Below are 230,686 nucleotides of genomic sequence, written 5' to 3' on the forward strand. Positions count from 1 at the left end.
AGTGATTCCAAGTGTTGACCTTCCTGCAGCTTTTCATATTTCAACATGTTTACTTTCCTCCTTTAACCGTTGAATATTGCCTCATCAAGCCCTTCCGCTAACTAAAGAGCGGTAGATAATATTTGTTCGACCTATAACAACAACCTCTCCTGCTTCATCCTTCAGTTCAGTCTCCAAAACCAAAAATTGCATCTGTCCTGTTTTCCCTTGTCGTTCATACACATCCGCTACTTTGGTTTGGCATGTTAAACGGTCTCCCAAGCGTATAGGCCGCTGATAGATAAATTCTTGCTCACCATGCAGCATCCTATTGTAATCAAGCGGTAAATCAATCGAACCTTCACTTTCCTGACTGATGACTATTGGGAAACTTGGTGGTGCAATTATTCCGCCATAAATGGATTTAGCTGCATATTCCTCGTCTACATATAAAGGATTTTCATCCCCGATTGCTTCTGCAAATTGGCGAATATGTCGTTTCTCTACAACAAAGATATACGGGTTCCCAGTCAATCCAATTAAGCTTTTATCCAAATCCATGTTATTACCCCCTTATTGCTGTCTTTTCTACGATATCTTTTTCCAAAACAATCATTGCATCAGCTGCTTTTACGCCATTTTCATACACAATTAACGGATTAATATCCAATTCTTTAATTGGTGTATTTTCTTCAGTGACAAGGGAAGAAACCTTTAGTAAGACATCTATGATGGCGTTGATGTCAGCTGTCTTTTGACCACGTACTCCACGCAATAGAGCGTATCCCTGCACTTCTTCAATCATTTCAATCGCATCGTTTCGCGTTAAAGGAGCTACTCTAAATGAAATATCTTTAAATACTTCTACAAAGATTCCACCCAGCCCAAACATGATAACTGGACCAAATGCAGGATCTTTCGTAGCACCGATAATGACTTCAATTCCTTCTGGAAGCATTTCTTGAACAGAGATGCCATTAATCTTTGCAGTTGGGTTATAATTCCTTGAATTCAGTGTAATTTCTTCAAAAGCATGTATGACTTCTTGTTCACTTTCGATATTTAAACGAATCGCATCTGCTTCTGTTTTATGAAGAATATCTGGAGAATCGACTTTCAATACGACCGGATAGCCGACCTCATTCGCAAATTGAACCGCTTCTTCAACAGAGGTCGTAACCGTACGTTTCGTTGTTGGAATGCCATACTGCTCTAAGATATCTGCAGCCTGTGATTCACTTAAATTGGCATCAGCTTGTAAAGAAAAGTTTAATTCTTGTGTTGTGTTTTGAAGAATATCTTCTTGAAGTGATCTTTGTTGGTGTTTTTTGAGGTATTGGCTATATTCGACTAAATGAGCTAACCCTTTAAGTGGATTCAAGTTGCCTGGGATAACAGGTATCCCATTTTTCTCAAGCTCCGCTGTTCCTTTAGGGACCGACATCCCTTCCAATGGGAAGGTAGTCACAAGCACAAACTTGTCGGAGTTTTTACATATCTGGATAAATTCTTTTAAATAATCATTGTCTTTATCCCAACCTAAAGGAAACTCGGTTAAGACGATATTATGCACCTCTGGATCTTCAACGAGGGCTCTTAATGGCGCAATAAATAATTCCGGATTAGAAACGGATGCCGCCGCCGTAAGATCAATTGGATTTGAAGCGCTTGCAAAAGATGGTATTAAGCCTTTTATCTTTTCTTTCGTATTATCATTTAAGGCTATAACATTTAGTCCAAGTGCTTCACAGCGATCCGATTCATTAATCCCTCTTCCACCGGAACTGGTTATGATAACCGTATTTTTACCCTGAGGTAGCTTATTGGATAAAAATAATTTGGAGAATGTAATAATGTCCTCATAATCATCTACTCTGACAATTCCTGCTTGCTTAAAGAAAGCATCATATATGGCATCTGAACCTGCTAATGAGCCTGTATGAGAAGCAGCTGCTCTACTGCCGGCTGAACTGCGTCCAGTTTTCATAAGTACAATCGGTTTCTTCCGGTCAAGCGCTTCTTTTGCTACAGCCCGTAGATTAGCTGTATTTTTCGCTCCTTCTAAATAACCGGTAATTACTTTCGTTTTCTCATCATGAACCATATATTCCACAATTTCCGAGAATTCAATATTCATCTCATTTCCTACACTAACAAAATAATTGAAGCTCAAGCCATTTTGGGCTGCCGCCATATATGTAAGCACACCAAATGCTCCACTTTGTGAAACATATCCTACTGATTTTTCCTCATGTAAAGGAACTGAGAGAATGGCTGGTGAGAACGTTCCGATCAACCCATTTGTAGTATTTACTAAGCCAACGCAATTGGGTCCTATGATTCGAATACCATTCTCCTTGGCATATTCATTTAAACTCTCTTGTACCTTCAATCCTTCTTCTCCTACTTCTGAAAAACCTGAAGCAAATATAATCGCGGCCTTCACCTGCTTCTCTGCACAATCTTCGAGCCCTTTCTGTATTTGATTTGCACCTACACAAAGAATGGCCAAATCAACAGGACCAGGTATTTCGCTTAGAGAAGAATAACAAGTTAATCCTTCTATTTGAGTTGCTTTAGGATTAATAGGATATATGGCTCCCTCAAATTTCCCGTCTATTAGAGCTTTCAATTGAATATAACCAATTTTATATCTATTCTCAGATGCACCCAGTACTGCTATTGAACTAGCATTAAATAATGGTTCCAGCGTTTTATAACTATTTGTCACAATAATCACCTCAATTTCATTTGATTAAAACCACTAAAATTTCACATCTAAATCAGGAGTTTTGCTTTCTTACCTCAAAAATGATTAACAGATCATACAGTCCCCGCTACATATACGAGATCTTCCATCAAAAGACAATTTTCTTTTTTAACATGAGGCTAAATTTCTGACTAGGTACCAGGTTTATACTCCTAATTGTATAGAGACAACATTTTTGTACTTGTAAAAAAGTGCAAATAAAATCATTTAATTATTAAGGAGTATAAAGTTTATTCATCCATTGATCATACCTACTAACTAAAGGGATAAAATTTTTATCTGACTTTTTGAAGTACTCTATAGCCTCGACATTCGTACTTGATAACCACGACTTCTATTGATGGTAGTCATTACTCTGTATACAACCAAAGGAGCTACCTATAGGCAGCTCCTTTGGTTAATTAAATCGTTTCAGCCAATTCACTAATCTATTTTGAAGTTTAATAGAAGGCATTTTGATTCCACGTTCAATATGACTAACGTAAGATGGGGAAACTTCAAGTTCCTCAGCTACTTGACTCAATGTCAAACGAAGCCTGGTCCGTGTTATTCTAAGTTGTTCACCAATCGATTCCAGTGACGTCATTCCTGGTGGTTTTTCCTGTACAAACTTAGTTTTTTTTACTCTTTCTATCGAGTGATAATGTTCCTTTATAATAGTGGGTGGCTCAATAATGATCGTACAATTCAGCCATAAACGTGCCCAGCCTTTGTGATCTGCAATTGATTCTTCCCACTTATCATAATACCAATCTGCAAGAACACCATCCGCTTGCAACGTATCAAGTGCCTTTTCCAATCTTTCTCTCGTCCTCGATGGTGTTCGGATATTCATCTCCTCTCCTATTGTATCTAAAAGTGTACGTATTTTGTTCGGTTGTAAGAAGTCTCCCTTTCTAGCTTGCGTTCTCCACCTCCAGCTTATATACCTGGCTAAACGCTTTTCCCATGTTTGTTGATAGGGATTATAACGCAATGTCTGAATGGGCAGCAATGCAACTTGCCTGCCTGAACCATATAAAAATTTAGCAAAAACCTTATCTACAGTAAAAAGGAATTTCTTCGTATCGGTCATTTCCAAAATTCTGCGTTCTTGCCCGGTATGATCTTTAAACAGAAACGTACGTCCTTGCAATTTCATTTCTAGAGGTTTTCCTTTTTCATAAACAATTGCTCTCTCAATTTCCATCCATAAACTTTGGATTTTTGTAAGCGATTCCAAAATTTGTTTGCGTTGTTTATGTTCATACCCACCCCGACGCCCTTCACCCCCTAACTTTGCCTTTAAACCTCTCACCAACAGTAAATCGTCAAAATAAATTTCGATAAGGTCCTGCGAGTGTCTGGCTTTGGAAAGAAAAATACTGCAAAGTGCATCGAATAAATCGACATCTAAATCATTTACTTCCTTCGCTTGTTTCCAAGCTAAGTCTTCTAGTGAACCTGCAACAGATTCCTCTGATGAAAAGGGAGGTCTGAACTGTATAAATCCTTCCATATTTCCTTTATATAAAGGTGTTGTCGGCCATGATGTGCTAGTGAGCTGACGAAAGTTATTTTTATACAATGCCTCTCTCACATTTTGATACGCAGCATTATTCATAACCTGTATAAAATCTTGAATGGTTAAAGTGTACGTCATGTCTTTCTTTTGAGGTATAGTTTGCAGAGATAAATCAGAAGTGTTTTGTATGTAAAGCATCGACTCAATTTTTTCATTCGTATAGTTTTCCATATCCATAGAGATGATGATTTCATCAATCCAAACGGATATGTACTCATCCACGATGTCGCTGAATTTAGCTATAAATTCAGTATTAACCGACAGATTTTTTGATATATATTGATAAAAAAGTTGATTCAATTCCTGGTTGCTCAATGCTTCCATTTGTTTTAGACCAATTGATTTTTGCATCTCTTCAAGAGTCCATTCCGTTAAATACACCTGTTGCCAGATACAAAATTCATCCCAAACAGCAAAATCAGCCAGAAAGGAGTGCTTCTTAATAAAATTTTCTATCGTATCCTCTGCTTTTTCTACATCATAGATTATTTTTTTACTATTTTTTCTTCCAGAATTGGCTTGCAGTCTACTTTCATATTTATTTTTAAGATGATCGACAATAAACTTGCTAATATGAGTGATCATTTGATTTCGAGCTGCTACACGCAGGTTAATAAATAAGGCTTCACTATCTTTATATGCCCTCTGCCAAATCATAAAAGAATTGATTTTTTGTTTGTCCAACTGCAAAGAACGGGTATTGATCTCATCCGCTTCATTTTTTAAATTTTGCTCATATATACAGATAACGATAAAATCATCAATTTTTCTTGCCCATTGACTTGTCATTTGCTCTTTATTGACATACTTTCTCCCAATAACTCTTTCATTGGCAGAAAGTAATTCATCATTTAAATTTTTCTCCATTATTGTAGACCTCCAAGAAATCTATTCAATAAATATGCCTCCTTAAAGAATCCTATGAAAAACTTCCGAACATCCATTAGTTATTTCATCGCCCTATTAAACATTCTACATATCAACACGATTCACCTTGCACTTTTCCTATTTTTTACAAGAATGAAACAAATTCTCCATCCATATCCTAATGGATTCCTCTTTATCTATCATTGACAGCCGTTTACCTGTAGTAAAGTTATTTGGAGATTCAAATTTAATAATCAAGAAGTGCTATTTTTACGAAATTATTTTACGGAGAAATATTGTCTCATTTTCTAGTTTAATGTAAAAAATAGCTGGCATGATTCTGGTTCAACACCATCTTCACACCAGCTATATAGCTACTCCATATATACGTCCCATCTAGTATTTATATCAAAATACTAGAATAAACCCTTCTACTCGTTTCCATTACTTAAATAATTTTTTATATTGTTCGTAACCTTGCGCTTCCAAATCTTCTTTTGGAATAAACTTTAGGGACGCAGAATTTATACAGTATCTTAATCCATCTGGACCAGGTCCATCAGGGAATACATGGCCAAGATGAGAATCTGCTTCATTACTCCTGACTTCTATTCTTCTCACGCTCAATGAATAATCGTCTTTTTCAATTATTTCAAGTTCATCAATTGGCTTTGTAAAACTTGGCCATCCACACCCTGCATCGTACTTATCCAACGAGCTGAAAAGTGGCTTTCCAGAAACAATGTCAACATAGATACCATCTTCCTCATGATCCCAATATTCATTACGGAATGGAGGTTCCGTCCCGTTTTGTTGTGTTACCTCATATTGAATTGGAGATAATTTTTTTAGACGCTCAGAATAATTGGTCATTTCTTTTCACTCCAATGCTCATTTATAAATCCAGCACGCCCTGAACCTACTTGATAGGATTCATAATGTGCCTTATTTTTCTTATAGAAATCTTGATGATATTCCTCAGCCGGATAAAAAGTCTTAGCAGGGAGAATCGGTGTTACTATTTCTTTTGTAAATCTGCCGCTATTCCCTAACTCTTGTTTAGACTGTTCCGCAACTTCCTTCTGTTCCTCTGTTGTATAAAAAATAGCTGTCTTATAAGATTCTCCGCGGTCACAAAATTGTCCTCCATCATCTGTTGGATCAATTTGCTGCCAGAATAACTCGACAATCGATTTATAATTTATAATATCTGGATTAAATGTAATTTCAACTGCTTCAACATGACCAGTTGTACCTGCGCAAACTTCTTCGTAAGTAGGATTTACTTTATGTCCGCCTGTATAACCCGAAATGACGCTTTCTACTCCAGGGAATGTATCAAAAGGTTTTACCATACACCAGAAACACCCACCGGCAAATATTGCTTTTTCCATTATCCTACCTCCATTTTGTTTCATTTTATTAATGTATTAGTTAGTTTAACCTTTATTTGTCTATTAAGAAAATGGTTTGCTTACGATTTTTACAAATTTAGACACTTGCCTAAGCCTTATTGCATATAGCTAGAGTATAATTTGGATATTCGAGGAGTGAGAGCAATGTCCACTTTCAATACAGAAAGCAATCATCGAAAGGCCCAAAAGTACGATTTATTATCCCAGTACTATAAATACTCCAATCCAGAGTTATCTATAAACTACTACCTTCAGCATTTACATTTTATGAATCAGCTAAGGTATCAAAATCCTGCCGAAAAAGAGAGTAAAGATCGCTCTACGATTGGAAAGGTGAGATTCTTCCATGCTCTTTCGTCTGCAAAAAATATAGATATGTATATAAACGAAACGAGAATTTTCCGGCATGTACCCTTTAAATCGGTCAGTCATTATTTATCCCTTCCTGAAGGGAAGTATCAAGTTGACCTTTATTCAAGCGGTCAGTTACACACCGCTTTGTTAAGCAGAAAAATAGCAATTAAAGAGGGAACCCCTTATACCATCATTGCTACAGGAGATAAAAAAGCTTCTCTCTTTTTAATGGAGGATAATCTTTCCCTCCCCAGCAAAGAGACAAAATTAAATTGTCTGAATCTCAATCCTGATTCGGATGGAATTGATATTGCCGTGACAGGCGGAGATACCATTTTTTCTAATTTAGCCTTTAAAAAGCCCAGCTCCTATCTTGGATTAACTCCCATGACAATTGAAATATTAGTGAAGTGTTCAAAATCTAAAGAGTTAATACTTAATCCTTTTTCCGTTACCCTCCATCCGGATCAGATCTATACAATGGCTGTCCTAAGTAAAGACGATGATCATAAAGATGTGGAGATTTTGTTTATTTAAAATAAGTTTGTTTTCGTAAAGAGATTATTACTATCCCATATAAAACACCTCAAAAGTTCGTTTTTTATTCTAACTTTTGGGGTTCTGCACCTTTTTTTGCTTTCTCCGTTGTTTAACTAAAGCATATTGCCTCTGTTATGGATTACCTATTACGGAATATTCATAAGTTATTTTCTCTAATTCTTTAATCAAATCCTCTAAATAGGATTGATTTGATGTGAATTCGAAGGTTAGTACAGCACCGCTTCCTGCTGGATAACAGGTTTCTCCAGACCATTTGATATGCCCCAACTTATCCATTTCACCTTCAAGATGTATAAAGCTATCTAAATTTTTCAATATAGCTTTACCTGCTAAATTCCTATTCATAGCCTTCAAGTCAGTAAAGAAATCCCTGATGTCATCTGTTCTTAAACTCGCATTAAAATCAACATAATACCCAGGGATATAAACTTTCACATTTGAAAGAACCCAGTTTCCATCCCAGTAATCAGAACTGTTCGGATATTCACGAGCTAAGACATCTATTTCAACTTTAGTTTTTTCTCCTAACAGATGAAACTTCATATACCACCTCATATTTTAATACCTTTTAGCGCTGTTCTATAGCTAAATAAATACCTACATTAGCAGCAATCTATATGAAAGCAGCCAAAACACAAAAGAGGAGCTGCATCCATCATTCATGGTACAATTCCTCTTTTTCAATTATTCTACTGGAACTAATAAACTTAACTCAATATCATCATTTTTCAAATCAAACGCTTTTGCTTTAACCGTTATTCCGCTCTTCAAATCCATTTTGCTCAATGCCAAATAAATTGTTTTTTCACTTGGTCTGATCATAACCCAATTAGGCATCTTATATTTTTCATTGATATAATTTAGGACAAATGTTGCCGGTAAACTCATTCCGCCAATTTGAATAGATTCATGCTTTAAAAGCACATCCCCATTTTCTAATGTAACAGGTTCAAATAAAACCTTAAGCTCGACATTCCTTCCAAACGCTGATAATGATCCATACAATTCAAGATTTTCCTTCAAAAGAACATCATATTTAATGGGGCTATCCGAGCTTTCTTCCTCAATATAATGATTAATAATTCGATTAAGATCTTCCTTATTTGAAGTAAACGGAATTTCCACTGTTTCCTTGTTTTGGGCTAGCTTATTTAATGATTCATCATCTTTTATTGGACGAGTCATCCAGTAAAACAGAATACTTGCTGCAATTAAATTAATAGTTAATAATCCTAAAAAAAGCAGCTGCCACTTATTATTTTTATTGAAGATTCTCCCCATTCTTCTCCCCCTCATTGGCCATCCTCATACTTTTTATATTTTCTTTAATACGCTCTTTCATTTCGTCATATATTCGTGAAGCAATGATTTCATAACCCCTGTCATTCGGATGAAAATAATCTTCTTTGTATAATAGATTTTCGTCTGAATTTGAAAACGCGTCATCAATCCGTATAAAATAACCATTAGGATCCCTAGTGACGATTTCCTGACTGATGTTATTCCAATCATCCATAATCATATCAAGTTCCTGAAAAGCAGAAATCCATTTCCCAAATGGGTTATACAAGCCGACAAAATAGATATCCGCTTCCTTATTATATTGTCTAATTATACTAAAAATCTCTTCTAATCTCTCTTCATAATGATTAGCTTCAAGATAAAAATCTTGCATCGTTAAATTTGTAAATTGGTCTTTTACCACTTTCATGATATCATTCCCGCCAATTGTAATCACAATGGCATCTGCCTGTTGGATATCCATCATTAATTGTGGTGTTTTCAGTCTTTCTAAGAGATCCGTTGTTCGATTGCCTCGAACACCATGGTTATTAAATCCAGCTTCTTTTATCCCTTTATTTTGTTCTAAATAGGACACTAAATAAGGAATGTATCCACCACTTTCACTGCTGTCCCCGACACCCTGTGTTAAGGAGTCCCCTAAAGATACGATATTTATATTAGTTGGGAAAAAATCCTCAGGGATCTCTCGTTTTATTGCTTTCGTTAGATAAGAAGTTGAGTGATCTTCTATTTCCTTTCCAAATAATGATTGAAATGAATTACACCCAGCAAGCATAAAAGTCAGCATCACCGTAATCGAAGTTTTCCAAAACATAAGATGTCACCTGCCTAAAGATTACTCTTAGTATATTCATTATATTTACAACAATTATCAATATGATATAAAAAAGGACAGGTTTCCCTGCCCCCTAATTTGACTGTAGTATTTTTATATGCTTTATAATATCATCGAATGGTATATCTTCAAGTCCAGAATATTGCTGAACGACTATTCCATCTTGATTGACCAGTGAAAAACTGGTTCCATGAATGACCTGATCTCCTTCAGCCGGTTTTGAGACCAATAATTTAAAGCTATCTTTTGCCAAGCTTTCGATTGTTTCCTGGTCATACCCCGTCAAAAAGCTCCAATTGTCAAAATCCGCCTGAAAACTTTCGCCATATTTTTTTAATACAGCAGGATTATCAAACTCAGGATCTACACTAAAGGATACAATCTGTACATCTTCAAGACCCTCTTCTGATATCTTATCCTGAAGCTTTTTCATATTAGATGTCATGGGTAAACAGACCGTATTACAATTGGTAAATATAAAGTCAGCAATCCACACTTTTCCTTCTAAATCACCTTTTGAAAGGTTGTTTTCATTTTGGTCAGTAAAGGTAAAATCGTTTACCTTCCAATCCTTTGCATTGGGTATCTCTTGTTGGGAACATGCATTTACGATCATAAGTAGAAAAAAAATTATTGCTATTTTGCCAAAATTTCTCATGAATACCCACCCTGTGATTGATCTCTATTCCTGCTAATTTTATCAAATTCTGTATTTTCACAAAAGTATTTTGCCTATGATTCGTGGTTTTCCCTGTCCACTGTTCTTTCCTTTACGGATAACACTGTTTTCCGCAGAAAGAGCTTGCTTTCCGCAAGCAAGCATCAAGCCTCCTCGTGCTCTTTGATATGGGGATTTGGTACGCTTCTTCCCATAGGTCTCTCCTATTCTGCAGAAGATAGGACGCTGTTTATAGAAGATTTACCTTTCGTAAGATATATAAAAAATAAAGAAGGAATTCAGATTTAGAACTCTAAGAGCCTTACTGAATTCCTTCTGCCGATAATCTGATACAAGTATTAAATGTATAGAAGCATTAGTATTAAATTTTCACCTAATTCGTAAGCGTACCGTGGCTAGGCTGTCAATCCACTTTTGATTTAACACTGGCGTATTCATTTTAAATAAACTTCAAGTTTTACTTTATTTGCATCTAGTTTCTAGGATTCTTATAAAATCCCTACTCAAACTGGATTTGAATGGTGACTATTTCAGAGCGTGTACCAATTCGAATAGGCGGCCCCCAAAAACCATAACCTGAGGTCACGATGGTGTGCATCTGTTTCTTTTGTAAATAACCCCAATCATTTTCGTAAATCGCATCCGTGATTAGGTTACCAGGGAAAATCTGACCGCGATGGGTATGACCTGATACCATCAAATCAACGCCTTCCTGCTGCGCAATATCAAGTTCGTAAGGCTGATGTTCCAATAAAATGGCTGGTTTTTCAAGGTTCACACCACTCATTAATTTATCTAATGGCAGCCTGTCATCCTCGGTTCGGTCTTTGCGCCCTATGAGTGTAAATTCCTCTTCAACTTCCACCGTTTCATCGTATAATACATTGATTCCGCTATGCTCCAATGCTTGAATTAATTCTTGCATGGTACCATCATGTTTGTCGTGGTTGCCAAGCGAGGCATAGACTCCGTATGGTGCATGAAGCTTAGATAGTATTTTATCGATATTTTGATCAAGGAATGGTTGAACATCATCGTCAAAAAGATCACCAGGCAGCAAGATTATATCTGGGTTGAGCTTATTGACCTTCTCTACTAAACGTTCTGCATGATCTTTACCTGACAACAGTCCAAAGTGTGTATCAGCTGCCATTACAATATGAAGGGAATCGAGAGAAGATGAACCTTTATCCAATTTAATTTCATAGTTGCGAACAACAGGACTGTATGCATTATAGGTGCCGTATACCAGAAAAGATAACAGCAGCACCAAAGTGATCAGGCCTGCCCATTTTTGAGTTCTATGCCTCGACATTTTAGTTAGGCGCAGGAGGCTAACCGTAATATGCGCAAGAGGAACTAGCAATAAGAGCAAATAAAAGCAGGCCATCCAGTAAGCTCCAATTATATTTAAAAATGTGAGCCCAGAAATGCGGCCAACAATAAGAGAACTAGCTGCCAGCACAACGATCAGACTGTAAAGTATCTTGAACCGACGGCTTGATGTTTCTGGTCTAAGCCAAACGTACCCTCGCCACCCGATGTAGTAGACAAGTCCGCTATAAAGCAATAGTGCGATAATCAAAATAACAATGAACATATGTATTTTCATACTCCTTAGCTATTAATTATGTTGTTTTGTGGTTTTTCTAGAAGGCGAAAGTCCGGACTTTATTTTTGTCACTATATTTTATGGATTCCCCTCATTCCTAGTTTCTTTTTGTGAACTCTGCAATCATTCAATAATGCAGTCTAATCAATAAGCAATCAAATAGCTACTATGGAGGATTGGTCACCTACCTACTAAGTTATTACTGTCTAAATGGTACTAATTTATAGGTGGAGTGGAATATGCACTCTAAACGTAGTACCTTTGTCAGTTTCGCTTTCGACTTCAATCTTACCATTCATTCTCTCGATGACTTGATAGCATACCATCAATCCAATACCTGTGCCTTTATCTTTCAACAAATAAAAAGCAGTACCCAATCGTCCAATCTGTTGATAATCACTATACTCTTTAAAATATTTTGTAGTATCTATGTATAATTAGACAAAATTAGGCAATTTTCCTGTAAAATATATAAAACAATACCAAAGTTCATAAAAAAATACACTATCTCTTACCTAATAGTGTATTTCTACAATCATATAATTTATTCTGCGTAATACATAAAACCTATAGCCCCGATTCCTGTATGTGTACTAATAATAGGTGTGGTTTCATAGATTGGTACATCGTCTATGCCAAGTTCCTTGATGATCATCTCTTTAAGCTTCGTTGCTAGTTCCATTGCATCGGCATGAGTAATGCCAATCCCTTTCAGAGCTTTCCCTTCAATATCCTGGATAAGCTGCTTTAGTAAATATTTCACAATTTGACTTTGGCTTCTTACTTTCGCTACAGGTGTATATTCACCTGTATCTAGTGAAGCAATCGGTTTAATGTTCAAAAGTGAGCTTAACATAGCCTTACCTTTTCCGATTCGTCCACCCTTCACTAAGTTCTCAAGAGTATCAACCACTACAAAAAGACGCGTATTTTCCCTTATATGATCAATTCGTTCTACAATCTCATCCACTGTTTTTCCTTCTCTTGACAGTTTAGCTGCTTCTATTACCTGGAAGGCCAATGCATTAGATATATATTTCGAATTAACTACAGTAACTTCTCCCTCGGCCATCCTGGCTGCCGTTTGTGCCGATTGAACAGTCCCGCTCATTTGTGCAGTCATGTGAATGGATAATACTTCACTTCCGTCTTCCGTCAGTTTATTATAAATTTCTAAGAATTCACCCGCCGGCGGCTGTGAGCTTTTTGGAAGTTCTTCTGATTGCTGCATTTTTGTTATAAACTCTTTCGGTGAAATATCAACACCATCAATGTATGTTTCGCCATCTATCGTAATTGAGAGTGGTACAACCGTTATGTTATTCTCTTTGATGATCTCCTTTGGCAGATCAAGAGTTGAGTCAGTAACAATTTTAACATTTGGCATATTTTCACTTCCTATATGTATGAATATTCATATTATACACGGTAAAATTTGAAATTAAAACGCATTTTATTTTGGCCATTATTTCATAGATATTGCCTATACTGGAGAAATTCCTTTCCATTCATTGTTTCGGAAAGGAAGACCTGTTATTGTAAGTACTTTTTCCGAGGAGCTCCACGTCACTATTTTCCCATTATCTCAAAGTATAAACTTCCTACTATGTAAAACTTTTATCTACAAAGAAAGAGTGCGAACCTCTGACGATTCACACTCAACTTTTTATAATACTATTATCTTGCTTGTAAGTATAAAGAACCACTGTCCAATCTCCATATCTTCCCTCGATTAATCCAGTTCATGTTCGAATTGTTCCGCTTTCTTAAGCTTTCGTTTATATACATATTTCGACAGCGATATGCTGATTTCATACAGGAGCAGTAACGGAACTGAGACAACAAAATCAGATAAAAATTCAGGCGGTGTAATTAGGATGGCAATAACGATTAATACAAAATAAGCGTATTTCCTATACTTCGCCAGCATATAGGGATTAACAATCCCGAGTGATGTCAAAAACATCATGATGACAGGTAGTTCAAAAAGAAAAGCAAATGGCAACGACATATTAATGATAAATTTAAAATACTTTTCTGCCGTATAGGCTGTCGTCATCACATCATTCCCCAGATCTGTTAAGAAGCCTATAACAATCGGGAATATGACAAAATAACCGAAAGACAAGCCAGCAATGAATAACAGAAATAAAGCAGGTATATACGATAAAGTTATCTTTTGTTCATGTTTTAATAGCGCAGGTTTAACAAACAACCAGAGTTGAATTGCAAGAACAGGTATTGTACAAGCAATAGCGACTATTGAGGCTATTGTAAAGTAGATCCACATAACATCACTCGGTCCAAGTACAATAAGCTTCTCTTCCACATTACGAGTAAAAAATTTATATATATCTTTTACAAAGAAGAAGGAGACACATAAAAAAAGTACAAAAGCAGTTACCGTGATGATTAACCTTGTTCTCAATTCATCAAGGTGCTCTATCATATTTAATTCTTTCTCTTCCAAACTAGAGTCACGCCTTTCTGAATCCCTTTAAAGAGGTGTAAGAATTTACTCTCACACCTCTTTAAGTTAAGCCTATTCAATTATTTGCTAACTTCTTTTTTTACATCTTTTATATCATCCATTACATCACTGGTTAAATCTTTTGTGGAATTTTTAAATTCTCGTAATGTTTGACCCATTGCCCTGCCGATTTCAGGTAGCTTCTTAGGTCCAAAGATAATCAATACTAGCAAAAGGATTAATATTAACCCCGGTACCCCTATATTTGAAAACATGGTTTCTTCCCTCCCAAGCTGATATGAATCTACTACTATTATAAATGTTTTAAGAGTAATGAAAAGAAATTATTTCATATAAAAACAGTTTATTTCAACTTTCCCTTATTTAGGTTGTATTTGTAGGAGGTAAACAAGGCCTATTCTTATATTAAAAACTGATAAAGACTGCTCCCTTTCTTTACTTCAACATATTGGAATCCCTTTTTCTCCATCCTTTGCATCAGTTCGTTATAATTTTCTCTTCTCTGTAATTCAATTCCCACAAGAGCCGGACCATTATCTTTATTATTTTTCTTCGTATATTCGAATCTTGTTATATCATCATTCGGACCAAGCACTTCATCAAGAAATTCTCGCAATGCACCGGCACGTTGCGGAAAATGGACAATAAAATGATGCAAAAGACCTTCATATTGGAGAGAGCGATCCTTGATATCCTGCATTCTACCAATATCATTATTTCCACCGCTAATGATACATACTACTGTTTTTCCTGGCAATTGGTCTTTGTACATATCCAGTGCTGAAACGGACAATGCTCCGGCTGGTTCTGCCACAATGGCATGTTCATTATATAATTCGAGAATTGTACTGCAGACTTTTCCTTCCGGGACGGTCACAACATCTTTCAACAGTTCAGAACATATCATGAAGGTTTGCTGTCCAACCTCTTTTACGGCTGCCCCATCCACAAAGGATTCAATCTGTGATAGTTTAACTACCTGTCCTTCCTTGATCGCTGTTTGCATAGAAGGTGCACCGACTGGCTCCACGCCAATACAAGCAGTATTTGGAGACACACTCGCACTGTATGAAGCAATCCCCGCCATTAATCCACCGCCACCAACGCTTCCGAAAATATAATCGACAGGAACATCAACATCGTGAAAGATCTCAACAGCTACTGTACCTTGTCCCGCAATGACCGATTGATTATCAAACGGATGAATAAATGTTCGATTCTCATCTTCCTCACATATCTTCGCTTCTGTAAAAGAATCATCAAACGTATCACCAATCAGGATAATTTCCACATATTCTTTCCCGAATAACTCTACCTGGTTAATTTTTTGCCTCGGAGTAGTTGTCGGCATGTATATTTTCCCATGCACCTTCAGTTCATTACATGCATAGGCCACTCCCTGAGCGTGATTACCGGCACTTGCACAGACAATTCCATTTTCCAACTCTGCCTCCGACAAATCCATCATCGCATAAAATGCCCCGCGCAGCTTAAAAGAACGAACATATTGGAGGTCCTCTCTTTTTAAGTAAACATTGCAATTATACTTCTCTGACAATCGTTTATTTTTTTGCAAGGGAGTATGAGCAACTTTGTCCTTTAACTGTTGGTAGGCGATTAAAATTTGTTTAAGCGGTAATCCTTGATTTGTACTCACTAGATGTTCCATCTACTCTCCCCCATTACTGTTATTAATCCATAAATTATAGCAGGTACGAAATATAAATCAACAGAATTTTCAGAAAAAATAAATATAATAGAACAAACATCCTCTTAATAGTATGTTGGTTCTTAAGAATGAGATAAATTGAAGAATAGATAAAATATCATGTAAAGGATTAATTAATCCTATGGAGAGAGTAGAATTTAAAGTTGTACTTTTTATTAGGTTTTTTATCTTCTATTAAACAGGGAGGTAAGTTGAAATATCAGTTTCAGTAAGTCATAAAGGCTTAAAAACACAAAAACAGGTAGAGAGATTCCACACATGTTCTCCACCTGTTTTTACTTTAACCACAAATTTAACTAAGCTTTTTATTTGAGACAATCTGTTGTTATGCAAACTTTAAGAGATTGCTCGTTCTTCCTTGATCCTTGTATGAATTTGTTCAGCAACTGCAGCCATTCCCCCTTCTTCGTATTGCGCAGAGGAGATGGCAGGCAATATAACGAGTTTAACCTTGCCAGGCTTAATCTTATTATTATTCTTTTCAAATAAATCAGCTGTTCCTGTAATCATGAAAGGAACAATCGGAACCTTTGTATCTTTAGCAAGACGCAAGGATCCCGCTTTAAATTCACCAATCTCATTGCCTCTGTTACGTGTACCCTCAGGAAAAACCAGCATAGAATGCCCATCCTTTAACTTCTGTACACCTTCTCTAATCGCTTGTATAGAGGCACGACGGTCTTTACGATCCATAAATACACAGCCCATTACCTCCATCCAACCAGCAACGATTGGAATCTTTTTTACTTCGATTTTTGAAATAAAGCCAAAAGGCTTCGGAATTCCAGCCAGTAAAACTGGTATATCAAAATTCCCTTCATGATTTCCAACAAATAATACAGGTCCGTCGGGAATATGTTCGATTCCTTCCACTTCTAGTTCACAACCTGAATTCTTTAAAAACCCTTTACCCCATTTTTTAGGAATTCGATGTAGTAACACATCATCTTTTGCATCATTGTGCTCGTAGACTTTTTTCATTTTTACTAATTCAGGTAAACTGAACAGTAAATAGACGCATAAATAAAGAAACATATAAATTAAACGTAACAATGATATGAACCTCCTGAATTTAATCCTTTTTACGTATGTACTCTTTAAAGTAATAATCATATGGATTTTTCTCGTCTTTAGGTCCTTTTTCACTGAAGATCAATTCCCAATTTTCTTCATAATTTTGGATAGGGAAGAATGTATCCCCTTCAAAATGATGATCGATGTAGGTCAAATAAATTTTTGTGACATATGGAAGAAGCTGTTCAAATAATACTTGACCGCCGAATATGATGCATTCAGTATCTGTATTTTTTTCAATCTGAAGAATTTCGTCCACTGAATGCACGACTCTAACCCCATCGAGAGCCCAAGAAGGGTCTTTTGTTAAAACGACATTTGTCCTGCCAGGAAGGGGTCTTCCGATCGAATCAAAAGTTTTTCGACCCATAATCAGAATTTTACCCATCGTGGTTTGTTTTACATGGGCCATGTCTGCAGGAATACGCCATGGAAGATTATTATTAACACCAATAACCTGATTACGGTCATGTGCTACGACAATTGAAAACATGTTATTCCTCCTTTATTTCATTTGATATGATTTGTGAAATAATGAAGTATATTCACAAATCAAATCACAAACTAATGTGATTCTTCATAATTAAAGTATAAATCTACGTTCCATAATCGTTGCCAATCTAATAAGTACCTATTACAAATTAATACATAAGGAAGAAAAAGACGATCCAGAGCGGTTATATATAAGGCCATCTACGTTTAACAGTCTCCAATATACTTAAAATAATATTATTGTAAGTATAGAAAGTGTTTATAATTCCTACTAACTTAATTAGTATTGAACCTATCTAACCATTTCAAGTATGTTGATACGTATTTATAAACCCATTAAATAATTATGTTAAAAAAACAGTAATACTAATCTTTTTTAAAATTTTGTAGAATCTCAATGCAACTATATCCTACTCATATGCACTATACACTATAATAACTTTGTTTCTATAATGCTTCAATAATATTATTAGCAATATATTTTATTTTCTCTTTAATGATATTCTCTCAAAGTTTTCACATCGTTCACTACACAATATTTAGTTATAAATAAACCCCACAAGCTCTAAACTTATGGGATACGGTACATATATAGTCATCTTCTTTAAGTAAAATGAACTGGCGGAGCTTCGCAGAGAAAAATTTATTCATCTGCATTTAACTTGCCAATAATTGTTTCAACTATTGAACCAATTGCAGCCACACACAGAACCATCAATACAAAATTGCTAATAACCGGAAAGAAATAATCGAGTATAACTAATCCTATACTAACCCATATTCCCGTACACCAATGACAACTAAGTAATTCTCCAAAAAAATGTTTGATCCCCTTATCTTTTGCCACATAAAAAATGATTTCATTACCTTCCTCATCAACTTCACTGATTTCCTCAAAAAATGGCTTCCTGATAAATTCGGTGATTTTATCAAACACGAATAGGCGTGTTAACCGAAAGGCTGCCAATCCAATAATAAATATTTTTATAATATCTAGCTCCATTATTAACCTTCTTCCTCTTCATTTTTTATAAATACATTCAAAAATAGGCTAAATACTCATACAACAATACCCTAGTTTTCATAATCTGTTAGGGAAATGATTTCATTAAGGAGGAGAAATTATGAGCTGCGGTTCTGATTTTGAAACATCTAGTTGTATTTGTGATACTTTACTGGCTATTGCAGAAGCTCAGGATTTAGTAAAGCCCGATGAAGAAACTCTTGGTAAGGGTTGCGAAAGAGCAATTAACGAATTAAACAATGGAAAACTATTTGGAGGATACAAATATAATACAATTCCAATTATGCTTACTGTATTTAACACTGGAGAATTATTTGAAGGACATGGCGCAGTCCAAAAAAAGGGAAGCTGCCATTTTACTGAATCTAAAATTTTCCGTATCGATAATGTTGACTCTGATACTTGCTGTGCAACATTAGAATTATTAAAGAAAAAGGATCATTATTCAGAGGATATAGATTCAGATAACCATCATCATTCAGAAGATCATTATTTTGAGGAACTCGTAGGTACTGACGCTTATATTACTGTTGATTTGACTATGTTCGGAGCAGTTGCTTGCCTTTGTCCTGTAGCCATCCATCATGATTATAAATAAACTGGCAGGTTAAATTTTATAATCAATATATTTAGAGCCTGGGGATATCTCCTCAGGTTTTCTTCTAATAATTTTAGGTTTTTATAATTTTCAATTGCCGATTAATGTTACCTTTAGGCTTATCCTTTCCTTCTGATACATCTTATGAAATTTACCTTTTTTTGTTTAGGCAGAAGCTACTATATCATAAAAAAAGAGGACCCTATTTTTCGATTTTAAGAAAAATAAGGTCATTTTTATTTAATTTTATATAATAGAAAGTTCATGAATATCATCTATCTCAATTAATCTAATTTTTCCACCTACTTTTACCTTTAAAATTTCACCACGTTTACTCTCTATTTGCCCAACAATTGTCTCTCCCTCAGTTTTTATTTCACAGAATGGTTTTTCCACTACAGCCGGATACCTTGCTAACCTTATTAATTTCATACGAAGATCATCTTTTAGAATGTCTCTTTCAACTTGAATTTCTTTATTTTCAACCAAATCCACGTTTTCTTCACTCTGGCTTGTTTTTCCTTTTAACAAATGATTCTTTATGGTAATATCGGTATATTCTTCGAATGTCTCTTCAATCTGTAAATCCTTTTGATCTTTAGTGATACTATCGATATTTTCTTCTAATGTGTCTTTAGTTTGTATATCCTCATTATATTCATTTATTACAGTTGCTTTGTCTTCATGTGATTTATTTTCCTCTTCTTTGACACTTCCCTTACTGTGGAAAATTTCCTGCATATTCTGAGTGATCAACTTACTTTTGTTCACTGGTTGTATAATATAAAATAAAGGTTCTTTATTATTATTATTTGATTTATTACTATTCATAATTATTCTTCCTTTCATTAATGGGTCATTGTTATATGTATGCATATAACCTTGGTCCTTTGACAAATTAGTTTTAGGGAGCAAGCCCTATCAGTAGATGAAATGATTTTTGAAATGTCATATTGGGCAACGTTCTAAATGTGCCTCACTCCCCGCTGGAACAACCAAAAAGCCGATTGCGTTTCGAAACACAATCGGCCCACTATTTTCATTATTTATTTAACTTCTTTCCAGACAACCGCCTGCTTTTCATTCCCTCCAGCAATTTCTGTTGAAGACGCAAATATTCATGCAATTCGTCTCTGGAAAGTCCTTCGAACAGTTTCAGAAAAATAGATTCCCCAATTTTTTGTGCCTCGGTTAAAGCAATGATTCCCTTATCCGTAATGCCTAAATAAACCGTACGACGGTCTTCTTCATCATACAGTCGCTCAGCTAACCCATAGTTAACGAGTTTCGTGGCAATATGAGTGATAGCACCCTTCGTATAGCTAAGCATATCAGCAAGATCACTTTGCCTGATAGCCCCGTTTTCTCTCAACTCAGCCAACACGAGAACAGCTGATACACCAATTGGATAGGAGTAACGTGACGTAAATTCCACGATATGTTCATTGGATAGCTGTTCAATAGAATGAATTAAGTCAAACAGATTTTTTTGGTTCATCATAATCCCTATCTGAGCATAGTTGCCCCGCCATCGACCATGATGGTTTGTCCCGTAATATATTGAGAATCAGCGCTTGCTAGGAAGACTGCTACACGACCGATATCTTCTTCCACATCACCGAAACGTCCAAGCGGAATTTTATTTACAACAGCTTGGTGATACTCCGGCTGAGCTTTTGCCCAAGCCCTTACACCTTCAGAATTGGCAATTGGACTAATCAAATTGACATTAATGCCATAGACTCCCCACTCATTAGCCGCCACACGAGTGATTCCACGAATAGCTTCTTTCGCGGCTGCATAGGCAACTTGCGTTTTGTCTCCATTTATTCCTGCTCCTGAAGCAAAGTTAATGATATTCCCTTTCGTTTCCTTCAAATAAGGAAGAGCAGCCTGCATTAAATAGAATGTAGGATAGAACCCTGTTCCAAATGACAAATCAAGATCTGCCTGTGTAGTTTCTTCAATCAGTTTCTGTTTGGACGCATGTGCGTTATTAACGAGTACATCTAATTTTCCATACTTATCAACGACCGTTTGAATAATCGTTGGTAAATTTTCACGATCCATTAAGTCAGCTTTTAAAAACATAGAATTCGGAGAGATATCCTGCACTATCTTCTCTGCAGCTCTTCCTGTTTCTTCATTAACATCTACAAGCACAAGGTTTGCGCCTTCTTTAGCCATTGCTTTAGCCATGCCAAGTCCTATTCCACCTGCACCACCCGTGATAATGACAACTTTCTCTTGAAGTTTTCCCATCATGATCTCCCCTTTATTTTCTTATTCACCTATATTTTAACAATAAACTATTTAACATTAAACTAATATGCTTATATTATTTTAGTATTCTGACTAGGCGGATTTTTAGAATGACGTGCAGGATAAATTCCTAGAACCTCTAAAGTCTGGGAATGTACTCAATGAATAAGAATTCATGATTTTAATAATGTGTTTTGAGGCTATTAGAAAGATTTATTGGTATCAATTTTAGTAAGATTGGAAACCCTAAGCATAACTTTGTTTAATTCTGAAGGAGAAAGATATGTATAGAGGTATTATCTTATTAGATGAAATGTCCCCTTTAATCCAGGTACCAAATTTCGTGAAATATTGTCCCATTGAAACTGTTAACGAATTTATCTATCAAAATCATATAGAAGTAGCCAGTTTGAACCCGAACCAGATTACCAGTTATTACACCCGCCCCTTTGCCTTATATTTTGATTTGAGAAATAATAAAAAAATCGTAATGACTCTTACGACTTTTTAATTATAAATATTCATCGAGCTTTTCTGAAATTCATGGATATCTATCCGGAGTATTGGCAAGAAATCCAGCGTTCATTTCATACGATTCAATTTATTAAATGACTGTTTTATCCTCTGCCTACATAGACCATAAACTAAGGCCTACAGAGTAGTATATTCTGCAGGCCTTTTCTTTTTGGAATCACTTTGTCATTAATTTATTTTATCTAAACAGCGATTGGTGCTTTGATCGTTGGATGCGGGTCGTATCCTTCTATTTTTATTTGATCCAAATTCATGTCAAAGATACTTTCAAAGGAAGCATCAATGACCAATTCAGGAAGCTTTCTTGGTTCTCGTTCCAATTGTTCCGTCACTTGATCAAGATGATTGAGATAAATATGGGCATCACCAAGAGTATGAACAAATTCGCCAACTTCAAGACCACATTCAGCAGCAATCAAATGAGTCAGCAATGCATAACTGGCAATATTAAATGGGACACCCAGGAAGATATCCGCACTTCTTTGATACAATTGACAGGAAAGCTTGCCATCTGCAACATGGAACTGGAATAGACTGTGGCACGGCGGCAAAGCCATAGTTGGTACATCTTCCGGATTCCAAGCAGAAACAATCAATCTTCTGGATGATGGATTGCTTTTAATTTGTTCGACCACGTCTTTAAGCTGGTCAATCGTTTCACCCGTAGATGTTCTCCATTCTCTCCACTGTTTCCCATATACATTTCCAAGCTCTCCGTATTTTTCAGCAAAGACATCATCACTTAAAATTTTACTTTTGAATCGTTCCATTTGCTCTAAATATACTTGATTAAATTCTTCATCCTGTAAAGAACGAAGACCAAAATCAGTCATATCAGGACCTTTATAATCTGGGCTTTCGACCCATTTCTTAAATGCCCATTCATTCCAAATATTATTGTTATGCTGTAGGAGGAACTTGATATTCGTATCTCCCTTAATAAACCACAGCAATTCACTGGCTATCAAACGAAATGGCACCCTTTTGGTCGTTAATAAGGGGAAGCCATCTTGCAAATTAAATCTCATTTGATGACCGAATAGGGAAATCGTTCCCGTCCCTGTACGGTCCTCTTTTTTTACTCCATTGGTTAGCACATGCTGGCAAAGGTCTAAATAAGCCTGTTCATTTTTCACCACTACTTCATCCTCCTCTATCATTGCTGAACTTTTTGCGCATAATGATTGTTTTCAATAGTTTCTAGAAATTCATAAGTAAGAGGAGCTTTTACCAATAAATCTGTTTTGGTTTCATTGTTAAGATAGTACATGGCAAAACACTCAGCAAAGTACTCCTCTGGATAATCTATAAAATAGGATTGATTGGGAAAGAGCTGCTGTACTTCCTTTGACCATATTCCCTGAAAGTATGTTGTATCACTTGCATAATCCAGTATACGTTGATCGACCGAATGGCCAAGCTCATGCAACTCTAAGTTAACGGAATTATGATCCATCCCTTTATCACTATAACCAATTTTAACCAAGACTGTTTTGCCGCCTCCCATTCCCGGAACGTCATCCCAACTTTTAATCGTATATCCTCTCGGTTGTATCCCTCTTAAATGAGCAGCCTCACGCTGATCGGTCAAGGAGCCGGTAAACAACTTGATCTTTATTTGGTTATCATTTAATGATTGAAGCAAACTATCAGGTAGCTTACTTATTCTCTTAATAATAGGAGTAGCTTCCTCCCACTTATCTTGATCTTCAGGTAGGATAATAATCTTAGATAACAGTGATTTATTTTCTACGGAGATTAAATTTTTAATATAGGCTGACTGAGCATAATTATGCCCTAATGGGAATATAATAAAAATAGCCACCATTATGCTAATAAATAATCGTACAGAAAATCTTTTAGTTTTCATAATCTATTCCCCTCCGAAAGATTATTTTTTAAAACTAAACACCACTAGGAAAACTGTTAAAACGTTTTCTTGTATGTGGGTTTATGTATAAAAATATCCTAGAAGAAAGCAGATAGCCATAATGGCAGAGTTAAAATTGCTTATGTAACAAACCATTAAAAATTATACCATAGGATGATAGTTTGGCAGCATAGTAGTCATCATGAAAATCATGGAAAGACTGAATAAACGATTAAATAAAAAACATTCCTTATACTTCTAAAAATGGAGGGAGAGGTTCAACATCCGATTCTATCCCGATAAATATAATCTTGATGAAGAAATAATGGAAGATCTATATTCAGCTATGACCGATTGGAGATTAATGATGATAGACAGCATAATCACTCTTGGTTTCTGTATTGTTTTTATTGTTATTCATTTATAAAAAAATCCCTGATCACATTGACCAGGGATTTTCTTACATATTCAGTGTCTGTTGATTCTTTTTCTTTTTATAAAAGTGAAATAAGATCGTCGCACCAAAAATGACAATAATAACCATAAAGAACATCGTATGATCGATATGAAGGCCATAGTTTGAACCGACCATTTTAACAGCAATAAAGGCAATCAAGAGATAAGCCGCACTTTCAAGCTCAGGTATTTTATCAATAAGCTGTAAAAATATACCTGCCACGCCTCTCATCATTAAAACACCCAAAATCCCACCTACAAATAAAACCCAAATTTCTTGGCTCACACCAAATGCTGCGAGTATACTGTCAACAGAGAATGCTATATCCATTAATTCAACGGACACAACCGTCCCCCAGAAGGTACCGAACAGCCGGATAAGCAATCCGGATTTTTTTACGTTTGGAACTTCAGGAGTCGTTTCAAAATGTTTGTACTTTTTGTAAAAATATTGAATGGATAACCAGGCTAGATAGCCGCCTCCAAGCAGTTTCACCCACAAAATTTCAATTAGATAGACACCTACACCTATAGCAAGGAAACGGAATAAATAGGCGCCGATTAATCCGTAAAACAAAGCTTTTTTACGTTGTTTTTCCGGCAGATCCTTTACCATTACGGCAAGAACAAGGGCATTATCGGAAGACAACAATCCCTCCATCAGCACCAATGTACCAATTAATCCCCAACTGACAGGATCAGACAGTACCTCAATCCACATTTCCCAGTTAAAAAACTGTGCGTATGTTTCCATTAGCTGTGAAAAGAACTCATTCATTTTTGTATTCATCTCCTATATAAACTTTAGCACAAAAAAGAAAATACGTTGAGTACAACGTATTAATCTGAATCTTTCAAACTATCTAATTAATTATCTAGTCAACTTACCCACTTAGGAGGAGTATTTTGGCTCCAATAAATTCTTGCCATCGAGTGATGTGAGTCAAAATTATCTTTATATGTATGGTAATGAAATTCAAACCAATGCCCTTCTCCAGGTGGGTTTTCTCGTCTGACGTGGAATCTGATTAAATCTTCATTTGTTTCCCGATCATATAAGTGAAATATTTTCTCACTTAAGCCGCCGCTCGGCTTTTCGGATATGGCAATATTCATCAACTTCTCTTCTGGTACTTCAGTTGAAAATTGCTGCAGAGCATACTCCATTTGCGGCAATACATTTGTATAAAAATCATCTTTTATATAGGGACCGATTCGATCTCCAAACTTTTCAAAGGATTGTTCCTCAGCTTGTAGCAAGGCATATGATAAAAAATCGTTTTGACTATATAGCGATTCAGCTGATTCACTGTCATCGTAATTATGCTGTCCAATAACTGGGTTAGTTTTGTTCTCTTTTACGCTGCTTCCATTATACCAATCCTGATACTGAGATGGAGAGATCATCCCAAAACTTAAAACAGATAGTCCAACCACCAAGGATTTCTTTAAAATACTTGACCAGTTTTTCACATTAAATCACCTGCCTATCTATTAAACAGGCCATTCCCCTAACCTGTTTTTCATTATTGGGAATCCTAATAATTTTTTAATTATTCTAATTCTATCACACCAAAATGAAATTTTGCAGTTTTTCTTTTTTCAACATTGAAGCCAAATTGGGCAAACCGATCACTTTTATAATGATCTTTGAGAATAATTCTTTTTTTGGCAACTCTCATGGCCTGTTGAATGGCCTCATGGGTCAATTCCTCATAGGAAGCAAATAATCCTAGTGATTGGATTCCAGTACTTTCATTCACTCTTTCTGTAAACATAGGATCAAAATAAACCACATCATAAGACTGATCTCCGGTCTTTTTAAGAAAGGTCAAATAATCTAGGTTAACCGCTTCTATCCTTTTTGCAGCATCCCCCAATTGTTCATTCTTAAATGGATATCTTTGCAATCCCTCGCTGATGATAAAATAAATAAAGGGGTTCACCTCTAAGGCTGTAATTTTCCCGCTATTACCAATCATATAAGAAGCAATCAGCGCATCTGCCCCCATACCAAGTGTACAATCCAGGATCGACATCCCTTCGCCTAAACCGGAAGCCCTGATAAAAGGATCCTCTTCCCCTTTTTCAATCCTCTTCACGCGGATGGCTGCCATATTGGGATGAAAAAATAGCGGATCCGTTGCATTCCAATCATACAATTCTGTTTTCATCTTCCCAACTACAAGGCAAGGCTGCTTATAGTGGGCTTGCAATTGCTTAATCGTTCTTTTATTGCGTTCAATGTAAGGAATTCCTAACTGTTCGGCTGTTTTTATTGCTTTTTGGTTAAGCAATTCATTCGTTTTTTCAATCGTCGTGACAAACAAATCAATAGCTCCTTTAAGTATGAAAGATTTCTAGTCGTTATCCATTCAAGTAAATTTAATTTAACTAACATGAATTTCTCTGTAATCAAAGCTTTTAAGATCCAGCCTCTACAAAAGGAATCAGGTTAGCTGATTTATAAAAAAAGGAACACTCTCTAGGAGCATTCCTCTATCATTATTTGCAATACTCAGTAAAAGCGTTCAATAAATTTTCTCTGACATCCTCTAATGTAAAACCTTCAATCTCATGTCTTGGGATAAAGTGAACTACTTCATTCCCTTTTAATAAAGCCATAGATGGAGAGGATGGAACTTCTCCCAGATATTCTCTCATTCTTGCCGTAGCATCCTTATCCTGACCTGCAAAGACTGTTACAAAATGATCCGGTTTAATTTCAGCTTTTATCGCCTCTGTAGCAGCTGGTCTTGCCAAGCCGCCAGCACATCCGCATACTGAATTTACCACGACAAGTGTGGTACCTTCTGCTTTTTCCATAAATTCGTCTACTTGTTCAGGCGTTGTAAGTTCTTCAAAACCTGCTTCTGTCAGTTCTGCTCTCATCGGCTTAACCATTTGTCTCATATATTCTTCATATGCCATAGACATTTTATATTCCCCCAATCATAGTCTTTCATATGTTAGGATACATTAGAAAGCTCACTGGCGCAATCAATGTATTCCCTAATATTGTATATAAATTTCCTAAATAGAAACAAAACTATTCTTTAAACCAAAAGTATAAAATCTGTTCCAGATTAGACTAAAATAGCTGCCAGATCATTCGACAGCTACTTCAACTATACAATCTATTCATCTTTAAGAGCTTTATTTTTTCTAGCTTCAGTCATTTGTTTCCATACAGAACCAAGTGCCTCATCACCATTTTCAATGCGCTCGATGGCCATCTTCGCCTGCAAAGCCACTTCGAATTCCTCATCTGTTTCAGCTTTACGCAATGCTGGTAAGGCTTTTTCTCCTCCAACTTCATATAAGAACATTGCCGCTCTCCAGCGTACCAGCTTACTAGAATCCGCCAGGGCTTCAATCATAGCTGGCTCAGCTTCCGGAAAGCCTAAATCGGATAAACAGTCTCCAGCTGTTCTTCTGACAGTCACACTCTTATCCTTGAGCCCTTTATATAAATAAGGTAATACAGAAGTATCTTCTATCATACCCAAATAGACAACAGCGAGCCTTCTTATAGACGCTTTTTCGTCCTGTAATGCTTTATCAAGCAAAGGAAGATCTACTAACTCGGGATCGTCCATTTGATCTAACGCCTGGAATCTCGCCTTCCAATCTTCCTGTTCCAAGTCAGCTTCCGTTAACTTTCTTCGCTGTACCTTTACATTATCTGCTTGTTTAATCACCGTTTTTGCTTCAGCAACCAGTTCAGCTAAGCGTTCTTCAGGATACAAAGCAATTAATTCATCTAAAACTTCTTTCCCGATCTGCTCAAGCTCTCCGTAACGATTGCCATATTCACTCCACTTACGGATTAATACGGCATTATCATCCATAAGCTGCGCTTGTTGAAAAGCCTCAATAAATACTTTTGGCATAGCCCAACGTTTTTCTTCCAGCTCACTATTCGCTTTAATTTGAATCGGTATACCTTTAAAGACTTGAATCTGTACCTTAACTTCTCCAAATCCTTTACCAGACGTCATTTGATTCGGTTGGGTTTCTTCAACAGACTCACCAAAAATAGTCCGAACTTGGGCCAGAATGCCAGGCCAATCATATTTGGCGTTTCTTTCTACAGCCAGAAAATCAGCTACATGGTACACACCTTTAACACCTTCAATGTTTAAAACTTCTTTTATAATTGTAGGTGCTGTATCAATCGTATCCTTTTTATAATTGTTACTTTTCCCAGCCGGTAATTCTTCATTTAAAATGACCTTCATCGTATTCGGGCTTGGTGTTGGCTCAATTGAGACAATCCTCATCATAAAAATCCCCCTGATCTATTTATCTAGGGGGATTGTAGCATATTTATTAAAATATTTATATTCTTACGTTTTATCCTTCCTGTTTTTCTGATAAATAAGACCAGCGTTCAATTAAATGTTCCAACTCCTCATTTAATTGAATTTCTTCCTCCGCCAATTTATTCGCCAGTTCAAAATCACTGCCTGCTGAATTTAATTCGCTTGCGACTTCTTCCAGCCGTTTTTCGACCGCTTCGATTTTTTCATCGATTCCTTCCCATTCTCTCATTTCATGATAGGAAAGCCTTTTTTTGGTTTTTGTTTCTTCTGAACGTTTTACTTTATTGGTTGATTCTTTCTCAATAATCGTTGTAGCCTTATCCTGCTCTTGTTTCCATTCCAGATAATCACTTGCCATCCCATAGTATTGCTGTATATGACCATTTCCCGTAAATACCCATAATTTATCACATGCTTTGTCTAAGAAGTAACGATCATGTGATACGGTTATCACAACGCCCGGAAAATGCTGCAAGTAATCTTCCAATACAGTTAATGTCTGAATGTCCAAGTCATTGGTCGGTTCATCCAATAATAAGACATTTGGAGATTCCATCAATATTTTCAATAAATAAAGTCTTCTTTTTTCGCCGCCTGATAGCTTCCCAATGATGGTTCCATGGGTATGCGGTTCAAAAAGAAAACGTTCCAGCATCTGTGCAGCAGAAATTCGTTCCCCATCGGCAAGGGTAATCGCTTCGCTTGTTTCCCGGATATATTCAATCATCCGCTTATTAAGGGGTAGATTTTCATTTTCCTGCGTGTAATAGCCAATTAATACGGTTGAACCTCGATCGATTAATCCCTCACTTACCGGTTCTACACCAGCCAGCATCTTTAAGATCGTTGTTTTCCCGCTGCCATTGGCTCCCAGGATCCCAATCCGATCACCTTTTTGTAATATGGTCGAAAACTGATTGATTAACACTTTATTTTCATAGGACTTTGAAACATCAATCAGTTCCAAAACCTTTTTCCCTAATCTAGTTGAAGCAACATCCAAGCTTAAATCTTCATTGTCTTTGCCAGTTTTCGCTTCTTCTTGCAAAGATTCAAATCGCTGAATTCTGGCTTTTTGTTTCGTTGTTCTTGCCTTGGCTCCTTTGCGCATCCAAGCCAATTCCTGTTGAAATAGTCTCGATACTTTATGAGCCGATTTTGCTTCCATCTCGTCGCGGATGGCTTTAATTTCTAAAAATTTCTCATAATTTCCATCATATGAATGCAGCTGTCCTTTATCTAGCTCCCAAATCTTTTTGGTCACTGCATCCAAGAAGTATCGATCATGGGTAACAAATAAAACCGAGCTTTGATACCCTTGGATATATTCCTGTAACCATTGGATACTGTCATAATCAAGATGGTTCGTGGGCTCATCCAGAATAAGCAAATCTGCTTTTTCCATTAGAACTTTAGCTAAAGCACAACGCTTTTTTTGACCTCCGGATAAAGAACCCATTTTAACATTAAGATCTTTAATCCCAAGCTTATTTAACATGATTTGGGCATTTGAATGGATTTCCCATCCGCCATTTGCATCCATTTCAGCCTGCAAATGAAACATTTTATCGAGGAGTACTGAATCGTTTGGCGATTCCTTCATTTGTTCTAATAATTCCTCATATTTCCTAACTGTCTGAAATACAGGTGAATCATTTCGATAAATAAACGCCGATACCTTTTCATCATCATCTACATCAATGCTTTGTCCAAGGTATGAAATTCGGTAATCCTTTGGCTTATCAAGTATTCCGCCATCCATTTCCTCGATGCCCGCAATGATTTTTAACAAAGATGATTTACCTGTCCCGTTTAACCCGATTAAACCAATCTTTTCATTTTCACTTATTGAAAATTCTATATTCTGAAAGAGAGTCTTCTCTCCATATTCTTTTTTTACGTCTGTCCCTTTAATAACCTTCATTCAATCAATTCCTTCTTAAACTGTTCTAGGTAATTCAGAATAAATTGATGACGCTCTTCTGCCATCTTTTCACCTGTGCCTGTGTTCATCAAATCTTTTATTAGTAGTAATTTATCATAAAAATGCGTAAACGTACTAGAGCCAGATTCACCTTCTGGAAGATAAATAGGCTGCCCTTTATAACCTCCATATGTAAAGGCACGTGCGATTCCAATCGCACCAAGTGCATCTAAACGGTCAGCATCCTGAACAATTGCTGCTTCTGGAGATAATCCCTCTTTCAAGCCCTCTCTGAATGAAATACTGGCGATATCTTTTTTAATCTTCTCTACGATAGCTTTATTTTCCACTTTTGAATTAAGCCAATCACTCAGAATCTCTTCTCCCTCTTCTTTTGTAGCATTTAGTTTGGAATCAGAGATATCATGCAGGATGGCAATCAATTCGATTAGTTCCGAATCTCCCGTCCGTTCTGTTTGATAGATGAGTAAGGACAGCTTCCTGACACGATCCATATGATGCCAATCATGCCCAGTCGTATCGCTTATGAATCTTTTTCTCACAAATTCTTCAGCTGCTTTAATCACTTCTTGCATGGCAATCTCCTTTACTTTTCCATCCAGCCGATTCCAACCGTTTCCACACCTGCATGAAGACAAAGCGCGGTTCCAAGCGGATGGGTCGTAACCGTTATTTCCTTATTTACCCTTTTAATCATCTGGGACCAATCACTTGTTTGACTGATATGTTTTCCATAGAGCATAAAAACCTCATCAATCTGGCAGGATTCAAGAGATTGTTTTAAATAGGATTGAATCTTTTCAGTTGCCTTTTTCCATGTACGAACCTTGGCTTTAATGTGCATGCTTCCATCTTGGAAGGTCACGATTGGTTTAATATTTAGAAGGCTTCCCAAGTAATACCCGGAAGTATTGAGTCGCCCGCTATTATGCAGCTGCTGAAGTGAACCAATCCACACGAATACTTTTAATTTTGATTTCATGGCATTTATAGCATCGACTACCGCCTTGGTATCATACGAAATTTCCCATATTTTAATAGCTTTCTTTAATAAAAATGTCAATGGATAGGAGAGAAAGTGAGTATCTACATGAAAGACAGGAATATCCACCATCTCTGCAGCCTGAACACTTGTAGAATATGTACCACTCAATTTATCAGAAATATGAAAGGAAAATATGTAATCATACTCTTCGGCTAGTTGATCATATAGATGTTTAAAATCACCAATAGAAGGTTGTGATGAGGTAAGAGAGGATCCCTTATCAATATGCCGCACCATTTCTTCGGTTGTTAGATCTATACCATCTAAATAGGACTGACCATCTATTATAATGTGAACCGGTAAGACATAAACATTCTTATTGTTCTTAAGTTCTTCATCTAAAACAGCTGAACTGTCTGTTACCCAAGCTACTCTTTTCATTGTACTCCCCCATCCCCCATCCAGGAATCGTTGATTTAGATCAATTATGTTAACCCTATTATAACCAAAAATATTTTCAAAAAGATATAAATACAAAACCTCTCCACCCGAATGGAGAGGTCTGTCCTATATTAAATCACTGATATTTTTCTCTACTTCAGACATTTTAGTGGATGGGGCAAATCGTTTCACAATCTGACCATCTCGATTGATAAGAAATTTTGTGAAATTCCATTTAATAGCTTTGGAACCCATCACACCCGGTGCCTGTTCAGTTAAATAAGTAAATAAGGGATGAGCTTGTTCTCCTCTGACATCCACTTTAGCAAACATAGGAAAAGTAATCCCATAATTTGTTCGGCAGAAGGATTGGATTTCAATTTCATCGCCTGGTTCCTGATTCATGAATTGGTTGCACGGGAATCCCAAGATAACCAAGCCCTGACTCTTATACCTTTGATATAAATCTTCCAGCTCTTTGTATTGTGGTGTAAATCCACATTTGCTGGCTGTATTAACAATTAGCAGGACCTTCCCGATATATTGTTCAAAGGAGACTTCTTCTCCACTGATTAAGTTAGCCTTAAAATCATAAATGTTCATCCTTTTCACTCCCGCTAAAATCACGTAACTGATTCATTTTATACTAAGAAGAACTATACCTCTGCTTTCAGTATATGTAGGATTTGATTTACATAGGTATGTAATTGGTCAATTTCATCCTCATATATCGGTTTGTCCTGTTTAATTTCAATTGTCACGAAAGGATCTTCGTGTTTAAATCCAATTGGTGTATGTTTAAAAACCCTATAGGTGTAGCCTTTATCCCAAATTTGTTTTAAAACATGAATATTGCGGAGAGGGTGTTCAGAGTCAATATACCTGAATTTAATTTTAAGATCACACCCCGGTTCACGCTTCGTTATGGAGGAAATCTTTTCTGACGAAAATGCTTGTAAGCCTGCACTTAAGGATAATGTACATTCCACTGCTTTTTCTTTTGACGCATCCAGTCTTGTACTAATTTCAAATATTCGTGACATATACGCCAAATCTACATAGTCATGCCTGTCAATAATGGCAAGCTCGCCCTCCAAGTCCATATCATAAAAGGCCCCTTCAACGACTACTTTCAGGTTTTCAAAAACAGATGGATCAAACATTCGATCACCCCCCATTAATAAATCTATTCATTTGATTAAAATAATCCTGCTGCATTGCCATTTTTATCTACATCCATCTTTAAGGCTGCCGGGCTTTTTGGCAATCCAGGCATGGTCATAATATCCCCGGTAAGTACCACAATAAAACCAGCGCCAACAGAAGGCTTTAGTTTTTTAATATACAATGTAAATCCTTCAGGTCTTCCTAGCAATTTAGGATTATCGGATAAAGAGTACTGAGTTTTGGCCATACAAATAGGGAGTTGTCCCCATCCCTCAGCTTCATATTTTTCTATTTGTTTCAAAGCATCTGGAGAATATTCAATCTTCTTTGCTCCATATACGATTTTCGCTACTTTTTCAATCTTTTGCTGAATAGTATCTGATGTATCATACAAACGTTTAAATGTATTTGTATTTTTCATCATTAGATCCTCAAGTTTAGTAGCAAGGTCCAGACCGCCTTGTCCACCTTTTTCCCATACCTCTGTTAGTGAATATGGCAGACCATACTTTTCACATAAAGAGTTAAATAGCTCTACTTCCGCTTCCGTATCAGCAGAAAATTTATTTAAAGCAACGATATACGGCAATCCAAAAGCCTGAATGGTTTCACTATGCTTGACTAAATTATGAAAGCCGACTTCAATCGCTTTTAGATTTTCTTCTTTTAGTTTATCCGAGTTTACTCCACCATGCATTTTTAAGGCTCTTAATGTAGCTACAATCACCACTGCATCCGGAGTGATATCTGCTGCTTTTGTCTTAATATTTAAGAATTTCTCTCCACCTAAGTCGGCTCCAAATCCCGCTTCTGTCACACAATAATCCGCCAGCTTAAGAGCTGTTTTTGTGGCAAGCACGCTATTGCATCCATGTGCTATATTTGCAAATGGACCGCCATGAATAAGGGTCGGTGTATGTTCAATGGTCTGAACCAAATTAGGCTTTAATGCATCTTTAAGCAATAAAGTCAAAGCTCCCTCTACACCTAAATCAGATACAAAAACTGGTTTATCTTGATAGGTATAGCCAATCACAATTTTGCCCAATTTATATTTTAAATCATCTAAATCTATCGCCAGACACAAAATGGCCATAATTTCAGATGCCACAGTAATATCAAACCCGTCTTCACGCGGAATCCCGTGCTTATCTCCACCAAGACCAATAACAATATGGCGAAGGGCGCGGTCATTCATATCAAGAACCCTTTTCCAAATGATTTTACGCGGGTCAATTTGCAGTTCGTTTCCCTGCTGAATATGATTATCAATCAAAGCAGCCAACGCATTATTAGCTGTTGTAATGGCATGAAGATCTCCAGTAAAGTGCAGATTTATTTCATCCATCGGCAGCACCTGCGAATAGCCGCCGCCAGTAGCTCCTCCTTTAACTCCCATCACAGGACCAAGAGAAGGTTCCCTTAGCGCAATCATCGCTTTCTTGCCAAGAAGTGAAAAAGCATCTCCTAAACCAACCGTCACCGTTGATTTGCCTTCCCCGGCTTTTGTAGGATTAATGGAAGTGACAAGGATTAATCTTCCATCCTTTTTTGTCCTTCGACTTTTTAAAACTTCCAGAGAAATCTTCCCTTTATATTTACCGTAAGCTTCCCAGTCTTCTTCATGTAAGCCAATAGTTTTGGCAATTTCTTTAATGGGTTTCATTTTTGCATTTAAAGCAATTTCAATATCACTTTTTACAATTGTGTTTGAATTCATGCTGGACCCCCTAAACAATAGTCATAATTAGTTTAACAAAAAATATATATCAAACACACATTATTATTTACAACCTCATAAAAATATGAATACAATAGTTAATATTGTTTAACTATTTTGAACATTTTTACCAGTTATAAACAAGGAGGTTCGTATTTTGCCAATTACAATTCCAAATAAATTACCCGCTAGACAGATTTTAGAAGAAGAAAATATATTCGTAATGGATAATGACCGTGCAGACCGTCAGGATATACGACCTTTAACGATCCTTATTTTAAATTTAATGCCAGAAAAAGAGAAAACGGAAACACAACTATTACGGCTACTTGGCAATACACCTTTGCAAGTTAATATAACCTTTTTAAGAATGAAAACACATGAAAGTAAAAATACGTCTCATTCCCATTTAGAACAATTTTACTCAACCTTCCAAGAAATTGCAGACAAACGTTTCGACGGCTTAATTGTCACCGGAGCACCAGTTGAAAAACTGGAATTTGAGGATGTGAATTATTGGAGCGAGCTAGTGGAGATTATGAATTGGTCCAAGGAACATGTAACTTCCTCTCTCCATATATGCTGGGGGGCTCAGGCTGCTCTCTACCACCATTTTGGTATATCAAAGCAGCTATTAAATAAAAAATGTACAGGCATCTATAAACATAAAGTTCTAAAACCCTTTGAAAGTCTTGTAAGAGGGTTCGATGATGTGTTCTTTGCTCCTCATTCAAGATATACAGATGTTGAAGAACAAGAAATAAAAAAACACAAGGATTTAATCGTTTTGGCAGAATCGGATGAAGCTGGTTTATTTCTGATCGCCTCCAGGGATAAAAAATTAATCATGGTAACCGGGCATCCTGAATATGAGGCTACGACACTCGCACAGGAATATAGACGCGACTTAGAAAAGGGGCCACATGCCCCCGTACCTGAAAATTATTTTCCTGATAATGACCCGGACTCACGTCCATTTCATACCTGGAAAAGCCATGCAAGTCTTCTATTTTCAAATTGGCTGAATTACTATGTTTACCAGACAACACCTTATAAGTGGTAGTCATTTTATCTTGCTGATAAAAAAGACAGTTAACGACTGTCTTTTTTTGCGCTTTTATAATTTCCACTTAAACTTCATTAATAATTTTAGTGATTTCGATTTTTGGGAATGCCATTAGATCAATGATTCCCCTATCTGTCTTTACTAATGACTTGAGTGGATTATAGCGATTGATGAGAAGGATCCAACCACATTCCCCATTATTCAATTCTACTTTTTTCCCCACCAAGGCTTCCAGCAATCTTTCCATAAACATCAATAAAATTGGAGCATCTAACTTTCCATATAGATCATTTTGCATTTGTTTGATGATTAAATAAAACGGTGTGGCTTCATGGTAAACTCTTTCTGAGGACATGGCATGATACGTATCGGCAATGGCCACAATTTTAGCAAAATAATGAATCTCATGCCCCTTCAACCCATAGGGATAACCCATCCCATCCGCTCTTTCGTGATGCTGAAGAGCAACAATTGCAGCTGAATCAGGTAACGTATTCAGTCCATTTAATAATTTGTAGCCATAGATGGTATGTTGTTTCATGATTGTATATTCATGAGTTGTAAGCTTTCCTGCTTTATTGACGATACTTTCAGGAATCAGGGATTTACCGATATCATGCATTATACCGGCAATCATTAAATCTTCAAGCTCTTCCGAAGTCACTCTTAGCCAATCCCCAATAATGCCGCACAGAATTCCTACACATATGGAATGCCAATAGGTATATTCCTCTTTCCTTTTATTTTGATGAAGTAATTCAAAAATTCTCGGACTGGATGCAGCGTTCTGTATAATCGGGATAATCTCCTGCTTGATTCGACTCACAGATCCCTTTCCGTTTCTCGATATATCCTCGAAAATGTTCTGAATGTCACTACATGCTTGATCCATATTTAAAGAAACCTTGTCAATCGGCAATGATGGCACTTGCTGATTCCTTTGCTTAAAAGGTGATTTTTGTTCCACATTTTCTTTAATATCTTTACGTAATTGATCCATAAAAACCTTTTCCAACAGATAATTTGATGAACCATTTTGACGTGTATCCATTTAGGCACCCCGACCATAAATATTTCGCTTATTTTTAACAAATTATACCACATCCATCCACCATTCTTCCTATCCACAAATATTTTTAATATTTTTTAAAATCAGTTTTGACACTGGATATTTGAATATTGTATATTGAAATTATCATGGCTAATCTAAAAGTTATGATAAATAGTAATTGGCTCAAGGGGCCACAGTTTTAGGAGGAATTCATTTATGCAAAACGGTAAAGTAAAATGGTTTAACAATGAAAAAGGTTTTGGTTTTATCGAAGTTGAAGGCGGAGAAGATGTATTCGTTCATTTCACTGCTATTCAAGGTGAAGGGTACAAATCTTTAGAAGAAGGCGAAGAAGTTACATTCGAAATCGTTGATGGCGAAAGAGGACCTCAAGCAACTAACGTTCAAAAAATTCAATAATGAACCCAAATTAACAGCCGCCTATCCAATAGGCGGCTGTTCTGTCTTTTGATTTAAATTGGTTCCCATTTGCTTCAATGTTTCACCAACTGTGCACTGATTTATACAAAAGCGATGTGCCTGAGTGCGGCCTGTGTCGCGGACAAGTTGTTTGTGTAAAAAACAGCCATCACAATAGGTGCTCAATAACAGATCAACTTGTTTAAGCACGTCTTTTTTCCCCTTTTTCTTATTCATTGTCGCTTCACCCCATGTTTGGTAATTCAAGTTGGCTGTCTATCTCGATTCCTTCGAGTGCCTGAGTTGCCAACCGATGTGCCTCTTCATTTTCTTTTCTTGGAATGGCCAATGTCTCATACTGCAATCCAAGATCTTTAAGTTGTTGTTCAATGCGATCGAGCCACTTATTTAAATTTTCTTCATAGCATGGCCATTCTCCTGTTAATTGTTTCAAAACAACTTGGGAATCACCCTTAATCATGATTTTTTGATGTCTCGCACCTAAATGTTCCAACTGTTTAACAGCTGCCAGCAACGCACAATATTCCGCCTCATTATTGTCTTCAATATAATCAAAACGTTCATTGTGACGTAATCGATATTTTTTATTGTTTTGTGTATAATAGATTGCCATACCGGTACCGGCAATGGGTTCACCCGGTGTATGACTTCCATCAAAATAGATAGTGATGTTTTGCGGTGTTTCTTCTATTTCTTCCGTTAACTTCTGATATTGTTTCTTGGTCCACTCCATTCCCAGTTCATCAATAAAAATAAGATCTCGCAATCTTCCTGTACTCTCTAAATCATTGGCAATCTTTAAAGCAAACTGGCTATCCATTTCCTCTGATGTAAATGTTACTGAGGGCATTTTTGATTTACTGTAAACCCACTTCAATGTTACTTTCATTTCTTTCTCCCTTCCTGTCCGTTATCTCAAGTTCCTTACTTATATATAAATTATCCTGATCACATTAAAACTATAACTGTGGACAATTGATAAAATTTAATGTACTTTTTATGTTGAAAGGATGTTTTTGTATGATAGAAGTATATGTAGACGGCGCGGCAAAAGGAAATCCAGGTCCGAGCGGTGCTGGTATTTTTATAAAAGCAGATGGCGAAGTCAACCGATATTCCATACCCCTTGGCATCAAAAATAATCATGAAGCTGAATACTTAGCTCTAATTCATGCTCTGAAAATATGCCTGGATAAAAAATATGAAGTAATCTCTGTTCGCACAGATTCAAAGCATGTAGCTGATGCAGTGGAAAAAGAGTATGTTAAAAAAGAGCCTTATCGACAATTACTCCATCAAGCTCTGGAGCTTGCAGCACAATTTAGTTTGTTTTTCATCAAATGGATACCTGAGTCACAAAATAAATCAGCTGACCTGTTATCACGTAAAGCCGTGCAACTGAATGATACCGATTAATAGGCTTACTAAATATCTACGTTGAAAAGAGGGAATCTTTTGACACAAGGACTTATCCATCACGTTGAAATCAATGTATCTGATTTGAAGAAATCTGCTGAATTTTGGGGTTGGTTTCTGGAGGAGTTAGGATACGAACCTTTCCAAAGGTGGGAAAATGGTCAAAGTTGGCGGATATGGGACACCTATATTGTCTTTGTTCAAACTGAAGAAAAGCATATCGATATCCCTTATCATAGAGGCCAAGTAGGTTTAAATCATTTAGCATTTCACGCCAAGTCACGACAACATGTAGATGAGGTATCGAGTAAACTCAAAGAAAAAGGTGTACAAATCCTTTACCAAAATCGATATCCCTTTGCAGGAGGAAAAGACCATTATGCCGTATTTTTTGAAGATCCAGACAGAATAAAGGTTGAATTAGTGGCACCTTGACCTCTTTAAAGCGAGGTCTTTTATTTTTAATTTTAAATACCAGTGGCTGCTTCTTACCTCAAATCTTTATCACGTAGTTTTGATTTACTTTCCCGTTTACCAATAATCATTCCTATTTTAAAACTGATAAAGTAACTGTAACAAAAATAAAAAAGACATCCCCTTTAATGTCTTTTCTATCGCCTATACTCCTCCATCTGCCGTTCTAGAATGAAATCGATATGCCTTATCATATGAGGTATGATTAATTAAATAGTAAGGACAGGAATGACATTCAATGTGTCACTTTCTTTTATAAACGGAGTCATCAAGTGAATACTCGCTTTGATCATAAATAGTCAACTACGATACTTGTAATCCAAGTTTCTTTATGACTTGATCCGCTTCTTTTCTGTTGGTAATATGACTATTAACCAATGTTTCTAATAAGGATACATAAAATCCGCCATCAAATCTCTTTTGAGCCTTTAATGTATATTCTAACGCTATATTTACGATCCAGTCTGGTGCTGAAGTCAACTGTTTTCCAAAATAGATAAATCCTATTGCTTCTTCTCCAAGTTTAAAGCCTTTTGAAGATAACATACATATATAGTCTTCTAATTTTTCCATGTATCCCCAAACACACTCCTTGTTTAAAGTACTCTACCATTGTAAAACATTTTTAAAAAGTTGAATATAGCTTTTTGTCGAATTATCTGAAAGATGTTATTCCCTTTTTATAAACTATCACCCTGTTTAGATAAATATTCATCTATAATTTTTTTATGGCTTTTTACAATTCTTTGCGGTAGTTCATCAGGATAAAAGAATTCAAACTTTATAGATTCTCTCTCATCCACCTTTAGTTCACCCGTATATTCATTTGTATAATACGCTACCGTTACACAATAAAATTCATCACCGTTTTCAGCCTTCACAAAATACTCCGAGCCTGAATATACATTCATGAAATGAAGCTTGCCTACCTTAAGTCCGGTTTCTTCCATTACTTCTCGTCTGGCCACATCTTCAGTCGTTTCTCCTAATTCCATCAATCCGCCGGCCAATCCCCATGACTCCTTCGGAAACTTCCTTTGTTGCAATAATAATCTGCCTTTCTTATCTGTGATCACCGCAACTGAACCGACTAATATCAATGGTCGATGGCCAACAATAGCTCTCAGGTCTTCAATATAGCCCACTTCACAGCTCCTCCTTATCATGCGATGCTTCTTGCTGTTACTTATCGTAAATATGGCATCGATGAACTTGCATGTTTGAACGAATCATAAGGATAAAAAAATTCGAGCCTTAAACCCTTAGGCATAAAGCTCGATTCATTACGAAAACAGGTATCTTTTAACTGACACGGACCTTAAGTTCTAACTCATCCAACTCACTTGCCAACTTGTCATAATCGATATCAAACATAAGATGGTCATGAGTCCAATCCTCAAACACATCGATTTGGCAAATAATTTGGGCTAATTCCTTGCTGATAAAAGCCGACTCTTGTCCTGCAGCCAGTTTCTTTTTACATCGATTGAATTTCGGATCCAATAATTCCAGCTGTTCATAAACAGCTTCAAGGGTTTGATAATGCTGTATAAGCGGTAGTGCAGTCTTTTCACCAATACCCGGACAACCCGGAATATTATCACTTGTATCTCCCAATAATGCTTTAACATCCACCCATTGCGCAGATTCAATTCCATAATCTTCGCGGAAATGATCAATGGTATAAACCCTGTCACCCGTCTTACTTGCGATAATTTGGCTCGTATTCTCATTCAGCAATTGAAACAGGTCACGATCATTACTGTATATAAAGCATTTCCCCATGTTACTTGCGCTCCACATCGTAGAGATTGTGCCAATCACATCATCTGCTTCATAGGAAGGCACAGACAGTTGCGGAACCCCAATCCGATCCAGACTTGAACGCAGTGTCTCATATTGCATGATCAACGGCGCAGGCAATTCACCGCGAGTTGCTTTATAAAATTCGAATTTTTGTCTGCGGGACGATTCCTCACGCTTTACATCCCATGCCACCCCTAAATGTGTGACTTGATGTGTTTTTATAAGGCTAAACATTTTTTGAAAAAATACCCGCAAAGCATTCGTATAGATGCCATTTTTATTCCTATATAATTGATCTTCCGTTTTACCGTAAGCAGTCGCAAAATAACCTCTGCTAAGTAAGTTAAAACCATCTATTAATAATAATGTATTGTTATTTTCACTCATCCTAATCCCCCAGCTTATCTGACTCTATGTTATCAGATTGTAACACATCCAGGTTTTATTCTCCTTTAAAAAAATTGCCATCAAACCAATTTATTGGTCGATTTCTATTTTATTTTCAGGATAGGATATCCAATCACTAAAACTGCCGGCATATAGTTTTACATTCGTAAAACCAGCTTCCTTAAGTGCAATAAAGTTAGGAGTAGCCGTAATGCCCGAACCACAATACACGATGATTGGTTCATCCTTTTGTAAGTGTTCAAAACGTTTTGCCATCTCCGTTACAGGCAAATATTTGCCGTCCCTGAAATTTTCGGACCAAGGGATATTTATCGCACCAGGTATATGTCCGGCTTTATGATCAATCGGCTCATGGTCGCCCTTATAACGCTCTGATTCTCTTGAATCAATCAAATAGCCATGCCGATCGCTCTCTGTCCACTCCTTTACCTCAAGGTAAGTGGCTAAGAGATTCTTGTTCACGGATGGAATATAATCAGTTGAGGCCAGTACAGGAATATCTGATGTTACTGGATACCCTTTCTCAAGCCATGCTTTTAATCCTCCGTTCAGCACATACACATGCTCATAGCCGTAATACAGAGCTAACCAAAGGAAACGTCCTGCAAAAGCCCCTTCCCCTCCGTCATAGGCAATTACGATTGAATGCTCATCTATTCCAGCAGCTTTCATTTTTTCGTTAAACTCTTTTCTGCCGGGGAGAGGGTGCCTGCCGCCATGTTTTGAAACAGGTTGGGATAAATCCTGATTTATATCTAAAAAATGAGCTCCTGGTATATGAAACTCCCTGTATTTTTCTCTTCCCAACTTTACGTTTGACAAGCTGAATTGGCAATCGATCAAACGTACATCATTTTGATTCAAGTGATTTAAAAGCCATTCAGGTTCTTTTACCAGCTGCAAGCTCATTCTCCTTTCCGGATTCCAAAATCAGCTTAATCTTCCTCTCTGCCTCTAGGTATATTTCGGTATTTGCTTGCTGGTTCAACGTCATTTCCATCCCCTTCAATCGTTCCATTCCATCCGATTTCATTTCATTGATTACAGAAAGGCTCATATAATGAATAGCTTTTTCAAAATGGCTTAATAACTTGATTTGCTCTTCAGAATAATAAACATTGAGATACTCATTTAATTTACTTAATAAGGCGTCCGTCAATAATCTCCTGCCATTCTTTTCAAAAAAGTGCTGTGTTCCTTTAAAAATTTTCAATTCTTCTTTAAAATGGTCTGCTGTTAAATCAAGGAGTGCCCTGTCCGTATTATATTCTGATGCAATCACTATATTCGGTTCACTGAATGACCAATCCTTGTGGATGGATTGAATATCTTTAACCAACTCGATATAGGCATCGTGTATGCTTTTTCTCATCATAACTTCTAACCGTAACGACGTAGCCTGTATTTCATTCTCTAATTCGATTCGTATTTGATCAAGCAGTTGATTCGTACACGTAAGTAGAGATTGGCGATCCTTTAACGTCCCTGGATTGAAAAATTCTCTGAAATAATTCGAGAAGTTTAGATTAATACGTTGCTTGCTAAAATGGATCAGCTCTTCTGTTTCCTGTTTCATTTTGGCTACTTCCTGATTAAATGTTTTTTCATTTAATTTGGCTAACACTCGTTCCCAGTTTTCTTGCAACTCGGCACGTCTTTTCGTTTTTTGCTCCTGACTTTCACTCGACAGTTCCACCAAGCGACTTATAAGCTGAAGCATTTTATCCAAATCCTTCTCGCCTGCATGAATTAAAAGTCCTTTTAGTTCATGTTGAATGAATGTATAAAAAGAGGATTCAAAGTAAGTAAACAGATCGGTATATTCTTCATTCTCTTGACTGAATGTGCCGGTTCTTCTTTGAAGTTCTGCCCGGCTTGAAATCGGATAAATACGCGGATTATGAATACCTGATGTCTGTAATTCATTACGTAAATATTCCTCAACCAGCTTCCTCTCATCCAAATTTTCAGCCAAATCTGCCGCGTTCAAAAGAAAGAACATCTTATCCATACTGAATGAATCCTTTACCCGCCCAAGTTGATCAAGAAAATTACGGTCTGCACGGGAGAATGGATGATTATAGTATGTAATAAAACAAATCGCATCCGAATGTTTAATATAATTGAATGAGGTGCCTGTATGTCTAGCATTAACAGAGTCTGCTCCAGGAGTATCTACTAAAATAATCCCTCTACGGGTCAGGTCGCAATCATAATATAAATCGATGCGTTCGATAAAGCATGATTTTGACTCATCTGTCGTATAATCCGGAAACTCCTCAAGGGAAACTGTAAAACTTTTACCAAGGTTTTCTTCAAAAGTATCAATCCCCTTGATAAAAGCCTCCAGGAAAGAAACCTTCAGGCCAAGTGCATAACTCTGTTTCTTCAGCATGATTTTTGCCTGTTTTTTAGCCATTGCTATATCCTGTACCTTCAAACTGTCCTCAGACATTAGCTCATTTAAATCATCCAGCAGCATGGCTTCTTTTTTTGCATGAATGATCGCTGTACCATGCTTATGAGTATCGGTCGGCGGCAATATACGGTTGATCACCGCGGTTGTAGGATTCGGCGAAACCGGTAAAACATTTGCTCCAAGGAGCGCATTGGCGAATGATGATTTCCCTGCACTGAAAGCACCAAAAAGCGCCAGAGTGTATGTTTGATTCTGCAAGGAATCCGCACGATTCTCCAGCTCCTGTGCCAGCTTTTCCATGCCCGGTAGCTGGATGATCGCCCGGGATGCTTTTTGCAGCTTTAAAACCAATTGCTCAGGAGAATAGTCGGATTGGCTCTGTTTGATATTCGTTGAAACCATTTGCTCATTCGGTTCGGTTTCTTTGCTCTGAGCCTCTTTGTGATCCATCTCTACTATGGACTCCACTGTCTGTTGGCTTTGCAGGAAAGCCATTATTTCTGTTATCGAATACCTGGAACGTTTCGTTAATTCAGCTTTTATTTTCTCCTTATATTTCCGCTGATTAGACAATTCTACTTGCCATTCCTGCCAAATTTGAAGAATAGATTGTTCGGACTTTACTTCCTCTTCAACCTGATTCATACGTTGCTCCCTTTCCTCTTCCCAAAGGTTCCCCAAGGTTTCAAATAGAGTTAAGACTTCTTTCCCTACTGCTTTTTTAATAGAGGAAGCCAAGTCTTTAGAAAAGTTCAGCACCAAATCACCAGTAACAGAAGCAAGTGATTCCACCCGGATAAATTCCTCGTATGGAATCGTATAAGTATAGGACTGAATGATATCCATCCCCGTTTGTTTTTGCCCTGGATAGTCTTTCATCATTCTGTGAAAATAGTCGTTTAGATTCCATAAAATCGTAGATTCTGTCTGCTGTTTAATCGTTTCAATCAAATCGTTCTTACGCTTTTCTTTTTCCTGTTCCGTTTTACTTTTTCCGAATAACCTGCTGACTTTAAAGGATGAAACATTAGATTCCAAATAGGCTTTGACCAGTTCTCTCGTTTCATAGGGAGTAATATTGCTATTTTCGATAATGAGGCCCACTTGTTCACTAAAGATAGATTCCTCTTGTTCACGAAAATCAATCATGCTTTTACTGAACTTTTCGGCAGAATCGATTAATTCGATAAGATGTTGGTTCTCTTTATCCTGCAACTGGTGCTCCAAGTGAGTTCTTGCCTGGATGGAATCTGCTTCTTTCCAATTTAAATGCTCGGTCATTAATTGCTCCAGAAGTGCTTTCACGTCATAAACGGGGCTAAGGCCAGCTAATTCCATTATTTTTTCACTTACTCGACCAGCTTGATTAAAGGGATGGTTCTCATCCTTCATGGTGGTAAAATAAAATTCTTCAACTGAGATATCCCAATCTTTAAAAGCTTGCTTTACACTTTGTTTGAGTGAGGTAAAAGAAAGTTCATCTTCATTATGTTTGTCGATTTGATTAATGATGACAAATATCCGTTTCCCCATTCGTGCAAGATCTCGTGTGAACTGAAAATTGATTTCAGATTGAATATGATTGTAATCGGTCACATAAAAAACCGCATCAGCCAAATGGAAGGATGAGGCAGTCGATAGTTCGTGGGCTTCATCTGTTGAGTCAATTCCTGGAGTATCTAATAACACTAACTGATCGCTGTATGGAAAATTCTGAATCCTCAGCTCAATCCTCTGTATAGAATCACCGTTTCTCGCAAATTCCTTAATCCGGTTAAAATCGATTGGCGGCTGAAAGACTAAACATTTTTCCTTATTTGTGAAGACTCTTGCTTCCCCATTTCCGCTTCGTATTTTAACAATATTGGCACTCGTCGGAATAGGACTTGAAGGTAAAATAGGCTGATTCAAAATATAATTAATGAGAGTAGATTTTCCAGCTGAAAAATGCCCACAAAAGGCCAAACTATACTCGTTATCATTTACTTTATTCATGATATCGATTGTTTTTTGTGCTCGAACCTGATCCCCATCTTGTTCAAAGTACGTATAAATAGCGTAAAGCTGACTAAGTGTTACTTCCCTTGTATGTGCCGTCATCATTATCCCCTTATCTAATCCATTATCTATATTATTTTATCGAAAATTGGGATAGATGCCCAATATTTTATATCCAGGCAAAAAAATAGCCTGGACTTCAAGTCCAAGCTTAAATATTTTGATTCGATTGTGTATGAGCTTCTAAAATTTCTGGATTTGCTACATTATTTAGTACATAAACCATGACTCCGCTAAAGGCTGTTACCGTTGTACCGACAAATAACCAAACCATCTACATTCACCTTCCCTGTCATGTAGTTAATTGATAACGTCTCTCATTATAGTTCCAGTCTAACACCATTGATAATCATTTTCAATCAAAATCCGATTCCAGAAAAATATTACCTTTACATACCGTCCTATGTATAATCTCCTCCTCATTCCCTAAAAACAAACAATCTGCCTAACTAAGCAAGGCAGATTGTTCACTCTCTATATTCGGTTAATTGTCACTCTTCTTCTCATTATGCTGAATCGTAATAAAAATTTCTATCAATCGATCCTGTCCACAAACATGGCAGACTTTCAGCGTATCATGTAAAGAATGACACTGCACGCAATAGTACTTTTTCATATGTTGTATCCGCCTTTTTTACATACAGTATATGTAAGAAGTGTTTGCAGGTTCCTATTTTAAAGTGTATTGTCTCATTTTATCGCAATCTAAAATGGAATAAGAAAATGGATTAGTTTTTGAGAATGCAATTATTGATAAGAAAACATTATATCCATATAGTTATCTTTCTCTTTTTCTTACATTTGTATATATGATCATACAAAAATAGCCAGTCTTTAAAATGATTATTTTATACATATACCCTTTTTCCAATTTGAATTTTTATAGAAAGCACAAACCAGGAGGGTTGAATAAAACGATGGCCGAAAATGCATTCCAAGCGTGCCTCTTTACTTTTAAGATTCTTTTTTATTTTGTATGTAAAGCGTACAAGAATAATGTTGGTGACTTACATATCATAATCCTGATTATAATTCAATTAAAGGAGTGAAATTTGTGAGTGAAGACCAGAATCAATCCCCACAGTTGATCCCTCAGCAGCTTATTAATTTACTGGTAAGTGATCTTTTTCGGAAAAATGGAATTAACGTTGAGAAGGCTAAAGAAAAGTTATCCGATGAACAAAAGCAAATGATAAAAGAGCTAGTTAGTGATTTGACTAACCAAGTAGAAACATTTGTAAATCCGTCGTCAACCGAGGATAACAAAAGCACTGAAAAATGATCATTTTAAAACGCCTGATTAGCAGGCGTTTTTTTTTCGCTGGACAAACACATTTGAGACTTTTGTCCAATCAAAACAAGGAATAGCCTCATATTTTATAAAGACTAAATCACAAAGGAGTGGTAGAAAAATGTCAAATTATTTTGGTGACAAACATGAAGTTGAAAGGGATGAGGAGAAGCTGCACACTGCAGAGATAGCCCAGGACGCTGATCAGTTTACTTCTGAAATTCAAGAATCAGATGAAGTAATCGTTATCAAGGATTCAGGTAACGTATATGTTCAAACTACAGAAACTCAAGCCGCAGTTTCCCTGCAATTAGCTTTACAGCTCGCAATCGCATTGGTACTTGAAATCTCAATTGCAGATTCTGATGACAGCGATGGTGTTGTTCAAGACCTTCTTCAGCACTTTAATTCAGAGCAAAAGACTGTACAAAAAATTCATATCGAAAATTCGAAGGACGTTAGTGTTACAACTACTGACACAGATATCTCTGCAAACCTTCAAGTAATGCTGGAAGCCCTTCTAGCTATTGTAGCCAGATTAGATATCGCTTAAATTTCAAAAAATAAAATAAGAGGTGAGAAGAAAAATGAGTGAAAAGAATTGGAGAGCATTAGACAATTTCAAATGTAAAAATGACGATGCGGAAGTCATGCAAGAAGCTGATCAAATCACATCAATCACACAGCAATCCTATGAATGGATCGTCGTCAAAGATTCAGAGGATGTAGAAGTGCATACAACAGATACTCAAGTAGCATTATCTTTACAAGCAGCTATTCAAGTAGCAATCGCGATTGTTATTAGTATATCAGTTGGAGATAATGAAGCTGGAAAAGGAGTAGTTCAAGATTTAAAACAATTTTTCAAATCTAAACAAAGAAATACACAAAAAACAATTATCACTGGTTCAAGATGTGTAAGGGTCGAAAGTACAGATACTCAAATAGCTTTAAATATTCAAGTATTGATCCAAATTCTTGTGGCTATTGTTGCTAGACTTGATATTGGATAAAGATGATGATTAAGCAGCTAAAAGTAAATAACCTGTAAAGTAAAGTAAAAAGACATGTGACAATTAGCTCATGTCTTTTACTTTATTAATCGTTATTTTGAACTATACTTTTGGGAAAACAACTTCAAACAAGGTGTAATTTCACCAAGTTAGCCGATCACTTCAACTTACTAAGGTGCTTGTAAAATCTACATATCTAGTCTCCTCTTTCTTTTAAAATAATCCATTTCCTTGTTTCTCTTCTTAAGTTTCTTCAAGAACATAAATTATGGGTTTATACATTTATTTACCTTACAACGGCTCCGGCATACCTTGCTAACACGTACTGGATACCAAGTGAAGCTGTTTTCCACTTATTTATTTGCATGAGCTGTTTCCTCTTCCAAAAATGTGACTTTATTTTGCTCAAGAGATTGGATGCGAGCTAGTGATTCCACGCGATAGCCTTTTTCCCTTAATCGTTTTCCACCATCCTGGAATGCTTTTTCAATGACAATCCCAATTCCTGCAATTTTAGCGTTCGCTTGGCTGACGATATCAAGCAACCCAAAAGCAGCTTGTCCTTTAGCCAGAAAGTCATCGATGATTAACACAACATCCTCTTCATTTAAGAACTTCTGTCCGATACTAATCGTATTTACTCCTCTTTTTGTAAATGAATAGACGGTTGATGTATATAAGTTATCCTGTAGCGTCAACGATTTTTTCTTACGGGCGAAAATAACAGGCACCTTTAGCTCAAGTCCTGCCATGATGGATGGTGCAATACCGGATGATTCGATCGTGACGATTTTAGTAATTCCGGCATCACGGAACCTGCCCGCAAATTCTTTCCCAATAGCGACCATTAACTCAGGATCCAGCTGATGATTTAAAAAGGTATCCACCTTTAGGACTTCGTTTGAGAGGACCTGCCCCTCCTCCATAATCTTTTCTTTTAATAATTTCAAACCTAACTCCTCCATTCTAATACTCGTAAAAGGACAAATAAAAAGGACCTATGAATTGTTCCCTACTTTAAAGTGGGTACAACAATTCATAGGTCCTTGATATACGGACAAATATGAACAACGCATTAAAATAAAAATGCTTGTTTCCCACTCATAGTCAGATTATTTCGGTGGTCAGCCACACTGGTAATCTGGTAGAAACTCGCAGGCCATATCCCTGCTATTATATGAGTGCTTATCTAATTAATATATGTTGAATTATATCAGCAAACTCCTTGTTTGGAAAAGTGCTTTTTTACTAAAATGAATCATCTAAAATAGTTTGTAAATGTGTCCAAACAAAAGACAAAACTCATCTGTGAAATTTGAATTTCACATTTCAGCCACACTTTATTTGAAGCAAATCCCTCTCAAACACCTTTCATATCAATTTTACACTATTTATACAGTAATAACCTTATTAGTGAACGATTTGTGAAAACGAATTTATAACCAACTACTTCCAAATTTATCTAGTAAAATATTCTCAGAAGCAGCAATACCAGTATTTTGGAGAGGGGAGAAAAAAGTGCCAAAAACTAAATTAAACGTACCCGTCAAGATAAAGAAAAAGGAAGAAACCAATCTCTTAGGGACTCTTATTTCTGTCTTACTACTCGGGGGATTCATTTTAATTGTATGGGCTAGCGTTTACTTTTTATTTTTAAATCGTCTGTAGCAGAAGGGAGAGATCATCGATCATGCATATCCATAAATTTGAAAAGATATGGCTTATTTTAGGGGTAACAGCACTTTTCGTATTTTTAACCGTTTTAGGTGTCAGCGCATTTTATGATGGGAACCAGCCGGCAAGCTGCCTGGTTACGATTGATCCAGAAAAAGTATCAGAAACAAAACCTTTCGATAAACCGGGGTTACATAAAGTCGAAGGAAAAGAATGGGACTATGAATTAGTTTTCGTCGTTTCTGCATTTAAATTTGATCCTGGTGAAGTTCAAATTCCTAAGGGAGCTACCGTTAAATTCATGGCTACCTCCACTGATGTCGTTCATGGCTTTGAAGTGGCAGGAACGAATGTCAATATGATGATTGAACCCGGTTATGTGAATGAATACACGAAAAATTTTGGTAAAACAGGTGAATATTTAATTTTATGTAATGAATATTGTGGTGCTGGCCATGCCATGATGACGTCTAAAATCAAGGTGGTTGACTAATGAATACGAATCAAACTGATCTTAAAGTAAACAGAGCGGATGGCAAGCTCGCAATGGCCCATTTCTATGTGGCATTCATCGCACTCGCGCTAGGCGGCTTCGCTGGTTTATTGCAGGTTCTCGTGCGCTCAGGTAAATATACATTACCTTTCGGAATCACTTATTATCAAGTACTGACTGTTCATGGAGTTTTACTTGGACTTATTCTAACTACTTTTTTTATCATGGGCTTCCAATTTGCAGCAATTAGTAAAACAAGTGGAACACTTTCTAAACGTGCCAGAACCGTTGGGTGGATTGGTTTCTGGATGATGACCGTTGGTACAGCTATGTCCGCCACGATGATTCTGCTTAATGAAGCGTCTGTTCTTTATACATTTTATGCTCCATTGCAGGCTCATCCAATCTTTTATTTTGGTTTGGTATTTGTCGTAGTCGGCAGCTGGCTGGATGGCGGCGCAATGGTGGCTGCTTATATTAGCTGGAGAAAACAAAACAAGGGCAAAGTAGGTCCCTTACTATCCTTTATGGTCATCATAAATAATGTATTATGGTTTACTGCTACTCTAGGTGTGGCCGCTACCATTTTGGTACAGATTATTCCATGGTCACTTGGCTGGGTTGATTCCATCAACGTCCTGGTTAGCCGTACATTATTCTGGTATTTTGGACATCCGCTCGTTTATTTCTGGTTATTACCGGCTTATATGGTTTGGTATGTGGTTATTCCAAAGGTAATTGGAGGAAAAATATTCTCGGATTCCTTAGCTAGATTATCCTTTATCTTATTCTTACTGTTTTCTGTACCAGTCGGATTTCACCATCAATTAACGGAACCTGGTATTGATCCGGCGTGGAAATTTTTACAGGTCATCTTAACATTCCTGGTGATCATTCCATCCTTAATGACAGCCTTCTCCCTGTTTGCCACTTTTGAAAGTGCAGGACGTGTGAAAGGTTACAAAGGAATCTTTGGTTGGTTTAAAGCCCTTCCCTGGGGAGATGCACGCTTTACTGTTCCTTTTATCGGAATGGTTGCTTTTATCCCTGCAGGAGCAGGAGGAATCGTCAACGCCTCCAACCAATTGAACCAGGTCATACATAATACAACTTGGGTCACAGGACATTTCCATTTAACACTGGCTACCTCTGTTGTCTTAACTTACTTTGGTGCCATGTATTGGTTGGTCCCCCATTTAACCGGTCGTAAGCTTACTAAGAAAATGAATAAATTAGCCATTATCCAGGCAATGACGTGGGCAGTCGGTATGACCTTTATGTCCGGCGCTATGCATTTTGCAGGGCTGCTCGGAGCACCAAGAAGATCCTCCTACTCCTCATATGGCGGTTCCGCTCAGGCAGCTGAATGGATTCCCTATCAAATCGCACAGGCCGTGGGAGGCTCCATCCTCTTCATTGGTATCATCTTAATTTTGATTATCTTCGTTAATCTGGCTTTCTTTGCTCCCAAAGGCGATGAAGAATTTCCAATTGGTGAAGTATCCGAAAAAGCTGAGAAGACACCACTTATCCTTGAAAACTGGAAGCTATGGATTGGCATTACAGCCGTTTTAATTATTCTTGCTTACACCCTTCCATTTGTCGACATGATTCAAAATGCTCCTCCTGGCTCAAAAGGATTTAAACTTTGGTAAACGCAAAAAGCTGAATCAAGATTACCTGATTCAGCTTCTTTTTTATAAATCATACAGCGCTGTATACTTTTCTTTTAAATAGGAGATTAAATAATCCGGATTTAAGCCCTCACCCGTTGCATCCTCGATAATCTCTAAAGGTAATTTCAGTTTTCCGTACTGATGCACACGCTCGGTTAACCAACCAGTGATTTTGGTAAATTCCCCATTTTCAATGGTTTCATCAAAATTAGGAATATCTTTCAGCATTGCAGCTTTTAATTGAGCGGCATACATATACCCGAGGGCATAAGAAGGAAAATAGCCAAACATCCCACCGGCCCAATGAACATCTTGCAGTACTCCTTCTCCATCATTTTCAGGTCGGATTCCCAAGTATTCTTCATATTTATCATTCCAATGCTTAGGCAAATCAGCCACTTTTAAATCTCCGTTAAATAATCCCTTTTCTAATTCGTAGCGAATCATAATATGCAATGGATATGTGAGTTCGTCGGCCTCAATCCGAATTAAGGAAGGCTTTGATTCATTAATAGCCTTGTAGAATGTATCAAGGTCAATCTCATCAAATTGTTCAGGTGAAGCGATTTTCAATTGATCAAAATTCCGTTTCCAAAAGCTAAGGTTCCGGCTTATAAAGTTTTCAAAGAACAAGGACTGGGATTCGTGAATCCCCATTGATGTGCCGGTGCATAAAGGTGTGCCTTCTAATTCTTTATTAATGTTCTGTTCATATACCGCATGCCCACATTCATGTATCGTGCCAAATACAGCCACACGGAAATCATCCTCAACATATTTCGTTGTAATTCTCACATCATTTGCGTTCAAGGCTGTTGCAAATGGATGAACTGTTTGATCCAAGCGCCCTGCTTCCAGATCGTATCCAAGTTCCTGAATCAATTCCAAACAGAATTTTTTCTGCGCTTCTTCACTAAATGATTTATAAATAAAATTCGTTTCTAGTTTCTCATTCGATTGACCAATCTTTTTCACGAGCGGAACTATTTCTTCTCTTAGCTTAGCGAATACATCATCCAATATCTCCACTGTCATACCTGGTTCATATAAATCGAGTAATGCATTATAGGGCTGATCTGATTTACCCCAATAAGATACAAATTTCTTATTCATATCAATTAATTGGTCCAAATAAGGCATAAATAAAGCAAAATTAGATGTCTCCTTTGCAGTTTCCCAAATACTTTCAGCTTTAGACTGCAGTTCAACATATTCTTTATATTCATTTGCCGGGATTTTACTCATCTTCTCATACTCTTGTTTACATTCCTGTACAATGGCAATTGTTTTTGAATCCAACTGCTCCGCCAACTCAGGATTGGCTAACTCTTTTATGTATCGTTCCATTGTTTCCCCGGTTGCCATCTCGAAATGTTCTTTTGACAAAATAGCCAATACTTGACTTCGCTTGTCAATCGTTTTCTTTGGTGCACCTGTCCTCAGATCCCATCCAATCAATGCTGATGCCTCTCTGAATGCATCCATCGTATGTATATAATCTAAAAACTCAGTTTCTAATTTGTTTGTCATATAGAGCCTCCTCCACTTTAAAAGTATACTGAATATTTTACCATATTCAGTATACTAGGTAGATAGTTTTATAAACTTTCCTATTAGCTTAGCTTAAAAAACTAAATGATCACTACTTACTATAGTCCTGTATGCCTTGAAATTTACATTAACAAAGGCTGGCCAAAAGAAAAAACGCCAACCTAAGGGTTAGCGTTTTTCATTTTATTGCTCATTTACTTCAGAATTACTGTTCGTTTTTCTTGGAGGTCTCTTTCCCCAGTACTGATAATAATCGGTACGTATGAAACCATTAAACAGCTTTCGTTTTTTAGTAGCTGGCTTGCCGTAAAACTTCTCAAAGTTTTCATCAGAAGTCAGCATATAAACAGACCAAGTATCAAATGGACGGAGGGCTTCACCCATCTCTTTATACATTTTCTCAACAGAAGGACGGTCGCTGAGTCGTTCACCATATGGAGGATTTCCTACAATTACGCCATATTCCTTATTCGTTGTGAAATCACGTACTTGCATTTGTTTAAAGTTAATTAACTCCCCAAGTCCTGCTTCCATGGCATTTTCTTTTGCAATTTCAATCATTTTATGATCAATATCATACCCTGATATGTCTAATTCCTGATCATAATTTGCCTGTTCTTCCGCCTCTTCTCTGACTTTATCCCAAATAGACGAGTCAATAAAAGGCCAGTCTTCTGAAATAAAATCACGATTAAATCCAGGCGCAATATTTTGGCCAATTAACGCCGCTTCGATCGCAATCGTACCCGAGCCACAGAATGGATCAACAAATGGACGGTCCGGTGTCCAATTCGTCAGCTTCACTAATGCAGCTGCCAGGGTTTCTTTTAATGGAGCTTCACCCTGTCCTGTTCTGTATCCTCGTTTATGAAGGGCCTGTGGGCCGGTTGTATCAATCGTTAATGTAGCTTTATCTTTTAAAAGGGATACTTCTACACGATACAATGGTCCATTTTCATCTAACCATCCCTCTTTTTTATACGCTTTTTTCAGTCTGTCCACTATGGCCTTCTTCGCAATCGCCTGGCAATCTGGAACACTGAATAATTTAGATTTAACCGATTTACCTGATACAGGAAATTCAGCCGTGACATCCAAATAATTCTCCCAAGGGAGTTTTTTTGTACCTTCAAACAATTCATCAAAAGTATAGGCTTTAAATTCACCTACCAGGATCTTCACCCGGTCTGCTGTTCTAAGCCACATATTGGCTCTGGCAATGGCAAGCTCGTCTCCCTGAAACAGTACTCGTCCATTCTCTACGGTACACTCATATCCAAGGTCACGTACTTCTTGAGCGACAATTGCTTCAAGACCCATTGCTGCTGTAGCTATTAATGTAATCTTCATTGTTTCACCCTATCTAATCGTATTACTTTTCCATTAAATTTAAGTCGTTCGCGTCTATTATCATACAACTCATACATGATGAATGCAAACCAAATAAGCATTACAGCCACATATAAACGAATCAGCTGGCAGATGGTTTCATCCATAGCTTTGAAAAATCTGCATAGCCAAAATTCCTGATAGTAATATTCATAATATCATCTGAGAACAACACACTTCGTTTTGAATAATATAGCGGAATGATCAAGGCGGAATTTAGTAAGGTAAGTTCCATTTGTTTATTAAGCTCACCCCACTGTTCAAAAGGGGTTTGGGCATACTGGCTTAAAAACCCAGCTTTATCGCATGTCTCTTCTATTACCCGGGCAAGAGGTGAAGAGTTCATCAAAAGAAAATGAAAAAAAGACAAGCTTTGGTTCATCTCAAATACTTCTCCATGAATAAACAAATCTGAATCATGATCTGTATACCCATTTTGTAAACTTTCTTTAAATGTAAGCTCTTTTAAAACAACAGGTATCCCTGCCTCCTCCAATATTCCCTTTAGCCAACTAGCAAGCTTCTCGGTATACCGCGTAGCCTGAAGAACAAGCGGATTGGATATTTTAGGTATGGGGACTTCATTTACTATGTAAGGGTCAGATGGAGGGCGTAAAATACTACTTTCGTTCGATGTTATTTTTGAATCAAGATGATGGATTTCATGCCTATTTAGACTGATTACGTAATGAATATAATCTCTAACATCCTTCCTTTTAATGGCTGAATTACGATAAGCATTCATAATCACAAGCCCAAACCCTGAATCGCTCTCTACCTTAAATGTTTCAATATCTTCTTTTAATGAGGAACGGTAGATCGTCTCAAATCCGCTTGGCATCTGTAAAAATTCTATAACATCCAACAGTGCCCTTTCTTTATAATAGTCTTCAAAAGCACGCAGAACCGTTTGTGTTTCATTATCCTTTTCAAGATAAAAGCTGCCCGTTCCGATTAATCTCCCATTGATTTCTTTATAGATGCTTGAGTGTATCGTGCTTAGGAGATGAACTATATAGCTACAGTCCTGATTGAGCTCTATATCAACCAAATACGGTCCAGGAGAATAAATTCTTTGGACAGGTGACCAAATATCCTTGTGATTGGGATGGTTACACAAGGATTGCAATGATTCCACCACATCTTCTGCGGCAAGGTAGGAGCCATCATGGAATTTGACCCCCTTTCTTATATAAAGTCTTAAAAGGCGATTGGATTGTTCCCAGCTATGTGCAAGTTCAGGCAGTATTTCATTCTCTTCTGTAAGGTATATAAGACGATTATATATGTTGGAAACTAAGTTGGCACTATGAGTATCAAGAGCTTCAAGCGGATGAAAGGACAAAAAAGGATGCTTACGCGGAATGATTAATTTATCCCTGCCCTCATCATTAAACCCGAGCTTTGTTTGAAAAAGCTTCATGAGACGAAGCTTACATTCAGTTGACCAACTGCAGGTTAACCATTTTGCACTCTTCTCAACCGATTCATGATTAAGGATAGATTGCATTTCTTTCTCATAAATTTCTTCCACGTTTTTACACCACTCAATTTTAGTTGAATGCCCTCGCCCTTTCCCAGGTTGTAAACGGAACCAGCCTTCCTCACTCCATTTTTGCAAATACCTGGATGTTTGTTTTGGACTGAGGTCAAGTAAATCAGCGATCTCCGCTTGTTTCATAGATTCAGATTGTAGATATTTCCATAAGGTCAGTAATTTAGCTTCCATTGTATACCCCGTTTCACCAATAAAGTAGACATTTAATTTTTAATTGTCCATTTTCAGAATCATCAGTCTAGTTTAATATAAACGATACTAAGGGGTGAAACAATATGATAGTAAAGAATTTGCCACAAAATATAAAAGTTCGCTTGGGAACATCTTTTTTCAACCGAATGGCATCCAGTTCTGTGATGCCTTTTATGGCTTTATATTTTGCTCATGAACTGAACAAAATCTGGGCCGGTGTTTTTTTAATTTTTACCGTACTCATTACATTCGCTGCTAATCTGCTTGGCGGTTACCTCTCTGATCGGTTTAAAAGGAAAAAAATCTTATTAATCACCTCGACTACAAGCGCCTCTATGTTTTTCATCATGACCCTTACATTACTCCCACAAGAAGACTGGGTTTGGCTATTCGCCATTAGCTACGTTGGTTATATGATTTCCGGTAGTATTGGTAGGCCGAGTATGAGCGCCATCATTATGGATTCCACAACAAAAGAAACTAGAAAGTCTGTATATACACTAGATTATTGGCTGGTTAATTTATCTATGGCGATTGGTGCGGCTATGGGCGGACTTTTATACAGCCATCATCAACTCGAATTATTCATCATCTTAACGTGCACATCCACCATGATTGCTGTTGCTTATAAGATATGGCTGATTGACGGTAAGGTCCGCCAATTAACGCAAACACACGAAAATTTCTTCATCGATTTACTTCATAATTATAAAATTGCCCTTCAGGATACTCGCTATGTAAAATTAGTGCTAGGGTTTATGTTTATCCTTTCAGCTGAGTTATCCTTAAATAGTTATATAGGGGTTCGGCTTTCAGAGTCCTTTGAAAGCGTACATGTATTCGGATACCAAATTGAGGGTGTCCAAATGTTGAGTTTAATGAATATAGAGAACATGTTATTAGTAGTCCTCCTAACGTTTACTGTTTCAAAGATCACCGACCGTTTTTCAAATAAAAATATATTAGTCATGGGATTGATTATCTATGGAATTGGCTATATATTCCTTACTTCAGCGAACAGCTGGTATATGCTTTTATCATTTGGATTTATTGCTACGATTGGAGAATTAATGTATTCACCTATCTTCAATACTGAACAAGCAAATATGATACCTGAGGATAAAAGAGGGTCCTATTCGGCATTTAGTAATGTATCCTATAATGGTGCCGAATTAATCGCAAGATCATCAATTATTATAGGAGCTTTTGCGGCACCCATGATGATGTCCGTTTATGTCGGACTTATTATAGCTGGAGGAACTGCCTTGGCTTACTTCAGTATTTTTTATAAAGAAAACTACAAGAAGAGCATACAGGCCAGTATACAACGATAGATATAAGCTTTATTCCGTCCTTATCTAACATAAAAAGAGAAATAAATAAGGCTGCCGACAGAGTCGACAGCCTTTTATCCTTCCTTAATGGAAGAAGTTTATTCAGGGTTTTATTATACATTTCCAAGATAACGTCCTGTAAGCCATGTTCTGTTCCTTCGTACTGCAATCGACTGGAATGTCTCGTACTCCGGTGGTAATCATCTATCTTCAGACTTATAAGTCTGCCCTTTCCCCTCGTTCATTTCCTTAGGAAAGGCGCCCCTACCAAATTTGGGTTTCTCGCTCGCGGGGTTTACCTCGTTCCACCCTTTTTGTTTCCAAAAAGGCTCCGTCACTGTGGCACTTTTATAGGTACCGGTGCCATATTCTAAAAGAACTTAGGCACTTTCCCGGCCGTCAGCCTAAAAATAGGCTGCCCTAGCTTATTGGTCTAGGCACGAACACTACAAGCATCTCAGCCTGTGCGAGCATGGACTTTCCTCTACAATTTACATTGCAGCGATTACCCAGACGTTATCAATGCAAAATTCATTATACCCTGATTCAAAAAATAATACAACTACATTTTTTGGAAGGCTTTATTCGTAAAGTTTACTTCCAAACACATGTTTTTCCAGATTGGAAAGACGTTTTAGAATATCAAAATTAGTGGTACCTGTAGTTTGTTGAACTGGTTGTACCGCCCGTTTCGGCTGTTCTTCCAATTGCTTTTTCAGCTTGATATTCTCTTGCTGAAGCGATTCGATTTCCTGATGAAAAACTTCATAATCTTTAATAACTAAATCCAGGAATTGATCAACTTCTTCTTGTTTGTATCCTCTGACACCTGTTTTAAATTCTTTCTCTAAGATATCCTTTGCGGTCAACTTTGTTTTATCTGAGAGCATTTTTTCACCTCAAATTCATACGACTAATACTTAATATTTTTTCAAAAAAAGTGCTGTTTGTCAATTTCCTCTTAATATTCTTCCCATTGTGCCTCATCAATTAAACTTTGCAGGTCCCAAAATGTTATTTGATGAATTGGATAGTCTTGTTTACCCTGTTTCTTTTTACCTTCAAACCAACTGTATTTAGGGCTTCCATCCTTTTCATCATCATACAGGATCAGCATTTCATCGCTCTTACTTACAATAAATTGGTTCTTTAACTTTAATTGCCACGGCCCTTCATAAGGCTTCTTAGAAATAGCCTCAACATAATCAGCCTGCAGAAGAACCTCTTCATAAAGCTCTTTTACAGAATCCTTCCATTTTTCTTCTTGATTTAAGTAAGGTAATAATACCCCAAGTTTAAGTTCAGGATACTCTTCCTGTAAGTCGAATAGGACCTGGGCAGTCCAAAGTTCTACTCCAGGCTGGCCTGTAATAAGCACCCATTCCATTCCTTCATCAAGAAGCGTCAACAAACGACCATGCAATGCTTTTTTTATGTACTTGATCCCTTCGTGATTTTGATCAAAAATACCAAGCTCATGTGCTTTATATCCTGTCACAAATACCACTTTTCCCATTATGACTTCACATCCATATACGATCTCTTCTTATTATACATGAAATAATAGAAAGAAGAGGCTTTACGCCTCTTACTTTTAACAGCAAAAACCACTGCCACTTCCAAATCCACTTCCGCTTCCATATCCACTGCCACTTCCAAACCCACTTCCGCTTCCTGGGCAACCAGGGCGTGGTGGTGTTGGAGCACCAAACTGCTGAGACTGATTCTGAACATTATTTGCAGATTGGAAAGAATGTGGGAAATGATGCTGATGTTGATATACATGGTTATTCACTTCAAGAGTTTGAACTGGGTGCACATGAGGAACTACATGTGTATAGCAATTTTCCTTGATGAATTGGATAGGCTCATGGCAAACCGGCGGGCAACACTGTACTTTATGACAACCTGGGATTTGGATAGGCCCACATTGTTGTTGATGTTGATGATGATGACGACGACCGAACATACGCGTCTCTCCTTCCATTTTCTATACTAATTACATTAATAGACTATGAAGGATTGGATAAGACCGTACTAAGGCAATCACCTATTTTCCGTTTATAAAAAAATGTTTCAGTATAGGAACTGCTACATTGTATTAAACAAAATTAAAGATTACCATCGATAATCCAATAACGACAAAGAATAAATAACAGACAACCTTATACATCCGATTTATGTTCACTTCCTTCTCGGAGATTCACCAGTAGTGTATAACATAAATTTACATGGGATGTGGAAACATAACAACCATTATTTAGTTTTCTTTTTTACCAATTTATTCTTTATCCAATTTACGCTCTAAACGGCGAATTCGATGAAGGGTTGATTCTTCATGAATACCGTGTTTCTTGAACAAATGGTACCTTATTAAATCCAAAGCCTTTTGTGAATATTCCAATGCTTGCGCAGGGTTCTTTTTATTATGTTCATAGAATTTTGCCAGTTCAATTAGGGCGCAGCAGACAATTTCTGGTGTTGTTGAATCAGTTACTTCCTTCCATAACTTCACTGCCGCTTCTTGATTTTTATTCTTTTTATGTTCATTCGCTAAATGAAAGAGAACCCTCATACGTTCTTCATTCTGTTTAGATTGGGTAATTCCTTTTTCAAACGAGTCAATGGCACGCTCTCGATCTTTTAAAGAAGAAAACCATCTCGCCAATTCAAATGAATCTTCATGCTCCACTGCTTCATTATTTAATAATAAGGCAGATAGATGAATATATAAGGTAATTAATGACAAAACATCCCATTCATTATGCTTCATAATTTTAAAAACAGCTTCAGGATTCTGCCTTTCAACATAATCAAAATAAATCATGGGTGCCAGGTAACCCGGCACGTCATCCTTTCTCTCAAAACCAAGTACTTCTTTCTCAACAATCGAAAGCTTTACGCGATCTAATTTATTTTTCCACAATCTTCTTGAAGCATGATATAAGTCGAAATGTCCGAAATCCGGTAATTTCGGCAAATGCTGACGCAAAAGCGTATGCTGTGTAACTACTTGCGGCCAGTCAAAGGCTTTTCCGTTATACGTTACCAATGTCTCATAATTCACTTTTTCTAAAAATGTTTTATAAAATGGAATTTCAAAGCCTGGTCTCGGTAGAAAATGCTGTCTCACTTTGATCTGCCCATCCTCTAAAAAGGCATAACCAAGCAAAAAGATAGAAGTCCCGGTACCTCCGCCCAATCCGGTTGTCTCTGTATCAAAGAAAAACATTTGATCCGCTTGAAAACCAGCTGAGGAAAGCGGATGCTGAAGGTTGCTTTCATTCCAAAGTTTCACGATTTGCGGAAGCATATTAAAGGCATACTTTCCGTGCTGATAATCAAGCGAATAGCTAACCTCTCGGATTAGGCAATATTCTGTTTCATAAAATACGGCAGAAGCTCCAAATTCGCTCCATTGCTCAAAGAAAGGGATGTCCACATGCTTTTCGATGCTCTCCGATACGTCGGTACTTTTCTTTTTTGTCTCTCCTTCGCCAACATTTGTATTTAGGTGCTTTTTCATTCTATTTAATTTATTTTTAATGGACATTTGAATTATCACCAGCCATTTGGTCTCCAAGAATGGTTAACACTCGTATGGAATCCTCCTTCAAAGACGAACCAGTACCTTCCATTCCTACACAGGACGGGCAACCATTTTCACATGGGCAGACTCTGATTGCCTGAATCGTTTCCTGGATAATTCGTTCACTGTTTTCATACATATGCTTACTTAAACCAATACCACCCGGATAATGATCATAAATAAAGATGGTAGGAAGCTCATTATGAGTCGCTTTTACTTGAGGGTAGACATGAATATCCCCTGGGTCACACAATACATAAACGGGAATAATGCCTCGCAAAGCGTGTGAGGCTCCCATCAGTCCTTCTTCAAGCCGCTCTTCCTTCCAATCAACGCTCCCATCCTTCAGGGAAAGCATACAGGCATTCGTATGAATCTCTTCCTCAGGTAAATGGATGGGTCCCGATCCGATATTTTCATGAGAATCAAAGCGGATTTTTTTAAAGATCGTGGCCATAGCCCGAACGGAAACATCTCCAAAAGTAATTTCACTTTTGAGATTAACATTTGTCCGGTCCACTTCCAGCACATCCACCTGCACGGCAAGATTGGCATCTGTATAGTAATCAACATTGACCTCGCGTACGTAGGCCTTCTTTTCCTCCCAATCCAAATGCTCCACTTGGTACTGAATGCCCTGATGCAAATAAATGGCTTCATCATGCAAAAGAGTCATAGCTGAGAAACGATCCGTTTCCCCAATGACCTGTACTTTTGGATTGGTCCGGTCAATAATGACAACATTTTCCTGCGATGCAGATCTTAAACTGATTTCATGTGCTGGAAAAGCATCATTCATCCAATGCCATGTATCTTTATTTTTGTGTAAAACATGCTCATCAGCCAAATAGTCCAAAATCTCCGTAACCTCAAGGGCACCAAATTCCTCCCCTTCTTTAAACGGGATTTCAAAAGCCGCACATTTAAGATGGTCTACGAGAATAACAAGGTTATCAGGATTAATCCTAGCTGTTTCCGGACTTTTATTAAAGAAATAATCAGGATGCTGAATGACAAACTGATCTAACGGACTGGAACTGGCAACCATAATGATAAGCGCTTCTCCATGTCTTCTTCCGGCCCTGCCGGCTTGCTGCCAGGCGCTTGCTATCGACCCCGGATACCCAGTCATAATACAGGCCTGCAGCTGGCCAATGTCCACTCCTAATTCCAGCGCATTCGTGCTGACAACTCCATAAATCGTACCATCACGCAGCCCCTTCTCAATCTGTCTTCTTTGCGTTGGTAAATAGCCGCCCCGATACCCGCTGATTGCTTTTGGTCCCAATTGTTTCGATATTAATTCCTGTAAATACGTTACTAAGATTTCAACACGGACTCGGCTGCGGGCAAACACTATCGTCTGAATTTTATTCCTAAGCAAGGTGCTGGCAATCTTCCTGACCTCTAAGATTGAGCTTCTTCGTATATTTAAAGGCTTATTGACAATCGGAGGATTGTAAAACACAAAGTGCTTTTTCCCTGAAGGAGCACCATTACGTTCAATCAAGACCATTTTAGACTCCGTTAATTGTTCCGCGAGTTGTTTGGGATTGGCGATAGTAGCTGATGTACAAATAAAAAGGGGGTCACTTCCATAAAAACGGCATATCCTTTTTAACCTTCTGATTACATTAGCTGTATGACTGCCAAATACACCTTTATACGTATGCAGCTCGTCAATGACAATATATTTCAGATTTTCAAATAAACTAACCCATTTCGTATGGTGAGGTAATATACCTGAATGGAGCATGTCCGGATTTGTAATCACAATATGTCCCGCTTTACGTATTTTTTGCCTGATACTTGTAGGGGTATCTCCATCATACGTATAGCTGTTAATGCCCGCATCAGCAGCATGAATCAGTTCCTCCAGTTCAGATTTTTGATCATAGCTGAGCGCTTTAGTTGGGAACAAGTATAGAGCTCTTGTATCTGAGTTCTCCAGGATGGATTGGAGAATGGGAAGGTTATAGCACAGCGTTTTACCTGAAGCCGTAGGGGTTACCGCTACAATATTTTTGTTGTTTCTAATATATTTATAAGCTTCTGCCTGGTGGCTGTATAGAGCCTCTATCCCTCTTTTTTCAAGGGCAGACTTCAACTTTTCATTTAATTCAGCCGGAAAGGGAGAATAAGTAGCTTTTTTTTCTTCAATGGTATGCCAAAAAGCAATATTATCCTTGTATTGTTCATCTTGAATAAAATCATTCATGAACTCTACTAAATTTTTCTTTCCAAACATATGCACACCTCATTTCTGTCATCATTGTATCGAATGAACGTTCCCTTGAAAAGGAAAAAGTCGCATCTTTTTAAGATACGACCTTCCCATTATTGATTACCTTTTTCTATAAAGGAGGCAATCGCACTCGCTACTTCTTCCGGAGTCTCAAAAAGACCCATATGGCCAGCCTTCTCAATCACTTCCTGTGTGATATGATCCCCACTTACTGTAAATACTTTTTCAATCGGTACTACCCCATCTTTAGCACCCGCTACGAGCAGAACGGGAATCGTTACCTTCTCCAGTACAGAATTTTTATCTTCACGATTTTTCATAGCCATTAAAGCACCAATAATTCCTGTTGGTCTCGTTTCTATCCCTATATCTATTAATGACTTAAGCATCTCTTCTTCATTTTCACGTGTTTCTTTGGACAATAGTTTCGGAATCAAATCATGAATAAAAAGGGAGACTCCCTGTTCTTCCACTGTCGAGACACCTGCAGACCTATTTTTCTTTGCTTCCGGAGAATCCGGCAGTGCAGTAGAGTGAATAAGACCATATCCCCTGACAAGCTCAGGATGGTGTTCAACGAAATCAAGTGTAATATAGCCACCCATAGAATGGCCAAATACATAAGCATCCTTTAAATCGTGTTCCATAAAGAATTCATATAAATCCTCTGCCATATCATGAATACTGTATCCAATCTTTGTCGTTTCAGTTTCTCCATGACCTCTTACATCAACCGCTAACACGCGGTAGGTTTCTTTTAAATAAGGAATGACTTTCTGCCAATACTCCTTGCTTCCGCAAAAACCATGGATCAAAATAACTGGTTGGCCTGCTCCTTCTTCCTTATAAGCTAATTTTACACGGGTATCTTCCATATTCGCCACTCCTTTACAAGTATCAAATTTTCTTACTTATTTTCTTCTTCCTGACATCCGCTTTTATACATAGCTTGTTAAACCTAATCCATTCCTTCCCTCCGCTTTTCGCGGACGGTTCGTGGAGCCTTCTCGGCGGTACGCTTATCGGGGGTCTCATTTGAATTCAATTTTCTAAGCAAGGAGTCTTTAAGCTAGCCACTCCTATCAACCAGCAATCATCAACAATGAACTTATGTATATAGAATTCCATTTTTATAAGATAGTTCAAACAGCATGTGATAATTGGGTCCTATCCCCTACTCCCCCTCTTTCCCTCACCATTATTTAACATTTATTCATATCATGCATATGCTAAAGGTAGATCATCAGAGGAGGAGAATATATGGCTCAAAATAATAAGAATGGTCCACTCGATCCACTCCGTAACTTCATCTCACAAATGGATGATTTGTTAACCGAAAACACGAGAAGTGGATTATTACAGTCGATGGATGGTTTTTTTCAAAATCAAAAACTATTTGCAAGCTTTCCTGTTGAATGGGAAGAAACAGATACTCACTATATTATCCAAGCACATATTGCAGGGGTAGATAAGAAATACATTGAAATTGATATATCAGGAAACAAATTAACTATATCATATGAAAGCATTCGAAAAGAAAATACGGGTAATCAAACCTTCACGACAGAAAAGCAGACAAAATCAAGGAGCTTCACATTCCATTATCCGATTGACGAGGAACAAATCGAAGCAACACATGAGAATGGTCTATTAACCGTTAAAGTGCCCAAATCACGAAAAAAACGCATATCTATTCAATAAGTAAAAAACTGCCGATTTATAACCGGCAGTTTTTATGTGGTCACTTTAAAAATCGAACCTACACCTTTCACTAGGTTGGAAACCTGATTCATTGAATTTAACATCATTCCCGCAGTATCAATCATTTTATTAAAATCAATACTGCCTTCTTGGGTCTTAAATTGATTAAGAACTGATGATAAATTATTCCCTTGATTTTTTTGCATAAAGCTTTGCTTGGGGTAAGGGTTTGTAATAGGGAAATTTGTTTGCTGAGAAGGATAAAAATCTTCATCCTGCGAATATAATGGATTTTGGAATGGATTCACTTGCTGCTTAGGATAATGATTTAACATTTCCTGTGGTGGAATCCCATAAAAATTTTGATTATCCACCACACCGCCATTCATAGGCATACCTCCCTGATATTGTTCCATATGATAGGGATTCTGTGATGGCTGCGGATAGAAATGGTTATGATAATAGGGTTGGTAAGCACGGTTACCTTCAAACGGATTCATTTGTTGCTGCTGAACTCCCTCGGCTCCCCAAATACCCTGTGGATGAACCTGGGGTGAAGAAGCTCCCCCGGGCCCTGAATAGATGGTTCTGTATTCATGGGGCGACAAATAGGATCCAGCTGGCATGCCATAATAAGTATCAAGATCACCATTCCTCATTCTGGCTTTCTTATCAAAATGTTGTTTAAGCATAACTCTCCCTCCGCTCTTGCTATATACTATACAGTATGCAACAGCAGAGATTGGGTGCTACAGAGTCACTGACCGCTTACACTCTCCATTTGTATCTGTTCAAGTACAAACAAAGCCGCATTACAGTGTTTAATAAATCTCGACTTGCTTGATTCCGGAAAATAACAATGGACAGACACTTGCAATACATTATTATGAGTATTTGTTATTTGCATAGGTGATATATATTTAGGTCGATTGTCCGCTACCCATTGTTCAGCATCTACCAGCCAATCATCTGCCAAAAGCTTGACACGGTCAGCGAAAGGCTTTATTACAGTATGGAAATCAGCGTGCGAATCGTTTTCTCGCGCATTCCTATAAATTCTTTCAGCCTCGTTTACAATCTTTATTAATTCATTATTTTTTTGGTAAAATTCCGCTTTCATTGTGTTTCATCCTTGCTCTTTTTACCTTATCTAAACAGAATTTCAGAGAAAAAGAAACTATCTTGTTTTTGTTTATGTTAAATGAACCAAGCTAAAGCCTTGAAATGGTGTATCTTTTTTGTAATCTCCAATATGGTCATTCGCTTTATATTGAATAGCCGCCATATCCATTTCGAACTTCCTTGATTCTTTTTTTATAGCATACGTATACTCCGCTATTGTTTCTTTCGCTTCATTATCTGTTTGTTTATTCATTTCTTCTTCCAGCGCTAGAATTTCCTGTTCCAATTCCTTCAGCAATGTAATGATATTTTCTTTGGAATTCATGCCGTTCACCCTTCCCTCTTTCTTATAACCTAAAGTTTCGATTTATCTATCTTAATCCCTTCATAGACGACAAAACTAGAAGGGTATCGGCAAAGAAAATAGAGAACCGCATAGATATGCTTTCTTCGACAAGACAAACTGTATAAACGAACAAAACATAGACAACCTAATAAAAGGAGGTGCAGTTATGAAAAAAAATACATCAGCAGCACAGGAACAAAAAAAGAAAAATACTAATGAATCCAGAAAACATACGGGCAATCCAAAATTAGATGGACCCGATAAGCCATCTACTTGAAGATTCATGTTCTTCATTCTTAAGCCGGAGTAATTTACTCCGGCTTTTATTAATTTTCGCAGCCATCAATCATTAACTACATGTATCCCATCCTACAAAGAGAACCCCACCAGTTCATTGATTAGCTAAAAAGTTCCTTTGACGAATCTGAACTATTATTATAAACTTCGAAGTGCCTAAAGTTTCGTTTAAATTCTATTAATTTAGTATTTTAATTAAGAGAAAGCTTGGTTTTCTTCATATAAAATTACATATCCGAGAGGATTTTACAGCTATTTCAAACTTTCTCTATATGCGGTAAGGAATTTTACAAATTTGATGTTATTTTTGTTATGATAAGGATGGGCTTGGAGGGATACTATGGCTATAAAATATCCTAATGGAAAACAATACAATCCGATTCAGAATTCCGGCAGCAAAGTAAGTAAACAGAAAAAAGTGGATTATTCTAATCGAGGAATGACATTGGAGGCTGACTTAAACGAAACAAATCTTTATTATATAGAGAATAACATTGCAATTGTTCACAAAAAACCAACACCTGTTCAGATTGTGAATGTATCTTATCCAAAGAGGAGCGCTGCAGTCATTAAGGAAGCTTATTTTAAGCAAGCCTCCACAACCGATTATAACGGTGTTTATAAAGGACGGTATATTGATTTTGAAGCAAAAGAAACCAAACAAACAACATCCTTCCCATTAAAAAACTTCCATGAGCATCAGATTGTTCATATGCGTAATATCATCCAACATGATGGAATAGCCTTTATCATTATACGATTTAGTGTAACAGAGGAAATCTATTTCTTGCCGGCTGATGCACTGATTTATTATTGGGAAGAGATGATATCTGGCGGTAGAAAATCAATACCGAAAAAGGATATTGAACATATAGGTGAAGTGATTCCACTTGGGTTTTCGCCAAGAATTGACTATATTAAGATAATTGACAAAAAATATGGTACCCAACTATTTTAATTGGTCCTTTATCCTGAAAGGAAGGTATGTAATACAATGTCTGATCAATATAAAACGAGGACAGAAAAAAGGAATCTTGCAAATTCCAAAAAAACCAAACAAAAGCAAAAGAAACAATCCAAATCATTAATTAAGAGAATACTTATTGTTTTGGCAACACTATTCATCATTGCGGGCATTTCAGTTGGTGGAGTCTTCGCTTATTGGGCAGTTACAGCGCCCGAAATTGATGATAAATTGCTAATTGATCCTATATCTTCGAAAATATACGATAAAAACGGTGATATATATACAGAAATAGGCTCTGAGACAAGAGATTACGTCGACTTCAAAGACGTTCCTAAATTAATGGAAAATGCTATCCTTGCGACAGAAGATGTGCGATTTTATAAGCACCATGGTATTGATATTATACGTGTCGGCGGAGCTTTGGTCGGTAACATAACAGGCGGCTTCGGTTCTCAAGGAGGAAGTACCATTACCCAACAGGTAGTGAAAAACTCATTCCTAAAATCAGAAAAAACGATAAAACGTAAAGTACAGGAAATGTACCTTGCTTTTCAACTCGAGCAAAAATACTCGAAAGAACAAATATTTGAAATGTATGTGAACAAAGTTTATATGTCTTCCGGTGTTCATGGGTTTTCAACAGCATCTAAGCTATACTTTGGCAAAGAATTAAACGAGCTAACTTTGTCTGAAGCTGCCACCTTGGCAGGTATGCCGCAAAGTCCAAATAACTATAACCCATTTACGCATACTGAAAAAGCGGAAAAACGAAGAAACATCGTACTGAAACTGATGGAAAAGGCTGGATTTATCTCTGCGGAGGAACGAGCGAAAGCGGAAGCTGAAAGTTTAGAAAAAAGCTTGGTTCCAGAAGAACAACGTGAGAAAACCACAAATACAAAATATAATGCCATTATTGATCAAGTTATCGATGAAGTTGAAAAAATCGGTGATTACAATATCTACACCGATGGTCTACAAGTGTATACATCAATTGATCCTGACGCACAGGAACTGATGGAAGAAATATTGAATAGTGATAAATATATCTCCTATCCAAATGATAAATTCCAAGCCGGTACTGTCTTTATGGATACGAAAACCGGTGAAATTATGGCAATGGGCGGTGGAAGAAACCAGGAAGTTGCCCGTGGCTTTAACTATGCTACAGATTTAAAAACAAGGCAGCCTGGTTCAACCATTAAACCAATTCTTGATTACGGTCCAGCAATTGAGTATTTAAAATGGTCAACCGCTCAGACAATTGAAGATGAACCATATAAATATAGTTCCGGACAATCAATCGGAAGTGCGACGGGTACCTATAAAGGAAATGTAACAATTCGTGAAGCGCTTTATAAATCACTGAACGTCCCTGCCGTTAAAACACTCCAAGAGGTTGGTCCAGAGCGAGCTGGTGAATTCGCGAAAAAATTAGGTGTTGACTTTGGAGAAATATATGAAGCATCCGCAATCGGCGGTGTAGACAAAGCAGCATCCCCTCTGCAAATGGCTGGTGCCTATGCTGCATTCGGTAATGAGGGTATTTTTAATGAACCGCATGTCGTAAAGAAAGTCGTTCTTAGAGATAATGATACGGTCATTGAAACGGCTCCTGAACCACAAGTAGCCATGAAGGATTATACAGCCTTTATGATTACAAACATTTTGCAGGATGTTGTAACGAAAGGTACAGGTACTGCAGCCAATATTCCAGGTCTTCATATCGCAGCAAAAACTGGAACAACAAACTACTCTGCAGAAGACCGGGCAAAATATAATATCAGTAAAAGCAGTTCACCGGATGCATGGTTTATCGGCTATACAACCAATTACACCATGTCTGTTTGGACGGGATATGACCAACAGTTAAAAAATCCGATGAGCAAGCAAGAAACAAAAATTGCTGCAAAAATCTTTAAAACAATGATGGGCAAAATGTCTGAGAATGTGACAACTGATAATTTTAAACAGCCAAGTTCAGTTGTGAAAGTTGCCCTTGAAAAAGGAACAAACGCTAAAGCAAGTGAATATACACCAAGTGATCAAATTGTTTATGAGTACTTTGTAAAAGGACATGAGCCTACTAAAACATCAGAGAAATATTCAAAACTGGATGCCCCTTCTGGTCTTAACGCCGCTTTTGATGAAGCATCCAATCGAATAAATGTCAGCTGGAGATATGATTCTAATGACGCTGAATTTAATGTTCAGGTTGCCGTGGATGGCGGAGCCAAACAAACGTTAACCACTACAAAAGAAACATCATTCAGCCTTGATGCTCCTAAAGCCGGCAGTAAGTATGTCTTCTATGTTACCGCCATTGAAGGTAGCCAGGAAAGTGATACAGCGTCTGCTTCCGTATCTATTCCTGAAGCAGCTCCTGAAGAAGAGGAACAGCCAGAAGAACCGGCTGAGGAAAACACAGAGGATCCAAACCAACCTACCACGCCGGATAACGGAAACGAAAATGAAGAGGAACCAAACGAAGGGAACAAACCTGAAGAAGGCAATAACCCTGGTAATGAGAATGGAAATGGAAATGGGAATAACCCTGATGAGGGTACCCCCCCTGGCGAAGGTGAAACACCTGAGGAAGGGAATAATCCTGAAGAAGGAAACACCCCTGGTGAAGGCCAGCCAAATGAACCCGAAGAACAACAGGATGATGGGCAAGAACAGCCTGCTGCGAGAAGCAATGGTGCTTCCCAGCCTAACGAAACATCCTATCTAATTCCTCCTGCTATTCAAGAATTGCCAAGACATATACGTAAAATTGCTTAAAGCAAAAAAAGATCGGACCTAATCAGGTCCGATCTTTTTTTATTCTCTATCATGAATATTTATTTAAAGCAGCCATTTTTGCCGCAATTTTGATTTGTTCTTCCATTAAGCTCTTTAACTGCATAAAGCTTGGATAAAAGTATGGCCTTGCCAAAATAAATGGCAAACGTTCTTCAACATTCACAGGCTTACCTTTTAATTCCTTTAAAGATACTGGGAAGTCGCGTAAATTAACAGGCACTTGATTGGACCAATACAACAACGATAAATATAGGACAATCCCTTTTAACATATAGGGTTTAATTGCATTTTTTTCTCTGTTTGAGAACAATACTTCCAATTGACGGACATTTTCTGCCCATTCATCGCCTATTTGTTCTCTTACATTCAGAAAATCATCCCAGGGCCTATATAGTTCTTTGTCTTTATAATAGAAATACTCATATGGAAAACCTTGATTAAAGGCCAATCGATTCCATTGCCTATAATCCTGTTCATCAAGATGATTATATTCAAAGCTAAAGGCTTCATGAGTTAGTTCCAGATTATTCATTTACTTTTTCCTGCTGCTTTCATTCTTTTTTTCCCTTCACGGCAAAGCAAGAGCATTGGACATTGCTCACATTTTGGTGATTGGGCTTTACAATGGTATCTGCCGAAGAAAATCATCCGGTGGTGTGTAATGGACCATTCCTCTTCAGGTATTCTCCTCATTAATGTTTTTTCAACCTCTAAGACAGAATCCTTCCACCGGCAGATGCCCAGCCGTTTACTCACTCTCTCTACATGGGTATCCACAGCAATGGCAGGTGTACCATATGCCACTGAAACAACTACGTTCGCTGTTTTTCTTCCTACCCCTGGCAGCTCGACTAATAAATCTCGATCATCAGGAACAACCCCATTATACTTTTCTAAAATAATTTGAGATAGTTTCTGGATATTTTTCGCTTTGTTTCTGAATAATCCAATTGAGCGAATATCATTCTCTAATTCACTAAGAGGTACAGAAAGGAAATCCTCTGGTTTCTTATATTTTTGAAAAAGATTTTTTGTTACTTTATTAACTAATGCGTCCGTACATTGTGCTGATAAAACAACTGCTACTACTAATTCAAATGGATTAGAGTGATTTAATTCGCAATGGGCCTCAGGAAACATTTTTCTCATTTCATCGAGACAATATCGAATTTGTGTATTTGTTAGCATCTTTCTATCCGCCTCTCCCTCTGTTCACTTTTTTTCAACGAATAAAAAGACCGGATAAAGGTTCTATCCTGGTCTATCGATTACTATTTATTCGAGCCAATTATATAATGGCAACTCTTTGGCCACTGGAACGGTTTTAGCAGGAGTTTTCTTCGTAAAGCTTCTGAACCGCTCACTGTGTACTTTTGCTTGTTCCAGAGTCTTGATGCCATTCTTCTTCCAATCAAACAAAATTCGATCAATATATCTGAAGCTAAGCTTCCCTGAGATGACCGCTTCTTTAAGAGCAGCTTTAACTAAATCAGGTGAATGTTGGTCCTCATCCAACCACATTGCCAATGTTTCTCCTTCAAAAGGCGACAATGGGCGGCCAAATTCCTTTTCGAAAATGGTATATAAGGATTCACTCTTGATTACTTTCTCTTCAAAATCAGTTTGCTTAGCATCTTTCAAATAATGATAGGCTAACTTTTCAAATAATGGCTTTATTGTATAACTTTCAAAACCTGGTTTTTCATCTTCTGTAATCTCTAAAAACCCGTGCTGAACCAGCTTTCTGAGTATATTGGTACAATCCATTTCTGTCAGGTTCATGACAGATGAAATTTCAGCAGGTGTTGGAAAATAATTTCCGTTCATCGAAAAGTTTTGAACATGCAGTAAAAGCATCATTTCCTGCTCCGTTAATCCCATCTCCTTGTAACTAGTTAACAAATAGGAGGGGATGACAACATTCGCCTGCTTGATCCAATTCGACAGATTTTTTATAGTCATAATTCGACACCTCACATTTTAGTATACCATGTATGCTGATTTTGAAGTACGGAAAAATAAAACCTGACAATAAAATAAATTGCCAGGTTTCAATTGACTATTAAGGATATAGACGATTTAAAAGACGTGGGAATGGAATAGTTTCACGAACATGTTCCACGCCGCTTATCCAAGCAACTGTTCTCTCAAGTCCTAGCCCAAAGCCAGAATGAGGAACAGAACCATATTGTCTTAATTCATAATACCATTGGTAAGCATCCATACTTAAATTATGTTCATCAAGTCGGGCTTTCAACAGATCCATATCGTGAACACGTTCAGATCCGCCAATGATTTCTCCGTAGCCTTCTGGAGCAATTAAATCTGCGCATAAAACGACATCATCACGATCAGGAGCAGGCTGCATGTAGAACGGCTTGATTGCTGTAGGATAGTGCGTGATAAATACAGGTTTATCAAAGCTTTCTGCAATTGCTGTTTCATGAGGAGCACCGAAATCGTCACCCCACTCAATATCATCAAAGCCTTTTTCATGTAAGAATTTAATCGCATCATCATACGTAATTCTAGGGAATGGTGCTTTGATCTTCTCTAATTTAGAAGTATCTCTTCCTAATGTTTTCAGTTCAATTACGCAATTTTCGAGTACAGCTTGTACAATATAAGAGACATATTGCTCTTGAACTTCAAGATTCTCATTGAATTCAACAAATGCCATCTCAGGCTCGATCATCCAGAATTCAATTAAATGACGTCTTGTTTTGGATTTCTCTGCGCGGAATGTAGGACCAAAGGAGAATACTTTGCCTAATGCCATCGCTGCAGCTTCCATATATAACTGTCCACTTTGTGAAAGGTAAGCATCTTCATCAAAGTATTTAGTTGCAAACAATTCTGAAGTTCCTTCTGGAGCACTTCCTGTAAGAATCGGTGGATCTACTTTTACGAAACCTTCTTTATTAAAGAATTCATAAGTAGCTCGGATGATTTCATTACGGATCTTCATGACGGCATGCTGGCGTTTTGAACGAAGCCATAAATGTCTGTGATCCATTAGGAACTCAGTTCCATGCTGTTTTGGTGTAATTGGATAATCAACCGATTCTGCAATGACTTCCAGTCCTGTTACAAGGAGTTCGTAACCAAATGGGGAGCGCTCATCTTCCTGAACAATCCCTGTTACCCACACGGAAGTTTCCTGTGTAATCTTTTTAGCCATGTTAAAGAGTTCTTCTTCAACTTCTGCTTTTACCACTACACCTTGAATAAAGCCAGTGCCATCACGCAATTGTAAGAAAGCAATTTTCCCGGAAGAACGTTTATTGGCAATCCAGGCTCCTATCTTAACTTCTTCATTTACATATTTATAAACTTCATTAATTGTACATTTCACATTTTTTCCCTCCAAAGCTTAACAAAACCAGGTTATGTACCCTATTCATTATACAAGTACAAAAATAGACAAGCAAATACAAATTTTCACCTGTAAATAAAATCAATAATTCCGATACATTGTCTTTCATTTAACAGTCTCTGCCAATTAAGAAATAATCTCTAAATCCTTTTGTATTTAGACCTGTAATGTCTATTATCTTCGCCTGGAATGTAGATAAATTTTAACATAAGGATAACTTTCCATTCACTGTTCAGCTAAAAAAAATCATTCATAAAAACACCCCTTAGAGGCAGATTAGGCATCTTCCTTAAGGGGCCGTTACGTTGCCGCATCTATCACTCTCTATTTATTCAGCTTTAGTTGCTGCTTTATTCGTAACATATTCTTTTATACGTTTAACAGCTTCACGAAGTGAATCTAACGATGTTGCATAGGATAAACGAATGTAATTAGGTGCTCCAAAACCTGAGCCAGGTACAACTGCTACAAGAGCATTTTCCAATAAATCTTTTACAAACTCATCCACATTTTGAAAACCGCACATTTCCGCTGTTTTTGAGACATTTGGGAAAAGATAGAAGGCTCCCTGAGGTTTAAGACAAGTCAAACCAGGAATCTCGAGCAATTGGTCATAAATGGCATCCAATCTTTGTTCAAAAGCACTTCGCATGACCTCTACTTGATCCTGCGGCCCTGTGTATGCTTCAATAGCTGCATATTGAGCTGTCGTTGTTGGATTGGACGTACTATGGCTGGCCAGGTTCGTCATCGCTTTAATTAAAGCCTGATCACCTGCCGCATATCCAATTCTCCATCCTGTCATGGAATGAGATTTAGAAACTCCATTAATTACGATGGTTTGCTGTTTAAGCTCCTCTGAAAGCTCGGCTATCGAAATGTGTTGGTCGTTATGATACACCAATTTTTCATAAATTTCATCTGAAACTATCACTATATCATGTTTCAAACAAACTTCTCCAATTGCTTTCAATTCTTCAGCCGTATAAATCATACCGGTTGGATTACTTGGTGAATTGATAATAAGCGCTCTCGTTTTTTCAGTAATGGCCTCTTCAATTTGTTCAGGCATTACTTTAAACTGATTCTCTTCCTTCCCCTCAATATAGACAGGCACCCCATCAGCTAATTTGACCTGTTCCGGATAACTTACCCAGTAAGGAGTTGGGATGAGCACTTCATCTTCTTCATCTAAAATCGCTTGAAAAAGAGTGTACAAGGCATGTTTTGCACCGGAAGCGATAAAAATTTGATCAGTACTATAGGTTAAGCCCTGGTCTTTTAAAAGTTTATCGGCTACAACCTCACGCAAGGATTGCAATCCGGCAGATGGAGTATATTTTGTTTGACCATCCTGCATAGACTTTTGTGCTGCTTCAAGTATGTTTCCAGGCGTATTAAAGTCCGGCTCCCCGGCTCCCAATCCAATGATATCGAGTCCCTGTGCTTTTAGCGCTTTTGCTTTTGCTGTTATCGCAAGTGTTGATGATGGTGTTAATGCTGATACTCTGTTTGCTAATTTCATCTCAGTTCCATCTCCATCCTACAAATTATCATAATTACGTATTAAATCACCTGTTTTAAAATTCAGGTAGTAATAACCATAGAGACCTTTATTATTTTTATAGGTAATTTCCCATAAGGGTTGATCATGTTCCATCCCAAGATGGGCGGATACAATTTCACTTACCTTCTTTTTCTCTTTTACGATTGCGATGGCTTCCTTTTTACTAATACCCTCTGAAAGAGCAATAACCTGGCTTTTTTTCTTTTTATCATCCGGTACCCAAACACCAATCTTTTTGCCATCTGCTGTTTTTCCCGTTATGACACTCCATGTTTCATTTCCATTATATAAATAAAAATCATCCACATCTGTCATTTTGGCAGTTTCCCGGGCAACCTCTTCTGCATTCTTCTTAGCAGCATTTTTGGGACTGTCACCGGCATAAATCGCCTGTATATAGAGACCACTGCCAATCAGGATAATAATCGCTATGCTCCAAATTACTTTTTTCATGTCTGCATCCTTTCAAATTATGTACGATAGATTGAAAAAACGGCCGTTTGCTGGTCTTGTTTATCCAATGCCAAACCAAACATTAAATCCTCTTTTTTCAGTGTTTTATTGAGAGAATCAACGATTTTATATAAATCACTTGTGTAAGTTACTTTTACACTTGATAACTGTTCAACTTTACTGCCCATTTTAATTCCCCCCACAATGTAACGTTCTATTTATTCCAGCGTCGTTCACATTATATCAGAATAAAATAGTCAGAGTCTTTTGTTAGATCAATCAATTTTACATGCTTATTTATTCTTGTAAATTAAGTTTATATAATTCAGGCCTTGTTTAAACTGTTCTTTTTCCCGCCTAATCAATTCATTCTCGAGTAAGACCCATATGCCACTGTTATCATAATCGGGGAAAGCATTTAACTGACTTCTTAGATTAATGATTAACTCTGATAATACATCCTCATCTGACTGATTCATATTCATTTGGACTGGCGCCTCAACCATTATAATCCTGGAACTTCCATCATAAGCATACCTAACTTCATTCCAACCTGAGAACGTCATTAATAGAATGGATTGGTTAATGGCCAGATGATTTCTCAGCATTTTGATAGCCGAACCCGAAGATAGTCCCTGTGCCTGCAACTGTATATGTTTAAAATCAGTTAATCCCTTCATCTCATTATATATTTTTTTCATCGATTCTTGTGAATGAAATAAGAGAATTAAATGATTTTGTTGGTTTCGTATCAAATCAATAACAGAATGAACTGTTTTTCCATTGATTTCAGGCAGAATCGTTAAATAATGGCGCTTTAATGGGGGAATCACTTTTTTGAAAACACTGTTTTCCAAAACTCCCAATTCCCTGGAAATATAATAAAAAGATCCTTCCACAGTCAGAACATCTGAAAGAAATAAAGTATGATGCGGCTGTATAATGTAATCTTGAATCCACTTTGCTACCGACAATGGCCGTGCATAAAGTTGCAATGAATTTTTATGTCCTTTTAGATTCCAGTTCATCCAAACCAGGTCATTTGAATCTTGGTCTTTAAAGAACCTATTTACATTAGAACGGATTACACTCATTTCTAAAGTTAATTTGGTTAACTCATCAATCATATTAAGCTGGCTTCGCTTTAATTTCTCGATGGGTATCTGGTTTAATATCGAAAGGATTTGATGGAATTGATCCAATAAAGAATTCATGGATTCATACAATTCAATTGCTTCTCTTTTTAATTTATGCATGATTTGTATGTCGTTATATTTGGTGGTATCCAGTTTACACTGAGCTCTGGGTCCATCCATATCCGTGTTGTTTTTAATTCCAAAGATGAATAGGGTTTCGAAAAACCGTTCAATCTGACTCCCGACCTCTTCTAAGATCACCATTACTTGTTTTTCATTAAATGGTTCAACCGTTTTTTCCTTTAGGAGTGTTGTAACAGCTCTTAGTAATTGACGATTATCCAAAGTACCAATTTTATTCAAAAGATTTCTCAGCTCTACATAACTCATCTCTTTCGTTAATCCTCTTTGAACGGAAGAAGGAAAATAAGTAGCTTCTTCAATCAAATAATAGGGGTTACTGCTTAAAAAATCTCCTGTCTGTATATCTGAAACAAGGCTCTTGTGAGTTGTGAGAATAATCCTTGACTGCTTAGACTTCATAATTTGTCTTGTATAGAAATCCCGTTCTGTCCATGGCTTAAGCAAGCGTGGGTGCAGACTGGCATGGTGTGATACTTCCTTCCAAAACTCTTTTCCACCGGAAGATAAATTCAATTCTTCCAAACAGCCTGTATTGGTCATCGTGAGCCAAACTAATAATTGCATTTTTGCGATGGTACTCTCATAATTTTGCTGTTTCTCTCGCAGTGTTTGCTCAAATTTCGGCAAGCTTAAATACTGCTCCTTTGAATGCAAAATACTAATTTGTTTATGTATCGGATTTAACGAATGATCACTATAAATAGAATCCATTACTTGTTTTATGGTGAATTTTGAATGCATAGCAATCGTTACCTGAGCTTTGTTTTCACTGGCAAACTCAAAAACGGCTTTTAAATGCCCCGCAAAATTGTTAGTACCATCTTCTACTAAACTGATTTTATGATCTTTCAAGGTGTTTTTAAGAATCTGGATGCCTTGTTCATCCAAAGGAACAGAGTTCTTCTCATCCTGTCGATCGATAAGATGCGGAATTGGTTTCTCTTTTGTGATTGCGATTCCACGGTAGATATCCAAATCTGGTCTCCACGGCTCACTCACCGTTGAATATTCCTCTATAATCTCAGCCAATAGTTCTTTAAGCTCACTTTTTAATAAAAAGGATAATCGATATAAGGATTTAATAGTAGGTTTCGGCAATCTCTTCAATTGAGTGTAAAACTCTAAGAATAAAAGGGCCGTTACATAAGCATCACTGTCAGCTTGATGTGGACGATCATGAAGAAAACCATAAGCTTTCCCTAGCTCCTCCAGTTTAAAACTCGACATTTCAGGGTTGACGATTTTTGCTAATTCTACTGTATCAACTGTATCACCAAGGAACCTCTCATAGCCGACACGTTCCAATTCAGCCTGCAGAAATGTCAAATCAAATAATACGTTATGAGCAACAAAAACAGCTTCATCCAACACACCGATAATATAGGGTGCCAACTCTTTAAAGGTAGGCGCTTTCTCCACATCTGCTTCAGATATACCTGTTAATTCCTGTATGAATAGAGGGATGGACCTGCCTGGGTTTATATAAGAGGAATATTGGTCTACAATCTTTCCATGCTCTATGACAATAGCAGCGATTTGAATAATTCGATCACCATTTTTTGGATTATTACCCGTTGTCTCCAAATCAATCACTACATACTTACTTTTCATTTTTAAACACCTGCTTACTTCTTCTCTAACTTGCCCTGTTCCAGTTGATTATCATGAATTCACAATAAAGATAAACTGTTATTTTTAATCATACTATTTATCTCATCGTTAGACTACCGAAGGAATGTAATTCGTTTATTCCTTTTATCGTAACCCATTACCTACTGTTATATCAAAACCACACTTATTAATCAAAGAAGATTCATAAGTATGGTTAGGGATTTAAAAAAACATGAAGCTGGGACATAACTTATAAAAAATCCTGAAAGATGAACGATGTCTAAATTAATCGACTTTTACTTATTAAAGAGTTAAGTTGGAAGAAAAAGTTCGTTCTGTTGCGCGCTTACTCCACTCGCTTTCCGGGAGGAAGGCTTTAGCTCCTCGGCTACGCCTGCTCAGGTCTCAACCTTTCCTCTACTTCCCGCAGGAGTCGATTGGCTTCCGCTACATTCCACTAAGTTTAATAATGGTATACAGGAGTGACTATAGAAAATAAATAAAAACCCGAGCTATTAGGCGAAATATTTATTAAAAATATCACCTAATAGTTCGGGGTTATCATTGACTGAAATACTTATGTTCCAGCCCCTTTGTAAAAAGCATATCGACTGCATCCAATAAATCTTCATCAATCGTAATACTGCCTACATAGTGTAAATTAGCCTCTGTAACGGTGGCTCTGTGAAGTTTTGCGTTCATCATATTTCGAAACATAATTCTCTTTCATTGGACGATTAAAGATTTATGATAATATTATCGATTAAACGGACGGACGTATATTGGACAGCTACTGCGAAGATGATTTTCCGATCATATTCATTAATCTCGCTTAACTCAGGATAGGTTAACACTTCAAAATAATCGAGTTTTCCACTGATATGACTTTGTAAAAAGTGTTTTCCCATTTCTAATGCTTCTTTTGGACCGGCTCCATTTTGCAATTCTTGTCTTATTTTGCAAAGACTTTGATAGATAAAAGGAGCTTCCACTCTTTCTTTTTCTGTCAGATTGATATTTCGCGAGCTGAGAGCAAGCCCATCTTCTTCACGTTTAATCTCTACGCCTATCAATTCAATCGGGAAATTAAAATCATAGATAAGCCCTTCCACTACAGCAACCTGTTGCGCATCTTTTAACCCGAAGTAAGCATGGTTCGGATGAACAATCGTAAATAATTTTGTTAAAACCGTTGCGACCCCATCAAAGTGTCCCGGTCTAGATTTACCGCACAAGACATCGGTGCGTTCTTGAACCTTTACTGCCACCGTTTGCTTATCGCCATACATTTCTTGTACAGTTGGGTAAAATAGATAATCCACACCGGCTTTTCGGGCCAGTTCTTCATCCCGAGCCAGATCACGTGGATACTTTTCAAAATCTTCATTCGGTCCAAATTGCAGCGGGTTTACAAAAATGCTAATGACTACAATATCATTATTTTCTCTTGCTTTTTCAATGAGAGATAAATGTCCTTCATGCAAAAAACCCATTGTCGGAACAAATCCGATGGATCGTCTCTGTTCCCTCTCCATATCAAGCGCTTCACGTAATTCTTTTATCAGGCTGATAATTTTCATCTTTCTCCTCCATACAACGAGGATCGTTCTTCTTCTTGCATCGTAAATGAATGGTCACGGTCAGGAAAGACTCCTGACTTTACTTCTTTTATATGCTCAGACAAAGCATCGCTAATCACACTATTTAAATCGGTATATGTTTTAACGAATTTCGCCACCCTGCTAACGCCGTATAACAGAACATCATGATAAACGAGAACCTGACCATCTGTTCCGTTACCTGCACCAATCCCAATGGTAGGAATCGTTAGTTGATTAGATATAGTTTCAGCGACCTGGTAAGGTACACATTCGAGCACAACAGCCATAGCTCCGGCTTCTTCGCATTTCTGTGCGTCTTCCAGTAATTTAATCGCCGCTTCACGGGTTTTCCCCTGGACCTTGTAGCCGCCAAGTACACCAACTGATTGTGGTGTTAACCCTAAATGCGCCACTACCGGTATACCCGCATCTGTCATTGCTTTGATTTTAAGAATAACCTCACCGGCACCCTCCATTTTGACCGCATCTGCTCCTGCTGTCTGCATCAGTCTGGCTGCATTTTTTAACGCCTCATCTATCGTTGAGTGATAGGTTAGAAATGGCAGATCCGTTACGATAAATGTATTAGGTGCACCCCTTTTTACAGCTTTTGTATGATGGATCATATCCTCCATAGTGACAGGAACTGTAGAATCATATCCTAACACAACCATTCCAAGGGAGTCGCCGACAAGAATCATATCGACCCCTGCTTGTTCTGCCAATTTAGCAGATGGATAATCATACGCAGTTAGCATAGAAATTTTTTCTCGTTTTTCTTTTAGTTTCAAAAAATCCATAGCAAATTTCATACTTTTCTTTCCTCCTTTTCCCTTCCGAGGAGCGAAAAACCTATTTTTCCAAATAAAAAATCCTTCCTATTACAGAAGGATTGATTGGCATAATAGCTTTTATCCCTCTGTCCCGGTCCTAATCTTGGATACAGGCAGAATTATAAATCTATAAATCAATGACTTTACCTTAAAGGTGCAGGTCGTTTCCGCTCCCGCCCTTTTATAAATTATAACATTCAGTCATTTTTATTTGCCATATATTAACTAAATTATTAAACGCTTTCTTTTTACAACAACTAACTTCACCATTAACCCTATTCAAATTTTGAATTTTACGGATGTACTGTAATGTCTCCTGAATAAACCAGATGAGTTTTTTGGTCATCATCCACTATTATCAATACGCCATCATGATTGATTCCCGTTGCAATGCCAGTCAAGGATCCGCGCGGATTATCAACTGTAACCTTTTTTCCGATTGTAATTGAATGCTTTTCCCATAGTTGTTTAATTGGTTCGAAGCCTTTTTTTAGAAAAAGTATGTATAGTTCTTCAAAGTTCTTAAATAAGTTCTGTAAAAATTCAGAACGGTCCATTCTTTGATTCCTCTCGATTAAAACCGAGGTGGCAATCTCTTTTAATTCATCAGGAAACGATTCATACTCCTGATTGATGTTTATCCCAACGCCGATAATGACATGATGAATTTGATCCGATTCTGCATGAAGCTCGGTTAATATACCCGCGATTTTCCTGCCGTGAATCAATACATCATTTGGCCATTTAATACCGGCATCAACACTGATTTTATTTAACGTCTGAACAACAGCGACAGCTGTTAACAAGGTAAGCTGGGGAGCTTGATAGGGAGGTATATCAGGTCTCAAAATCAAACTCAGCCAGAGGCCTCCATTTGAAGGAGAATGCCATTTTCTTTTTAATCGTCCCGTTCCTTCTGTTTGTTCATCGCTTATCACAACTGTGCCGTCTTTAGCACCACTACCCGCAAGTTCTCTTGCAATGACTTGTGTGGATGTGACTGTATCATAAGAATAGATTGATTTCCCCACAAATTCAGTCTGTAATCCCATTAAAATATCAGTGGAAGTTAGAGAATCTGGTTTATTTAGTAGCCGGTACCCCTTTTTCTTAACCGCCTCAATATCATAACCATCCTGACGCAGCTGATCGATATGCTTCCAAATGGCTACTCGTGAACACCCCACTAAATCTGCCAGAACCTGTCCTGATATATAATCCTCTCCCGCATTAGTAAATGCTTTGGCAATTTCATTCTTTATAGTTTGTTCTCTTGAATGAGCCATTGTTTAATTAACTCCTTTTCATTCAGAACCCTATGGTCCAGAATTCCGTTAATCACTTCTTCCATGATCTCTTTGATCCATGGCCCTCCCGCTTTGTCAGCCCATCTCATTAAATCGTTGCCCGTAACCTCTAAAACAGAATCTTTATGAATCGGCATTTGAGCATGTATAGTTGTTATGTCTTCAAAATTCGGTTTGGTATTACGATACACAGACCAAACCCGTTCGACACTCTGTGTATTTTCAAGGCCGAGCCGATAAATCGTGTAGGGCGTGAATAAGGAATCTTCCCTTTTCTTCGTTTCATTGACGAGCATTCCTATTTTTTTCATTTGATTGGTAGAAAGCTTCCACTGTCTGTACATCGATTGATCCTGACCATTAAAAAGAGCAATCATAGCCAACCATTCTTCAAACGATTCACATCGGGTTAAAGGGAGCTTAAGAAACGGTTCCATTTGTTCCGCAAATCGCCCCAGTTCGGGAAAATATGTAAGCAATCCTTCATCCGCGGCTATTTTTAACCCTATTTCCGGATACTGACCAAGAATCAATTTTTGGAATTCGGCTGTTTTTCGCTCCTGAGCAATATGCGCAAGTAAATGAGCATTCTTCCTTAGTGCCTGTCTCGTCTCCTCATGCAGAGTAAAACCAAGCTGACTGACAAACCGAACTGCGCGAAGGATTCTTAGTGCATCCTCGTTGAACCGTTCATCAGCTTGGCCGACTGTTTGGATTATTTTTGTATGGATGGCATTTTCACCATTAAATGGATCGTACACTTTACCATCTTGATCCATCGCAATGGCATTCATGGTAAAGTCCCTTCTTTTTAGGTCTTCATATAAGGAGGTTACAAAAGTTACTGAATCAGGCCGTCTATAGTCTTTATAAGCAGCTTCCGTCCTGAATGTGGTTACCTCAAACGACTCCCCTTTATAAAGCACCAAAACCGTTCCATGTTCAATTCCAACGTCCACTGTATGAGTGAAAATCTCCTTCACTTGTTCCGGGGTCGCTGAGGTCGCGATATCCACATCATCAATCTCTTTACCCATTAATGTATCTCTAACTGCGCCTCCAACAAAATAAGCCTCATATCCCTTGGAGGTTAACTGTTCCAGGACAGGACGTGCTCTTTTAAACTCTTCATTCATTCATCTTTCTCCCCATTTTCTAGTAATGAGTAATACAGGTCTTCATATTGATTCACGATATGCTCTGTTTGAAAATGATCTTTTATCATATGAACTGCCTGTTTGCCCATCTGCTTTCTCAATGAATCATTTTCAAGTAATTCCAATAATCGCATGGAGGCTGCCTTGATATCTCCCAGTTCAATGGTATATCCATTCATCCCATCTTCGATTACTTCGGGAATTCCCCCAATATTTGTTCCAAGACACGGCACGCCATAAATCATTGCCTCAAGAAGAACCAATCCAAAGCTTTCTTTTTCTGACATAAGCACACAAACATCACTGATGGCATAAAGCTCCTGTAAATTTTCTTGTTTTCCTAACAGAATAATTTTATTCTGCAGTCCCATCTTATTAATTTTTTTACTGACAAACGTCATTTCAGGGCCGTCACCAACCAGCAACAGTTTACTTGGAATTTTGTCTGCCACTGCAGCAAATGTATCAATAATATCCGGCACACGTTTCACCTTTCGGAAATTCGAAACATGAATAACAACCTTTTCATTCTTTCCAATTCCAAGTTCCTCTTTTAAATGATCCATATTATCTGCATCCGGTTCAGGAGCTGGATAATCGATAAAATTATATATTGTTTGGATTTCTTTGTCTGGTTGAATTAACTCATAGGTCTCTTGGACAAGGGCATGGGAAACCGCTGTGACCGCATCGGATTTTTCTATAGCAAACTTAATCATGTCCTGAAGGGATGCATCATAGCCCAGGATAGTGATATCCGTTCCATGGAGAGTCGTAACCACCTTTAAACCCTGAGCTGTCATTTGTTTGGCCAAGATCCCACAGACTGCGTGCGGCATGGCATAATGGGCATGAATGATATCAAGCCCTTCCATTTTAACAACTTCTGCAATCTTACTAGCCAACGACAACGTGTAAGGCGGGTATTGAAAAACCGCATATTGATTGACTTCAACCTGGTGAAAGTAAATATTCGAATAACGTCGTTTTAAACGGAATGGTACACTGGACGTTATAAAATGAACTTCATGTCCTTTCTCTGCTAGCTTGATTCCTAATTCTGTCGCTACGATTCCAGATCCGCCGACTGTCGGATAACACACAATTCCAATCTTTAATTGTTTCATATCTATCCACCTAACAAATCTTGATCTAGTAAAAGAGTTTGTTTCGTTTTAAAACCTTCTGCAAATAACACGCCTGTCTCTCTCCCATAGGCCCGTTCCCTGCCTTCAATCGCTTCAAGATACCCTTCTGTAAGAGGTGTCATCACCCCATCATCTGATTTAATAAATTGAGAAGAATAACTTTTCAAACTGGATAATTTACACTGAAAATAGTCGCTAATATCCACACAAAAATCCGGTTGGTGGAAGCTATTAATCATGTAATAGAAGACATATTTTGGTTTATGTGCCTCAAGCTTTTGTTTATCCTCATATTTACGGATACCGGCAGAAAAGACAGCTTCTTCGACCAATGATGCACAATGACCATGATCCGGATGGCGGTCAGGAACGGCAGGTATAAAGATAATTTCAGGCTTGTACATCCTTATGACTGAAACAATCTTGGAGATGTTTTCAGGTGTGGGATATAATTGGCGATCCCCCATATTAAGATTTAATCGTTCCTTTACCCCTAAAACAGCAGCTGCTTGATTGGCCTCTTTGATTCTATTAGCAGGATGACCATTTGACGAGAGTTCAGCCTCCGTCAAATCACAAATCACAACGGTATGACCCTTATCTGTATATTTAGCGATTGTACCGCCCATTCCGATTTCTACATCATCGGAATGGGCGCCAAAACATAGTATGTCTGTTTTCATTCTGGATTTTGTTACTCCTTTTCCCTAACAATATTTCTCCATTTCAGGTCTCCACGTTCCAACCCGTGTATTAACATTTCTGCCGTTCCCATATTTGTTGCCAATGGAATTGAATAGACATCTGCCAAACGCATCAATGCAGAGACATCAGGTTCATGCGGCTGAGCAGTCAACGGATCTCTAAAGAAGATAATGATATCTATATCATTCACTGCTACCATCGCACCTATTTGTTGGTCGCCCCCAAGCGGTCCTGATTGATAACGATGCACGGATAATCCTGTCTCATCCTGTATTCGTTTCCCTGTTGTACCAGTTGCAAAAAGTTGATGTTCTGACAATATATTTTTATAAGCAATCGTAAATCGAATCATATCGTCTTTCTTTTTATCATGTGCAATTAACGCAATTTTCATATATATAATAACTCCTTTAATCGATTATATTTTCAAGACCGTACACTAAGTAATCAATATTCATCACGGTTTCAACAGATAATTTAACTCCGCTCATAAAAGAATTACGATCATACGAATCATGTCTAATCGTGAATGTTTGGCCTTCTCCGCCAAACATGACCTGTTGATGCGCAACAAGTCCAGGCAATCGTACACTATGTATTCTCATTCCGTCATAGTCAGCACCACGGGCGCCTTCTAATGTTTCTTTTTCGTCAGGATGGCCCTGTTTCTTGGCTTTTCTTTCTTCCGCGATTAATTGTGCTGTTTTAACGGCAGTTCCTGATGGGGCATCGAGTTTTTGATCATGGTGCAATTCGATAATTTCAACATCTGGGAAATACTTCGCTGCCTGCTTCGCAAATTTCATCATTAACACAGCTCCAACTGCAAAATTAGGCGCTATAATACAACCAATACCTTTTTCTTTAGAGATTTCTTTTATCTCTGCTAAATCTGTATCTGAAAAACCAGTAGTTCCCACTACGGGACGGATATGATGAGAAAGAGCAGCTAATGTATGAATTCTTCCTGCTTCAGGCGTTGTCAAATCAATGAGAACATCTGCCTTCGTTTCAGAAAAACACTTTTCGTGATCGGTATAAATCGGAACATTTATGCCACTAAATCCATCTATTTCGCTTAAATTCAAGCCATCATTCTTATGATCCAATACGGCTGCCAAATGGAAATTCTCCGTATTCATCACTAAATTGACAGCTGCTTTCCCCATTTTCCCTCGCGGCCCTGCAATAATAATATTGATCATCTGTCAATCTTCCTTTCTCGTCCAGCGGTTTTTATCTCTTGTATTGAATTTTTCCATTACCCTGTCATGTGACTCTTGAAGATCAATATTCAGCGAATTTGCCATACAAATCAGCACAAATAAGACATCTCCCAATTCTTCTTCAATCGCTTTATCTTTTTCAGACTCTTTTTTCGGTTTTTCGCCATAACAATGATTAATCTCTCTTGCCAATTCTCCTAATTCTTCTGCAAGTCGGGCTGTCATGGCAAGCGGACTGAAATAACCTTCTTTAAATTGCCCTATATATTGATCTACTTCCTGTTGTAAATCAGCCATTGTTTTCTTCTTTTCCATAAAAGCATCACCTTCTTATCTTCATGTTAGCTTATTTCTTAGTTTTCGAACAATAATATGTTAGAATGCAAAAGGATGTCATTCATTAATTTTTCTTAATTGTACACTATAAATCATAACTGAATTTTACAGCGATGGGGGAATAACATGATTTTCAACTTAAAGCTAAAAAATATTTTACTGATATTGGTTGGTTCTGCCATTATGTCCTTTGGTCTAGTTCATTTTAATATGCAAAACGAACTGGGTGAAGGCGGATTTACCGGGATAACCCTTTTAATTTATAATTTAACGGGTATTAGCCCTTCAATCACTAATATCTTATTAAACATACCTCTCTTTTTTGTAGGCTATAAATTATTGGGCAAAAAAACATTTTTGTATACTCTCATCGGTACGATTTCAGTATCTGTATTTATCGCGATTTTCGAAAAATATCAAATTGATATTCCTTTAAAGGATGACCTTATGCTCGCCGCTTTATTTGCAGGTGTATGTATTGGTGTCGGTTTAGGAATCATCTTCCGCTATGGTGGAACAACTGGCGGAGTCGACATCATCGCACGCCTCATGTTTAAATATAAGGGCTGGAGCATGGGAAGAACTATGTTTATGTTTGACTTCTGTGTTATTGTCTTATCACTCGTAACCTATTTGGATTATAAACAAGCCATGTATACCCTTGTACTGGTCTATATTGGCAGCCGGGTGATTGACTTTATCCAGGAAGGCGCGTATGCAGCCCGCGGTGTTATGATCATTAGTAATTCTAATTCTGAAATAGCCGATAAAATCAATCAACAAATGGAACGCGGCGTTACATTACTCAAGGGTGTAGGTTCTTATACGAAACAAGAACGCGATGTCATCTATTGCGTAGTTGGCAGTAACGAAATAGTACGTTTGAAAAGTATTATTACATCTGTTGATCCACATGCGTTTGTATCCGTATCAATTGTCCATGACGTCCTTGGTGAAGGCTTTACGCTCGATGAAAATAAAAACCCACTCGAGAAATAACAAACATAGGAAAGCCCCCTTCAATTACGAAGGGGGCTTTTTCTTATTAATCTTCGCTATTCATACCGGTTAGCATAAATACGAATCGTAATAATTCAAGTACAGCGACTGCGGCGGCAGCTACATAGGTTAACGCTGCGGCATCCAGAACTTTTTTCGTTTCTTTTTCTTCATCAGCCCCAATGACACCCAATGCAACGACTTGTTTCATCGCACGGTTTGATGCGTTAAATTCAACTGGCAAAGTAACGAATTGGAATAACACGGCCGCTCCCATAAATAGAATCCCAAGCCAAGCCAGATTATATATACCAAGCAACATACCAGCTATAATTAAAATCCAAGAAAAGTTTGAGCCAATATTGGCAACCGGCACTAACTTATGACGGATTCTCATAAAAGTATAGTCTTCTTTATCCTGAATGGCATGACCAACTTCATGAGCTGCAACAGCTGTACCAGCCAAAGAATGTCCATGATAGTTACTAGAAGATAATCTTACCACTTTACTTGTCGGATCATAGTGATCACTTAAAACGCCATGTGTTTCTTCAACACGTACATTGTATAGTCCATTTTCATCCAATATCTTACGGGCAACTTCCGCACCAGTATACCCATTCGAAGCTGGGACTTGAGAATATTTTTTGTAAGCCCTTTGTACTTTCATTTGTGCATAAATCGGGATGATCAATAGCAATATAAAATAAATTAAAAAGCTCATTTATATCCTCCATTTCATTTCTGTTAATACAATTGTAATAATGAACTGATCATTCTGTCAATGGATAGATATTATTCAAAATTTTATCAAAAATTCTGTTTCTTCTTCCTTGTATGAAACTCATCATCTGTAGCTTTATATTTTCTCCATCCAACATAAGATAAGGTCATTATGATAATGCTGCCAGTTGAGATAATCACCCACCACAGTGAAGGATCTGCATCATCTTTTTCTGCCTCCTCGAACATATCACGTAACTGCTCCTCTAGAGAAATCAAATCACCTTGCGATTGATCGGAAAAGACTTGTGGACGATATTGATCAATAAACTTAATATGAGCATCTACTTGCTGAAAGCGCTCAGGGGTAACATCTATTTTTAATGATGGATACAAAATATGATAGATGGCTAATAAATGATTTAACTTTTCCTGAAATGCAATAGAGTCCTGCTTCTGGATGGATACCTTCGTGTCACTTGCGGCCGTGATCATACTATCCTTTAAACTCGTCCATAACGGGGCACCATCACTATGGACAGCATCGAGTGCCAAACGAAATTTAGTTATTTCATTAATTACCTCATCCTTTGTTTTATCCTTATTTTGTACAGTTTGGAGTGCTTCCTCATAGGCAATCGTAATAATATTGATCTCATCCATTGTATATTTTGCCCCATCAACTGCCAAATCATAAAATTTATCAGAAAATGCCTCTAATAACTGCTCAGCTTCCTCACGCCTATCCACTTTTGCAAATTGAAGGGATTGATCCGCTAGTGCCTCTAATGATTCCCTTTTATCAGGTCCATTAGCATAGGTCGTAATCAAGCCTGATGAAATGATAATAACGATAGAAAAAAATAAAGATTTAATCTTCATAAAAATATCCCTCCTCATACTACTTAATCGTATGTGAGAAGGGACAAGGCTAGAACCGTTTATTGCTTGGAATGGATGGAGTATACCTCCCTGTCTTTACGAAGAGAAAACCAATAACCCACACCAATTGAAAGGATACTCAGCCAAAATGTAAAATAGGCTATTTGAGGGATATAATGATGAAGTACACTATAGGTCGGCATCATTCCATACACATAATCAATGATTTCATTATGTAGAGCTACAATAGCAGCCACGATTAAATGCCATGGTTTAATCCGATAAAAAGGAGCATAAAGAATCCCTTCAATCGCCATAGCTGCATGTGACACGATTAGCATGACAGCAATTATCGATATAGAACCCTCCACAAAAAATGTAAGGATATTCATAACGACTGCCCAAATTCCATACTTAAATAAAGATACAATTGCCAAAGCTTCGAATAAACCAAAGTTTCGTCCTAAAAGCCATCCCATTATGGCCAAACAAAAAAACAAACTTGCTGTCGGGCTGTCAGGAACAAAAGGAATAAAGGCAAGAGGTGTAAGTTCAAGCTGCCCCTCATACCAATAATACCCATAGATTGTCCCAAAAATATTAACGATCAATAAAACCCATAAAAAAATCCGATTACTCAATAAAGCATAAAGCCAGCTCTTCATACTATCCTCCAAAATCCTTAAATTCTTTTTCCTACCCGTTATCCGAACCTCCTAGTTTCCGCCAGAACATATCCAAACTCTATCTAATAAAAGTAAAGGATGTGTCTGGGTTCTTCCAAGGCTCATTCTATTCTTTATCATACAAATAAATGTACCCCATTTGTCAACTTGGACTTAGTCAGAATGGGAATCACCCATGTATGTTAGAAAGATAAAAAAAGGGCACTCAACTGAGCACCCCTTTATTTAAAAACATTATTCCCCTTTTGAATCTCCGCCTGCATTTGCTCCCTTAATAAATTCTGCCAATGTTTTCAACTCTTCTTCAGATCCTTTAAACACGGGAGGCATCTTTTTATTTTCGGAACCATTTACAGCGATATGACCAATTTCATCCACTTCTAATTCTGTACCAAGTAATTTAGGTCCATTCCCCCCCTGTAAGGAATCGCCATGACAGCTTACACAGCCTTGTCCCTGGTACAATTTATAACCTTCGGACTCTTTATCAATTGCCACATCTTCTACGATTTGTCCTTGTAGTTTCGCAGCAGCCCAGTCATGTGTTGAAACAGTTTCCCATGTTAGGTAAAATACAGCCGCAAATGCCAGCAACATAAAACCTACCGGGAAAATCCGCTTTGTCGGTTTGCGTTCAGGACCACGATCCAGGAATGGCGCAAGCATTAATGCACCAAAGGCTAATCCCGGAATAACTAGAGCTCCGATTAAATTGTATGGTCCGGAAGCATATGAATATTTAAGCAATTGGTATAAAAACATAAAGTACCAGTCAGGTAATGGTGCATATCCCGTATCTGTCGGGTCTGCAATCCGCTCGAGCGGTGATGGATGGGCCACTGTAACACATAAAAATCCGACTAAAAATACAGCACCTACCATCCATTCTTTGAGCAAGAAATTCGGCCAAAAGGCTTCTGTTTTACCTGGATATTCTGAATAATCTTTTGGAATATTCGGTTTTCTATCCGCACTTATCCTTGAATCCCCTACAAATCTCATTCCTTTACCACGATGCATAAGGATATCCCCTCCTTCGTAACATTTTTTTCAACTGAATCTTATAGCGGTCCAGATATTCCCTGTTTGCGGATCATTAAGAAGTGAGCTGCAATTAGTCCAATTAATGCCGCTGGAAGGAAGAAAACATGAATCGCAAAGAAACGTGTTAAGGTTTGCGCTCCAACAATCGTAGGATCACCCGCAAGTAACGTTTTTAAATACGGCCCGATAAATGGCACCGAATCGATAATTGTTAAGGTTACCTTTGTAGCGAATAGCGCTTTCATATCCCAAGGAAGCAGATATCCTGTTAACCCTAAAGCAAGCATGATAAAAAATATTAAAACTCCAACAATCCAGTTTAATTCACGAGGCTTTTTATAGGCCCCCTGGAAGAACACACGAAGAGTATGTAAAAACATCATGACAATGACGACACTTGCTCCCCAGTGATGCATGCCCCGGACGATTTGACCAAAAGCAACTTCATTTTGTAAATAATAAACAGATTCCCATGCATTTTTAATATCCGGCACATAATACATGGTTAAAAACATTCCGGATAAAATTTGAATGACGACGATGAAAAATGTTAATCCCCCAAAACAATAAACAAATGCCGAAAAGTGATGGGCAGGGTTTACATGCTCAGGGACTTCATGATCAGCAATGTCCCGCCACAATGGCGTGATATCCAATCGCTCATCAATCCAATCATACATTTTATTAAGCATTGATTATGCCTCCCTACACTCCATTTTCATTTGCATTTCCTAAGTATAATACCCCATCTTTTTCTTGCTTGTCGTAAACATCGAGCGGCTTGATTGGTGGTGTTTTCGGAACGTTTTTACCATTCTTTTCGTAACGACCCCCGTGACATGGGCAATAGAACTCATTCTTGTGATCTTCTGATCCTTCCCAGTTCACCGTACATCCCAAATGTTTACACTCCGGAGAAAGGGCAACTATCTTGCCGTTCTCATCCTTGTAAACCCATGCTGTTCTTGTTTCTTCAGCTTCGTACCATCCATCTTTTACCTCAGTTTTATAATCGACACGAGTTGGAGTTTCAGTAATCTCAGATATTTTCAATCCGGTATTAATGAACTCCCCAGATGCATTCGCTTTCAAAGCTGGATCGATTGCAAAACGCAGCATAGGCATAAGCGTTGCCGCTCCCATAAACCCCCCAACGCCCATAAGCGTATAATTCAGGAATTGGCGTCTTGATACTTTTTGGCTGCTCATAAAATTTCTCCCCCCTTATATCGAAAAAGTCATACAAAATAGAAGATTGCACAAACTTCCATAAAACTAGGACATTACAATAATATCCTAATATTTTTAATAGGTCAATAAACTCCCAGTTTAGGAAATACATGTTTTATTTTCCTGTTTTATACTATTTGGCAGTGATAAGCCCATTTAGACTTAGATCACCCAGGATTCAGCCAGTTTGCCTGCAAGCTGTTTCGTTTGTTCACTTATGACTGATTTAATAGCCTCTGGAGGCATTTTTTCAATTGGAATTGCCGGAATCCATACTACATTTCCACCCTCATCTATACTTGTCCATTTACTGTCTGTCGTAAGAAATTGAATATATTTAAACCCCTCATCTTTATAGTATTCAACCCAGGTAGACAAAAGATTTATTTTATCTTCTGCTGTACTGTTTTTAATATAAGACAGAGGTTGGGATAAGAATAAACGGCCTTTTAATTCTTTTTCCAGTTCATACGTCAGCAATGTCATAAATTCATAGGAAGAGACTGTCTGGCTAAGTGCATCACCAAATGCTACTGGATTTAAAGGAATGACAACGGTATCGATATATTCTCTGGAATTAATAAATGGTTCTACATCTATTGACTGATATTTCATAATTTTCCCCCTTAACTTCTTTTTCCATTGTAAAACATAATAAGTAAAATTTATACAAATAAGCTTATAAAACAGCCAAAAATTGCTTGTACTTCCTACCTGAATCATCTCTATCACTTTGACAATTGAATAGATGGTATAAAAAAAGACTACACCTATTCTCTTAGGCTTCAAGAAGAATAGGTGTAGCCCTGTTAATTATATGATTTTTGACCTCGAATTTCATTAAGTTGACTGCTTAATTTTTTAAATCGTTCTATATCCCGATTATCAATTGCCTCATCAATTAACTGTGTTAATCGTTCCTCTTCAAATCTCGATAAACTCATTTTCAATATATTTTCTGCAATATATTGATCCTGTTCATTACCAGGGAGATTTTTGGGCAGGAATGGATTTTCCTCAAGTACAGCTGCATACTGATAAGATGAGTAAGCCGTCTTGAAATTCAACTGTATGTAGATATCTTCGTCTTTATTAAGCCTAATATCATGAAATGATTTCTCAGCATCTGTTGTCATGATATTACTCTTATAAAATCGAAACGGGACATCTTCTACACAATGAGTGGACATAACCATCCCTTTTGGGCAATATTTAGCCCCTTCCACGAAATGTACATTCGTCATAAGCTGATCATGGCTCATCAAGTAATTTAGTATCCATACACATTCTCTGCGTTTTAATTGATAGTGGTTTAAAAACCAGCGTATAAATTCTTTCTTCTCATCGACAGAAACAGGGGTTTTCAAGGTGGAGCCCTCCTCTGTACAAATTAGTTAGATTCTTTCTAATATATCGATATATTCATCATTACTCGGATCTTCTTCAAGCAATTTTTTAAATATCGATCTGGCCTCTTCAAATTTACTATCTTCCAACAAGAAATACCCGAATTCATGTAAGAAATCTTTATTATCAGCAAAAGATTCATGTGCCTCTTTGTAGCATGTCAGAGCCTCAGCATACTGTTCAAGTTCAGAATGGGCCGTTGCAAGGAGCCAATTGAATTGAGGGTCATCTTCTCCCATGGATCTGACCGAAGATATGAGATCAATGACATCGTCAAACATGTCTTCATGTAAATACAGCTTGCCTAATGTAAGGATGGCTTCCAGGTACCCTGGATCAATTGCAATAGCTTCTGACAGCCATTTAATAGCTTTGTCCGTGTTACCAAGCTTACTTGCAAGTTCAGCTCCATAAAGGAAAATTTCCTTATTGAACGGATCTTCTTTAATTCCTTCTTCAGCAATTTCCAAAGCCTTCTCCAAATTATGATTTTCTTCATAGGCCATGGCTAAATACATATATAGCGAATGGTAGGCAGGGTCTATTTCTTTCAGCTCGGTGAATTTGGCTATAGCTATTGTGTATTCCCCTGCGTGATAGGCAGCAAAGCCATGTTCAAATAATAAATTTACGTCATCATCATCCCTTCCGGCTTTTTGGAAATACGGGAGCGATTCTTCAAATTCGCCCAAAGATACCAGTGACAATGCCAATCTCTTATCTATCGAGATGCCATTTATAACAGTCTCATTCTTTAAGATATAGGTATATAATTCTACAGCTGAACGGAAATGTCCTTGTTGATAATAAAGTTCTGCAAGAGCAAATTTTACAATGGGCTCATCCGGTAAAATTCGATTGGCTTCTTTTAGCTTTTGGACACTGACTTCCTCCATACCCATGCCTTGATATAAATCGCCTAATAATAGCAGTGCGCCTGGGTACATTGGGTCTTCCTCATCAATTTTTTCCAAATACAGTAACGCTTCCTCTTCTTGCCCTAATTCCGTTGAAACTTCAGCCAAAGAAAACAAAATTTCTCCTTCATCAGGATAACGCTCCAGCAACTCTTCAAAAAGATCCTTTGCTTCTTCCATAAACCCAAGGGAAGCAATTTCTTCTGCCAGTGTATATACATCGTCATCATTATTTGATTGCTTAATCTGATTTATATGTTTTTTAGCTTCTTCAAATTCACCTTGCATCAGTTTTTTTATTATTGAATCTATATTCATACGTGGCAGTCCTTTCCATTTCCATAAATCTTTTTACTGCTCTGCTATTCATTCTGCAGAATGATGTTTGTTTAATCCGAAATTTACGGATTTTTTATATTACCTCCTATTATACTCACTTTTTTCAATCTATATAAAGTGCTCAAGGGAGTAGGTTTTAAAATTTTTTCAGATTGAAGTTGTACATGTCTGTCAAATAGGCTATTTGAGGTAGAGGAGCTTGGAGTTCTTCACATTTAAGGTTATATAAGTATACTGTATCATGTAGAAAAAAGCGACCAATCAAATCTTTTCATTTCCTGCCATCTATAAATACCATTTATAGAAAGTTCACCACCAATCTACTATATATTGGAGTATAAGGCCATGGCTACAATGACTTTCTTTAAGACATGCTATGAAACTATCAGATAATTTAGTACCAGAAAAGAGAGGTGACCCCCTCTTAGCTTGTAGCCAAAGTCCATATCTTAGATGTGCTTGTCTGCATTTTTTATTTTTTGTGCTAGTTAACGCTACTTTCTACAGAAAGTCCAGATAGCGATACTTACTTTCACTATCAGGAATTTGAAGGAGATGGCCAGTTGGACTTGGGAAAGTCCACAAATGGCCTAAAAAGAGATAAGGACCGGTCTATCCATCAGGAATAATCTGAAAAATAAGAAGGAATTCAGAAATGGGCCCTTTTAGAGACTTTCTGAATTCCTTTGCCTACATTATGACAGGGGTAGTCCCCTCTCTTTATTCCTGAACAGATAGTAGTTTCGTTAAATCTGCAAAAAAATCAGGATACGATACAGAAATGGCTTCTGCATTACGTAATTCTACGGATTCATTGGAAAGCAATGACGCGATCACCAATGTCATACCGATTCGATGGTCTCCAAGGCTGTCCACTACACCCCCGTGCAGAGTTTGTTCGCCTTCTATGATCAATCCGTCATCCGTTGGTGTAACTTTAACTCCAAGAGCCCCCAATTGGGTAGCAACAGCATCAATTCGATTTGTTTCTTTCACTTTTAACTCGGCAGCGTCTTTAATAACTGTTGTTCCCTTAGCCTGTGAGGCTAACAAGGCAATAATGGGGATTTCATCAATTAATCTCGGGATAATATCACCGCCAATTGTCGTACCTCTTAATGAAGACGTTTTGACTGTAATCGTCCCTGTTTCTTCCGCCAGTTCACCTTGAGGGTCATACTGAATCTCGATATTAGCTCCCATTTCTTTTAAAACATCTATAATACCTGTTCTCGTTTGATTTAAGCCAACATTTTTTAAGGTAACCTGACTATTCGGAACAACCGCTCCGGCCACCAACCAGAACGCTGCAGAGGAAATGTCTCCAGGTACATGAACATGTCTACCCTTCAAAACCTGACCGCCAGTTACCCTGATTTCTCTTCCATCAACATGAATCTTCCCTCCGAATGACTCAATCATTCGTTCGGTATGGTCACGTGTAGAGGCTTTTTCAATAACTGTTGTGGTCCCTTTTGCATTTAGCCCGGCCAAAAGAATGGCTGATTTCACCTGCGCGCTTGCTACCGGAAGCTCATACTCAATTCCCGACAGTTCGCTCCCTATCATTTCAAGCGGAATATAATTGCCGTCATCCTTACCGGATATCGTTGCTCCCATTTTACGAAGGGGATCTACTACTCTTCTCATGGGCCGCTTGGCGATTGACTCATCACCTGTGAAGGTAACGGAAAATGGCTGGCTAGCGAGCATTCCTAAAAGAAGACGAATACTGGTTCCTGAATTACCGACATCCAATAATTCGACCGGTTCCTTTAAACCAGCCCATCCATTTCCATGAATGGTGACAGTATCACCAACTCTTTTAATATCTACTCCCATTTTACGAAAACAATCAATCGTGCTCAAACAGTCCTGACCTTCCAAAAAATGATGAATGGTAGTTGTCCCTTCCGCTACAGCTCCAAACATAACCGCTCTGTGTGAAATGGATTTATCTCCCGGGACTTCAATCGTTCCTATTAATCCAGTTGGATTGTATGAAAGGATTTTATTCAATACTTCTCCTCCTTTTTTGTCAGTCATAATAAGTATCATAATTTGTTGCATTTTGTAAACATTCAACGGCAAGAGAACGATCCTTATCTGTTTGAAAAGATAGGACCAATACACCATATAGTTCTTCACGTGTCTCAATGATTCGTATATTCGTAATACTTATGTTTGATATAGCTAGGTACCCAGTGATCTCTGAAATGACCCCCGGGTAATCCGGGACATCCACATATAGATCGTAAAAGGAAGGAATGGCACCTTTTTTATGAGCCGGCATCTCATCGCGGAACACTTTAGCACTTTGGAAAAAGGAATATAGACTTTCCTCATCTTTCTGAACAATCCAGTCTTTGACCCACTCTATTTCCTTTATCCATGAGTTCAAGAGGTTGACCAATACTTGATCATTTTGAATCAGGATATCCTTCCACATCTGGGGATTGGATGAAGCAATCCGGGTGATATCCCTGAATCCACCGGCAGCAAGCCTTGCTATCAATGCATGTTTCTCTTCTGCATGTTCAGCTTGCTTCACGATGGAGGCAGCCATAATATGCGGGAGATGGCTGATTACACCTGTCATAAAATCATGTTCTCCGGCGTCCACTTCGATAAATTTCGCTTTTGTTCCTTTCAGCCATAATTTCAGCTCAGCCACTTCTTTCATACCTGTATGAGAAGCGGGAGTCAGCATATAGAATGCATTTTCGAAAAGATGCACTTTTGCTGCTGTTACTCCACTTTTATGGGATCCAGCCATCGGATGACCGCCTATAAACGTGTATCTTGAGCCAAAATATCGATTCGCCTCTTCCATAATTTTCGCTTTTGTACTTCCGACATCCGTAATTAGAACTCTTCTTTTAAGCGAACAAGAGGATAGGTTCTTCATGACAGCTGATGTCGCTTGTACAGGAACCCCTATTATGATGACATCTGCTCTTTCGGCAGCCTCTTTATAATCCGTAATCTCTTCATCTATTACTTTTAATACTTTTGCTAATTGTACCTGATTCCAATCTAAATCATATCCCTGTATAACAGATTCCGGATGTTCCTTTTTAATAGATAGAGCAATGGATCCTCCAATTAGCCCAAGACCTATCATTAATACATTCCCACGCATGGAGGCACCTCACCTGACATCTATTTCGATTTACTATCCTTCTTTTCCATAATAAATTGCTCCAGTTCGTTTAAAACTGCTTCATTCTGCGCATGCGAACCAACCGTAATTCGTATGGAAGTCGGGAATCCCAAAGCCATCCCTGAGCGAACGATAAAACCTTTTCTCATTAAGTACTGAAATACCTCGTTACCATCATATCCCGTATCGATTAAAATAAAATTAGCTTGGGAAGGATAGTAACTCAGCTTATGTATTTTACAAAATTCATAATACTGCTCAAGACCCTCTTTATTTTTTTGCTTGCATTCCTGAATGAAATCCTGATCCAATATAGCAGCGATCGCTGCCTTTTGAGCTAGTGAATTTACGTTAAATGGTTCTCTAGCTGGTTCAAGCATACGAATAATATGAGAATTAGCTACTCCATAACCGATTCGTAAGGCTGCCATTCCATAAATTTTTGAGAAAGTATGCAAAATAATTAAATTATCAAACTGATTAATTAATGGCAGGATGTCAGGATAATCTTCAGCCGTCACGTATTCATAATAAGCAGCATCAAATACAACTAGTACATCTTTTGGAACCTGACTCAAAAAAGATAGAAGCTCATCCCCAGGAATATATTCTCCAGTTGGATTATTAGGCGAACATAGCCAAACGATTCCCGTATCCGCATCAATCTCCTTAAGCATGCCATCCAGATTATGTCTCCCATTTACATGGGGTACTTCCCTTATTTCTGCCTGTTCAAGGATCGCATTATGACTGTATTGACTGAAGGTACCCGTTGCCATGACCGTATTAACCCCCGGTCTAAGAATGGCTTTAGCAATCATTTGAATCAAATTATCAGACCCATTCCCAAAAATCAGCTGATTTTCTTTAACCCCTAAATGTTCGGCTAATACTTCACGCAACTGAACGGCACCGCCATCCGGATACAAAGGAAGGGTCCAATCCGTTTCTTTCAAAATCTTTGAAACCGCGGATGAGTAACCATACGGGTTTTCATTCGAAGCCAATTTGATAATATGCTCCAAACCAAATTCCCTCTTTACATCCTCTATTGGTCTGCCTGGTTGATAGGGTTCCAATGTATATAAATGATTCTTCCATTTCATGATGAGCTCCCCCTTTTATTTGTTTATTTCTCTGTTAAATCAGGTCTAAGGATTGTGGCTCCCTCCAGATAAACATGTTTGATATCCTTTTGTTCGGTATCCGTATTGGCGTGAATCATAATCCGGATTGCCAAAGGCAAAGATCCCGGAACAGGAATTTCACGCATGCACATCACAGGAACATAGGTAAATCCAGCCATTCTTCTGACTGCCGCAGCCGGAAAACCTGCATCTATGTCATCTGTTACCGAGATGAATATCGAAGCAATAGACTCAGGCAGAAGGTTATTCTGTTGGATGATTTCTCGAAGCAGGATCTCCGTTCTGCTTTCAATAAGGTTTTTTTCATTTTCATCAATCGTAATAGCCCCTCTGATGCCTCTTATCATCATGAATTTCCGACTCCCTTTTCGCCTAATTTGTTTAAGAAAAATGCTAATTCGGCCTGTATTTCAGTATCAGTAAATGATTGTAAAGTTGGACTGCCATAATCTTTTAAAAGTACCATCGTGATTGAACCTTGCTTATTCTTCTTATCAAGTTTCATAAATGGTAGTAATGATTTTGTTGATAGTATATCTCGTGGTATTTGCAGATATCCTAAATTTCTCAACCAATTCTCAAACGTCGCGATATCAAATTGGAAATCCACATATTTTTTGCTCAGATATAAATCAAATAACATGCCAAAGGCTACAGCCTCACCATGGGTTACCACCCCATAGCCCGCTGCCCCCTCTATTGCATGTGCTAATGTGTGTCCTAAATTAAGATAAGCACGCGAGCCTTTTTCCTTCTCATCCTCAGACACAATATCAGCTTTGACAGAAATACCTCTTTTTATATACGGATCCAATGATTTAGTCGGTAAATCCGAAATGACGGAATAACGAGTCCGCAATTCATCATAAAAGGATTGACTACTGAGTAACGCATGTTTAATTAACTCAGCAAAGCCTGAACGCCACTCCTTTTCCGGTAAAGTCGATAAAAAGGAACTATCATAGAATACAGCTTCCGGCTGATAAAAACAGCCAACCAAATTCTTGCCTAAAGGATGATTGATGGCGACCTTACCTCCAACAGCACTATCATGGGCAAGTAAAGTTGTTGGCAGCTGAATATAAGGAATACCTCTCATATAGGTAGCAGCCACGAATCCGGCTAAATCTCCGACTACTCCACCGCCCAAAGCTAAAACCAGGCTATCGCGATCAAGCTTATTTTCTAATCCGACTGTCAGACATTCTTCATAAACAGAAAATGATTTTGCTCTTTCTCCCGTCGGTACGGCATGGATGATGACGTCGAACCCGCGTCCAGTTAAGCCTGATGTAATTGTGTTGGAATAAAGAGAAGAAACCATTTCATCCGTTATGATGTAAACCTTTGGTTTCCTCTTAAAATTCTTCTCCAGAAATATTGGGAGCTGCTCGATTACTCCATCACCTATAAATATAGGATACTCCTTTGAAGATGTCTTAATTTTCATAGATTCCATTAAAATTCCCTCGCATATGCTCTTTGTTGATTGACAGATTCCAGCAATGAATCCATTCGATCTGAATAAAATTGTTCAAGGATGGCGTTGGCGAGTTCCCACGCTACCACATGCTCCGCAACGACTGCTGCTGCTGGTACTGCACATGCATCAGATCGTTCAATTGAAGCAGTAAATGATTCTTTCGTATCAATATCCACACTTTTGAGCGGCTTGTATAACGTTGGAATTGGTTTCATTACTCCACGAACCACAACAGGCATTCCCGTTGTCATCCCACCCTCAAATCCTCCTAATCGATTCGTTTTACGGCTGTAACCTTGACCACTCTCCCAAACAATTTCATCATGAACCTGACTACCTGGAATTCTGGCTGCTTCAAAGCCGATTCCGAACTCTACCCCTTTAAATGCGTTGATGCTAAGGATTGCGCCGGCAATTTTTGCATCTAATTTCCGATCATAATGAACATAGCTTCCTACACCCGCTGGCATTCCTGTCGCTACAACTTCCACGACCCCGCCAAGTGTATCGCCATTCTTTTTAGCCAAATCAATAGCTTCCATCATTTGTACGCCAGCTTTTTCATCAAGGCAGCGAACCGGAGAGTCTTCAGCCAGCTTTTGAATCTTGTCCATATCCGTTAACTCTGTTTCAGAAGCTTTTATGCCGCCGATCTCCACGACATGCGAAACAATTTCTATACCAAGTAGGCTAAGCAGTTTCACAGCAACAGCTCCTGCTGCTACTCGAACAGTTGTTTCCCTGGCGGAGGATCGTTCCAATACATTACGTAAATCCCGATGCCCATATTTCATACCGCCATTTAAATCAGCATGGCCTGGGCGTGGTCGTGTTATTTTTCGTTTAATTTCTTCTTCAGTCTTTTCATCAATCGGTTCGATTCCCATCACATGAGTCCAATGAGTCCAATCCCGATTTTTCACTTGTAAGGCTACAGGTGAACCTAAAGTTTTGCCATGACGGACGCCAGCAGTGATTTCTGCGGTATCTTTTTCGATTTGCATTCTTCTTCCGCGACCATATCCCTTTTGTCTCCTGGCAAGATGTTTGTTGATATCTTCCTCAGACAATGGCATCCCTGCAGGTAAACCTTCAATGATCGTTGTTAATTGGGGGCCATGGGATTCCCCGGCAGTTATGTATCTCATAAGCGTCCTCCTTCACCACTTTAAAGCATTTATGTAATAATATCATAATCTACAGTTCTTTTGGTAATGTCTTGCCTTTATTGTACACAGAACCTTTATAATCTTCCATTGCCTATACGATTGACCATACTGATAACCATTTAAACGGAAAAGATTTATGGAATTGACACGAACTCTTTCTTTTTATAGAAAAACGTATTTGTACTAACAAAATCAAAAGTGTTTGGATTGAAGATTTGTTCAGTACTTCCAACAAACAAAACTCCACCCGGCCGAAGTGCCTCGGAGAATTTCCTATATAAAGAATTCTTCGCTTCATCCGTAAAATAAATAAGCACATTACGGCAAATGATTAAATCATAGGACTGGCCATATGGATCACCCAGTAAATTATGTTTAGTAAATGTCACAGCATTCTTGATTTTTTGATCCAAATGATAATATCCGTCCACCAATTCGAAATAGGTATTTTTCAATTCTTCTGGTACTTCGTCCAACGACTTTTCTGAATAAATGCCTCTCTTGCAAATTTCCAATACATTTTCGTCTATATCCGTTGCCAGGATGGTCGCTCGGTTCAAAGCATTTAAGCGCGATAGCACCATGGCCAATGAATAGGGTTCATCACCAGTTGAACATGCAGCACTCCAAACTTTGATGGTCGGTTTTTCAGATAGTAATCTTGGTAGTATTTCCCGCTCTAAGATCTCCCACCTTTTATAATTCCGAAAAAAATTCGAGACATTAATCGTCATACGGTCCAAAAATTCATTTAATAGATATTTATCTTTACTAAGGGTACTGTAATAATCTCGAAACCCCTTAAAACCCTGTTTTTCATATAAGGATGTGATTCTTCTTTTCATTTGAGCTTCCTTATACAAAGACAGATTGATTCCCGTTAAATAGTTGATTCCTTTAATAAACCCCTGATAGTCATCATTTATTGTGATCATAACCCGCTTTGTCCCCACCCGATTTCTTTTCTATTAGTATACAAAATTTATAGAATCAAAGATATAACCACTCATTTTGTTCCGTCTTGTAGAGAAACTAATTGGTCAGTTATCTAATTATCTTTCGTCAAATCCCATTAAAAAAGCTGCCAACCCTGTTGACAGCCTCTTTCTTTATTGTGTTAAAGGATCAAACCTTAATAAATCCACTGATTTGTCAATTTTGTGTATTCAGTCAATTCATCTTCTCTGAAGAAAATCCCAAGTTCTCTTTCAGCACTTACCAGTGAATCAGAACCATGAATAATATTCTTGCCAACTGTTACACCGTAATCACCACGAATTGTACCAGGAGCAGCATCTTTAGGGTTAGTAGACCCCATCATTTGACGTGCTGTCGCAATCACATTTTCTCCTTGCCAAGCCATCGCAAAAACCGGCCCGGAAGTAATAAAGTCAACTAATTCACCAAAAAACGGACGTTCTTTGTGTTCCTCATAATGTTTTTCTGCCATTTCAGCAGGAATGATCATTAATTTTGCCCCAACAAGTTGAAAGCCCTTTCTTTCAAAACGTGATACAATTTCCCCGATTAAATTTCTTTGAACACCATCTGGTTTAACCATTAAGAATGTTTTTTCCATTATTACACCTCTGCTCGTATGTATGGGTTTTCAGAAAGAATAATACCATTATTTATATATAGAAAGCAAACAAAAAAAGGAAATAATCTCAATATTTCCTTTTTCCGATAAATTTTGCTATTTCAACTAAATAATCTTTGTTCTTCGAATCCGGTAACGAGTCCAGGATGGCGAATGCTTTATCTAAATAAGCATTGCTGAATTCGATAGATTTCTCGATTGCTCCAGATTTTTTGATTGATTCCAAGATTGGCTTTAATTCATCTAAACTCATTTTCTCATGAACTGTGCGAATAGTTTCAGCTATATTGGGTTCTTGCAAAGCAAATAAAACAGGTAAGGTAATATTCCCTTGCCATAAATCACTGCCTGCTGGTTTACCCAGCTCTTTCTCGGTTGCAGTAAAATCGAGTATGTCATCCATAATTTGATAAGACATACCTACATAGTAACCATATAAGTATAATTTTTTGTGGATGTCTTCTGTAACTCCTGCGCTGATGGCCCCCAATTGACAGCTTGCAGCAATTAATACAGCCGTTTTTCGTTTGATGCGCCTTAAATAATTTCGCAAATTTTGGTCAAAATTATATTTATCACGTATTTGCTCTATCTCTCCAATACTGACTTCCATAATGGTTTTAGCCAAAACCTGATGTGCCAGTGGTTCATTAATATGGGTCATAAGTTCCTGAGCTCGTGCAAATATGTAATCTCCAGTATAGGTGGCTATTTTATTATCCCATTTGGAACGAACCGTTAAGGATCCCCTCCGTAATCGAGCTTCATCAATGATATCATCATGTACAAGTGAAGCTGAATGAATAAGTTCAAGAGCAACGGCTGCATGCTTAATTTGATTAATATCATAATCTCCAAATTTTGCCGTAAGCAGAACAAATACAGGGCGTATACGTTTCCCTCCTGCTTTTAGCGTATGCATCGATGCGTCGTGAAGTTGTCCATAGTCTGCTCGAATGGATGAACGAAGCTCTTTTTCGATTAATTGGATATCCTGTCTGAAGATTGAATATAGTTTTGGTAATTTCATAGTTCCACTTCCCGCTTAAACTAATGCGCGTCCCTTCATTTAGATTGTTTGTATCCAAAATGAGACGCGGCTGCCCCACCGGAATAAGGTTTGTATTTCACCTTATCAAAACCGGCTTCCTCAAAGAGTTTTTTCAATTCCGGTCCGCCCGGAAAATCTGATGCAGATTCCTGCAGCCATGAATACTCCTTATAGCTCTTAGCCAATAATTTACCCATCATTGGCATGATATGCTTAAAATAAAAATAATAAAGCTGTCTATAAACCGGTAATGTGGGCTGAGAAGTATCCAAACAAACAGCCATACCTTCAGGCTTAAGAACACGATTCATTTCTTTCAATACAGCTAAATAATCAGGAACATTTCGCAGACCAAATCCTATTGTGACATAATCAAACGTGTTATCTTCAAATGGTAGTTCCATTGCATTCCCATGTAGCAGCTCTACATTATGCAATTGTTCCTTTGTAACTTTTTGTTCCCCAATCTTCAGCATATTTTTACTGAAATCCAAACCAATTACCTTGCCGGAATCGCCAACCTGACGTGCTAATGCAATCGTCCAATCAGCTGTACCACAGCATACATCCAACGCCTTGTCTCCTTGTTTCACATTCATTTTTTTCATCGTATCTGCACGCCAGCGCTTATGTAATTGAAAACTAATAACTGAATTCATAGAATCATAATTGTCAGAAATTTTTTCAAAAACATGATGGACACGTTCTTCTTTTGTTTGTTGTTTCATTATGAATTCCCTTTCCCCACAATAACTTATTTATATGTTTTTGGGATTATCTTAAAATATCCTTAACCCGTATAGCCAAATCATCGTTGCAATGATATTCCAATAAGGATAACGATAATCTTTCCTTCACTTTTTCTATTTCACGGTTAAGTAAATTTGATATTTTATCGGTAGATTCATCATCTACAATATGTATGGACCTGAGGGCTTTAATAAAATTGGAACGGTGATTCTGTTTATATCCATCCAATTCAGCCAGCAATCTGTTCAGTAACAGAATATCGATATACAAATCCAACTGTTCAGTATCCGCAAAATACTCTGCTGTTTTTTCAACCAAAATGGTTTCAATCTTACAAAGATATGTCACTAGTTGCTCGATATCCGCTTCCTTATCCAAATATAATTTAACCTTTGCTTCATTAATTTCCTGTATTCCCTTAGACATTAGGCTAATAAACTCGATATCTTTTGTTTTTGCCAATATATGATAGTACATGCTGCTGTAATAATCACCAGCTAAAATCGATAATTGGCGTTGTCTCAATTGAGCCGGACTTTCGCCTTCCTCTGAGTTTGAAACTGTTTCATGGGTCTCCAGGGCAATTTGCATGAGCATGACTGATACTATGTAATAGGGCATTAATTTTTGATCCACATTAGTATTTCGCATGATTTTAACCATAACAGCAATCATCTCGTCATTGATAGCTGGTTGATCTATATATTTCAATACAAAAGAATGATTGATGATATTCTTTATTTCACTATTAAGTTGTGTGACTTCATTACTGATGCTATCCAATCGTAATCACCCATGCTTCCACTTCTAATTCTAATGCCGGTAACCGGCACAAATCACATTCATTATTTTTATCTTACTATCCTTTTAAATCGCTGTCGAATGGTTTAAAAGGAGAGAACAGATAAACGGTTATTCCTTCTCACTTTCTATTTCACCATAGGGAGTGTGCATAACCGCTTTTCCTCTGATTTTGATAGCTGATGTATGTTCGGTAAACTGAACAAATAGCACTTCACCCTTATCGAGCTTTTCGGAATGATGGAATCTGGTATCTTCACCTCTGGTTAACCCAATGACATTCACTCCATCTTCCAATGCTTTTATAACTACAAAATCAGTTGATTGGATGTTCTCCATTCTCTCACTCCTTCCATTATTTATTTCACTTATTTATTTATAAAGCTTAATACTTCCTGACGGGAACGGGAGTCTGTTGCCAAAGTTCCTCTTACTGCGGAAGTGATTGTTCTGGATCCAGGTTTTTTTACGCCTCTCATCGTCATACACATATGTTCAGCTTCAACAACAACCATAACACCGTGAGGCTCAAGTGTTTCCATAATGGCGTCTGCCACAGTTGATGTTATTCTCTCTTGTAATTGAGGTCTTCTGCTCACTGCTTCGACCGCTCTGGCTAATTTGCTTAAACCAGTTACCCGGCCACCTTTAGGAATGTACGCTACATGAGCCACACCAAAGAAAGGGACGAGATGATGTTCACACATTGAATAAAAAGGAATATCTTTAACAAGAACTAATTCTTCATGATCTTCTCCAAAGACTGTTTCAAAATATTCCTTAGGATCTTGCCTCATTCCGGAAAATACTTCTTCATACATTTTGGCTACACGTTTTGGCGTGTCCAGGAGCCCTTCCCTTGTCGGATCTTCCCCCAGAGCTTCCAGAATCATCGTCACTGCTTCTTCTATTTTACCGCGATTGATTTCACTCATTCTGTCTTCCTCCCATTGCTATACCTAATTTCAACTATATCCATAGTAGCACATTTTACTCTTTGAGCCATGTATTATGGATTTTATAATAGAAAAAGAGTCATTACCACCGTTGATGGTAATGACTCTCTAAGTGCATATAGCGCTCATTCAAGCAATAAGCGTATGTACAGATTACTTAACTGCGTCTTTAAGTGCTTTCCCTGGTTTGAATGCAGGTACTTTGCTAGCAGCGATTTCAATTTCCTCACCAGTTTGTGGGTTGCGTCCTTTACGGGCAGCACGCTCACGAACTTCGAAGTTACCGAAACCAATCAATTGTACTTTATCACCATTTTTAAGAGCTTCTAAAATGGATTCGAACACTGCGTCAACTGCTTTAGTAGCGTCTTTTTTAGAAAGTTCGCTAGCTTCAGCAACCGCGTTGATTAATTCTGTTTTGTTCATGCCATTCACCTCCTCCCAAAGTATGCTTCCATTCTACTTCAATTACTTTTCAATTCGTAATGAAATATGTTTCCATCAGCCAAAACAAAAACTTTGCAATATTTGGTCATTAATTATTTTTAACATAAAAAACCGTTGATAAACATTGATATATAAGGGTTTTTGCTTTGAACTTGATTTCTGATAAAAGATTATCATAATCGCCAGACCATATCAAGTAAATTAGCGAATTTACAGGCATTTATTCGAATAATGGAGGTTATTTTTCTATTTATATTGCTATATCTTCATTTTTGAGGTATTTTGAAAGTTTATGCTTCATAAAATATATCTTATTTTTCGCCATTATTGACAATAAAAAAACAGAGGTTTGCGGCATCCATTATTGGACCGTAAACCTCTGTGTCACTGTTTAAAGAATAATAGCGATCAAACCGCCCGATCCCTCATTAATAATCCTTTCAAGCGTTTCCTTCAGTTTATATCGGGCATTTTCCGGCATTAAACTTAATTTCGCCTGAATTCCCTCACGAACCACTGTTGATAAACTGCGCCCAAATATATCTGAATTCCAGATGCTTAATGGATTATCTTCAAAATCCTGCATTAAATATCGCACCAATTCTTCACTTTGTTTTTCTGTCCCGATAATAGGTGCAAACTCTGATTCAACATCTACTTTTATCATATGAATAGATGGTGCCACCGCTCTCAGCCTAACTCCAAACCTGGATCCCTGACGTATGATTTCCGGTTCATCCAGACTCATATCTGCTAGAGATGGTGCTGCTACTCCATAACCAGTCTGTTTGACCATTTTAAGGGCATCAGCCACTTGGTCATATTCTGCTTTAGCATAGGCAAAATCCTGCATTAATTCTAGCAAATGGTCTTTTCCTCTAATTTCAACACCTACAATTTCTTTCAGAACCTGGTCATATAATTCATCAGGTGCTGATAAATCAATTTCAGCTACTCCATGGCCCATTTCAATCCCTGCCAATGAGGCATTGCCTACAAACTCATACTCTTCAAACAGATGAACAAGCCGATCAACATCTCTAAGTCTTTTAATATCTTGGACCGTTTCTCTGATTGCATCCTGATAAGAAGCTCTGAGCCAGTGATTTTCATTAAGAACCATAACCCATCTCGGTAAATTAACATTCACTTCAAGAACAGGGAATTCGAATAATGCTTCCCGGAGGACGTTTAACACGTCTCCTTCCCTCATGCCCTCAACACTTATGGCCAGAACCGGTATATCATATTTATTCTGTAGCTTGGAACGAAGAACCTCTGTATCTGGATGATAGGGGCTCACCGTGTTTAGAATCATGATAAATGGTTTTCCAACTTCTTTAAGTTCCTCAACAACCCTTTCCTCTGCTTCTACATAGTCTATACGCGGTATCTCACCGATCGATCCATCGGTCGTTACGACTACACCAATCGTGGAATGGTCCTGAATCACCTTACGCGTACCAATTTCAGCTGCTTCATGGAATGGGATCGGTTCCTCATACCAAGGCGTATGAATCATCCTTGGCCCATTCTCGTCCTCATATCCTTTCGCCCCCGGAACAGTATATCCAACACAATCAACCATCCGAATATTGACTTCTAATCCCTCGTCCACTTGTACCTGTGCTGCCTGATTTGGTACAAATTTAGGTTCAGTGGTCATAATGGTTCTTCCTGCTGCACTTTGGGGCAATTCATCAATTGTACGTGCTTTTTCTGCCTCACTTTGCATTCCAGGAAGTACGACCAACTCCATAAATTTCTTTATAAATGTAGATTTACCCGTCCGAACGGCTCCGACAACTCCCAAATATATATCGCCGCCGGTTCTCTCGGCTATATCCTTAAATATATCGACCCTTTCCAAGAGATCCCCTCCCGATTCCTCATATATGAGTACTTATACGCAATTATGGATATTCTTATAAACTTGGACACTATATATTTATGCTATCCCCTGTTAGATTTATGACTGTTTTTTTCTCTCCTCTCCATTTATATAAAAGCCCGTCAGCTATTTATCTCCATTAATCTGATCATCACCTGTACGGATGTCCATAAAAAAGCCCGGATTAATTGCTGGGATGAAATAAAAAAACCTTACTTTTACAAATATATTTTGTAAAAGTAAGGTTATTCCTGAATTGCCATAAAGACAGGTTTATTTGCTTTTTGATCCCATGTATAGGGCAGTGAATAGGCAGGTACAAAGAGGCTGTTTTTTACTAATTCATTCCTTATATCCTCACCATTTTTTAAATCCATTGATTGATCGATCAACAAATCATATAAATCAGGTGTATAATCAATATACAATTCTCCATCTTCACCTAAAACAAAGTGTAAGGCCTTTCCGGTAAACGGACTTTTAACGGTAGGTTCCTTTTCAAATCCCATATTTTCATAATTAAGGGTATAGACATTAGGACCAATTTTTTCATCAAAAGCCGGATATCCCTGAGATTCTATTTGTAGTTTAGTATCTCGCAAAGCCTCAGCTAATCGTAAATCAATCAGCCTGACAGTTGGATTGGTTTCTTCATTAATAAGTGTATATTGGAATATCCCCCCATTTTCATAGGCGTTTCCAGGTATTTCAGCCATATATTTAGGGACTAATTTTTTAAAATCGATTATGTATTTCATATAATAAGGCGTATCTTGATCTTTGGTCTTGATCGGCAATAACTGACCGCCATTATCTTTCCTATATTCCAAGACTGCCCTTTGAACAGATTCGACCTGATCCTCATAAGGAACTTGATTTTCTTGAGAATTCTCCTCCGGATATAAACAACCAGATAGGAGGATTACCGTACATAGTACCAATGAAAAACCAGTCATATTTTTTAGTTTTTCTCTTATCCTGTTACCCATTTGTAGGACCACTCACAACAATAATAATCATAATAATGGCAGCAATAAACATAGATACATAGGCGACAGTAGCTAACAGGTATTTTAAAATCCCCTTTAATTTATATCTGCTTAAATAGATAGCCAGTACCGCAATTGCCATTAACCCCATTCCTGCAATCGAAATCCACATTTTTTGCATCGCTATACTCAAAACTCGGACCCCCTCTTCCGACAATTATCATACCATCTTTTTATAAAAAATGATATTTTTTCAATCTTTGCTATTATAACCCATAATATCTCCGGAAGAAAACAAAAACGGAAGCTTAGGTATCATGTACCCAAACTCCCGTCTTGGACTAAATATATGGACTTAGACTGGTTATATGCTGGATCAGTCTTGTAAAATATACTATGTTTAAACATCCATCTCAGCAAGTAACAAATGCCTATTTTTATGACAAAATCAACAGATTATTAATTATTACCCATTATATCCTTTAAGTCTTCCATTTCGTGCTTCTTGCTTCTTGTCATTAGATCATCTACTTCTGTTTTAATGTCCTTGCCGTTAAACAGAACATCGTATAAGGCAGATGCGATCGGCATCTTCACTTGGTATCTTTCGGACAATTGATGAGCTGCTTTCGTTGTTCTTACACCTTCAACAACCATGCCCATACTTTCAAGGACCTCGTCCAGATTTTTCCCCTTGCCAAGCATATGACCGGCACGCCAGTTTCTTGAGTGGACACTTGTACAGGTTACAATAAGGTCGCCAATACCTGTTAAGCCCAGGAACGTTAATGGATCTGCACCCATTTTTACACCGAGACGAGTAATCTCTGCGAGACCCCGAGTCATTAAAGCAGCTTTGGCATTATCTCCATAACCAAGTCCATCCGTAATCCCTGCCGCCAAGGCAATAATATTTTTTAAAGCCCCGCCGATTTCAACACCAACTAGATCCTGGTTGGTATACACACGGAAATTTTGGTTCATAAATAAATCCTGTATACGCTCTGCAGCTTCCATATTTTTAGAAGCCACCGTTACAGTTGTAGGAATCCTTCTGCTAACCTCTTCGGCATGGCTTGGTCCAGATAGCACGATAATATCTTTTGTAATATCGGATATTTCTTCTTCAAGCATCTCAGAAATACGCATTAAGCTATCCGGCTCTATCCCTTTACTCACATGGACGATTGTCACTTTTTCATTGACAATATCCTTAACTTTACGGGCTACTTCACGAATTGCTTTAGTCGGTACAGCAAAAACAACAACTTCCGAGCCAGACAGGGCCTCTTCCAAATCATGATATGCCTTCATAGAAGTAGGCAGTTTCACATCAGGTAAATATCGAATATTCGCCTGTTCACGATTGATTTCGTTGACATGAGCAACATCATGTCCCCATATTTTTACGGAATGTCCATTATCCGCTAGGACAATTCCAAGAGCAGTCCCCCATGAACCTGCCCCCAAAATGGTAACTATTTGTTGCATACACTCCACTCCCCAAAAAATTATTTACGTAATCTAGAAAATATTTTTATAGGTGTTCCTTCAAATCCAAATGCATCTCTAATTTTATTTTCTAAGAAGCGTTCATAAGAGAAATGCATCAATTCTGGATCATTAACAAAGACAACAAAGGAAGGCGGTTTGACTGCTACCTGTGTAGCATAGTATACTTTTAGCCTTTTACCATTATGGGTTGGCGTTGGATTCATCGCAATTGCATCCATGATAACATCATTCAATACATTCGTTTGAACACGCTGTGCGTGGTTTTCGCTGGTCATATTAATCATTGGTAGTAAGGTATGAATACGTTGCTTCGTTTTCGCAGATAAGAAGACAATTGGAGCATAGTCTAGGAACTGGAATTCAGCCCTAATCTTCTCTTCAAATTTCTTCATGGTTTTATCATCTTTCTCAACAGCATCCCATTTGTTCACAACAATGACAATAGCTCGTCCTGCTTGATGGGCATATCCGGCAATTTTTTTATCCTGTTCGATAATTCCTTCTTCACCATCTAGAACGACGAGGACAACATCCGAGCGTTCAATAGCACGTAAAGCACGTAATACGCTGTATTTCTCCGTGCTTTCATATACCTTCCCTTTTTTCCGCATTCCTGCCGTATCGATAATGACATAATCATCACCATTATATTTATAAGGGGAGTCGACAGCGTCTCTAGTGGTACCTGCTATATTACTTACAATAACGCGTTCTTCACCTAAAATAGCATTAACGAGTGAAGATTTCCCTACATTCGGTCTTCCAATCAAGCTGAATTTAATAACATCCTCATCATAATCAGGTGCTTGATGATCAGGGAAACTTTGCACAACAGCATCTAACAGATCTCCGATTCCTATACCATGAGAACCTGAAATAGGAATAGGTTCCCCAAAGCCCAATGCATAAAAATCATAAATTTGATTACGCATTTCAAAGTTATCCACTTTATTTACTGCTACTACTACCGGTTTTTTTGAGCGATAGAGGATTTTAGCTACTTCCTCATCGGCTGAAGTTAATCCTTCCCTGCCACTTGTCATAAAGATAATGACATCTGCTTCATCAATTGCAATCTCTGCCTGTTGACGAATTTGTTCCAGAAAAGGTTCGTCCCCTATATCAATACCACCTGTATCAATAATATTAAATTCATGATTTAACCAATCACCGGAACTATAAATTCTATCTCTGGTTACTCCGGCTACATCTTCTACGATCGATATTCTTTCTCCTACAATTCGATTGAAAATTGTAGATTTACCTACGTTCGGCCTGCCCACTATGGCTACTACTGGTTTTGGCATGGTCGTTCACCCTTTCAACTATCCTAGCTACATTCCTGTTTTATGTTTCACTGAATTGTTAGCATGTTTAATGTATTTATATATTATGAAAAAAGAACCCTTCTTAATCATAAAGAAGGGTCTAACTATATTATGATAGCAAACGTTTGGCAAAGTAACAACTCTTCCGGTTATATTTCTCTCCAATATCTGCTTGAATTTGAACAATAATGGACTAATATCTCTCATTTGCATCTAAATTTGTATAAAAATATTTTTTATGACTCTTTTCTTTATGAAACCAGCTAAAAGAAAAATAACCTATCTGATTCCCTTTCCTTTTAACCCTAGATGTTGATGATGAACGATCTTTCTCTTTGGTATTCTTCCTGCCCATATTATTTGAGCTTTATCAATAACAATTGCAATTGTAAGTGTTAGCAACAAAAGATCGAGTGATTCAAATGAAACGATATCCCGGGTAGGAAATCCATACGTATATAAAATCACCGAATAAATCGCTTCCCCTAAAATAATCCCACAGATTAAAACACTGATACGGTTATGGGCATGGATCAGGCTGATTCCTAATCCAAACAACAATGGAGCAGCTATAAAAATCCAGTTTACAATGAACCATACCGGATAAAGTATCGCAAAAATTCGTATACAAATAAGAGCGATCGTTAGACAAATAATGGCTACGGTCCCTTTAATTAATTCTTTATTTGTCCAGCTCTTCCATTGATAAACAGACCAAAGGATACCTGCAATTATAAATAAATTTATATTAAATAGAGATACTTGAATCGAAAGACCGGCAAAACAAATACCCCCTAATTGCCTAATCAATCCCCAACGCCTTACCTCAATGGTTTCATCTGAAATAAAAATAAAATACCAACAGCCCAGCCACATCAAAGCAAAAAATAAATAACCTTCGTACATAAAAACCTCCCTTAGCAGTATGCCAACTTTCTATTTTTTTAAACAAATCTAATTTCAGGAAATTTTTATAGTACACCTGCTATGATGCCTTATTTGAAGCTGGTAGGATGGTTGAATACTTACCTTGAGGAGGGGATGGCACAGAACCTAGTCCATACATTGAATGAATGTCGTCATTTTTATTTGTACGATTACTACAATACGTGGGCGGTTGCCTTTTGAACTAAGTCAGTATCAGTTAAAGTTGTATGAAATGAATATCACTAAATATTCTTGTTTCATGCGCGTCTATTTAGTTAATCCTCAACATCCCCTTAGAAAATCAAAAACACACAAATAATTTTATAAAAAGGAACTTATATATCAAGCAGAGTTCTATTTTCTGTAGAATGGGTGAGACTCCTGCGTGAAGAACAAGGTAATAAAGACCACGCAGCGCAAAGCGTGAGGAGGCTTGATGCTTACCCGTGGAAAGTGAGCCCATTCTGCAAAAAATAGTGTTAACAAGTAGAAAAAAGAAAAAAGAAAAAAACTGCAGACAATGCCCTAAATAAGGACTTTGTCTACAGTCTGAACGGACCTAATTGGCCCGACATAATTTATTTTCTCAAATTTTTTAATTGTTCCCCAATCATTTCACCTAATTGGAACCCATTTGTTTCTTCAGGGAATTCATAGTGATCCATGGCGGCAGACGGATTTTCCTCCAGTTCCTTAATGCTAAGAGATAATCTGTGCTCATCCTCATTCACATCAAGTACTTTAACGTTAATCACGTCACCTTCGGTTAGAACCTCATGCGGAGTGCCGATATGTTTATGGGAAATTTGAGAGATGTGCACCAAACCTTCAACACCTGGATACACTTCAACAAATGCTCCATAGGATACTAATCGTTTAACCGTTCCTTCAAGCACACTTCCTTTTTTCGCTTTGTCAGTAATATCTGACCACGGTCCAGGCAATGTTTCTTTAATCGATAAGGATACTCTTTCACTGTCTCGGTCAATCGATAGAATCTTAACTTTGACACTTTCTCCTTCAGAGACAACATCTGAAGGCTTGTCTACATGTTCATGGGAAAGCTGAGATACATGGACGAGGCCATCAATACCACCAATATCAACAAATGCACCGAAATCAGTGATTCTTTGGACTGTTCCTTCAATAACCTGTCCAGCCTGTAAAGTTTCGAGCACTCCCATTTTTTTCTTTTCTTTCTCTTCACGGACTACATCTCTGTGTGAAAGAATCAAACGGTTTTTTTCCTGATCGAGTTCTACAATCTTAAACTCCAACGTTTTGCCTTTATAGTCAGAGAAATCTTCTACAAAATAATCTTCGACAAGTGAGGCCGGTACAAATCCGCGCACTCCCAAATCAACCACAAGACCGCCTTTGACAACGTCTTTAACCTCGGTTTCGATCATTTCACCTTTTTCAAATGAAATAATCAAATCACCCCAAGCCTTTTCTGCATCTACTTTCCTTTTTGATAGAATCAGAGCTTCATCTTCGACTTTAATAATCTCAAACTCAAGCTCATCTCCTTCTTTCACTACATCTGATGCCTTTTCGACGTGTAAACTGGAGAGTTCACTGATTGGGACAATACCATCATGTTTGCTATCTTTAACTTCAATAACAACCTGTTTTTCTTCAACCTTAGATACAGTCCCTTGTACTCTTTGGCCTACATTAAATTCAGTAACATCAATATTGTTCATATCCTCTGTCATATGTACTCCTCCTAACAATCACGGCTTCAAATACTTTCAATTTATATTTAATACCACTTTTTCGTAAGTATTAAACAATTTTCAAAATAATTCCTTTTTTCTAACTTCTTATAAATTCTATTATTTGTCAAGCAGGATGATCAACGATTTTGATCGATTAGCTCTTTTATTTTTGCCATTATGACTTTTGTCACTTCCTCGGGGGAGGCTTTCTTACTACGGAATTCCTCCATGTCGATTGGCGGTCCAAAAATCACTTTTGTTTTAGAAAACGGCTTATACGTACCAATTACGGCACAAGGAATCACTTGAGCGTCCGATCTCAACGCAAAAAATCCGGCACCTGCCAGCCCCTCACCTAATTCACCCGTTCTACTGCGAGTACCTTCCGGAAACAGCCCCAACACATGTCCATTTTTTAACACGCCTAATCCCTTGCGCAAGGCATTACGGTCACTCATGCCTCTTTTAATAGGAATCGCATTCGTATGCGGCAAAATTTTGTTAAGGACAGGCAAATTAAATAGCTCTTCTTTTGCTATAAAATGTACATCTCGCGGAAAAGACATTCCTACGACAGGCGGATCTAACTCACTAATATGGTTAGAGCACAATAAAACACCGCCCGTTTCAGGAATATGTTCTTTTCCTGAAATTGTAACACGGTACAATGGTGTTAGAGCGATTTTTAGTACGCCCCTGGCAAATCTATAAAACGTCATCCACTTACTCCTTTCTCTTCAGCTATTCTCATAATAGCGTCTACTACTTCATCAATTGAAAGACTAGTTGTATCAAGTTCGATTGCATCTGCTGCCTTTTTCAAAGGAGATACTTCTCTTTCGGAATCAAATTTATCCCTAGCTGCAATATCTTGTTTTAATTGCTCTAGATCAGAGTCAAATCCCTTTGATAGATTTTCCTCATGTCTCCTTTTTGCTCGTTCATCCACACTGGCAAGCATAAATATTTTGACTTCGGCATTTGGCATAACCTGAGTACCAATGTCTCTTCCATCCATGACAACACCGCCTTGTTCAGACAGAACTTGCTGACGTCGAACCATTTCTTCTCGCACGAGTTTATGTTGAGAAACAGCAGAAACATTTTTAGTTACATTCGGCGTTCTAATATCATTCGTTACAACCACTCCATCAACCAATACATCTTGGCCTTGTTCACTATTCTGTAATTTGATATCAGTTGACATTAATAAATCATAAAGAGCCGCCCCATTATTTGGGTCTACCCCATTATTTAATGCCTTATAAGTTAGAGCTCTGTACATTGCACCGGTATCTATATATATGTATGTTAACCTTCTTGCAATAATTTTCGCCACCGTACTTTTTCCTGCAGCTGCAGGACCATCAATCGCAATAGATAATTTCTTATTCATTAGTTCCTCCTTGTTGTACACAAAAGTATATCAAGACTATTTTAACACAGCTTTTCCTTATATAAAGAATTAATAAACGTAAAAAAACGAGACAAAGCAGGCATGACTTTGTCTTTAGTTTACTGCCTATTTATTTATTTGAAATAGTTTCCACTATCTCAGTATAATTATTTTCTAGTACTCCTTCATATTGTACGAGTGTTTTCCATTGAAGAAAAGTATGTTCACGGTGAAAAACAAGCTGAAAAAATAATAAAAAGAGAAGTTGGATAAAAACCATTTTCTTAATAAATCGTTCTACTGTCTTCATATTGAGCAACCTCCCTTACCTAAGAGCTTGCCCATGTAATCTGTTTTTTAATCCACTGTAACCCGGTTTCTTTTTTCCAGTTGTCTCTCAAAACAATAACGTAGTAAAATTTGTCTCTCTGTTTCTGTAAGTTCCTTGAATTCAACAGATACTTTTTTTCTTTTATTATAGACATCGACTATTCTTTTTACTTCAACCTGGATAGGCAATTCGTGCACATCTCTATTTTTCATTTCAAATGTAAAGTGTAACATTAAGGATGCTTGAGTATTTATCTTTATAATCTGAGGAACAATGATTGCCGCTCCGCCCGCACTTATATCAGTGGTAAGTGCCGTAAACGGCTCAAATTCATTATTAAAGGGTTCTACATTAACATTGGCAGATAAAGAGACGCGCACGTATTCTCTTCGTTGAATTTTTTGTAAAGATTCATCGCCGGGGTAATCAATAAGGAGGAGCGGGATATTTTCTCTGACTCTTCCCTTGATTTCAGTCGTAAACAAGTAGGTATTTTGATCTTTTCCTACGAATGTTCCTTTTAGATATGTTCCGTTTACTAAATAATCTATTCTATTCGTATGTATATTAACAGGGTAATCAATATAAAGAACCCCATCTCTCATATCCATCAATTTACATCTATATGTTTCAAATTGATCTGAATGGCTTTTCTCAAGAATTATGGTCATTCCGATTGTAAGCATAGTAAAGAAGTTTCCCCTCCGACGTGTGTAAGAATATTCCAAACAAGGACTTAAGTAATATTATGACAGAGAACCTAAAAAAGGAAAAGGCTGTTTTTAGCCTTTTCCCAAGATTATTTTATTAGGAGACTTTATCATATACTTTACTGGCTTCATGCATTTTTTCAACTTTTTCTTCATGACCATCTTCAGCATTAATAAAGATTCGGTACGTATCATTTCCAACCGTACCCATAAACTCATAGCATAAGACATCTTCATATAAATCATTTGTGATAACAGCCAATCTTTTTTCCATGATTTTCACTTTTCCACTAAGTTTCTTCTCAGCTTCTTCTTCTGTTATTGCCGGTTTACTTACTTTTCTTTCTTTGTCTAGATTTTGAAGATAATCTTCAGATCCAAAACCAACGATATCCCCATTATCAAGTGCCACTTTTATACGGATGGATTCCGGATAAATTCTCACTTGATCTTTAACCGTTATAAATGTATAAACACCTACATTACTGTATTGAGTACTTTCAAATAGTTCCATATTCTTAAAACCCATTTTATTTAGATACTGGAGAGCTTTCTTATATCCGTCATTTAAACTGATTTTAGTCTCAGATACCTGTCGATCATTTATAATATAAATTGGGTACCCACCTTTTTTTGTCAGGTCGATCCCTATCATATGATTCGTATTAGCATCCTTCAGATTAACATGGTAGAAATCATACTTAGATCCATCTTTGTTTTCCGTTACATTTGCCGTTTTAACATTGGATACACCTGTGTATTTTTTTGCCAGGTCAATTGCTTCCTTACGAGTTATTTCACTCCCGGATAAATGCTTATAATCGATATTCTTTTCTTGTACGGATGTGAACGTGGGGCCATATTCACTTTTTTGCCCAAAGGACTTCACATTTTTATCCATTGTTTTCAGTCCATCAATCACTTGATTGTCCCTTTGACTGTCACCTGACGTATCCGCCAGCGCTGTTTCCACATCCATCCACCGCAAATCATTGTTAATAATTGTACTTTGGACGCTTCTTAGTTCATCTCTTATTTCTGTTGCATCGCTATAGAGAGATTTTAGCGTATTATATTCTTCATCAGATAAAGGGCTTTTATCCAAATCTCGCACAGCTGTCTTATAGGCAAAATCACCGATATTGGTTAAGAATTTTTCTGTTTCATGGAAAGGCATTAAAGTTAATGGCAATTGACCTACGTTGTTATGAGCTTCATTTGTCAATCTCCAAACCTCTGCCAATGCAGGTGACAAAGAACCTTTTGTATTCATAGCCAATGTTGTCCCGATTTTATCATTTAGCACATCTATTTGATAGTTCAGATCATTAAAGGCACGTTGATAATTATTTTCGTTTTGATTCATGATAGCTATCTTCTCTTGATGATCCTGATATGCCCAGTATGCTGTTCCGGCTAAACCGATTGCCAATATAGCAATCGCGATATTTTTTATCATTTCGTTCACCTCAGTTGCAGAATATATGCTTGCCGATTTTTTTAATTTGTGGACGTCCCCATATCCATGAACTAGTGGCTGTATCCGGGTTAAAATAATATTCTGCTTCTCCCGTTGGATCCCAGCCATTCATAGCATCCAAAACAGCGTTTCTTGCCGTTTCATTAGGCTCGAGCCAGATTTGTCCATCAGCAACCGCCGTAAATGCTCCTGACTGAAATATGACACCTGAAACCGTATTTGGAAACGACGAGCTTTGGACTCTATTTAAAATAACGGCCGCAACCGCTACCTGGCCCTCATACGGTTCACCTCTCGCCTCTCCATGTACCGCGTTCGCCATTAGCTTTATATCACTTTCTGAAAATCCCGCCGGTATATTGGTAGCTGTACCAGTTGTCGTACTTGTGGTTTTTTTCTTGTTTGTTGTCGTTTTCTTTGCAGTAGATGTCGATTGTTTAACTTGATTTTCAATCGGAATTCCCTGATAGTACGTAAATTCTTTTCCTGAATTAACTTGTTTTTTCACCCAGGAAGCGTTGTAATTGGATGCGCTGACCAGTTTACTTTTTGTTTTCGCTCCTCCTAATCCATCAACAGGGAGACCAAATGCTTCTTGGAAATTACGTAATGCCCAGTAAGTTCCCCATCCAAAAACCCCATCAATTTTCCCGTGATAATAGCCTATATTTTGAAGACGTGCCTGCAGTTCGATGACATCATCCCCTATGGCTCCTCTTTGAATCACCTGATTTGTAAATGCTTCCGTCTTTATATTAAACATCGGTGATAGGAATAAAAAACAGCCAATTACTAAAAAGGATACTAACTTCCTTGCTAATCCCTTCATTTCATGCCCTCCTGTAGAATTAATGACAGTAAGGGTAGTTTTTGCAAACACCTATAAAATATTCAGCCCACCTAAAAACTCGAGCTTTTATTTGTATCAGACTTGTCTGAATCACATCTACTTTATAATAGGAAATTGAGGTTAAGAAGAATTCATTTTTATAGCTAGTGGAGATTTAGATATACGTTTATTCATAAGAGGGAATGATGAGAGAATAGTTCTTTATACAAACGAATCAACCAGCAGACTGAAGGAGGGTAAATGGGTAATAGACCTATATAACAGACATGTTTCTGTTCCTTTGTCTTTAACCAATACTCGATAGAAATTCTTAAAAGAGTACTTTAATGAACAATATCCTTTTGAGATAATCCCCAAAACAAGCTGCTCAATGGACAAAATAAAAAACAAACTCAGAAGCAAATCACCACCTTCATAAGGCAAAGATTTAGTACTAAGTTTGTTTTTTCCTATCGTTTATCGGACTGATTCAAAGGATTGTTTAAAGGCCTTTTCTGTTAATACACGGGCCTTTTTCACCTTCCAAAGGCCGAGCCCCCAAAGACCGAACATAAATGGAATTAAATACACATACCATTTTTCTTGCTCCATTAAAATATAGTTAAAGGAACCATGTAAGACGATTGGAATGAACAGCGCTGTCAGCATATACATAATTTTCAAGCGAGAATGCGGTTGAAATTTGGCTTTCCCAAAATAAAAACCCATAATCACACCAAATAGCCCATGGCTCGAAACAGGAAACATCGCTCTTCCCCATGCATATTCAAGCCCGTTCGAAAACAAGTAGAAGATATTTTCCAATGTTGCAAAACCCAGTGATATGGAAACCCCATAAACAATTCCATCATACGGTTCATCAAAATCAACATGACTATAGATTAAGAACAGGAATAAAGCCCATTTGATTAATTCCTCGACCATACCTTTTTCAAAAAACGCATCGGCCCAAACAGAAAGAAATACTCCTTCCGCCTGAATAACATACTGAATAAACATAACAGGTATGACGAATAGGGCGCCATATATAAACGCCTTTAATACTACAGACACAGGTTCAGTGTTATATTGATCCTTTAGGTAAAAATAAATAAGCAGGGCTAAACCCGGAGCAACACCTGCCGTTAATATATTTAACATGGATTACCCTCTCTTTTTACTCTCTCATCCTATAATCGTAACATGGACGAAAAAAAAAGAAAATCAAGAAAGATCGTCATTTTAAGAAATCCGCGTAAGGATGCCAATCGATGCCTACAGTTTAAATGCATCCTCCACACTGACCGTACCATTGGAAAGTAAAATAGCCAATTTCAACCTTGCTTTCTTACTGTCATAATCCTCACCAAGAATAACGCCTCTATTTTTCAGATCATGTGCACTGCCATTGTAACCATAGGCTGGATACACTTTTCCTTCCTCTGCACTTGTACTGATTACAATGGTAATTCCTTTATCCAAAGCCGCCTGGATGGAATCCATCATAAACGGTGTGACTTGCCCGCGTCCCACGCCTTCCAGTACGATACCGCGCGCACCGGCATTTACAGCAGCATCAATCATAACTCCATCTGCTCCTGTATAACACTTTACAATATCAACACGCGGGATTTCTGTTCCAATATTATAGGATTCATTATAAATTGGTTTTTGATAAACACTGACAACATCATTATCAATGATACCCAAATATCCATATCCGAATGATTCAAAACCCTGGAGATTAGAGGCATGGACTTTTTTCACGTAACGGGCAGAATAAATACGCTCATTAAATACAACCAAAACGCCGCTATGCTTTAAATGTTGATTAGCAGCAACATAGATTGAATTTCGCAAATTAGAATACACATCTGTTCCAACATCCTGCGGGGAACGCTGAGAACCCGTTACCACAATAGGTCTCGGATCTTTTGTCGTCAAATCAAGAAAATAAGCTGTTTCCTCCAAAGAATCCGTTCCATGGGTTACAACCACCCCGCAAACTTCATCATCTTCTAATTCCTTTTCGATGGCTTCTTTTATGAGCACCATTTCATTAAAGTCGATATGCATGGACGGCTTTTGCATTAGGTTAATGATTTTTATATCGAATCCCTCCGGCAACTGACAGAGGGCAGCCAGTTCTTCCCCACTCATAGCCCCTGAATTCAATAATCCCTTTGATATCTCTTTACTGGCAATCGTTCCGCCAGTTGTAATTAGTGAAATTTTCTTCATCTTACACCTCACGACAAGTTATCAAGCACAGTGTAATGCTATTGCTGACGTTCTTTTTCTTTTATTGCATTTGCTATTTGGCCACCATGAAATCTTCCATTTTCTATAAATATTTCATTGGCATTATTACCAGCTACGATCACACCCGCCACAAATAGGTTTTCTACATTTGTTTCCATTGTTTCTTCGTTAATATATGGTTTGCCCGTGTCACTCGCAAGCTCAACTCCAACATTTGTTAAAAGGCTATAATCCGGATGATAACCTGTCATGGCAAATACATAATCATTTTGGATTTCAATCAATTGCCCCTCTTTTTCATATATTACAGTTTGTTCACGAATCTCTTTTACCACCGAATTAAACTCCATTTTTATTGTCCCATTCCGAACATAGGATTCAAACTCTGGCAAAATCCAAGGCTTAATGCTTTTAGAATAAACATCCCCACGGTAGATCACTGTCACTCTTGCTCCAGCTTTAACAAGTTCAAGCGCTGCGTCCACGCTAGAATTTTTTCCACCGATTACGGTCACATCCATATCATAAAAAGGATGCCCCTCTTTAAAGTAGTGATATACCTTTTCCAAATTTTCTCCTGGTATATTCATCATATTGGGTTGATCGTAATAACCTGTTGCAATAACACAATATGGTGTTTCATATTCATTTTTACTAGTTTTTATTCTAAATAAACCGTTCTCCTGCTTTTCAATCGATTCCACACACTCATACGTATGTACTCTTAAATTCTTTCTTTTGGCTACTTCTCTATAGTACGTTAAGGCCTGAAGTCGAACAGGCTTACGATTTTCTGTAATAAAAGCTACATCTCCAATTTCCAATTTCTCGCTTGTTGAGAAAAAAGTTTGATGGGTTGGGTAATGATAGATTGAATTAACAATATTCCCTTTTTCAATAATTAAGGGATTTTTACCAATTTCCTTTAAACTGATGGAAGCAGCCATACCACATGGCCCGCCGCCAATTACAATTGCATCTTCAAATTGCATAATTGTTTCCTCCAAATAACCATAAAGTCTCTATGATGCTTATATCTCCTTGTTTCTATACCCTGTTACTTCTCATTCCATGTTGAAATTGCCCTTTTACTATACCATTTTTAAAAAATAAACTCATCAGCCATATGCAAAAAAGTTTTCTATCACGAATGACAGAAAACTTCTCTTTGCGTTTGCCTTATTAATTAAATCCAGCCTCTAAATCGTGATGCTTCGGCCATTTTTCTTACTCCAACCATATAGGCAGCTAACCTCATGTCTACTCGACGGGATTGAGCTGTATCATAGATGGTATTAAATGATTTAACCATCACTTTTTTTAATTTTTCTTCCACTTCTTCTTCGGACCAATAATATCCTTGATTATTCTGGACCCATTCAAAATAGGAAACGGTTACGCCACCGGCAGATGCTAAAACATCAGGCACCAATAGAATACCACGCTCTGAAAGGATGCGTGTACCTTCCAAAGTTGTTGGCCCATTTGCAGCCTCGACAACAATTTTAGCGCGAATTTTGTGAGCGTTTTCATCGGTAATTTGATTTTCAATGGCAGCAGGTACTAACACATCACAATCAAGTTCAAGTAATTCTTTATTCGTTATCGTATTTGTAAATAAATTAGTTACTGTACCAAAGCTATCGCGGCGATCCAATAAATAATCTATATCCAGACCTTCTGGATCATGCAGAGCACCATTTGCATCCGAAATTCCAATTACCTTAGCACCAGCATCATGCATAAATTTAGCCAGGAAGCTCCCCGCATTCCCGAATCCCTGCACAACGACTCTGGCTCCCTTTAAATCAATCCCGCACTTCTTAACTGCTTCATAAATACAAATGGTTACCCCTTTAGCTGTAGCTGACTCCCTGCCGTGTGAACCACCAAGAACAAGGGGTTTTCCGGTGATAAATCCCGGAGAGTTAAACTCATCAATACGACTATACTCATCCATCATCCATGCCATAATCTGTGAATTAGTGAAAACATCTGGAGCCGGTATATCTTTTGTAGGACCAACCATTTGGCTGATTGCCCTTACATAACCACGGCTAAGCCTTTCCAATTCCCTAAAAGACATATTGCGCGGATCACAAATGATTCCACCCTTCGCTCCTCCATATGGTAAATCTACAATACCGCATTTCAAACTCATCCATATGGATAAAGCTTTCATCTCTCTCTCCGTCACATTAGGATGAAAACGAATCCCACCCTTTGTCGGTCCAATAGCATCGTTATGCTGAGCACGATATCCTGTAAAAATCTTTACAGATCCATCGTCTAATTTAACTGGTATTTTTACTGTTAACATACGAAGGGGCTCCTTCAATAATTCATAAACCTCTTCTGGATATCCAAGCTTATCTAAAGCTTTATGGATGACAGTCTGAGTAGATTTTAAAACATCTAGTTTGTCCTCAGTGGATTGATGGTCGGCTGTCATTATAGTACCTCCTACAGATGTATAATAATTAATAATTTCCTTCCAGCATAAGTATACAACTTTGGAAATAGTCTGGAAAGTGAAATAATAGAATAGTAGAAATGAAAAATGATGAATCAACCAGGAGTACAGTGTTCTCTAAAAATATTTTGATTTATTATTCACTTTTATAAATTCAGTATACTTAATAAAGTTCAAACAGCGCAAGAAAGCTGTTTCATACCTGTAGAATAAACAAAAAAATCACATCCTGAGATGCGATTCTTTATCAAAAATATTTTTTTATAATAGTAATTATATTGTCTTCACCAATCTTATTTCCATTTGCAGCCAGAAACTCTTTATTTAAAATTGAGAATTCACTAAACTCTAATAGAATGGCCATAATCGTAGCCTGATTCAGGCGGGATTCTCCCTTAATCTCCAAATAATAGTTTGATTGCCAATAATAAAGGATTCCTACCAAGTCCCATTTTTCTTGAATTGTTTTACAAGCTTGTACAACATCGTCAAAATCGGCAAACTCATAAATCATTTGATCACGTTCTTGTATATTGATAGATAAGGACTCTTCTATATCTAACTCCATATTTTCAGTAGAATGACCTTCCGCTATGTTTAGAATCATATATATACCGTAATATGAATACGTATATATATCTATTTGGTACGTACCGTTAACTGAACTCCCATTATTCATAAGTGCTTCGTGAACAATTTTATAAAAAAAGAAGTGTGTATCCAGTGAGTGTATGGATAACGTTTCCCAGTTAACACCCGTTTCCTCCAACTCATCACAAGGAATAAATAGTTTGAACAAAACCGGACTGATTTGTTTAAGCTTCATCACTGAATCCTCCTGTAGCGAACTCTCTTTTTCATTGTATGAAGTGAGCCACAGTCGGTACCTTGTATTAACTTCAAGTAGCTTACTCCTTCTTTACTCGAATGAGATGCGTCTCCGGTTTTGCTTTTAATCGAAGCGGAAACAAGCTTGTTCCATATCCATTACTTGTGAGAATCAAGGTATCCTCTTTCTGATCGATTCCGCCCAATTTATATTTACCCATTCCGAAAATCCTAATTTGCCCACCATGTGTATGGCCGATCAATACCAAATCGATCCCATACGATTTATCTATTTCCTTTTCAATTTCCGGTGTATGACTAGCCAATAATTTAAAGCTTTCCGCTTCCACCTCTTCCATTGCTAAATCAAGCCTGCCAGTCTGTTCTTCTTCATCATAAAAATCAATGCCTAGAAGACGTATTTTACCGCCATCGCTCGTTTCAAAAAGAACGCTCGTATCCAATAATTCGTGTACGCCCATTTCCATAAATAAGGCATCCAATTCATGTCTGTCCACTTCGTAATCGTTATTCCCCCATATAAAATAGACAGGTCCTACACGTTTTAATCTAGCTAAATTTTCTTTAATTCTTTCCATAGTTACATGTTTCTCTGCAAGATCCCCACCAATTAAAACCAAGTCGGCTTTTCCTTTTACTTTCTTGATGATCTCTTCGCTGATCATACGCCTATGTATATCTGATATAAAAAAGATTGTTAGAGTTTCGCTGCTCGGGAAATCTTTGAAGACAAATGTGTGCTCAATTACTTGATCCAAATTTGCAAGCCTGTACATATGAACTAGTAAAAAGCATGATCCCAATACAATGAATAATCCCAAAAAGAGTAGTACTGCCATTCAAATATCTCCTTCTCAATCAGTTATCTTTCTTAAAATAAAAGAAGCCAGCCTTTTATTACTATGACCAGCTCCTATCTATTCAGTTCTTTATTTTTCATCGATATGCAATATTCTAAAGCCAGATTCTTCTAATTTGTTTATAAATTTATCAATATTTGGCGCCTTTGCAACTTTAATGACAATACGCCTTAAAAGCTTATCTGTTTCATCAAACGTAACAAGCGAGATAATTTGTTGTTGATATTGTCTCGTTATCTCGGTTAATCTGGCAATACGCCCCTTCGTTTCCACTGTTGTCAATGCAATCCTGACACCAGGTACATGTACACCAAACGTACTTTGGAATTGTTCGATGATATCATAACGTGTGACAATACCAAGGAAATGATTTTGATCATCAACTACAGCTAATAAGGGTGTTTCTTTTAAATCAATAAATATATTCTCATATATTTCATTACCTTTTAATGTTTTATTTGCCTCTGCGATCGACTCTGCTTTTGTTTCTTTCAGAAAAATGTCCCTGGGCAGTTCTGATAAAAATGCCGCCTTGTAGATTCGATACCTTGTGATTGTACCTACATACTGATTTCCTTTCAGTACCGGCACTCCTTCAATACGATGTTCATCCAATAGCGAGAAAACCTCTTGAAGAGTATCATTGTAAGAAACCGTATGACAATGATATTTCGAGATCATTATATTCTTTACAAACATTAAAGCACCCCCAACCGCAATATCATACTAATAGTATGTTTACGCCTTATACTACTAGTTTTTCGACAAAACTTTTCCTTCTCCTGCCTAGTTGTGAAGGATTATTTATTTTCGTGAAAAAGATTTATATCATATTGTTCTTTAAGTTTATTAAACAGGAGATGCCTGTTTTTCCATGCTGTTTCATTTTTCCAAAGATCCTTACTTCTATCGACAATTTCACACCTTAATGCATGAAATTCCTTTTCTGCCTTGTCCATTTTCTTCTTATAATGAAGCATTCCTCCATACGTAAAACCCAGCACAAGAAAACAGAAAATGATTAATTTGTTTTCAAAGAAATGAAGATACATAGCAGTAAACGAATAGGCATAGAGGACAACAATCTTTTTATATATATAAACACCCAGAATAGCAATTAAACCTAACGTAAAGTAAATAAATAAAAAATGGCGAGATTTATAATGATCGAATTTGCGTTTTCTTTTTACCACATTAACGAGCATTATTTTTGTAGCTTCATCTGTATGTTCGTCCAAGTCTTGAATATGGGCTTCCATAAACCACCTCTCCTTTACATATTTATGTTTATGAAAGAGGAAGATTATTTATGAAACTCTTGTCCATTATTTCTTTAACCATTAAAAAAATCCCTATACTTCCCCCTTCTTATAGATTTATTTTGGCAAGCCTGCTTTCTTATTTATGGCAAATCCAAGAATTAAATCAATCGTGAAGTGCATGGCTATGGTTACAAATAAATTTCCTGTGCATTCATAGACAATCCCTATCAAGAAACTAAGCAAGAGGATATTGATAAACAGGTAAACATTGTATAAATACCTGATATGAATCAAGGCAAAAATTAAACTGGCAACTCCTATTCCAACTGTTGTTTGAATAATGCCTCTAAACAATAGTTCTTCACTGATCGCGACTAACAGGACAACAAAGAAAATTTGCCAGCTATTCAAAGAACTAAAAATCCGCTGGTTAATACCGCCATCATCAAAATATCTTTTAGGAAGAATTTTCATAGACAGTAAGTCGTAGCCAACCACTAGCAGACCAGCTGGAACCCCTACCAGTAGGATAGCCCAATCTCGATAGTTAAACAGCAGAAAGAAATCCTGTAAATCATCAAAAATAAATAGACCTACCACCAAAGCAATCAAAAGCAGAAGCACTTGTGTAAGAATTAAGGCCCTGTATAACTCTGTATTCTTAAGCTGACCCACCAGCTCTGCCTGCTTATTATTCATGATTTGAGTTTTCCCCTTCAGTAAATAAGCGCTTCAGTTCCATACGCCAATTTTGACTATTCTGCTGATAATCATTCGATTGTTTCGGAAGGACCTTTACGAGTTCGTCCAGTGTGTTTCCGCACCGATCACAGCAAATTTCCGTTCTATTTTGAAGCTCCTGATCAAAATAGGCAGCAATCGTTTGCTTCCTGCATTCAGTAGCGGTCACCCAATTTTTCAGTTGATAAAGTTTCATAAGCTTTTCTTTTTTTCTTTTTTCAAGATCGGCATCTATACGGTCAACACGCTCTTCCGGATCATGAATATTTTCCATGATTAACATACGATTCAATTCCTTTATCCGTTCGAACTTATCGTCACCAATCCATTCCTCAGCAGTACGATCAGATACACTGAGTTGATTAATGACCCATTCGATTTCAGAACGCGTTGGAAAATCTTTTTCAATCAGATGAGATGCTTGCCACTCATCCCCTTCTGCATATAAAAGAATGGCTACAGATGGCAATCCATCTCTTCCTGCCCTCCCAATCTCCTGAACATAGGCTTCTACACTTAACGGCATATTTAAATGAAAAATAAACCGTATATCATTTTTATTTATCCCCATTCCAAAAGCATTGGTCGCCACAATAATTCGTAGCTGGCTTGATAAAAATTGCTGCTGAATCAGGATTCGGTCAGTTGTTTCCATACCACCGTGGTAATAAGCGACACCTCCAAACCCTTTTTCTAATAAAGATTCGCTCAACTGCTCAGCAAGTTTCCGGCTAGATACATAAATAATCCCTGGACCTTCCACTTTTTTCAATAATTCAATCAACCGCTGAAGCTTTTGCTGATAATCAGTTGTTTCTTCTACCAAAATACTGATATTCTCTCTGTTTACATTATGGATAATTCTCGTCGCATCCTGAATAGATAAATTCCGCAAAATATCCTCCTGAACCTCAGGAGTAGCAGTAGCTGTTAAAGCTAATGTCAATGGATTATTCAGCTCTTTCCTTAGTAGACCGAGCTGTAAATAGCTTGGCCTAAAATCATAGCCCCATTGAGATATACAGTGCGCTTCATCTACAACAAATAAGGCAATCTTGAGCTTTTTTAATTGATCTAAAATAAATCTTGATTGAAGCATTTCAGGTGAAATATACAAGAATTTCAATAATGGAAAAGATCTCAGTACCCGATCTCGTTCCTGTTTTGAAAGAAATGAATTTAAGGAAGCAACTCTCTTTTCACCTTTTGCCTTCATTTGCTCCACCTGATCTTGCATAAGAGCCAATAATGGTGAAATGATAATAACTAATCCATCCAGCAGGTAACCAGGCATTTGAAAACTCAAGGTTTTTCCTGTCCCAGTTGGCAGCATCGCTAGTGTATGTCTGCCTTGCATAATGGATTCAATTACTTCCTTCTGTCCTGTTCTGAACGTTTGGAATCCAAACATTTTTTGCAATTGGACCTCAAGTGGGTGCATACTTACACTTCCTTCCGCTTCGCCATAACCAGTCTGATTTGAAAATATGTTATTTCAGACGGAAGTAACTGTTTTAAGTTTCTTAATTGTTTCGTTTCATTGGTCGCTATGGCCTGTTCAATTTGTTCTTTTTCTGAATTACTCACATATACATCAATCGGAAAATCAGGTAGGTTTGATACAATTTCAACAAGATGATCCTCAATAGTATTCACTTTTAAATTCCTTACAGCTGCTACTTCTTCTTTAGACATACCGGATTGAAGTAACTTTAATGTTGTCTGAGTAGAATCAGTTAAAGGAACTTGTACCTTTTTCCCCAGCTGACCTAGTTCTTTTAAGACTAGATAAGCCGGCTGGGCGCTGACTTTAAGCATGTAATGGATAGTATCCCAAAAGAGAAGCCTTGCATAATATACATCTATGTTTAACTTTCTGGCAGCCTGTTCAATCGTCAATCCTGCACGCTGATGACCCGAGAATAAACATACAATTAATTCTGCACTGACTTCGTTTGTAGTACTTAACAACTCTTCAAGCTCCTTATATAACATCTTGCTTAGTTCCTTTGGAGATAGCGCAATTTGTTTAAACAGCTTTTTCACAACCATTTGTTCCTCTTGATTACGCGTTACCGGGATAAATGAATGATTGCCATTAAGTAAACATGAAGATGTTTGAACCAGTAATTGTAATCTCAACCAAAAGCCATGAGCTGCATCTTGATAGGTACGACCATTTAAGTGAGTTAACGGAGGATATGACTCTTTCCATGAAGTAAGGGCATGTTCTCCATTCTCCGTACAAATATACGTTTTGGTGCCTATTTCTTTTATAAATCCTTCTTTGGTCAATTCGGCAATCTTTTGGTCCCAATGTTCTCTTTTTAATTTCGGAAGAACTCCAAAGAATTCAGATATATGAAACAGCCTGGCATCTTGGATGGGTTGTGAGGATTTTTTACCATTCAATATATGTAATGGTGAATAAACAGTTCTCTGTCCCTTTAATGCATTTATCAAATACAGTATTAATCCATCAATATATGGTATAATCATGTTTTAACTCCTTTACCCGAGCGAGTCGACACTTTTATCTTACCAAATAGATGGACACTCATGCTTACATTTCAACATTCTATTTTGTGTTCATTTTCTAAAAACACGCGAAATATTGGCTATTGAAAAGTTATTCCATCAGTTTTACAATAGGGTGAGGGGTTTGATATCCAGTATCCAGTACGGTATCAAAATATATATATCTTTACGGGAGGTATTTAGCATGGCTAAATTTACTATTGTTGACAAAGAAACTTGCATTGCTTGTGGTGCTTGCGGAGCAGCTGCTCCAGATATTTATGATTACGATGATGAAGGTATCGCATTTGTTACTTTAGATGATAACCAAGGTATTGTCGAAATTCCAGATGTTCTACTTGATGACATGATGGATGCTTTCGAAGGATGCCCAACAGATTCTATTAAAGTTGCTGATGAGTCATTTGATGGAGACGCTTTGAAATTCGAATAGTTCAACATTAATAAAAGCCTCTGCGTTGCAGAGGCTTTTATGTATTCTATTTATTTATACATTTCGTAATACAGATTGTTTCAAGAACCATCCCTGCATTTTAGTAAACAACAACATAAATACAAAGGCAATTAAGGTTCCTTTTATTATGTTGAAAGGTATGATTGCCGTGGTGATCATTGCTCGAATCTCTGTACCAGACATGTTCCAATTCATTAATACACTATAACTTGGCAGTAAAATGAAGTAATTGACAAGACTCATAAATACAGCTAATACGATTGTACCGCCAACAAGTCCGTAGGCAAGCCCTCTTTTTGTGCCCAGTTTTTTGTAAAAGTAGTAAGCTGGCAGGATAAAGGCAACGCCTCCGATAAAGTTAGCAAAATGCCCAACCGGAATCCCTGTATCGCTTCCTGTCATGATATAATCCAAAATGTTTTTTAATAATTCTACCATGATTCCCGCAACCGGTCCTAAAGTGATAGCTGCAATTAATGCCGGAATATCACTGAAATCAATTTGTAGAAATGCCGGAAAACCTGGGAATGGGAAGTTCATAATCATTAGAACATATCCGATCGCACCCAACATCCCAATTGTAACCATTTTTTGAATCTTACTTACACTGTGTTTCATTTTTCCTCTCTCCTTTAGGTGTGGTTCTACCTCTTCTAGAAGAAAGGCTCTGCTGCAGTAACGACCATCGTGAATCCCTGCCATAAAAAATCCCTTTATCTAGATAGATAAAGGGAGAAAAGGCATTGTTAAACAAACGTCCACGATAAATCGTTTTTTGAACGTTAACAGAGACCTCCATCTTCTCCCATCCAGACTATACTGTCGGCTTTGGAATCTCACCAAATCCTGCCTTTACAGGCTCGCGGGCTTAGATTTACATCATCACCGCCGGTAGGGAATTACACCCTGCCCCGAAGATAGACCGTATTTAATTAAATGGCTTTATAAAAGGTCAGATAGAAAATCAGCTGTCCATTTATATAGACCATTTCTAGTTTGATTTTATATCAATAAATCAAAAAATACAAGAGATTGTACTCTAGTTTATCAGTCTAAAAACAGATCTCCCTATTCGGTAATTGGATTGACTATAAAATCAAAGATTTTCCCTATATTTCATAATCTCTTTTTAACAGGTACCAACGTGGATATAGTCACCATGACCATATGTTTAAAAAATATTTTGAAATATCAAAATAGTAAGCGTTTACATCTATATTCTTGATTGACACATAGATTATAAGTCTTGTAGAGTGGAAACATAATGAAATACTTCTACAGGAAGGTGACAAGATTGTTTAAAGTGCTAATTGCAGATTCAATCAAGCCCGATGGTTTAACACCATTTGTTGGCAGGGATGACATTGAGGTTGTCCAAAAAAAGATAGAAGAAGTAAGTGAAGAATTGCATCTGTTTGATGCACTTTTAGTCAGAAGCTCTACAAAAGTAACAGAGGATTTACTCCAGAAAATGACAAGCCTTAAAATCGTAGCTCGAGCTGGCGTAGGAATTGACAATATCGATGTTCCTTCCTGTACAAATCGTGGCATTATCGTAGTCAATGCACCCGATGGCAATACGATTTCGACTGCTGAACATACGTTTGCCATGATGGCATCATTGGCTCGGAATATCCCCCAAGCCCATCAATCATTAAAAAATGGGACATGGGAACGAAACCGTTATGCAGGCACTGAGTTAAAAGGGAAAACGTTAGGAATCGTTGGGATGGGAAGAATCGGTACTGAAATATCCAAACGAGCAAAAGCCTTTCAAATGAACGTTTTTGCATTCGATCCTTTTATCACAACTGATCGCGCCAAAGAATTGGGCGTAACGGTTGGCCCATTGGAGAACTTGATTGAGGTATCTGATTTTATTACCGTTCATACTCCATTAAACAAAGATACTAAGGGCTTATTTAATAGGGAAACGATACATAAGTGTAAAGATGGTGTTTATCTAATCAACTGTGCCAGAGGCGGTATTATTGATGAGGAAGCTTTATATGATGCCGTTATCGAAGGGAAAGTAGCTGGAGCAGCCCTGGATGTATTTGTCGAAGAGCCTCCTCTAAATAATAAATTATTATCTTTGGATCAAATTATTGTCACACCTCACTTGGGTGCTTCGACAAAAGAAGCCCAATTAAATGTGGCTAAGCAGGTTGCAAAAGAGGTCGTCTCCTATGTGGATGGAATTCCCGTTTCAAACTCCATCAATTTACCAGCTATCCCTGCTGAATTGTTCACTAAAGTACAGCCCTATTATCAATTGGTTAAAAAACTTGGCTCCTTCCTATCCCAATATATGAACGAAGGCATTAATGAAATTTCAATTACATATGGTGGAGATGCATTTGATTTTGATGCCTCTCTTTTAACAAAACCACTGGTTTCAGGCTTTTTTAAAGAACGTGCTGATTTCACAATTAACGAAGTAAATGCCCTTTTATATGCAAAAGAACGTTCCGTCACAATTGGCGAAAAAATCTCTAAGGAAACATATGGCTATTCCAATAGTATTACAGTAAGAATCAAAGGCGAGACCAAACAAATTGAAATAAAGGCAACCTATATAAAGGAATACGGCCCAAGAATTATTGCCATCAATGACTTTAAAATCGACTTTTATCCAGATGGCCATATCCTCTATATCCAGCATTACGACAGACCAGGTGTAATTGGTATTGTCGGTAAAAAACTTGGCGATCTTAACCTCAATATTGCCACTATGCAGGTTGGACGTAAAGAAGCTGGCGGCGAAGCCATCATGGTTCTTACATTTGATGAAAAAATTCCTCAAACTGTTATAACTGAACTAGCCGTCAATGATGAAATATCCGTGGTCAAGGCAATCAATTTGTACGAGGGCTAAAATAAAAAAATGAATTCAGAATCGCCCCATTAGAGTATTCTGAATTCCTTATGTCTGCAATCTGAGGGCTCCATCAATATGATGGAGCCCTCTCTTACAGGTTAAGGTTATCTTAGCTATGTTTTTGTTTAGCTACTTTTGTATAGGATGTTTGTATTTCCGGTGCTTGTTTCATCCAAATTCCTTCCATTTGTTCAAGCGTTTTCCCTTTTGTTTCCGGTACGAATTTCCATACGAATATTGCAGACAGGATACTCATTAATCCGTAGAATCCATACGTGAACCCTCCGCTAAATTCCATCATCATTGGATAGGTAGATGAAATGAAATAATTGGCAGCCCACTGAGCAGAAACGGCAATTGCAACAGCCTGTCCACGAATTTTATTCGGGAAAATTTCAGATATTAGAACCCAACAAATTGGTCCCCAAGACATCATAAAGGATGCTGTATAAATAATAATGAAAACTAAAGTCCATATACCAATAATATTTGCATAAGCTAATGCGGATACTCCGATCATCCCGACAGCCATCCCGATAGAACCGATAATTAATAAAGGTTTTCGTCCCCATTTATCAACTGTCATAATTGCGATTATGGTGAAAATAACATTAACCAAGCCCATCACGATTGTCTGCAGCATGGACGCATCCTTAGCTGCCCCCATGCTTTCAAATATACGCGGTGCATAATAGAGCGCAACATTGATTCCGACAAATTGCTGAAATACGGAGAGCAGGATTCCAACTACAATAACCAATTTTCCATATGCAAATAACTTTCCGTTGGAGGCAGTTGTATGGATGGATAATTTAATATCCCGCAAGATTGATTGTGCATGTGCTTTTCCATTAATTTTCGTTAAAATGCCCAGTGCCTTCCCATCTAAGTTTTTCATAGCCAAATATCGCGGTGTTTCCGGCACCATAAACAAGAGGAGCATAAATAACACGGCAGGGATTGCTTCTGAAGCAAACATATACCGCCATCCAATATCATTGATCCAAGTAATCGATTGTCCGTCCGCAATTTTCCAATTAACAAAGTAGACAACCAGCATACCAAAAATGACGGCAAACTGATTAAAGGAGACCAGCTTTCCACGAATATCAGCTGGTGCAATCTCTCCTATGTATATAGGTACAACCGCAGAAGCTAAACCAACACCAATGCCTCCAATAATTCGATAAAAATTAAACATAATCAATAAAGCAATCGTTGGTTCTCCCTTAGTGAAAAATAAAAATTCAGGATAAGCTGAACCTAAAGCCGAAAGAGTAAACAAAATAGAGGCAATGATCAGTGAATTCTTCCGCCCAAATTTTGAAGCAAAATAGCCCGATATTATCCCACCAATTATACAGCCTATCAAAGCACTTGATGTAGTTGCCCCATGTACAAAGGAACTTAGGCCAAGGCTATCGATAAAATAGACTTCCAGTGATTTTTCCGCTCCAGAGATGACGGCTGTATCATAGCCAAAAAGCAGACCTCCGATGGCAGCAATTAGTGTTAAAAATATAATATAAAATGAATTCCGTCCCGATTTACTCATAGTTGCTTTCCCCTTTAAGTAGGTTTAATTTGTTCAAACTTATGTAAACCTTTACATTTTTAAGGATATTAGCTCATATAACAGCTAATATCCTCGTATTCCTTATCTATTCCTTTATTGGATCTATCTCTTTATCCCCTGTAAGCATCCAATATGTATTGGTTTAAAATCGCTTTTAGCTGTTCCTGTCTGCCGGATTTATTTTTAATCTCACCAAGTCCAAGAGCGTATTGCTCCAATTTTTTCAAATCCGTATTACCCTTCACAATATCAAGTCCAATTCCGTCTGTGAAGCTGCTATAACGGTCTGCAACAAATTGATCCAGTACCTTGTCATCGATTAATTTTTGTGCGACTTTTGCACCGACTGCAAAACTATCCATTCCAGCAATGTGAGCGAAGAATAGATCTTCCGGCTCAAATGAACCACGTCTAACCTTAGCATCAAAGTTTAACCCACCGGAACCAAGCCCATCATTTTTAAGAATCTCATACATTGCTAACGTTGTAGAGTATATATCTGTCGGGAATTCATCCGTATCCCAGCCAAGTAATGGGTCGCCTTGGTTCGCATCTACTGAGCCTAGCATACCGTGTATACGTGCTAATCGTAATTCATGTTCAAATGTATGTCCGGCAAGAGTAGCATGGTTGGCTTCGATATTAAATTTAAAGTAATCTTTTAAATCATAAGCTTGTAAGAATGATAAAGCAGTTGCTACATCAAAATCATATTGGTGTTTGGTAGGTTCCTTAGGTTTTGGCTCGATTAAGAATTGAGCACCAAAGCCAATTTCTTTTGCATAATCAACAGCCATATGGAAGAAGCGCGCCAAGTTATCCTGTTCTAATTTCATATCTGTATTCAGTAACGTCTCATACCCTTCACGTCCGCCCCAGAATACATAATTTTCTGAACCTAATTCTTTTCCGACTTCCAGTCCCTTTTTCACCTTGGCAGCTGCATAAGCAAATACATCTGCATTAGGAGCAGTTGCTGCACCATGCATCCAACGTGGATGAGAAAACATATTGGCCGTATTCCAAAGCAACTTTGTTTTGCTATCTTTTAAGTAATCCTTCATCATTGCCACGATACTATCAAGATTTTTATTCGTTTCACTTAAAGTAGCCCCTTCTGGAGCAATATCAACATCATGGAAACAAAAGAATGGCACATTCATTTTCTCAAAAAATTCAAAGGAAGCTTCTACTCTTGCTTTCGCTAAATCCATACCAGAATAACGATTATACGAACGAATCATGGTCGCTTGACCGAAAGGATCTGTACCATCAGCAGTGAATGTATGCCAATAGGAAACAGCGAAACGCATTAGATCCTCCATTTTCTGTCCATTTATAACTTCTTCAGGATTATAATATTTAAATGCATATGGATTGGATGAACCAGGTCCTTCATAGTTTACTTGTTTACAAAAGTCAAAATAATTCATTGATTATTCCTCCTAAATTGAAATCGTTTTCATTTGTTTACATTTCAAATTATAACAGGAAAAACTTAGTTTGTCTAATGGATAAACTAAGTTTTTCCTTTATAAAACTATCGGACTATCTTAAATGATTAACTTGGATACTTTCTGCCTACCTTTAGTTACTACAATGAGTCCACATTACCCCCTTCTTCCCCTTCTATGATTGGAATTCTGATATAAGACCCCTTTTCACGACTTGATAAAAGAAAGAGGAAAGAAATACATCTCTGCAGTGTCAGAACATAAAAAAAGCACATCACTAAAGTGATATGCTTTACTCAAACCGTTCCTTGTGTAACAAGATTTATCTTCTTAATTCTACTTTTTCGATGGCAAGAAAAACGTAAATGTCGTACCCTGTCCAACCTTGCTGTACACATCTATTTTACCGCCATGGCCATTTACAATATTTTTTGCTATAGCAAGACCAAGACCTGTACCCGAACGACCTCTTGTTCTTGCTTTATCCACTTTGTAAAATCTTTCAAAAACAAACGGTAACTCTTCCTCAGAAATTCCTACACCGGAATCTTTCACGTTAAACAAAGTTCCATTATCCATCGTTCTCTGGATAATTTGGACTTCGCCTCCCTCTGGTGTATGGCGCAATGCGTTATCGATCAAGTTGGTAAAGACCTGTTCAATCCGATCTGGATCTAATCGAATGATTGCTTCTGGATGATCAAGAGTCGTATAGACTGCAACGTGTTTCTCCTGCGCAGCCCTCTGGAACTTTTTCGAAATTCTGCCAAGGAAACTGCCAACTTCTACTTCATCAATGTTTAAAGTTTGATGTCCCGCTTCCATTCTTGCCAAATCTAAGAGTTCATTGACCAACCGACCCATTCTCAAGGACTCATCATATATAACCTGTGCCATTTCTTTTTTCTCTTCTGCCGTTTCTGCGATATCATCAATGATCGCTTCACTGTATCCCTGGAGCATAGCAATCGGTGTACGTAGCTCATGTGATACATTGGCAATAAAATCTTTACGCATTTTATCGAGCCGGCGTTCCTCTGTCATATCCCGTAATACAGCAACTGCTCCCCGTATATCATTATGGCGATAGAGCGGATTCATGAGAATAACCCAGTCGTGTCCCTGTGTAGAAATCTCCGCTATTTTTCCTTTTTCTGTTTCTTTAACTTCAAGGAATAAGTTCCTTAAAGTATCAGGGACTTGGTGTCCAGGCTGCTTTTTTTGATTCGCTTCATCAAAATAGCTATACCTTAAGAAGTCTTCAGCTGGAGGATTCGTTACCAGGATCTCACCTTCTCTATTAAAGGTAATCACGCCATCGGCCATACTAATTAAAATATTCGATAAATTTTCTTTCTCCTGCTGCAATGCCGTCATGTTATATTTAAGCTGTCGAGCCATCTGATTGAAAGCTGTTGCCAATTCACCAATTTCGTCATTTGTTAAAATGGGGACTTTCATATCAAATTTTCCTCTGGCTAATTCAAAAGCGGCTTCTCGCATTTTCCTGAGTGGAGCAGTTACTCTTGATAACAGGAAGAAAGCAAAAATGGTAGTTAGAACAATCCCTACCCCAACAGCGATTAAAATAAAGATGGTCGTTTGTGCACTTGTACTCTCACTAGAATCCACGGATTGGAAGGCATAAATGGCTCCATCCATTTCCTGGTCGCTGAGTGGAATTCCGACAATGGTTCCCTGGGTAACATCATCTCCACCCAAAACAGATGAAAGATAAGTAGTTTCTGATACTTGCTTATCATTGACTAATGCTTTTTTTAAAATCTCATCCTGAGAGAATAATTGATAGACCTCTTTCTTATTCATATTATTCAAACTACTGTATAAGGTGTTTTCATCCAAAATAATCACTATATCCTTATCTGGATCAATGACTTGCCAAACAATTTGTGTTGATTTCTCTATGTCTGATTCTTCTGCTAAAACAGCATCAACTTGTTTAGCTGTTTGATATAAAGAAGATTTAGCTTCCTCCATACTTTGGTTATGAAAAAATTCAAGAAGCAGTACAGTCAATATGAATAGAACGAAGGAGAATAGCAAGATAATAGTGAGCCATAGTTTTCCGACAACACTTTTCCAAAACATTAGTCGTTGATTACCTCGAATTTATATCCAACGCCCCAAACCGTTACAATCATTCTGGCTGCATCCTCAGATACCTTATTTAATTTTTCTCTTAGTCTCTTAATATGAGTATCCACGGTTCGTAAGTCACCAAAGAATTCATAATGCCAAACTTCTTTTAACAATTGTTCTCTGTCATAAACTTTATCCGGTGTTTTTGCCAAGAAGTACAATAGTTCATATTCTTTAGGAGTTAACGAAACTTCTACACCATCTGCCAATACTCTGTGTGCATCATTATCAATCGTCAAATGATTAAAGACAACAACATCTTTAGATGATGTCTCTGATTGAATATAAGAACTTTTAGATGATCTTCTTAACAAAGCTTTTACCCGTAAAACCACTTCCCTAGGGCTGAACGGTTTTACAATATAATCATCTGTCCCGGCTTCAAATCCCTGCACTCGGTTTACTTCTTCCCCTTTAGCAGTAAGTATGATAACAGGTGTTGCCTTTTTTTCGCGCAACTCTCTGCAAACCTCAATCCCATCTTTGCCAGGCATCATCAAATCAAGGAGGATTAAATCATAATCATTCGTCAACGCAAGTTCTAATGCATCTTCCCCGTTATCCGCCTCATCAATTGTATAATCTTCACGCTCTAAATACATTCTTAATAGTCTTCTAATGCGGTCCTCATCATCAACTACAAGCAATCGTATGTTGTTATCTTCCATCAACCGGACCTCCCTTATGTATAAACTACTAACTAGACAAATTTATCCACGATACTTGTTTTATTATACATGGATACCAAATATTTAGAAATAGAAAAGTGAATATTTACATAAATCCAACCTTTCTATCAAGTTCATTTTATAGTTTGATACGCTCAACCACAACCGAAAAACTCGCTCAAAAGCAGGTTGGTTTGGTAATTTAAAGTAACCTTGTTTTTTCAAAAGGCAAGCTTCGTGTGAATATACACAGAAAGCTTCTCCTATTATAGAAGTATAACCTCTGAACCACGGCTGGACCTGCAATGGAATAGTTTGAAAAGGCCAGCTACATTATAGATCTCTCCAACTATAAAAGGCTTCCTTATCAGGAAGACCTCTTTTTCTTACATACTTGCATATGAATGTAAACCAGCTATAACCAGATTAACAGCTACCAGATTAAACATTATGATAACAAACCCTATTACTGCAAGCCATGCAGACTTTTCACCATGCCAGCCCTTCGATATTCTTAGGTGTAAAAAGGCTGCGTAGAATAGCCAGGTTATCAATGCCCATACTTCCTTAGGATCCCAACCCCAGAATCTGGACCAAGCCATCTGTGCCCAAATCATCGCAAAGATTAGCGCTCCTAACGTAAATACAGGAAATCCGATCAGAACAGATCTATACCCAATCTCATCCAGCAAATTTAAATTTACTGATTTAACTAAAGGCTTCAAAGCTGCACCTATCCGTTTACGTACAATTAAACGTATCAATCCATATAGAACTGCGCCAATTAGAAGCGACCACACGACTGTATTCAGCTTTTTTGCATTAATCATTAATGGCAGTTCGATTAATGGAGCTATGCCTGATTCAGACACTAGTTTTGCTTCATTCGGAACAAAAAAGGCAGGCATGGTATATTCCGCTTTTTCTTCTATTCCATCCTTATTTGTCCAAGAGTAGGTAGCTTCATAATCAGCTACCGAAAAAATAGTTGTAGAAGCCACAAATCCTACCGTACAAATTAATCCAAATAAAACAGCTTCTAGCCAAAACGTACTTTTTGTCGCTTTAGATTGATTAACAGACCGTATCAAATAAATCAGCCCAGCAGCAAAGCTGATCGCCAAAATAGCTTCTCCTGCTGCTGCAGTTGTTACATGAATATGCAGCCAGTCACTTTTTAATGCCGGAATCAGTGGTGAGATATCCCGCGGAAACATGCTGGCATACGCTATAATTAATAGGGCGATTGGAAGAGCGAACACTCCCAGAATAGCTGTTTTATAGATGAAATAAATGATAATAAATGCTCCTACCAGCATCATTCCAAAGAATGTCGTAAACTCAAATAAATTACTGACCGGAGCATGTCCTCCAGCAATCCATCGCGTAACAAAATAACCCAGCTGTGAAGCAAAACCAATAATCGTAATGATGATTCCTGCTTTAGCCCAATTTTCATAACTGCGCTTATCATTCTTCCCTTTTATCGTTCCCGCAAATACAAATGTTGCAATCAAGTACAATATGAAAGCAATGTATAATAAATTACTGCTCAATGTTGCCACTCTTTACTCCCCCTCTTTCTTGCATCTCTTCTCCCTCGATTTGATCATACGGTAACGGAATAGAAGTCCCCTCAACTATTTCATTAATCTCCCGCTTGATGCCAAACCAGTTTTTGTTCGTATGAGCTGCTACAAGAATTCTTTCCCCTTTTTTCTGTATCCAAATTCTTCTGTGATTCCAATAAGCTCCCTGAATAACTCCAATCATAAAGATGAGTCCTCCGAGACCCAACACCCATAAGGTTAGATCCTTACGCACAGTCAAAACAGTCGCAAACCCTGTTTCTACATTCGCAAATTTTAGCTTATATTCGGTTTCACCCAACGGTTCAAGAGTTTGTTTAATCGCAACAAAACTAACTTCGCCATCAGGATGCTCCGGTGAAATAATCTTAAAAATAAAGGCTGGGTTGTTAGGGAATCTGCTTTTTGTTGTCGGCTGATCATTTTCATTAAATTCAAAATCAGGAAAATAACTTTCCAATTGTACAGAATATCCCTGTCCAAGATCATAGCGTTCCTTTGGATTATTCAAATCAACAGTTAAGTTGCCATACTCCTTTTCAGTTGCTTTATTAATTAAGTTGAATGACATCTTAGTCATGCTTTCTTCATAGGAAGTTTGATACAAAGCAAAGGAGTCAAACTTTAACGGTTCATTTACACGTATCGGATAATCCTTGATTTTTTTAAGCTTTGCTTCTTCACCCGGCAATGTCTCCCCTTCTGCCTGATAAAGAGTAGCATCCGTTTGATAATTTTTCACGACCGTGCCAACCCGGTCAAGCGTTGCTTCAAACTCTTCTTTTTCCTTATCTTTATCATAAACTTCTACGGTAAAATCATGATTTTCAACAAAATATTCGCCATTCGTACCTGGTACAGCCTTTTTTTCCCCTTCAGGAATCCGCAAATAATCGTTTACATACATCCCGGGAATAAAACGCAACATTCCGCCAATTAAGAAAATAATAAGACCTATATGATTAACATAAGGACCCCAACGGGAAAAACGATTCTTCTCGGCTAAAATACTCCCATTGTCTTCCCTTATAGTGTATCGCTTCGCTTTTAATCTCGTTTTGATTAATTCATAGGTTTCCTTGTCCTCTTCAATCGTAGCTTCACCGAAAATGCGCTGTCTTCGCAAAAAGCCTTCATTTCTGATGACTCTCTGATTCTTCAACGCTCTGTATAACGGAATAAAACGATCAAGACTGGCAATCACGAGTGATACTCCCAAAAGGGACACTAACAATAAGAACCACCATGAACTATATAAATTATGTAATCCTAACGCATAATACAATTTACCAAACCAGCCGTATTGATTTTCATAAAATGTATCAGCTGATTCCCCATTTGGTATATACATCTCTTGTGGAAATATCGTACCGATGGAAGCCGCTATCAGTGGAAGGATAATTAAGGTAACGCCTACCTTTACGGAGGAGAAGAAATTCCAAACTTTGTCGACAATCGATTTATTATAGGTCTGAGATCTTCTGGCACTGCCTTCATATTTCATATCCAATAATTTTTTTTCTTCTTCTTTTTGATTGAGAACCTTCCCGCATGCTTCACAAAATATCGTTCCATATGGATTAACATGACCACATTCACAAGTTATTTCTTTCATTCCTATTTACCCCTTGTTATGGCTGGATTTTCTCCATCATCTTTTGTATCTTCTCTTCTGTTAAACTTCCAGTAGTTGAATCTACTACCTTACCATTCTTATCGATCAAAAATGTAGCAGGCAAGCTGCCAATTAAGTATTGATGCTGCACCTGATTATCTTTATCGATGACAACCGGGAATGTAAGATCATGCCGTTCAACAAAATTCTTAACAACAAAATCAGATTCATTGACGTTCACTGCCAATACCTGAACCCCTTTATCTTTAAATACTTCATATTGACTTTGCATATATGGCATTTCATATTCACACGGCTTGCACCATGTACCCCAGAAATTAAGAAATATTCCTTGCCCCTTATAATCATCCAAAACATGCTTTACCCCATCAAGATCAGTTAAAGCAAAATTTGGAGCGGTTTCATTTATTTTCAGCGTTTTTTCCTTGCCCAATGTCAAACTCGAAAATAACACATAAACGACGGCGCCAGCTAAAAGGGCTAAAACCAATATTCTCATCCACTTACGTCTTTGTTTGGTCATAAAAAATCCCTCCCAACCCCAATTCTACATATATGAATCATAGCGCTGCCAAACAAGCAGTCGTTTAGAACAGCGCTGTGATTATATTTATTTAATCTTTATGAAGTGCCATATGACGAAGCTGCTTTACTTCATGTGGTGTTAACTCTCTGTAATCCCCAGTATTTACACCATGAAGTGTTAAAAACCCATATCTTTCGCGCTTTAATTTTATAACTGGCATCCCAATCGCTTCAAACATACGACGAACTTGTCGATTTCTTCCCTCATGAATAGTCAATTCGACAATTGATGACTGTTTTCTTCGGTCCATTGAAATCAATTTCGCCTTGGCAGGAGCCGTTTTTCCGTCTTCCAATTCGACACCGCGTTCCAATCTCTTCAGTAATTCTCGGGAAGGAATCCCTTGAATCTTTGCCACATACGTTTTTTCAATTTCATGCTTTGGATGCATAAGAGCATTCGCAAATTCTCCATCATTAGTAAGCAAGATTAACCCTGATGTATCATAATCCAGTCTACCTACAGGGTAAATACGCTGTTCAATTAACGGGAATAAGTCAATGACCGTTTTTCTGCCTTTATCATCATTGGCAGCTGAAATGACACCTCTTGGCTTATACAGCAAGAAATATACCGGTTCTTCCTTTTCCACAGGTACACCGCTTACTTCTATCTGTTCATTTGGACCAACCTTAACGCCAAGCTCTTTTACAACCTTACCATTAACCGTCACTTTGCCATCTAAGATTAATTGTTCCGCTTTTCTTCGGGAGGCGATTCCAGCCTGTGCAATAACTTTTTGTAATCTTTCCATATTAATCACCTGTCTAATTTTACTTTTTCTGTAAGCTTAACTCAAATAATAGGCATTCTACCTAGTTGTTCATTATACTTTGTTTTTGATGAAAGTGATATGTACTTTCACGCATATTATTTCATTACTTGCAAAGAAACACAAAAAAATCGGCTTTTAATACCGATTCTTTCTAAATTTTACTATTTTTTCACCCTACTTGTCCATTTTGTGACAATTTCGTGTCTATTGGAACATAATCCCAGCCAATAAAATCGCGGCACCAATTCCAATGAGGTCAGCCCAAAGTCCCACCTTTAAAGCATCTCCCATTTTTTTGATTCCTACCGCCCCAAAGTAGACGGTTAAGACATACAAGGTGGTATCAGTGCTCCCCTGTACCGTAGAAGCAACTTTACCTATAAAAGAATCGGGCCCGTAAGTAGCAATCAGATCACTAACCATTCCCAGAGAAGCATTTCCTGAGATGGGTCTTATAAGTGCTAGTGGCACTATCTCTGAAGGTACTCCTAAAAAATTTAATACGGGCCTTATCCAGCCTATTAATAAATCCATTGCTCCCGAAGCGCGAAAGATAGAAATAGCCACCATCATGCCAATCAGGTAGGGAATAATCGAAAATGTGATCTTGATGCCTTCCTTCCCGCCTTCTACAAAGGTCTCATAAGTTGGCACCTTCTTTATAACACCCATTCCAAGGATGATCAGAATAACGGTAGGAATCATCCATATAGATATAATTGAGATCCAGTGCATTAGTCGATCCCCTTTCTTGCCCTTTTCCAGTAAAAGTAGCGATCTAAAATAATCGCAGCAATCGTCGCAATGACGGTTGCCAGGAATGTAGGGCCTACGATTTCTGTAGGATTGGCTGAATTGTAGTGAATCCGGATTCCAATAACAGTCGTTGGAATAAGTGTCAGTCCAGAGGTATTCAATGCCAGAAACGTAATCATGGAACGGCTCGCACTATCCTTCCCGCCATTTAATTCTTTTAATTGTTCCATTGCCTTAATTCCAAGTGGTGTTGCCGCATTTCCTAATCCCAATGTGTTCGCCATTATATTGGATACAATATACCCCATCGCTGGATGACTTGGCGGTACCTCTGGGAATAGCCTGGATACAATCGGTTTCACCATTCGAGTCAAACTATTTAACAGGCCTGCCTCTTCTGCAATCTTCATGATCCCCAACCAGAAAACGAGCACACTCATTAAACCAAAGCATAAGGTCACCGATTCTTTTGCACTCTTAAAAATTGCCTCATTCACTTCCGCCATTGTTCCAGTCATCATAGCGTATAGAATACCGATGACACTGATACCAACCCAAATATGATTAACCATTTGCTTTCACACCTGAAAAAGTATAGAAGACATCTTTCCATATGCCAAAAACAGTTTGATCTTTCTTATGTAGATAAATAGGTTTAGAGATTATCTCTTGACCATCAAGAATGACGTTAGCCGTCCCTATTTTTGATGGGAGCTTCTTCCCTTTTTTCCACTGCTTTTTGGGCTTTTTTAATTCATACTTAACTTCGATATTCTCCACTTCTTCTTGCGTAAGCGGATAGATAATGGCTGATTTTAAATAAGCCCTATTTTTATAAAACCCTCTTTTTATGGATTTTATCGTTCCACTCGGAACTACTTCAGTCATGGAATAAGTAGAAAAGCCCGCTTCATAAAGGGCTATATGATCTGCCCAATCGGATGAATCATCAATGGTAACAGTGATTAAATCCAGTCCATCTTTTGATGCAGTTGTTACTAATGTACGGCGAGCTTTTTTTGTAAATCCTGTTTTACCACCCGTACAGTATTTATATTTTTCAGTTAGCAGTTTATTTTTGTTTTTCCAAACTCGATCCCACACTTCATTTGGATTTGGAGCTCGATGGATTTTGGTTCCGGCAATTTTCTCATACATTTTATTTCCCATCGCATACTTGGTTAAAATCGCCATATCATAGGCCGTTGAATAATGGTTATCTGAATCATCCAGCCCATGTGGATTGCTGAAATGGCTATTTTCCATGCCAATCCACTCTGCTTTTTGATTCATTAAAGCAGAAAAACCTTCCACACTTCCTCCCACATACTCAGCGATTGCAATGGCCGCATCATTTCCTGAGCGAAGCATAAGCCCATAGACCAAATCGCTTAATTTAATTTTCTCTCCTACCTGCAGATAGATAGCAGACCCTTCCGCTTTTAAAATCGAATCGGTTATCGTTACGGTCTTATCCATCTTGCCCGATTCAATCGCCAGAATCGCTGTCATAATTTTAGTAATGCTCGCAATTCTCCGCTTTGTATGGGCATCTTTCTCATACAATATTCTGCCAGTACTTTGCTCAATCATAATCGCACTTTTGGCGCCGGTTTGAATTTTTTCGATTGATTGAGCTGAAGCTGGACTAACCAGTGAGAGAAAACTAGCCAAACACAGAATCATGATGAGGAATATACTGATCAGTTTCCAACTTGTTAAACGAACTGGACCGTTCTTTGCAGAAGGACTTCGATTCGATTTATATATGTTCCGTTTATATTTGAAAGAGTACCCTTTCACCACACTCGTCCCCTCCATGTTTTTGTACAAGTCTATGCATGAAGATTCTTAAACAGAATCAATTTTCTAGAGAGACAGGTAATTTAGGGATATGCATGAAAGGGAACAGGTTGTGTATAGGAAGAGGAAAACGTGTAGGTTTATTGCGGTCTGGTAAGGCAATTACTTTTTATGGTTGTAATTATCTCAGGATTATTATTTAACTTGCTTCAAGGAAAACTATCTAATGGTTATATAGCTTTAATCATTATTGGATTTGGCTTTGGCGCGGGGTCAATTAGTATTTTTTTCAAGAAATAAGGAATAAGAAGCATGATAAGGATGTATATATCTGAGGATTATCACTCATTTACTTTTATTACCTCTAACTTCTATACATTTCCACCAATCCCTTTAGAATTTATTTGTTTTCTTCCTTTTACAATCACACAAAAGAGACTATTTATTCTTGGTTTCAAGGATAAATAGCCTTCTTCCAGTCTTTTAATCTAGGATGATTGTCATTTTTTAGTGGACTTCTTGTTCATGTACTTTTATTTCTTATAAATCTTCCAGCCAATTTTGCGAGCCTGTTCAAACCTTTCGCTTACATTAGCCCAGTTCACTAAATTCCACCAGTTATTTATATAAGCCCCGCGATCAGTCTTATATTGCAAATAATACGCATGCTCCCAAACATCCAATACTAATAAAGGGATGGTATCCCATTGTGTAAGGATCATATGCCGTTCAGATTGTAAGATTTCCAGGCGGTGAGCTCGATTGGACCATACTAAAAGGGCCCAGCCCACCCCTTCTACCTTTTTCGCGGCTTCGGTAAATTCTTTCTTAAACTTTGCAAAGCTGCCAAAATCCCTTTTTATAAAGTTCATTAATTCGCCTGTTGGCTCCCCTCCGCCATCAGGCTTCATATTGTACCAGAAAATAGTGTGCAAATAATGGCCTGAACCATGGAAAGCAGCTTCTCTTTCCCAATGCTTTAAAAGATCATAATCATCCTTATCGCGAGCCTCTTTCATTTTAGTTTCAGCTTTATTTAGACCATCTACATATGTCTGATGATGAATGGTATGATGAAGCTTCATAATCTCCTGGTCTATGAAAGGCTCTAGGGCATCATATGGATAGGGCAGCGGTGGTAAAGCATGTCTTCCAGGCGGTACATAGGAGTCCCCATTCGATACTTTATGAACGGAGTCATCCAGCTCCTCCACCATATTCTGAAGCTTTACCAGCTCGTTATGAGAAGGGATTTTATTTTTAATACTGTTTAAATAGGCATTTAGATGGTCAACCCGTTCTAAAATCATATGACGGATTGATTCCTCCCGATCCATCGCCCATTCTGAAATGGATGCCTTCCATTTATCTACTTCTTCCCAATACTTTTTTAAAGGATTCATTCACACATCAACCTCCCCGTCGTACTACTCTATTCAAAGAAAGGTTGGTTCAGTTCCTCCTTTTTGAAAAGAATTGGGATGCTTTTCTTATAGCCAATTACTGAAATCTCCAAATAAAAATGCGATTACACTAAGGTAATCGCATGACTTAAACCTGTTACTTTGATTGAACCATCTTTGTCCGATAATCCGTTTCATAGTATTCAAGTTCTTCTCTTATTTTTTGAACATCAAATTCCAGTTTAGTAATAAGGATTTTCAAGCTTTCAGGTGCGTCTTCACGAAACTTTATACAATTGCGCCCTGTATACGCTGAACGGCTGTCCTCAAACCATAGGTCACTTTTTGGAGCAAAATATTCTTCTACGCATTGGTGATATACACGATAAAGAACACGCTCAGCTGCAGCTTTGTTAAATGGTTCGTTTTTCAGGACCATTTTGCATGCCTCCAAGCCTTCTTCACAATAAACCAACAGCTTGCGTACAGTTGAAAGCAAGCCCTTATAATAAAGCTCATCACCACTTTTTTCATCCATTAAACGATCCATTGTCGTCGCATTCATATAAATCTCGAGAGATTGTACTGCTTGCTCTAAAAATGATGCTACATCTTCCAACTGGCTCTTTACTAGTGTATTACCCAACCGGAACCCTCCCTTAAAAATTTAACCCTTTGATAAATTAGCCTATAACCCTACATGTTCATTAACTTTCCTGAACCACTAGCATAAATATGCTCTCTAAAAAAACCAACTATAACATTTTCTCGTTGCGTTATTTCCGAGTACGCTAATTACTACTAGTTTACCATATCCCACCAGTATTTATTGTTGATTAACGCGCTGGGATGAATAATTTACATTATTATACGACAATCCCGGTTCAAACTATTGGATTATTTTTCATTTTATTCAAAATTTCTCTCACCTGGATGTAGGGAAAGTTCTTAAACATGGTCAAAAAAAGTGACTCTGAGTTTATATATACCCTTTTTCTTTCTTGAAAATGAGAATTTTGTAATAGACAAAGGAGAGCAAAGACATCTTTTACTGGATAATCAGTTAGTAATTCCTTAACCGAAGTTAGATCTTCTTCTTCCTGCTTAAACAAGATTTCTTCAAAATAGCGAATATAGATGACCTGGAACTCTTTTAATTGACCATTTTGCCTGTATGTCACGGTTGAACGATTGAAAAAATCCTCGGGTGAATTGGGCTTTTCCTTCTCTAACTCATATCCTATACATGACAAGATTTCCAAGCTTCATCCTCCTTTATTCCATTTCCTGAAATTTATGAAAAAATAAATCTGCTTCCTCGTCGTTAAATCCATCCTCCATGTCATCCTGTAATGGTGGAAGCTCATCCAGAGATTTCAGACCAAAGTAATCCAAAAATTCTTTTGTCGTTCCATATAAATAAGGTCTTCCCGCTCCTTCCGCACGGCCTGCTTCCTGTATTAGAACCTTGGCCATCAGGGTTTGCAAAGGACGTTCTGTTTTAACTCCGCGGATCGCCTCAATCTCAATTCTAGTGATAGGCTGTTTATAGGCAATAATGGCCAGCGTTTCCAGTGAAGCCTGCGAAAGAGTATGCGTGGAAGGTGTTTCAACTAGCTTTTTCAGATAAGGGGCATGATCTTTTTTCGTTGCCAATTGAAACACACCGGCCAATTCAACAACACAGATCCCCCGATCTTCGTTTTCATATAATTCTTTAAGATCAGAGAGCGCTTCATTTGCTTCTTCAATTGACACTTCCAACACGGATGATATTTGTTCAAGAGATAACCCTTCATCACCCGCCGCAAAAAGTAGTGCTTCCAATATTGATTTCCAATTAACGATATCCAACTGTAAAATCCTCCTGCTTCCATTCTATGAAAATATCTTCGAAGTTATTTGTTTGTTCCACCTGGACTTGATTTTGCTTCATCAGTTCCAGAACAGCAAGAAAAGTAACAACCAATTGGGCCTTTTCTTCTGTTTCAAACAGGGAAGTGAATAGGACCTTTTCTTTTTTTCCTTTAAGATAATCCTTTAATTCCTGAATCCGTTTATCTATCGTAATTTCCTGACGTGTAATACGAGTGTGCAATGGTTTTTTTAGTTTTTTACGTCTCATTAATTTTTGAAACGCGCTCAGCATATCATATAAACTGATATCTAAATCCTGGCGCTCTACTTTGACATCTTCCGTATAAGGTGATAAATCAATCGGTGGTTTGGTAAACAATAACGCTCTTTCAGCTTCCATGTTTTTAAATTCATCAGCAGCTTCTTTATATTTTTTATACTCCAAAAGCTGTGTAACCAATTCATCACGAGGATCTTCCCCCATTAGGAATTCATCCTCTTCCTCATCCCATTCTTCTTCATGCTTAGGTAAAAGCATTTTGCTTTTAATGGCTAAAAGAGTGGCCGCCATGACTAAAAACTCGCTGGCTATATCTAATTCCAGTTCTTTCATGGTGTGGATATAGGCAACATACTGTTCAGTAATTTCGGCTACAGGAATATCATAAATATCTATTTCTAATCGATTTATCAAATGTAACAATAGATCGAGTGGTCCTTCAAATGCATCTATTTTTATTTTATAACTCATCTCTTTATAGGCACTCCTACTTATTTAAACTATTCTAAGTATAGTTTAACTCTGCGTTCTTTCCAATAGAATGAACAAATTGATTTTGTGAAAAGTGGGCAAAAGCCCATACATCCCAGTATGGATCACATAGTATGACAATGTAAAGAAAAGATTCAAAGGGGAGGATTCACAAATGGGAGATGGCGCAGTTGGAGGTTACGGTAGCGGATTTGCGCTGATCGTAGTTTTATTTATTCTACTCGTAATTGTTGGAGTAGCTTGGTGTTAATCAAATCATGAATGGTAAAGAAACAGACTGTCGACTTTGTTGACGGTCCGTTTCTATTAGGATATTCCCATTAGTTACTATGCTTTTGGATTTAATTCCTTTTTCTTTCCTTAAATGTGATTTTTCATGTATATTTATCTAGAATATTCAGGACAATGAGGTGAAATGAACATATGAACACTCCGAACAATCCAATTCCGAAAGAGTTCGTCCAATATTTAATAGAATTCCAAGGAAGTCGGGATTATTTTGAATGTCACGAAATTCTTGAAGAATATTGGAAAGAACATCTCCCATTAGACCGCAATTCTGTCTGGGTCGGATTTATCCAGCTAGCTGTCGGAATGTATCATTACCGCAGAACAAATCATTCAGGGGCACTTCGAACCTTGCAGAAAGCCAAGCAAATTTTGCAAGATCACCCCGATAAAGTGAACCGGTTAGGCATAGATTCAGATGAATTAATTCATTTGCTGGCGCAAACTATACATAATGTGCAAAATAAGGTACCCTACAAAAGCCCATTCTTACCAATTAGTGATCCAGATTTAGTGATAGCCTGCCAAAAGATGTGCGATGAAGCAGGGTATACATGGCATGGCACTAGTAATCTTTCTGACTCTTTATTAATAAACAGACATTCGACACGTGATCGTACAGATGTAATCCAGGAACGAGTTAATCAACTTAAAAAGCGTAGTGAAAACAAATAGAGAAACCCACTTTTAAAAGATGGGTTTCTCTGTTTTTATGCTCCGCTATTCGCTTCACAATCCAGACATTTAGCCATGAATTCTGCAGTAACATCTCTGGAAATGATTTCATATCCAGCATATAGTTCCGTCAGACAGCGTACCATCTCATGGCCGACTCCCTGGCCTCTATGGGAAGGATTAACAGATAAATCTGTTACTGTGACAGATTGTCCATCAAGATCGATCCCAATTAATCCAATAAAGTCTTCCTCTTGTTTCCAAAGGTATAATCGCCTGTCTGATTCTGTTTCATATGATTTAACAGTATTCTGGAGCTTCTTTAAATCTTTTTCATCAGGCATAAAGGATAATAAGCCCATCGCGATTTTTTCAAAGCTCTTTTTGTACTTAATTAACATTTTGATCCCTCATTAAATGAGAATAATAGAATGGTATTTAATAATCTTTCTTATCATACTTGTTTTCACTTATGAATTCAACTGGCACAACCTCGTTACTATTTTCTGGATATAAATAAGAAATAAATTCCAATTCACATAGCTAAAAAAACGTTAGTATGTTACATATCCAGGATCCAAACATAGGCGAAATGAATCGAATTAACTGTAAAAGAATGCAAGAAAGAATAGACAATCTTCCAATTCCATTATAATATGACAGAGTTAACACAATTGGCAATCCGTTTGCCTGGAAATCCAAAAATACATAAAAAAATGAAACATTTATCATTTTTTTACGTCTAACTAGTACGGGAGGTAGCAGAATGAGAAAACAACTTTATAAATTCATGTCCATTATACTGGCAGTAAGCTTTCTAATTCCTACTATAGCAGTAGCTGATATGCAAAGAGGCGACATGGTCGTTACACTTGGCGAAAATTTAACAGAAGAACAAAAAAAGTTGCTTTTAGCTGAAATGGATGCCCCTAAAGATGTAGAAATTGTGACGGTCTCTAATGCAGAGGAACATAAGTACCTAGACGGGAAAATTTCAAGCAGACTGATCGGGACAAAAGCACTCTCCTCTTCTTCGATTACAATTTCTGCCAAAGATTCCGGTATTGCGGTCAAAACGAAAAATATCAACTGGGTAACAGAAGATATGTACAAAAACGCCCTGGCCACTGCCGGCATTAAAGATGCAGAGATTTATGTGACGGCCCCTTTTGAAGTTTCAGGTACGGCTGCCTTAACAGGCTTAATTAAGGCTTACGAGGTGACAACGGACACAAAAATCACGGAGGAACAAAAACAAGCTGCCAATGAGGAAATGGTTGAAACAGCTAAGCTAGGTGACCAAATTGGTACAGAAGAAGCGACATCGCTGGTGGAGACCATTAAAGGCGAGATTGCCGATAATCCTCCGAAAAACGATGAAGAACTGCGTACTATTGTTGTTAATGCAGCTGAAAAGCTTGGCATTACTTTAACGGAGCAACAAATTCAGAGCTTAATAGATTTATTTAATAAGCTGAAGGATTTAGGAATTGACTGGAATAAAGTTGAAGAACAACTAAATGCGGCAAAAGATAAAGTAACGGATTACCTAAAATCAGAAGAAGGACAATCCTTCCTTGATAAATTAAAAGCATTTTTTGTAAGTTTAATTGATGCTATTAAATCACTATTCTCCTAATACATGAAAACGAGGCTGCCAGACATTTGGCAGCCTCGTTTTTATTCATATAATGGTAAATCATTTTTTATCAAATCTTCAAGACTCTCTCTTTTCACAACTAGACGTGACTCTCCATTTTCAACAAATACAACGGCGGGACGGCGAATCCGGTTATAATTATTAGACATCGAATACCCATACGCTCCTGTGCAGAATACAGCCAGCAAATCACCATGCCCAACCTTAGGCAATGGAAGATCCCAAATGAGCATATCTCCGCTTTCACAGCACTTTCCCGCTATGGCTACTTCTTCAAATACTTCATCAATCAGGCGATTCGCAAGTACGGCCTCATAATTGGCCTGATAAAGGGCGGGACGAATATTATCACTCATACCTCCATCAACAGCCCAATATTTACGGGTTCCTGGCACATGTTTACTTGATCCGATTTTATAAATGGTTGTTCCGGCATCCCCTACTAACGATCGGCCGGGCTCAATCCAAATCTCCGGCATTGGCAAATTGTATTTATCGAAATCAGATTTAACCTCTCTTACAATTTCCTCTACATAGCGAGAAACAGGAATAGGTTCGTCTTCTTCCGTATAACGAATGCCAAATCCCCCGCCCAAATTTAACACCTTTGGAGAGTAGCCATATGCTTGATTCCAGTTTGCAATTTGTTCACTGATTTTTTGGGCGGCCACAATAAAGCCGGTCGTTTCAAAAATCTGCGAACCAATATGGCAGTGGATACCCAATACATCGAAATACTTACTCGCAATCACCTTTTGAAGCGCTTTTTCAGCCTGACCATTCCATAGGTCAAAGCCGAATTTAGAATCCTCTTGTCCTGTTAAAATATAATCATGCGTATGGGCTTCAATTCCTGGAGTGACCCGTAAAAGAATCGAGCATGTTTTATTTTCTATTTTACATAGATCCTCTAACATAGCGATTTCGTAAAAATTATCCACAACAATACAGCCTACTCCTACATCAAGTGCCATTTGTAATTCTTCCATGCTTTTATTATTTCCATGCAAATGAATCCGTTCAACTGGAAAACCTGCCTGGAGAGCTGTATACAATTCGCCGGCAGACACCACATCCAAAGATAATCCCTCTTCCATTGCAAGCTGAAACATCGCAATCGAAGAAAAGGCTTTACTCGCATATGCTACCTGAGCTCCTATTCCTAATTGACGGAAAGTATCCCTGAACATTCTTGTCCGTTCTCTAATTAAAGCCACATCATATATGTATAATGGTGTACCGTATTTTTCCGCAAGAGAAACAGTGTCTACTCCCCCAATTTCTAAATGCCCCTGATCATTGACTCTGCTCGTTCCATGAAAATGCATTCCCATCTCTCCCCACAAAGTTATAACAAAAATAGACAGCTAACTAAAGCTGTCTATTTTTCGAATAGTATAACTACTTTATCACACTAATGTCCTAACATCAAAATGTATTATTTTGTTCGATCTAGCACATGTAAAAAACGCGGCCTTAAATGTCTGCCAGGGACCGGTCTTCTAATCACGATATTTGAAAGCGCCTTAGGTACAAATGGTATAAATGGCCACAAATAAGGAGTAGATAATGTGTTTAATCTGGTTAAGAATATAATTAGAAGAGTATTAGCAACCATAAACCCAGGTACATGGAAGAGAGACGTTAAAATTAAAATCAGATAGCGCATATATTTATTGGCCAAGCCAAGCTCCAAACTTGGAGTAGCAAAACTGCCAATCGATGCAATGGCCACATAAAGTAATACCTCAGGGACCATCCAACCAACATCAATGGCTATTTGACCAATTAGGACGGCAGCAATAAGTCCCATGGCCGATGATAAAGGAGCTGGTGTATGGATCGACGCAATTCTGAGCAGTTCGATTCCAACTTCCGCTACTGCAATCTGTAATAGAATATGAACATGAGCATCATCTTGCGGTCCAATAAACTTCATACTTTCTGGAAGCAAATGGGGTTCCAATACAAATAATAACCATAATGGCAATATAAAAAGAGAAGCAAAAATACCGAGAAAACGGAACCATCTAATAATAGTACCCACTGAAGCTGCCTGCCTGTATTCTTCTGCATGCTGAACATGATGGAAAAAGGTGGTCGGTGTAATCATGATGCTTGGTGATGTATCCACATAAATAAGAACATGTCCCTCAAGTAAATGGTTTGCTCCAACATCTGCCCGCTCCGTATAGCGAACCATTGGATAAGGATTATATCCCTGATTGACCAAATATTCCTCAACCGTTTTTTCGGCCATCGTCAATCCATCAATTTCGATTAATTTCAGTTCATCGCGAATAATATTAACGAGCTTCGGATTCGCAATTCCATCAATATATCCAATCGCAATATCTGTTTTGGAACGCTCCCCAACACGCATAATTTCAAACCGCAATCGCTCATCGCGGATCCTTCTGCGTGTCAGTGCAGTGTTGATAATAATATTTTCTACATACCCATCTCTTGCTCCCCGTGTAATTCTTTCTGTATCTGGTTCCTGGGGTTGTCTCCCTGGATAACTTCTCACATCCACAATAAGAGCTTTCCCGCTGCCAGCTACAATAATAGAGATCAAACCAGAAAGTACCTGATCCACCATCTCATCCATCGTTTCAACAACGACTACGGATTGTTGGACTAAACGGTTTTTAACTAATTCATAGATAGGAACATCCTGGTCAACCGTTTCTTGTTCATTGATGTCAGTCAATGTTTCCAATATCTCTATTATAAAGCTGGTGTCACACAAACCATTTACATAATACATTTGCATCATTGTTTCACGAATGAAAATTTCTCTTACTCCTAGATCAAAACTTACTCCCAGACCTACATTTTTCTCCATGTATTGCTTTATGGCCTGTAAGTCAGTCGATATGGGTGTTTTCTCCTTTTGATTGGCCTTCATGGTATTCACTCCTTTCGAGAATAAGCTTTACGGCACTTAATGTAATAGGGCTGCCTATTTTTATGTCATCATATTTAGACATTTTACCGATATCACCTATTCCAACCACGATCGGTGCATGAATGGAATCGATAGAATAGACTGTATCTCCATTGACCCGTTTTACATCCATTTCTGGTACTCCAAATTTATCGACACCAAACTCTGTCAGATTACCCTCACGATCAATACAAACGTCTACTTTCGTCCATTCGGCTTGTTTCGTTTTGGCAGCAACCGCGATAATTCCAAGGAGATTGATAGCCGGATGTTCAGCCACATATTTCATGACCTTTTCACCAGTCCCTTCTCCGACCAAACCACTGTCATCAAACATAACCAATACCGGATCGTAAGCAGCAGATTGAATGAGTTTAATCAGTCGAGGCCCATCCACCTTTGATGGATTTCCATAGGAGGCTGAAATGCAACGGCCACCGACTTCCTTTGCAACATGTTCGATTGTTTTTTTCGCATATTCATCACCATCTGTGATGATGATAATATTTCTCTTCCCTTTCAACTCTTCACCGCCTAATGATGCTTATTGATTATAAATAATCCATTGAAATAGGGATCCGGCTATTTTTCCGAAGACAAGTGCCATGAGGATATACAAAATCCGATCCTGCATCCCAATCCTTTTAGCCAAAATGGGAAAGACGTTTAGTACTTCTGTAAGTGCAGCCGCAAGCATTCCGTTAAAAACGCCGCTAAATGCCCCCATAATGGTGAGGATGAGCGGTGTTAGACCAAGCGTGAAGTCCCATAAGCTGAAAATCGTGCCACTAATTGCTCCAAGAATAACGGCACTTTCGAAATAATGGACAGACTTGGCCTTCGTAAGCTGAGTAAGCCGTGGAATAATATTAAGCACGGTCAGGAACGCCACATATCCAGCTCCAACCGAAACCCCTCCCGAAAACCCAACGATCAGCACAAAGAAAAACTCAATCATCTCTACCAGAATTAATCGCATGTTTGTTTTCATTCATAATGAGGTATTGATCTAAATCCTGCTGATAGTTAAACATCTCTACTTCCATTGGACTGGGTTCATCATTGAATCTCTTTTTGAAAATATGATTAAAGAACAAAATCATCCCAATGCCCAAACCAAATGAATAAGGTATTTGGAACACAAGTGGATTTACAGAATGCTTACCGGTCATCATATAATAGATGCGTTCATGCAATTCCCTCATACTAACATCCTCATGAAAATTCATAATGGCAAAGCCTGCCCCTAGGAAAAGAACAACCCACACAAGTGCAAACAAAATATTTGAAACCTTTTTCTTCTTACGCTCCACTTCCACAATTGTTTGCGACGGCCCATAGGTGTCCATTTTTATTTCAGGAAAATGTTGAAAAATGGTTTGGAGTACAACTGTCACATCCAGGATAAAAACATTTTTATCCTTAGAGAATTCACCTAAAATTAAATTACTAACCTTTTCTTTCACTTCATCTGTCCCAATGATATCTGCAATATCCGCGAGTTTTATCGGGTGATTTGGTACAATTTTTGCTCGATATTTTAAACGGATATAAACACATTCCTCCATGAGTTCTTTCATCCCCATTTCCTGATTTACGTGTATATATAGTATGGTTAGAAAAAATAGGAACCATACCAAAAATCGTAAATTAGTTTCAGGATTGCCTGTATTGGCAAAGAAAAAACCGTATGGACAATTGTTCTAGTCCATACGGTCTTTCATTTGATTTAAGATCTTCTTTTCCAATCTAGATACCTGGACCTGTGAAATGCCAAGCCGTTCTGCAACCTCCGTCTGCGTTTGATCTTTATAATAACGCAAATAGACAATCAATTTTTCCCGTTCATCCAATAAGGCAATTGCCTCTTTCAAAGCGATTTTTTCAAACCATTTTGTTTCAGAGCTATCCGCGATTTGATCGAGCAATGTAATGGGATCGCCATCATTTTCATAAACCGTTTCATGGATCGATGATGGAGATCGACTTGCCTCCTGCGCCATGATGACTTCCTCAGGCGTTAGCTCCAAATGTTCACTGATTTCTGTGATAGTTGGCGTTCTCCCAAATTGCTTAGATAATTCATCTTTTGCTCTTCTGATTTTATTGGACATTTCCTTCAATGAACGGCTGACTTTTACCGTGCCATCATCACGAATGAAACGCTGTATCTCACCGATAATCATCGGTACTGCATAGGTGGAGAATTTAACATTATAGGATAGATCGAATTTATCTACAGATTTCATTAAACCAATACACCCGATTTGAAATAAGTCATCCGGTTCATATCCTCTGTTAAGAAATCTTTGTACAACTGACCATACAAGCCTCATGTTTTTCTGGATGATTTCGTCTCTAGCTAATTGGTCACCTTGCTGGCTTTGAAGTATGAGTGCCTTTACCTCTTCGTCCTTAAGCTGGGCGGTCTTTTTACCCTTTTTGACTTCCACATCCATTGTATTAGTCTCCTTAATTACATAAAGCTTTGCTTTTAGAAAGATTTTTCATGAGTCGTATCTCTGTACCTTCACCCCTGGATGATTCAATAAAAATCTCATCCATAAAGTTTTCCATAATGGTAAAGCCCATTCCGGACCTCTCCAATTCTGGCTTAGTCGTATACAACGGCTGCCTGGCCTCATCGATATCCCTAATCCCAATTCCTTCATCTCGCACCGTTAGTTCCACTGTTTCTTCCTCAAGATCCAGCGTGACAGAGATATAGATTTTCCCTGAAGAATCCCCCTCATATCCATGGATAATAGAATTGGTGACCGCTTCGGATACAACCGTTTTAATTTCAGTTAATTCATCAAGGGTTGGATCTAATTGAGCGATAAAGGATGCTACTGTAATTCGGGCAAAAGATTCATTTTGGCTTAATGCCGAAAATTCCATCGCCATTTCATTTTTCATATCAAGCTACCCCCAATCCATGTATAGCTGCTTCCTCTGAAGGCTCTTGACGGAGTATTTTAAACATTCCCGACATCTCAAATAACCTATGGACAGAAGGCGAAATCGCACAAACAATCATTTCCCCTTCAAATTGCTGGATTTGTTTATATCTTCCCAATATGACACCTAATCCTGAGCTGTCCATGAAACTTAACTCACCTAGATTTAAAATAATATGGCGAATGCCACCTGTTTCAATTAATTGAGATGCTTTATTCTTTAAATCTTCTGCCGTATGATGATCGAGCTCTCCCTGCAGACGAATACATAATATATCCTCAATCGTCCTCATATCAATCTCTAAACTCACTTTGTCATTGCCCCCTTCAAAGTCTTATAGTGGTGATTTCGCTCTTGACCACTTCAATTCCTTCTTAAAGACAAAACTAGTGATATTCTCTTTCCATTCGTTTATTTTCGCATTGGAATGGTTATTCATCGCCCGTATGGGTAAACATGCCGAATGACCGTTTAAATAAATCAAACCAGCTTGCTCGTTTAACATCTTGTGATGCAATTAATGGCGTTTCTGAAATTACTTTGTCATCTCGCATCATTTTTAAAGTTCCAAGCTGTTCACCTTTTTTGATCGGCGCCTGTACATCTTTTTTCAAAACAATACTTGGACGGACATTAACCTTTTCTTCCCCTTTTTTATTTAAAAGAGAGACCGACCCATCAGTGACCAGACTTACTCTTTTCGTTTGGCCTTTTTCAATTTTTAAAAGAGCCAGCGGCTGATTCTTCTTGTAAACCGGTCTGGATTGATAATTAGCAAAAGCATAATCAAGCATATGGGTCACTTGCGTATTCCGCTCTTTTGGATTTTCAGCCCCAAATACAACTGCGATCACTCGCAAATTATCTTTTTTAGCTGTTGCGGTTAAGCAGTATTTAGCTTGATGTGTAAAACCAGTTTTTAATCCATCCACACCTGGATAAAATTTAACCAGTTTATTGGTATTCACAAGCCAGAATTTTTTATCCGTGTCTTCACGTAAATAAGATTCATATAAACTTGTAAATTGCGTGATTTCTTCATGCTTTAATAATTCTTTCGCCATCATCGCCATATCAAATGCTGTGCTGTAATGGTCGGTTGTTGGCAATCCCGTGCAGTTTTGAAATTTTGTATTTTTTAACCCTAATTCAGTCGCCTTTGCATTCATTCGCTGAACGAATTCCTCTTCGCTCCCGGCAATTTTTTCTGCCATGGCAACAGAGGCATCATTCCCGGAACCAATCGCAATTCCTCGGAGCATTTGTTCTACTGTCATTTCCTCACCCGGTTCAAGGAATATTTGTGAACCACCCATAGAGGCAGCATACTCGCTTGTCCGAACTTTATCTGTCATGCTTATTCGTTTTTGATCCAGTGCCTCCATGATTAACAGCATAGTCATGATTTTCGTCATGCTGGCGGGAGACAGTCGTTCATCTTTATTTTTATCATATATAACAGAACCCGTATCCTTTTCTATCAGTATTGCTGACTTCGTTTTAGGTGCTAAATCTAATTCTGCCGTTTTTATTTTTTCGGCTGCAAATGATGGAATGGACATACTTAAAGTGAACACGATTACTAATAAAGCTGAAACATACCGTTTCATGGACAGACCTCCTACTCATGATAAATTCCAGTTTTTCCAACAAAACCACTTTTATACAGAGAGGTACATTTATTCGTTTTAAAATTTCACTTAATCCGCCACCTCCCTTCATGAACCTATGAAATAAATCCACGAAGAAAAAAGAGGTTGGGACATAACTTTTAAACGACTCTGAAAAGACGAACGATATCTAAATTAATCGACTTTGTTACTACTTATTAAAGAATTAAGTTGGAAAAAAAGTCCGTTCCATTACGCGCTTACTCCACTCGCTTTCCGCGGGGAGGAAGGCTTTAGCCTCCTCGGCTTACGCCTGCTCAGGTCTCAGCCTTTCCTCTACTTCCCGCAGGAGTCGAGTGGCTTCCACTACATTCCACTAAGTTTAATAATGGTATACAGAAGTAACAAATCTATTGAAAACAAATAAAAACCCGAACTATTATGCGAAATATTTATTAAAATATCACCTAATAGTTCGGGTTTATCATTGACTGAAATATTTATGTCCCAGCCCCTTTTAATCTGTTGATTTAAGTGAATAGCTGATGTAGCTTCCTCTTGTTCCCTTTTTTTGCATCAATACAACAAAAAAAACGATTTCCTTCTATCTTTAGCATCTTTTATTATGCAGTGCGGGCTATAGTCATCAATTGCTAATAGTGATAAAATAATGAGTCGTTACTGAAAACGTATGGTGTTTCAACATATGCTACAGGCAGAACATTCTCCAAAGTCTTAGTCCATTCTCTTACTATTTATCTTTAGATTGTGAGGTGTATGCATGCGTGCATTTTTTATAAAAATGAATAAACCGTTATATCGGTACCTTCTTCTAGCGTTTTTTGTGGCTACTTCAATTGTATTTGTGAATCATAATCATTTTCTGTACGATCAGCCAATAGCAAAAGTAACTAAGGTCAAGCATGTTGCTACTGAGGATACAATAGATCGCTTCGAGAACCGCGATCATCTCAATACGCAGGATATGGAGGCTGTCATTAAAAATGGTGATCTGAAGGGGAAAAAAATATCTATAACCAATGAGTATTCGGATTCAAGCGCGTATGACAATAAGTATCGAGTGGGTAGTGAAGTTTTTGTCTCTATTAAGGATGATCGTAAGCAAGAACCGCTTACCGGAACAATACAGTCGGTAAAGAGGGATCAATATGTCTTGCTTGTTGCATGGGTATTCATTCTTACGCTTTTGTTCGTCGGAAGGAAGCAGGGTGTTTTCGCGGTGATAAGCCTCGCTGTGAATGCGGCTATCTTATCTTACGCTTTAGATGTGTATTTGAACACCGGCGTAAGCTTGCTGTGGATTTGTGGGATTTCCGTTGTGATTTTTACGGTTATTTCACTCTTGCTCGTTAATGGCATCAATGAAAAAACATTTGCTGCGATTATCGCGACTTTACTTGGCACATTTGTGTCTTTGTTGATTACGTATTTTGTCATGGAACTAACCAATGATAGCGGACTTCGCTACGAAGAGATGCAATTTCTAACGAAGCCTTATCGAATGGTTTTCTTGGCAGGGCTATTCGTCGGGTCACTTGGGGCCGTTATGGACGTGTCCATTACGCTTGTCTCTTCTATCTTCGGTCTCTATGAAAAAAAACCAGAGATATCTGTCAAAGCACTTCAGGCTTCAGGATTTGAAATTGGAAAAGATATTATGGGGACCATGACTAATATTTTATTTTTCGCCTATATTAGTGGCTCGATTCCGATGTTAATTCTTTATTTTAAAAATGCCTCGCCGATTGGCTTTACCCTTTCAATGAATCTATCGCTTGAATTGGCACGAGCTCTTGCAGGTGGGATTGGCATTGTGATTACTATTCCGATTGGATTGTATACGGCTATTTTCTTTATTAACCGAAAGAGGAGAAACGCATGAATACATTAGTTTCACTGGCAGTTATTTTGTTTATCCTTATGCTCATCATCGGGGGCTATAAGGGGATCAGGTCTTTCGCTGCTATTTTTTTAAACTTTATGGTTTTAATAATCTCAACCATGATTATGTTAATGCCGCAGGCTAATCCAATCATAGTAACCTTGATTGCCTGCTTGATTATTAGCTGTATCAACCTATTCTTTATCAATGAAATAAACACAAAAACCATGACAGCTTTCTTAGCATCCATGTTAACCATCCTTGTTTTACTACTATTCATATGGGGGATGACAGATGTTTCAATGATTCAAGGATTTGGAGAAGAAGAGATGGAAGAGCTTAGCGTTTTCTCCCTATACATAGGCACCGATTTTGTGAAGATTGCCGCATCAGTCATCATTATGAGCACAATTGGCGCGATAACGGACGCAGCCATGGCTATCTCCTCCCCGATGTTTGAGATGCGCTATCATAATCCAAATGCAAGCCGAAAGGAATTATACAAGTTCGGCATCCAAATCGGGAAAGACATTCTCGGTACAAGCGCCAATACACTATTCTTTGCTTTCTTTGGCGGCTATATGGCACTTTTAATCTGGTTTAAAGATTTAAACTATTCCCTGGGTGAAATCATAAACTCCAAGATCTTCAGTTCCGAAATGATTACAATCTTCTGTGCAGGAACAGGCGTTGCATTAGTCATCCCGGTAACCGCTTGGATTACGGCCTATTTCTTTACGAGAGTTAAAAAGAATAAGGCAACAGAATCAATGGAATAACGTTTTTAAAAGAATGCTCCCCTTGAGGGAGTATTTCAGATTATAGACAAAAGGAATTCAGAAAGGCTCCAAAGGTGCCAATTTCTGAATTCCTTCTTTATTTTTCGGCTTATTCACGGGGAGAGACCTATCATGCAAATTACCTGGGGTGACAATCGTTCCTAGTTCCTAAGACAAATCTATCTCAATCAGCTGCAGTGTGAAACGAGTAGGCAAACTGTTTGGTTCGCTCATCTTTTACATAGTAACCACTTTCCAGGTCTGTACTACTTCTTCTTCCTTTTCGAATGGTTAACATTCTCATCATCACCTTGGAAAATAATAATTATCTATACTATACAAAATAACACAGTGAATTTCTGTCTTTACTATGGAAACTTCATATAACGTGTATCCTATTTTCTGCAGAATGGGAGAGGCTCCTGCGGGAAGAACAAGCGTATCAAGACCCCGCAGCGCAGAGCGCGAGGAGGCTTGATGCTTGCCCGCGGAAAGCGAGCCCATTCTGCAGAAAATAGCGTTAACCGGTGAGAACACTGAAAACAAAAATACTGCAGACAAGGTTCTCTAAGATAAGGACTTTGTCTACAGTCTGAAATACTCCCCTTAAGAGAGTATATTTTGATGAGATGGATTTGATGGTTCAATCCTTATGATGCTGTTTTGAAGTCTCTTATAAATGCCGGCATTCCCCTAAAATAATGATTTTTGGACAAAAGCACTTACCCTATAAAAAAAGAGGCGCCCAATAAGTCCTTTAAAGACTTATCAGGCAACCTCTTATTTTAATACCACTTACGCTTCAATTTTCATTTCAGAAACGATTGTTTTCACCAATGCCAAGAATGTTGATTTTACTTTCTCAGTTGTTTCAATGACTTCATCGTGTGCCAATGGCTGATCCAGGATTCCTGCAGCCATATTCGTAATGCAAGAAATACCAAGTACTTTCATACCGCCATGAGCAGCAACAATTACTTCAGGCACTGTAGACATACCAACTGCATCTCCGCCTAAAATACGCGCCATTCTTACTTCAGCAGGTGTTTCATAAGTAGGGCCTGTAAACCCAATGTAAACACCTTTTTGAACCGCAATATTTTGTTCAGAAGCAACACGTTCTGCCAATTGCACAAGTTCCTTTGTATACGCACTTGACATATCCGGGAATCTTGGTCCAAATTCCTTATAATTTGGTCCGATAAGTGGATGTGCACCCATATAATTAATATGATCCGTGATAATCATCAAATCACCAGGTGTGAAGCTTTCATTTACTCCGCCTGCAGCATTAGTTACAAGAATATGCGTCATTCCCATTGCTTTCATGACACGTACTGGGAATGTCACTTCTTGCATGGAATATCCTTCGTAATAATGGAAACGTCCTTGCATCGCTGCCACTGTTTTACCGCCAAGTGTTCCAACAACTAGTTGGCCAGCATGGCCTTCCACAGTGGATACTGGGAAATGAGGAATTTCACTGTAAGGAATCACAGTAGCATTTTCAATCTCATCTGCCAATACTCCCAATCCTGAACCAAGGATTAATCCCAGTTCCGGTTTTTGTCCGGATACTTCTAAAATATGCGCTGCTGCTTCATTTACTTTTTCAAACATTGTTTTCTCTCCTTTTAATTAAGTTCCTTAAGGAAACTTACTCCATGCTCAGGCATTTTCACACCGAAATTATCTGCAATTGTTGCACCAATGTCAGCAAATGTTTTACGAATTGGTAGTTCTTTGCCTACTTCAAATTGTTTAGAGTAAACAAGCAAAGGAACATATTCTCTTGTATGGTCTGTTCCAGGATGAACTGGATCATTACCATGGTCAGCTGTAATGATTAGAAGATCATCTTCCTGCATCTTATCTAGCACTTCTTGCAATCTTCCATCATACTCTTCCAGTGCTTTACCATATCCAAGTGGATCACGTCTGTGGCCAAATACAGCATCAAAATCAACAAGGTTAAGGAAGCTTAGGCCAGTGAAGTCCATATCCAATGTTTGAACCTGCTTATCCATACCGTCCATATTGCTTGTTGTACGAAGCGCTTGTGTAACTCCTTCGCCATCGTAAATATCAGCAATTTTTCCGATTGAGATTACGTCAAAATCGCTATCCTTTAACTCATTCATAACCGTGCGGCCAAATGGTTTCAAGGCATAATCATGACGATTTGGCGTACGTTTGAAATCACCTGGCTCACCAATAAATGGACGAGCAATAATTCTTCCTACCATATATTCTTCACGAAGAGTCATTTCTCTGGCAATTTCACAAATACGATAGAGTTCTTCAAGAGGAACTACATCTTCATGAGCCGCGATTTGCAGAACAGAGTCAGCGGATGTATAAACGATTAATGCTCCCGTTTTTACATGTTCTTCTCCCAATTCCACCAAGATTTCTGTACCGCTTGCCGGTTTATTCCCAATAATTTTTCTTCCGCTTTTTTCTTCTAGCTCCTGAATCAATTCAGGTGGGAAGCCTTCAGGAAATACACGGAATGGAGTATCAATACGAAGACCCATAATTTCCCAGTGGCCTGTCATTGTATCTTTTCCATTGGATGCTTCTTGCATTTTTGTATAGTAAGCCATTGGCTTTTCTACCTTTTGAATTCCTTTAATTTCTCTGATATTAGACAAGCCTAATTTACCCATGACAGGCATGTCCAATCCGTTCATTTTTTCAGCTATATGCCCAAGTGTATCTGAGCCTTTATCGCCAAATTTCTCTGCATCGGGAGCTTCCCCAATACCCACAGAATCCATAACGGTTAAAAATACTCGTTTAAATCTCATAACGAAACCTCCAACTTCTTTTATATGTAGGTTACCCTTTCTCAACGCCTATAATCTTTCTTCATTATTGGTTAAAATTTGCAGTTCAAAAGTTTCAGGCGTCAGAGGTCTGACTTCTTTATTTTACATCACTCGGGAAACGTTGCCAATTTAAGTTTACCAAAATTTAATAGATTTATTTTTCTCTATTCACTTAATATTCAAAAAGACACTTGCTCATCCTGCTCATAACTACAAAGAATAGTCTCTCAACTCAAAGGCGGCTTCTCATACAAGAAGCCGCCTTACCTATCTTTTTAAATAGAAATCAGCTGTTAAGCACGGGGATGAAACTTGCTGTATACATCCTTTAGTCTGACATTCGTAACATGCGTATAGATTTGTGTCGTTGATATGTCAGCATGTCCAAGCATTTCCTGGACAGCTCGCAAATCCGCTCCATTCATCAGTAAATGGGTAGCGAATGAATGGCGAAGTGTATGAGGGGTCAAGGACTTTTGTATATTCGCTTTCAAGGATAGCTTCTTTATTATCTTCCATAACCCTTGTCGGCTGAGGCGCCCTCCATGATGATTTAAAAATAAAGCATCTGATTTGTCCTTTTGGCTGACCAATTTAGGTCTTCCCGTTGTCAGGTAGGCCGTAATCGAATCAAGAGCCATTTTTCCTACCGGTATGATTCGTTCCTTGTTCCCTTTCCCAATACAACGGACAAACCCCATCTCAATATGTACATTATCAATATTCAATTCTATTAATTCACTGACCCGCATGCCAGTGGCATAGAGAAGCTCCAAAATAGCCTTATCCCGTATCCCAAAAGCATCAGATGGATCAGGTGCATTCAGCAATGCTTCCGTTTCTTCCTGACTTAATACTTTTGGCAGGGATTTCTCGGTATGAGGGCTTTCAATCAGAACAGAGGGATCTGACTCAGAAATGCGTTCCCTTAATAAAAATTGATGAAAGGATCGAATGGAAGCTGTATGACGTGCCAGCGTTTTTGACGATTTCCCATCATCCTTTAATTTAGACAAAAACTGGACAATATGAACACGGGAAACATCTTTCCAATCCTCTATTTGCTGTTCTTTTTTTAAAAATGTATAATACGAATCCAAATCTCGTTTATACGATAGGAGGGTATTCTTAGCCAACCCTTTTTCAATTGTTAAGTAATGCATAAAATCCTGCAATGGGTCTTTCATATTCATTTACTCCCCGTCTAAATAAAATAGAAAGAGTCTTTCTCTCCATCCAGGCTCTCCTTCATCATTGGTGGATTGAAAAACCTTTACAGCCGAACCTTTAGGCTCGTCATAGCGATGAAGATTTTCATATTCCTCATTAAACCAAACAATAGCAAAATAAAACAATATCGTAAAGCCAACAAACATAACGAACACTTTGCCTGTTTGCCAAAATATTTTAATCAGCTTTCTCATTTCTCCTAGTCCTCCAGGCTTTTTTATCAATTTATGCCTGATTGGACATGTTTTATACATACCATCTTTGGTTTTAGGACAAAAGATAAAACCTTTCCATCCAGGAAAGGCTTATCTTGCATGATTATTGCCAGAACCTGTTGTTTCCGGTTCTTCTTTTTTATCTTGGCAGCGATGACAGATTCCGTGGAAAGTCAGACGGTGATCCTTAATCTTAAATCTAAATTTCTGTTCAACAATTGGTTCCACATCATCTAATAAATCCTCGAGGATTTCATCTACTGCTCCACATTCTATACAGACTAAATGATGATGAAAATGCGCCGCTCCCTCTTGTCGCAAATCATAACGGGAAACCCCATCACCAAAATTTATTTTATCTACAATTTTAAGTTCAGTAAGTAATTCAAGTGTTCTATATACAGTTGCCAAACCGATTTCCGGTGCTTTTTCTTTAACGAGCAAATAAACATCCTCTGCACTTAAATGGTCTTCTTCATTCTCGAGCAATACTCTAACCGTGGCTTCTCGCTGCGGCGTCAGCTTGTAACTTGAAGAATGTAATTGCTTTTTAATTCGATCGATTCTAGATTCCAACCCTTTTCCTCCTCGCCGCTATATCTATCCAAATATCTTTATACATTATGGGGAGAAGGCAAAAAGGGATTTTCAGTCCAGCCTTCCATCTCCTTCTATAGTATAGCAAAAAAAATCGCCATGTAAAATATAATAATTATAAACAACTATCTATAATCATTATTATTTGATAATCAATCTCATCCCATGTGGTCAATAACCGCTTTCATAAGTCCCGGTGATAAAAAAGCTTCAATCAGGGCTGCAACGATAAAGGACAATAAAGCCATTCCAAGCAACATGGAGTATTGGATGAAGTAAGGCCTTAACTTTTCACGGCTTGATTTCAGGAATTGACGTTTAATCATCTTAATGGAAATAATGACGGCACATGAGGCCATAATAATCGTCACAGGAACAAGAATGATATTCTGAGGTAAAACAGATACGCAAGCAAGCATAAACCCCTGCCATCCCGTTTGGCTGACCAGAAAACCGACAGTAAAGCCAATGACGATTCCTTTTATAAAAAGAAGAATTAAAATCAATGGCAACCCAATAATCGAAATTCCTAAAATCCACATTAAAATAATGAACTTCGCATTTTCTTTAAAGCTATAAACAAACATTTCACTGCTTGCACTGACCTTCCCCTGCTTTAACTCCCCAAAGAATTGTGACAAATAATAGAACAAATCTTCTTTTTGCGTTAATGACAGGCTATTAACAATGATTGCCCCAAAAATAATGCCCATCAGAAATAGTACCATGATAAAAATGAATATAGATAGATGATCTTTACTATTAAAAAGCAAAGCTCTTTTATTGTATGATTTTTTCACCAGTCTTGACTCCTCTCCGGTTCACTTACTAGATTCTATGTATTTACTAGAGATTGTATTCTAGTAAAAATAAAATTCTTACTAGTCAAACTAGTATGATATAATCTCTATAATTTACATAAAAGGAGGATGTTGGATATGAATCCAATCTTATTAGACATTCCTGAAAGAATAGATGGGGAACGAATTTATCTGCGTACTTGTAAGGCAGGAGACGGGCCAATGGTCCATGATGCCATACTCGCTTCAAAAGAAGAATTGAAACCGTGGATGCCGTGGGCTCACCGTGATCAAACCATTGAAGAGACAGAGGAAAACTTACGAAGGGCACATGCGGAGTTTATTTTAAGAGAAGATATTCGGCTGTATGTGATGAGAAAAGAAGACGATGTCTTCCTTGGTTCGACAGGTTTACATAGAATAAATTGGGAAACTAAAAAGTTTGAGATTGGTTATTGGATGGATTCTCGTTACACCAAAAAAGGCTATATGACAGAGGCAGTTGAGGTATTAACAGCATTCACATTCGATGAATTACTGGCTAACCGGGTGGAAATTCGCTGTGATCCTGAAAACATAAATTCCAGACGCATTCCGGAAAGATTAGGCTATACTCTTGAGGGGACATTAAGGCACGATAGCTATAATTCCACCGGTACTCTCCTTCGTGATACATGCATTTTCTCTAAAATCAGAACCGATATATAAATGAAAACGGCTGTGAATGGTGAACTCACAGCCGCTTCCTATCTTATTCCGTGATCACTTTACCATACGTGCCGCCTCCGCCTTTTTGTAAAGAAAGAGTGCCAGAACGCGCCTGATAAATGAGGGTCGCTATTTTCTCAGGAACCAGCGCCTTTAAATCATCCAAGCTGGCTTCATGAATCACGGCCATCTCAGAACCAAATCCCGCTATTAATTTATCCAACGTTTTCGGACCAAGACCCGGAATAAATTCTAGTGGTATGTGATGAATATAAGGTGGCCTAACTTGTAAAACATCTTCCGGCTTTACATCGGAAAGATCCTCTATTCTTTCAGCTACTCCGCGTGTAACATGCGTTGAGCCACAATAAGGACAACGCTGCGAATAAACAGCAAGCGTTTCACTGCAATTCTCACAAACCGTTTCATGATATTTACCAAGATACGGATTCAGCCCGTAGTTAGCCAGAATGGCGCGCCCGTCTTTTTGTTGAAGAGCTTTATGCCATTCCGTAAAGGTCGGTTCTTGGAGTGAAAGTTTTTGATATTCACGCGCCAGCTTCGGTAAGGAATGTGCATCACTATTGGTTAAAAAAGGATAGCGATTCAATTCCCTTAACTTTGAGGCCATACTTGTGTCTGCACTCAGCCCCAGTTCAACTGCATCAATCCACTCGGGATTCAAAACCTCACGTAAGCTTTTTAAGACTCCTCTTCCATATAAACTTTTATGGGGAGTGAAAATATGCGCAGGGATAAATAATCCGCTCAATTCCTTCACTTTTTCCTGCAGAACAGTAGCCCGCTCATAGATTCGTTGTGAGCTGAGTGTGCGATTGGTCACTCTTGTCCCAAACCATTCTGAAAAAAGCTTCATTTTTTCGAGAGTAGGAAAATAAGCGAGCACATGAATAGGTCCATGACAGTTTTCATCATTGATTTCGATTTCACTGCCCGGAATCAAAACCGTGCCATCTCTATGTTGAAGACCGCCTCCATCAAGTTCTATCATATCCCCATTTGCGATCAAATCTTCTAATTCCTCGATCACATCAGGAACATGGCAGTCAATGACTCCCACCATATTCAATCCTTTTCTGGTTGCAGCATATTCAAGAATGTTGGAAATCGTCAAGCTCTTAGCTCCTGTTATTTTGACAGGTTTACCGGATTTTGTTCTCCCCACATGAATATGAAAATCCCCATAATAGGTTTTCATTATTTAGACAAAGCCTCTTGGAGCTGTAAGTATTGAACCGCGTAGGCTGTTTTGGCATCCTGAATTCTTTCTTCTTTAATCAGTTGCAATGCCTCATCCAACGTCACTTCCATCAAATCCACAAATTCGTCCTCATCCAAGCCTCGCGCATTTTCTTTCTTGGAAAGACCTTTAGCCAAATAAATATGTACAATCTCATCAGCAAAGCCAGGAGATGTATAAAGAGAAATGATATGTTCGATGGATTCACAGGCATATCCTGTTTCCTCTTCCATTTCGCGTACTACACAATCTCTTGGATCTTCTCCGGCATCCAGTTTACCGGCTGGAATTTCCACTAACGCTTTTTCCATCGGCTTGCGATATTGCTCAACAAGCACAAGCTTATTTTCATCTGTAACGGCAATCACTGCTACCGCACCAGGGTGTTTAATTAATTCTCTAGTCGATGTCTTTCCATTGGGGAGAAGTACTTCATCCACACGTACATCCAAAATTCTCCCTTTAAAAATAGGTTCTGATTTAATGGTTTTTTCTTCATATTTGTACATCTTTCTATCTCTCCTTTTGTTCTAAAAAGCATTCGTCTGTTCATACATTTTACCATATAGCATGTCCAAAGGGGTGCATTATGAAAGTATGGATCAGTGATAATCAAATCATTTTAAGCGGAAAAGCTTGGGAAGTCAGGGCAAAATTAAAGGAATATGGGAATCAATATATCTATGTAAAAGACTGGCTGCAGGCGGTCCGCCAAATTAAATGACGGATTCCTATCCTTCCATTACAATAAAGATAAACAAACTGTAACTAGCGGAAGGAGAGCACTTTTTGTGAAAAAGAGACAAATTGGAGAATCAGATTTATATGTCACAGAGATGGGGCTTGGGTGCATGTCACTCGGTAAAGACGAACAACACGCCCGGAACATACTGGAGACAGCCATCGAGCATGGAATCAATTATTTTGATACAGCTGATTTGTATGATTTTGGTCTTAATGAAGAAATCGTCGGAAATGTCTTAAAACCCTATCGAGATCAATTGGTCATTGCGACAAAAGCAGGTAACAAATGGAACAGTGATCAAACATCATGGTCCTGGGACCCTTCCCCTACCCATATTAAACAAGCAGTAAAGGATAGTCTGAAACGCCTTCAGATGGATTATATCGATTTATATCAGCTACACGGCGGTACACTGGAAGACCCGATTGATGAAACCATTTCCGCCTTTGAAGACTTAAAGAAGGAAGGCTATATACGAGAATATGGTATTTCATCCATCCGCCCCAATGTCATTAAGGAATTTGTAAACCGATCCAGTATGATTTCTGTCATGATGCAATATAGCCTGCTCGACCGAAGACCGGAAGAATGGATGCCACTCCTCCAGGAAAATCAAATCAGCTTAATCGCCAGAGGTCCTGTCGCAAAAGGCCTTTTATCTGAGGAAATGTTGAACAAGGCTTCCGATACGATTCGTGAAAACGGCTATTTGGACTACACGTATGCGGAGCTTGAGAATTTACTTCCAACGATTAAAGAAAAAGTAAAGGATCGTTCCATGAATGAACTGGCATTCCAATATATCCTCGCTTCCCCGGCAGTTGCCGCAGTTATTCCAGGGGCAAGCAGTGCCAAACAATTACGCGAGAATATCAAAGCTGTAGACAGCAATCCGTTAACCATCCAGGAACTAGAGTTATTACGTTCATTGACTAAAGCGAATCAATACGAGTCTCATCGTTAATTAAACAGGAGTCAGGCTATTTTCTGTCCTAATAGCCTGACTCCTGTTTCTTATAGGGATGACTTGGATTCATCCTAAACATAAAATAACCAGTCGAAATCTTCCCGATGATAATCACAATAAAAATAATCATTCGTTTTAGAATCATACACATATTCCTGTTGCCACTCTTTTAGATTTTCAACAATCCATTTCATCGCCGAAATAAATTGGTAGGCTTCTGCATTCGTCATTGTTGGATGAACAGAAAATCGAATCCACCCAGGTTTGGCTGCTAGATCTCCTTCATCAACCAAATTCATAATCTGGTGAGAACTCTCCTTGGAGATATCTAATAAGTAATGTCCATACGTACCTGCACAGGAACACCCACCTCGTACCTGTATTCCAAAACGATCGTTCAATAATTTAACAATTAAATTATAATGCACTCCCGGAACCGTAAACGAAATAATACCCAGCCTCTCTTCTTTCTCTGGTTCAAGAACATTAATTTTAGGGATGGATAACAGTCCCGGAAGAATGATGGACAGCAATTCTTTCTCTCTTTGCATCATAGTGTCTACCCCCATTTCCTCCTTCAGCCTGATGCATAATGCGGTTCGAATACATTGTAAAATACCGGGAGTTCCCCCATCCTCCCGCGTCTCTATTTCATCATAATAATGATGCTCTCCCCAAGGATTTGTCCACGTAACCGTACCTCCCCCTGGATGATCGGGTATATGATTGTGATAAAGATGTTTATTAAAAATAAGAATGCCACTCGTACCTGGCCCTCCCAGAAACTTATGCGGCGAAAAATAAATAGCATCCAGCTGGTTGTCTGGTTTCCCTGGATGCATATTCATCTTTACATACGGAGCACTTGCAGCAAAGTCAACCATACAGATGCCCCCATGTTTATGCATCACGCTTGCGAGCTCATAATAAGGAGTAATCAGCCCGGTTACATTGGAGCATGCTGTAAAAGCACCAATTTTCATCGTTCTGTTCGAATACATTTGTAACTGTTTATCTAATTGTTCTGGACAAACATTCCCATCCGCATCAGGTTCCACTATTACGACATCCGAAATCGTCTCGAGCCAGGATGTATGGTTGGAATGATGTTCCCGATGAGTAAGAAAGACCACTGGCCTTTCCTCTGGTCTTAGATCAAGTCTGGATTCCCATTTTTCTGAAATGCGTAAGCCCAGTATCCGTTGCAATTTATTAATGACTGAAGTCATCCCAAAGCCATCAAGGAGTATGACATCATCCTTCCCAGCATTTACATGTTTTTTTATGATTCTTTTTGCATGAAGATAGGCATTCGTCATGAATGAGCCTGTTTGGTTAGATTCTGTATGTGTATTGGCCATATATGGACCGAATTCCATCATAATTTTATCTTCAATCGGTTTATACAACCGGCCGCTCGCTGTCCAATCCGCATATATAATCGGTCTTTCTCCATATGGGGTTAGAAAGGTTTCGTCAATCCCAATAATGTTTTTACGAAAACCGTTGAAATATTGCTCCAACTCTCCAAACCATTCCCGCTGCTGATTCCCAATCTTTGCCTTCAACAATCCGGTTCACCTTCTATCTGCATAAGTCAGTTACAGTATATGAATCAATAGCCTAATGGTTATTGGTGAAGGAGGAAATTTTTTCAGAAACAGATTCTCCTAGTATAGAAGTCTCAAAAAAGAACCACCCTTGTTTTCAGGACGGTTCTCACTCATTGCTTCAATCCTTAAATTGTTTCCAGTTCAGATTGCTTTCATTTAATAGTTCTTCAAAACTCTTATTTTTCTCGCGACGTTTTCGTTCCTCGCGCTTTTGTTTTTCCATTTGCTGTATCCGGCGCTGTTCCTCTTCTTTTAATTCGCCTTTCTTGTTCTGCAACTGGCTTAAGATATCTTGGTTAAGCAGATCTCCCAAGCTAATTGAGCTGTCATCTTTTTTCTTAGATGGTTTATGCTTCATCATGGATTATAGCTCCTTTTTTCTTTTTATTATAAACGCTCAGACAAAAGAAGTCAGGAATGTTTAACTTATTATTCACGATCAAACCGTGTAAACATTACTCAAATTAGGTATAATTTGTAACTATATATTCATATTATTCATATAAATATGGTATGATTAAATGAAGTATAGAGGAGGCCATGATGGGCAGAGAGTTTGACCAGCTATTTGATGAATGGGCAGCTAATTATGATGAAACCGTGTCCGGTTCTGACGATCAATATGTCGATGTGTTTTTGAATTATGATCATATTCTCGAAACAGTTGCTTCTCATGCGGAAGGATCTGTCATCGAGTTCGGAGTAGGTACAGGAAATTTGACTGCACGCTTATTTGAAAAAGGATATCAAGTTCTTGGAATAGAGCCTTCTACGGAAATGAGAAAGAAGGCAAAGAAAAAGCTCGGGTCCTTATCCATTGTAGATGGTGATTTCTTTCACTTTCCAGTGGATGAAAATGGAGTAGATACATTTGTAAGCACGTATGCCTTTCACCATCTAACCGATGACGAAAAAGAGAAAGCGATTGCTCTATACTCCAATATCCTTAAATCAGACGGTAAAATCGTGTTTGCCGATACGATATTTTCAACAAAAGAGGATAAACAAGCGACTATTGAGACAGCTGAAACTAACAAATTCGATCGTTTAGCAGAGGACTTACGAACTGAGTATTACACGACGATTCCTTACATGAAATCCGTACTCGAAAAGCATCACTTCCACGTAACCTTTGAACAGCTAAATACATTTGTTTGGCTCATCCATGCAACTAAACTATAATAAAAATATAGACTCTATCCCTATAGCCCTATAGGGTTTTTTCGTTTATACATCTGCTTATTATTTCTGTGTTTGTTTTTTCTGCAGAATGGTAAACTAAATTATTATAGAGTATTTTCGGGGGGCTTTTTTGTGAAAAAGAAAAAATGGTACCTTGTCATTGGTGCATTCATTACATACATAATTGGAATTGGTGTGTTCTTTTCTAGCCTGCTTATGTTTATGAAACGTAAAGATGTGGAGGCTGTACGGAAGCGCGAAGAAGAGGCAGGCCGTTTTAATGTTACTTCCTTTCAAGAGCTACCCCAACAGGAGAATTGGATTCAGTCCAAACATGGATATCGAATCCATTCCATATTTGTAGAACCACATAAAAACTCAAAAAAATGGATGATCATCGCACACGGAGTTACTGAAAATAAGTGGAATTCGATTCGATACGTTAATTTATTCGCCAAAAAAGGATTCAATTCTGTCATCTATGATCATCGTCGCCATGGCGATTCAGAAGGAAAAACGAGCAGCTATGGATATTATGAAAAAGATGATCTTGCCGCTGTTGTTGAAGAATTAAAAGCTCAAAAGGGCCATGATATTTTGCTTGGTATACATGGGGAATCGATGGGCGCTGTTACCCTTCTGCTTTACGCAGGCACAGTTGAAGATGGAGCTGATTTCTATATAGCGGATTGCCCATTCTCCGAATTCTCCGAGCAAATTGCTTACCGGCTAAAAGAAGATTTCCATCTCCCAAAATGGATGGTCCTCCCCTTTGGTGATTGGTGGCTAAAAAAGAGGGATGGCTATTCATTCAGAGAGGTTTCTCCCTTAAAAGCAGTGGAGAATATAAAAAGCCCAGTCTTGTTTATCCACAGCCTAGAGGATGCTTATATCCCTCCATCGATGAGCGAGGAATTGTACCAACACAAAAAAGGACCAAAACAACTGTACCTTGCCGAAAAAGGCCAGCACGCTCAGTCCTATAATTCCAATCCCGATGCTTATGAAAAAGTAATCGATTCATTTCTTGAAGCTCATGTGCCCCTTTTCTTATAATGGGGCACTTTCTTTGGAGCGTTTCAATTTGCTATCGAATGTTGCTGGCAGAAGAATAGCCCAGAAAAGGTCAAGACACTCTTCTCAGTCGGAATAAGCTGCCAGCATGAATAATATACGCTCCAGTTATAACAAACCATATAGCCATTTTATACCCTTCCAAGGATAAAGGTGTTAAATATTCATCAAGTAAAAAAATCATAAACCATCCCAAAATAAAGATTGGGAAAGCAATCCCATATGATTTGTTTAATATTTCTTTCCCTCTTTCATCGTTACTTTCCTCTCCAAATTGGAACCTTACACTAAACCAGACAGAGACAAAAAAGACCGCAATATATAGGACTATACCAACGCCGACACCGATCAACAACAACTTCTCCATTACAATCCCTCCTCTTTTTTTTCATACCGGAATACTTCGTCAATCCCCACATTGAAAGCATTGGCAATTTCAAAGCCCAGCACTAATGACGGGGTGTAATTACCCTTCTCTATAGAAATAATGGTTTGTCTGCTTACCCCAACTGCTTGAGCCAAATCCTGCTGCGTTATTTTTTGTTCAGCCCTTAAGACACGAATACGATTTGATAACATATCATTTTCCCCTTTCACTTCGCCCTCCTTATTTGGTAAATATCTCCACTTTATTGTAAAGCAAAGTTAACTATTAGTAAAGTTAATTTTACATTTTATTTAAAAAGTCCTTGATAAAGGCTAATTAGGATATTAACAATGGAGAATAAGGAATTTAACTAAAAAAGGTCCAAAATCTAATAATTAGATTCTGAACCTTCAACATTGCTTACCTTGTAATCGTATTATAATGTATAAATCGGTATATGACACTTTCATTCATACAATATTAGTTGGTTGTTTAGCAGTAGTTGTTATATCTCGTAATGCGTCACTACCAGTTATAATTAATCACCCAGTATAGACCTTATAAACACGCATACATACAAATTAAACATACAGCTATTGTATTCCCAAATCTGCTTTTGCGGTTTTGAGACTAAAATCAAGGTTGATTCCAGAATAATGTTGAAGCAACAGGAATTATTACGATAAAAGTGATCACGAATATATTACCCAAAATTCCAACTACTTTTAACATCCCCTTACCTCTAAATGCAATAAGTAAACCAGCAACAGGAAGACCTACTCCTACTAGTAAAGCAAGTGGATCATTAAATAAACTTTCAAATGAAAACCACATACTGTAAATTAAGAATGAAACAACAAAAAGGATAACAGATGACATACTATAGTTATTTATTTTTTGTCCCTGTGAATAACCCACCATAAAAAATCCCGATATCGCAAATAAAATCAAGAAAATGGAGAGTACTAGAAACATACCGCCCCCAAAACCCCTTACTACTTCAATACCATAATAAAATGAAAAAATAGCCCCACCCACCACTAAAAGACTAGGTAGTACTCTTACAAATACATGTAATTTCCGTTTATTGAACCAATAAGTTAGCAATAAGGCTAGTACACCTAGAACAGCAGCGATTAAAAAAGGTAATCCAAAGTACATTTTATTTTCCTTTCCAGTTCCTTTTTATTTAGCTATTCTTCACTAATACCTAAAGCCAGTAATAAGAAAAATACGACAACCATAACCAGTCCATTAGATATAACTCCTGCAAAAATATACAAAAGTTTCTTAGAAGAAATAGCAAAAACGATTCCTAGTAATGATAATAAAGTGAGTATGGCTACAATTAAATGTAAATTCGCGTTAGGACCACTGAGTATAAAAAATGCCAATATACTAGCCAATACTGTTGCATAAGACAATATCCCAAATCTATTCATTCTTTTACCCTCTTGGATTTCTTCCCTAAAATTGTCCCTAACAAAGAGGCTATAGTGACGAAGAAGAATAGCAGCAAATACCCCATATGGCTCCAACCATCCTCGCTAGTTAAAAACGCAATAATCGCTGCAATTAAACAAATACTAATCAAAACCACTCCAGGCAGTACATAAAATTCATTATTCGGATATTTCCTCACTAATATTGCTGCTATAAAATAGACCACAACAAATACAACAAACCCAGTTATATAAAAAAACTCGATTATTCACCGCCCCCTTTAATTACATTTTATGTCAATTATAGAAATGAGTATATAAGATAATTTTCTCTTATTGTTTAAAATGTTCTCCTTTTAACTAATCATTGTTAAACCACATGGATATTGTTCAAATTCACATCACTGCCTGTACATTTACTTACTTTTTCCGTACATCATAGCGTTCTGGCCGCTCTCTTGGTGTAAGGTTCAGCACAAAGAAACAGATAATCAAAATAAGAATGACAAACGCATAGACCACTGTTCTTTCTGGTTCTCCATGATCAACGATAATAAACCGAATCATTGCGGTTATCCCGATGTAAAAGAAATAACGCATCGGAAAGTGATAGTTCTCTTTAAAATATTTCACGATCATACTAATGAATTCAAAATAAATAAAGAAAACGAGTATGGTCTCTAAAAATACGTAATAATCCTCTGTTGTCCCTTTCCCCAATAGATGCATGAAGCCGATTAATTCCTTAATTAACAGACAAGAGATGATGATTGCCAAAAGAGCCAAAGATGAGTTTAATATGATTTGCAATCCCATGGTAATCCAATTTAAAATGTTCTTTGCTTTTTTCTGTAAATAAAGCATATGTGTCGCCCCCAGGATGATTTTTGTTATAACTAGCCCTTCTTGTTTTATGTCTATTCCCTTCTAGCAACACAACAAAAACCCTTTGGCTTTAGTAAAAAGCTAACAACCAAAAGGTTCATGACATTTTTATTTTGAAGTAAGTAAATAATATAATTGATGATTATTGATAATTTTTCACATTTTAAGAAAGAAACAGATGCCTGAATCTATTTTTTCGAGATTACTCTAGCGGAATCCAGTTCTTCTGGAGTCAAAACAATTCTTATCATCATTTAAAATGACTGTTTTGAAAACCCTGACTGCTATTCAATTTAATCGATAAAAAAAGGTTCAACCAGAACTTCCGGCTGAACCTTTTACTGCTCCTTAGTAACAAAGCCTATTGAATGATGACGTTCATCATCGGGTTTAAATACTGATTGGGACTTTTCAGCTGAAAACTGTTTGTACTGCTTGAAAAATCAATCATAAGCTTTTCATCTAAAAAGATCTCATGATATTTATTTAAAAATACCGGATAGGCATTGGTTTCCCATTTTACTTCTTGAGAATCTGTCTCGTTAACAAAGTATAAATTGGTTACACCGCTCACTACGCAGCCGCAACCTTCCGTTTCATACTTCAAACAAAAAACGCCTTCCTTATTTGGCAGTTTGTCTTTTACCTTTTCTAAAGCTGCTTCTGTCCATGTAATTTCCATTGATGATTCACCATGCTTTCTATATATATCCCTATATTCCCGATTTTGCACAGATGGTAAACCTAACAAGGTACATCTGAATAAAAAAAGCAGTATTCAAGGAATACTGCCTCTATGTTTCTAAAAATAAAAAGTTCAGCTTAATGAACTGCTTTTGTATGTTTTTGTATTAAATTTTGTAAGGCCGCTACTGCTTCATCGCCAGAATACGTACCTTTATAATTAAAACCATTCTCAGCACAATATTTTTGCCCTAACGCTACAGCGTCTTCTTTAGTCATCTCTTTTTTCAGCTCACCTATAACCATTCCGTAAGGTGCTTGATAAATTGTGCTGTATTTTTCTTTTTCCATTTTCTTTACCCCTTTTGTTTTGATATCCCATGGCAAGTTATCAGAACAGCAAGTAATGCATAAAACTCATTATCTGCTTTATCTCTTTTTTCTAGTTCTATACACATAGTAAACTTTTTGTGGTATTTTGTCTAATATTTGGTTTTGGTTCTCCCTAAATTGGGTAATAGACCTTGTTTAGGCTAATAAAAAAGAGAGCTATAACCAACATATGCATAAGCTTACAGGGGATTGCTTGACCATCAATTTTTTAGTTGTACATCCACCAGTTCCTGATAAAATACAAAGCAAGTGTCTCCATCCTCATTAACAATGTGGAGCTTCTGAGCCTGTTCATTACAATAATGAATATGACCTTCTACCGTCCCATACCGGCGACTGTCTTTCCGGTAATACCGGATCATCACAGGCTTCCCATATTCCATTGCCTCCATAATAATCCCATTGATGGCTTCCATTTGCTGTTCATCAAGCTCATTTCTTGTTTCATAACTATCCTCATGTGCCCATTCTCTAAGCATCGTCACATGCTCCGGCAGCATCATGGATGTCCATTTTATTTTCCCACGATCTCGAATCATTCTAAGGTAACCTCCATTTCACTGACTGTTATGCTCTATGTCCTCCAACCAATGTACTTCGATGCTTAGCCGTTCCCGCCTCTGTATACGATACGGCGCGTAAAATCGCATTGGATCCAAATTTTTTGCGCATTCGATCCATCACAAAACCGAGTTCTCGCCTGCGCCAGCCATCCTGATCAAATAGGCTGATTTGCATCTCCTGGTCTGGAATGACATTCGAAAGTGTAATAGAAATCTTCCTGACGGTCTTTCCTGTGTAAAATCGTTCAAACAATGTTAAGCACATTTCATAAAGATCCATCGTAATATTAGTCGGTGTTTCTCTTGTAAGAGAACGATGAAATCCACCGCCAAATTCATCCTGACTGTAATAAATTCCTAAACTGACCGTTCGTCCAGCCATTCCGCTTGCCCGTGTTCTTCTTGCTACTTCCTCACTCATTTCTAGAATGACGTGCTTGATTTCCTCAGGCTTTTTATAATCACGCAGTAAAACCTGCCCTTTTCCAAAGCTGATTTGCCCTTCCATAATGGGCGCTCCAATATCAGATAAATCAACACCCCAGGCATGATGATATAATTGATTGCCCATCACGCCAAACTTTTTTTCAAGCGTCGCCAAGTCATAGCGCGCCAATTGACCAATTGAAAAAATCCCCATTCCGTTCAGCTTTTTTTCCAAAGGCTTACCGATCCCCCACATTTCGCTCAAGGGAGATAAGGGCCACAATTTTTCAGGTACATCCTCATAGGTCCACTGGGCGATCCCCTTTTTCTTCGCTTCCAAATCCAGACACAGCTTGGCAAGCAACATATTCGGACCAATTCCGATGGCGCAGGGGAGTTGAAATTCTCGATCAATTTCATCTTTGATTTTTTCAGCAATTTCCACAATATCACCCCATAGACGGGTGGTGCCATCTACTTTTAAGAAACTTTCATCAACACTGTACGTATGAATGGCACTTTTAGGTACATACCGATTGAACAAACGGCTGATTTCAGTAGAGATACGCAAATACGTAGCCATACTAGGATTAACCGTTATAATACGTGGATCATCAGGAATTTCAAATAATCTCGACCCCGTCTTAATGCCAAACTCTTTTTTCATTTTCGGTGAAGAAGCCAACACAACACTGCCACTCCGTTTTGTATCACTTACCACAGCCAAATAACATTCGAGCGGATCGAGTCCCATCATCACTGCTGAACAACTGGCAAAAAAGCTTTTCATATCCACACACATCACATAATGATGCGGCAAAGTACGGTAATCAATCATAGTAAAATCTTCTCCAAACTAGAATATATGTTCGCATTTATTATATCCTTAATGATAAGCGAATATACGTTCGTATTCAATGGAAATATATTTACAATTTATGTATAAGAGTAAGTAAGCGTGCGAATACTCTGTGAGTAAATCAAGAGTCAACCCACACCAAACCAAAAAATCGACAAAAAAATAACTGATTTATTTTCCCGATAAACTGTTTTATCTATTCCTTTCACATGGTATTTTTCTTCTAATTTGACATATCGAGAAATATAGATATAGAATTACACACATGGAACCTATTGATGTATTCAAGGCATTATCTAATGAAACAAGACTTCACATCCTAGCGTGGTTAAAGGAACCCGAGAAACACTTCCCAAAACAAGGCGCTCACCTACCAAAGGAGGTAAGTTACAAAGGTGGAGTATGTGTTGGGGATATTCAAGAAAAAGCCAAGGTTTCTCAATCTACGGTTTCTAGCTACTTAAATATGATGCAAAAAGCTGGTCTACTTGAATCGATTCGTCATGGACAATGGACTTACTATAGGCGCAATGAAGAGTTTATTCAGCAGTTAGCTAATTATTTTAGAACAGAGATCTAACTTATATTGATTTCTGTTTTTTTATCTTATTTATATCTATTTTTCTAGATATATAAATATACGAAAAAGGGGATACTTTCTATGCGCTTTATATCTTATATACTAGCTCTATTGGCTGGAGCAGCACTTAGCTTTGAAGGAGCTATATATGCTGAATTAGGAAAATCAATTGGACAAATAGAAACAAGTTTTTATAACTTCTTTATGGGTTCAATTATTATGGGACTATTATGGATATTTTTTGGAAAAGGACGGCTGTCCTATACATTTGAAGCACCCAAATGGTCATTACTTGGAGGTGTCTTGGGTGTTGTTTATTTAACTTCCATTGTTGTAAGTGTCCCATTCGTTGGTGTTGGTATAACAATGGTTGCTGTAATTATCGGACAATTAGTCATGAGTATGGTGATTGAACATTTTGGATGGCTAGGTAGTAAAAAAACTAGAATGAATAAAGAAAAGATTTTTGCAGTTATTTCAATGATTATTGCACTAATATTAATCAACTAGGGGGTACATAATTATGGGCGTATTTATGATTTTATTTACAATGATTGGCGGTATCACATTAAGCGCACAATCATCTATCAATGGTACATTTAGTCGAAAAGCAGGAACAATTGAAACAACATTTTTGACATTTCTAACTGGGACTATGTTCCTTACCATTTTCATTTTATTTTTTGGCAGCGGAAATGTGCTTGCACTTTTAGAAGCACCAAAATGGCAATTGAGTGCAGCATTTTTAGGCACGATGTATTTACTTTTAACTGTCATGGCAGTTCCTAGAATTGGAGTTATCGCAACTAATATTGCTGGTATAGCTGGTCAGCTTGTAATCGGTGTAATGATTGATCATTTTGGATGGTTCAATAGCTTAGTCATAGAATTAGATAGTAAACGTGTGTTCGCATTACTATTTATGATTATGTCCCTTTATTTTATATATAAAGGAAATAAACGCTCACACGATGAGACTAAATAAATGTAAAATAATTACAATCTAGACTCATAGTTTATGAAATCCTGAAAAGTTAGAGTAATAAGTAGTGTTGACTCATAATCATGGTATTTTCCAGCCCCTAAAATTCAGGTGTAACAACTTTTGATAAAGAAAGCTCATTTGCAGTTTTATCATTTCAAAATCATTTCGTTCCATCACTTTAGTTTTTAATCGGCAAACAGAGCATAATAAATTCAAAATCTTTCGAGAAAGTATATAATAGTAATGTAAGAATGATTTTCAAAGCGTACGCTGATCTATTCCCAGAAACAAACAAAAAGGAGAATGATTCTATGATTATTGTTCAAAACAAAATTAAAACAAAACCAGGTTTCGCAGAAAAAATGGCTGGCCGTTTTACTTCTGGAAACGAATTAGATAAATTTAAAGGATTTGTTAAAGTAGAAGTATTACTGACAGAAGGTTTAACAGAATACGATGAAATGAGCGTTAATATGTACTGGGAAGATGAAGAAAGCTTCCTTGCCTGGAAAAACAGTGATGCTTTCAAAAAAGCACACCAACGTCCGGAAGGCAAACCAGATGCGGCTAAAGCGGATTCTCCTATGCTAGGAAGTCAACAGACTACATTTAGAGTAGCCTCCGTTAAAGAAGCAGCACCAGTAAAATAATAGGTAAAAAGGTCTTTCCAATAGCTTTTATCAGCTATTGGAAAGACCTTTTCTGTAATATACAGATGGATCTTTTCATCATACAACCGTGTTCTGCAGCATCTTACTGAATTTCACATACCTTTTGCTACTATACTCATTTTCGATTAATTTGCTGCAAACTCGCGCACCGATAAACCAAAATCCATATCCTTTGTTATAACTTGCACCTGATACTAGTCACGCAGTAAGTCCGTTGAATGAAGGTTACCATGTTTATTTATGCAATCTGTACGAATGAATATTAACTGAGTGTAGCTTATATTTATATACTCACACAACATGTGGTGTGTGCTGAGCGTAGACAAAAAATTAAAATGAGTAGCAGAATCACCTTTAATTTTTATCAACCTTTTAATTCAGTTGTAATGCCTTAAAATCATCAGCAATTATAATTGATAATTCTTCTTTACTTGGATTTTCAATATTCACGACCCTTTTAGCGTGATTCATAATCAATTCATCATATATATTCCGAACGAGACGTCCATTGGCAAAACTCTCGTCTTTTGTTTCAACTAAATCATTTAATGCCAATCTAATTTTCTTTTTAGCTTCTTGACTTAAAACATACTCGTTGCCTCTACACATCGTCATTAGAATTTCTTCCAATTCACCAGCTGTATAATCTTCAAACTCGATAAATGTATTGAAACGAGATTTAAGCCCTGGATTAGAATCAAAAAATTTATTCATTGGTTCTGTATAACCTGCTACTATTACGACTAAATCTTCCCGATAATCTTCTAGGGCTTTTGTTAACTCCGTTAAACACTCCCGACCATAAGAATCACTGTGATCATTTTCAGTTATACTATATGCCTCATCAATAAATAAAACGCCACCTTTTGCCTTTTCAATTACCTTTTTAACTTTCAAAGCAGTCTGACCTTGATAACCTGCTATTAAGTCTGTTCTAGAAACTTCAATGAAATGCCCTTTAGAAAGTAAACCCAGTTGCTTATAAATTCTTCCTACAATTCTAGCAACAGTAGTTTTTCCAGTACCCGGGTTCCCCATAAAAGCTAGATGAAGAGTGTTTTTAGTGGATGTCAAACCTTTAGCTTTGCGCATCTGCTGCACTTTTTGATAAGCAATTAAATCATTTACTTTTGTTTTAACATTATCTAAACCTATTAATGCATTCAATTCAGATAACAGTTCCGGCAAAGTGCGATTGTCTTCAACTATCATTTCTTTATTACAAATATCTAAGACTGTAATGTACCCATAGTATTTAACTAAACTGTCTTTCAATGTTTTTGCCAACAATTTAATCTCAGAAATATTATTTTTCAAATCAGCTACATCAGATATTTTTTTTAGTAAGGCAATTGTGGCTTGATGGTCTTGACTATCTGTAATTACTATTGCATGTTTTGTTATTTCTCCATGTTCACCGAGTAACGCATCTAATTTAGAAGCTAAGTCTAAAAAATCATTTTCGTATTTATTTCTCATTATAGAGTCTCCATTAAATTCAATATAAATTGAAGTATTGCAATACCTATAGAACTTCCAGCTAAAACATAAGCAATTTTCGTTTTCTTAAACAAAGTATTTATTTGGTTTTCGTAATTAATCTTATCTTCATCCATTTGTTGCTTAGTTTCAAATAGCCTATGTTCAAGACCATCCATTTCTCCTTTTAGTGATTTAGCTTCAAATTTAGATTTTTGAACATTCTCCCACAATTGATCAATGTCATTAAGATGTTTATACTTGCTTACGACTTCTATGAATTTATTTATTGATTCTACTTTTCTACCTTGAACTTCAAGTATCTGTTTTATATCTTCAATCTGCTCGTTAATAGCATTAAGATTTTCACAGATAGTTTGTGTATTTCCCCATACTTGATCAATGTCATAAAGGTGATTAAGTTTATTTAATTCTTCCTTGAAATTTTCCAATGCACCTATTGCTAGATTTTGAGATTCAATCGCTTTATTGTTGTTTTTTAATTGATCATTTAATGAATTTATATTACGCCTAGAAACTTGAGTTTCTTCCCATAGGAAATCTATATTAGCTAGATATTTAAACTTACTCAATTCTTCTTTAAATTGATTCAACTGTAAAATTAAATTAACCTGTTTTTCAGAAGTTTGTTTTATGTTTTCAATCTGCTCATTAATGGATTTCAGCTCTTTACCGAACCTTTGGGTGTCTTTCCACACCTCATCAACATTTTTAAGATGCTCATATTTATCAAGCTTTTCTTTAAACTTTTTTAAGACTGTAATTGTTTGCTTTTGTACTTCTATTGTTTTATTAATATCTTTCTGAGCATCCTTCGCTTCTTTACTAGCTTTCTCAGCTGCTTTAACGGAAATAAGTATTGCTTGTATATATTCCTTATCTAAGGCCTCCAAAGCATTATAAACTTCACCAAATTCTTTAATAAACTTAGTATTTAGTGTATTAAATTTGATTAAGTAACCTTGTATTTGATTTGTTAAATCATTTAACTCTTGTCCCGTTACCTTATGGTCAAACCAGTTAAATAAACCTTCATTTACTTCAACTTCCTTTAAAGCCAATTCTTCAGGTTTAGTCAACGAAAATTCTTTTAACTGATTTTTAGCTTTCTCAAAATTATGCGTTTGAATAACAAGTTTGTTCATATTTACCCTCTATTTAGACAATGTTTTAAGTTCATTAAATAGAAAATTAAATTCATCATCATTCCTATTTTTTTCAATATTATCATCAATACTTTGCAATGATTCTTTAATAATTTCAGCTGCATTATCATGTCATTCAGATAATGAATTTACTGCTTCTATCTTACATCGCTTAATAATTCACTTGTATAATCATTATCTTTCTGTTGATGTAATAGTTCATTATTCGAATTAGTCTTATTTACTGTTTTTTCATCATGCTCAAAGAATTTTCTTCTCAGACTTTTAATATAACTATCACAAGCGTTCCAATTACAAGAGTTCCAGTAAAATAGATTTAATTTTCAAGACAACTTTCCCTTTGTTCATCTGAATCAATATTTAATCCAAAAGCCCTTTTATAATTTGTTCCATTTCATCAAATGAATCCTTGTTATTTTTTGTATTCGATACATCCTCATTAAAAATAGAATTCAACGATTCATTCATTTCATCTCTAGCCTTTGCATGTCTTCCAGCTATTGAATTAGATACTGTTTCTTTAGTATTAGCAAGTTTTTCACTACTCACAGCTATTAATTGAGATTGGGTATTCAAAACTTCATTCCCTTTTTCAATGTGTTTACTCACGTTATCATTTATTTGCTTTTTTTCAACAGCCTTATCGATTAGGTTTATTGCAATTGCTCCAATTATCCCTGCTGTTAAACCACCTGTGAATAATCCTATCAAATTAGCCAAACTCCCTAATAATGGTATTTCAATTGCAAGAAAAGGGATTGACATTAAGCTTTTTTCAATCGCTTCCCCAAGTACGATTGCACTAACAGCACTTAATCCTGCTATTACAATTTTTCCGGTTTCTAACAAACGAATACCTAGAGGCTTGTCTTTGTTATCAGGGCTTTTTAGATAGTTAAAGGCCTCTTTAACAGATTTCCATCCTTGCTTTAATAAAATCCAGACTTTCTTAATGGTAGCTACGATTGGACCATATATAGCAGTGAAAATAGTTGTTAATACTGAATTTCCTGCATTCTTCAAATGTGTTTTCAATTTACTAATAAACGAACTAATTGCTTCTTTAATATATTCAAGTAGTGTATTCAAACTTTTCCGAGCTAATTTCAACCACTTAATCAGTTTGCTAATTACTTCTTTAATAAATTCGGTAAACATCAGCATAACTGCTGTGCGAAGTGCCTTTCCTGTTATTCTAAAGCCTTCTTCCTTACGCGATTGATTGCCTGCTTCTATAGATTTTCGAATACCTTCTTGCTTTTTTTTCACATATTCTTCGCGTGCAATTCGGTCTTGTTCTTTCAACTCTTCTTCATTTATGTTAAATCTCTCAGCTGACTTTTTACTCTCACGTTCACTTTCTAACCAATCATTCATGCTACTGTCACCCTTAGATTGATTTGCCGCAGAATCTAAATCATTGAGATTTTTATCACTGTTAGCGAAAGTAATTTGCTCGTTTCTGCTTAGATGTGCATTGGCTTCTTGATCCCTAACGATTTCTCCTACTGAAACAGTATGATCCTTGTGTACGCTGGCAGAGCCCTTATCTCTTCCTCTATCAAACTCATGTCGTACCCCATATCTTACTATCTTTTTATTTTCATCCCTTTTATTTTGTCGCAATACCTTTTTATATGTTCCGGTTCTATTATCATATCTTGTTTTAATTTCCCCATTCTCATTCTTTTCAAAGCTATCTTGATAAATGTCGTACCGTTCCTGATAGTTTATATAAGTATTATGTTTTGCTATTTCACCTTTTTCAAAATTTTCAGTGGTTTGAATATGAGCTTCGTAACTTAAATCTAATGTAAGGTCGTTATTTTCCTTTATAAAATCCGTCCCTGCCTTAGCAGCAATTTGATTTATAAATTGTTCCCAAACTACATCCTTAATTAGATTACCTAAGTATTCTTCATTACCGATTTTTTCTCTTTCGTGTTTCAAAACATCTAAATCCGAAAGTTGAAGATCTAGCTCACTTTGTAATTTATTTTCCAATTCATCAAAGTCAAATGAATCTGCAACTTCGATTTCAGTAATATTCAATTCAGCATTTTCTTTTGACATTTTTCCACCTCAGATTTTGCCTCTAGGCATAATTATCAACCCTTCTAATTCTTTATTCACATTATAATTTCAATAGATGTAAATTCCAATTGAATACCTTATAATATTTAAACAGTGCCTATCTTATCACCCTCTTATCCTAAGATAAAAGCTACTCCATAATGCATAAGCATGTTATTAAGTTACAGCCGGGCCAGATGCAGGAAAAACACATTGGTTGTAACCATATAAAAAATGCAGTTAAGAGGTATTTTAGACTGAAAAAACTCGTAAAATAGCTTGTATTACATATACAAATATCGCAGATGTTTAGAAAAAGATTCATCATCACTTTTGTGATAAATCACAAAAAGTGATGATGAATCCTATTTAAAAACTGTTTTTTATGTAAAGCTTCACTTCCTTTAGTAGAGTTAACACATTTCCATGAAATTTCATATTACCAATCTCAGTATTAGCTTTAACCTTGTATATTTTTGCTAAATCTAATTAATTTACATTGGGTTTCGATTTTTTAACAATTATATTAAGTATAGTGTCCTGACTAACTTCAAATTTAACTCATAAAAGTAAGATCTTACTTATAGTAGCAACTAACCATTTTTCATGATTAAAATAATCAAAATATGGATTAAATAAAATATCTTCGTATGTTGATGGTACATGACTTTTCTTAATAAAATTATAAATAGTAAATTTTCTTTTATATTTTTTGCCTACAAAATGGAACTTTTCATCTTCAACAGCTAACTTTATCATCTACTATTTTAACTTTACAATTTTTCAACTTTTTTTGTAAAGGATTACTTTCTCTGAAACTAGAAATACAGCTATCAAGTATTTCAGAAAATAGAAAATCAGACTTCTCTTGTCTCTTGATAGCTTTTCTCATTATTAGAGGGTCTTTAAAAAGTCACTGATGAATTAATTATATTCAAATCGAGTGGGAATTTTCTCCTTATAGGATGGATGGTTTTTAAAATAATTCTGGGATGTGGATGGGTAATGTAGGAATAACAGTTTTAAAAATTTTCGAACTTATTGACTGCAACGGTGATTTTCTCTGATGATGGTATCGAGGCTTAGAGCTTCATCTGTTGTTTATGGTTTCGTATAGGCCTTTTCTTTTCTAATCGGCTTTTTTATTTCTCCTGTTTTCAAATACCATTCAATCCGTTCAGAGATCTCTATCTTTGAACCTGAAATAGCCAAGCCATTTTCTCTGCAAAATTGTTTCAATTCTTCTTTTAACCAATAGCAATCTTTAAACTCTTGAACACTTATCTTTTTTTGTAAGCTCAAGGTTAACGGGATATCACCTCCATATATATCCATTTAATTATAAAAAACTCGTTCTCTTTAATCAATGTACTTACTTTATACGAAAACAACTTATTAACTAATTTAAATAGTTATAGCCATACCTGTAATTATATGTTATAATCTTATCAACCTTTAAAACTGTTATACTATTTTATGCTTTACTGTTTCATATACCCTGCTCTATTCGCCTGGAGCAGGGTGTTTTTATTTCCCCTATGGTTTTGCTACTTGCATACTTCTAATATGATATAGGTACACTCTAATTTAAAACTGTATTATACTTCATCAGCTTTTTCGCTATAACACTAAACTGATTCATCCATAAAACAGGCCGGTTCAAAAAACTAGTAAAGAGTTAGAAAAACATACTAGCAAGTATGAATAGGAAACTTTATTCAATTATAAGAAAGGACCTCGTTACTGTGAGATCAATTGTTTAAATGAATATCCAAATATCTTTCATATCTTTGTTTTTCCATGTTTAGTTCATATACTCTAAGGTAATTAACTTCAAAATCAGGGTATGGCGCCAATTCTTCGCTAGCTAATCTCTCCATTTCTTTTAGTTCTTTTTTAGAGAGTCCAGTAGAAATGTTTCCACCGTATTGTTCTTTCCCCAGAGTTAAGTGAGGTACAAAGGCTTCACGTTCAAAATACTGTTTTATCAAGTGTTCTGATGGTGAAATCTCTTGTATGATTTCTTGATGCAATTTGTTCAAACGATTGGAGTGAACACTCAAATATAAAATATGATCTCCAAAATACTTTGGCCGATTTAATGACACCTGAAAAGGCTTGAAAGCAGCACACACTTTTTGTACTTTGTCTATCCATTTTTTATCTGGAGTTAATCCTCCTTGCGCTTTCAACGTTATGTGTGGTTCAACACCTGATTGTTGAATCCATTTACTTTGAAAATGCTCAATTCGTTTTAAATATTCTTCCGGCGGAACAATTCCTATAAAATACTCCGCTTCCATTCTTCTTCACTCCAATTATTTGTTAGTTTTATAATTCTAACTGAAAATTCACATTTATTTAAGCATATTCTTATACAAAAACAAAATCTTTGAGAAGACCGCTTTTTAGAAAATGGTTTTTAGTGCCGATTAAGTACTCTACTATGGATTCGCAAATCAAGAAATTCAAAATGAAGGTAAAGAACATGAGGTCATTTTATTTTACTGAAGATAGATTAGAAAAGGCTAATGGAGAATGTTAAAGAAAAATGAGTTCCATCCTCTATACTCTAAACAAAAGAAAAACAGACCCTGAAACCAGGATCTGTTTTATTTATGTGTGATTCAGATTAGTTTTTTTGAACGTTAGTAGCTTGAGGTCCACGTTGACCTTGTTCTACTTCAAATGTAACTTCTTGACCTTCGTCAAGTGTTTTGAAACCTTCGCCTTGGATAGCTGAGAAGTGTACGAATACATCGTCTCCACCTTCGCGCTCGATGAATCCAAAACCTTTTTCTGCATTAAACCATTTTACTTTACCTTGTTCCATGTTTGTTGCCTCCTAGTGTGCTAACACACAATTGTATTACTATCCTTGCTTTTCGATCGTAAGACGACATTAATTGTTCAACTTTCAACCGCATCAAACAAAAATAATTCTTCCTTATAATAACAGGTTATCGATAGAATAGCAAATAATTACCCCAATTATTTTTAAATTTTTCATTAAATCATGACTTTTAAAACAATCTTTTGTAAGGGTTTACCTTTTCACCCTAAATAGATGAATACACATTACTATAGATTACTTTTACAAAGGATGTTCCATATCCATTTAAAAATGGTATATAGTGATAGAAAGGAGCTGAAAAATGATGAATCAAACCTATAAAGCATTAATAGTAGATAAGCACGAGGATGATACATCCATTAAATTTATACAAAAACCATTGCATACTCCTCAAAATGGCGAAGTGCTTATAAAAGTAAAGTATTCAGGCGTGAATTATAAAGATTGCCTGGCAACAATCCCAAATGGGAATATTGTGACAACCTATCCGATGGTACCAGGTATTGATCTCGCAGGTACTATTGTTTCCTCAACTGATAAGCGCTTTAAAGAAGGCGATGAAGTAATCGCAACCAGCTACGAAATTGGTGTATCCCGTGATGGCGGATATGCGGAATATGCGTATATTCCTGCCGATTGGGTCGTCTCCCTCCCAAAAGGGCTTACGTTAAAAGAAGCCATGATCATTGGAACAGCTGGATTTACCGCAGCTTTATCTGTTCAGCGTTTGCAAGAAAATCAGGTGACACCTGATCAAGGTCCTGTTATTGTTACTGGAGCTACAGGCGGTGTCGGCAGTTTTGCCGTTTCCTTTTTAGCAAAACTAGGATTTACGGTTGAAGCCAGCACAGGAAAATCCCACGAAGCAGAGTACTTAAAATCTATCGGTGCTGCAAATGTGATTTCAAGAGATGAAGTCTATAACGGGAAAGTTCGGGCTTTGGGCAAACAGCGATGGGCAGCTGGAGTGGACCCTGTCGGCGGTGAACCATTGGCCTCCCTTTTAAGTCAAATTAAATACGGCGGATCCGTTGCGGCCAGTGGACTAACAGCCGGCACCAAGATTCCAACGAATGTATTCCCCTTTATCTTAAGAGGAATTAATTTATTAGGAATTGATTCTGTACAATGTCCAATGGAAACACGTCAACAGATTTGGGATCGTTTAGCTTCTGATTTAAAGCTCAGTCAGTATGAGCAGCATATCCAGCAAGAAGTGACGCTTGATGAACTGCCATCCGTATTTCCCCTCTTATTAAAAGGTGAAGCACGAGGCAGAACAATCGTCGTGTTCGAGGATTAACTTCCATACAAACCACCAATTCTCTTTACTAGAAGAATTGGTGGTTTTTTATAGGTAGAAAAGAATCCTCCATACTAATCTGCTCATTTTTTAACAACAAAGCGTTCGGATTATTTTTTCAAGGAAATAAGTTGTTTAATTAGCACAATTTACTAACAGTTGTTATAATAACTGGATGTGTAAGAAAAGTATCTGAAAATCACCTTTTAAATACGTATCTTGCAAATATTAAAACTAGGTGGTAAGAACCATGACAGAAAACAAACCATACAGAGTATTGCTTTATTACTTCTATACTCCAATTGAAGACCCTGCAACATTTGCCGCGGAACACCTTGCAGTTTGTAAGGAAATCAACCTGAAAGGCCGTATACTCGTTGCCAATGAAGGAATCAACGGTACTGTATCCGGTACGGTTGAACAAACAAACGCTTATATGGACAAGATGAAAAACGATCCTCGTTTTGATGGGATTGTATTTAAAATAGATGAAGCGGATGGTCATGCGTTTAAAAAAATGCATGTAAGACCACGCCCTGAACTTGTTCATTTAGCTTTAGAGGATGATATTAATCCAAACGAACTAACCGGACAATACTTAAGCCCAAAAGAATTTTTTGAAGGCTTACAGGATGAAAACACTATTGTTTTAGATGCACGTAATGACTATGAATATGAACTTGGACATTTCCGCGGTGCCATTAAACCGGACATCGAAACATTCCGCGAGCTTCCTCAGTGGGTTCGTGATAATAAAGAGATGTTTGAAGGGAAACGCGTCTTAACTTATTGTACAGGCGGAATTCGTTGTGAGAAGTTTTCCGGCTGGTTAGTAAGAGAAGGATTTGAAGATGTTGGCCAGCTGCATGGCGGGATTGCCACATATGGAAAAGATCCTGAAGTACAAGGTCAATTATGGGATGGACAAATGTATGTATTCGACGAAAGAATCGCAGTGCCAATTAACCAGGTAGAACATGTAATCGTTGGGAGAGATCACTTCGACGGTGAACCATGTGAACGTTACGTTAATTGTGCAAACCCTGAATGTAACGACCAGATTCTTTGCAGTGAAGAAAATGAGCATAAATATATGCGCAGCTGCACAGATGAATGCCGTGTACATCCTCGCAATCGTTATGTTGTAGAGCATAACTTAACTGAGGAAGAGGTTGCAGAAAGACTGCGTAAACTAGAATTAATTTCAGCTGAATAATAATGATGGAGACCTTTTTTAGATGAAAGGTCTCCATTTAGTTATAGCTCGTATGTACTCATAATCTGCGCCTTTTGTGAATGGAAATAAACGAGTTCCCTACCTATTCGCCCCTAGATATTCCCACGTATCCCAACTTAGCCATAAATCACTGTTTCTGTAGCACTTTGCGTGGAGATAGTTTCCCCAAGTTTTCATATATTTCAGCCGCCATGATTTTATAGCCTTTTTCGGTGAGATGAATTCCGTCTTCACTGATTAAATCCTTTAAATGACCTCCGCTTTTAATCGCATTTCTTACATCAATCAGAAATACATCCATCTCTTCTGCTATACTTTTTACGGTTCGGTTATACATACCGTGCCAGCTGGCTATCCCTCCTGCCTTGCATATCCAATGGCTCACTTCTGTACCGAAACGTTTGGATACCGTTTGATAATAGCGGGCCGGGTCTAATGGAGGCAAGGTTGTTAAAATTGGAGTAATTCCACATGACTTTAATTTGGATATGAGCTCTTTCAAATTGCTGGCATACCGTACAAGAGGTACTTTTGCCTGGTGTTCTTCATTAGGTTTCTCAGCAACTTCTTTCCACGGGAAGTCACAATCATTACCGCCAATCCCAATAATCACATAGGTCGGTTTTTCACGAATAATATCTTTTTCAAGTCTGTCTAAAAGCAAGTCGGAGTTATCATTGAATACTCCCTTATTCACCACTTCAACATGGCCAATCTCCGGATGGACTTGATCTTCCGACAAAAATTTCTGTAAATAGGCAGGGTAATTATTTTTTAAAATTCTCAATCGTCCCTTAACATACGATACTCCCCGCGTTAAACTATCACCGAAACATATCAATTTCATAGGCTATCTCCTCAACTGTATAAAGATTCTGTGTTGCAAAAAATAATATTTGTTGTTATTTTCATTATATCAAGAATATTTATAAAACGATCTGCAGGAGCTCATGTTAAACGACTGAAACTTTTACCAATATTCCCTCATATAGTAATAAACTAAACTAATAGTAAATGAGTGAGTTTAGTATGAATACGACCAAAATGAATCGACTATTTTATGTAGCTGTTGTTCTTTTATGTATAATCCTTGGCTTGGTTTCCCGAATCTACAGTCCGGTTCTGCATCCTTTCATCTCTCACCATGCCGGAGACGCATTATGGGCGATGATGGTTTACTTTGGCTTTCGGTTTATTTTCGTCCAGAAAAGCATAGGAACCGCCCTTTTTCTTAGCCTGCTATTCAGCTTTGGTATTGAATTCAGTCAGTTGTATCAAGCAGATTGGATTAATTCCATCCGAAATACCACCCTTGGGTCCCTAATCCTCGGAAAAGGGTTTCTTTGGATTGATCTATTGCGATATACACTGGGGATTGTAATGGCAGCATTTATAGATAGGATAATAAAAAGGTGACAGCTTGTTTAAAGTTTGATGTACTTAATAATGAGTTTTATTATCTTCTTAGCTATAAATACTTATGATATGATTATATATAGATGGAAATATTTATAAAAAGGAGCAAGAGCTATGCCTTTATCGCTAACTACTATTATCTATATAATCGCTGTTAGTATAGCAGCAATTGTCACCTGGGTATTTAATTTTGAAAGAGGAACTTTCTTTATTTTCCTTTTCTTTATTATTGCTTGTATGCCAATAGTAAGAGCGATGGTTGCTGATAGAACTAAATCATTAAATACCCTCTTGCTTCCATCGTTTTTTTCTATAAATTCGTCTGTTGCTAATAAACCTCTCCCATAGTGTTCCGCTCCCCCTCTACTACCCCAAATCTGCTAACAACCCAAATTGACTAATCAAGTTCCACCAATTAGTAATGAATTTATTTTCACTAGGTTCGATGTTATCTGGTTTCTTAGGGCGATAAATCCCCTTCAGCATAAAGTAACTCCACTTTCATTCATTAAATTTTGTAAGCCTCGTATCATGTATAAAGGAAGGATCCTTCTTTTCAAGATTCAGGAAAATAGAAGATTAGCATTTAACAAACAGGATAGTGCCAGATTTAAAACGCTTAATGTAATTCAAATCAAGTATATTTCCTAATCAATTTTTCAGGAGTATAATAGATTTTTACAGAGAGAAAGTTATAGTAGAAAGAAGTGTAATTATGGAGAATCACGCGAAAGAGAAAAAGCTCGGCATTTTAGCTGGTGGCGGAGCTTATTTTTTATGGGGATGCCTCCCGGTCTATTGGAAATTAGCAGGTGATGTATCAGATTTGGAGATATTGGCACACCGGATCCTATGGTCTTTTGTGTTTATGGTGCTCCTGGTCTTTTGTTTTGGTAAGACAAAAAGCGTTTTTGGGGAAATCAAGGGTATACTCAAACAACCTAAATTAACCTTGGCGATTACCCTCGCAACTCTATTAATCTCAGCTAACTGGTTTATCTTTATCTTTTCAGTCAATAGCAATAATATATTATCCGCCAGCATGGGCTATTATATCAATCCAATCGTCAACGTCATACTGGCGATGATTTTCTTAAAAGAAAGACTAAGCAATGGCGAAAAGATTGCTGTTTTATCGGCCATAATTGGTGTAGTTATTCTAACATGGAGTCAAGGCTCTATTCCCTGGCCTGCCATATGCATGGCGCTTACCTTCGGGTTATACGGCCTGATCAAGAAAATGGTATCGATTAATCCGTGGACAGGTTTAACACTCGAAACCATGATCCTTGCACCGGTTGGACTGATTTATCTTTTATTTTTTGCAGAGCATCCGTTTTTATCGTACAGCACGCAAGTTAATTTAGTTCTTGTCGGAGCAGGAGTGATAACCGCCATTCCATTATTGCTTTTTGCGGAAGGAACCAAACGAATCAGTTATACCATGATTGGATTTTTACAATATTTAGCTCCAACCCTTATGCTAGTGATGGCGGTAACTGTCTATGATGAAACCTTCACTATCCTTCAGGGAGTTTCCTTCTTGTTTATCTGGATCGCTTTGATTATCTACACGGCATCCAACCTATATCGAGCAAGAAAGCACAAGAAAAGCGCTAGCTAAAACATAGGAAAAGAGATGACTAAAACAGTCATCTCTTTTTTGAATAGGATTAGAAATAAGCCATCTCATATTGTTCATAATACAATTCAAGTTCATCAACCGAGGACTTATAAAGAGGAATGGAATCTAATTCATCCCCACCAAAAATAAAATCTAAATTCTGATCACTTACTTTTTTGAACATGAATGAAACATCCTCTACATCCGTCGTCACTTTAATATATTCAGAATCGGAATCTTCCATGTTCAGTTCCATTACAAGCTCTTCCTCTTCATCATACATAATAAGATGCCCCATATGACGATCAGAACTCATCACAATTTCGAAGAAGTAAGGGCCATATTCTACTCCATATCCATCAAGAATCTCCTCTTCTGTACCCTCTACGCCCCAAATACCATCTATATCAGCCAACGATAAAGTATTGTTGTAGACCAATTGATTCCCATAATAAATTTTCGTATAGGTATCCGCATATTCAAATGTTTGCTGATCATCTGTATCATGAGTACTAAAGGATTTTACTTGTTCATCTTCAGTTGTGTACACGACATGATCCACATAGGATACAAAGCTGGTCACATCATCCGCGATTTTCTTCCCATCCAAAATCAACGTATGATCCGCTGATAAATAGATGATTTGATCATCTACAATTGACCAGCAAAGCTGGCTAGCAGAATCCCTCATGACCTCGCCTGCTATTTCCGTAGGATTCCCGGAATGGTTCACCCTGTACATGGTATACGACTCATCAAAATAATAGATGTCATCCTTTAGTAAAAAGAAATCTACAACGCGCTCTGCAATCGTTTCAGATTTTTTGTCCCCAATCTCCTTCAAGAGCAATTGCTGATTTCCATTCAAGTAAATATAGGATTCTCCATCTTTCTCATAATCCAAAACATCAGAAGCGATTTTAGTCACTTCATCCTTATTGGATACACAGTAAAGTTCTCCTATATCCCCCTGATAGTCTGCTAGATAGGAATACTCTCCTCCGTCTCCTACATGAAATCCGCCATAATCATGGCTATCCGCATGAATGTTAACATTCTTTTTCTGTTCTAAGTCTCTGCTATATAATTCACCATCATCCGTGCAAATTAGTATCTTTGTACCATTCTCTGATTCTTGAAAATTCGCTACCTTTGAGGCCAGTTTTTCTTCCCCTTCATCTTTTGTAAGAACATATAAATCTTTGTTTTTATTGATATAAAACAAACGATCCCCGTCTGATGATAGCCTGTATTGCACAATATGAGAACGAACCTTCTCAGCCTCGGATTCATCAAACATGACGTATAATTGATTTTTCTTCTCTGTTAGATAAGCAAGAGAGCTCTCATCAAAAGAGATTTGATACGGCAGTCTACTGGTTGATACTTTTTCAGCTATTCTCTTTTTCTGCCCTTCTTTATAGCTGTATAAATCATTGTCTCCATTTATATAAATTAGTCCGTGATGATCGTCCCGATAATGGAGCGTATCCTCCCTAACATCTGAATCTACCTTTTCGATATCATGGTCTACTTCTTTAATATACAAATCCGTTTCCTTCAGCATGACATACGCATCATCATTTACGTCATGTTCCCGATAAGTCGATGTACCGCCGTTGTCCGAACAACTTGTAAGCACACTTAATAAGCATATAGATAACAAGATGGATGATTTTCGGATTGACAAAGAACTCCCCTCTTTCAAATATACTGTAGTTGTATAAATTATATCATAATAATAAAAATACATTTAAAAGTATGAATAATTACAAGATTACAATATCGTTAGAAAGCAAGAGTCCTTGGTGTCTTTTTACAGTGAATTAAAAAAGGTTGTTTGAAAGTCACTTTCACTGACTTTCAAACAACCTCCATTTCTTCTATGTTATTTACGGAATTCCATTAATCCCTCATTCAGTTCTTTTGTTTGATGATAGATCTGTTTATATAATCGGAACAAAGATTGATAGGTTTCTACATTTTCCGCGATTGGTTCGTATTCTTTACCAGTAACGGTGAACACCTCCGCACATTCCTTCAAGGAAGAGAACCAGTTACAGCCATATGCCGCAAGCATAGCTGCCCCAACGGCTGGTCCCTGCTCACTCTTCAATTTAACGACAGTTGCATTGAAAATATCGGCTTGAATTTGGAGCCATGTCTCATTTTTAGCTCCTCCCCCGATGGAGACAACACGATCAATCGTTTTCCCCTTTTCACGGAAAATTTCGATGGATTCATGCAAGGAGAACGTAATTCCTTCGATGATAGATCGGGCAAAGTGAAGGCGTGTATGCAGGGCATCCACTCCAATAAAACTACCGCGAATCTTTGCATCTGGATGAGGCGTTCTTTCACCGGATAGATAAGGGGTAAAGAGCAGCCCACTTGCGCCAGGCGGAATCGATTCAAGGCCATTCAACAATTCTTCCATGGATTCTTCACTTGCAAATTGTTCTTTAAACCATGCTAAGCTCTGTCCCGCTGACAGGGTTACGCCCATCGTATAGTAGGCATTCTCTTCTCCATGATTTAAATAATGGACCTTTCCTTCGAAATCACAATTTCCTGATTCTTCATAAGAAAGAATAACACCCGATGTTCCAATACTGCATAAAGTTTTACCATCATGTAAGATGCCAGCACCAATAGCTCCACACGCATTATCAGCTCCACCGGCAAAAATTTTCGTCTCTGGAAGCAATCCTGTTTCTTCTGCAAAATCAGGAACAAGGGTACCCACACAAGCATGGGATTCAACCAATGGAGGACATATCTCTTCTTTAATGTCCATGATTCTGCAAATCTCACTACTCCAGCATTTATTGCCCACATCAAGCAAGAGCGTTCCAGCTGCATCCGAATATTCGCTGTGAATAACCCCTGTCATTCGATAACGAAGGTAATCTTTAGGAAGCATAAAGTAAGCCATTTTTTCATAGATAGCTGGTTCATGTTCCTTTACCCATAAAAGCTTGGTTAACGTAAAGCCCTCTAATGCCGGATTTTTCGTAATCGAGATCAGCTTCTCTTTTCCGACCCTGTCATAGATGGTTTGACACTGAGCCGTTGTCCTTGTATCATTCCAAAGAATGGCTGGACGCAATACGGATATATCAGCATCTACCATGACCAGGCCATGCATTTGCCCTGAAAAACTAATTCCCTCAATCGATGAAACGTCCCCATTGAACTCTTTCACTAATTCCTTTAAGGCTTCCTTTGTTTTCATCACCCATTGCTCCGGATCCTGCTCACTATAGCCGGACTTTTCATGAATCAGCGGATACGCTTTGGACACTTCCCCGCATATTTCACCCTCTTGATTCATCAGCAATGTTTTAACCGAACTGGTCCCAAGATCTACCCCAATCACATATCGCATCTACGCCACTCCTCTTCTCTATAAAAAATACATATCTATTGCAAACCTGCACACTTTTTGATATCGCTTACATTGTATCTATACCTTTAATTTTAGCACCGGACACCTAGTTTGTCTAATGGATGAACTAAGTTTTTTATTTTTTAAGAATATGATATAACTAACAATAGGGATAAAAAGAAGGAGTATAGATATGAAGTGGAATCAGCAAACAATCAAAATCAATAACAAACAAAAAGTATTGGATACCATTCGCGAGGATGCCCCCATTTCAAGATCAGATTTAGCACAAAAACTCGGCCTGACAAAAGGAACCGTTTCCTCCCTCGTCAACGAGCTTTTGGAAGCCAATATCTGTTATGAAACCGGACCGGGAGAATCAAGTGGTGGCAGACGTCCGGTCATGCTTCTCTTTCAACATTCCGCAGCCCATGTAATCGGGATTGATATCGGAGTTAATTACATACTTGGTGTGCTCACCGACCTAAATGGAACCATCGTCAAAGAGCTCAAACAACCGGCAATGAATCCGGACTATGACGAAGCATTCCAAATCATAACCAATTTAATTCGTTCCCTCCTCTCTTCCGCTCCTGAAAGTACATATGGGGTAGTTGGAATTGGCTTGGCTGTTCCAGGAATCGTTAACATAGAAGGCGAACTCTTACTCGCTCCTAATTTAAAGTGGGAACATAAGAAATTGAAAGAACAAATCCAGGAGGAATTTAACCTTCCCGTCCTGATTGAAAATGAAGCAAATGCCGGTGCCTTTGCCGAAAGAAAGATAAGCTCCACCCAATCCTCAGATCATATGGTTTATATAAGTGCTGGGATTGGAATAGGGGTTGGAATGATTCTAAACGGTGAGCTCTATCGAGGTTCATGCGGATTTGCCGGTGAAATGGGGCATATGATGATTCAATACGATGGATTGCCATGTTCCTGCGGAAGCAAAGGATGCTGGGAATTATATGCGTCTGAAAAGGCATTAATAAAAAAGGCCTCTTCCATCCTTGAATCAAACGAAGAATGGACACTGGAAAAATTAATTGAACTAGCAGCTACTGAGAAGCAAGTTCAAGCGATTTTTACAGAAACAGCCAAATTCCTCGGAATTGGCATAGCCAATATCGTCAACACCCTCAATCCTGATCAAATCATCATCGGAAACCGCCTCGCTATGGCAAAAGACTGGATTAAGGATCAAGTGGAAACGGTTGTGAATGTATGTGCATTAAATGTCAGCAAAACGGACTTACAAATTCAGTTTTCCGATTTATCCATCTATTCATCCGCTCTTGGTGTATCCGCGTTTGCCGTCGAAGATTTTATTGAAAACATTTGTAAGCAGGCCATCCAGTAGAGGTTGATTTTTTAAATTAGGTTGTCCCATCGGGATTAGTCCGGAAAAGAACGGTAGAAGGCAGGAATGTTTATGTATAAACATTTCTGCCTTTTTATTTCATCTTACCTAATTCAGAAAGAGCCACAAGGAATGATTTAAAATAGATACATCCCCAAATGAATGCACTTGCACTATTTCCCTTACAGACATCCAAATCTAAGCATTCCTAGAATAGGTAATGGACAAGATTAAAAAGAAACTAATTGTTTTAAAATCGTCTTATTGGTGGTAATAGGTTAATAACAGAACCATTTTACTTTTTACGAAAGGCGGAATTTACCGTGACCGTATTAGATAAAACGCACTTATTCGATTTTATTGATAGTACCTTTGGTGATAAAGATAATTGTTATTCCGACTTACTTTGGTATATGGAAACAAATTTTAAAAACATCGGTGATGCTATGCATTGGCTGCAAGATCTGATTGACTATGATTGCACGCCATATTTAATCATGTATGATGAAGACGATCAACTATTCAATAAATATAGAGATCCGATTAATCAATTGTTTCCAGAAATTGAATTTAAACTTGCTTCTATCGGACAAAATATAAAGAATACTGCGGTTTCTTTTTGTATCAAACATCACGCTTTCAACCTTAAAAATTATATTCAAGGACACACGGGCTATCCGTATTAAAGGATAGCTTTTTTTGTGCAAAGTTAAAATCATCCCCCCTTAGCCTGATTTCTGTTTCTTGGCTACCGTCACAACGTAAGATTATTTATCTATCAAGGAAAAAATAAAGAAGGATATTACTTATTTCCTCAATCTATTCAATCATCAACATATTGGACTCATCAAACTTCCACATCTCTCCATAAGCCACTTCCAATAATAGTCGTCTGGATCCATATTCATTTTTATCCTCCTAATTGGTTTACCTGTAACAATTCGATTCGTTAAACTGCTTGATTTTTTACAAATAAAAAAACCGCTTTTCAAGGCGGTTTTCATCTTTTAAGGTGTGTTTATATTAAACGTGTCTCCATCTTCTATATTTCCTGATTTAAACCCTTTTTTAAACCATCTCATTCGCTGTTCAGATGTACCATGGGTAAAACTTTCCGGCACCACATACCCTTGAGCTCTTTTTTGAATCGTATCATCGCCAACGGCACTCGCAGCTGTGATAGCCTCTTCCAGGTCACCCTCTTCCAGCAAATCCATACTCTTTGCATGGTGAGCCCATACACCGGCTAAATAATCAGCCTGTAATTCAAAGCGCACCGAATAATCATTAGAATTGGCACGCTGATTTTTTTCTGTTTCCAGTATGGTTTGGACATGGTGACCCACTTCATGGGCAACGACATAGGCCATTGCAAAGTCACCCGGTGCTTGAAACTCTCTTTTCAACTCATCATAGAAACTTAAATCTATATAAAGCTTATGATCCCCCGGACAATAGAATGGTCCAACCGAGGAACCAGCTGTCCCACAGGCCGACTGAACACTATCATGATAAATAACGAGAGTAGGTTCTTCATAAACCAATCCCTCTTCTTTAAAAAGCTTCGTCCAAACCTCTTCCGTATCTGCTAAAACGACTGATACAAATTCCGCCAATTCCTCTTCTTCCTGTGTTCCAACGTACTCTGTGTTGGTCGTATTAGTCGTTGACGATCCTCCCAATTGATTCAATAGTTCTGTCGGATTTCCACCTAGTAGTGTAATCACCAGCAGAATAATGATTCCACCAATTCCACCGCCTATTATGCCTTTACTCTTCATTCCTCTGCGGTCTTCCACATTATCACTAGCTCTTCTGCCCTTCCACTTCATATGTTTTCCTCCCAGTCATTCTTAACTATCTATTGCCTATACCCTTAAATGGATGGGAGTCATTCATTAAGTTGGTAGATTAGCTTATTTCATCATGTAATAAAGATAAGCCAAATCTCTCAGTCTGTATATTCTTCCTAGTCATATTCTATTATTTTCTTTTAAATCCCCTAAATAGAGTACTACTTTACGCCAAAGGGTATATATACTGTATTAAGAAGGATAAAAAATCAATAATAAAGGATGTTTAAAAATGAGAGCATTCAAAGTGGGGAAACCGGTATTTATTATTGAAAAAGGTGAAAAGATAGAGGGAGTCATTGCCCAAGTCGATAACACTAAACAAACAGCCACTGTCTATTTTAAAGAACCTATTTATCATCTAAGAAAAAGAACATTCCGCTATGATTATCTGCATAGTTTAGACGAGACAGCTCTGACCGCAGACGACTATCTAGATCTCATGAATCTCGCTAAATCTTTGGGCCAAAATCAGCTGTATGAAGAATTTAAGTCTGATTTGGGAAATCTTAATACACACTAAACCTCGCTGTACCCATCTTACATCTATAAACGTATTCTTCTAAAATGAAACAATCCTATCAAAAAGAGGGCCTATATGACCCTCTGCCTTTAATACATTTCCAACGTGAAAAGAGAAAAGACCTATGCTGCAAAATGGCTATATATTCAATTTATAGCCTTATTTCTATTAACAAAAAACCAGCTTGAGTCAGACTCAAGCTGGTTTTCTATTAAACTACTATTCACTTACTCTGAAAAACGCTTACTGTTTTCTTTTCCAAACATACAAGCCGCTTCCAGCAATCAGGAATATTGCTAAAACTAAAAGAATGTTTAATGTAGTTTGGCCAGTTTTAGGATTTTCAATGAATTTATGCACTCCTTGAACGACTGTGTCAATGACAGTTGGTTCTTCCTGGTCTACAGTAGCTGAGTTATCTTGATCCGGTGTAACGACTGGAGCATCCTCTTCAGATACTTTAACCGTTACAGAACCTTCATCAACTATTTCTTTACCATCAATAACCACTTTTGCTACCGCAATGTTCGTTAATTCACCAACATCCTCCGCAGTAGCCACATGTTCGACTGTAAATGTTTCGGTTTCGCCAACTTCAAGTTTCTCAATAACTATATCAAGACCAACCATTTCGTCCACTACGTTCACGTTAGTCAAGGCATGTTTGCCTGTGTTCGTAACTGTAATCGTGTATGTGATCGTTTCTCCGACTTTAACCTCTTCTTTATCCGCTTGTTTATTCACTTCAAGAGCGTAAGTTGGATCAACGATGACAGTGACATCATCACTAATTGGATCCATACCTTCTACAATTGCTGTTATTACATTTTTATACGTTGTATCAGGTAGGTCTTTTTTCGGAATCACATAGTCAACAGTGTACGTAGCTCTTTCGCCAACTCTAAGATTAAATGGACCTGTGTATTCTTTCAGTTCCAATTGTTCAATACTAGCATCTCCATTTTTACTGAAGATGCCTTCAAGTGAGATCCCTTCCAAATCAATGTCACCATTATTCGTTACGGTGATTGTATAATGGATTGTTTCACCTTGTTTGTATTCTTGTTTGTCTGTTGTTTTGGACACTTCAAGACTAGGAGTTCCTTTCGTGTTTTCGATTGGCATTTCGACTACAGATTGATCGTCGATTGTAACTGTCCATGTTTGTCCTTCTTTAAAAATATACCCTTTAGGAGCCTTCGTTTCTTGTAATACATATTCTCCATATGGCAAGTTTTCAAAGAACGCTACCCCTTCTTTATCAGTAGTAAGAGTTTGGACATTTCCTTCTTTATCTGTAAGCGTAAATTCTGCTTCTTCTAAGACTTTCTTGTTATCTGCAGAATCGACTTTTACTACTTTTAAGTCACCAACTGGCTCATAACTGTTAGTAAAAGTTACTACCGTTCTATTATTTTCACTTACCACTATTTGACCTTCAAGGGCTTCTATAGATTCTTCCGTACCGCTGACTTGATAACTTGTTCCTAGATAGTTGTAAGATTCATTATTGTAAGCTTGATCAGGTTTGACTTCCTTGATGGTATACTTGCCAGGCGTCAAGCCTTTTAGTACCTTATTATCTCCGGCAGGTATAGTGATTTCTTGCTCAGAATCATCTGGGCCTGTAATAATGAAGGTAAATTCAGCAGCACCCAAGTGATCCTCAGATACTCCAGTCACCTCTTTATTCACCAGTACGCTACCAAGCTCATAGCTGTTAGTGATGTTGAAGTCCTTAACTGTTGCTTTGTATCCAGGAACTGGTTCCTCAGCCACAGTGTACTTGATTTCCTCACCGCTAGCGTACTTATCAAGATCATTGAAGGTATACTTCCAGTTGCCATCCTCATTAGGTGTCACGTTGATACTTTCGACTTTCTTGTCGTTAGCCAACAGGTTTACCGTAATGGATTTTGGACGCTTGTTATCCTGATCTTCGTTGTCATCCCATGTTTTTGTACCAGAAACTTTGATTTTCTCTGGCTCATGAGTATTGATAATGTCATGTCCCTTAACGACTGTGTCGTATCCGGCAACTGCTTCTTCGGTTATAGTGTACCTAATCTCTTTACCTTCCTTATATTTCGGTAGGTTGGTAAAACTATATGTCCACTTATCTTCTTCAGTTACAGTCTTGCTGTCAACCTTCTCACCGTCAGCCAATAGGTTTACCGTGATATTTTCAGGGCGTTTGCCGTCTTGGTTATTCGCATCTTCCCATGTTTTTGTACCGGAGACTTCTGTTACCTCAGGTTTATGGGTATTCGTGATGTTATGGCCATTAATAATTGTCTCGTATTCAGCAACGGCCTCCTCCGTCAAAGTGTACTCGACTTCCTGACCTACCTTGCCTTCCTTGTATTTAGGTAAGTTGCTGAAACTATATTTCCACTTATCCTTAGCCGTCACAGTCTTTTCATCAATTTTCTTACCATCTGCCAATAGATTTACTGTAATAGATTCTGGGCGCTTACCGTCTTGGTTATCCGCATCGTTCCATGTTTTGGTTCCAGAAACTTTGATTTTCTCAGGCTCATGAGTATTAGTAATGTCATGTCCCTTAACGACTGTTTCGTATTCGGCCACTGCTTCCTCGGTTATAGTGTACTCAATTTCTTTACCTTCCTTATATCTTGGAAGGTCAGCAAAACTGTATGCCCACTTTTCCTTAGCCGTCACAGTCTTTTCGTCAATTTTCTCGCCATCCGCCAACAGGTTCACCGTGATGCTTTCTGGACGCTTGCCATCTTGGTTATCCGCATCGTTCCATGTTTTTGTACCAGAAACTTTGGTAACCTCAGGTTTATGGGTGTTCGTAATGTTAAGGCCATTAACAGCTGTCTCATATCCAGCGACTTCATTCTCTTTCAAAGTGTACTCAATTTCTTGGCCTTCCTTGTATTTAGGAAGGTTATCGAAACTATATTTCCACTTATCCTTGGCTGTCACAGTCTTACTGTCTATTTTCTCACCGTTAGCCAATAGATTTACCGTGATAGTTTCTGGGCGCTTACCGTCTTGGTTGTTGGCATCGTTCCATGTTTTGGTGCCTGATAAAGAGATTGTCTCTACCTCATGAGTATTCGTAATGGTGAATCCAACAGTGGCATCTCCTGCAATCGTTGTAGTATAGTCAGGTACTTCGCTAATCTCCTCGACAGTGTATTCAATTGCTGTTCCACTTGAATACTCATCAAGCTTGGTCCATGTGTAGGACCAATTGTTACTTTCATCAAGCACTATAAGTTCACCGTGAGTTTCACCGTTAGCTAGCAGTTGAACCTTAATGGATTCTGGACGCTTTCCATCCTGGTTGTTAGCATCATTCCAAACCTTATTTACGGTAACTGAAGTCTTACCAGGTGTGTGGACATTCATAATGTTGTAATCCTCTATAGTAGTTGCATAATCAGATATTGCGTCTTCTGTGACAGAATACTTGACTTCATTTCCATTAACATACTTGTCAAGATTTTCAAAACTGTATGTCCAACCATTTTTGGCTGTCACAGTCTTACTATCTATCTTCTGACCGTCAGCCAATAAGTTCACCGTGATAGAGCTTGGGCGCTTGCCGTCCTGATTATCATTATCATCCCATGTTTTTTTACCAGTGACATTGATTTTCTCAGGTGTATGAGTGTTCGTAATATTATAACCTTCTATCTTCGTCTCGTATCCTTCAACTTCGTCCTCGGTCACAGTGTACTCGATTTTTTCACCTTCACTATACTTCGGTAGGTCGGTGAAGCTGTATGTCCAACCATTTTCGGCTGTCACAGTCTTACTATCAACCATCTCACCGTCAGCCAATACGTTCACCGTGATGGAATCTGGGCGCTTACCGTCCTGGTCGTCCTTATCATTCCATGTTTTGGTTCCGGAGATATTCACTTTCTCAGGTTCATGCGTGTTCTTGATGTCATGGCCATCAACCGTTGCTTTATAACCCTCTACAGGTTCCTCACTCACGGTGTAGACGATTTCCTTACCACCGGCGTACTTGTCAAGATCTGTGAAGCTATACTTCCAGTTCCCTTCCTCATCAGGAGTCACTGTTGCTTTATCAACTTTCTCTCCGTCAGCCAACAGATTCACCGTGATAGATTCTGGGCGTTTACCGTCCTGGTTATCCGCATCATCCCATGTTTTGGTTCCGGAGATGTTCACTTTCTCAGGTTCATGCGTATTCTTGATGTCATGGCCATCAACCGTTGCTTTGTAACTCTCTACAGGTTCCTCACTCACGGTGTAGACAATTTCCTTACCACCAGCGTATTTGTCATAACCAGTGAAGCTGTACTTCCAGTTGCCATCCTTATCAGGTTCTACTGTTGCACTCTTGACTTTCTTACCATTAGCCAACAGGTTCACCGTGATAGATTCTGGGCGTTTACCGTCCTGGTTGTCCTTGTCATCCCATGTTTTAGTACCGGAAATATTCACTTTCTCAGGTTCATGCGTGTTCTTGATGTCATGGCCATCAACCGTTGCTTTATAACCCTCTACAGGTTCCTCACTCACGGTGTAAACGATTTCCTTACCACCAGCGAACTTGTCAAGATCCGTAAAGCTGTACTTCCAGTTGCCATCCTTATCAGGTTCTACTGTTGCACTCTTGACTTTCTTGCCATTAGCCAATAGGTTCACCGTGATAGATTCTGGGCGTTTACCGTCCTGGTTGTCCGCATCATCCCATGTTTTCGTGCCGGAGATGTTAACTTTCTCAGGTTCATACGTGTTCGTAATGTTATAGCCATCAACGATTGTTGTATAACCCTCTACAGCTTCCTCGCTAACAGTATAGACGATTTCCTTACCACCAGCGAACTTGTCAAGATCCGTAAAGCTGTACGTCCAGTTGCCATCTTCATCAGGTGTCACTTTTACACTCTTGACTTTCTTGCCATTAGCCAACAAATTCACTGTAATGCTGTCCGGACGCTTACCGTCTTGGTCTTCACCATCGACCCATGTTTTGGTTCCAGAGATTTCAGTTATCTCTGGTGTATAAGTGTTAGTAATGTTATAACCTTCTACCTCAGTCTCATATCCTGCGACTGCCTCTTCTGTTATAGTGTACGTAATTTCCTTACCGTTCTTATATTTAGGAAGGTTAGTGAAACTGTACGTCCACTCATCCTTGGCGGTCACAGTTTTACTATCGTATGGCGTTCCATCCGCCAATAGGTTCACCGTAATAGACTCTGGACGCTTACCATCTTGGTCTTCACCATCGACCCATGTTTTGGTTCCAGAGACTTCAGTTATCTTTGGTGTATAAGTGTTAGTAATGTTATAACCTTCTACCTCAGTCTCATATCCTGCGACTGCCACTTCTGTGATAGTGTACGTAATTTCCTTACCGTCCTTATATTTAGGAAGGTTAGTGAAACTGTACGTCCACTCATCCTTGGCGGTCACGGTTTTACTATCGTATGGCTCACCATCCGCCAATAGGTTCACCGTAATAGACTCTGGACGCTTGCCGTCCTGATTGTTAGCATCATCCCATGTTTTAGTACCGGAAACTGTTGTTAAATATACATCCGTTGTTACTTCATTACTTGTAAATGTTTTACCTTTTACTTCATCTTTTATTACCGCCTGGTTAGGGATAACATATTGATCCCCAGAAACCTCAAAATCTATATTTTCTTTAACCTTAGCCTTAAAGGAAACTGTTATTACTGGATTATCCTTAAGATTATCAATTTCGACAGTCAATGTTTCCCCATCAAAATTAATAGTTGGTTGTTCTGTCGTCGTTGGTTCTTTTCCATTAATGAGAACAGAAACAGAATCTTCGTCTAAATCAAGCCCCTTATCCAATTTATCAGTTAGTACTACTTTATTTGAACCTGTAGCAACAACATCTTTAGCTGTAATGGTATAATCAAGCGTATCTCCCAAATTAGCTTCTGATTTGCTTACAGATTTGATAACTTCCGGAAAGGCAATGGATGTTGTTATTTTTAAATGAGACTCTGTAGTATGGCGTTCCATATAGAAAAAGTCAAAAGTATATGTTTCACCTCTTGTTAATCCAAGTGAATCTAAATAAATGACACCGTCTGCTTGTTCGTGAATACCACCTAAATCCATAGCGAGCTCACCATTGATAAATACCCAAACATCATCATCACCTTTAAAGTTAAATACCTCTCCACCTTGATAAGTGAAAGATGTATGCATCTCTAAAGTGAAGTGATAATTATGATATCTTTTTTGACCATCTCTTTCTTCATTCCCAAGTAGTTTGTCATCAATTGGGTAGAAGTGATTAGCGGTGTACTCATACATCCCATCACTATTTTTTTTAAGTGGTAATGTTGTTGTTAGTACCCTATCGTCATCCGAAACGGTAAATAGGTCCTTAAGCCCCGATTTGATTGTAGCCTCGTCAGTTGGATTAACCGTTATCGGTTTTGTATAGTTTACCATTGCATCTGTGTATACTGGCTTCTTCCCTGGACCAATATTCTCCTCTACAAAACCCGGCATTACTTTGATTTCATCAGGAAAATTGGATTCAAATAAAATACCATCCGCATTAAAATCGCGAATTGTAATTGGTAGGTTTAGATCGCCTTGAGCATCAAGATTTGCATCAGATGCATTACTTTCTCCACGGTTAAATGGAATTTCTGCTGCTACCTCCACTTCATCATTTGCAGCTTTTTCTTTTTGAGAGGATGCCTTGATATCACTTTCATTAACTGATTCTTTTTCAGTTACTTCCTCTTTATCGGCGTTCTCCTCTGCAGAAGTAACAGAATTTTTTTCAACATTCTCTTCAGAAGAAATGCCAGATTCTTTATCTGCAGACTCTTCTTCTACTACTTCCTCCTCAGTTGAATCTGGGGCACTCTCTTCTGCTGTTGCTCCTTCTTCCTTGGTAGTTCCTTCTGCTGTTTCATCCGTTGTCACTTCTGGTTCTGGTGGTGTGACCTGAATCTCAACAGATTGAGTACCTCCGTTCTGAGAAGTTAGTTGTGGCATGTAGTCACCTGCTGCATCAGCAGATACTTGCACTTTCACAACTTGATCACTTTCTTCTTTCCAAGTAAAACTTAAGGATTGAGTATCTTTATTACTGATATCCATATTGTCTTGACCTTCAGTAAGTTCTTTAATACTCAAACCAGTTGGTACAGAGAAGGTTAATGTACCAGAATCTTCTCCACTGTCAGTAAGTGTTGCTGTTAGCATATCTCCTTCTAGAGGAGATGGATTGTCAAAACTGATTCCAACAGTTGCACTGTCAGCATTTACATACTGAGCTACCGGAGTTAAAATCGTTTGCACAAGAAGAAAAAGCAACGTCAGAATTGAGAATACTCTTTTTCTCTTGCGTTCTTTCTTGTAGTACCTACTCCGAGTCGATCTCATGATTCACACACCCTTATGAAGTTTTTTTGGAGCAGTTTTTAAAGCACTATTTAATTAATTTCTTAAAACATCTCCCCTCATTTATATTATTTACTAGAATAATATTTAAAAATAATAAATATCCTAGTAAACTATGTACACTCAATATATTATCAATTTTTAAATAATTTAAACTAATGTAATTATTAACATTAATTATACTAATATACAAATAGAATCATATTACAGCAGTGTTTTTTAAAGAATATCATAGAGTGAAGGGGCTAGTTAGGAAGTAAAAATCTATATTTTAAGGATTGATGATTTTCTAACAAATTAGTGACAAACAAACTTGGGGATTTCACTTTCTTATAGATGGCAAGTTTTGATTCATCGCAGACTCCTTTATACATGCAGACAAATAAAAAAAGCCTTTGTTAAAGGCTTTTTAAAAAGAGCTATATTTTCTATATTTCATACTTCTTTAAAGCAATACTTCAATAACTCTTCCAATTAAAGAATTATCCCTCAATCATGCAGAACGTTACATTCTAGCAGTTAACAACCTATATGAGTCAGTTCTGTATAAGGCAGCATTAATTGATTTACTGTGTCAACTTAGTATCAATGTACTCTTTAAATTCCAGCAGTTCTTTTTCTTCCGGCCTCTTGCCATCCATTACCTTTTGTACCGTTTCCGCTACTATTTTAGGCAGTGTATTAATGGCCCACTGACCCGCTTCCTGCTTAGAAGTTATGATGTCTGCTTTTATATACCAATACACCCTAACCATATTTAACACACAATACTTTGGATCATCCTCTATGTTGGCAAGGCACTCCTGATAATCTGCCAGTATAGAAGAACGATAATCACTTTGTGGTACTTCCGGGAAGACTTCTTCAATCGGAGGTCCATCAAGACAAATTCCACGTCTATGGAGAATTGTGATATGAGCAGCTAAATCCGAATTTTTTAAGTCAACTTTATTCAGATAGTCGTCTGCCTTCTCTTCATATCGATCCCTCCACTTTTCACTGTAATGGAAATCATACGGACAAGGATGCTGCCAATTCTTAATTTGTTCTTTGTTTAAAATACTGACTTCAACTGGAAATGGTTTTCCGGAAATGGACAAGAAATAATCAACAAACTCTTTTTTAATTTCAACGGGTAGTGGTTCTTCAGTCACTACGATAAGATCAATGTCACTGGATTGTGGATTAAACCCATCCATAGCTAATGAACCATGAAGATAGAATCCCGTAAAATTATCTCCCAAGCTGCCTTTTATTTGTTCTAAAATCTTAGACACATAGTCTTTTATTTCAATTGTGCTTGTTTCCCATGAATAAATCATACTAAAACCCTCCAATGAATGATTTCTGTACTACTTTTACTCTACTTTTTTCACGGAATGTTGCCATCTTGCCAATATCAGTAAGCAAGTTCACTGGCTTCTACAAGAAAAATATTCCATCCCTATAAGTAAACAGTATTACAAAAACAACCAAATATCCATTAGAGATTTTATGAAAGGGCTTCTAAATATACTCAAGTCGTCTATACGGACACAAAAGCGTCAAACCATTTTATTTTTTCGGCTCTATTCATAATCATTGTTGTTAACAATCTAATAAAAAGAGACAGCTTTCCGCTGTCTCCCTAATTAACTGCATATCTGTCAGTTTAATATAATCAAATAGTAGCTACACGTTGTAAACTGAATTTCACCTCAGCCAGCAACTCTTCAACTAGTAAAGTTACTTGTTGAATACTCTCGTTGTCTACCAATTGTTGTGAAGCATCAAAGTTTCGCATGTTAACGATCACTTGTTCTGTCAGTGTGTTGGCATGAAGACTTCGTAAAATTAAACGCAGCTGGTTAAGTGCATTAAAACCTCCAATTATTCCATCTTGAGCAGCAACAATTGCTACCGGTTTTTTCTTAAAATGATCAATTCCTAAAAAGTCTAAAGCATTTTTTAATGCACCACTAACGCCATTATGGTATTCAGGAGTGACAATAAAAAATGCATCTGCTTTTTGCGCAAGACTTACTAGTTTATTAACAGATGTATGTTGATACTGTGATTCTTCCATTTTAAAAATCGGTAGCTCTTCCCTGCGCAAATCGTATAAATTTACCGCAACATTCAGACTCTCCAAATGTTTTACTACTTCTCTGGAAATTCCAAAACTATTCGATTGTTCACGAGCACTACCATTGAATAACAAGGATATTCATTATTCCAAAACCTTCCTTTTATATATATATATATTTACAATATTATTTATTTTAGGTTAATTACTTAACCTTGTAAACAAATACCTTACCACCGACAGCTATACAAACAACAATATCTAAGAACAAAGCCATAATTTAAATTGGGGATCGTAGAGATGATGGATTTAGAAAACGTACAAAACCATTTATGATTTTATTGATCTCGATAACTTTCGCTATGGGGAATATGAAGGCAATCAATATATCATTAGAAAAATAAACCATAACCACATTCAGATTGAAGATGAGGTAGCAACAGAGAATACGAAAGTACCCAGTGTCGAAACATTTCAAAAAGGGTACCTTCTGCATAAGTTGAGACAGTTTAAGGATAAAGTTCCGAGGGACTGAATAACTAGCCTATTTTATTATTTGCCTAAACAACCTATAACCTTTTCCTTTCGACCTATAAAAATAAAGCTTTCAGATATGATATTATAGACAAAGAAAAAACGATAAAGGATGTATGAAGAATGAAGAAAAAAGTAAAAGTAGTAGGAGCCGTTATGGAAAACGAAAAAGGCGAAATCCTCTGCGCTTTACGTTCTCCTGAAATGACACTACCAAACCTATGGGAGTTTCCAGGAGGAAAAATCGAAGAAGGGGAAAAGCCTGAAGAAACGCTAGTAAGAGAAATTGAAGAAGAACTCGAATGTCGAATTGAAGTAGGCGAATTAGTGGTAGATATCGTACATGAATACCCTACCTTCATCATTAACCTTATTACATATAAAGCGAAAATTACAAACGGTACTCCTATTGCAACAGAGCATGCTGAATTAAAATGGGTACCACTAAAAGACTTAAGAAATCTAGAATGGGCACCGGCTGATGTGCCAACTATTGATGCATTATTAGCCTAGTAAATAAAACAAGGGAAGTGAATGATCACTTCCCTTAATATTTATACTTTTTTCGTAAACTCCGTATACAAACTAGCCGGAACTTCATGTTCAAGTTCCATTAGAACAGTAATAGGCTTTTCTCCCTCAAACTTCACCGTATTACCTCTACCAATATATATATATGGTTCTGTTTTCCCATCAATCATTTTATACTTCCTTACAAATAAATGCAGTGTAACCCCTCTATCTTTATTAAAGACAATATTTTTGCCCCGATCAGATGAAGGCGCTGTGCTATTCGGCGTTTGCCACTGGAAATAGCGCTCACTAATAAATTCATCGTGATAATTAATACTATCCTTAATATCCGCTTCCTTATGCAAATCAATAAACAGGAAGTAATCATTACCGTTAGCTAGTAAACCTGATCCCCTAAAGGCACTGTGACTCTTCCGATAGTTAGATAGCAAAGCAGCATCAGCCATTTGGTATTGTTCATACAGCTTGAAATGAGGAACTCCATAATAGTCTTCTTTAAATTCTTTTTCATAACGGAAAATTCCATAATGAATGATATCTTCTATAAATGGTCTATATTTCTCATTGTCTAAAAGACGTTGATAAGCTGGTGTTTTCGTCAACTGTCCATTCTCAAATGAAAATAATTTGAAATTTCGCTTTTTTTGAGCTGGATCGTAATAATCTTGATTCCAGCATTCAAATGCATGCAAAACACTATCCTCATCTACATCCTTCACATGCTTCAAAATCTCTTGTTTGGCAACGTCTAAAGAAAGCTGATCATAATCTAATAAATATCTCGCGATCACAAATTCATACACTCGTTTAAGCGGCAGCTTACTAGATAGTTCTTTTAAAGCTCCTTCAAATGAATCATCTAATAACAGATTCCTTAGATGTTCATTCTTTTCCACCTTAGCTACAAACAATAAGTACGTCTTCTCTCGATCAATAAATTTAATCGGATCAGGAGATCCATCATACTTCATGTAATCCATTAAATACATTGGGATATGACCATTATTCATTTTCTTAAATTCAAAATACTCTTCTTTCAAATACTTTAAGGAATGGAAGTTTTCCTTATCAATTTGTGCTAAGATGCGTTCCTGCGAAATTTTATCCATCTGAATATGCGTACAGCCTGGAATATTAGCAAAGCCTGTAGCGATCGCTACCTTCAAACTTTCCTTATCATAATAGCGGCTTCCATTTAGTGCGATTGCAATCAAGAACGTTTTACTATGGTTACCGATAAAATCAAGCACCGTTAAGAAATTCTTATCCTTATATTTACGGAGGCCTCGACCAAGCTGCTGAATAAATACAATCGGTGAATTTGTAGGTCTCAGCATAAGGACCGTGTTAACAGAAGGAATATCAACACCTTCATTAAAGATATCGACCGTAAAGATAAACTCTAATGCATCCTTGTCATCTTCCAATCTATTAATAAGTGCTGTACGTTTATCTGATTTATCATCACCAGATAAATAAACACTTGGATAGCCCCGCTTATTAAATTCCTCTGCCATAAATTTAGCATGCTCGACCGTTACACAGAATCCAAGTCCCTTTCTTGTAAGCCCATCAAAGCCATAAAAACTCATTTTCTCAATGATAAAGTCAACACGTTGATTAACCTTTAATCGCTTCGTGATTTCAACCACATCATCAATATCCACATCGCTCAAATCCACTTCATCGATATCTGTGATTCCAAAGTAGTGGAAAGGAATAACTAAATCATCATCAAGCGCTTCATGTAAACGGACCTCTAAAGCGACATTATTATCAAACAGATCAAACACATTTTGCTGATCACTACGTTCTGGAGTAGCCGTCATTCCTAACGTAAATTTAGGATTAAAATACTCAAAGATTACTTGATAACTAGGACTAGTCGCATGGTGAGCCTCGTCAAAAATAATATAATCGAACTCATCTGGTCGATAATCTTGGTAGTACTTTGAGATCGTATTGATCGTAGCAAAAAGATAATCAGCATCTATTTGTTTGGTATTCCCTGTTAATAAGCCAAAGGATAAGTTCTCATTAGGCAGGAGCTTTTCGAATGTCTCCTTCGCTTTTTTTAAGATTTCTTCCCGATGGACAATAAAGAGTAATCTCTTCGGCTTAAAGGCTTTGACATCAAACGCAGACATATACGTTTTTCCTGTACCAGTCGCCGCAATTACCAATGCCTTCTTTTCTCCATAGGAACGAATCCGTTCTAAATTCTCCATAGCACGTCTTTGCATTTTATTAGGGGTGATATACTCTGCTTTCTCATAAATGAATGATTGATTATTAGTGAAATCACTCAATTTACTCAAAAAGTCCTCATACTTAGCAATAAAGGCATCATCCGCTTGAGTACTACTATTCCAAAGAACATTATATTCATTTAATACATCTTCAATGAATTTTGTATCTTCCTTCACAATCATTTCCACATTCCACTCAATATTACTCTTCAATGCGCTCTGAGTAATATTCGAGGATCCAATAATAATTTTATAAAAGTCCTCATACTCAAAAATATAGGCCTTCGTATGAAATCCCACTGTTTTATCTGTCTCAAAAACCTTCAAATGTATATTTTCAAATTCATTAATTCTTTTAAGCGCCTTAACTTCCGTAAAATTCAAATAGGTAGAGGTAATAATCTGCCCACGAACCCCTCGATCCTCAGCCTCTTTAAAAGCATCTAAAAGAAGCTGCAAACCGCTAAAATTAATAAACGCCACACTAAAATAAAATCGTTTACATTGATTTATAGACGAAATCAGTTCATTTAACAAATTCCCTTTATCCGAATTAACAATAAGCTTCTTCTCGATTTTCATGGGTGACTCCTGACTGTTGAATGTAGTAAAAGTGTAACACTTATAAACATAATACCACATAAGTAAATAATCAACTTATACATTAGTAGCTAATCTACCATGCAAGGCCCCTCAATTTCCTATATTTGGATTATAAAATCCGGAACAATTATAGAACCTAGATATTAAAAATAATAAAAAAGAAGCTTTTCATAAGTTCTTTTACCTATGAAAAGCTTCTTTAATTGTTTATGTTGGCGATTAAGAGAACGAACAAACACAAGGAATCGTATCATCCGGCTGGAACAAAAATTTCTCTACACCTTGAAAATCCATATCTTCACGATATTGTTTTAAGGTATACGGCCGCCCATTTTTCTTTAATATGGAAACATCTTTCTTAAAATGTTCACGAAAGCGGTTCTCCATATCCTCCTGCTCTTTATATTGTTCTGGCCAAATGGCATACAGTGTCGCATAGTGTTGAAAACCTCCACGAACACATCGTCCACCGCAATTGGCATGGGAGAATCCATTTATACCTTTTTTCACTAATTTTTGTGCAAGAATATTATCTTCAAGCTTTGCAGCCTCAATTGCAGCTGTATACATTCGAGGTAACTTAATACCCCATTCATACTGTATTATTCCCTTTGCATCAATATCTTCTCGTAAGGTTTCTATTAATGGGAACCTTGTCTCAATAGGTTCTAATGGGAAGTGAGCATAAAATGAGCGAATTCCTGCAGCCTTACGGATATTCATATCTCCGCTATTCTCTTCTACAATATTTTCTCGACGTTTTACATGACTGTCATCTCGACGATGTTTTTCATGTGGAGCAATACCAAAGTATAAAATAGGCTCAACTTTTTCATTATCACGAAGCTCTTCTAAATATATCAAAGTCTGACGTACTTTTAACTCTTCAGAGCATTTAGCTAAACGTGAATTACCTAAATATCTCATATCAAAAAACACTTCTTCTGGTGTACGACCATCTAGAACTTCCGTAATCTCTAAACCGACATATTCAGCAACTTCATCCATAAAACGTAAATTATCTTCATCTTCCCATAAAGTGTTAGTGAAAAACAATTTACAATTCTCTCTTCTATAAGCTTGAACCATATAATAGGATACGTAAGCACTTCCAGCACCACCTGAGAACATTGCAATGTGAACACGTCTTCTCTCAGATCGAGGTAAATCAATACCCCATACATTTAAAATTTCATCCTTAATATTCACTTTATCTGCTAAATGTTCAATAGTGAATCTCACTTGTACTCCAGGTAATAATTGTTCAAACAAGCTTAACACTTCAAAACTATCATTCCAATCATTTTCTACACTCTCAATACAAATTTTATTTTGTCCTTTTAAAATTTTCGGTGTAATTGGTAAATGTATTATTACATTGGATAAATTTTCATACGTAGCCTTTATTTGCTCAGCAACTATACTCAATTTAAAAGTAATATTTTCATCAATATTTGTGTCTATTATTTTATCAGTTTGTAAAGATAAATTTGATGTAATCAAATCTACCCCTAATTTTTCGGCTACATTACTCATAAATAGCGCATTATTTAAATAAAGTGGCTCATCAGAAACATCACTAAATAAATCTACAAAAAATAATTTAATTGAATTTGACTCATATTTTTTTTGAAGCATTTTAATTGTGTATGCACTATAAATTCCGCCAAAACCAATTACAACATGCTGTTCCATTACTTCACCTCTTTATTCAATATAATCTTTTGTTAACAAATAGATCATATATTCAATTTCATTATTAGGAATACTTCTACCAGCATTTTTTAAAATACGATCGATATTAGAATAAACTGTTTTTGCCTTTACCGAAAACTCAGTCTTGGTAATAATTTTTTTATCCTCACCAATTATTAATACAACGGAATTCGATTTACTTTCTAAACCATTCTTCGAAGAATCGAATGTTAATTCTTTAAAGCTTTCCGTTAACTCTCCTACAAACTTTTCAAACGTTTTATCTGACCAGTCTTCTAAACGAACACCAGTGAATAATTCGATAAACTCATCAATCCATATAGGACTAGATTCTGCATAATTTAAAGCTTTAACAAGATCGTTAGTTTTTTTATAGTCTTCATACTGCTTTAACCATTCAAACAACCCTTCACGGGAATTAATCGAGGTAATATCCTCTAAAATTTCTATTACTATTGACCGTTTACTATAAATTAATTGTTCAGCATATTTCTTTACTGCACGTAATGTTTCTATATCACACCCAAATATTTCAAATAATTCATTCAAACTTTGTTGAGGTTTAACTTCAGTTTGTTTAATTAATCTACGGAGCTTATCAAATTCATCTGATACATCATGAGAAATTTGTACATAACGTGGCAATGAACGTAACCATTTTACTAGGGTACCACAAGTCTGAATCAATCGAGAAACATTTTGTCCCACAAGACGATTTTCATTGAATTCAGCAAAAATTTCATCAATTTGATTATAGAATTTCAAGTGTTCATTAGCAATTTTCTCATATGAATATCTATAGTTTTCTGCTCCTTCTTCCTCTAAAATTTCATATAGTTTATCACCATTTAATCCGGGTACGAAAATGTCATTTCTATATAACATAAATTCGCTCCAACGATCTCGTAGTAACGCTACTAATAATAAAGGTACCACTGGTTGACGAATTCCGTATGGTGATGTTGTAAATATTTTAATCAAATCAGCAAAGTTTCCAATCGGTTTTCGTTCTAATTGTTCCAAAATATCGTTGCGAAGTTTAGCATATGGCTCGTAATTAATGTTTTCATAGTCCTTCGTATGGATATTGGTTTCAAAATGTCCATTATTTTTAAATATAGCTGCATAAATTGCATAAGCAGGTCCGGTACCTGAAATTCCAAATTGCGGTTCTTTAGGTTGTTCTAAAATACCATTAATTAATTGTTTTGCACCTGCTTTTTGTTGTGATGATAGTTTCATTCTATTGAAAAGATCATTAACAATCTTAGGAGTTAAAGGATATAAATTAAAACACAACTCAGATAGCCATTCAGACATTTCTTTATCCGTTTTTGGATTTATTGTTTTATTCACATTGTGCCATAGTAAATCCTTATCTAATCTTTGGAGTTTATTGATATACTTTGAAATTCCAAAAATCGCTTCTCTTTGAAGAATTTTAATTTCTTCTAGAATTCCTTTATCCTCTGCCAATAAATTTTTATCCAACATGAACATTTCTAAAATAGCAGCATTTATTAATTCTGTTTTAATTGTTTTAACTGAATCTGGATGAATCACAAAGATTTCTTTTTTGAAGCATTGCATATTACGAATATATTCTAATATTTTTTTCGGACCTGTATTATCAGGAATAATGTAATAAATATTTATATCGTGATGATTATTTATTTTTCGATACTGATTTAACTTTTGCAATTCAGAATTTAAAATTAGAGTTACTTTTGCAAATCGAGTCATTTCAACTTCATCATTATAGTAATTCGGGAAAAAATATTTTGCTTTGCTGTTTGCAAGCAACTCTTTTCTAACGAGTTCTTGATTTAATACAAACGTTTTCTTCTTATCAGCAATTTTTTTCTGTAAGTCAACAAAACTACCAGTATGAATTTCCCAAGCAGTAATAAGTGGGTTGAATCGAATAGCCTTAACTTCTGATAAGTATTTCAGTGCATAAGACAACTCATCTTCTTCTATTAACAAAGCAAATCGGATAAATTCAGTTGTTAACTTTTGGTGCACAGTTAAATTACATACTTGCCAGAGAGAGATGAATTTTAAAATTGCCTCGGCTAAAGAAATATCAATTTGTGTGCTATCAATCCTAGATAAAGCTTTACGATATAAAATAAATTGTTCAGTTGCTACATTACTTATATCACCGTCATCTATGGTAGTAAAAAAATAATCAAACAACTTGTATGGTGAATAATAATCTGAACTCTTCGAAATGTGATTTTGAAGTCCACCAGTTTCTTTACTTTCTAAAAATGTAAATAACGTACGCTCATTTTGACCGAATACACTTGAAAGTTTGGGTAGTAAATATACAGTGACTGGATGAACTGGATATAGTGATTCTATAACTACTCTTTGACGATCCTCTACATTTAAAATCGGAAATAATGAAAATGTTTGAATTCCTTTTGTCATTTGTGGGATGAGTTTAGTATTGATATTTGGCTTTTTTTCTATATTTTCACTTAAAATAACTTCTGCAATTTTCAAAAATGTTGCTTGGTCACTAGAGATGGTGTATTGCCTTAAACGTTTTTCTACCCGTTGGAATTCTCTAGCGATTTCATCATTGAATCCTGTGAAGTATTGTCTTAAATTTTTGTGCGTTATCAATAAAACATGCAAAGCTTTTTCACGATCTGCTATTTCAGCTAAATCTTGAATATCTTGCATTGTTTCATTCATTAATTCATTCGGTAAGCCTTGCAAAAATCGCCCAAATTCATCGTAAATTACAATGAACCCTAACTTGTTTTTATTTGCTACAGTTAATAAATATTCTAATTTTTGAAGAAATCCGTCTCCATAATCTACTTCAAATTCAGCTCCAGAAGTCAATTTCGGATAAATTTCACAGAACCATTGAATTGTTGCTTCATCTTCCTCAACAATTTTTTTATATAAGTCTTCTATTTTGCAACCGCTATTTATTGCTGATTTTTCAAATTGTTCATACGTTAATGGGAAGTTGTCTTTCCACACATTAATTGATTGAATAATTCTAGAAGAAATACCTGGTAAAACTACCTCAATTCCTTCATTGTGAATTGATTGCACAATTCCTTGAATAATGGACTTTCTAAAACGCCCCTCATTACCGCTTAAAGCTATTGGAATGTATTTTACTTCAGTATTGTTAGCTTGTTGAATCTTATCAGCAATTTCATCATTAAAGTGCTTAAATTTGTTCGTCAACTTCTCAACGCTATTTGTTTGTTTTGACATTAACGTACTAACAACTGTCGCTAAAAGAGACTTACCGGTGCCATAAGCTCCTACAATGATATGTGAACGGTTTCCAGTTCCTAAAAAGCCATCTAATAATCCATTTAAAGCTTCCGTATGTGATGGAGTTGGGATATAACGATTTACAAATTCGTCTTTACCGATATCAAATCTAATATTTACACTGGTTTTAAATGTCATTTTTTTCACCTGATCTTTTTTATAGCTTAGCTTCCAAAAATTCTAATGCTGAAATACGAGGAACTTTAACATTATCTAAATTATTTGTACGTACATATTCTAAAGGATATTCTTGATCTGAAGTTAAAGAGTTTAATAAATCAATAGCTTGAGATTTTGAAATGTTAAATACTTTCCCCCATAACGTTTCGTGGTTCAAAATCTCTTCCAATTGAATAAATTCCACTTTTTCATTTTGAGCATATCGAATTAATAAATAGTAAAATGCTGTTAAATCATTGTAATTATATTGAACTTTATTTTTCCGAATTAACTCGCTTCTCTCCCCCGAGCGTTCTTCTTTAATCAAATTTAGTGATGTAAAAGGACTAAAGATTGAATCTTCAGGGTCATTTTCATCTGCCTCTTTCGTATATAACTGAATTAAAACATCAATATCACGTTCTAATGATTTCTCCGAAACAGGCTTTGATTCTTTTTCATCAACCCAAAATTTGAAAGCGGCTTTTAGATTTGCTCTTGAAGTAACCGTTTCTTTATATTTAGTAAAGAACCAATTAAATACTGTGGCTGTATCTCCAATATTTAATAACAGTTCTGAATGTAAAATCGCGATTGTTGATTGTTTTTCTAACAGGCGATCCTTATTAAAAATGATTTCTCCTAGCTGAGTTAAATGATGAGTTTTATTATCCTCATAAACCAAATTCAGAGCTGTCAACCAAAATCTCAAAGAACGGACCATATTTTTTCCGAGTCCTATTTTCTCAAAATTATCTTTTTCGTAAAAAAATGTAGGAGAATTTTCTACATGTTTTAAACCTTTACTAATCCATTTATTCCTTAAGTAGAAACTTTCATGTCTTCCGTAAGCCATTATTTCCCTCTCTTGTCTTCTGGTCTCATTACCCAGAAGTAATATAAATTAAAAATGTATAGTTATTTTTCCTCTGGAGAGTGCCTCCAGTGTTTATTATAACAATCTTCAGCTGAAATTGCGAATATACATTCGTAAATCCAAAAAAAAGATTGTTCTAATTATTAATGCAATTCCCTAATCAAAACCCTAACTTAATTATGATAATTAAAGCCAAAGCATTAAAGTAAGCATTAATAAGAAATGATTATATCAAAAATTTCATTATACAGATATAATAATCAGTAGCTTTAGGGTGTAAAATTAAACTTCCTCTTTATGAGTAAAATTATTGCTAATATAAAAACGGTACATGTAGGTACACGATGAAAGCATCTATAAATCCGATTTGCCCAATAACCTAGTAAAACTTAAAGCAAGAAGGCAGGAAACCCCTGCCTTCTTGCTGCTTTAAATTAAAATTAACTGCTGCATCTTTTCTAATGCTTCTTTTTTTTCTACTTGAGTTAGATTGTTAAACATACTAATAACGGCTTCAACATTTAACTCATGCATTCTTAATTCCACAACATATGTTATTTCTTCTAATTTTCTAATAGATTTTTCGGTTAAATAGCTTGGTGCATTTTTTATATTATTTATCCAATTTGTACATTCTTGAGCTGACCATAGATTAATTTCTGACCTATCTACCAAATACTGCTTCAACCATTCAATTTCTTTTAAAGAAAATCGTTCATCAATCTCTGCTTTATAATTATCCAAAATTCGGACAAAATCAACCTCAGATTCGATTTCACTCCATTTACGTTTTAAAATCTCGAATTCTTGTTGCACTTCGAAACGATTATCTTGTTTTAAGTTTACCGCTTGTATATCATTCAAGAAGTTTTGAATATTATTGGCAGCTTCCTCAATTCCTTCACGATCCATCTCATTAATATCTTTATTTAAAATTGTTTTGACTTTTTGGAAAAAGTTTTGGCATTGACTCAATGTCTGTATATCATATATTGTTTCGTAAATTTCCCCAACCTCATCATTTAAAGCTTTTAACGCTTCTTTAGCCTGTTCAATAACTTTTTTTACTTCCGATACACATTCTTGTTTATCTTGTTGTTGTAATTTACTCGAATCTATTAACGGAAGTAACTTTTCACCTATATGTTGTATTTCAGTCAATTTAGAATACCCATGAAACGGTTTAGGCGTATATTTAGAAACAAAATCATTGACCTTATCTTGAATAGGATCTAAATTATCTAAAATTTGTTCAAGCTTTGTAATCAACGCTTTTGCTTCAGTTCGATAATTGTACTTATTTAATGAATCTATTATTTTTTTTACCCACTTTTCGAAACTAGTAGCTTGGCTTCGAGATTGACACCTCAAATTTTTCAAAAAGTACGGGAAAACCTCAACTAAATGTTTATGAGCTTCTTCTTCTATTTTCCTTGCATCATCTAATTGCGAAGCATTATAAATATATTTTTCTGATTCACCGATATAACTTTGAATTTCTTCTGTAGTGTCTAAGATCTCAAAAACAGTTCGGATATCATCCTTTTTATTTTTCAGTTCTGACAATTTATATTTTATTTGACCAAATTTCTTAAACGTTTGGTCATACAGATTGTTACCTTCTTTAAGAATCATTTCCATATTAGTAACTTTATCTTCTAATTCCACCGGAATATCTTCTTCAACTTTTAATTCATTAAATTTTTCAAATAAATCTTTTGCTACTATTACATCAGTATTTTGTACTGCTTTTTTATATAAGCTTAAAAACTTATTAGCAGACTCCTCTGGCTTGACCTGAACAACCCTAGTATCAAACATCACTTTTATATTAACGGATTTATCTGTGAATACTTTTATGGACCATTCATCTAAACGTATACGGCTATTTCCTATTAGAATCTTTGTTTCTTCACGCCGAGACGCTAAGAATACGGCTATAAGAAGTGAAACAGCATAATCATTAATACCATATGGCACTATTTGATATTTTTCGAAAATAGATTGTATTTCAAATCCACCTTCAGTCTCTAACAGTTGATCCCACTCACTAAATATGGATTGAACCTTTGGATTTCGCGGGGCAATTAAATTATAATCATCATTAAGAACAGCCCAAGATTCTAATGACTTTTGATATAGCACTGATTCAATACGACCTTTAATATCTGCGCTTTCTGCATGGATAGCTTGGTAAATAACATTCGAAAGAATAATTCGAGATATACGAGATAAACCTTTTTTAGCTTTACCTAATGATGAATGAGCAAACTCTGTATATGAAAACGGAATTACTCGTGTATATAATTTCTCAAATAATTCATTTGTAAAATTCAATAAGCGGGTTGGCACTTTCTCCATTTTTTCTGATGTTAAGAGTATTCGTTCACTAGCTAACTCTCGATACACATCTTCCAATACAGATTGAGATTTTACTTGGTAATCATTAATAAAGCGAAGGTATTTATCGTTTTCTTGCTGAGTAAAACTTTTAGAAAGTCGATATTCTGCTACAGCTTCATAAAATCTATTTTCTTTATCATCTAGAATGAAAAATGCGATGGGTAAAGTATCAAACTTCTCTTCTTTTAATATTTTCTGGATTATGGATAGTTTTTCGGAATTAATATTATTAGGTACATAAACCCAAATAATCTGGCCCTTAGCCTTATCAGGTTCCAAAGCTTCTAGATGTGTCATTTTTATCTTTGATAAGCCACGATAAGTTAAATCATTTACATGCATTATCGTTTGTGTAAACTTCCATTCACGTGTCCTAATGAAATGCTGTTTACCAAAAGCTGGTTCAATTTCACCAAGTTGCAGTTCATCATTTAGCCCAACATCAAATACAGAAGACATATCAATTTCAAAATTACGTTTCTTTTTACGTAATAACAATTTGAAATCATTCACACCTATTGCGTCAGCAATAAAATCAAATACATTTGCAACTTCGTCGTATGCTAGAACACCAAATTGTTCTTCTAATAGCGAAACTGATGATTCAATTTCACGAATAGAAGTGTCAGAAATATAAGCAATTAATTCTAATGTTTCCGACCGACTGTGAGTTTTAAAACGTCCGATTCGGCTGATCAAAATGGCTGCTAAAGTTTCCTTTACACGCTCATTAAATTTATCTCCATATTTAGTTAAGATCTGATTATATAAAATACAGTATTCACTTTGTTTTCGACCTTCTTGCTCAGCAGCCAACAATTCGTTGAAAAATTCTGAACGAATTATACGAGTTGATGGAATTAAAATTAAATCTCCAAACTCACTCACTTGCCGATCTGTTAAATCATTAATCATACTCTCTAAGAAAGTTAAAGTCGAACGTTGCTGTAACCATGATGATAAATTTGATAACACCCAAGTAGTTAACGGATGTAACGGATAAATCCCCTCTAAGACTACCTTTTTAAAATGCGAATAATTACTCCAAACACTGGAGCTCCCAGCATCAGGTAACCATTTCATAAGCTTTTTATGAAAAAGTTCCCACTCATCATCATTCTTTTTAATTTTATTTGTAACCAATTCTTGAAACGCATTTACATTTTTACGTTCAATTAGATTTGCGAAAATCGTTTCTAAATTTGATGATAAATGTATTTTTTCACTAGATTCATATCTACCAACATAACGATTAATATTGGCCGTACGATCTACACGAGTTAAATAAGATTTTAAATCAGATTGAATGAAACCTAA

At 37.3% G+C, this 230,686-nt stretch carries 230 protein-coding genes, 1 other RNA gene, 1 pseudogene and 2 riboswitches (2 of these 234 cut by a window edge); of the genes and pseudogenes, 42 read left to right on the plus strand and 190 right to left on the minus strand.

The genetic code is table 11. The annotated features are described in order from the left end of the window. The 6 genes from AC58NB_RS06505 to msrA all read right to left on the minus strand — a co-directional run. Positions 1-47, minus strand: the start of a protein-coding gene (locus tag AC58NB_RS06505; RefSeq protein WP_497426020.1) for a MaoC/PaaZ C-terminal domain-containing protein. 370 nt of this gene lie to the left of the window's left edge; the window shows 47 of its 417 coding nt (coding positions 1-47); it begins with the start codon at positions 45-47; its stop codon lies off the left edge, out of view. 37 nt (positions 48-84) lie between these two features. After that, positions 85-540 (minus strand): MaoC family dehydratase N-terminal domain-containing protein, encoded by a 456-nt coding sequence (locus AC58NB_RS06510; protein ID WP_497426021.1) that lies wholly within the window; start codon positions 538-540, stop codon positions 85-87. A 4-nt stretch (positions 541-544) separates the two neighbouring features. Continuing rightward, a complete protein-coding gene (locus tag AC58NB_RS06515) occupies positions 545-2,710 on the minus strand; it encodes an acetate--CoA ligase family protein (protein WP_497426022.1) in 2,166 nt (721 codons plus the stop codon). A gap of 436 nt (positions 2,711-3,146) precedes the next feature. After that, positions 3,147-5,180, minus strand: coding sequence for a helix-turn-helix domain-containing protein (locus tag AC58NB_RS06520; RefSeq protein ID WP_497426023.1), 2,034 nt, complete (start codon positions 5,178-5,180; stop codon positions 3,147-3,149). Between the two features lie 444 nt (positions 5,181-5,624). Beyond that, positions 5,625-6,053 carry a peptide-methionine (R)-S-oxide reductase MsrB gene (msrB, locus tag AC58NB_RS06525; protein ID WP_497426024.1) on the minus strand — a complete coding sequence of 143 codons (429 nt, stop codon included), beginning with the start codon at positions 6,051-6,053 and terminating at the stop codon, positions 5,625-5,627. Next, the gene (gene msrA, locus AC58NB_RS06530; protein ID WP_497426025.1) at positions 6,050-6,574 is read right to left on the minus strand and encodes a peptide-methionine (S)-S-oxide reductase MsrA; all 525 of its coding nucleotides are present in this window, start codon (positions 6,572-6,574) and stop codon (positions 6,050-6,052) included. The genes msrB and msrA overlap by 4 nt, the downstream gene beginning before the upstream one ends. A 165-nt stretch (positions 6,575-6,739) precedes the next feature. Here msrA and AC58NB_RS06535 point away from each other — a divergent pair, with 165 nt between their 5' ends. Beyond that, complete coding sequence (locus tag AC58NB_RS06535; protein ID WP_497426026.1) at positions 6,740-7,486, plus strand: DUF4397 domain-containing protein; 747 nt, start codon at positions 6,740-6,742, stop codon at positions 7,484-7,486. A gap of 135 nt (positions 7,487-7,621) precedes the next feature. On the opposite strand, the gene AC58NB_RS06540 is transcribed toward AC58NB_RS06535, so the two are convergent. The 13 genes from AC58NB_RS06540 to AC58NB_RS06600 form a co-directional block, all read right to left on the minus strand. Beyond that, positions 7,622-8,053: a WapI family immunity protein gene (locus tag AC58NB_RS06540; RefSeq protein WP_497426027.1), complete on the minus strand. Its 432-nt coding sequence runs from the start codon at positions 8,051-8,053 to the stop codon at positions 7,622-7,624. 141 nt (positions 8,054-8,194) lie between these two features. After that, positions 8,195-8,791: a YpmS family protein gene (locus tag AC58NB_RS06545; RefSeq protein ID WP_497426028.1), complete on the minus strand. Its 597-nt coding sequence runs from the start codon at positions 8,789-8,791 to the stop codon at positions 8,195-8,197. Next, entirely contained in the window at positions 8,772-9,629 is an 858-nt protein-coding gene (locus AC58NB_RS06550; RefSeq protein WP_497426029.1) for an SGNH/GDSL hydrolase family protein, read from the minus strand. The genes AC58NB_RS06545 and AC58NB_RS06550 overlap by 20 nt, the downstream gene beginning before the upstream one ends. Positions 9,630-9,723: 94 nt before the next feature. Further along, the gene (locus AC58NB_RS06555) at positions 9,724-10,266 is read right to left on the minus strand and encodes an SCO family protein (RefSeq protein WP_497426030.1); all 543 of its coding nucleotides are present in this window, start codon (positions 10,264-10,266) and stop codon (positions 9,724-9,726) included. 562 nt (positions 10,267-10,828) lie between these two features. Continuing rightward, entirely contained in the window at positions 10,829-11,929 is a 1,101-nt protein-coding gene (locus AC58NB_RS06560; protein ID WP_497426031.1) for a metallophosphoesterase, read from the minus strand. A gap of 233 nt (positions 11,930-12,162) precedes the next feature. Further along, positions 12,163-12,318, minus strand: coding sequence for an ATP-binding protein (locus AC58NB_RS06565; protein ID WP_497426032.1), 156 nt, complete (start codon positions 12,316-12,318; stop codon positions 12,163-12,165). Positions 12,319-12,485: 167 nt separating this feature from the next. After that, positions 12,486-13,328, minus strand: a complete 843-nt coding sequence (locus tag AC58NB_RS06570) for a DegV family protein (protein ID WP_497426033.1) — start codon at positions 13,326-13,328, stop codon at positions 12,486-12,488. A 345-nt stretch (positions 13,329-13,673) separates the two neighbouring features. Then, complete coding sequence (gene tatC, locus AC58NB_RS06575; RefSeq protein ID WP_497426034.1) at positions 13,674-14,411, minus strand: twin-arginine translocase subunit TatC; 738 nt, start codon at positions 14,409-14,411, stop codon at positions 13,674-13,676. Between the two features lie 80 nt (positions 14,412-14,491). Next, positions 14,492-14,686 (minus strand): twin-arginine translocase TatA/TatE family subunit, encoded by a 195-nt coding sequence (locus AC58NB_RS06580; RefSeq protein WP_497426035.1) that lies wholly within the window; start codon positions 14,684-14,686, stop codon positions 14,492-14,494. 146 nt (positions 14,687-14,832) lie between these two features. Further along, positions 14,833-16,101: a threonine ammonia-lyase IlvA gene (gene ilvA / locus AC58NB_RS06585; RefSeq protein ID WP_497426036.1), complete on the minus strand. Its 1,269-nt coding sequence runs from the start codon at positions 16,099-16,101 to the stop codon at positions 14,833-14,835. A gap of 396 nt (positions 16,102-16,497) precedes the next feature. Continuing rightward, entirely contained in the window at positions 16,498-17,214 is a 717-nt protein-coding gene (locus AC58NB_RS06590; protein WP_497426037.1) for a lysophospholipid acyltransferase family protein, read from the minus strand. A gap of 19 nt (positions 17,215-17,233) precedes the next feature. Beyond that, positions 17,234-17,728, minus strand: a complete 495-nt coding sequence (locus AC58NB_RS06595) for a dihydrofolate reductase (RefSeq protein WP_497426038.1) — start codon at positions 17,726-17,728, stop codon at positions 17,234-17,236. Positions 17,729-18,370: 642 nt separating this feature from the next. Then, positions 18,371-18,730, minus strand: coding sequence for a DUF1360 domain-containing protein (locus tag AC58NB_RS06600; protein WP_497426039.1), 360 nt, complete (start codon positions 18,728-18,730; stop codon positions 18,371-18,373). Positions 18,731-18,851: 121 nt separating this feature from the next. On the opposite strand from AC58NB_RS06600, the gene AC58NB_RS06605 reads away from it, so the two are divergent. Beyond that, entirely contained in the window at positions 18,852-19,349 is a 498-nt protein-coding gene (locus AC58NB_RS06605) for a CotY/CotZ family spore coat protein (protein ID WP_497426040.1), read from the plus strand. A gap of 246 nt (positions 19,350-19,595) precedes the next feature. Here AC58NB_RS06605 and AC58NB_RS06610 read toward each other — a convergent pair whose 3' ends face one another. The 3 genes from AC58NB_RS06610 to AC58NB_RS06620 all read right to left on the minus strand — a co-directional run bounded on the left by AC58NB_RS06610 (position 19,596) and on the right by AC58NB_RS06620 (position 21,611). Beyond that, positions 19,596-20,180, minus strand: coding sequence for a CotO family spore coat protein (locus AC58NB_RS06610; protein WP_497426041.1), 585 nt, complete (start codon positions 20,178-20,180; stop codon positions 19,596-19,598). 211 nt (positions 20,181-20,391) lie between these two features. Next, positions 20,392-20,850: a MarR family winged helix-turn-helix transcriptional regulator gene (locus AC58NB_RS06615; RefSeq protein ID WP_497426042.1), complete on the minus strand. Its 459-nt coding sequence runs from the start codon at positions 20,848-20,850 to the stop codon at positions 20,392-20,394. 5 nt (positions 20,851-20,855) lie between these two features. Continuing rightward, positions 20,856-21,611: an SDR family NAD(P)-dependent oxidoreductase gene (locus tag AC58NB_RS06620; protein WP_497426043.1), complete on the minus strand. Its 756-nt coding sequence runs from the start codon at positions 21,609-21,611 to the stop codon at positions 20,856-20,858. A 283-nt stretch (positions 21,612-21,894) separates the two neighbouring features. Here AC58NB_RS06620 and AC58NB_RS06625 point away from each other — a divergent pair, with 283 nt between their 5' ends. After that, positions 21,895-22,122 carry a hypothetical protein gene (locus AC58NB_RS06625; RefSeq protein WP_497426044.1) on the plus strand — a complete coding sequence of 76 codons (228 nt, stop codon included), beginning with the start codon at positions 21,895-21,897 and terminating at the stop codon, positions 22,120-22,122. Positions 22,123-22,327: 205 nt separating this feature from the next. On the opposite strand, the gene AC58NB_RS06630 is transcribed toward AC58NB_RS06625, so the two are convergent. The 13 genes from AC58NB_RS06630 to AC58NB_RS06690 form a co-directional block, all read right to left on the minus strand. Then, positions 22,328-23,284, minus strand: a complete 957-nt coding sequence (locus AC58NB_RS06630; RefSeq protein ID WP_497426045.1) for a thymidylate synthase — start codon at positions 23,282-23,284, stop codon at positions 22,328-22,330. Between the two features lie 17 nt (positions 23,285-23,301). Beyond that, a complete protein-coding gene (locus tag AC58NB_RS06635) occupies positions 23,302-24,015 on the minus strand; it encodes an anthrax toxin lethal factor-related metalloendopeptidase (RefSeq protein ID WP_497426046.1) in 714 nt (237 codons plus the stop codon). Between the two features lie 460 nt (positions 24,016-24,475). Further along, positions 24,476-25,261, minus strand: coding sequence for a TerC family protein (locus AC58NB_RS06640; protein ID WP_497426047.1), 786 nt, complete (start codon positions 25,259-25,261; stop codon positions 24,476-24,478). 89 nt (positions 25,262-25,350) lie between these two features. Further along, a complete protein-coding gene (locus tag AC58NB_RS06645; RefSeq protein WP_497426048.1) occupies positions 25,351-25,944 on the minus strand; it encodes a YpjP family protein in 594 nt (197 codons plus the stop codon). 80 nt (positions 25,945-26,024) lie between these two features. Then, positions 26,025-26,801 carry a class I SAM-dependent methyltransferase gene (locus tag AC58NB_RS06650; RefSeq protein WP_497426049.1) on the minus strand — a complete coding sequence of 259 codons (777 nt, stop codon included), beginning with the start codon at positions 26,799-26,801 and terminating at the stop codon, positions 26,025-26,027. Between the two features lie 175 nt (positions 26,802-26,976). After that, positions 26,977-27,408 carry a BrxA/BrxB family bacilliredoxin gene (locus tag AC58NB_RS06655; RefSeq protein ID WP_497426050.1) on the minus strand — a complete coding sequence of 144 codons (432 nt, stop codon included), beginning with the start codon at positions 27,406-27,408 and terminating at the stop codon, positions 26,977-26,979. A gap of 200 nt (positions 27,409-27,608) precedes the next feature. Beyond that, positions 27,609-28,754, minus strand: coding sequence for a conserved virulence factor C family protein (locus AC58NB_RS06660; protein WP_497426261.1), 1,146 nt, complete (start codon positions 28,752-28,754; stop codon positions 27,609-27,611). 73 nt (positions 28,755-28,827) lie between these two features. Continuing rightward, a complete protein-coding gene (locus AC58NB_RS06665; protein WP_497426051.1) occupies positions 28,828-30,720 on the minus strand; it encodes an ABC-F family ATP-binding cassette domain-containing protein in 1,893 nt (630 codons plus the stop codon). Next, a complete protein-coding gene (locus AC58NB_RS06670; protein ID WP_497426052.1) occupies positions 30,717-31,316 on the minus strand; it encodes an HD domain-containing protein in 600 nt (199 codons plus the stop codon). Before AC58NB_RS06670 ends, AC58NB_RS06665 begins: the two co-directional genes overlap by 4 nt. An 11-nt stretch (positions 31,317-31,327) precedes the next feature. After that, entirely contained in the window at positions 31,328-32,167 is an 840-nt protein-coding gene (locus tag AC58NB_RS06675; RefSeq protein ID WP_497426053.1) for a DegV family protein, read from the minus strand. Positions 32,168-32,293: 126 nt separating this feature from the next. Further along, a complete protein-coding gene (locus tag AC58NB_RS06680) occupies positions 32,294-32,770 on the minus strand; it encodes a glutathione peroxidase (protein ID WP_497426054.1) in 477 nt (158 codons plus the stop codon). Positions 32,771-32,823: 53 nt separating this feature from the next. Further along, the gene (locus AC58NB_RS06685) at positions 32,824-33,330 is read right to left on the minus strand and encodes a hypothetical protein (protein ID WP_497426055.1); all 507 of its coding nucleotides are present in this window, start codon (positions 33,328-33,330) and stop codon (positions 32,824-32,826) included. A 35-nt stretch (positions 33,331-33,365) separates the two neighbouring features. Next, positions 33,366-35,054: a formate--tetrahydrofolate ligase gene (locus AC58NB_RS06690; RefSeq protein WP_497426056.1), complete on the minus strand. Its 1,689-nt coding sequence runs from the start codon at positions 35,052-35,054 to the stop codon at positions 33,366-33,368. Positions 35,055-35,211: 157 nt separating this feature from the next. On the opposite strand from AC58NB_RS06690, the gene metA reads away from it, so the two are divergent. Next, positions 35,212-36,117, plus strand: coding sequence for a homoserine O-acetyltransferase MetA (gene metA / locus AC58NB_RS06695; RefSeq protein WP_497426057.1), 906 nt, complete (start codon positions 35,212-35,214; stop codon positions 36,115-36,117). Between the two features lie 67 nt (positions 36,118-36,184). Here metA and AC58NB_RS06700 read toward each other — a convergent pair whose 3' ends face one another. Beyond that, positions 36,185-37,171, minus strand: a complete 987-nt coding sequence (locus AC58NB_RS06700) for an HD-GYP domain-containing protein (protein ID WP_497426058.1) — start codon at positions 37,169-37,171, stop codon at positions 36,185-36,187. 216 nt (positions 37,172-37,387) lie between these two features. Here AC58NB_RS06700 and cspD point away from each other — a divergent pair, with 216 nt between their 5' ends. After that, on the plus strand, positions 37,388-37,591 hold the full coding sequence (gene cspD / locus AC58NB_RS06705) for a cold-shock protein CspD (RefSeq protein ID WP_497426059.1): 204 nt from the start codon (positions 37,388-37,390) through the stop codon (positions 37,589-37,591). A 21-nt stretch (positions 37,592-37,612) separates the two neighbouring features. On the opposite strand, the gene AC58NB_RS06710 is transcribed toward cspD, so the two are convergent. Together AC58NB_RS06710 and AC58NB_RS06715 are read right to left on the minus strand one after the other, a co-directional pair. Continuing rightward, a complete protein-coding gene (locus AC58NB_RS06710; RefSeq protein WP_497426060.1) occupies positions 37,613-37,828 on the minus strand; it encodes a zinc-finger domain-containing protein in 216 nt (71 codons plus the stop codon). A 7-nt stretch (positions 37,829-37,835) separates the two neighbouring features. Next, positions 37,836-38,501 carry a reverse transcriptase-like protein gene (locus tag AC58NB_RS06715; RefSeq protein WP_497426061.1) on the minus strand — a complete coding sequence of 222 codons (666 nt, stop codon included), beginning with the start codon at positions 38,499-38,501 and terminating at the stop codon, positions 37,836-37,838. A gap of 131 nt (positions 38,502-38,632) precedes the next feature. Between AC58NB_RS06715 and AC58NB_RS06720 the strand changes: the two genes are divergently transcribed. Both AC58NB_RS06720 and AC58NB_RS06725 read left to right on the plus strand, forming a co-directional pair. Next, a complete protein-coding gene (locus tag AC58NB_RS06720; protein WP_497426062.1) occupies positions 38,633-39,028 on the plus strand; it encodes a reverse transcriptase-like protein in 396 nt (131 codons plus the stop codon). Positions 39,029-39,067: 39 nt separating this feature from the next. Beyond that, positions 39,068-39,463, plus strand: coding sequence for a VOC family protein (locus AC58NB_RS06725; protein ID WP_497426063.1), 396 nt, complete (start codon positions 39,068-39,070; stop codon positions 39,461-39,463). 342 nt (positions 39,464-39,805) lie between these two features. Here AC58NB_RS06725 and AC58NB_RS06730 read toward each other — a convergent pair whose 3' ends face one another. From AC58NB_RS06730 to AC58NB_RS06760, 7 genes are all read right to left on the minus strand, one after another. After that, a complete protein-coding gene (locus AC58NB_RS06730; protein ID WP_497426064.1) occupies positions 39,806-40,075 on the minus strand; it encodes a DUF6123 family protein in 270 nt (89 codons plus the stop codon). Between the two features lie 107 nt (positions 40,076-40,182). Beyond that, a complete protein-coding gene (locus AC58NB_RS06735) occupies positions 40,183-40,647 on the minus strand; it encodes an NUDIX hydrolase (protein ID WP_497426065.1) in 465 nt (154 codons plus the stop codon). Positions 40,648-40,804: 157 nt separating this feature from the next. Beyond that, on the minus strand, positions 40,805-41,695 hold the full coding sequence (locus AC58NB_RS06740; RefSeq protein ID WP_497426066.1) for a 5'-3' exonuclease: 891 nt from the start codon (positions 41,693-41,695) through the stop codon (positions 40,805-40,807). A 90-nt stretch (positions 41,696-41,785) separates the two neighbouring features. Further along, on the minus strand, positions 41,786-42,619 hold the full coding sequence (locus AC58NB_RS06745; RefSeq protein WP_497426067.1) for a sulfurtransferase: 834 nt from the start codon (positions 42,617-42,619) through the stop codon (positions 41,786-41,788). Continuing rightward, positions 42,597-46,235, minus strand: a complete 3,639-nt coding sequence (locus AC58NB_RS06750) for a dynamin family protein (protein ID WP_497426068.1) — start codon at positions 46,233-46,235, stop codon at positions 42,597-42,599. Before AC58NB_RS06750 ends, AC58NB_RS06745 begins: the two co-directional genes overlap by 23 nt. A gap of 109 nt (positions 46,236-46,344) precedes the next feature. Continuing rightward, positions 46,345-46,467: a hypothetical protein gene (locus tag AC58NB_RS06755; RefSeq protein WP_497426069.1), complete on the minus strand. Its 123-nt coding sequence runs from the start codon at positions 46,465-46,467 to the stop codon at positions 46,345-46,347. Positions 46,468-46,677: 210 nt separating this feature from the next. After that, complete coding sequence (locus AC58NB_RS06760; RefSeq protein ID WP_497426070.1) at positions 46,678-46,809, minus strand: hypothetical protein; 132 nt, start codon at positions 46,807-46,809, stop codon at positions 46,678-46,680. Between the two features lie 438 nt (positions 46,810-47,247). Here AC58NB_RS06760 and AC58NB_RS06765 point away from each other — a divergent pair, with 438 nt between their 5' ends. The 3 genes from AC58NB_RS06765 to AC58NB_RS06775 all read left to right on the plus strand — a co-directional run bounded on the left by AC58NB_RS06765 (position 47,248) and on the right by AC58NB_RS06775 (position 48,497). Beyond that, on the plus strand, positions 47,248-47,475 hold the full coding sequence (locus AC58NB_RS06765) for a spore coat protein (RefSeq protein ID WP_497426071.1): 228 nt from the start codon (positions 47,248-47,250) through the stop codon (positions 47,473-47,475). 130 nt (positions 47,476-47,605) lie between these two features. Continuing rightward, positions 47,606-48,037, plus strand: a complete 432-nt coding sequence (locus AC58NB_RS06770; RefSeq protein WP_497426072.1) for a spore coat protein — start codon at positions 47,606-47,608, stop codon at positions 48,035-48,037. A 34-nt stretch (positions 48,038-48,071) separates the two neighbouring features. Then, on the plus strand, positions 48,072-48,497 hold the full coding sequence (locus AC58NB_RS06775) for a spore coat protein (RefSeq protein ID WP_497426073.1): 426 nt from the start codon (positions 48,072-48,074) through the stop codon (positions 48,495-48,497). 353 nt (positions 48,498-48,850) lie between these two features. Here AC58NB_RS06775 and AC58NB_RS06780 read toward each other — a convergent pair whose 3' ends face one another. Next, the gene (locus AC58NB_RS06780; protein ID WP_497426074.1) at positions 48,851-49,447 is read right to left on the minus strand and encodes a xanthine phosphoribosyltransferase; all 597 of its coding nucleotides are present in this window, start codon (positions 49,445-49,447) and stop codon (positions 48,851-48,853) included. Positions 49,448-49,581: 134 nt separating this feature from the next. Further along, positions 49,582-49,698: riboswitch (purine riboswitch) on the minus strand. Between the two features lie 489 nt (positions 49,699-50,187). Between AC58NB_RS06780 and AC58NB_RS06785 the strand changes: the two genes are divergently transcribed. Next, a complete protein-coding gene (locus AC58NB_RS06785) occupies positions 50,188-50,664 on the plus strand; it encodes a cytochrome c oxidase subunit II (RefSeq protein ID WP_497426075.1) in 477 nt (158 codons plus the stop codon). Further along, positions 50,664-52,319, plus strand: coding sequence for a b(o/a)3-type cytochrome-c oxidase subunit 1 (locus AC58NB_RS06790; RefSeq protein WP_497426076.1), 1,656 nt, complete (start codon positions 50,664-50,666; stop codon positions 52,317-52,319). Before AC58NB_RS06785 ends, AC58NB_RS06790 begins: the two co-directional genes overlap by 1 nt. Positions 52,320-52,361: 42 nt before the next feature. On the opposite strand, the gene AC58NB_RS06795 is transcribed toward AC58NB_RS06790, so the two are convergent. From AC58NB_RS06795 to AC58NB_RS06810, 4 genes are all read right to left on the minus strand, one after another. Beyond that, positions 52,362-53,870, minus strand: a complete 1,509-nt coding sequence (locus tag AC58NB_RS06795) for a carboxypeptidase M32 (protein WP_497426077.1) — start codon at positions 53,868-53,870, stop codon at positions 52,362-52,364. 204 nt (positions 53,871-54,074) lie between these two features. Then, on the minus strand, positions 54,075-55,241 hold the full coding sequence (locus tag AC58NB_RS06800) for a THUMP domain-containing class I SAM-dependent RNA methyltransferase (protein ID WP_497426078.1): 1,167 nt from the start codon (positions 55,239-55,241) through the stop codon (positions 54,075-54,077). Further along, on the minus strand, positions 55,238-55,387 hold the full coding sequence (locus tag AC58NB_RS06805) for a hypothetical protein (RefSeq protein ID WP_497426079.1): 150 nt from the start codon (positions 55,385-55,387) through the stop codon (positions 55,238-55,240). The genes AC58NB_RS06800 and AC58NB_RS06805 overlap by 4 nt, the downstream gene beginning before the upstream one ends. Then, positions 55,363-57,009, minus strand: a complete 1,647-nt coding sequence (locus AC58NB_RS06810; RefSeq protein WP_497426080.1) for an ABC transporter substrate-binding protein — start codon at positions 57,007-57,009, stop codon at positions 55,363-55,365. The genes AC58NB_RS06805 and AC58NB_RS06810 overlap by 25 nt, the downstream gene beginning before the upstream one ends. 104 nt (positions 57,010-57,113) lie before the next feature. Between AC58NB_RS06810 and AC58NB_RS06815 the strand changes: the two genes are divergently transcribed. Further along, a complete protein-coding gene (locus AC58NB_RS06815; protein WP_497426081.1) occupies positions 57,114-58,364 on the plus strand; it encodes an MDR family MFS transporter in 1,251 nt (416 codons plus the stop codon). A 134-nt stretch (positions 58,365-58,498) separates the two neighbouring features. Here the strand turns inward: AC58NB_RS06815 and rnpB are convergent. From rnpB to AC58NB_RS06850, 7 genes are all read right to left on the minus strand, one after another. Further along, positions 58,499-58,881: RNase P RNA component class B (gene rnpB, locus AC58NB_RS06820), an RNA gene on the minus strand. Between the two features lie 64 nt (positions 58,882-58,945). After that, positions 58,946-59,254 (minus strand): cell division regulator GpsB, encoded by a 309-nt coding sequence (gene gpsB / locus AC58NB_RS06825; RefSeq protein ID WP_497426082.1) that lies wholly within the window; start codon positions 59,252-59,254, stop codon positions 58,946-58,948. A gap of 71 nt (positions 59,255-59,325) precedes the next feature. Beyond that, positions 59,326-59,880 carry an SLOG family protein gene (locus AC58NB_RS06830; protein ID WP_497426083.1) on the minus strand — a complete coding sequence of 185 codons (555 nt, stop codon included), beginning with the start codon at positions 59,878-59,880 and terminating at the stop codon, positions 59,326-59,328. Between the two features lie 78 nt (positions 59,881-59,958). Beyond that, on the minus strand, positions 59,959-60,333 hold the full coding sequence (locus AC58NB_RS06835) for a CotD family spore coat protein (protein WP_497426084.1): 375 nt from the start codon (positions 60,331-60,333) through the stop codon (positions 59,959-59,961). Between the two features lie 312 nt (positions 60,334-60,645). Beyond that, positions 60,646-61,890: a ribonuclease H-like domain-containing protein gene (locus AC58NB_RS06840; RefSeq protein WP_497426085.1), complete on the minus strand. Its 1,245-nt coding sequence runs from the start codon at positions 61,888-61,890 to the stop codon at positions 60,646-60,648. A gap of 16 nt (positions 61,891-61,906) precedes the next feature. Then, entirely contained in the window at positions 61,907-64,201 is a 2,295-nt protein-coding gene (locus AC58NB_RS06845; protein ID WP_497426086.1) for a DEAD/DEAH box helicase, read from the minus strand. 89 nt (positions 64,202-64,290) lie between these two features. After that, complete coding sequence (locus AC58NB_RS06850) at positions 64,291-65,073, minus strand: alpha/beta fold hydrolase (RefSeq protein ID WP_497426087.1); 783 nt, start codon at positions 65,071-65,073, stop codon at positions 64,291-64,293. Positions 65,074-65,458: 385 nt separating this feature from the next. Between AC58NB_RS06850 and AC58NB_RS06855 the strand changes: the two genes are divergently transcribed. Then, complete coding sequence (locus tag AC58NB_RS06855) at positions 65,459-65,899, plus strand: Hsp20/alpha crystallin family protein (RefSeq protein WP_497426088.1); 441 nt, start codon at positions 65,459-65,461, stop codon at positions 65,897-65,899. A 32-nt stretch (positions 65,900-65,931) separates the two neighbouring features. On the opposite strand, the gene AC58NB_RS06860 is transcribed toward AC58NB_RS06855, so the two are convergent. The 3 genes from AC58NB_RS06860 to AC58NB_RS06870 all read right to left on the minus strand — a co-directional run bounded on the left by AC58NB_RS06860 (position 65,932) and on the right by AC58NB_RS06870 (position 67,346). After that, positions 65,932-66,591, minus strand: a complete 660-nt coding sequence (locus AC58NB_RS06860) for a YppG family protein (protein ID WP_497426089.1) — start codon at positions 66,589-66,591, stop codon at positions 65,932-65,934. Between the two features lie 65 nt (positions 66,592-66,656). Then, on the minus strand, positions 66,657-67,019 hold the full coding sequence (locus AC58NB_RS06865; RefSeq protein ID WP_497426090.1) for a YppE family protein: 363 nt from the start codon (positions 67,017-67,019) through the stop codon (positions 66,657-66,659). Positions 67,020-67,091: 72 nt separating this feature from the next. Further along, positions 67,092-67,346 carry a hypothetical protein gene (locus tag AC58NB_RS06870; RefSeq protein WP_497426091.1) on the minus strand — a complete coding sequence of 85 codons (255 nt, stop codon included), beginning with the start codon at positions 67,344-67,346 and terminating at the stop codon, positions 67,092-67,094. A gap of 658 nt (positions 67,347-68,004) precedes the next feature. Between AC58NB_RS06870 and recU the strand changes: the two genes are divergently transcribed. Both recU and AC58NB_RS06880 read left to right on the plus strand, forming a co-directional pair. Next, on the plus strand, positions 68,005-68,622 hold the full coding sequence (gene recU, locus AC58NB_RS06875) for a Holliday junction resolvase RecU (protein ID WP_497426092.1): 618 nt from the start codon (positions 68,005-68,007) through the stop codon (positions 68,620-68,622). Positions 68,623-68,658: 36 nt separating this feature from the next. After that, positions 68,659-71,415: a transglycosylase domain-containing protein gene (locus AC58NB_RS06880; RefSeq protein ID WP_497426093.1), complete on the plus strand. Its 2,757-nt coding sequence runs from the start codon at positions 68,659-68,661 to the stop codon at positions 71,413-71,415. Positions 71,416-71,464: 49 nt separating this feature from the next. Here the strand turns inward: AC58NB_RS06880 and AC58NB_RS06885 are convergent, their stop codons facing one another. The 18 genes and pseudogenes from AC58NB_RS06885 to AC58NB_RS06970 form a co-directional block, all read right to left on the minus strand. Then, complete coding sequence (locus tag AC58NB_RS06885; protein ID WP_497426094.1) at positions 71,465-71,968, minus strand: YpoC family protein; 504 nt, start codon at positions 71,966-71,968, stop codon at positions 71,465-71,467. Beyond that, complete coding sequence (nth, locus tag AC58NB_RS06890) at positions 71,965-72,624, minus strand: endonuclease III (protein ID WP_497426095.1); 660 nt, start codon at positions 72,622-72,624, stop codon at positions 71,965-71,967. Before nth ends, AC58NB_RS06885 begins: the two co-directional genes overlap by 4 nt. A gap of 87 nt (positions 72,625-72,711) precedes the next feature. Then, positions 72,712-73,398: a DnaD domain-containing protein gene (locus AC58NB_RS06895; protein WP_497426096.1), complete on the minus strand. Its 687-nt coding sequence runs from the start codon at positions 73,396-73,398 to the stop codon at positions 72,712-72,714. A gap of 100 nt (positions 73,399-73,498) precedes the next feature. Next, on the minus strand, positions 73,499-74,791 hold the full coding sequence (gene asnS / locus AC58NB_RS06900) for an asparagine--tRNA ligase (protein WP_497426097.1): 1,293 nt from the start codon (positions 74,789-74,791) through the stop codon (positions 73,499-73,501). Between the two features lie 349 nt (positions 74,792-75,140). Next, the gene (locus AC58NB_RS06905; RefSeq protein WP_497426098.1) at positions 75,141-76,337 is read right to left on the minus strand and encodes a pyridoxal phosphate-dependent aminotransferase; all 1,197 of its coding nucleotides are present in this window, start codon (positions 76,335-76,337) and stop codon (positions 75,141-75,143) included. 18 nt (positions 76,338-76,355) lie between these two features. Further along, complete coding sequence (locus AC58NB_RS06910) at positions 76,356-76,832, minus strand: cell wall elongation regulator TseB-like domain-containing protein (protein ID WP_497426099.1); 477 nt, start codon at positions 76,830-76,832, stop codon at positions 76,356-76,358. Between the two features lie 17 nt (positions 76,833-76,849). Continuing rightward, entirely contained in the window at positions 76,850-77,020 is a 171-nt protein-coding gene (locus AC58NB_RS06915) for a YpmA family protein (protein WP_497426100.1), read from the minus strand. A gap of 105 nt (positions 77,021-77,125) precedes the next feature. Then, positions 77,126-79,723 (minus strand): exonuclease domain-containing protein, encoded by a 2,598-nt coding sequence (locus AC58NB_RS06920; protein ID WP_497426101.1) that lies wholly within the window; start codon positions 79,721-79,723, stop codon positions 77,126-77,128. A 600-nt stretch (positions 79,724-80,323) separates the two neighbouring features. Next, positions 80,324-80,440: pseudogene (locus tag AC58NB_RS06925) on the minus strand (aspartate 1-decarboxylase); the annotation flags it as partial. Between the two features lie 20 nt (positions 80,441-80,460). Beyond that, positions 80,461-81,303 carry a pantoate--beta-alanine ligase gene (gene panC / locus AC58NB_RS06930; protein ID WP_497426102.1) on the minus strand — a complete coding sequence of 281 codons (843 nt, stop codon included), beginning with the start codon at positions 81,301-81,303 and terminating at the stop codon, positions 80,461-80,463. Next, entirely contained in the window at positions 81,300-82,136 is an 837-nt protein-coding gene (panB, locus tag AC58NB_RS06935; RefSeq protein WP_497426103.1) for a 3-methyl-2-oxobutanoate hydroxymethyltransferase, read from the minus strand. The genes panC and panB overlap by 4 nt, the downstream gene beginning before the upstream one ends. Positions 82,137-82,450: 314 nt before the next feature. Next, on the minus strand, positions 82,451-83,443 hold the full coding sequence (locus AC58NB_RS06940) for a biotin--[acetyl-CoA-carboxylase] ligase (RefSeq protein ID WP_497426104.1): 993 nt from the start codon (positions 83,441-83,443) through the stop codon (positions 82,451-82,453). Beyond that, a complete protein-coding gene (locus AC58NB_RS06945) occupies positions 83,416-84,600 on the minus strand; it encodes a CCA tRNA nucleotidyltransferase (protein ID WP_497426105.1) in 1,185 nt (394 codons plus the stop codon). Before AC58NB_RS06945 ends, AC58NB_RS06940 begins: the two co-directional genes overlap by 28 nt. Continuing rightward, positions 84,597-85,748: an N-acetyl-alpha-D-glucosaminyl L-malate synthase BshA gene (bshA, locus tag AC58NB_RS06950; protein ID WP_497426106.1), complete on the minus strand. Its 1,152-nt coding sequence runs from the start codon at positions 85,746-85,748 to the stop codon at positions 84,597-84,599. The genes AC58NB_RS06945 and bshA overlap by 4 nt, the downstream gene beginning before the upstream one ends. A gap of 2 nt (positions 85,749-85,750) precedes the next feature. Next, positions 85,751-86,452: a bacillithiol biosynthesis deacetylase BshB1 gene (gene bshB1 / locus AC58NB_RS06955; RefSeq protein ID WP_497426107.1), complete on the minus strand. Its 702-nt coding sequence runs from the start codon at positions 86,450-86,452 to the stop codon at positions 85,751-85,753. An 11-nt stretch (positions 86,453-86,463) separates the two neighbouring features. Continuing rightward, positions 86,464-86,868, minus strand: a complete 405-nt coding sequence (mgsA, locus tag AC58NB_RS06960; protein WP_497426108.1) for a methylglyoxal synthase — start codon at positions 86,866-86,868, stop codon at positions 86,464-86,466. 16 nt (positions 86,869-86,884) lie between these two features. Next, a complete protein-coding gene (dapB, locus tag AC58NB_RS06965) occupies positions 86,885-87,679 on the minus strand; it encodes a 4-hydroxy-tetrahydrodipicolinate reductase (protein ID WP_497426109.1) in 795 nt (264 codons plus the stop codon). A 3-nt stretch (positions 87,680-87,682) separates the two neighbouring features. Continuing rightward, positions 87,683-88,015: a nucleotide pyrophosphohydrolase gene (locus AC58NB_RS06970; RefSeq protein ID WP_497426110.1), complete on the minus strand. Its 333-nt coding sequence runs from the start codon at positions 88,013-88,015 to the stop codon at positions 87,683-87,685. Between the two features lie 147 nt (positions 88,016-88,162). Here AC58NB_RS06970 and AC58NB_RS06975 point away from each other — a divergent pair, with 147 nt between their 5' ends. Further along, positions 88,163-89,035, plus strand: a complete 873-nt coding sequence (locus tag AC58NB_RS06975) for a YitT family protein (RefSeq protein ID WP_497426111.1) — start codon at positions 88,163-88,165, stop codon at positions 89,033-89,035. A gap of 46 nt (positions 89,036-89,081) precedes the next feature. Here the strand turns inward: AC58NB_RS06975 and AC58NB_RS06980 are convergent, their stop codons facing one another. The 47 genes from AC58NB_RS06980 to AC58NB_RS07210 form a co-directional block, all read right to left on the minus strand. Then, positions 89,082-89,759 (minus strand): zinc metallopeptidase, encoded by a 678-nt coding sequence (locus AC58NB_RS06980; protein ID WP_497426112.1) that lies wholly within the window; start codon positions 89,757-89,759, stop codon positions 89,082-89,084. Between the two features lie 86 nt (positions 89,760-89,845). Then, a complete protein-coding gene (locus AC58NB_RS06985) occupies positions 89,846-90,640 on the minus strand; it encodes a sporulation protein YpjB (RefSeq protein ID WP_497426113.1) in 795 nt (264 codons plus the stop codon). Positions 90,641-90,699: 59 nt separating this feature from the next. Then, complete coding sequence (gene lhaT / locus AC58NB_RS06990; protein WP_497426114.1) at positions 90,700-91,305, minus strand: lipoprotein heptaprenylglyceryl N-acetyltransferase LhaT; 606 nt, start codon at positions 91,303-91,305, stop codon at positions 90,700-90,702. A gap of 255 nt (positions 91,306-91,560) precedes the next feature. Beyond that, positions 91,561-92,346 (minus strand): c-type cytochrome, encoded by a 786-nt coding sequence (locus tag AC58NB_RS06995; RefSeq protein ID WP_497426115.1) that lies wholly within the window; start codon positions 92,344-92,346, stop codon positions 91,561-91,563. A 41-nt stretch (positions 92,347-92,387) separates the two neighbouring features. Next, complete coding sequence (gene qcrB, locus AC58NB_RS07000) at positions 92,388-93,062, minus strand: menaquinol-cytochrome c reductase cytochrome b subunit (protein WP_066107427.1); 675 nt, start codon at positions 93,060-93,062, stop codon at positions 92,388-92,390. Between the two features lie 13 nt (positions 93,063-93,075). Next, a complete protein-coding gene (locus AC58NB_RS07005) occupies positions 93,076-93,579 on the minus strand; it encodes a QcrA and Rieske domain-containing protein (protein WP_497426116.1) in 504 nt (167 codons plus the stop codon). A gap of 183 nt (positions 93,580-93,762) precedes the next feature. After that, a complete protein-coding gene (locus AC58NB_RS07010; protein WP_497426117.1) occupies positions 93,763-94,215 on the minus strand; it encodes a DUF2487 family protein in 453 nt (150 codons plus the stop codon). Positions 94,216-94,409: 194 nt separating this feature from the next. Then, complete coding sequence (locus tag AC58NB_RS07015) at positions 94,410-94,967, minus strand: ReoY family proteolytic degradation factor (protein ID WP_497426118.1); 558 nt, start codon at positions 94,965-94,967, stop codon at positions 94,410-94,412. Positions 94,968-94,994: 27 nt separating this feature from the next. Further along, on the minus strand, positions 94,995-96,242 hold the full coding sequence (locus AC58NB_RS07020; RefSeq protein ID WP_497426119.1) for a tetratricopeptide repeat protein: 1,248 nt from the start codon (positions 96,240-96,242) through the stop codon (positions 94,995-94,997). Between the two features lie 741 nt (positions 96,243-96,983). After that, positions 96,984-98,282 (minus strand): 3-phosphoshikimate 1-carboxyvinyltransferase, encoded by a 1,299-nt coding sequence (gene aroA / locus AC58NB_RS07025; protein WP_497426120.1) that lies wholly within the window; start codon positions 98,280-98,282, stop codon positions 96,984-96,986. Positions 98,283-98,301: 19 nt separating this feature from the next. Next, entirely contained in the window at positions 98,302-99,405 is a 1,104-nt protein-coding gene (locus AC58NB_RS07030; RefSeq protein WP_497426121.1) for a prephenate dehydrogenase, read from the minus strand. A gap of 20 nt (positions 99,406-99,425) precedes the next feature. Continuing rightward, the gene (gene hisC / locus AC58NB_RS07035) at positions 99,426-100,532 is read right to left on the minus strand and encodes a histidinol-phosphate transaminase (protein ID WP_497426122.1); all 1,107 of its coding nucleotides are present in this window, start codon (positions 100,530-100,532) and stop codon (positions 99,426-99,428) included. 23 nt (positions 100,533-100,555) lie between these two features. After that, positions 100,556-100,921, minus strand: coding sequence for a chorismate mutase (aroH, locus tag AC58NB_RS07040; RefSeq protein WP_497426262.1), 366 nt, complete (start codon positions 100,919-100,921; stop codon positions 100,556-100,558). After that, positions 100,921-102,024 (minus strand): 3-dehydroquinate synthase, encoded by a 1,104-nt coding sequence (gene aroB, locus AC58NB_RS07045; protein WP_497426123.1) that lies wholly within the window; start codon positions 102,022-102,024, stop codon positions 100,921-100,923. The genes aroH and aroB overlap by 1 nt, the downstream gene beginning before the upstream one ends. A gap of 8 nt (positions 102,025-102,032) precedes the next feature. Then, on the minus strand, positions 102,033-103,205 hold the full coding sequence (gene aroC / locus AC58NB_RS07050; RefSeq protein WP_497426124.1) for a chorismate synthase: 1,173 nt from the start codon (positions 103,203-103,205) through the stop codon (positions 102,033-102,035). Between the two features lie 155 nt (positions 103,206-103,360). Beyond that, positions 103,361-104,161: a CheR family methyltransferase gene (locus AC58NB_RS07055; RefSeq protein ID WP_497426125.1), complete on the minus strand. Its 801-nt coding sequence runs from the start codon at positions 104,159-104,161 to the stop codon at positions 103,361-103,363. 197 nt (positions 104,162-104,358) lie between these two features. Beyond that, entirely contained in the window at positions 104,359-104,805 is a 447-nt protein-coding gene (gene ndk, locus AC58NB_RS07060) for a nucleoside-diphosphate kinase (RefSeq protein WP_497426126.1), read from the minus strand. Positions 104,806-104,893: 88 nt separating this feature from the next. Further along, positions 104,894-105,856, minus strand: a complete 963-nt coding sequence (hepT, locus tag AC58NB_RS07065; RefSeq protein WP_497426127.1) for a heptaprenyl diphosphate synthase component II — start codon at positions 105,854-105,856, stop codon at positions 104,894-104,896. A gap of 35 nt (positions 105,857-105,891) precedes the next feature. Next, on the minus strand, positions 105,892-106,605 hold the full coding sequence (locus AC58NB_RS07070) for a demethylmenaquinone methyltransferase (protein ID WP_497426128.1): 714 nt from the start codon (positions 106,603-106,605) through the stop codon (positions 105,892-105,894). Between the two features lie 46 nt (positions 106,606-106,651). Further along, the gene (locus tag AC58NB_RS07075) at positions 106,652-107,410 is read right to left on the minus strand and encodes a heptaprenyl diphosphate synthase component 1 (RefSeq protein WP_497426129.1); all 759 of its coding nucleotides are present in this window, start codon (positions 107,408-107,410) and stop codon (positions 106,652-106,654) included. 129 nt (positions 107,411-107,539) lie between these two features. Next, positions 107,540-107,767 (minus strand): trp RNA-binding attenuation protein MtrB, encoded by a 228-nt coding sequence (gene mtrB, locus AC58NB_RS07080; RefSeq protein WP_497426130.1) that lies wholly within the window; start codon positions 107,765-107,767, stop codon positions 107,540-107,542. Positions 107,768-107,796: 29 nt separating this feature from the next. Beyond that, entirely contained in the window at positions 107,797-108,363 is a 567-nt protein-coding gene (gene folE / locus AC58NB_RS07085) for a GTP cyclohydrolase I FolE (RefSeq protein ID WP_497426131.1), read from the minus strand. Between the two features lie 174 nt (positions 108,364-108,537). Beyond that, a complete protein-coding gene (locus AC58NB_RS07090; RefSeq protein ID WP_491076226.1) occupies positions 108,538-108,810 on the minus strand; it encodes an HU family DNA-binding protein in 273 nt (90 codons plus the stop codon). Between the two features lie 412 nt (positions 108,811-109,222). Continuing rightward, positions 109,223-110,701 (minus strand): stage IV sporulation protein A, encoded by a 1,479-nt coding sequence (spoIVA, locus tag AC58NB_RS07095; RefSeq protein WP_497426132.1) that lies wholly within the window; start codon positions 110,699-110,701, stop codon positions 109,223-109,225. 266 nt (positions 110,702-110,967) lie between these two features. After that, complete coding sequence (locus tag AC58NB_RS07100; RefSeq protein WP_497426133.1) at positions 110,968-111,711, minus strand: YphF family lipoprotein; 744 nt, start codon at positions 111,709-111,711, stop codon at positions 110,968-110,970. Then, complete coding sequence (locus AC58NB_RS07105) at positions 111,704-111,904, minus strand: DUF2768 domain-containing protein (RefSeq protein WP_497426134.1); 201 nt, start codon at positions 111,902-111,904, stop codon at positions 111,704-111,706. The genes AC58NB_RS07100 and AC58NB_RS07105 overlap by 8 nt, the downstream gene beginning before the upstream one ends. A 266-nt stretch (positions 111,905-112,170) precedes the next feature. Next, positions 112,171-113,202, minus strand: coding sequence for an NAD(P)H-dependent glycerol-3-phosphate dehydrogenase (locus tag AC58NB_RS07110; protein ID WP_497426135.1), 1,032 nt, complete (start codon positions 113,200-113,202; stop codon positions 112,171-112,173). A gap of 20 nt (positions 113,203-113,222) precedes the next feature. Further along, positions 113,223-114,533 (minus strand): ribosome biogenesis GTPase Der, encoded by a 1,311-nt coding sequence (der, locus tag AC58NB_RS07115; RefSeq protein ID WP_497426136.1) that lies wholly within the window; start codon positions 114,531-114,533, stop codon positions 113,223-113,225. Between the two features lie 300 nt (positions 114,534-114,833). Next, positions 114,834-115,460 (minus strand): YphA family membrane protein, encoded by a 627-nt coding sequence (locus tag AC58NB_RS07120; protein ID WP_497426137.1) that lies wholly within the window; start codon positions 115,458-115,460, stop codon positions 114,834-114,836. A gap of 599 nt (positions 115,461-116,059) precedes the next feature. Then, the gene (gene rpsA, locus AC58NB_RS07125; protein WP_497426138.1) at positions 116,060-117,199 is read right to left on the minus strand and encodes a 30S ribosomal protein S1; all 1,140 of its coding nucleotides are present in this window, start codon (positions 117,197-117,199) and stop codon (positions 116,060-116,062) included. A gap of 140 nt (positions 117,200-117,339) precedes the next feature. Beyond that, positions 117,340-117,921, minus strand: coding sequence for a lysophospholipid acyltransferase family protein (locus tag AC58NB_RS07130; RefSeq protein ID WP_497426139.1), 582 nt, complete (start codon positions 117,919-117,921; stop codon positions 117,340-117,342). After that, the gene (gene cmk / locus AC58NB_RS07135) at positions 117,918-118,598 is read right to left on the minus strand and encodes a (d)CMP kinase (RefSeq protein WP_497426140.1); all 681 of its coding nucleotides are present in this window, start codon (positions 118,596-118,598) and stop codon (positions 117,918-117,920) included. The genes AC58NB_RS07130 and cmk overlap by 4 nt, the downstream gene beginning before the upstream one ends. Positions 118,599-118,728: 130 nt before the next feature. Further along, entirely contained in the window at positions 118,729-118,908 is a 180-nt protein-coding gene (locus AC58NB_RS07140; RefSeq protein WP_497426141.1) for a DUF5359 family protein, read from the minus strand. Between the two features lie 47 nt (positions 118,909-118,955). Next, positions 118,956-119,615, minus strand: coding sequence for a flagellar brake protein (locus AC58NB_RS07145; RefSeq protein WP_497426142.1), 660 nt, complete (start codon positions 119,613-119,615; stop codon positions 118,956-118,958). Between the two features lie 121 nt (positions 119,616-119,736). Then, complete coding sequence (gene ypeB / locus AC58NB_RS07150; protein ID WP_497426143.1) at positions 119,737-121,098, minus strand: germination protein YpeB; 1,362 nt, start codon at positions 121,096-121,098, stop codon at positions 119,737-119,739. Between the two features lie 10 nt (positions 121,099-121,108). Continuing rightward, positions 121,109-121,882, minus strand: coding sequence for a spore cortex-lytic enzyme (gene sleB, locus AC58NB_RS07155; RefSeq protein ID WP_497426263.1), 774 nt, complete (start codon positions 121,880-121,882; stop codon positions 121,109-121,111). A gap of 543 nt (positions 121,883-122,425) precedes the next feature. Next, positions 122,426-123,109, minus strand: coding sequence for a glutamic-type intramembrane protease PrsW (gene prsW / locus AC58NB_RS07160; protein ID WP_497426144.1), 684 nt, complete (start codon positions 123,107-123,109; stop codon positions 122,426-122,428). 114 nt (positions 123,110-123,223) lie between these two features. Continuing rightward, positions 123,224-124,189 carry an asparaginase gene (locus AC58NB_RS07165; RefSeq protein WP_497426145.1) on the minus strand — a complete coding sequence of 322 codons (966 nt, stop codon included), beginning with the start codon at positions 124,187-124,189 and terminating at the stop codon, positions 123,224-123,226. Between the two features lie 38 nt (positions 124,190-124,227). Next, on the minus strand, positions 124,228-125,202 hold the full coding sequence (locus AC58NB_RS07170) for a YpdA family putative bacillithiol disulfide reductase (RefSeq protein ID WP_497426146.1): 975 nt from the start codon (positions 125,200-125,202) through the stop codon (positions 124,228-124,230). A gap of 194 nt (positions 125,203-125,396) precedes the next feature. After that, positions 125,397-126,662, minus strand: a complete 1,266-nt coding sequence (locus AC58NB_RS07175) for a Glu/Leu/Phe/Val family dehydrogenase (protein ID WP_497426147.1) — start codon at positions 126,660-126,662, stop codon at positions 125,397-125,399. 268 nt (positions 126,663-126,930) lie between these two features. After that, on the minus strand, positions 126,931-127,509 hold the full coding sequence (locus tag AC58NB_RS07180; protein ID WP_497426148.1) for an adaptor protein MecA: 579 nt from the start codon (positions 127,507-127,509) through the stop codon (positions 126,931-126,933). An 82-nt stretch (positions 127,510-127,591) separates the two neighbouring features. Beyond that, entirely contained in the window at positions 127,592-128,371 is a 780-nt protein-coding gene (locus AC58NB_RS07185) for a metallophosphoesterase (protein WP_497426149.1), read from the minus strand. Positions 128,372-128,461: 90 nt separating this feature from the next. Beyond that, positions 128,462-129,091: a CBS domain-containing protein gene (locus AC58NB_RS07190; protein ID WP_497426150.1), complete on the minus strand. Its 630-nt coding sequence runs from the start codon at positions 129,089-129,091 to the stop codon at positions 128,462-128,464. 101 nt (positions 129,092-129,192) lie between these two features. Further along, positions 129,193-129,651 carry a YpbF family protein gene (locus AC58NB_RS07195; RefSeq protein WP_497426151.1) on the minus strand — a complete coding sequence of 153 codons (459 nt, stop codon included), beginning with the start codon at positions 129,649-129,651 and terminating at the stop codon, positions 129,193-129,195. Between the two features lie 117 nt (positions 129,652-129,768). After that, positions 129,769-130,353, minus strand: coding sequence for a CPBP family intramembrane glutamic endopeptidase (locus tag AC58NB_RS07200; protein ID WP_497426152.1), 585 nt, complete (start codon positions 130,351-130,353; stop codon positions 129,769-129,771). After that, complete coding sequence (locus AC58NB_RS07205) at positions 130,346-131,836, minus strand: RecQ family ATP-dependent DNA helicase (RefSeq protein WP_497426153.1); 1,491 nt, start codon at positions 131,834-131,836, stop codon at positions 130,346-130,348. The genes AC58NB_RS07200 and AC58NB_RS07205 overlap by 8 nt, the downstream gene beginning before the upstream one ends. Positions 131,837-131,838: 2 nt before the next feature. After that, entirely contained in the window at positions 131,839-132,894 is a 1,056-nt protein-coding gene (locus AC58NB_RS07210; protein WP_497426154.1) for a YpbB family protein, read from the minus strand. 223 nt (positions 132,895-133,117) lie between these two features. Between AC58NB_RS07210 and AC58NB_RS07215 the strand changes: the two genes are divergently transcribed. After that, positions 133,118-133,366, plus strand: a complete 249-nt coding sequence (locus AC58NB_RS07215) for a ferredoxin (protein WP_066107552.1) — start codon at positions 133,118-133,120, stop codon at positions 133,364-133,366. Between the two features lie 54 nt (positions 133,367-133,420). Here the strand turns inward: AC58NB_RS07215 and AC58NB_RS07220 are convergent, their stop codons facing one another. Then, entirely contained in the window at positions 133,421-134,005 is a 585-nt protein-coding gene (locus tag AC58NB_RS07220; RefSeq protein ID WP_497426155.1) for an ECF transporter S component, read from the minus strand. A 175-nt stretch (positions 134,006-134,180) separates the two neighbouring features. Further along, positions 134,181-134,310: riboswitch (FMN riboswitch) on the minus strand. A gap of 371 nt (positions 134,311-134,681) precedes the next feature. On the opposite strand from AC58NB_RS07220, the gene serA reads away from it, so the two are divergent. After that, on the plus strand, positions 134,682-136,265 hold the full coding sequence (serA, locus tag AC58NB_RS07225) for a phosphoglycerate dehydrogenase (RefSeq protein WP_497426156.1): 1,584 nt from the start codon (positions 134,682-134,684) through the stop codon (positions 136,263-136,265). Between the two features lie 112 nt (positions 136,266-136,377). On the opposite strand, the gene xylE is transcribed toward serA, so the two are convergent. The 16 genes from xylE to AC58NB_RS07305 form a co-directional block, all read right to left on the minus strand. Continuing rightward, the gene (gene xylE / locus AC58NB_RS07230; protein ID WP_497426157.1) at positions 136,378-137,823 is read right to left on the minus strand and encodes a D-xylose transporter XylE; all 1,446 of its coding nucleotides are present in this window, start codon (positions 137,821-137,823) and stop codon (positions 136,378-136,380) included. Positions 137,824-137,954: 131 nt separating this feature from the next. Next, positions 137,955-139,277, minus strand: a complete 1,323-nt coding sequence (gene xylA / locus AC58NB_RS07235) for a xylose isomerase (protein ID WP_497426158.1) — start codon at positions 139,275-139,277, stop codon at positions 137,955-137,957. A 357-nt stretch (positions 139,278-139,634) separates the two neighbouring features. Further along, entirely contained in the window at positions 139,635-141,407 is a 1,773-nt protein-coding gene (locus AC58NB_RS07240) for an ATP-binding protein (protein ID WP_497426159.1), read from the minus strand. Next, positions 141,407-142,126, minus strand: a complete 720-nt coding sequence (locus tag AC58NB_RS07245) for a response regulator transcription factor (protein WP_497426160.1) — start codon at positions 142,124-142,126, stop codon at positions 141,407-141,409. Before AC58NB_RS07245 ends, AC58NB_RS07240 begins: the two co-directional genes overlap by 1 nt. 386 nt (positions 142,127-142,512) lie before the next feature. Further along, entirely contained in the window at positions 142,513-143,691 is a 1,179-nt protein-coding gene (gene ccsB / locus AC58NB_RS07250; RefSeq protein WP_497426161.1) for a c-type cytochrome biogenesis protein CcsB, read from the minus strand. Continuing rightward, on the minus strand, positions 143,672-145,330 hold the full coding sequence (gene resB / locus AC58NB_RS07255; RefSeq protein WP_497426162.1) for a cytochrome c biogenesis protein ResB: 1,659 nt from the start codon (positions 145,328-145,330) through the stop codon (positions 143,672-143,674). Before resB ends, ccsB begins: the two co-directional genes overlap by 20 nt. Before the next feature lie 16 nt (positions 145,331-145,346). Beyond that, a complete protein-coding gene (resA, locus tag AC58NB_RS07260) occupies positions 145,347-145,874 on the minus strand; it encodes a thiol-disulfide oxidoreductase ResA (protein ID WP_497426163.1) in 528 nt (175 codons plus the stop codon). 91 nt (positions 145,875-145,965) lie between these two features. Continuing rightward, the gene (gene rluB / locus AC58NB_RS07265; RefSeq protein WP_497426164.1) at positions 145,966-146,691 is read right to left on the minus strand and encodes a 23S rRNA pseudouridine(2605) synthase RluB; all 726 of its coding nucleotides are present in this window, start codon (positions 146,689-146,691) and stop codon (positions 145,966-145,968) included. A gap of 225 nt (positions 146,692-146,916) precedes the next feature. Next, positions 146,917-147,447, minus strand: coding sequence for a spore maturation protein (locus AC58NB_RS07270; protein ID WP_497426165.1), 531 nt, complete (start codon positions 147,445-147,447; stop codon positions 146,917-146,919). Beyond that, positions 147,447-148,040: a nucleoside recognition domain-containing protein gene (locus AC58NB_RS07275; RefSeq protein WP_497426166.1), complete on the minus strand. Its 594-nt coding sequence runs from the start codon at positions 148,038-148,040 to the stop codon at positions 147,447-147,449. The genes AC58NB_RS07270 and AC58NB_RS07275 overlap by 1 nt, the downstream gene beginning before the upstream one ends. Next, the gene (locus tag AC58NB_RS07280; protein WP_497426264.1) at positions 148,033-149,154 is read right to left on the minus strand and encodes a D-alanyl-D-alanine carboxypeptidase family protein; all 1,122 of its coding nucleotides are present in this window, start codon (positions 149,152-149,154) and stop codon (positions 148,033-148,035) included. The genes AC58NB_RS07275 and AC58NB_RS07280 overlap by 8 nt, the downstream gene beginning before the upstream one ends. A 650-nt stretch (positions 149,155-149,804) precedes the next feature. Further along, positions 149,805-150,674 (minus strand): superoxide dismutase, encoded by an 870-nt coding sequence (locus AC58NB_RS07285; protein ID WP_497426167.1) that lies wholly within the window; start codon positions 150,672-150,674, stop codon positions 149,805-149,807. Between the two features lie 157 nt (positions 150,675-150,831). After that, positions 150,832-151,320: a DUF3907 family protein gene (locus AC58NB_RS07290; protein WP_497426168.1), complete on the minus strand. Its 489-nt coding sequence runs from the start codon at positions 151,318-151,320 to the stop codon at positions 150,832-150,834. Between the two features lie 238 nt (positions 151,321-151,558). Next, a complete protein-coding gene (locus tag AC58NB_RS07295) occupies positions 151,559-151,936 on the minus strand; it encodes a hypothetical protein (RefSeq protein WP_497426169.1) in 378 nt (125 codons plus the stop codon). Between the two features lie 13 nt (positions 151,937-151,949). Continuing rightward, a complete protein-coding gene (gene scpB / locus AC58NB_RS07300; protein ID WP_497426170.1) occupies positions 151,950-152,528 on the minus strand; it encodes an SMC-Scp complex subunit ScpB in 579 nt (192 codons plus the stop codon). Next, positions 152,515-153,282, minus strand: a complete 768-nt coding sequence (locus tag AC58NB_RS07305) for a segregation/condensation protein A (protein WP_497426171.1) — start codon at positions 153,280-153,282, stop codon at positions 152,515-152,517. The genes scpB and AC58NB_RS07305 overlap by 14 nt, the downstream gene beginning before the upstream one ends. A 175-nt stretch (positions 153,283-153,457) precedes the next feature. On the opposite strand from AC58NB_RS07305, the gene AC58NB_RS07310 reads away from it, so the two are divergent. Beyond that, a complete protein-coding gene (locus tag AC58NB_RS07310) occupies positions 153,458-153,553 on the plus strand; it encodes a YjcZ family sporulation protein (RefSeq protein ID WP_066107625.1) in 96 nt (31 codons plus the stop codon). Positions 153,554-153,726: 173 nt separating this feature from the next. Then, positions 153,727-154,266 carry a DUF309 domain-containing protein gene (locus AC58NB_RS07315; RefSeq protein ID WP_497426172.1) on the plus strand — a complete coding sequence of 180 codons (540 nt, stop codon included), beginning with the start codon at positions 153,727-153,729 and terminating at the stop codon, positions 154,264-154,266. A gap of 35 nt (positions 154,267-154,301) precedes the next feature. Here the strand turns inward: AC58NB_RS07315 and AC58NB_RS07320 are convergent, their stop codons facing one another. Further along, positions 154,302-154,667, minus strand: coding sequence for a GNAT family N-acetyltransferase (locus AC58NB_RS07320; RefSeq protein WP_497426173.1), 366 nt, complete (start codon positions 154,665-154,667; stop codon positions 154,302-154,304). Positions 154,668-155,032: 365 nt separating this feature from the next. On the opposite strand from AC58NB_RS07320, the gene AC58NB_RS07325 reads away from it, so the two are divergent. Beyond that, on the plus strand, positions 155,033-155,905 hold the full coding sequence (locus AC58NB_RS07325) for a DUF1002 domain-containing protein (RefSeq protein WP_497426174.1): 873 nt from the start codon (positions 155,033-155,035) through the stop codon (positions 155,903-155,905). 41 nt (positions 155,906-155,946) lie between these two features. Here AC58NB_RS07325 and lysA read toward each other — a convergent pair whose 3' ends face one another. The 9 genes from lysA to AC58NB_RS07370 all read right to left on the minus strand — a co-directional run bounded on the left by lysA (position 155,947) and on the right by AC58NB_RS07370 (position 163,447). Then, complete coding sequence (lysA, locus tag AC58NB_RS07330; protein ID WP_497426175.1) at positions 155,947-157,254, minus strand: diaminopimelate decarboxylase; 1,308 nt, start codon at positions 157,252-157,254, stop codon at positions 155,947-155,949. A 110-nt stretch (positions 157,255-157,364) separates the two neighbouring features. After that, positions 157,365-158,837: a spore germination protein gene (locus AC58NB_RS07335; RefSeq protein WP_497426176.1), complete on the minus strand. Its 1,473-nt coding sequence runs from the start codon at positions 158,835-158,837 to the stop codon at positions 157,365-157,367. Further along, a complete protein-coding gene (gene spoVAEA, locus AC58NB_RS07340) occupies positions 158,797-159,399 on the minus strand; it encodes a stage V sporulation protein SpoVABEA (protein WP_497426177.1) in 603 nt (200 codons plus the stop codon). Before spoVAEA ends, AC58NB_RS07335 begins: the two co-directional genes overlap by 41 nt. Before the next feature lie 21 nt (positions 159,400-159,420). Further along, positions 159,421-159,867 (minus strand): stage V sporulation protein AB, encoded by a 447-nt coding sequence (locus AC58NB_RS07345; protein WP_497426178.1) that lies wholly within the window; start codon positions 159,865-159,867, stop codon positions 159,421-159,423. Beyond that, positions 159,827-160,456: a stage V sporulation protein AA gene (locus tag AC58NB_RS07350; protein ID WP_497426179.1), complete on the minus strand. Its 630-nt coding sequence runs from the start codon at positions 160,454-160,456 to the stop codon at positions 159,827-159,829. Before AC58NB_RS07350 ends, AC58NB_RS07345 begins: the two co-directional genes overlap by 41 nt. Before the next feature lie 123 nt (positions 160,457-160,579). Next, entirely contained in the window at positions 160,580-161,335 is a 756-nt protein-coding gene (gene sigF / locus AC58NB_RS07355; RefSeq protein WP_497426180.1) for an RNA polymerase sporulation sigma factor SigF, read from the minus strand. A gap of 13 nt (positions 161,336-161,348) precedes the next feature. Next, on the minus strand, positions 161,349-161,795 hold the full coding sequence (gene spoIIAB, locus AC58NB_RS07360) for an anti-sigma F factor (RefSeq protein ID WP_497426181.1): 447 nt from the start codon (positions 161,793-161,795) through the stop codon (positions 161,349-161,351). A gap of 1 nt (position 161,796) precedes the next feature. Next, on the minus strand, positions 161,797-162,147 hold the full coding sequence (spoIIAA, locus tag AC58NB_RS07365) for an anti-sigma F factor antagonist (RefSeq protein WP_497426182.1): 351 nt from the start codon (positions 162,145-162,147) through the stop codon (positions 161,797-161,799). Positions 162,148-162,268: 121 nt separating this feature from the next. Then, positions 162,269-163,447: a D-alanyl-D-alanine carboxypeptidase family protein gene (locus AC58NB_RS07370; RefSeq protein ID WP_497426183.1), complete on the minus strand. Its 1,179-nt coding sequence runs from the start codon at positions 163,445-163,447 to the stop codon at positions 162,269-162,271. A gap of 802 nt (positions 163,448-164,249) precedes the next feature. Here AC58NB_RS07370 and AC58NB_RS07375 point away from each other — a divergent pair. Beyond that, positions 164,250-165,350, plus strand: coding sequence for a YibE/F family protein (locus AC58NB_RS07375; protein ID WP_497426184.1), 1,101 nt, complete (start codon positions 164,250-164,252; stop codon positions 165,348-165,350). Further along, the gene (locus AC58NB_RS07380; RefSeq protein ID WP_497426185.1) at positions 165,347-166,129 is read left to right on the plus strand and encodes a YibE/F family protein; all 783 of its coding nucleotides are present in this window, start codon (positions 165,347-165,349) and stop codon (positions 166,127-166,129) included. Before AC58NB_RS07375 ends, AC58NB_RS07380 begins: the two co-directional genes overlap by 4 nt. A 795-nt stretch (positions 166,130-166,924) precedes the next feature. Here the strand turns inward: AC58NB_RS07380 and AC58NB_RS07385 are convergent. The 6 genes from AC58NB_RS07385 to spoIIM form a co-directional block, all read right to left on the minus strand. Next, positions 166,925-167,749 carry a purine-nucleoside phosphorylase gene (locus tag AC58NB_RS07385; protein WP_497426186.1) on the minus strand — a complete coding sequence of 275 codons (825 nt, stop codon included), beginning with the start codon at positions 167,747-167,749 and terminating at the stop codon, positions 166,925-166,927. A gap of 14 nt (positions 167,750-167,763) precedes the next feature. Continuing rightward, a complete protein-coding gene (gene deoB, locus AC58NB_RS07390; RefSeq protein WP_497426187.1) occupies positions 167,764-168,939 on the minus strand; it encodes a phosphopentomutase in 1,176 nt (391 codons plus the stop codon). 314 nt (positions 168,940-169,253) lie between these two features. After that, positions 169,254-170,147, minus strand: coding sequence for a site-specific tyrosine recombinase XerD (xerD, locus tag AC58NB_RS07395; protein WP_497426188.1), 894 nt, complete (start codon positions 170,145-170,147; stop codon positions 169,254-169,256). A 6-nt stretch (positions 170,148-170,153) separates the two neighbouring features. Further along, entirely contained in the window at positions 170,154-170,384 is a 231-nt protein-coding gene (locus AC58NB_RS07400) for a YqzK family protein (RefSeq protein WP_497426189.1), read from the minus strand. 111 nt (positions 170,385-170,495) lie between these two features. Next, entirely contained in the window at positions 170,496-170,981 is a 486-nt protein-coding gene (fur, locus tag AC58NB_RS07405; RefSeq protein WP_497426190.1) for a ferric iron uptake transcriptional regulator, read from the minus strand. Positions 170,982-171,160: 179 nt separating this feature from the next. Then, positions 171,161-171,802 carry a stage II sporulation protein M gene (spoIIM, locus tag AC58NB_RS07410; RefSeq protein WP_497426191.1) on the minus strand — a complete coding sequence of 214 codons (642 nt, stop codon included), beginning with the start codon at positions 171,800-171,802 and terminating at the stop codon, positions 171,161-171,163. Between the two features lie 138 nt (positions 171,803-171,940). On the opposite strand from spoIIM, the gene AC58NB_RS07415 reads away from it, so the two are divergent. Beyond that, positions 171,941-172,510, plus strand: a complete 570-nt coding sequence (locus tag AC58NB_RS07415) for a GNAT family N-acetyltransferase (RefSeq protein WP_497426192.1) — start codon at positions 171,941-171,943, stop codon at positions 172,508-172,510. A 43-nt stretch (positions 172,511-172,553) separates the two neighbouring features. On the opposite strand, the gene AC58NB_RS07420 is transcribed toward AC58NB_RS07415, so the two are convergent. Further along, positions 172,554-173,729 carry an endonuclease Q family protein gene (locus AC58NB_RS07420; RefSeq protein WP_497426193.1) on the minus strand — a complete coding sequence of 392 codons (1,176 nt, stop codon included), beginning with the start codon at positions 173,727-173,729 and terminating at the stop codon, positions 172,554-172,556. Beyond that, the gene (locus AC58NB_RS07425; RefSeq protein WP_497426194.1) at positions 173,729-174,280 is read right to left on the minus strand and encodes an NUDIX domain-containing protein; all 552 of its coding nucleotides are present in this window, start codon (positions 174,278-174,280) and stop codon (positions 173,729-173,731) included. The genes AC58NB_RS07420 and AC58NB_RS07425 overlap by 1 nt, the downstream gene beginning before the upstream one ends. Before the next feature lie 80 nt (positions 174,281-174,360). Between AC58NB_RS07425 and mciZ the strand changes: the two genes are divergently transcribed. Together mciZ and AC58NB_RS07435 are read left to right on the plus strand one after the other, a co-directional pair. Beyond that, on the plus strand, positions 174,361-174,495 hold the full coding sequence (gene mciZ, locus AC58NB_RS07430; protein WP_491132251.1) for a Z-ring formation inhibitor MciZ: 135 nt from the start codon (positions 174,361-174,363) through the stop codon (positions 174,493-174,495). Between the two features lie 67 nt (positions 174,496-174,562). Next, a complete protein-coding gene (locus tag AC58NB_RS07435) occupies positions 174,563-175,480 on the plus strand; it encodes an aldo/keto reductase (protein ID WP_497426195.1) in 918 nt (305 codons plus the stop codon). A gap of 74 nt (positions 175,481-175,554) precedes the next feature. Here the strand turns inward: AC58NB_RS07435 and AC58NB_RS07440 are convergent, their stop codons facing one another. Both AC58NB_RS07440 and AC58NB_RS07445 read right to left on the minus strand, forming a co-directional pair. Then, positions 175,555-177,054 (minus strand): aminotransferase class V-fold PLP-dependent enzyme, encoded by a 1,500-nt coding sequence (locus AC58NB_RS07440; protein ID WP_497426196.1) that lies wholly within the window; start codon positions 177,052-177,054, stop codon positions 175,555-175,557. Between the two features lie 160 nt (positions 177,055-177,214). Then, positions 177,215-177,457, minus strand: coding sequence for a DUF3886 domain-containing protein (locus AC58NB_RS07445; RefSeq protein ID WP_491075574.1), 243 nt, complete (start codon positions 177,455-177,457; stop codon positions 177,215-177,217). A gap of 182 nt (positions 177,458-177,639) precedes the next feature. Here AC58NB_RS07445 and AC58NB_RS07450 point away from each other — a divergent pair, with 182 nt between their 5' ends. Together AC58NB_RS07450 and AC58NB_RS07455 are read left to right on the plus strand one after the other, a co-directional pair. Next, positions 177,640-178,278 carry a class I SAM-dependent DNA methyltransferase gene (locus AC58NB_RS07450; protein ID WP_497426197.1) on the plus strand — a complete coding sequence of 213 codons (639 nt, stop codon included), beginning with the start codon at positions 177,640-177,642 and terminating at the stop codon, positions 178,276-178,278. 132 nt (positions 178,279-178,410) lie between these two features. Continuing rightward, the gene (locus AC58NB_RS07455) at positions 178,411-179,334 is read left to right on the plus strand and encodes an alpha/beta hydrolase (protein WP_497426198.1); all 924 of its coding nucleotides are present in this window, start codon (positions 178,411-178,413) and stop codon (positions 179,332-179,334) included. Positions 179,335-179,404: 70 nt separating this feature from the next. On the opposite strand, the gene AC58NB_RS07460 is transcribed toward AC58NB_RS07455, so the two are convergent. From AC58NB_RS07460 to AC58NB_RS07505, 10 genes are all read right to left on the minus strand, one after another. Then, a complete protein-coding gene (locus AC58NB_RS07460) occupies positions 179,405-179,719 on the minus strand; it encodes a hypothetical protein (RefSeq protein WP_497426199.1) in 315 nt (104 codons plus the stop codon). Then, the gene (locus tag AC58NB_RS07465) at positions 179,719-179,931 is read right to left on the minus strand and encodes a helix-turn-helix transcriptional regulator (protein WP_497426265.1); all 213 of its coding nucleotides are present in this window, start codon (positions 179,929-179,931) and stop codon (positions 179,719-179,721) included. Before AC58NB_RS07465 ends, AC58NB_RS07460 begins: the two co-directional genes overlap by 1 nt. A gap of 424 nt (positions 179,932-180,355) precedes the next feature. Beyond that, positions 180,356-180,880 carry a YesK family protein gene (locus AC58NB_RS07470; protein ID WP_497426200.1) on the minus strand — a complete coding sequence of 175 codons (525 nt, stop codon included), beginning with the start codon at positions 180,878-180,880 and terminating at the stop codon, positions 180,356-180,358. Between the two features lie 32 nt (positions 180,881-180,912). After that, entirely contained in the window at positions 180,913-181,161 is a 249-nt protein-coding gene (locus AC58NB_RS07475; RefSeq protein WP_497426201.1) for a hypothetical protein, read from the minus strand. Further along, positions 181,158-181,430: a YesK family protein gene (locus tag AC58NB_RS07480; protein WP_497426266.1), complete on the minus strand. Its 273-nt coding sequence runs from the start codon at positions 181,428-181,430 to the stop codon at positions 181,158-181,160. Before AC58NB_RS07480 ends, AC58NB_RS07475 begins: the two co-directional genes overlap by 4 nt. Positions 181,431-181,581: 151 nt before the next feature. Next, positions 181,582-182,025, minus strand: coding sequence for a phosphate-starvation-inducible protein PsiE (gene psiE / locus AC58NB_RS07485; protein WP_497426202.1), 444 nt, complete (start codon positions 182,023-182,025; stop codon positions 181,582-181,584). 382 nt (positions 182,026-182,407) lie between these two features. Then, on the minus strand, positions 182,408-182,728 hold the full coding sequence (locus tag AC58NB_RS07490) for an iron-sulfur cluster biosynthesis family protein (protein ID WP_497426203.1): 321 nt from the start codon (positions 182,726-182,728) through the stop codon (positions 182,408-182,410). Between the two features lie 140 nt (positions 182,729-182,868). Beyond that, a complete protein-coding gene (locus tag AC58NB_RS07495; protein WP_497426204.1) occupies positions 182,869-183,081 on the minus strand; it encodes a hypothetical protein in 213 nt (70 codons plus the stop codon). 242 nt (positions 183,082-183,323) lie between these two features. Continuing rightward, positions 183,324-183,662 carry a YolD-like family protein gene (locus AC58NB_RS07500; RefSeq protein ID WP_497426205.1) on the minus strand — a complete coding sequence of 113 codons (339 nt, stop codon included), beginning with the start codon at positions 183,660-183,662 and terminating at the stop codon, positions 183,324-183,326. A 28-nt stretch (positions 183,663-183,690) separates the two neighbouring features. Next, entirely contained in the window at positions 183,691-184,950 is a 1,260-nt protein-coding gene (locus tag AC58NB_RS07505; RefSeq protein ID WP_497426206.1) for a Y-family DNA polymerase, read from the minus strand. A 286-nt stretch (positions 184,951-185,236) separates the two neighbouring features. On the opposite strand from AC58NB_RS07505, the gene AC58NB_RS07510 reads away from it, so the two are divergent. The 4 genes from AC58NB_RS07510 (at position 185,237) to AC58NB_RS07525 (ending at position 187,186) form a co-directional block, all read left to right on the plus strand. Then, the gene (locus AC58NB_RS07510) at positions 185,237-185,551 is read left to right on the plus strand and encodes an ArsR/SmtB family transcription factor (RefSeq protein WP_497426207.1); all 315 of its coding nucleotides are present in this window, start codon (positions 185,237-185,239) and stop codon (positions 185,549-185,551) included. 81 nt (positions 185,552-185,632) lie between these two features. Next, the gene (locus AC58NB_RS07515) at positions 185,633-186,061 is read left to right on the plus strand and encodes a DMT family transporter (RefSeq protein WP_497426208.1); all 429 of its coding nucleotides are present in this window, start codon (positions 185,633-185,635) and stop codon (positions 186,059-186,061) included. Positions 186,062-186,074: 13 nt separating this feature from the next. Beyond that, entirely contained in the window at positions 186,075-186,536 is a 462-nt protein-coding gene (locus AC58NB_RS07520) for a DMT family transporter (protein WP_497426209.1), read from the plus strand. A 311-nt stretch (positions 186,537-186,847) separates the two neighbouring features. Further along, positions 186,848-187,186 carry a heme oxygenase gene (locus AC58NB_RS07525; protein ID WP_497426210.1) on the plus strand — a complete coding sequence of 113 codons (339 nt, stop codon included), beginning with the start codon at positions 186,848-186,850 and terminating at the stop codon, positions 187,184-187,186. A gap of 393 nt (positions 187,187-187,579) precedes the next feature. Here the strand turns inward: AC58NB_RS07525 and AC58NB_RS07530 are convergent, their stop codons facing one another. The 6 genes from AC58NB_RS07530 to AC58NB_RS07555 form a co-directional block, all read right to left on the minus strand. Beyond that, positions 187,580-188,686, minus strand: coding sequence for an AAA family ATPase (locus AC58NB_RS07530; RefSeq protein ID WP_497426211.1), 1,107 nt, complete (start codon positions 188,684-188,686; stop codon positions 187,580-187,582). Further along, a complete protein-coding gene (locus tag AC58NB_RS07535; protein WP_497426212.1) occupies positions 188,686-189,852 on the minus strand; it encodes a hypothetical protein in 1,167 nt (388 codons plus the stop codon). The genes AC58NB_RS07530 and AC58NB_RS07535 overlap by 1 nt, the downstream gene beginning before the upstream one ends. A 381-nt stretch (positions 189,853-190,233) precedes the next feature. Next, entirely contained in the window at positions 190,234-191,946 is a 1,713-nt protein-coding gene (locus tag AC58NB_RS07540) for a cation diffusion facilitator family transporter (RefSeq protein ID WP_497426213.1), read from the minus strand. 1,101 nt (positions 191,947-193,047) lie between these two features. Next, on the minus strand, positions 193,048-193,281 hold the full coding sequence (locus AC58NB_RS07545) for an SAP domain-containing protein (RefSeq protein ID WP_497426214.1): 234 nt from the start codon (positions 193,279-193,281) through the stop codon (positions 193,048-193,050). Between the two features lie 416 nt (positions 193,282-193,697). Next, the gene (locus tag AC58NB_RS07550) at positions 193,698-194,249 is read right to left on the minus strand and encodes a 2'-5' RNA ligase family protein (protein WP_497426215.1); all 552 of its coding nucleotides are present in this window, start codon (positions 194,247-194,249) and stop codon (positions 193,698-193,700) included. 329 nt (positions 194,250-194,578) lie between these two features. After that, on the minus strand, positions 194,579-194,779 hold the full coding sequence (locus AC58NB_RS07555) for a cold-shock protein (protein WP_049670461.1): 201 nt from the start codon (positions 194,777-194,779) through the stop codon (positions 194,579-194,581). Positions 194,780-195,104: 325 nt separating this feature from the next. Between AC58NB_RS07555 and AC58NB_RS07560 the strand changes: the two genes are divergently transcribed. Continuing rightward, positions 195,105-196,103 (plus strand): acrylyl-CoA reductase family protein, encoded by a 999-nt coding sequence (locus AC58NB_RS07560; RefSeq protein WP_497426267.1) that lies wholly within the window; start codon positions 195,105-195,107, stop codon positions 196,101-196,103. A 250-nt stretch (positions 196,104-196,353) separates the two neighbouring features. Continuing rightward, the gene (trhO, locus tag AC58NB_RS07565) at positions 196,354-197,319 is read left to right on the plus strand and encodes an oxygen-dependent tRNA uridine(34) hydroxylase TrhO (RefSeq protein WP_497426216.1); all 966 of its coding nucleotides are present in this window, start codon (positions 196,354-196,356) and stop codon (positions 197,317-197,319) included. A gap of 148 nt (positions 197,320-197,467) precedes the next feature. Here trhO and AC58NB_RS07570 read toward each other — a convergent pair whose 3' ends face one another. Next, a complete protein-coding gene (locus AC58NB_RS07570; RefSeq protein ID WP_497426217.1) occupies positions 197,468-198,187 on the minus strand; it encodes an SGNH/GDSL hydrolase family protein in 720 nt (239 codons plus the stop codon). Between the two features lie 182 nt (positions 198,188-198,369). Between AC58NB_RS07570 and AC58NB_RS07575 the strand changes: the two genes are divergently transcribed. The 3 genes from AC58NB_RS07575 to rarD all read left to right on the plus strand — a co-directional run bounded on the left by AC58NB_RS07575 (position 198,370) and on the right by rarD (position 200,380). Beyond that, on the plus strand, positions 198,370-198,756 hold the full coding sequence (locus AC58NB_RS07575; protein ID WP_497426218.1) for a ribosomal maturation YjgA family protein: 387 nt from the start codon (positions 198,370-198,372) through the stop codon (positions 198,754-198,756). 114 nt (positions 198,757-198,870) lie between these two features. Beyond that, positions 198,871-199,104, plus strand: coding sequence for a hypothetical protein (locus AC58NB_RS07580; RefSeq protein ID WP_497426219.1), 234 nt, complete (start codon positions 198,871-198,873; stop codon positions 199,102-199,104). 367 nt (positions 199,105-199,471) lie between these two features. Next, positions 199,472-200,380: an EamA family transporter RarD gene (gene rarD, locus AC58NB_RS07585; protein WP_497426220.1), complete on the plus strand. Its 909-nt coding sequence runs from the start codon at positions 199,472-199,474 to the stop codon at positions 200,378-200,380. Between the two features lie 49 nt (positions 200,381-200,429). Here the strand turns inward: rarD and AC58NB_RS07590 are convergent, their stop codons facing one another. Together AC58NB_RS07590 and xylB are read right to left on the minus strand one after the other, a co-directional pair. After that, on the minus strand, positions 200,430-202,070 hold the full coding sequence (locus tag AC58NB_RS07590; RefSeq protein ID WP_497426221.1) for a hypothetical protein: 1,641 nt from the start codon (positions 202,068-202,070) through the stop codon (positions 200,430-200,432). A gap of 198 nt (positions 202,071-202,268) precedes the next feature. Beyond that, the gene (gene xylB / locus AC58NB_RS07595) at positions 202,269-203,768 is read right to left on the minus strand and encodes a xylulokinase (protein WP_497426222.1); all 1,500 of its coding nucleotides are present in this window, start codon (positions 203,766-203,768) and stop codon (positions 202,269-202,271) included. A 193-nt stretch (positions 203,769-203,961) separates the two neighbouring features. Here xylB and AC58NB_RS07600 point away from each other — a divergent pair, with 193 nt between their 5' ends. Both AC58NB_RS07600 and AC58NB_RS07605 read left to right on the plus strand, forming a co-directional pair. Further along, positions 203,962-205,131 (plus strand): ROK family protein, encoded by a 1,170-nt coding sequence (locus tag AC58NB_RS07600; RefSeq protein WP_497426223.1) that lies wholly within the window; start codon positions 203,962-203,964, stop codon positions 205,129-205,131. 323 nt (positions 205,132-205,454) lie between these two features. Next, entirely contained in the window at positions 205,455-205,817 is a 363-nt protein-coding gene (locus AC58NB_RS07605) for a hypothetical protein (RefSeq protein WP_497426224.1), read from the plus strand. A gap of 321 nt (positions 205,818-206,138) precedes the next feature. Here the strand turns inward: AC58NB_RS07605 and ypfJ are convergent, their stop codons facing one another. Beyond that, positions 206,139-206,963: a KPN_02809 family neutral zinc metallopeptidase gene (gene ypfJ / locus AC58NB_RS07610; RefSeq protein WP_497426225.1), complete on the minus strand. Its 825-nt coding sequence runs from the start codon at positions 206,961-206,963 to the stop codon at positions 206,139-206,141. A 253-nt stretch (positions 206,964-207,216) separates the two neighbouring features. Here ypfJ and AC58NB_RS07615 point away from each other — a divergent pair, with 253 nt between their 5' ends. Next, complete coding sequence (locus AC58NB_RS07615; protein WP_497426226.1) at positions 207,217-207,507, plus strand: hypothetical protein; 291 nt, start codon at positions 207,217-207,219, stop codon at positions 207,505-207,507. A 243-nt stretch (positions 207,508-207,750) separates the two neighbouring features. On the opposite strand, the gene AC58NB_RS07620 is transcribed toward AC58NB_RS07615, so the two are convergent. From AC58NB_RS07620 to AC58NB_RS07630, 3 genes are all read right to left on the minus strand, one after another. Further along, the gene (locus AC58NB_RS07620; RefSeq protein ID WP_497426227.1) at positions 207,751-214,902 is read right to left on the minus strand and encodes a Cna B-type domain-containing protein; all 7,152 of its coding nucleotides are present in this window, start codon (positions 214,900-214,902) and stop codon (positions 207,751-207,753) included. Positions 214,903-215,486: 584 nt separating this feature from the next. Next, complete coding sequence (locus tag AC58NB_RS07625; protein WP_497426228.1) at positions 215,487-216,242, minus strand: aminoglycoside adenylyltransferase domain-containing protein; 756 nt, start codon at positions 216,240-216,242, stop codon at positions 215,487-215,489. A gap of 338 nt (positions 216,243-216,580) precedes the next feature. Beyond that, positions 216,581-217,120, minus strand: coding sequence for an NADPH-dependent FMN reductase (locus AC58NB_RS07630; RefSeq protein WP_497426229.1), 540 nt, complete (start codon positions 217,118-217,120; stop codon positions 216,581-216,583). 522 nt (positions 217,121-217,642) lie between these two features. Here AC58NB_RS07630 and AC58NB_RS07635 point away from each other — a divergent pair. Continuing rightward, positions 217,643-218,032, plus strand: coding sequence for a (deoxy)nucleoside triphosphate pyrophosphohydrolase (locus tag AC58NB_RS07635; RefSeq protein WP_497426230.1), 390 nt, complete (start codon positions 217,643-217,645; stop codon positions 218,030-218,032). A gap of 41 nt (positions 218,033-218,073) precedes the next feature. On the opposite strand, the gene AC58NB_RS07640 is transcribed toward AC58NB_RS07635, so the two are convergent. The 5 genes from AC58NB_RS07640 to AC58NB_RS07660 form a co-directional block, all read right to left on the minus strand. Continuing rightward, positions 218,074-220,884, minus strand: a complete 2,811-nt coding sequence (locus tag AC58NB_RS07640) for a DEAD/DEAH box helicase (protein WP_497426231.1) — start codon at positions 220,882-220,884, stop codon at positions 218,074-218,076. Between the two features lie 240 nt (positions 220,885-221,124). Then, positions 221,125-222,600, minus strand: a complete 1,476-nt coding sequence (locus AC58NB_RS07645; protein ID WP_497426232.1) for a hypothetical protein — start codon at positions 222,598-222,600, stop codon at positions 221,125-221,127. 12 nt (positions 222,601-222,612) lie between these two features. Next, on the minus strand, positions 222,613-226,068 hold the full coding sequence (locus tag AC58NB_RS07650) for a DUF6079 family protein (protein WP_497426233.1): 3,456 nt from the start codon (positions 226,066-226,068) through the stop codon (positions 222,613-222,615). Between the two features lie 19 nt (positions 226,069-226,087). Further along, the gene (locus AC58NB_RS07655) at positions 226,088-226,945 is read right to left on the minus strand and encodes a DUF4007 family protein (RefSeq protein WP_497426234.1); all 858 of its coding nucleotides are present in this window, start codon (positions 226,943-226,945) and stop codon (positions 226,088-226,090) included. A gap of 450 nt (positions 226,946-227,395) precedes the next feature. Next, positions 227,396-230,686, minus strand: the 3' portion of a protein-coding gene (locus AC58NB_RS07660) for a hypothetical protein (RefSeq protein WP_497426235.1). The gene runs 945 nt beyond the window's last position; 3,291 of the gene's 4,236 nt are visible here — the last part of the coding sequence; the start codon falls outside the window, past its right edge; its stop codon occupies positions 227,396-227,398.

This window comes from Pradoshia sp. TA40_28, from assembly GCF_059694525.1.

Excerpts from the sequence above, each read along its gene's own strand:
- AC58NB_RS06510 (WP_497426021.1), bottom strand. The coding sequence starts at position 540 with ATGGATTTGGATAAAAGCTTAATTGGATTGACTGGGAACCCGTATATC.
- AC58NB_RS06520 (WP_497426023.1), bottom strand. The coding sequence starts at position 5,180 with ATGGAGAAAAATTTAAATGATGAATTACTTTCTGCCAATGAAAGAGTT.
- msrB (WP_497426024.1), bottom strand. The coding sequence starts at position 6,053 with ATGACCAATTATTCTGAGCGTCTAAAAAAATTATCTCCAATTCAATAT.
- msrA (WP_497426025.1), bottom strand. The coding sequence starts at position 6,574 with ATGGAAAAAGCAATATTTGCCGGTGGGTGTTTCTGGTGTATGGTAAAA.
- AC58NB_RS06535 (WP_497426026.1), top strand. The coding sequence starts at position 6,740 with ATGTCCACTTTCAATACAGAAAGCAATCATCGAAAGGCCCAAAAGTAC.
- AC58NB_RS06540 (WP_497426027.1), bottom strand. The coding sequence starts at position 8,053 with ATGAAGTTTCATCTGTTAGGAGAAAAAACTAAAGTTGAAATAGATGTC.
- AC58NB_RS06545 (WP_497426028.1), bottom strand. The coding sequence starts at position 8,791 with ATGGGGAGAATCTTCAATAAAAATAATAAGTGGCAGCTGCTTTTTTTA.
- AC58NB_RS06550 (WP_497426029.1), bottom strand. The coding sequence starts at position 9,629 with ATGTTTTGGAAAACTTCGATTACGGTGATGCTGACTTTTATGCTTGCT.
- AC58NB_RS06555 (WP_497426030.1), bottom strand. The coding sequence starts at position 10,266 with ATGATCGTAAATGCATGTTCCCAACAAGAGATACCCAATGCAAAGGAT.
- AC58NB_RS06560 (WP_497426031.1), bottom strand. The coding sequence starts at position 11,929 with ATGTTCATTGTTATTTTGATTATCGCACTATTGCTTTATAGCGGACTT.
- AC58NB_RS06570 (WP_497426033.1), bottom strand. The coding sequence starts at position 13,328 with ATGCCAAATGTTAAAATTGTTACTGACTCAACTCTTGATCTGCCAAAG.
- AC58NB_RS06580 (WP_497426035.1), bottom strand. The coding sequence starts at position 14,686 with ATGTTTTCAAATATAGGGGTACCGGGGTTAATATTAATCCTTTTGCTA.
- ilvA (WP_497426036.1), bottom strand. The coding sequence starts at position 16,101 with ATGGAACATCTAGTGAGTACAAATCAAGGATTACCGCTTAAACAAATT.
- AC58NB_RS06595 (WP_497426038.1), bottom strand. The coding sequence starts at position 17,728 with ATGTTTTCAATTGTCGTAGCACATGACCGTAATCAGGTTATTGGTGTT.
- AC58NB_RS06600 (WP_497426039.1), bottom strand. The coding sequence starts at position 18,730 with ATGGAGCTAGATATTATAAAAATATTTATTATTGGATTGGCAGCCTTT.
- AC58NB_RS06605 (WP_497426040.1), top strand. The coding sequence starts at position 18,852 with ATGAGCTGCGGTTCTGATTTTGAAACATCTAGTTGTATTTGTGATACT.
- AC58NB_RS06610 (WP_497426041.1), bottom strand. The coding sequence starts at position 20,180 with ATGAATAGTAATAAATCAAATAATAATAATAAAGAACCTTTATTTTAT.
- AC58NB_RS06615 (WP_497426042.1), bottom strand. The coding sequence starts at position 20,850 with ATGATGAACCAAAAAAATCTGTTTGACTTAATTCATTCTATTGAACAG.
- AC58NB_RS06620 (WP_497426043.1), bottom strand. The coding sequence starts at position 21,611 with ATGGGAAAACTTCAAGAGAAAGTTGTCATTATCACGGGTGGTGCAGGT.
- AC58NB_RS06625 (WP_497426044.1), top strand. The coding sequence starts at position 21,895 with ATGTATAGAGGTATTATCTTATTAGATGAAATGTCCCCTTTAATCCAG.
- AC58NB_RS06635 (WP_497426046.1), bottom strand. The coding sequence starts at position 24,015 with ATGAAAACTAAAAGATTTTCTGTACGATTATTTATTAGCATAATGGTG.
- AC58NB_RS06640 (WP_497426047.1), bottom strand. The coding sequence starts at position 25,261 with ATGAATACAAAAATGAATGAGTTCTTTTCACAGCTAATGGAAACATAC.
- AC58NB_RS06655 (WP_497426050.1), bottom strand. The coding sequence starts at position 27,408 with ATGTCTATGGCATATGAAGAATATATGAGACAAATGGTTAAGCCGATG.
- AC58NB_RS06660 (WP_497426261.1), bottom strand. The coding sequence starts at position 28,754 with ATGAGGATTGTCTCAATTGAGCCAACACCAAGCCCGAATACGATGAAG.
- AC58NB_RS06665 (WP_497426051.1), bottom strand. The coding sequence starts at position 30,720 with ATGAAGGTTATTAAAGGGACAGACGTAAAAAAAGAATATGGAGAGAAG.
- AC58NB_RS06670 (WP_497426052.1), bottom strand. The coding sequence starts at position 31,316 with ATGCAAGAAGTGATTAAAGCAGCTGAAGAATTTGTGAGAAAAAGATTC.
- AC58NB_RS06675 (WP_497426053.1), bottom strand. The coding sequence starts at position 32,167 with ATGAAAAGAGTAGCTTGGGTAACAGACAGTTCAGCTGTTTTAGATGAA.
- AC58NB_RS06680 (WP_497426054.1), bottom strand. The coding sequence starts at position 32,770 with ATGAACATTTATGATTTTAAGGCTAACTTAATCAGTGGAGAAGAAGTC.
- AC58NB_RS06685 (WP_497426055.1), bottom strand. The coding sequence starts at position 33,330 with ATGTTTGATCCATCTGTTTTTGAAAACCTGAAAGTAGTCGTTGAAGGG.
- AC58NB_RS06690 (WP_497426056.1), bottom strand. The coding sequence starts at position 35,054 with ATGAATTCAAACACAATTGTAAAAAGTGATATTGAAATTGCTTTAAAT.
- AC58NB_RS06700 (WP_497426058.1), bottom strand. The coding sequence starts at position 37,171 with ATGGATACACGTCAAAATGGTTCATCAAATTATCTGTTGGAAAAGGTT.
- cspD (WP_497426059.1), top strand. The coding sequence starts at position 37,388 with ATGCAAAACGGTAAAGTAAAATGGTTTAACAATGAAAAAGGTTTTGGT.
- AC58NB_RS06710 (WP_497426060.1), bottom strand. The coding sequence starts at position 37,828 with ATGAATAAGAAAAAGGGGAAAAAAGACGTGCTTAAACAAGTTGATCTG.
- AC58NB_RS06715 (WP_497426061.1), bottom strand. The coding sequence starts at position 38,501 with ATGAAAGTAACATTGAAGTGGGTTTACAGTAAATCAAAAATGCCCTCA.
- AC58NB_RS06720 (WP_497426062.1), top strand. The coding sequence starts at position 38,633 with ATGATAGAAGTATATGTAGACGGCGCGGCAAAAGGAAATCCAGGTCCG.
- AC58NB_RS06730 (WP_497426064.1), bottom strand. The coding sequence starts at position 40,075 with ATGGAAAAATTAGAAGACTATATATGTATGTTATCTTCAAAAGGCTTT.
- AC58NB_RS06740 (WP_497426066.1), bottom strand. The coding sequence starts at position 41,695 with ATGAGTGAAAATAACAATACATTATTATTAATAGATGGTTTTAACTTA.
- AC58NB_RS06750 (WP_497426068.1), bottom strand. The coding sequence starts at position 46,235 with ATGACGGCACATACAAGGGAAGTAACACTTAGTCAGCTTTACGCTATT.
- AC58NB_RS06755 (WP_497426069.1), bottom strand. The coding sequence starts at position 46,467 with ATGGTTTGGTTATTTGTCGGTACAACGGTAACAGCCTTTAGCGGAGTC.
- AC58NB_RS06760 (WP_497426070.1), bottom strand. The coding sequence starts at position 46,809 with ATGAAAAAGTACTATTGCGTGCAGTGTCATTCTTTACATGATACGCTG.
- AC58NB_RS06770 (WP_497426072.1), top strand. The coding sequence starts at position 47,606 with ATGTCAAATTATTTTGGTGACAAACATGAAGTTGAAAGGGATGAGGAG.
- AC58NB_RS06775 (WP_497426073.1), top strand. The coding sequence starts at position 48,072 with ATGAGTGAAAAGAATTGGAGAGCATTAGACAATTTCAAATGTAAAAAT.
- AC58NB_RS06785 (WP_497426075.1), top strand. The coding sequence starts at position 50,188 with ATGCATATCCATAAATTTGAAAAGATATGGCTTATTTTAGGGGTAACA.
- AC58NB_RS06790 (WP_497426076.1), top strand. The coding sequence starts at position 50,664 with ATGAATACGAATCAAACTGATCTTAAAGTAAACAGAGCGGATGGCAAG.
- AC58NB_RS06795 (WP_497426077.1), bottom strand. The coding sequence starts at position 53,870 with ATGACAAACAAATTAGAAACTGAGTTTTTAGATTATATACATACGATG.
- AC58NB_RS06800 (WP_497426078.1), bottom strand. The coding sequence starts at position 55,241 with ATGAAGATTACATTAATAGCTACAGCAGCAATGGGTCTTGAAGCAATT.
- AC58NB_RS06805 (WP_497426079.1), bottom strand. The coding sequence starts at position 55,387 with ATGGATGAAACCATCTGCCAGCTGATTCGTTTATATGTGGCTGTAATG.
- AC58NB_RS06810 (WP_497426080.1), bottom strand. The coding sequence starts at position 57,009 with ATGGAAGCTAAATTACTGACCTTATGGAAATATCTACAATCTGAATCT.
- AC58NB_RS06815 (WP_497426081.1), top strand. The coding sequence starts at position 57,114 with ATGATAGTAAAGAATTTGCCACAAAATATAAAAGTTCGCTTGGGAACA.
- gpsB (WP_497426082.1), bottom strand. The coding sequence starts at position 59,254 with ATGCTCTCAGATAAAACAAAGTTGACCGCAAAGGATATCTTAGAGAAA.
- AC58NB_RS06830 (WP_497426083.1), bottom strand. The coding sequence starts at position 59,880 with ATGGGAAAAGTGGTATTTGTGACAGGATATAAAGCACATGAGCTTGGT.
- AC58NB_RS06835 (WP_497426084.1), bottom strand. The coding sequence starts at position 60,333 with ATGTTCGGTCGTCGTCATCATCATCAACATCAACAACAATGTGGGCCT.
- AC58NB_RS06840 (WP_497426085.1), bottom strand. The coding sequence starts at position 61,890 with ATGAAAAAGCACCTAAATACAAATGTTGGCGAAGGAGAGACAAAAAAG.
- AC58NB_RS06845 (WP_497426086.1), bottom strand. The coding sequence starts at position 64,201 with ATGTTTGGAAAGAAAAATTTAGTAGAGTTCATGAATGATTTTATTCAA.
- AC58NB_RS06850 (WP_497426087.1), bottom strand. The coding sequence starts at position 65,073 with ATGGAAGATACCCGTGTAAAATTAGCTTATAAGGAAGAAGGAGCAGGC.
- AC58NB_RS06855 (WP_497426088.1), top strand. The coding sequence starts at position 65,459 with ATGGCTCAAAATAATAAGAATGGTCCACTCGATCCACTCCGTAACTTC.
- AC58NB_RS06860 (WP_497426089.1), bottom strand. The coding sequence starts at position 66,591 with ATGCTTAAACAACATTTTGATAAGAAAGCCAGAATGAGGAATGGTGAT.
- AC58NB_RS06865 (WP_497426090.1), bottom strand. The coding sequence starts at position 67,019 with ATGAAAGCGGAATTTTACCAAAAAAATAATGAATTAATAAAGATTGTA.
- AC58NB_RS06870 (WP_497426091.1), bottom strand. The coding sequence starts at position 67,346 with ATGAATTCCAAAGAAAATATCATTACATTGCTGAAGGAATTGGAACAG.
- recU (WP_497426092.1), top strand. The coding sequence starts at position 68,005 with ATGGCTATAAAATATCCTAATGGAAAACAATACAATCCGATTCAGAAT.
- AC58NB_RS06880 (WP_497426093.1), top strand. The coding sequence starts at position 68,659 with ATGTCTGATCAATATAAAACGAGGACAGAAAAAAGGAATCTTGCAAAT.
- AC58NB_RS06885 (WP_497426094.1), bottom strand. The coding sequence starts at position 71,968 with ATGAATAATCTGGAACTAACTCATGAAGCCTTTAGCTTTGAATATAAT.
- nth (WP_497426095.1), bottom strand. The coding sequence starts at position 72,624 with ATGCTAACAAATACACAAATTCGATATTGTCTCGATGAAATGAGAAAA.
- AC58NB_RS06895 (WP_497426096.1), bottom strand. The coding sequence starts at position 73,398 with ATGACTATAAAAAATCTGTCGAATTGGATCAAGCAGGCGAATGTTGTC.
- AC58NB_RS06905 (WP_497426098.1), bottom strand. The coding sequence starts at position 76,337 with ATGAAATTAGCAAACAGAGTATCAGCATTAACACCATCATCAACACTT.
- AC58NB_RS06910 (WP_497426099.1), bottom strand. The coding sequence starts at position 76,832 with ATGAAAAAAGTAATTTGGAGCATAGCGATTATTATCCTGATTGGCAGT.
- AC58NB_RS06915 (WP_497426100.1), bottom strand. The coding sequence starts at position 77,020 with ATGGGCAGTAAAGTTGAACAGTTATCAAGTGTAAAAGTAACTTACACA.
- AC58NB_RS06920 (WP_497426101.1), bottom strand. The coding sequence starts at position 79,723 with ATGAAAAGTAAGTATGTAGTGATTGATTTGGAGACAACGGGTAATAAT.
- panC (WP_497426102.1), bottom strand. The coding sequence starts at position 81,303 with ATGAAAATTATCAGCCTGATAAAAGAATTACGTGAAGCGCTTGATATG.
- panB (WP_497426103.1), bottom strand. The coding sequence starts at position 82,136 with ATGAAATTTGCTATGGATTTTTTGAAACTAAAAGAAAAACGAGAAAAA.
- AC58NB_RS06940 (WP_497426104.1), bottom strand. The coding sequence starts at position 83,443 with ATGGCTCATTCAAGAGAACAAACTATAAAGAATGAAATTGCCAAAGCA.
- AC58NB_RS06945 (WP_497426105.1), bottom strand. The coding sequence starts at position 84,600 with ATGAATGAAGAGTTTAAAAGAGCACGTCCTGTCCTGGAACAGTTAACC.
- bshA (WP_497426106.1), bottom strand. The coding sequence starts at position 85,748 with ATGAAACAATTAAAGATTGGAATTGTGTGTTATCCGACAGTCGGCGGA.
- bshB1 (WP_497426107.1), bottom strand. The coding sequence starts at position 86,452 with ATGAAAACAGACATACTATGTTTTGGCGCCCATTCCGATGATGTAGAA.
- mgsA (WP_497426108.1), bottom strand. The coding sequence starts at position 86,868 with ATGAAAATTGCGTTAATTGCACATGATAAAAAGAAAGACGATATGATT.
- dapB (WP_497426109.1), bottom strand. The coding sequence starts at position 87,679 with ATGATCAATATTATTATTGCAGGGCCGCGAGGGAAAATGGGGAAAGCA.
- AC58NB_RS06970 (WP_497426110.1), bottom strand. The coding sequence starts at position 88,015 with ATGGAAAAGAAGAAAACAATGGCTGATTTACAACAGGAAGTAGATCAA.
- AC58NB_RS06975 (WP_497426111.1), top strand. The coding sequence starts at position 88,163 with ATGATTTTCAACTTAAAGCTAAAAAATATTTTACTGATATTGGTTGGT.
- AC58NB_RS06980 (WP_497426112.1), bottom strand. The coding sequence starts at position 89,759 with ATGAGCTTTTTAATTTATTTTATATTGCTATTGATCATCCCGATTTAT.
- AC58NB_RS06985 (WP_497426113.1), bottom strand. The coding sequence starts at position 90,640 with ATGAAGATTAAATCTTTATTTTTTTCTATCGTTATTATCATTTCATCA.
- lhaT (WP_497426114.1), bottom strand. The coding sequence starts at position 91,305 with ATGAAGAGCTGGCTTTATGCTTTATTGAGTAATCGGATTTTTTTATGG.
- AC58NB_RS06995 (WP_497426115.1), bottom strand. The coding sequence starts at position 92,346 with ATGCATCGTGGTAAAGGAATGAGATTTGTAGGGGATTCAAGGATAAGT.
- qcrB (WP_066107427.1), bottom strand. The coding sequence starts at position 93,062 with ATGCTTAATAAAATGTATGATTGGATTGATGAGCGATTGGATATCACG.
- AC58NB_RS07005 (WP_497426116.1), bottom strand. The coding sequence starts at position 93,579 with ATGAGCAGCCAAAAAGTATCAAGACGCCAATTCCTGAATTATACGCTT.
- AC58NB_RS07010 (WP_497426117.1), bottom strand. The coding sequence starts at position 94,215 with ATGAAATATCAGTCAATAGATGTAGAACCATTTATTAATTCCAGAGAA.
- AC58NB_RS07020 (WP_497426119.1), bottom strand. The coding sequence starts at position 96,242 with ATGAATATAGATTCAATAATAAAAAAACTGATGCAAGGTGAATTTGAA.
- AC58NB_RS07030 (WP_497426121.1), bottom strand. The coding sequence starts at position 99,405 with ATGCGTGGGAATGTATTAATGATAGGTCTTGGGCTAATTGGAGGATCC.
- hisC (WP_497426122.1), bottom strand. The coding sequence starts at position 100,532 with ATGAAATGGAAGAATCATTTATATACATTGGAACCCTATCAACCAGGC.
- aroH (WP_497426262.1), bottom strand. The coding sequence starts at position 100,921 with ATGATAAGAGGCATCAGAGGGGCTATTACGATTGATGAAAATGAAAAA.
- aroB (WP_497426123.1), bottom strand. The coding sequence starts at position 102,024 with ATGAAAATTAAGACATCTTCAAAGGAGTATCCTATATTTATAGGTGAT.
- aroC (WP_497426124.1), bottom strand. The coding sequence starts at position 103,205 with ATGAGATACATAACTGCCGGGGAATCCCATGGCCCCCAATTAACAACG.
- AC58NB_RS07055 (WP_497426125.1), bottom strand. The coding sequence starts at position 104,161 with ATGATCACAATAAATGATGACTATCAGGGGTTTATTAAAGGAATCAAC.
- ndk (WP_497426126.1), bottom strand. The coding sequence starts at position 104,805 with ATGGAAAAAACATTCTTAATGGTTAAACCAGATGGTGTTCAAAGAAAT.
- hepT (WP_497426127.1), bottom strand. The coding sequence starts at position 105,856 with ATGAAATTACCAAAACTATATTCAATCTTCAGACAGGATATCCAATTA.
- AC58NB_RS07070 (WP_497426128.1), bottom strand. The coding sequence starts at position 106,605 with ATGAAACAACAAACAAAAGAAGAACGTGTCCATCATGTTTTTGAAAAA.
- mtrB (WP_497426130.1), bottom strand. The coding sequence starts at position 107,767 with ATGGAGAACATCCAATCAACTGATTTTGTAGTTATAAAAGCATTGGAA.
- folE (WP_497426131.1), bottom strand. The coding sequence starts at position 108,363 with ATGAGTGAAATCAATCGCGGTAAAATAGAAGAAGCAGTGACGATGATT.
- AC58NB_RS07090 (WP_491076226.1), bottom strand. The coding sequence starts at position 108,810 with ATGAACAAAACAGAATTAATCAACGCGGTTGCTGAAGCTAGCGAACTT.
- AC58NB_RS07100 (WP_497426133.1), bottom strand. The coding sequence starts at position 111,711 with ATGGGTAACAGGATAAGAGAAAAACTAAAAAATATGACTGGTTTTTCA.
- AC58NB_RS07110 (WP_497426135.1), bottom strand. The coding sequence starts at position 113,202 with ATGCAACAAATAGTTACCATTTTGGGGGCAGGTTCATGGGGGACTGCT.
- der (WP_497426136.1), bottom strand. The coding sequence starts at position 114,533 with ATGCCAAAACCAGTAGTAGCCATAGTGGGCAGGCCGAACGTAGGTAAA.
- AC58NB_RS07120 (WP_497426137.1), bottom strand. The coding sequence starts at position 115,460 with ATGTACGAAGGTTATTTATTTTTTGCTTTGATGTGGCTGGGCTGTTGG.
- rpsA (WP_497426138.1), bottom strand. The coding sequence starts at position 117,199 with ATGACAGAGGATATGAACAATATTGATGTTACTGAATTTAATGTAGGC.
- AC58NB_RS07130 (WP_497426139.1), bottom strand. The coding sequence starts at position 117,921 with ATGACGTTTTATAGATTTGCCAGGGGCGTACTAAAAATCGCTCTAACA.
- cmk (WP_497426140.1), bottom strand. The coding sequence starts at position 118,598 with ATGAATAAGAAATTATCTATTGCGATTGATGGTCCTGCAGCTGCAGGA.
- AC58NB_RS07140 (WP_497426141.1), bottom strand. The coding sequence starts at position 118,908 with ATGAAGACAGTAGAACGATTTATTAAGAAAATGGTTTTTATCCAACTT.
- AC58NB_RS07145 (WP_497426142.1), bottom strand. The coding sequence starts at position 119,615 with ATGCTTACAATCGGAATGACCATAATTCTTGAGAAAAGCCATTCAGAT.
- ypeB (WP_497426143.1), bottom strand. The coding sequence starts at position 121,098 with ATGATAAAAAATATCGCGATTGCTATATTGGCAATCGGTTTAGCCGGA.
- sleB (WP_497426263.1), bottom strand. The coding sequence starts at position 121,882 with ATGTTTAATATAAAGACGGAAGCATTTACAAATCAGGTGATTCAAAGA.
- prsW (WP_497426144.1), bottom strand. The coding sequence starts at position 123,109 with ATGTTAAATATATTAACGGCAGGTGTTGCTCCGGGTTTAGCCCTGCTT.
- AC58NB_RS07165 (WP_497426145.1), bottom strand. The coding sequence starts at position 124,189 with ATGAAGAAAATTTCACTAATTACAACTGGCGGAACGATTGCCAGTAAA.
- AC58NB_RS07170 (WP_497426146.1), bottom strand. The coding sequence starts at position 125,202 with ATGCAATTTGAAGATGCAATTGTAATTGGCGGCGGGCCATGTGGTATG.
- AC58NB_RS07175 (WP_497426147.1), bottom strand. The coding sequence starts at position 126,662 with ATGACAGCCGACCATCAATCCACTGAGGACAAACTAGATGTTTTAAAA.
- AC58NB_RS07180 (WP_497426148.1), bottom strand. The coding sequence starts at position 127,509 with ATGAAGCTTAAACAAATCAGTCCGGTTTTGTTCAAACTATTTATTCCT.
- AC58NB_RS07185 (WP_497426149.1), bottom strand. The coding sequence starts at position 128,371 with ATGGCAGTACTACTCTTTTTGGGATTATTCATTGTATTGGGATCATGC.
- AC58NB_RS07190 (WP_497426150.1), bottom strand. The coding sequence starts at position 129,091 with ATGTTTGTAAAGAATATAATGATCTCGAAATATCATTGTCATACGGTT.
- AC58NB_RS07195 (WP_497426151.1), bottom strand. The coding sequence starts at position 129,651 with ATGGAAGCCCATATTCAAGACTTGGACGAACATACAGATGAAGCTACA.
- AC58NB_RS07200 (WP_497426152.1), bottom strand. The coding sequence starts at position 130,353 with ATGAATAATAAGCAGGCAGAGCTGGTGGGTCAGCTTAAGAATACAGAG.
- AC58NB_RS07205 (WP_497426153.1), bottom strand. The coding sequence starts at position 131,836 with ATGCACCCACTTGAGGTCCAATTGCAAAAAATGTTTGGATTCCAAACG.
- AC58NB_RS07210 (WP_497426154.1), bottom strand. The coding sequence starts at position 132,894 with ATGATTATACCATATATTGATGGATTAATACTGTATTTGATAAATGCA.
- AC58NB_RS07215 (WP_066107552.1), top strand. The coding sequence starts at position 133,118 with ATGGCTAAATTTACTATTGTTGACAAAGAAACTTGCATTGCTTGTGGT.
- AC58NB_RS07220 (WP_497426155.1), bottom strand. The coding sequence starts at position 134,005 with ATGAAACACAGTGTAAGTAAGATTCAAAAAATGGTTACAATTGGGATG.
- xylE (WP_497426157.1), bottom strand. The coding sequence starts at position 137,823 with ATGAGTAAATCGGGACGGAATTCATTTTATATTATATTTTTAACACTA.
- xylA (WP_497426158.1), bottom strand. The coding sequence starts at position 139,277 with ATGAATTATTTTGACTTTTGTAAACAAGTAAACTATGAAGGACCTGGT.
- AC58NB_RS07240 (WP_497426159.1), bottom strand. The coding sequence starts at position 141,407 with ATGTTTTGGAAAAGTGTTGTCGGAAAACTATGGCTCACTATTATCTTG.
- AC58NB_RS07245 (WP_497426160.1), bottom strand. The coding sequence starts at position 142,126 with ATGGAAGATAACAACATACGATTGCTTGTAGTTGATGATGAGGACCGC.
- resB (WP_497426162.1), bottom strand. The coding sequence starts at position 145,330 with ATGAAAGAAATAACTTGTGAATGTGGTCATGTTAATCCATATGGAACG.
- resA (WP_497426163.1), bottom strand. The coding sequence starts at position 145,874 with ATGACCAAACAAAGACGTAAGTGGATGAGAATATTGGTTTTAGCCCTT.
- rluB (WP_497426164.1), bottom strand. The coding sequence starts at position 146,691 with ATGGAAAGATTACAAAAAGTTATTGCACAGGCTGGAATCGCCTCCCGA.
- AC58NB_RS07270 (WP_497426165.1), bottom strand. The coding sequence starts at position 147,447 with ATGCACTGGATCTCAATTATATCTATATGGATGATTCCTACCGTTATT.
- AC58NB_RS07275 (WP_497426166.1), bottom strand. The coding sequence starts at position 148,040 with ATGGTTAATCATATTTGGGTTGGTATCAGTGTCATCGGTATTCTATAC.
- AC58NB_RS07280 (WP_497426264.1), bottom strand. The coding sequence starts at position 149,154 with ATGATTCTGTGTTTGGCTAGTTTTCTCTCACTGGTTAGTCCAGCTTCA.
- AC58NB_RS07285 (WP_497426167.1), bottom strand. The coding sequence starts at position 150,674 with ATGAATCCTTTAAAAAAGTATTGGGAAGAAGTAGATAAATGGAAGGCA.
- AC58NB_RS07305 (WP_497426171.1), bottom strand. The coding sequence starts at position 153,282 with ATGAGTTATAAAATAAAAATAGATGCATTTGAAGGACCACTCGATCTA.
- AC58NB_RS07310 (WP_066107625.1), top strand. The coding sequence starts at position 153,458 with ATGGGAGATGGCGCAGTTGGAGGTTACGGTAGCGGATTTGCGCTGATC.
- AC58NB_RS07315 (WP_497426172.1), top strand. The coding sequence starts at position 153,727 with ATGAACACTCCGAACAATCCAATTCCGAAAGAGTTCGTCCAATATTTA.
- AC58NB_RS07320 (WP_497426173.1), bottom strand. The coding sequence starts at position 154,667 with ATGTTAATTAAGTACAAAAAGAGCTTTGAAAAAATCGCGATGGGCTTA.
- AC58NB_RS07325 (WP_497426174.1), top strand. The coding sequence starts at position 155,033 with ATGAGAAAACAACTTTATAAATTCATGTCCATTATACTGGCAGTAAGC.
- lysA (WP_497426175.1), bottom strand. The coding sequence starts at position 157,254 with ATGCATTTTCATGGAACGAGCAGAGTCAATGATCAGGGGCATTTAGAA.
- AC58NB_RS07335 (WP_497426176.1), bottom strand. The coding sequence starts at position 158,837 with ATGAAGGCCAATCAAAAGGAGAAAACACCCATATCGACTGACTTACAG.
- AC58NB_RS07345 (WP_497426178.1), bottom strand. The coding sequence starts at position 159,867 with ATGAAAACAAACATGCGATTAATTCTGGTAGAGATGATTGAGTTTTTC.
- AC58NB_RS07350 (WP_497426179.1), bottom strand. The coding sequence starts at position 160,456 with ATGAAAGAACTCATGGAGGAATGTGTTTATATCCGTTTAAAATATCGA.
- sigF (WP_497426180.1), bottom strand. The coding sequence starts at position 161,335 with ATGGATGTGGAAGTCAAAAAGGGTAAAAAGACCGCCCAGCTTAAGGAC.
- spoIIAB (WP_497426181.1), bottom strand. The coding sequence starts at position 161,795 with ATGAAAAATGAAATGGCGATGGAATTTTCGGCATTAAGCCAAAATGAA.
- AC58NB_RS07370 (WP_497426183.1), bottom strand. The coding sequence starts at position 163,447 with ATGAAACGGTATGTTTCAGCTTTATTAGTAATCGTGTTCACTTTAAGT.
- AC58NB_RS07375 (WP_497426184.1), top strand. The coding sequence starts at position 164,250 with ATGAATAAACCGTTATATCGGTACCTTCTTCTAGCGTTTTTTGTGGCT.
- AC58NB_RS07380 (WP_497426185.1), top strand. The coding sequence starts at position 165,347 with ATGAATACATTAGTTTCACTGGCAGTTATTTTGTTTATCCTTATGCTC.
- AC58NB_RS07385 (WP_497426186.1), bottom strand. The coding sequence starts at position 167,749 with ATGTTTGAAAAAGTAAATGAAGCAGCAGCGCATATTTTAGAAGTATCC.
- deoB (WP_497426187.1), bottom strand. The coding sequence starts at position 168,939 with ATGAGATTTAAACGAGTATTTTTAACCGTTATGGATTCTGTGGGTATT.
- xerD (WP_497426188.1), bottom strand. The coding sequence starts at position 170,147 with ATGAAAGACCCATTGCAGGATTTTATGCATTACTTAACAATTGAAAAA.
- AC58NB_RS07400 (WP_497426189.1), bottom strand. The coding sequence starts at position 170,384 with ATGAGAAAGCTGATTAAAATATTTTGGCAAACAGGCAAAGTGTTCGTT.
- AC58NB_RS07415 (WP_497426192.1), top strand. The coding sequence starts at position 171,941 with ATGAATCCAATCTTATTAGACATTCCTGAAAGAATAGATGGGGAACGA.
- AC58NB_RS07420 (WP_497426193.1), bottom strand. The coding sequence starts at position 173,729 with ATGAAAACCTATTATGGGGATTTTCATATTCATGTGGGGAGAACAAAA.
- AC58NB_RS07425 (WP_497426194.1), bottom strand. The coding sequence starts at position 174,280 with ATGTACAAATATGAAGAAAAAACCATTAAATCAGAACCTATTTTTAAA.
- mciZ (WP_491132251.1), top strand. The coding sequence starts at position 174,361 with ATGAAAGTATGGATCAGTGATAATCAAATCATTTTAAGCGGAAAAGCT.
- AC58NB_RS07445 (WP_491075574.1), bottom strand. The coding sequence starts at position 177,457 with ATGATGAAGCATAAACCATCTAAGAAAAAAGATGACAGCTCAATTAGC.
- AC58NB_RS07450 (WP_497426197.1), top strand. The coding sequence starts at position 177,640 with ATGGGCAGAGAGTTTGACCAGCTATTTGATGAATGGGCAGCTAATTAT.
- AC58NB_RS07460 (WP_497426199.1), bottom strand. The coding sequence starts at position 179,719 with ATGGAGAAGTTGTTGTTGATCGGTGTCGGCGTTGGTATAGTCCTATAT.
- AC58NB_RS07465 (WP_497426265.1), bottom strand. The coding sequence starts at position 179,931 with ATGTTATCAAATCGTATTCGTGTCTTAAGGGCTGAACAAAAAATAACG.
- AC58NB_RS07470 (WP_497426200.1), bottom strand. The coding sequence starts at position 180,880 with ATGTACTTTGGATTACCTTTTTTAATCGCTGCTGTTCTAGGTGTACTA.
- AC58NB_RS07475 (WP_497426201.1), bottom strand. The coding sequence starts at position 181,161 with ATGAATAGATTTGGGATATTGTCTTATGCAACAGTATTGGCTAGTATA.
- psiE (WP_497426202.1), bottom strand. The coding sequence starts at position 182,025 with ATGCTTTATTTACAGAAAAAAGCAAAGAACATTTTAAATTGGATTACC.
- AC58NB_RS07490 (WP_497426203.1), bottom strand. The coding sequence starts at position 182,728 with ATGGAAATTACATGGACAGAAGCAGCTTTAGAAAAGGTAAAAGACAAA.
- AC58NB_RS07495 (WP_497426204.1), bottom strand. The coding sequence starts at position 183,081 with ATGGAAAAAGAAAAATACAGCACAATTTATCAAGCACCTTACGGAATG.
- AC58NB_RS07500 (WP_497426205.1), bottom strand. The coding sequence starts at position 183,662 with ATGATTCGAGATCGTGGGAAAATAAAATGGACATCCATGATGCTGCCG.
- AC58NB_RS07505 (WP_497426206.1), bottom strand. The coding sequence starts at position 184,950 with ATGATTGATTACCGTACTTTGCCGCATCATTATGTGATGTGTGTGGAT.
- AC58NB_RS07510 (WP_497426207.1), top strand. The coding sequence starts at position 185,237 with ATGGAACCTATTGATGTATTCAAGGCATTATCTAATGAAACAAGACTT.
- AC58NB_RS07515 (WP_497426208.1), top strand. The coding sequence starts at position 185,633 with ATGCGCTTTATATCTTATATACTAGCTCTATTGGCTGGAGCAGCACTT.
- AC58NB_RS07520 (WP_497426209.1), top strand. The coding sequence starts at position 186,075 with ATGGGCGTATTTATGATTTTATTTACAATGATTGGCGGTATCACATTA.
- AC58NB_RS07525 (WP_497426210.1), top strand. The coding sequence starts at position 186,848 with ATGATTATTGTTCAAAACAAAATTAAAACAAAACCAGGTTTCGCAGAA.
- AC58NB_RS07530 (WP_497426211.1), bottom strand. The coding sequence starts at position 188,686 with ATGAGAAATAAATACGAAAATGATTTTTTAGACTTAGCTTCTAAATTA.
- AC58NB_RS07535 (WP_497426212.1), bottom strand. The coding sequence starts at position 189,852 with ATGAACAAACTTGTTATTCAAACGCATAATTTTGAGAAAGCTAAAAAT.
- AC58NB_RS07540 (WP_497426213.1), bottom strand. The coding sequence starts at position 191,946 with ATGTCAAAAGAAAATGCTGAATTGAATATTACTGAAATCGAAGTTGCA.
- AC58NB_RS07545 (WP_497426214.1), bottom strand. The coding sequence starts at position 193,281 with ATGGATATATATGGAGGTGATATCCCGTTAACCTTGAGCTTACAAAAA.
- AC58NB_RS07550 (WP_497426215.1), bottom strand. The coding sequence starts at position 194,249 with ATGGAAGCGGAGTATTTTATAGGAATTGTTCCGCCGGAAGAATATTTA.
- AC58NB_RS07555 (WP_049670461.1), bottom strand. The coding sequence starts at position 194,779 with ATGGAACAAGGTAAAGTAAAATGGTTTAATGCAGAAAAAGGTTTTGGA.
- AC58NB_RS07560 (WP_497426267.1), top strand. The coding sequence starts at position 195,105 with ATGAATCAAACCTATAAAGCATTAATAGTAGATAAGCACGAGGATGAT.
- trhO (WP_497426216.1), top strand. The coding sequence starts at position 196,354 with ATGACAGAAAACAAACCATACAGAGTATTGCTTTATTACTTCTATACT.
- AC58NB_RS07570 (WP_497426217.1), bottom strand. The coding sequence starts at position 198,187 with ATGAAATTGATATGTTTCGGTGATAGTTTAACGCGGGGAGTATCGTAT.
- AC58NB_RS07575 (WP_497426218.1), top strand. The coding sequence starts at position 198,370 with ATGAATACGACCAAAATGAATCGACTATTTTATGTAGCTGTTGTTCTT.
- AC58NB_RS07580 (WP_497426219.1), top strand. The coding sequence starts at position 198,871 with ATGCCTTTATCGCTAACTACTATTATCTATATAATCGCTGTTAGTATA.
- rarD (WP_497426220.1), top strand. The coding sequence starts at position 199,472 with ATGGAGAATCACGCGAAAGAGAAAAAGCTCGGCATTTTAGCTGGTGGC.
- xylB (WP_497426222.1), bottom strand. The coding sequence starts at position 203,768 with ATGCGATATGTGATTGGGGTAGATCTTGGGACCAGTTCGGTTAAAACA.
- AC58NB_RS07600 (WP_497426223.1), top strand. The coding sequence starts at position 203,962 with ATGAAGTGGAATCAGCAAACAATCAAAATCAATAACAAACAAAAAGTA.
- ypfJ (WP_497426225.1), bottom strand. The coding sequence starts at position 206,963 with ATGAAGTGGAAGGGCAGAAGAGCTAGTGATAATGTGGAAGACCGCAGA.
- AC58NB_RS07615 (WP_497426226.1), top strand. The coding sequence starts at position 207,217 with ATGAGAGCATTCAAAGTGGGGAAACCGGTATTTATTATTGAAAAAGGT.
- AC58NB_RS07620 (WP_497426227.1), bottom strand. The coding sequence starts at position 214,902 with ATGAGATCGACTCGGAGTAGGTACTACAAGAAAGAACGCAAGAGAAAA.
- AC58NB_RS07625 (WP_497426228.1), bottom strand. The coding sequence starts at position 216,242 with ATGATTTATTCATGGGAAACAAGCACAATTGAAATAAAAGACTATGTG.
- AC58NB_RS07635 (WP_497426230.1), top strand. The coding sequence starts at position 217,643 with ATGAAGAAAAAAGTAAAAGTAGTAGGAGCCGTTATGGAAAACGAAAAA.
- AC58NB_RS07640 (WP_497426231.1), bottom strand. The coding sequence starts at position 220,884 with ATGAAAATCGAGAAGAAGCTTATTGTTAATTCGGATAAAGGGAATTTG.
- AC58NB_RS07645 (WP_497426232.1), bottom strand. The coding sequence starts at position 222,600 with ATGGAACAGCATGTTGTAATTGGTTTTGGCGGAATTTATAGTGCATAC.
- AC58NB_RS07650 (WP_497426233.1), bottom strand. The coding sequence starts at position 226,068 with ATGACATTTAAAACCAGTGTAAATATTAGATTTGATATCGGTAAAGAC.
- AC58NB_RS07655 (WP_497426234.1), bottom strand. The coding sequence starts at position 226,945 with ATGGCTTACGGAAGACATGAAAGTTTCTACTTAAGGAATAAATGGATT.